The following is a 230,686-nucleotide window of genomic DNA, read 5'->3' as shown; positions in this document are numbered from 1 at the left end:
CTGGAAAGTATGGAGGCTGATCCCGCCGCGCCGGCAGTCGGTGTTCCAGTCGTGCCTTTTCCGCGTTGGTTGCGTTGTACTTTGTGTGATACGTTGGCAACAGTGGAGTCCGGTGTCTATAAGTTGGTCCAAGATCCCTATCGCTCGGATAAAACTCAATATGTGCATCAGGGCTGCTTGAAAAGCCAGGGTAATAAAGCGCCTTCAGCCATATCGGTACGATTTCTGTTAGCTTGCCGGGAAGGTCATCTGACCGATTTTCCGTGGTTGAATTTTGTCCACAAAGGTAATGTACCTTGTCGTCCGGCAACTTTAAGTCTACGTGAATTTGGTGCATCCGGCGACGCATCTGACATTATCGTCAAATGCCATAGCTGTGGGACTGAGCGCCGGATGGCCGATGCTTTCTCTCAAGACCAGAATCCGAATTTTGCCTGCCCTGGTCACCATCCGCATTTACGGCTTATAGAGCAGGGATGCGCAGAAAATGCCAAGCCGATTTTGTTAGGTTCATCCAATAGCTGGTTTCCTTCATCTTTATCTGCCTTATCTATTCCCAGGGCCGTTGATAAGCTTGGTAAATTAGTCGAAGAACAATGGCTTGAGTTAAAAGATACTGAAGAACTGGATGAAGTCCGGCTGCTTAGAAAAAAACTGCATAAATTTCAAACGCTGATACATCTATTTTCTGAATATAGCGATCAGGATATTTGGTCTGCTATAGAGGCTAAACGAACTGGACGGCAACAAGGGGATGTTCCCGCCGAGGATTTGAAATTGCCGGAATGGCAGATCTTTTCAAATCCCGCTAGCGCAGGAGAAAGCGCCGATTTTAAATTAAGAGCCGTTGCCCCTCCCAATAGCTTTGCAGCTTTTTTTGAAGAGACTGTGTTGGTTGAGCGTATTCGTGAGGTACGCACCTTGCTTGGCTTTACCCGGATTGAATCCAATGCCGATTTTGCTGAAGCAACCGTTATCGAAGATGGCCGCTTGACACGGATATCCCGTGAGAGCCCGCGCTGGTTACCTGCTTCGGAAGTGCGCGGCGAAGGTGTGTTTTTGCGGATTCGCGAGGAAGTATTGTTGTCTTGGCAAGCCAAAGCAGAGGTTCAACAACTTCAACAGGAATTTCTCGATTCCCATAAGGCGTGGCGGAAGTTAAGAAAACTTGAACCATTGGATGAAGGCTTTCCCGGTATTCGCTTGGTGCTTTTACACTCATTAGCTCATGCACTAATGCGGCAGATCGTTCTGGACTGCGGTTATACCGCTTCCAGCGTCAGGGAGCGTTTGTACTCAAGAAATCCGGATGAAGAGGGAGGTCCTATGGCTGGAATTCTACTTTATACAGCAGCACCTGATAGTGAAGGCACCTTGGGTGGTTTAGTGGAAATGGGCGAACCCTTGACCATGGGTCGCCATGTGCAGCAGGCACTGGAAAGCATGCGGTTATGTGCATCAGATCCGCTTTGCGCCGAACATCGCCCGGATATTTTAGGGCGTGGCATTCAGGGGGCTTGCTGCCATGCGTGCCAGTTTGCATCCGAGACATCTTGCGAGCGTGGTAACCGCTATCTGGATCGCTCATTATTGGTAGATACCTTTGCTGATCGCGGTACTGCGTTTTTTGACTGAATTCCATGTCTGACCATTTTTTTGCTACTGTCGAAAATCTAATCCGTAAAGCCCCAGCAGGCTGGATGAAAGCTGCCTGTGAGACATTACGTACTTTGCCAGCTACAATTTCAACGGAGTTTGTACTAAAAAGCCTGCCACCTACCAATAACTCTGACTTGTCATTCTTGATAGCCCAAACGGTAAATGCAGCGGCAAAGTTGATGACCTGCGAAGCTCTTAGTTGGACACTCCAGTCCAGCTTTACAACTTATCATCGTTGCATAGCTCACCAACATATTGAATTACTGTGGTCTGGCCCGAAACCCGATAGCCAAATCACGGCCCGGCGTATTGATCAAGTGCTATACGATTTGATAGCTAACGCCAAACAGGAAATTCTATTAATCACCTTTGCTGCTGCAAAAATCGAGCGCTTGGTCAATGAATTGATAAACGCTAAAAAGCGTGGCGTAAATATCAGATTAATTTTGGAATTCGAGCAAAGTTCGGAAGGCCAGCTAAGCTACGACGCACTGAAAGCCTTTCCGTCATCATTAGTTGCCGGTATTCAGGTCTATTACTGGCCTCTGGAAAATCGAGAACGTAACCACGCGGGGCGTCCTGGAAAGCTACACGCCAAAATAGCCGTTGTCGATGATGAGGTACTGGTCACCAGTGCAAACCTGACTGACGACGCTTTCAACCGCAATCTCGAAGTGGGTGTGTTAATCCATGAAGCTACTTTTCAAGCCAAGATCAAAAGCTATTTTGACCATCTGGTGACTGCGAAAGTCATCTGTAAATTAAAAAATTGAATAGTGTTTATATGAGCAGATATTGTGGAAGGGTAAATTTAGTACCAATTATGAATGCTGTTTCGTTTTGGAAGGATCAAGCGTTGCTTGCAGATGGCTCAATTTTTAGCCAAAATCAATTATGGACTCTTGATAACTTAGCTGGCCTTAACAAGCATTTTGTACAAAACCTGGATGCTGGAAATGGTGATTTTTTGGAGAAGCTATACGAACAAATTGAACCCGCATCGCCTGGAGTTCAGCAGTTAGCTTCCGAAATGATTTGGTTGTTAATGCTTTGTCCAAGCAACATAACCCTTGGTAAAAAGAAGGAAAATATTTCAAAAGTATGGTCCTGGTCCGGTAATACTCTGGAACCACCTCCAAATCAAGCTTATCTTCTTGATGATCAAGTTATGAGTGGCATCGGCAGTGGAGGTACATATTACAGCATACATACCTGGAGAGAACTGGTTTTCTGTATTAAGTTGATAACAGCCTTCAAGCAACTCCCAAAAAATGAACAAGTTATGCTTATCAGTGATAGCTGGACGTTTGCAGAATGGTTACAACATATTGAAGAGGCGGAAAATCGTCAATTCAGGCATATGCTTTTATTTTTATTGTTTCCTGATGATTTTGAGAGAGTTTTTTCTAAAGGCAATAAGGTTAAAATTGTCAATAAACTTTCTGAAAACAAAGAAATCAAAAATGCCAAATCGTTGTCAGTATTGGAACTGGATAAATTAATTCGGGAAATTAGAATTCGTCTGGAAATTCAATACCACACCAGTGATTTAGACTTCTACAAAGATCCAATAGTATCTCTATGGCAAGAGACTGGCTCAAAAGATACCGACAATAGCCCCGTTGAAACTTATGCACAAGATAAAACTGTTTCGGAACCGTTCACGCCAGAATCTTTTAACGATGGCGTATTTTTGGGTACTGAATTGTTTCAATTTATAGTTGATCGCTTGCGCAGAAAGCAAAATATTATCCTGCAAGGACCTCCGGGGGTTGGAAAAACCTTTTTAGCGCGACGCATAGCTTACACATTGATTGGATGCAGTGATTCTGATCGAGTCGGTATGGTTCAATTTCATCAGTCGTATTCATACGAGGATTTTGTTCAAGGTTATCGTCCAGATGATAAGTCATCGTCAAATTTTGCATTGAAGAATGGTGTTTTTTTTAAATTCTGCATGAATGCTATGGCAAATCCAGATAAGGTTTATGTTTTCATCATAGACGAAATCAACCGAGCCAATTTGAGCAAAGTTTTTGGTGAACTGATGATGTTGATCGAAGCGGACAAGCGTTCAAGTGCTTGGGCTGTTCCGTTGACCTATACAGGTGACTCGGATAAACCATTTTTTGTACCAGACAATGTTTTTTTATTGGGCTTGATGAATACAGCAGATAGGTCTATAGCCATGGTCGATTATGCGTTACGAAGGAGATTTGCTTTCATCAATTTAGAACCCTGTTTCGAAACACAGCCGTTTGCGGAGTATTTATTCACTCTTGGCGCATCGGAGCAACTGATAGCGCGAATTAGAAAAAACATGCAATTGCTTAATGATGAAATTGTACGCGATAGAAACTTGGGTGCTGGGTTTCGTATCGGTCACAGTTATTTTTGTCCAGATAACTCTTCGGAACTGAATGACAACTGGTATCAGGACATCATTGATAGCGAGATTCTGCCATTGTTGCAGGAATACTGGTTTGATAATCCAAATAAAGTTGATGAGTGGAAGATAAAGTTGCTGCTGGAGGTTTGATGTCTAGGCTTAATCGTATTCCTATTAAGAATATATATTATTTGCTCTGCTATGCTTGGAATGAGCTTGAGCAGGGCGAATTGCTAGATTTAGACAAACTACCTAGCACAGAACTTGTAGATCTATTTGCTTTTGTATTATGCGAGGGCCTCAATCATTTGGTCAAGAGAGGACTAGAACAGGATTATGTGCGGAGGATAGATGAGATTTCCGGTGTTCGGGGGCGGATAGACTTATTGGTGACAGTCAGCCATTTTTTGCCGCAACATGGGCGGGCTGCCTGCACTTTCGATGAATTAAGTGTCAATACTTTACCGAATCAGATTATAAAAACTACTTTGTCCCATCTGCTATCGACTGAAAACTTGGATAAAGAATTGCGTGCAAAAGTCAATGCTAAGCATCGGGATTTGCATGGAATCAATGAAATAGTATTGAGTCCAGCTCTATTTCAACGAGTCCAACTCCGAGCAAACAATCGATTTTATAGGTTCCTGCTAAATGTCTGCGAGTTAATCAATGGATCTTGGTTGGTAGAGGAGCAAACAGGGATTTATAGATTCCGGGAATTTCGGGATGATGAAAGGGCAATGGCTAGTGTCTTCGAACGATTCCTCTTTAACTTCATTAATTTGGAAGTACAGGAATGGAAGGGCAAGGCAAGAAAAGAACTGATAAAGTGGAATGCCAGTGCACTTGAATCTTCAGATCTACAGCTAATACCTATGATGGTAACTGACATTTCGCTGAAATCAGATAAACAGTACGTCATAATTGATGCCAAATATTATCGAGATGCTGTTCAATCACGTTATGGTTCTGAAAAATTTCGAAGTGGTCATCTTTATCAGTTGCTAAGCTATCTGGCAAATGCTAAATCTGATTCAGGTCGGAAAGTGCAGGGTATGTTGATCTATCCGCAGGTAAACAGACGGCTGCGAGAGCGCTTTGAAATTCTTGGTTTTGACGTTAGAGTAAATACTGTTGACTTGAACAATGATTGGCAAGTCCTAAAGTCTGAGATCATTGAAATGTTTCAACCTGCCGCTGTATGAACGGAAGGGGTGTATGCAGGGAAGTAACAATTACGGCTGGTTTACTAGAAAGACTGAAAATTGGTTTCATTGGTTTTGTTGCTTACAAATTCGCAAGAAATGAAAACTGTCAAAAAAAATTTTTATAAGTCACGACAGTAACAGAATTTTTGAACCACTTAAAGTGGTGATTCAAAAGTAGAGTAAAAAGATATTTTTAAGTCTTTATTTATCATCTAAAAACTCAAACTTAATATAGGATGAATTCGACTAGCGGCGGCGAGCGCAAGAAATTGGCTGTTTCAAGCAAGAGTTTTTCACAAAGGCGGAGGCATACAATTTGGATAACTTGCTGCCAGCTCTAGCACTTGTTTTTGCAATGGCTGCAAACCACTAAGCACTGCTGCTTGCATTGCGCAAACTGTTGCTAACCCATTGGTGTTCCTCGTTACGTCGTGGATCAAATGTACTGGGTAACCTTCATGGTGTCTTCGAATTGGATGGATGCCCGCGTGTGCATAGGAATTTAGTGCTTTCCATGAGTTCTTCTTAAACCTATTAAGTGCGTCGTAAGCTTGCGGCGGTGCATTTTTCTCTATCGCGCTCATCATGTCTGAAGTCTGCGGCATATTCTTAGCAGCCTGTTCGTTTTCAAGATCTAGGTTCGCCGAAAGCTTTGCAACGTTCTCGTCTGTGGCTGCATAAAGAATCCACACTGATCGAACCAATGCTTCAAACTGGGCTCGATGAACAACCAAGCTTGAAGGAAGTAGTCCTGAACTAAGGAGCGCACGTGCGGCACCCCAGTGCTCTAGGGACAAGGAGCATGCAACATCAGATATCACAATACGTGGGGAGTCATCATAAAGCGGTAAGGAAATAAGCTGGTAAAGTTCAGCTGCGAATTTGTCAGATTCTAAGAATATTGGATCATGCATCATACAGATTAGGTGTCCTCTTAGCTGAGTGTTCCTAAGAACGGGACAATATCAAAATAGGTTTTGTTGGTTTTACCGGTTTTATTCGGTCGAACTGAAATAATTGTCATACGTTATAGAAATTTATTAGTTTGTCTAAAATGGAAATAGCTGTTTGGCATCAAAAAACAAACTGCCACTAAAACTGCCACTAAATTTCTTACGAGCAATAAAAAAGGCCTAGGTTAATAACCTAAGCCTTTGTTTTATATGGAGCTAGTGAGGGGATTCGAACTCCTGACCGGCTGATTACAAATCAGCTGCTCTACCAACTGAGCTACACCAGCAAAACTTCGTCTATTTTACGCTATATATATCTTCCTGACAAGCTAATTTTAACTGGCTTGTTTAATTCGTGCCAAGGCATTGACCAGATTGTCCATGCTGGTGGCAATAGAAACGCGGATATGCCCAGGACAGCCGAAAGCGGAGCCGGGTACCAGGGCCACGCCGGCGGTTTCGATTAAATATTCGGCATATTCCAGATCGTCATTAATGCCGTCCAGCTTGGCAATCAGTTTTTCCACATTGGGAAACACATAAAAAGTGCCGTCAGTCGGCAGACATTCAATGCCGTCTATGGTGTTAAGCTCGGCCACCACATAATCATGGCGTTTTTTAAATGCAGCCAGCATGTTGTCGATACAGCTTTGATCGCCGTTTAAAGCTTCCTCGGCAGCAACTTGAGATATCGAAGTCGGATTGGATGTGCTTTGCGATTGCACGATACACATGGCCTCTATCAAATCTGCCGGGCCGGCAGCGTAACCAATGCGCCAGCCGGTCATGGAATAAGCTTTGGATACACCATTTAATACAATAGTGCGATCATAAAAATCCGGATTGGCGTTCAGAATGTTAACAAACTCGCCTTTATGCCAAAGTACGTGTTCATACATATCATCGCTGGCGATCAACACATCCGGAAATTCGCGCAATACTTCACCCAATGCTTTCAGCTCTGCCAAGCTATAGGCAGCACCGGTAGGGTTGGATGGGCTATTTATTACCAATAAACGGGTTTTACTGGTAATCGCGGCGCGCAATTGCGCCGGGGTAATTTTAAAATTTTGCGCCTGTCCGGTTTCAATGATAACCGGGACGCCATCGGCCAGCAGCACCATATCCGGATAAGATACCCAGTAAGGTGCCGGAATGATGACTTCATCGCCGGTGTTCAACAGAGCTTGAGCCAGATTGAAAAAGCTTTGTTTGCCGCCACAGGAAACCAGAATTTGCTTGGCTTGATAATCAAAGCCGTTATCACGCTTAAATTTGGCAATAATGGCTTTTTTCAGGCCGGCAGTGCCGTCAACAGCCGTGTATTTGGTAAAACCATTATTAATAGCGTTAATGGCAGCGGTTTTGATGTTATCCGGAGTATCAAAATCCGGTTCTCCAGCGCCCAAGCCGATAATATCTTTCCCGGCGGCACGCATGGTGGCAGCACGAGCAGTTATGGCCAGAGTAGGGGATGGCTTAACAGCTTTAACTCTGTGGGACAGTGTAATAGACATATGGCAAAATCAAACCTGAAACAAAATTCCACGGATTATACAGCATGATTGTAAAACTTTTAACAGTAAAGCCGTGCGACAAAACGCCAATATTTCCAGCTAAGCGCATTGCATAGCGGTAAAATACTGAATCTAAAAACATCTTGATACTTGGACCACCCGCAAAATGCATTATAAGTTTTCCGCTGTTTTCACCCGTAAACTCTGGTTGCAAATTCACATTTACCTCGCGCTTAGTATGGGATTAGTCTTTGCTGTGCTGGGCCTGACCGGCAGTTTGAGTATTTATCGTGATGAACTTGATGAATTATTCAATCCCGAACTGGTTATTGCCGAACAAGGCCCGATGCTGTCACCGGACAAGTTGTTGGCAGCGGTCAAAACTGCCCAGTCCAACCGCTACGGCGTTTGGACTCTGGAAATGCCGCGTTCCGCGCACAGCCCGGCCATCGCCTGGTTTGAAAAACCCCGAGAAACGGTTGATGCCTTTTATGCTCCATTAATGGTAGCGGTCAATCCGTATACCGGCCATGTCATCAACAGCCGGTTTTGGGGGCAAACGCTCACTACCTGGGTGCTGGATTTACATACCCAATTGCAGATGGATGGCTTTGGCCGCAATGTGGTAGCGGTATCGGCAGTGTTGTTATGCCTGTCAGTATGCAGCGGTATTTATTTATGGTGGCCCGGCTTGGCAGGCTTGCGTCAGGCCTTTGGTTTAAAACACAATGCCGGGCTAATGCGTCTGTTATTGGATACTCATCGTTTGTTTGGGCTGCTCAGTGCCGCTATTCTGCTGCTGTTAGCCTTTACCGGTTTTCATCTGGCTTATCCGGCCTTGCTGGAAACCTTGACTGCATCGGAAGGCATGGGACATGGTGATGCCGGCCCCAATGTACGCAGTACCGCTATTCCTAATGATAGACCCGTCAGTCTGTCCGAAGCGGTCCTGGTCGCGCGCGGGCTGTTTCCCAGCTCAGAAGTCCGCCGTATCAGCACCCCGCAAGGTGAAACCGGCACTTATCGTATCAATTTGCGCCAGCGTCATGAAATTAACCAACACCATCCCTTCACCTCCGTGTGGGTGGATCGCTGGAGCGGCCAGATCCGGGATGTGCGTAATCCGGTTAAATTCAGCACTGCTCAGGCCTTCACCGTCTGGTTGTGGCCGGTACATACCGGCGAAGCCTTTGGATCAGGTACCAGGCTGTTGTGGTTTTTTACCGGATTAATGCCTTTACTACTGTATATCAGTGGTGTAGTGCACTGGCTACACCGAAAAGGCGTGGTTGCTGACCGACCCGTTGATGTGCCTAAAATAAAACGTCAATTACTGACACAGCTGTACCGGCTATATCGGTTGGCAGTTAAAACCACAGTTTGGTTACAAGTTCGGTTATCCAGTCTGATTAGCAGACTAAAACGGCGCTATCTCTAATGCATCCAGATTTCAGGCAGGTCATATTTTAGCCGCCACCAGTACATCGCTGCTGTTAAACATAAGTCGCGCCGCTGTGCCTGGCTTCAAAGCCATGGTCTCCATAGTGGCTGGACTTATCAAAGTCTGCAGATGGTCACCGCCGATTAATCTAAGTGTCACCTCATAATTTTCATCCTGTTGGCGAATTCTGCTTACCGAGCAATGCAAAGCATTACGGACTGTAACGCCAAGCTGTTCATAATCAGTCAGCAGACAAGTGGCTTGATCATCAATTAACAACAGTACCGCACAGCCGATATCCAGTTGTAAATCATCTAGTTCAGCAAAACTTAATGTAGCACAAATCCGCTCGCCGCCAATTAATTGCACCATAACATCTACAGCATCCAAACTGGGCTGTATCACCAATATCCTACCCAGCAGTTGATTGCGGGCGCTGCTTTTGATGCTCAGCGGTTCTAACAGCAAGGGTGTCAATGCATCCTCGGTCAGGCTTTGGTTCAATTGTTGCAAAAACAATTCATACTGATTGTTCACTAGTTTAAACAAATCCAACAAGGCCTTTCCGCTACTGGTCAGCGTAGTGCCACCGCCCATATAGCCGCCGGTGGCACTGGTTATCAAAGGGTAGGGCGCTAAATTATTGGCATGTTCCAATATCTGCCAGGCACCCTTATAACTTAAACCCACAACTCTGGCTGCCTGACTGATAGAGCCGCCTTCATCAATAGATTCAAGCAGTTTGATAACCCTCTTGTCCAATGCTCTAACCAGTTTTATTTCACCTGATACCCAGGAAGGTGTAGTGCTGTGTTTAGACGTATTAGGCATGGTCTCCCGAATTTAGCAAGCCGCAGCAGCGGACTAGTGATTAATTTTAGAAGCGCACTATATCCAGGCTTCGTTATTTATTATTATATATATCGAAATGCTTAGGTGTTAATATTTACGTAATAGATACCTCATACCCAAAGCCAATCTGATCAATTCATAACATATTGAACAGCCTACAGTCTAAAGCCTCAATACTTCAATATCATGGGAATTCTAAGCGGGCATGTTTGTCAGCTTATACAGACAACGATATGGGCTTAAACAGGCCTTGATGCTCTTTAAAGTAACAATCCCGGTCTCTTAATGTTTATTCGACAAATTCATTATCTGCTTGCACTTGCCAAAACCGGCCACTTTGGGCGTGCCGCTGAAATCAGTCATGTTTCCCAACCGGCTCTATCCACCGCCATTCAGCATCTGGAAGAGGAGTTGGGCGTTACCGTTATCAAACGCGGCCAGCGTTTTCAGGGGTTTACCGAAGAAGGTGAGAGGGTTTTGGAATGGGCACGCATATTGGCTCAAAACTGGGAGGGGATGCGGCAGGCTGCGGTTCAATATAGCCGCCAACTCAGCGGTGTGTTACGTATAGGTGCAATCCCCACTACCCTGGCCGTCACCCCGCAGTTGACCAAACCTTGGCAAAGTCAATATCCCGGTATTGCCATCAAATTGGTATCGCTCAGTGCCGAAGAAATAATCCATCAACTGGATAGCTTTGAGCTGGATTTGGGGCTCAGCTATCTGGATGACCTCAGGCTGAAAGGCTTTAAAACCATGGTGTTATACCGCGAACGCCATGTGTTGCTGGCGCGCCATCCGGATCCCGGTCTACTAAAACAAAATTTAAACTGGCGCGATCTGGCCAACCTGCCTTTGTGTTTGTTAACTCAGAATATGCAAAACCGCCGTCTGATTGATGCCGCTTTTCGCGATGTCGGCATTACACCCAAAGTCATGCTGGAAACCGATTCCATATTTGCCTTATATGCCCATGTGCGCAGTGCCGGCTTGTATAGTGTGGTGCCGCACAGCATGTTAAACCAGTTTGAAACTCAGCTGGATATAAGCGCACTACCGTTAATACCGGAATTATCCCGAGAAATTGGCCTGATAATGCGCCGTCAGGATTTACCCTCACCTATACAGGAAGCGGCATGGGACATAGCCCAACAGCTTAATTTACAGCAACACCTTGATAGCTTCATAGCCGGGAACTATCAAACCATACCTCAAAACGATTAGACGCCACCAGCACTTACAGCCAACAATATATGAACCCGGCCGGGACTAATAAGGGCATGTCCAACAGGATATTCCCGTTCATAACAACATACCTACGGCAAAAACTAATATGGCTAAAATTGTTTGTGTACTTTATGACGACCCTATCGACGGCTATCCGACAACTTATGCCCGCGATTCAGTTCCGGAAATCAAAGTTTATCCAGATGGCCAAACTGCGCCTACACCTAAAGCAATTGACTTTACCCCTGGTGAATTGCTGGGCAGTATTTCCGGCGAGCTGGGCTTGCGCAACTATCTGGAAAGCCTGGGCCACACCCTGGTGGTTACTTCCGATAAAGACGGCGAAAATTCGCGCCTGGATCAGGAATTGCACGATGCGGAAATCGTTATTTCCCAGCCGTTCTGGCCGGCCTATTTAACCGCAGAACGTATCGCCAAAGCGCCTAATTTGAAACTGGCTTTAACGGCCGGCATTGGTTCCGATCATGTCGATTTGCAGGCGGCCATTAACAGAAATATTACCGTCGCAGAAATTACCTACTGTAACAGCATCAGCGTAGCCGAACATGTGGTCATGATGATCCTGGGTTTGGTGCGCAATTACATTCCTTCTTATCAGTGGGTGGTTAAGGGCGGCTGGAATATCGCCGATTGTGTCGCCGGGTCTTACGATCTGGAAGGCTTGGCAGTAGGGACGGTGGCTGCAGGCCGTATCGGCCTGGCGGTACTGCGCCGCCTGAAACCTTTTGATGTCAAATTGCATTACACCGATCGTCATCGTCTGGCGGAAAGTGTGGAGCAGGAATTGAATCTTACCTGGCATGAAACAGTGGAATCTTTGGTCAAGGTTTGCGATGTGGTGACGCTGAACTGCCCATTGCATCCGGAAACCGAGCACATGATCAACGATGCCCTGCTGGCAAAAATGAAACGCGGTGCCTATATTATCAATACCGCCCGCGGCAAGCTATGCGATACAGATGCCATCGTTCGTGCCTTGGAAAGCGGTCAGTTGGCCGGTTATGCCGGTGATGTCTGGTTTCCGCAACCCGCTCCGCAAGACCACCCCTGGCGCACCATGCCTCATCACGGCATGACCCCGCATATTTCCGGCACCAGTTTGTCTGCTCAGGCCCGTTATGCTGCGGGTGTACGGGAAGTACTGGAGTGCTGGTTCGAAGGTCGCCCCCTCCGCAACGAATATTTGGTGGTCGACGGCGGCAAATTGGCCGGTGTTGGTGCTCATTCCTATAGTGCAGGTAATGCCACCGGCGGTTCTGAAGAGGCGGCTAAATTCAAGAAATAAAGTAGTAGCAGAAATTGAGGATGGGCCTGGCTGTCCATCCTCTTCACCAACTTGGCAGAAGGGCAATCACATACGCTGATAAATAAAACCAGAAATGGTCTTAGTCCTTCGGTCAAGTCTATTTAGGTTTGCAATTACAGCTGTAATTGTTTTCGTATCCGCTCCAATTCAATTTGAGCCTGTTCCACAGCATAAGTTAGTGCAGGCAGCTTGCCCCATACCGGAGCCGGCCAGGTCGCATCAGATTGGTAGCGCACCACATGATGCAGATGTAATTGCGGCACCAGATTGCCGATAGCGGCAATATTCAATTTATCCGGGTTATAGCTATGCTGCAAGGCTTCAGCCAGCAGGCAGGATTCATCCAGCAATTGCCGGCGGTCAGCTGCGGCCAATTGATAAATTTCTCTGATATCGTTACGGCGCGGCACCAGAATAAACCAGGGATAGCGGCTGTCGTTCATCATTAACAGTTTGGATAGTGTTAAATCAGCTACTTCAAAACAATCTGCTGCCAGTCTGTGGTGTAGTTCAAATATTTGCATGGTTTTATTAAAATAGGTAACTGCGGAGTATCATCAATACTTCTCTTTAAAAACAGTCGAAGCTTAAGCCATGTGGTGGCTTCACCGCCAGACAAACCACCAAAACTTCGCAGGAGCAGGGTGTTTAACTGTTGCAAAACACCCTGCTCAACAGGCTGCACAGCCTGCATCGCGACCCGTAGCCTCGATGCAACGCAGTGGAATCGAGGAATTCGCAGTGCAGCCTTAATCAAAGCAAAGTCAGCGAAATTCAACAACGCCCTCAACCGCATGAACCAAATCAACTATCAACACAAACATAACCTTAATCAGCGACCACCGTAGGGTGGCTTCGCCGCCAGGCAAGCCACCAAAACCTCGCAGGAGGTACCCGTAGCCTCGATGCAACGCAGTGGAATCGAGGAATTCGCAGCGCAGCCTTAATCAAACCAGGTCAGCGGCATTCAACAACGCCCTTAACCGCTGCTATTTAGTTGTTGCAGATAAACCAATAAAGCTTGCAAGGCGGCGGAAGCGACATAAGTTTGCATCGCAATGCGGTCTAAGCCATTACCAATCAGATGCTGTTCAGCAACAATGTGTATTTTATCCGCTTCCCGATGGCAAATCCCAAAATAAGCAAAAGGTGTCTCGACTTGGTTATCCGGACTGGGTTCAGCATAACCGGTTGTGCCTATGGCCAGATCGACATTAAACAGCCGACAAGCTCCCAGCGCCATTTCATTGGCAACCTGCTGGGAAACGCAATTAACCGTGGCGGCATGGAACGGTTCAATATCCAGTAACACTATTTTTTGCTGAAAGTTATAGGCAGTGACCCCGCCGGCAAAATAAGCCGAACTACCGCTAACCGCGCCTAAGGCAGCTTGCAAATGCCCGCAGCTCAGGCTTTCGGCCACGGCGATGGTGAGGGAATTATCGATCAACTGAGCTTTTAATTGCCTCACCAAAGTAAGTAGTTTCATATCAAACAGCGTGTTCTGTTCTGGCATAGCCATCTCCACCGTGTTTAGTCACGATTAGCTTATTTTTATCGATTTTATTAATGTATCCGGACATTGCGAAAAAAATCAAAATCGCGATAATGATAAACATAACAATAACAAAGGTAGCGTCATGTCCGCACCAAGCCTAGACTTAACTCAGCAAAATAGCCAGTATCAATTAGCCGTCTCGTTCCGGTTTCTGTTAAGCCTGTACGCCATCGTCCCGCTGTGCGTATTGATCCAACTGATAGACCAATACGGTTTTGCTTCGCAACTGCGCGACATGCTGCCCAGCAGCCCCAGCCATTTTGTACTGTTTCAATTACTATTTGGCACACCGCATATCATCGCCAGCAATTTACTGCTGATTTCTCATCCAGAGTATTTACACACTTATAAAGCCAAGTTGCTGGGCATGACGGTGTTCATCATCGCGTTTTTTGGCATCGGCAGCCTGTTTATTCCCTATACCGTGCTTTACATTATCACTGCCTGCTGGACGGTGTATCACGTCCTTAAACAGCAGCATGGTATCGCAAAGTCGGTTTGCCAATTATCGGGTAAGGCTTTTTATCTGCAACTCTGGTTAAGTATTAGTGCCGGGATATTTATTTATTTGGGGGTGTTTATGAAAAACAGCCTGAGCCCGGAACAGGCTCAATGGGTATTGTGGACGGCGGCTGGCTTAAGCCTGGCACTGCTGTTGAGTACGGCCATAGTCCAACACACGGTGCCCAGCCGGTTCGGTAAATGGTTTTTATGGGCCAATACTTTGCTGATACTGGGTAGTTTTTATGTCTACGCTCAGCAATATTATTTTTTAGCGATATTAATGCCGCGTTTGGTTCACGATATTAGTGCTTACAGTTTTTATGTGACTCACGATGTTAATCGCCACGCCAAAGGTGCGGATACTGGTCTATACCGGCTGGCGCAAAGCTGGGGTGTACCGGTGGCTGTCGTGTTGCCGGTATTGTCGTTTGTGCTGACTTATTTGTTGCAGGCTTATGGAGATGATCTGGTTAATCTGATTACCCAAACCCTGTTTGCTACCCAGATTTATAAAGCAGTGACTTTAGGCCTGATCGGCTATCTGGCTTTAATGCATTACTATACCGAGGCATTTGTTTGGGCAAAAGGCTCACCCTTGCGGCGTTATATTTATTTTGCTAAATAACCGGTTTGGATAAATTCTGTAGGGCTAGGCCATTGCTTTGTAATTTATTAATTTTAGGGCATAGGATGTGCTGAACGCAGTGCAGCGCATCAGTCGCGTATGATGCGCCTTCTGATGTCGGCTCATCCTCTTTAATGCTTACGTCAATACAAAGTTGCTTAGCCACTTATGCTGCGCAATGTTTTTGTAAAGCGACACCATACTCCTGTAATTGACTCAACCCCCCCTTGCTATTGGCTGGATCGGCTTGTAATGCCTGAATTTTGCTGAAATATTCGTCAAAATTCAGGTAGCGCGTATCGGGTGGCTGATGCAAACGTTCAAAACAAAAGCCCTGCCAGTCCGCCAACTCTGCTGTGCTTAAGGTTTCCGGAAAATTTCTGCCCCGATAACGGAATAACATTTCTGCCAGGCGCGGGTCATCAAAGCCGCTGTTAAACGTCTTAAGTTGCTGTGGTGACAGACTGCGAATACGGCTAAGCGTGTTTTTGTCTCTGCTGCTGAAAAAACCGCCGCTGTAGATCATCAAGTCCGGATCGCTGGGGGAGTCAGCGTATTCGCGCTTGAATACCGCAGCCAGTTTACTTTCCAAGTCTGTTGTTGCTCGCAATTGCTCGGCATGGCGCAGACATACCGGAATATCCAGTTCCAGACGTTCAGCGTCTGCCGGTCTGATGACGCTCAATGGTGCCAATACCGGGCATTTGTTGATATGTACCGTTTTTAATGGAATACGCTCTATACCTTCCGCCAAGTCTGAGCTGGCAGTAAACACCCGCTGCTGAATTTCTGCCGCCGATAGTTCCAGTAGCGCCGTGGGATCGGCGGCCAGATCAAATACCACGACTTCATTGGCATTGGTTGGATGGCGGCAGAGTGGCAGTATGATGGCCAGACAGTGTTTACGGGCCGGAAATCGTCCGGAAATATGGACTAAAGGCGTATAGCTGCCCACTTGCAATAGCTGTTGCGCAGCAGTTTTACTGCGCTGGGCAAACAAATAATTAAACAGCTTGGGCTGGCGTTGTTTGATCAGTTTGGCAATGGCAATGGTGGCATACACATCGGACAGCGCATCATGCGCCGCCTCATGGGCAATATGATTGGCTTTGCTGAGCGCCTCCAGCCGAAAACTGGCTACCCCGGCTTCATCCAGCGGCCAAACTATGCCTTCCGGCCTCAAGGCTCTGGCAGCGCGGACAATATCAATCAAATCCCAGCGTGAATTATTGTTCTGCCATTCCCGTGCATAAGGGTCGTAAAAATTTCGGTATAACAGATTTCGGCTTACTTCATCATCAAATCTGATACTGTTATAGCCCAAAGCACAGGTTTCCGGTTGGGCGAACTGCTCATGGATAATACCGGTAAATTCGGCTTCACAAACCCCATGTTGCCGGGCGACTTGCGGGGTAATGCCGGTAATCAGGCAGGCTTCCGGGTGTGGCAGATAATCCGGGCTGGGGGCGCAATAACTGATAATAGGCTCAGCTATCGGATTAAACTCGGCATCTGTGCGAATGCCGGCAAATTGGCAAACCCGGTCACGTTGCGGATCAGTACCAAAGGTTTCGTAGTCATGCCAGAAAAAAGTGGGTGTGTTCATCGGAGCGGGATTATAGGATTGATTGCTGGTCTGGAGGCTGCCAACGGCAAGTGCCAAAAACCGGGAATATTTCCGGATATCTGCTTTTGCAGCTACCGATACAGCGATTTTATTTTATAATCGCTCACTTTAATTTATGTCACCAGGATAGGAAAGTTTTATGAAAAAAATCTCGCTATTTGTTTCTGCTGCATTATTGCTGTTTACCGGTGTGGTAAATGCACACGGCCCGGTTAGAGCCAAATTGACAGCCACTATCACCATAAACGTACCTGCTGCAAAAGTATGGGATTTAATCAAAAATTATGATGATTTGTCCTGGCTCCCCCCTGTTAAAAGTGTCAAAGGCGATGGCGGTAACAGCAAAGGCTCAATTCGTACCCTGACTCTGGCGCACGGTGGCACCATTGTTGAAGAGCTGAAAGCCTATGACGAAAGCAAATATACTTATAAATATAAAATTACTGACCAGAGCTCAGTCGGTACCATTAAACATGCCGGTCAGGATGAAACCATTCCGGTACTGCCAGTCGGTAACTATGCCGCTGAATTGTCGGTAACTGATAAAGGCGGCAAAGCTGAAGTTGAATGGGTAGCCACTTATTATCGTGCCTATGTTAACAACAATCCACCGGCAGAATTGAATGAAGAAGCGGCTGACAAAGCGGTTACCGAAGTTTTGACCGCCGGCCTGAAAAACCTGTCCAAAAAGCTGGATTTGGCTGCTACCCCGGAAGTTCATATCGATCTGAAACGTTAATTTAAGCCGGCGGCATTTAAGGTGTGGCAGAGTATCAGCCGCGTTCTTGCATGGTAAATATCAATCTTATCGACATTCTGATCGTCTTATGCAATTTTTTGCTGCCTTAATTTGCTTATATTTGTGCTGCGGCTGGGCTAGCGCCGAGCCGCGCGCATTTATTACCAATCAGCTGGATAATTCCGTAGCGGTAATTAATACCGAAACCCAAGCCTTGCTGACAACCATTAAAGTCACCGGCAAACCGGCTGGTGTGGCGATTAACAAAGCCTCTCAGCAAGTTTACATCAGCACGCCGGAAGCCGGTGGTTTTGCGGTACTGGACAGCCGCAAGCTGACGGTGTTGAATACCGTCAAAGTGGGAGGCGCCTCACTGGGCATAGCCACTGATAGGATAGGCAGCCAAGTTTTTGTTGCCGACTGGTATGAAAACAGCGTCACGGTATTCGATACCAAAACCTTTACCAAACAAGCGGTACTGACAGTGGGTAAATCGCCCTCTGGTTTGACGGTCAGCCCTGACAACCGTTGGTTGTATGTGGCTAACCGTATGGATGACTCCATATCGCAAATCGACTTAAAAAACCTCAGTCTTAGAAACACTACCAAAGTGGGTGCCCACCCCTTCGGCATAGTCATCGACAGCCAGGGTAAATACCTTTATACCGCCAATGTCGAGAGTAATGATGTCACCGTACTGGATGCCGTTAATTTAAAGCGCATCACCAGCATTAAAGTCGGGGCGCGGCCTTATGCATTGAGTTTGGCTCAAGCAGACAATCTGCTGTTTGTTACCAACCAGGATGATAGTACTGTTTCAGTCATTGATACCGCCAGCCAAAAACAGTTAAGCCAAATTGCTGTCGGTGACAAACCGGAAGGTATAAGTACCCACCCCAATGACAGACTGGTTTATGTTGCCAACTGGATGGATAATAATGTCTCAGTGATTGATGCCAAAACCAGACAGGTGATACAGACCATCAAAACGGGAGAGGGTAGCCGGGCATTTGGTGAGTTTATCAGTCCATAAACCCCATGGTTCCCGCTGCTTATTATGATAGACTGCCCATCGTTTAAACTTTGCCCGAGGCAACAATGGCCGAAACCGTTGAAGAATTAACCGTACGTTATGAAGACGGCGGAATTGAAACTATCAAAGAACTGGATAAAAAAGTCCTCAGTAAAGGTGCCTGGGCCACGGTTATTTACCGGTATCAGGACTGGGAACCCAGCAAGGAACAATATAGTGCTGACCGTTTTACCATACGCCGTTATCAGAAACGCAATGGCGAATATCAGCAGAAATCCAAATTTAATATCTCCAGCGAAAAACAGGCGCAAGAAATAGTCGATGCCTTACAGGAATGGTTGGCAATCAAATAATCGGCTTTTAATCGTTAAAAAAATCCCGCCGTAGCGGGATTTTTATCCAAAAAACCTAACTATTCAGCGTCCAAATATCACTTTAAAAAACAGGCAGTTGTAGGATGTGCTAACCGTAGTGCGGCGCATCATTCGAAGCTAACTACTTGTTTAAAAAGAATCATCCGGAATTTACGCTGAATAATTATCAAAAAACAACTATCAAGCTTTGCGTTTACGCATTCCGGCAGCCAGAACGCCCAGTCCTGAAACCAGTAATGGTAAAGTGCCCGGTACTGGTACAGAACTTACCGCAGTGCCTTCCAGCGCTAAGCGCAAATCATTCTGCCCCAAATTGCCCCAGCTGGCTCCGCCATCAAATGATTGATAAAATTGCGGACTGCCGATAACATCCTGGCCGGTAGCCAGACCAGTGGCGCCGGTAGTGCCGGATAAGCCTGAACCCAACACCAGATAGTAAGTACCTGGATCCAATGTCAGTGACAACGCTGCAGAGCTGTCTGTGCCATCGGTATTAGGTGCAAAACTGGTTTGGCCCACAACACTGCTTGACCAGTTTGCCAAATTGGCGGCAGAAGAAATGGCGGCAAAGATAGTGTTGCCATCGCCATACTGACTAAAATGCCCATCAATAGCGGTGATTTGTTCAGCCTGAGTCAGAGTAAAACTGGTGGCTAAGAAATTAGCACTATCAATGGAAAAATCGCCGGGTTCAGCGGCGTTGTAATTAGCCGTGCTGAACACTGTGTCAGCTTGGGCTACGGTATTGCTCAGCATCAGGGCGGCACTCAGCAGGCCCAAGGTCAATGATGTACGCATAAAATTCCTCAAGGTTAAATTAAATACTGGTGGCAGCCGGGATGGCCCGGCTACCCGGTTAACTCAGCACAGCTTATTGATAAAAATTAATCGCACTGCCAAAGTAACCCACACGCTTGTTGCCATTGGCGATCAGCGCGTTATCACGTACATTCAGACCGTTCAGTGGTGTCAAAGAATAACGGTGAGTGATAAAGCGCAGAATTGACGCAGTGTCATACAGGCTGTGATCGACGTAACCTTTTTTGGCATACGGAGAAATGATAATGCCGGGAACGCGGGTGCCAGGGCCTATCAGGTCGGCTTTAGGGGGCGCTACATGGTCGAATTGACCGCCAAATTCATCGTAAGTCACCACAATCAGCATGTTTGGCCATTGTGGGCTGCTTTTCAGGGTATTGATCACGTTCGCCAATTCAGCGTCACCATCGGCTAAATTGGTATAACCAGGGTGTTCGTTAACACTGCCTTGTGGTTTGTAAAATACAACCGGAGGTAGCGTGCCGTTTTGAGCCTGGCTGATCAGATCAGTGCGATCTTTCAGATGGGCAGTACGGTTGGCGGCATGGTTAACCGGATCAAACTCGGCGAAGTAGTTGAAAGGCTGATGATGGAACTGGAATATCGGTGCAGCGGGGATGCTGTGGCCGGCGCTGGTGGCAGCCGTAGACACCGTGTTCCAGGAACCGGTATACCAAGCCCAATCGATATTTTTGGCATTCAGCAAATCGCCGATATGAGTTTGGGTTTGCGGCGGTAAAGTAGTCGCTGCGGCTGGATTGGCGTACTGCAGAGTTGTATCGCCGGCAGCCGGGGCATTACTGCTGGGTTGATAAGGTGGTTGCATGGTGTTGACCGCACGATAGCCGTCACCAGTACCAAAATAGTCCAGTGGGGCAATATTACCGGTCTTGAAGGCAGTAGCGCTATTCAGGGCTGATGCGGCCTGACTGGCATTAGCCGCCAGTTGCGGTACGCCGTTAACCGGCGTATTGGTCAATACGTTGATGGACATATTGTTGCTGCTGACGGTTGCTGCCGGTACGGTAGGAACACAACCGCAAATCAGGTACTGATGGTTTAGAAACGAGCCACCGAAAGCGCCTTGGAAGAAATTGTCGGCCAGCGTGTATTGGTGGGCAATATTCCACATTTGAGTTTTACTGCCGTCAAAATAGCCCATTACCGTACCGCCTGAATCGCCCCAAGCGGCAAACAGGTCATTTTTACCGCCGTCAATCTGCATTTGGTTTTCAAAGAAACGATGGTAAAGGTCGCGAGTGATTTCATTTGCGGAAACGGTGCTGTAACCGTATTTAGCCACTGAACTTGGGTCATCTAACTGGAATGGAGCGTTAGGCCATACACCTGTGGTTTGCGCTTGGGTAACAACAGGTGTTTGACCTGCTGCGGTCAAACCGCCCCATGCTGGTGGCAGATAGGGCAATACGGTACCGTCTCTGTCTAATTGTTTGATGGCTTTGGCTTGAGCGGTTTTCAGGCCGTTGGCGCCTGGGAAGTTACCGTACAGATTATCAAAGCTGCGATTTTCCGGGTAGATCACTACCAGAGTTTTAATGGTATCCAAAGCCAGACGATTGCGTAAGGCTTGAACCAGATTACCATTGCTGCCGGCGTCACTGACTGCGTCACCGATACGGATTTCGGTCAGGCTGGTTTCGTTGCTCAGTGTGCCAAATAAAGAGCTATTGGCTTCATTGGTAAAGTCTTCCAGCAATTGGGCTTCAGTCACACCTACCCGGTTGGCCAAAGCAGCTAAAGCGGTATTGTAATCACTGGCGTTGGCATCAATCAAAGCTTGTAATTCAGTAGAAATAGCACTAACAACTGCCGTGGCCGCTGCGGGTGCTCTAAATGTCAGCGCCTGAGTCACAGCGGTACCATTAAACAAAGTAGTGCCGGGAATAATTTGGGCAACTACGGCAGCACCATTGCCGGGTAAGCTGAAACTACCGCTGGCATCAGAGCTGGTTTGTGCTTCGCCGGCATCACAGCGGGCATTGTTATTGATGTCCAGACAGACTTTGGCGTTATGGTAATAACCACCACTGGCAACGACACCCGTGGTAATCGGCGCAGCGTTAGCCATACCGGCGGTGGTCAGTAGTGCAATAGTCAGCACACTTTTTGTTGGGTAACTCATTTTCATAGCCCTCACTTGCGATTGGTTGATGTTGATATAGTTATCATGGTGTGCCGTCTATGCACGGCATCTACATTAGTATTGGTCGTGGATATGAAAATATAATGTCAAGGCTATGAACCTTTGGTGACAATGCTGGGCCAGAAAAACGGCTTAATGCTGTTGTCATAAATGCATGTGATGATGGCGGCCAACTTCGGCCTTCCCATTCAAATATGCAGATCAGCGTCTGGTTAAAATCCTCCCGAAATCACCTGAAGCAGTGGGTAAACGCTGGGCTTGCCGTTATTCTGCTTATTGCTTATCAGAGTCAAGTTGCAGCCGAAATCGCTGAAGATCTGAATCCGCCAATAGAGCAAACGCTAAGCCAATCTACACCAATATTGCCGCCCCATCCCTCGGTAACGGCGCTGGAAACATTAGGCCGAAAAATGTTTTTTGATGCTAACCTGTCCGCATCCGGTCGCTTATCGTGTGCCAGTTGCCACGACCCACGCCATGCTTATGGTCCTGCCAACGGTCTAGCTGTTCAACTGGGTGGCCATGATATGCGCGCCCAAGGGCCGCGTGCAGTCCCTTCATTACGTTATCTGCAAACCGTACCGTTATTTACCGAACATTTTCACGATGAGGATGTGGATGACAGTGTTGATGCCGGTCCCACCGGCGGCTTCACCTGGGACGGGCGTGCCGCCAGTTTGCATGAACAGGCGCGAATTCCTCTGTTGGCTGCAGCAGAAATGGCAAACAGCAATCCTGCTCAGGTAGTTGCGGCCATTAAACGTTCCGTTTATGTCGGCGAATTTAGTCAGGTGTTTGGCGTTGATATATTTCAGGATAATGAAGCCGCATTTAAGGCAGCTTGTACTGCGCTGGAGGTATTTCAGCAAAATCCGGAAGAGTTTTATCCCTATACAAGTAAATATGATGCATTTCTGCGCGGTGAAACCAAACTTAGCCGCCGTGAGGCACACGGTTTAGACCTGTTCAACGATCCGCAAAAAGGCAATTGCGCGTCCTGTCATCCCAGTGCTCTGGGACGGAATCGGGCATTTCCCAACTTTACCGATTTTGGCTATATTGCTATCGGTGTGCCGCGCAACCGGCAATTACAGGCTAACGCCGACCCGGATTACTTTGATTTGGGTTTATGTGGGCCGTTTCGTCAGGATCTGGCCGACCAGTCCCGCTATTGTGGTTTATTCCGTACCCCAAGCCTGCGCAATGTAGCTACTCGCCAAGTATTTTTTCATAACGGGGTTTTTCATAATCTGCTGCAGGTACTGCATTTTTATGTAGGACGAGATAGCCATCCAGAGAAATATTATGCTAAAGACGCTGAGGGCAGGGTGATGAAATATGATGATCTGCCGGGGCGATATCATGACCATGTTAATCAGGATGCGCCATTTGGCGGTGACATTAAAGATCGGCCGGTACTGACCAATCGGGAAATTAACGATATTATTGCCTTTCTGCATACCCTAAGCGATGGCTGGAGCAGTACGCATTAATATAAGTTATATAAGGGTGTTGCCGCCTAACTCACACCCTCCACCCACTCATAAATCTCTGTCAGCAAAGGGTCGCATTTGCAACAGGTGGAACCGCAATCTTGGCTTTGCGAAGCTCCCAGTTTACGCACCTTGCCTTTGCTGATCCATTTACCCAGCATTCCGCGCATGGCGTCTGCTTCGATATGAAAATGCACCACCAACTCATTCAGCGTCACTCGGTGTTTAACTTGTAAATAGCTGCGTATATCTGCCAGTATCATAGCCGTAGCCCTTCGGTTTGATTAGATGCCCCACAAAAACGTAAGGCCAGCAATATTCCGGCAAACAAGCTGCACAGGCCTATGATCCAGGCTGTCGCGGTCAGGGGATGCTGGCTATATGTCATGCCTTGGTAGAATAAAGTAGCGGTCAAAAAAGCAATAAAAGTGGTCCAGCCCATTACAAACAGGGTCCAGCCGGCACTGGTTTCTTTATAAATCGCGGCCGTGGCTGCCACGCAAGGTGAGTAGAGCAACACAAACAGCAAATAGGCGAATGCGCCGACCTTACCGTCGAAATGACTTTGCAGTACCGCAAAAGTATCCAGTTTGACTTGCTGTTTATCTGCAGCAGCGGCCTGATTACTAATATCGCCCAGATTCAGGCCCAACGGATCGGTCAATTTATCCAGGATAGCCTGCAAATTATCGGGAACCGTTTGGCAGGCCGCCCGTAAGGCCGCGCCCAAATCAAAATTGTTGGCGGCGGTATCGGGAGCGGCAGAATTGGCCATTTGGCTGTATAAAGCATCCAAAGTGCCCACTACGGCTTCCTTGGCCAGTACCCCGGTAAAAATGCCGACGGTGGCTGGCCAGTTGTCATGTTCTATGCCCATTGGTCGGAATACCGGCGTCAAAAACCGGCCAATTTCACTTAACACGGAGCGATCGCTGTTTTCCCGGCCAAAGCTGCCGTCAATTCCCCAGGAGTTCAGGGTATTCAGTATCAACACCATGGGAATAATCAGCTTGCCGGCATTAAATATAAAGGTTTTCAGCCGTTCCCAGGTTTTGGTATAAACACCCTGTAGTGTTGGTAAATGGTAAGCTGGGAGTTCCATTAGGAAAGGACTGGGCTCTCCTCTTAACAGGGTATGGCGCATGATTAAACCGGTAAATACCGCAACCGCTATGCCTAATAAATACAGGCCAAATACCAGATTTTGCCCACCCACCGGGAAAAATGCCGCTGCAAACAACGCATACACCGGCAAACGCGCCCCGCAGGACATAAAAGGGTTCATCAGATTGGTTAAAATCCTGTCACGTTGATTATCCAAGGTCCGTGTGGCAATAATGGCCGGCACATTGCAGCCAAAGCCGACGATCATCGGCACAAATGATTTACCGGGTAAGCCGATTACACACATAAACCTGTCCATCACAAATGCCGCCCGTGACATATAGCCCGAGTCTTCCAGTATGGACAGAAAAATAAACAAAAAGCCGACAATCGGAATAAACGTGGCAACGACCTGCACACCACCACCTACACCATTGCATAACAGCACCACCAGCCATTCCGGCCAGCTAAATCCAATTAGCCTGACCCGTAGTCCATCCACCAGCAAAGCGCCGACCGCCTGATCGAAAAAATCCACAAAAGCACTGCCAACATTGATGGTAAACATAAACATGGCATACATCACCAGCAGAAAAATGGGGATACCCAAAAATCGGTTCAGTACCACACTATCAATTTTATCGGTCGCGCTACGCGATACTTCGTTCAGCTTGCAGACCGTGGCTTGCACCAGTTCATTTACCAAACCATATCGGGCATCAGCCGCCAGAATATCAATTTCATCAGCAGTGGCTACCTCTATACTGTTCCGGTAATTCGCAGCGAGTTGGGACAGTTCCGGACCGGCTATGCTTTTAGCCAGAGTATCGTTTTCAAGTAGTCTTAAGGCTAACCAGCGTATATCACAGTTTTGCCTAAATTCGTGTCGTGCCAGGCTACCTTGTAAAACCTGTACGGCGGTTTCAATTTCTGGGTGATAAGGTATTTGTAATTGCGGGGCGGCCAGATGCTGGGCACAGGCTTTATTGATGGCTTCCTTAAGCTCGGTTAAACCAAAACCGGTTGCCGCAACGATGCCAATCACTGGGCAACCCAATCGTGCCGCCAATGCTGCAACATCAATTTTTATGCCGCGTTTTTTAACAGCATCCATCATGTTGAGTACCAGTAGCATCGGTACCCGCATTTCAATTAGTTGTGTGGTCAGATACAGATTGCGTTCGATATTGGCCGCGTCAATGATATTAATAACCAGATCAGCCTGCTGGGAGGCCACAAAATCCCGTGCCACTTTTTCATCCAGAGAAACATTGTCATCATCTGCTTCTAAAGAATACGTGCCCGGTAAATCAACCAAAGCAATGCGTTTGCCGTGATAGCTGTAGTAGCCGGTTTTTTTTTCTACAGTTACCCCCGGCCAATTACCAACATGTTGCCGGCTGCCGGTGAGGGCGTTAAACAATGTGGTTTTGCCGCAATTAGGGTTGCCGACCACACAAACGCTATAGGTATTAGTCATAATTTTTCGATCAGTAGCACCGAGGCTTCGTTTTTACGCAAGGTCAGCGAAAAGCCTCTGATTCTAATTTCCACCGGATCGCCCATTGGGGCAAAACGGGTCACACTAAACTCAGTTCCGGGGGTCAAACCCATAGCCAACAACTTTTTCCGGTAAACACCGCCGGTTTGATCAAATCCCACAATCCGGCCAGATTCACCAACAGTCAGCGCTTTAAGATAAGTTGACATATCATAGCCTGATGGTTATTAATAATGGTTCTCATTAAACCATAATTTACCCTAATGTGGAAAGTTTTTTTAGTGGATTGGTTAAACTAAAAATATATTTTATATCATAGTGTTAGTGAGTTTAATTAAGACTGGTTATGGAATGGACATAGTATTGTTTCAATGGTGATGATCAAATTTGATCGGCTAACTGTCCAAAGTCATGCTGATTTGTATTCAAGAGGGGGGTAATGCGGTGGAACTTGCCGAGTGCGATGTTGAAGTGGATTTAACTTAGAGGTATTTGCCCAAGTTAGATTACTCCCGGGTAGTTCATGAAAGTTTTGGGACCTCGTTGGCGTTGTTGAATAATTCGGATGTTATCAGTCGATTTGATAAAATTAACTTTATTTTTTACATTTATTTTGCTTTTAGGGAGCTTGAAAACCATGGCTTATCAATTTAAAACAACCGAAAAGAAATTAACGTCCAAAATACCTAAAATCTGGAGATTGATGATTTTTACTGTTGCATTAAATGCTGGTTTCTCTGTGTCTGCCGCAGATTTACCGGACTCGCTTGCATTGATTCAACAACTAGGCATTCAACAGGATGACCTTTCGAATCTGGAACGGAGTAAAACGGTTAACTTTGATTTAGTAGAAGGTAATGAAAAAGAGCTGGCTGCCGGCGTTGCTATTTATTTACCGGCATCACCCGATAAAATCATTAATACTATCAAGAATAAAGGCTTGTCTGCTATAGATAACGACGTTACTGCGGAAGGGATTATTCATAAGCAGGCAACGCAGGAGTCCTTTAAAAAGTTCAGTTTAAAGGCTGGAAGCGATGAAGCTGAAAATTTTATGGCGGCAACACCAGGGAATGAATTTAACTTGTCTACTGGGGAATTTCAGTCCATCAAGGCAGCAAGTTCCGAATCGACTGAAGCAGCATCGCAAACCTATCGAGCTATTTTACAGCAACGTTTGCAAGCTTATCGTCAGAACGGCTTAAAAGGCATCGCGACTTATGATCGAGGTAACGGCACAGAAGCGAATCCAGCTGAGGAACTGCGGTCAGCCACGCAGGATAGCAAATTGCTGGCTCGTTATTTTCCTGATGTCTATAAGGCATGGTTGAATTATCCCGTAGCATTTCCGGATGGCACAGATGAAGGATTTTATTGGCTTAATCGCCGGGTTGAAGGCCGGCCTACGGCTATTCTCGGTCATCGCGTCATAGTAAGCTCGGCTGCTGGCGAGGTGATACTTGCCCGGCAGTTTTATGTTGGGCATTCCTATAACAGCAATCAGCTAATTATTGCCTGCTTGCCATATCTTGATGGTTCCCTGGTTTTGTACGCAAATCGAAATTTTACCGATCAGGTTGCAGGATTTGGCAGTGGCTTGAAGCACTCTATAGGGCGCGAACAAATGCGCGGTGAAATTATTAAACGGTTGCGTAATTTGCATAAAGCTATCAAGTAACGGGTGCATGCAAAATCGGGGGAGGCAATGGATTTCAATACATTCAATAGGACATCGTTGGACAATAAAAAACCCGCTAAGCTTGATGTCTTGCGGGTTAGTGGACTTCTTTGCAGCTTATTGGATGCAAAATTGGCGGGAGAAAGACACTAGAATTAAACACATTAGATATTGATTTAAAACGAAAGTTTTTATTGTTTTATCTAAAGTTACCCTAAAAGTTACCCCTGCTTCTGATTGGTTAAACCCATTAGTAGCGGTTATTCGACCAAACCAAACGCCAGCGCCCTGGTGAACGTCAGGCTGTTGATCCCGCGCCAGCGGCCATGAAGCCGACAGGCATTCGATCAGCAAAACCATCGGTCAAGTAGTCGGCGCGCCGTCGATCCCCGCGCGGCAGACAGGTGGACGCCAGGTTGGCGGACATGTAAATAAGGTAAAACAATCTAAAATGACTTTTTATCTACCTTTGTAAAGACCAACCCAATCAATAAATTCGCCAATATTATCAAACACTTCAGTATCAATATAAGAATGTTTCGATAATTCTTTTCGACATTCGTCAATATATTCTTTAACAACACTATAAATCTGATCATTCGTAAGCTGTGAAACTTCCAATTCTGGTGTTAGGTCTGTAAGGCCAATCTCCGGTGCAAGATTCCAAGTATCAAATTCAAAAGTTTTTTTTCGAGTTTTTGTAATTCTCTTGGCTTTAATCCGGAAATATTCACCTCGGATTTGATCACCTAAAAAATGTAACCGTATGTAACCAATTATTTCGTTGTATCTCCAGCACCCGCCGAACTTGTTAAAATGGTAATCTTTAAGATTAATGTTATCCGTTTTGCAATTCGCTTCAATGTATGCTTGTCGTTGCGCCTCATAAGCTTCTTTAGTCAGCCGATAAACCGGGATATCAAAAAAATATTGACAATTCAAAACTGTGCCCCCTCTGTACACGACAAAACCTAAAAACCGGCTAAAGAAGATGATCTAAGCTTATGACTTGAAAGCCCATCGCAAATCTGTTTCACTCTCTAATGAGTAAAAAAGGGGGTGAACATGGACTTAAACGATGGGCTTAGAGCGATTTTAAAAGACCATGTGTCTTGGAGCAAGCGCCGTTTAGATTGTTTTATCGGTCTGTTACTGGCGTTAATCCAATCCAGGCACATGAATTTAACGCAATTAGCGGTGAATTTTGGTGGACAGGCGACCTTAAAGTCCCGGTACAGGCGGCTTCAGCGTTTTTTTCAAACCGTTGTTTTTGATTATGACGCCGTGGCGCATCTGATCATGCAGTTGTTTGATTTTAAGGGCCAGTCGTATTATTTGACTCTGGATCGCACTAACTGGAAATGGGGAAAGGCCAATCTGAATATCCTCACCCTGGCGATTGCTTATAAAGGCATGGCGGTGCCGGTGTACTGGTTGGTGTTGAATAAGCAGGGTAACTCCAATCAGCGTGAACGAATCGCCTTATTGCAACGCTTCATCCGGCAGTTTGGTCGGCATGGCATTCAAGGCGTATTGGCTGACCGGGAGTTTATTGGCGATCAGTGGTGGCAATGGTTAACAGACCATACCATTCCGTATTTGATTCGGATGAAAGACAATCAGTTACTGACCAATCGCCGCCACGCCGGAAAGCCCGTTCAAGCCCTATTCCGGGATTTAAAGGCGGGCGAGCAGCGCGTACTGAGGAAAAGACAGCGCATTGGCGATCAGTGGGTTTGGTTGAACGCCTTAAAATTAGAGACCAACGAGCTATTAGTGTTGGCCAGTAACCAGCGCTTGGCTCAGGCGATTCAAGTTTACGGCCAGCGCTGGCAAATTGAAAACCTGTTCCAATGCTTGAAAGGGCGCGGCTTCCATTTAGAAGAGACCCGGCTGACCCGGTATTATCGGATTAAGAAAGTCATGGCGCTCCAAGCCATTGCTTTTTGCTGGGCCCATAAAGTCGGGGAATGGAAACATCGAGCCGTTAAGCCGTTAACCATCAAACAACACGGTCGCCCGGAATGTAGCTTGTTTCGTTATGGGCTAGACGAGCTGAATAACTTTTTGTTGAAAACGGTTAAATCGGCTGATGAGATGCTTCGATTCTGGATTTTGTTTTTATGTCCGCCGACTATGATCGATTATGACCGAAGTCGGTCTGGGAAAATAACCCTCAGAATTTAAGTGGCGCGTTTTGTCGTGTACAGAGCTGTGCCCCTAAAGATTCAAGAAAAAGTCGTAATGATATGTAAGCAAAGTATACATTATTTTACACAACCGGCCACCCCCGCAAACCCGCATTCTGCCGTGTAAATAAAAGTTAATTTGACATTTTATTTACACATGATAATCTTACTTTAAGACTTTATTTTACACTTAGCGGGGCAAGATCATGAAAGGTCAACACATTGGATACATCCGGGTAAGCTCAACTTCTCAAAACACAGAACGCCAATTGGCAGACGTGCAACTAGACCGTACCTTTACCGACAAGGCCAGCGGCAAAGATGCAAATCGGCCAGAACTCAGCAACTGCCTTAATCATTTAAGGGAAGGTGACGTTTTACACGTTCACAGCATCGACCGGTTAGCCAGGAACTTAAAAGACCTGCAAACCCTCATCGAAACGCTAACCCTAAAAGGCGTAACCGTTAAATTCTACAAGGAGCATTTAACCTTTGAAGCCGCTCATACCTCACCCATGCAAACCCTTATGCTGCAAATGCTGGGTGCGTTTGCAGAATTTGAAAGAACCCTGATTAAAGAAAGACAACGGGAAGGCATAGAAGCCGCCAAGGCCCAAGGCAAAAAGCTGGGCGCACCGGCCAAACTGACAGCCGATCAGGTAGCGACCATCAAAGTCCGGATTGAACAAGGGCAGGATAAAAGCAAGGTTGCCAAAGATTTCGGTATTAGCAGACCGACTTTATATAAACTCCTGGCAGCATAAATTAAAAACTTCGGGCAGGATGAATTCGCCTTGCGGGCATTAAAAAAATACTGATAAAATCCTAAGAACAAAGGCCGCATTGACTTGCTTACGCCGGGAATTGGACCCGGATGGTACTCAAGCCAACCCGGCCTTTGTTTTTGCACTTTAAAAACTCAAATCCGATCATCTACAGTTATCAGCCAGCCTGGTTTGATTTTCAAACCATTCAACCGCCTCACTAGCTTGATTGGTAGCAACATGAATTGTCGAAATCAAACCGCTCAAGATAAAAGCCGCTTTTAGCTTTTCTGGAATATGATCGCCCACATCGTCCGCATCCAAAAATAATCCAGGAGCGACGCGCACGAAGAAATAGCGCAAATAGACTCTTTTAATTTTTCAATATGCAATTCAATAGCTTTCAATTCAGCTTCATCGAGTTTAAGTAAAACAACTTGCTCGTTATCGGTAGGGCTAATTTTATAAATCCCTAATTCTTTAGTCATAACTCTATGCTTTGGGTTTCAAGGATTATTAAAGCAAGCCATGCTCGGCAAACGAAAAATAACCCCGTTTGCTGACAATAAAATGATCTAACACCCGAATATCAACCAGCGCCAAAGCCTTAACCAGCTTTTCGGTGATGTATTTGTCTGCATTACTGGGTGATAAAATACCGCTGGGATGATTATGGGCAAAGATAAGAGCCGCAGCATTCAACTGTAAAGCCCGTTTCAGCACTTCGCGCGGATAAACAGACGCGCTATCTATCGTACCCCTGAATAACTGTTCAGCATTAATGATACGGTGCTGGTTATCCAGGAACAGACAAACAAATACTTCATGTTCTAAATCACGGTAATGGGCTTGCAGCCAGGTGGCGGTAAAATTTGGACTGGTCAGCGCCACGCCTTGGCTGATTTGCCTATTCAACAGCACCTTGGCCGCCTTAATGATTTGCGCTTCAGTCAGGGCTGCTCTAGCACGATACCTGCCGCGTTCATCACAAACAAAATGCGGGATCTTAATTATGCTGCCTGAATCGGCTGAGTGATTGCTAACCGCTCTCATTGCACACCCCCGACGCGACTGGCGCGAATAGACTTAACCAGGGCGGCCAGTGCTTCACACTCGCTTTGTAGGCAAACCAAGGCGCTGCCGGTCAATTCATTGCGTTCAATCTCTTTGGCCGTCATACCATAGCAGAACGCCAACCCGGCAAAGGATTGATGCAGATTATTAAGAATGCTTTGATTATGCTCGATTTGAGCGGGATTATTGGTGCTGTTCATGGCAGTTACTCCGATGCTGAAATATAAACCACCACCCGTGATTCTCACGTCATGGGTGACGGGATTGCAAGGGGTGAGAATACCGCGCATCGGTGCGGCCAGCCTTGCGACTGCCCAAACAACCCCGCCATAACAGAAAGCAATTAACGCCACGCAAAATAGCGGGCATAAAAAAGCCACTGGCAAAAGTGGCGATTATTCGCCGGTGCAAACGGGTTCTCACGCCCGGCCTTGCTGCTGCAAGACGGTTTGATTGTGGCACTATGCAAGTAGGGTGTCAACAGAGAAAACCAACAATTCGCCGCCGGCTGATCAATCAAAACAAAAAAGCCTTTACCGAAGCAAAGGCTTTTAATCCGGTGGCGAGACGCAACAATCGCGATGGCCACAACGTCAGATCGGCAATAAGGATAGTTAATCCCGATAATCTTGTCAAACACACCCCGCGCCCCTATTTTCCACGCCATGAGTAGCGGGCAAAGCCCGATTGGTAACGCCTAAACCAGTGCTTTTATACTCAAAACCCGACAATTTATGCATAACCTATTGAAAAAATTTTCAAAATGTCATGATTTGTCATGTTTTGTCGGGTGTCCGGCAAGGCCAAAACAAAACCAAAACACCGGCCAGGCATCCAGCGCCCATCCATTCACAAAAATGGGTTTTCCCATTTCATTAATTTTGCCCATGACCGGCCATCTTGAGAACGCTACCTTATAAAATATTTATACCCCCCCATGTGTGAAAACTTGGGGAGTTGGGGAGATAGGCCGCTAGGCCAGTAATGACACGGCCTACAGCCTCCCCAACACTTGGGGAGCTCCCCAAATAAAATAGGCTATTTTTAGGGGAGACGGCAAAAATCCGCCTAATTCTTGAATACTGGCCTTTTGACTGCCTCCCCTAAATTTTTGGGGATTTCCCCAACTATAAAAAACTTTTGGGGAGGCTGTAAGCCTTGGTATCTATAGGCTTAAGTAGTATTTCCCCAAATTCCCCAAAAATTTATATATACCCTATAACTGTTTTTCAGCATTGAGCGGTTAAACTCACAAAAAACCGGCCTTCAAAGCGGCTGACAGCTATCCTATGGCGTAAATTTCGGGGGGTGCGGGGATTAACCAGACTCAATTAATTCAGCAGACAGCACCATCACACGAACAGAACGCCCGGCAACTGTGCGCTTAACGGCTGTACGCGGTTTTTTAGACTTGGTATCCGGTTCAGTTTTCAATATCAAGCCTTTTTCCTGCATCCGCCGCCATAAGCTAGGCTGACTTATTAGAAAGGTTTCACCTTGACCTCTGGCGAACTGTTGCACGACCTTAAAAACGCATTCCGGTTGTAGCCAGACTTCAGCTGGCCCGGCTGAACTGATTTCAGAATACCACCCAATCAAATCACCTTTAGGGCTGAGTATTTTATCCCCTGTAACATCGGTACCCGCATCACGCCAACCCCATGAAAATGGCCGCTCATTCGGTGGCCCTTGGTTTAATCTATCGGCTATATGGGCCTCACCACTACTTAACGCGGCCTGTAATAGCTTTAAGAATCGCTCGGTTTCGTCTTGTTCGGTCTGGTACTCTGTTTGCTCGGTAAAGGCCTGTTTTAAGCTGGTTTCAATCGCCAGTAACAGGCTATTGCTTTGCACTGATGTTACCGCTTCAACATCCGTTAAGAACTCCAGAAAAGTATCAATCCCGGCCATCAGGTTGGCATAAATTTCAGGGGCGCGTGGGTGACTGGCAGCAAAGCCTTCACGAATAGCCAGGCTGCGTAACTGCTGTATCATTTCCGGGAAACTGCGCTTTAGATCATCCAGGCGCGGCGCTAACCATTGCAGATAGGCAGACATTAGACCTGTAAATTGTTCTAACGCTGCAGCCCGCTGTAATTCGGATAAAACCGCGTTATCAACATCCATTCGGTTTAATTCAAGAATCAGCAAGCGGCCAAGCAAGGATTGACCACGCGGTAAGTCTTCCGCTGTAATCAGCATCATAGAACGATTAAAAGGCGCGGCCTTGGCCTGCATATTAGAATCCCGCCGCCCACGCCCGGCCTGATTGCCAGTGTTTCTAATCAACCGTTCCGCCATAGCGTGCAGTTTGGCCGCTTCGGCTTGGCTGACACTGGGCTTAAAATCGTCTACCGTAAAAACGCCATCTTTGGCTTGATGAGCTTTCATTTCACAATCGTTGACGGAATCCGACCAGTTACCGGGAAAACCCCGGTTAGCATCAAAATTGCCAAAAAAGGCTTGGACAATGGCGGCCAGCGCCGATTTGCGCGAACCGGTTAAACCATGCAGCCAGATAGCAAAAGCAGTGGGGTGGCATTCACCCAACGGGGCACGAACCGCAGCGGCCAGCAATGCCGCGCCTATATGTGGTTTTGTCGGGCAGACTTTCAACAACATTAAGGCATTATTCACTGCTTGTTTAAGTCCATCACCAGCCAAAGGCGCGGGTAACTGGTAATTGCCCATCTGGCCCCGGCCAAGATCAACGGTAAAGCCATCCGTCAGACCGGTGGCGGATATAGCCCCCGTACCAGTCAAATACAGCCAGTGTTCGTCTATTTCTTTCCAGCCGCCGTGCTTATAAACGGTGGTTACTGGAATATCACCATCAAGCCTAGAATACATTTGAATACATACCCTGATATTGTCCATTTTTTGAGAACCCGCCAATACCAGTGCCTTCATTCCCCAGGCGTCCGTAATCCAGGTGGTTTGCCTGGAAGAGAAGCTTTTAGTCGATACTTCAACGCGTCTTAACAGTTGACCATTTTCACGCACCCCCTCAATAATCAAGATGCTTTCTTCACTTAAACCATCATCAGTCAGTCTTTCTTCAATCACTTTACATGAAAAATCACAAAGTTTAATTTTTTCAAAACCGCCATCATTCTTTGATTTCAAATGATAAAAACAATTATCAATGATTTGATAATTGCCAAATTGTCGCCCTTCATTCTTGCTTTTCCCGCCCCCCTGGCCACTACCACCTCCAACATTACCGGCTTTTTTGGTCGGTGGTTTATTGGCGGAATCAATCAATTTCAATACAGGCTTAGTGTCCTTATCCGACATGGCCCACCTCGCGTAAATACAGCGCATAGTCGTTAAAATCCCCCACAATCGGGGGAACGGCCACACTGCCGCCAACGTCAGCCGCCGCTTCGGTGGCTTTGGTCAGGCCAGGATTACCGGCTGATTGATCATTATCAGCACAAAACACAATCTCAGCCGCCGGTAACTTAGCCCGCACAATCCGCCCCACGGCCATCAGGTTATTGGCCGTAAACGCCAGGTAAACCCGATAACCGCTTTCTTCATGCAAAGTGGCCCCGGTAGCGTAGCCTTCACAAATCAGCACCTTGTCAGTTTTTGCCCCCAGCCACCAAAACAAGCCAGCTAGACCTCCACTAGGCAAAAAGTCTTTATCACGATCTAAAACCGGGTGCTTATCCGGAAAAATCGCCTGCAAACTACTCAGCGTACCTGTTTCGCAAAACATCGGTACCAACAAACAACCCTCAATTAATAACGTGTTATGCCTGCCGTCATCGGTTTTAATCACCCGCTTCCAGCAGCCCAACCGCAAACCATAAGGCTTAACTTGCTTACGCGCCAGGTAAGGATGATCAACTGGCGCGGGAGCAGCCGCCGACCAGATGGCTTGCGCCCGCCGACTAGCCTTTTCCAACTGCTCTAACTGTTCCGCCGTCCGCCGGCGCTGTTCCGCTTTAATACGCGCCCGCTCGGCGGCTTGTACCGGGGTAGATTTATCAATTGTGTTATTAACGAAAAAGCTCTGTTTCTGGCCGCTTTTGTGATTCCAAACGATACCGCCTTGCCGATCAGGAAAAACCTTAATCCGGCCATCGTTACGGCCCCGGTGATCGTCCACCAAATCAGCCACATGAAAACGGCCATCACTAGGCACAGCCTTATATTCAACGCCAATGGCCAGGCAGGCCACCCGGCAAGCGTCATCAATGCTGCTCAAATTCATAATACGCCGCCGCTATCATCGGTAAGAGCAGAAAAACCATACTCATCTTTAAGCCAGGCTTCTAAACTTGCATAATTCTCGCCAGTAGCAGAAAAAACCTGCCCGGTATCCGTCTTAATAGCGACATAGCCGTCAGTATTATCTATGGTTATCGGTGTATGACTGGTTTGTAAATAGCCGCGTTCTTTGTTTTTATAAATCTCAACTAAATACCCTATGATTGGTTCTAAATAATAGCCGACAACTGCGTAATTTTCTTCAGGGCCTGCCTTATCCAAAATAACAATATTAAAGCCAGGTAAAGCCGGTATAACTTGGGGTTGTATATTTAAGCTCATTAAACACCCCCATCAACATTAGTCAGTTTATGAAGGTATTCCAGCCAATCTGCTAAACAAGTAAATTCCAGTTTTAAGGAATACACTCGCCCATTGGGTGCGATTGAAGCGCTAAACTCACCTGTAAATATACCAACCGGTGTAATCGGCTTTACTAGAGGATCATCAACATACCAACCAATAACCGGATATTGTTTTAAGGTATCAACATTCAATCCGCTTAAAATTTCATCGTAATTGGTTTTGACAGCCAACCAACCATCTTTTGCATGTATGTATTTCATTTCACACCCCCAATTTTATCTAATAGCGCCCTTATTTCAGCAGCCGACCAGACGCGGCAGCGTGAAGACAATAGCTTGCCTGCCGGATACAATCCGGATTTAACGCCATTAAGAAAGGAAGATTTAGAGACACCTAAAACGGCTAGAACGCTTGGAAGCCTCACAAAGCCTTCGGTTGGTAACGGATAAGCGGCATAAGTAATTTTGGTTCTTGACTTACGCGCCGCGCTTTGTGCGGATAACTCTAACAGATCACGCTTTGATGACATTGTACAACCCTCGTAAATACTTAATAAGACGGGTTACACAATACGAAAAAAAATACAACTAAAAAACCAAGGAAAACTAAGGAGTGTAACTCATTCCCTATATTGCCTTAGATTATAGATGCATAAACTATTGATTTTAATTTTATTTTGTTTGTAACTAAATTGATGTTTTAATAGTGCCCCTTTATTTATTCTTGGGAATCCCTTTGTTTTTTTACAGGCCGCCCACTCTTTTTCTTGCAATTGTTTTCTGTACTGTATATCTGCCAAAAGTCTTTTAAGAATGTATTAATGCATATATTCCAAAGGTTGGGATTAGATTTTTTCAATAAATTAAGAATTTGTTCATGAGTATAATTTTTATCCTCAATCCCAGACTTTGATTTATAGCTATCATAGCTATCTTTTCGGCGCTCATATGTATCTCTATTATTTTTTTTAATTGTTTTATGAGTTTCTATTGTATTATCAAAATCACTTTCCGACAAAAAATTAGGCTTATCTTCTTCACCTAATAAAGTAAGTATTTTCTTTGCCATATCCTTACTTAAAAAGATTTTTGTTACATTGTCTGGGTAAAGATAATGCCAAGCATCCACGCCATTTTTTCTTTGATATTTCTGTATCTCTTTTAAAATATCTTCACCAAAAACATCCAAAATACTTTTGCAACTAGAGTATTCAAGCTGAATATAAGATGGATAATTTAAAAATCTATTACGAAGCCATTCAAAACTAGATGTTCCGTTATGCAAACAAATAATTTCGCAAAGCGTAAACTTATCCAACCGATCAAACCATTCTCGGTTACTTTCTGATATCGACATTTCACCCCCCCCTTCAAAGTGTCAATCCTCAAAAAAAGGAAACCAAGCCAACCGGTTGAAGGTTTCCTGCTTTCGCCCCGTCGAGCTAGGCTTGGTTAAACTGACTAAACTATTTTTTTAAACGGTATCACTTGCGCCCCGGACTTCAAGCTATCCAAATAATCCGACCATGTTTGCATCATTTTGCGGCGTTCGGGCAGGTGCTGAGCGCGGTTATAGGCGGCCTTAACTTTGTTTCGCTCTGCGTGTGATAACTGCCTTTCGATCATGTCGGAATGAAAACCTTGTTCGTGTAGCATGGTGCTTGCAGTGGTGCGGAAGCCATGCGCGGTATGCTGGCCTTGGTAACCCATACGCCGGATTGCCGCGCCAATGGATTCGCGGCTTATATGAGGCTCGCCGCCTTTCTTTCCTTGATTGCTTGCGAATACATAACGCCCATTGCCCGTTAACGGGTAAATCTCCCGCAATAGCGCCAGGGCTTGACGGCTTAACGGCACAATATGCGCGTCTTTCATTTTCATCTTGTCGGCGGCTATTCGCCATTCGGCCAACTCTAAGTCAAATTCCGTCCACTCGGCGGCGGCAAGGTTGGCAGGGCGGGCAAAAATTAAGGGTTGGAGTTGTAACGCGGTTCTAACCACAAAATTGCCTTGATAGGCGTCTATATCGCGTAATAATTGCGCAAGGGGTTTTGGCTCGGTAATGGCTGGAAAATGGCCCCGAACCGGCGAAGGCAAGGCCCCGCGTAGATCGGCGGTTACATCCCTTTCCGCGCGGCCCGTGGCGACGCCATAGCGCAAAACTTGCCCAATAAATTGCTTGGTGCGTGCGGCGGTTTCCAACGCTCCCCGGTCAACTATGCGGCGAAGCGTGGTCAATACCTCAACCGGCGTTAATTCCTTAATTGGCCGGTTCCCTAGCCAAGGGAAAACGTCACGGGTAAGGCATTGCTCAAGGTGGGCGAAGTGGCTGGCGCTCCAACGCTTGCGATTGGCTTCCATGTATTCCTTAGCGACGGCCTTCAGAGTGTTTTCACCGCTTCCGGTTTTTTCAACCATGCGGGTAATGGCGGGGTCTATGCCGTTGGCTATTTGCTTTCGTAGTTCGTCCCGTTTGTCGCGTGCTTGGCTTAAGCTGATTTCGGGGTAAGTCCCCAATGAAAGCAGTTTTTCCTTACCCCCAAAACGGTACTTGAAGCGCCACCACCTACCCCAACCGGCTTGTTGTGGCTTCAAAAGTAGGAACAAACCCTTTTCATCGGCCAACTTAAAAGCCTTGCCGTTACTGGCTTTGGCGTGTTTGTGGGCGTTTTTGCAAGCGGTATCGGAAAGCATTTGGGGTAACTCCTATCTTGCTAGGCTACGTTACCCCAAATGTTACCCCTAGTTGATAGTGAATTTCAATAGTTTTCGTTGTGCTTTGTTGCGCAACAAATTTGCTTCAAGGCTTGAAATTTCAGGATTTTTTGACTTCGTTAAGCTTCGTTGGAAGCTAAAATGGCGGAGAGAAAGGGATTCGAACCCTTGATACGTTGCCGTATACACACTTTCCAGGCGTGCGCCTTCGACCGCTCGGCCATCTCTCCAAAGATAGTTATTACAGAATGTTAAATATCACCCATGCTGTAAAACAGCCTATTATAGTAAAAAGTTGGTTTTATTGCAAACTGATCTACAATTTACTCTAGATAGAAGTCTCAATCTACTGTTTTTTTTCTTGTTTTTTTTGATTTTCTGCTAGCCTCATCTTGCTTTAGCAAGCTAAGATATATATGGTAGCGTTTAATACCAATTTTATCATTTGCTAGTTTAGCTTTAATTAATAGGGGTTGTTATATGCAGAAAACCGTGTTAATCACAGGAGCAAATCGAGGCTTAGGTCTTGAATTTAGTCGTCAATATGCTGAAGCAGGTTGGCGGGTAATTGCGACATGTCGTAAGCCTGAGTCTGCTAAGGCATTGTTAGCTTTGGCAGATGAGTATTCCAGTGTGCAGATAGAAGCTCTGGATGTGACTGATTTTGCCGAAATTGACGGTTTGTCTGAACAATTGGCTGACGAGGTGATTGATGTATTGTTAAATAATGCGGGTGTTTACGGCGACACCCCGGAACATGGTTTTGGTGCCCTGGATTATCAGGTCTGGCAAACCACTTTACTGATTAACACAATCGCCCCAGTCAAGTTGGCCGAAGCGTTTCTACCGCATCTGGAGCGGGGAGCCAATAAACTGATAGCTTCAGTCAGCAGTTTGATGGGTAGTGTTACTGATAACACCAGTGGTGGCAGTTTAGTATACCGCTCCAGTAAGGCAGGCTTAAATGCCGCTCTAAAAAGCTTGTCTATCGACTTGCGAAGTCTTGGTATTGGCGTGCTGATATTGCATCCAGGTTGGGTTAAAACCGATATGGGTGGTGAAAATGCCTTGATTGATGTTGAGCAAAGTATCACCGGGATGCGGCAGGTCATTAAGTCTTTTACCCTGAGTCAATCTGGTCAGTTTATAAAATACGATGGCACCATAATGCCTTGGTGATTATGAATGGATCTTAAGGCCGCTTGGTTTCCGGCCAGACACCCTTTCGAAAAGGGCGTCTGGCCGGTCAGGTGGGAACCGTTAAATAGATGAGTTGCTAAGAAAAAACAGTTAGGTTTCTATATTATCCAGGCAGACAGTGATGGTATGGCGAATGATAAAAAATGTCATGGCCATTGGATAGAGGGCATAGTGTTTAGTAATTAACAGGCCTAAGATGACGAAAATGACCGCTGCGCTCATGTCGAAGCGGATCATCTTATTCAGATATCGCAAATGCTGTGCCGATTCAGTATCGAAATATTGGCTTTTATTGATTAAGGCCAGAGTCATGATCGAACTTAGCAGGGCAAAATATAAAGGGAAAAAGAAAAACATCGGCGCATCTTCGTTAAACTCCGGTTTCCAATAAGCGTACCAGACAATTAAGCCGGCAGTGGCAAAGCCATCGTGCCAGATGATATTAGGCACTTTTTTCAGATAACCGGCCAGTAGACTGGCAACCATCAAAGCCAGTCCTAAGCCTAATGCCTCCGGTGTTTCCAATATTACCAAGTATGGATTATGGGTTTGTACCAGCAATGCCAGTATTAAGCCGCTGAGAATAAGTACTATCATTTGCTTGTGTTCTGCTTTGCTAGATTAAGCTTATTGTTACCACAATATCGAGCTTGATGCCAAATAAACTCGAGGTTTAAAGAGCGTAAACTCCACCAGGCAGGAAAAATTCAGCTACCAATAGTGGGTGCTGGTGAATGGTGTATACCGTTCGCCTACCCCATAGACTGCTAGGCAAGCTTATTTGGTTTTGCAGAGCGTTTGACCATAAACTCAAAGGGATTTGGCTGAGTTGATGGTGGCTACGTTGCAGATCAGGATAGGCAAAAATCACTTCGCCCAGCGGTCGCGTACCTAAATGAGAAAGATTACGCTGAGCAATGCCGATAGTTGCGGCAGGGAGTATGGTGCGGGCTAGTATCAGCGGCTGCTGGTTGGCGTAAAGCAGTACCTCGCGGATTAATTGATAATGACCCGGTTCTAAATCCAATAGCCGACATTCATCGATAAAAGCTGGTTTCCAGTGCTGATATAGTACCTTGACGCCAAACTGATGGCCATAGATGGCACGTAAGCGTTTGGTTAATGAACCGGTTTCATAAAGCCAGGAGTGCAGTTCATCCGATAAGTGATGGCTGATTTCAAAATTATGGGTTTTCCAGCGCGGTGCCTGGTGGAAGAGAACACTTTTGGCTAACAAGGTTAAACCTCTGCGTAATGATGACTATGACCCAGCCAGCGCTGGATCAAGGCCGGCACCGCTTCTGGATGCTCCAGCAATATTAGGTTGGCGGCTGGGGCAATTAATTCCAGGATATGGCTGTCACGGTTTAAATCGGCAATTTTAAATTGGATTTGACCAGTTTGTCGGGTGCCCATCACTTCGCCTGGGCCGCGGAGTTCCATGTCTTTTTCGGCAATCACAAAACCATCGTTGCTTTCTTTTAATATGGCGAGTCTTTGTTTGCCAACAGTAGACAGCGGAGATTGGTAAAGCAACAGGCAATAGCTATCCTGATCACCTCGGCCTACCCTGCCTCTAAGTTGATGCAGTTGCGACAAGCCCAGGCGCTCGGGATTTTCGATTATCATTAAGCTGGCATTGGGCACATCCACGCCAACTTCAATCACAGTAGTGGCAACCAGTAAATCACATTGAGCTGATTTGAAGGCTTGCATGGCGCTGTCTTTTTCGCCGGCTTTCATGCGCCCATGTACCAGACCAACTCTTATTTCTGGCAGTGCTTGAGCCAAATAGGCGGCGGTTTTCTCAGCTGCTTCGCACTGGATGAGTTCAGATTCTTCGATCAGCGTGCACACCCAATAGACCTGACGTTTCTGGTTTACCCAATGGCTGATACGCTGGATAACTTCAGCGCGGCGCTCCGCTGGGATAACACTGGTTTTCACCGGTTTACGGCCTGGCGGTAGTTCATCGATAATGGATATATCCAGATCGGAATAATTAAGCATGGCTAAGGTACGTGGGATAGGGGTGGCCGTCATGATTAGCTGATGGGGGCGCAAACCACTGATTTGACCTTTTTCCCGCAGTGCCAGACGCTGATTAACTCCAAAGCGATGTTGTTCATCTATGATGATTAAACCCAGTTTTTGGTAATTGACACACTCCTGAAACAGCGCATGAGTGCCAATGACGATATTAATTTCACCACTATTCAGACCTTCCAGAACAGCCTGCCGGGCTTTACCTTTAAGCTGGCCGCTTAAGAACTCAATGCGATATTCACTAGCGGCAAACCAGCGGCTAAAGTTTTGTAAATGCTGTTCCGCCAATAATTCAGTGGGTGCCATGATGGCAACCTGATAACCAGTCGTTAAGGCCAAAAAAGCGCTGAGAGCTGCAACCACCGTTTTGCCGGAACCTACATCGCCCTGTAATAGGCGTAACATGGGTCTTGTTTGACTGCAATCGGCTTCAATCTCACTAATGACCCGCAATTGAGCCTGGGTAAGTGTAAAGCTTAAATTATCGATAAATAGCTGTTTGCTAATCGGATGGGAATTGAATACAGGTGACTGGCCATATTTATAATTTTGTTTACCTTGCTGCAGGGCTAGATGATGAGCTAAAAACTCTTCAAATACCAGGCGCTGTAATGCCGGCAGTTTACCAGTGTCCAACAAGGCGGCAGATAGTGGTGGGGTAGGATTATGCAAAGTCAGCAAGGCTTCTTTAAGATTGGGAAACCCGTGGTGTTTTAAGAGTGTAGCAGGCAAATAATCGGTAATGGTTGCTTCGTTGCCCAGACAAAGGCTGATGGCCTGATTAATCATTTTCCGCAAGCTGTTTTGACCTAGCCCTTCGGTCAGTGGGTAAACAGGTGTCAGGTTGGCTTCGGTTAATCCAGCGCTGTCTGTAACGATTTTATAGTCGGGATGCACCATTTCCAGGCCGGAATAGCCATAACGCAATTCTCCATAACAGCCTATCATGATTCCAGGTTTAAAGCGTTGGCTTTGATAGGCGCTGAAATGGAAAAATCGTAAGGATAATGCCCCGCTGGCATCGCTGATCCGGCAAATCAGACTGTTGCGCCCACGCTGAATGGTATCGATAAATTCAATGGTACCGCAAACCAGAGCCGAGCTGCCGACTCGCAAATCAGCAATCGGGGTAATCCGGCTGCGATCTTGGTAGCGTAGCGGCAAATGGAACAGCAAGTCTTGCAAAGTCTGAATACCCAGCTTTTGCAAGCGTTCAGCAGTTTGTGAGCCGATGCCTGTCAGTACAGTGACAGGCAATTGCTGCGGGTCGGCGCTATGCATCCGCTTAAGACTGTCGGACAGGACCCCGTTTCATGGCTGGAGCTCAGTAGTATTCGTTTTTTAAAACCAGAATGCCATCCATTTCAACATTGGCATCTTTAGGTAAGGCGGCAACGCCGATAGCGGCACGAGCGGGATAGGGTTCAGTAAAAAACTCAGCCATGATTTGGTTAACCAGCGGAAAATGGCCCAGATTAGTTAAAAACACATTAAGTTTGACTATGTCGGCCAATTCGCCGCCGGCTGCCTGACTGACTGCTTGCAAATTTTCGAAAACCCGGCGGATCTGGGCAGTGATATCACCATCGACAATTTGCATGGTGGCCGGATCAAGAGGTATTTGTCCGGAAAGATAAACAGTATTATCTATCTTTACCGCTTGTGAGTAAGTGCCGATGGCTTGCGGAGCCAATGGAGTTGAGATGATTTCCTTGCTCATGGTTATGCCTTGATACGAGTGATTTTTAAAACAATATTAAGCTTTTTAAGTTTGCGGATGATATTGGCCAAATGCGAACGATCACGTACCGCCAGCGTCAGCAGATCAACCGATACCCGGCTATCCTGACTCACCACATTGATATTTTCAATATTGGATTCCATGCTGGAAATTGTAGACGCTATGGTGGCCAACGAACCGCGCTGATTGTGCAGCTCTATGCGAATTTCGGCGGAATATTCGCCGGTAGCTTCGCTGCTCCATTCCACATCCAGCCAACTGGTCTGTTTCTTTCTGGCATCATTGCTGTTACAGCATTCGTGGCGATGCACCACAATGCCTTTGCCGGGATTAAAAAATCCAATGATAGGATCGCCGGGTATCGGCCGGCAGCATTTAGCCAGATTCACAACGATGCCTTCGGTGCCCTTAATAATCAGAGGCTTGCCGGAACTGCTAGGATCGCGGTCATTGAGTTTGGCAGCAGAGTTTGGGTCGGTTTGAGCAATGTACTTTGCCACTAAAAACGGCATTTTATTGCCAAGGCCAATATCCTCAAGCAAATCGGCCAGCGAGTGTTTTTTAAGTAATTGCAATACCTGAAGAATGCGGCTGTTATCAATGTCATCAAGCTGCAGATTGATAGTTTCCAACTCTGCTTCCAGCAAACGGCGACCCAGAGTAATCGCCTCTTGTTGTTTAAAGTTTTTCAGATGGGCACGGATACAGCTGCGGGCTTTAGCCGTAATGACATAGTTCAGCCACAATGGATTGGGTCTGGCCCAGGCCGCCGTGGTGACATCAATGCACATGCCGTTTTCCAGCTTGGTTTGCAGCGGCACCATTTTTTTGTCGATACGCGCAGAAATACAGGAATTGCCGACATCGGTATGAACCATATAGGCAAAGTCCACAATGCTGGCGCCGCGCGGCAGTTTAATAATTTTGCCTTTCGGGGTAAACACAAACACTTCCTGAGGAAATAGATCGACCTTCAAATTATCGATAAATTCCAACGAATCGCCCGCTGATTTTTGAATTTCCAGCAAATCACGCAACCATTCATTTACCCTGGCCTGGATAGTTTCGCTCTTATCCTTGTCAGATTTATATAACCAATGTGCGGCAATGCCGGATTCCGACATGCGGTGCATTTCATGAGTGCGAATCTGGATTTCGATCGGCATCCCATATGGGCCAATTAAAATGGTATGCAGAGATTGGTAACCATTGGCCTTTGGTAATGCGATATAGTCTTTGAAACGACCAGGAATAGGTTTGTATAAATTATGAACGCAACCCAGAGCACGATAGCAGTCATCAACTTTTTGACAGTAAATACGAAAAGCGTAGACATCAAAAACATCGGTAAACGAAATTTTCTTGATCAGCATTTTATGATAAATGCTGGCAATATTTTTTTCCCGTCCAGCAACAGTACATTCCAACCCGGTATCTTTAAGGCGAGTTTGAATGGTGTTCTGTATCGTGTCGATAATTTCCTTGCGATTACCGCGCGATTTTTTCACGGCATTGTTGATCACCGTGTAGCGGTTGGGGTATAGGGCCTTAAATCCCAAAGACTCCAACTGGTGTCGAATGTCGTTCATGCCCAGTCGATTGGCGATAGGTGCATAAATTTCGATGGTTTCCTTGGCAATCCGGCGTTTTTTTTCGCTGGGCATATTGCCCATGGTTTGCATATTGTGCAAACGGTCTGCCAATTTGACAATTATGACGCGTAAATCTTTGGCCATGGCCAGAAACATTTTTCTGACGTTTTCGGCCTGAGCTTCAGCGCGGGAGCGGCTGTCGATGCGAGTCAGTTTAGTAACGCCGTCAACTAGTTCGGCAACCTCCGAGCTAAACTGATCGCTAAGTTCTTGTTTACTGATGGGGGTGTCTTCAATGACATCATGCAGTAAGGCGGCCATAATGCCATGCGCATCCATGCGCATTTTGGCCAAGGTAATGGCAACTGAAACCGGGTGACAAATGTAGGCTTCGCCGCTTTTGCGAAACTGGCCTAGATGAGCTTTGGCGCTGTAATGGTAAGCGCGTACCACTTCATTGACTTGGGTTTCGTCGAGATAGGTATGTAAAATGCCGCACAATTCCCTGAGCAAAATCTCTTCAGGATGCTCAAGGTCATCGTTAATGGGTTTGACCGCTATCTCGGGCATAAGCAAAATTAAATCTCAATATGTGTCTCAGAAACATAACCGCTACGGTGTAAGCGTTCGATATTTTCTTCGGTAACAAATCCTGCGGCGATTTCCCTCAAGGCTAGCACAGTGTCTTTGTCTCTACCACGCGGTAGAAACTCATCAGCGCCTTTTTCCAACTGGCGCGCACGTTTACTGGCCAATATGACCAGTTTAAAGCGGTTTTCGACATTTTCTAAACAATCTTCAACAGTGACTCGTGCCATTAAATTAAACCTTCGCGTGTTTATCAGTGTGGGTTTGCTAGCGCAACTATAGGATAGCCGGAAAGCGGGGAAAGTTCCGATTATATGATAAATGTGACATTTAGCCAATTCGGTATAAAACTTTGGTGTTTATTGTCTGGCCTGAGTTTTAGTTGAGCCGGCAAACAGTGCTTGAATAGGTCATCAGCTAGCGGATAATTACAGCGGGTACGCTGATGGGTGGATAGATAGCGAACTCAGCATAAGCCTCAAAAGCGGCTTACAGTCACGCAACTCAAAATAACAACCGCAACCCAGGCCAAAACCGTCCTGGGAAAACGTCGCCCAATAAAAAGCCCGCCTAAAGCGGGCCCGTCCTGATTGTTATTTTTATTTTGTTTGGACGCCTGCCTGGAAGGCAGTTTAGTCGAGCAGTTACTGTTATTATTATTATTATGAGCCTTGATTACAGGCCGCTTCCCTCCCCCTAAAGATAAACAACCTGTTGAGTCGTTATGCACTCTGATAAGGTGGCGAAAGTGTAGTTAAATTCTGTTTCGATGTCTATAAAAAAGTTCATTTGTTTGATAATAGTTTCGCATCGAAATTATGTGGTTTAAAAACATAAACTTATAGCATCAGGCTTTGCTAATGTTATTGACGCAGTGATTTTTTGTCTTCGCGTTCAGCCTGAAAAAAGCTTAAACGTTCGTTAAGAATGGCCAGTAACTGATAGCTGAGATCCTTTTCTTCTCTGGCCAAACGGATTTGTAAAATGGCATCTTCGGTCTGACCCGTGGCGAAATAATATTCGGCCAGATAGCGGTGAGATTCACCAGGGTGATTCAAGGCTGCGTGAGATTGCGCTAACAATTCAAAATAATAAGGCTGATGTTTTTGGCTGTCCGATAAACCTTCCAGGATCAGCAAGGCCAGTTGTGCCTGAGAACTTTTTAGTAGGCTGCGGATGTATTCGATTTTTATCGCATCATTACTCGGGAAGTTGTTAATCGCCTGAGCATAGAGTTGATTAGCCGTTTCCATATTGTGGCTTTCCACGGCCGCTTTGGCCAAAGCGGCAATGTATTGCGGTTGGTTGGGGTATTGTTTAACCAATTCCGCAAAAATATCGGCAGCCGCCTGAAATTGCAGGGTTTCCATATAAACCAAACCTATCCCGTAACGCGCCACAGCTCTTTGTTCTGTGGTACCTTGTTGCCCAAGCAGCACAAAATGCTGCAAGGCTACCTGTTTGTCTGTTTCGCTGATGACTTTTAGTTTAGCTTTGGTCAGGGCATAGCCCGCAGAATCCGGATATTGTCTATAAGCATAAGTTTCCGCGCGGCCCCTGGTGTCAGCAACCCGATTTTCCGACATAGGGTGAGTTCGAAGAAATTCGGGTACACCCTGGCCGTAAAACCGGGTCGCCTGTTGCAGTTTTTCAAAAAAGGCCGGCATACTGCGCGGATCAAAATTGGAATCAAACAGAGTATTCATACCCACCCGGTCAGCTTCCTTTTCATGATCGCGAGTAAAATTTATCTGAAATTGCACATTACCGGCTTGTACCGCCATCAAGGCGGCTTGGCCCATATTAGGAGATTGAGTGGCAAGCAGAACTGCAGCCAGCGTAGCGGCAATAGTCGGTATGGACATGCGGCCGGCTTCTTCAACTGAACGATATAAATGGCGTTGGGTGACGTGAGCAATCTCATGGGCCATTACCGAGGCCAGTTCACTTTCTGATTCGGTCAAAAGTATCAACCCGGAGTTAACACCTATATAACCGCCAGGGCCGGCAAAAGCATTAATATTTTCATCCATCACCACAAAAAAATAAAAAGGATTAGCTGGTGCATAACTGTGTGCAGACAACTGATGGCCGATGGTTTGGATATATTGCTGGATCTCGGCATCCTGATTGAGTACCGCCTGAGAATGCAGATTACGAAAGAATGATTCCCCCAGTTCTTTTTCCTGAGCAGGAGAAATCAGCGTACCCGATGAATCACCCATATCCGGTAGCTGAATCTTTTCCATATCGACTGCGGGGCCGGTCTGGGCATATAAACCTAGCGCTAAAATCAGGGTAAGGTGTTTTATTTTCATTGGAGCTCAGACACAACGGCGGATTTTTGGTTCATTTGTCAAAATCGTGAGTTAAGGACAGCCATCCAGCATTCGCTACGGCTGGGGCAGTAAACATAAAGCATATTTGGGGCAAGTATTGAAAGTTACAAGATCTACCCGGTTACACCGCAAATTTTGGGCTTATATAGTGTTTAATAATTGAAATGATTTATTAAGGCTATAAATCCAAGACTTAATCACAAATTGTCTCTGATGTGGAAGATGCGATATTAAGAAGGCTAGACATTTCCAACACAAATTCATCATTAACAGTGACATAGCCAATTTTACAGACTGTTTAAGTGTTCCGTATTAAAATTAGCCTAATTTTAATTGTATTTTCCTTTCCATGAAATATGCCATACAGGTTAATAGCAGCCCATATGCAGCACAAACCGGCTTGGATGCCTTGCATTTTATCCAGGCTGCCATAGCTGCAGATCATCAAGTGTTACGGGTGTTTTTTTATCAAGAAGGTGCTTACCATGCCTTTCGTTACGCTGCAGCTCCCGCTGATGAAATACAGATTAGCGCCAGTTGGTCGCAACTGGCTGCACAACATGGCATAGATCTGGTGGTTTGTATTTCAGCGGCTCAGCGCCGGGGATTGTTATGTAGCGATGAAGCCGGGCGAATAGGAAAACAAGATAATGACCTTGGCTTAGGTTTCCGGATTGCCGGTCTAGGGCAATGGCTGGAAGCAGTTGTCCAGGCCGATCGTTGTATCGTATTTGCTTAGGCGGCCCAATTGATGAAAAATTTTTTGTTTGTCATGCGTCGTATGCCGTTTTCCGGAATTTATGTCCAGGAAACCCTGGATATGTTGTTAACTGCTGCAGCATTTGATCAGTCGGTCAGCGTATTGTTTGCCGATGACGGCGTATTACAGTTAAAAAAACACCAGCATCCGCAAACATTGGCTTTTAAAGATACCGCCGCTATTTTCACCGCACTGGAGATTTACGATGTCAATGCCTTGTATGTGGAAACCGAATCTTTACAAGCCAGAAATCTGGATGTTAATGATTTGATTTTACCGGTGCAATGCCTGCCGCGTCGTGAGATTGGTAATTTTATCGGTAAATTTGATGTGTTAATACCCGATTAACTCTGCTTTGCCAAATGAATAAGCAACCGGTTTGCTAATGCTTTTATGGATATCCCCATGCAAATGCCTGCAATTTTAAAACAGCTGCTGATGTTATTGGCCGACGGCAAATTTCATTCCGGCTCGGCCTTGTCTGTAGCGGTAGGTATCAGTCGATCGGCCATCTGGAAACAGTTACAAGCCCTGACTGACTTGGGTGTGGAATTAATTGCTGTTTCCGGTAAAGGCTATCGCCTGGGCCATGGTCTGGTATTGCTAAATCAGGCTGAAATCGAGCAAAATCTGCATCCTCCAGCGCAGGCCTTACTGCATAAACTGGAAATTCACGATGTGCTGCATTCCACCAATACCTATCTATTGGAACAGGCCCGGCAAGGCGGTGTTTCCGGTCAAGTTTGTCTGGCCGAATATCAAAGTGCCGGCAAGGGACGGCGCGGGCGCAGTTGGGTATCACCATTTGCACAGAATATTTATATTTCCCTACTGTGGCGTTATCAGGATGGTCCGGCAGCCATTGCCGGATTGAGTCTGGCGGCAGGGGTGGCGGTAGTTCGAGCCTTAAGAGCGCTGGGAATTCATGAGATTGGCCTGAAATGGCCTAACGATATATATTGGCGTTATCGAAAACTGGCTGGAATTCTAGTGGAAGTATCAGGTGAAAGCGGTGGACCGTGTTATGCCGTGCTGGGTCTGGGGCTTAATTTTTATCTCTCACCGCAGCAGGCAGAGATTATCGACCAGCCCTGGACTGATATTTGCCGAATCATGGGAGATGCCGATAGTTATCAACTGCGTAATAAACTGGTTGGTTTATTATTGAACGAGTTATTGCCGATGTTGGCAAATTTTTCCAGTAGCAGTTTCAGTCATTATGTGCAGGAATGGCGAACTTATGATTGTATGCTGGCGCGGGATGTCAAAATCGTGATTGGTGAGCAGAGTTATTTGGGCAAAGTGGCCGGCATAAATGATGACGGCTTACTATTGCTGGAAATGCCGGATGGTAGCGTGCGGAGTTTCGCCTCCGGTGAAGTCAGCGTGAAAGCGCTATGAATTTATTGATTGATATCGGTAATTCTCGCCTGAAGTGGGCAAATGAACAAGCAGGTTGCGGCTTGTCTGTTACGGTAGTGGATTATCGTCAAACCGGTTATTTGGCGGATTTACGCGAAATTTGGCGTAGTCTGACGGTGCCCGAGCACTTGCTGGTGGCCAGCGTGGCAGAATCTGCAGTCACAGCCGAAGTGCTTGACTTGGCCAACAGCTTATGGCCCCACACGCCCACTGAGTTGCCGCTGGCTGCGGCCCAGGCTTTTGGCGTGACCAATGCCTATCAAAATCCGGAAAAACTGGGTATAGATCGCTGGCTGGCCCTGTTGGCCGCACATCACTATTACCCCGGTAGTTGTTGTATCGTGGATTGCGGTACGGCGCTGACCATTGATCTGATTAATGCCGATGGTCTGCATCTGGGGGGGCTGATTTGTCCGGGATTGATGGTGATGAAAAAAGCCCTGCTTGCCAATACAGCCGCGCTGGAATTTGAGCGTGTAGCGCCGCAATTGATGCTGGCGGATACCACGGCTGCTGCGATTGATAATGGTGTGCTGGCTGCCGGTGCCGGTTGTATAGAAGCCATCGTTTCCAGACTGGAGCCAACCGATCACATATTGCTGTGCGGGGGAGATGCGAGTTTGCTGGCTGGACAATTGAACTTAAACGTGCAAATAGATGCTGATCTGGTTTTTAAAGGATTAAGTATAGTCGCTGCTGGTAAGGCATAGACATTCCTTGGTACATGCATAGTGACAAGGCTTTTGTTAATTTAAGAGATTGGTGCCAAATATTCGGCCACGCACATGGCCTAGAATGACCACGTAATTTATTGTTTAAGAAACTCTTTAGTTATTAAAAAGTTTGGCGTTAATCGTTTCTTGACAATATTTGTCAGGCGTTACAGACTGCAGCTAACCATAATAATAATTAAACAGGAGTGCATTATGAGACTACTTAATACCCTTTATCTGGCAGGGATGCTTGGTTTTCTCAGTATGCCGGCCCATAGCGACTATAAATTTGTACCCGGTGATGAGGTATTGACCAATTGTCGGCAGATATATACCAAAGGTATCATAAAAACCAAAGTCGACGATGGCTATACAGTCCATTTCCCTAAGAATAGTGGGCCTATTAATTGTCCACCGTTTCGCTGGCATAATGAATTTGTGCTGGCATTTAAATCGGTGCCGGAATACCGCTTACAATTCTTTGCCGGCCTAAAAAGTGACATTGTGTTTCGTATAGGCGAAACAGTCTTGCTAAGATTTGATCCGGATAAACGTGTGGTAAAGCGTACATCACCGGTTGATATAGAAGCCCAAATTACCGACATTAGTGCCAATGGCGCTATCGCGGTCAAACTACTCAGCACTGACCCGGAAGCCGCTGCTACCTTCTGGCAGTGGGTGGGCAGTAATTATATCGATTTGCGTCACAAGGCTCTTGAAGCTGAAATCGCTAAAAGATCCCATTGATTTTCAGGCCTTGCAGGGCCGCCATGGACACTAAACAAGTCGGATATTGATCTGACAGCATAATAACGCGGTCTTTTGCATAGGTTCCGCATTCATCTAGTGAGGATTAATCATGTCGTCAGAGAATAACAACACCAGCAAACCCACTCCGCCACCCGATTGGAAAGCGGAGATTGATAAACACTGGCAACGCCTGAGCCAGCGCGGCAGTGACTTTTATCAATCCCATCAGCAACTGTTTGGGGTGCAGAAAGTGGCGGCAGTGGCCGGTGCCGGGCTGCTGGTGGCCTGGCTGGGCAGCGGCTGGTATATTGTCGATCAGGGCAACCGAGGCGTGGTCAGCCGGTTTGGCGCTTATGCCGACACCACCTTGCCCGGCCTGAACTGGCATTGGCCGCTGCCGCTGGAAAGCGTGAAAGTGGTGAATGTGGAACAGCAACGCTTTATCGAAGTGGGCTACCGCGATTCCGGACGCTTTGCCAAAGCCGCCAATATTCCCCAGGAGTCGCTGATGCTGACCCGGGATGAGAACATCATCAATGTCCGGTTGGCGGTGCAGTATCAGATCAATAATGCCAAAGACTATCTGTTCAATGTCAAAGACAGCGAAGCCACTTTGAAACAACTGACCGAAAGCGTGGAACGCGCCGTGATCGGCCAGCATGATATGGATTTTGTATTGACCGAAGGTCGCAGCGAAATCGTGGCCGAAATCAAAAGTCAGATCCAGACCGCCATGGACCGCTATCAGGCCGGCATCACCATCGCCAGCGTCAACCTGCAAGACGCCCAGCCGCCTGAAGAAGTACAAGGGGCTTTTGAAGACGCCATCCGCGCCCGTGAAGACAAACAGCGCCTGATCAACGAAGCCGAAGCCTACAGCAACGAAATCCTGCCCAAAGCCCGTGGCGCCTCTGCCCGTTTACTCCAGGAAGCCGATGCGTACCAGGCCGAAAAAGTGGCTAAAGCCAAAGGCGAAACCGAACGCTTTGATCAACTTCTGGTGGAATACGAAAAAAATCCCGCCATTACCCGCAAACGCCTGTATCTGGAAGCCAAAGAAAAACTCTATAGCGGCAGTCGTAAAATCCTGATCGAATCCACCCAGAACGCCCCGCAATTCTACATGCCGCTGGCCAATGCCGAAGCCCAGGCCGCCGGCAGCAAACACCCCGTAGCTGACCTCGGCAGCCCGGACAACAGCGGCGAAGCCGCCCATAACCACAAAGCCGCCGCCCCCGAACTACGTCCCAGCCGGAGCAAACCATGAACAACAAAACTCTCAGCCTCATCATTCCGGCCAGTCTCACCGTATTACTGGCCGGCTACCTGTCAGTGTTCTATGTCGAACAGCACCAAAAAGCCATCCTGTTTCGGCTGGGTAAAATGGTCAGCACCGAATTTGCCCCTGGACTGCATATCAAAACCCCCATCATCAACAACGTCAGAACCTTTGACGCCCGAGTGCTGACCCTGGACACCAAATCCGAACGCTTCCTCACCTCCGAAAAAAAGAACGTCATCGTCGACTCCTTCGCCAAATGGCGCATCGGTGATGTCGGCTTGTTTTATACCACCGTCGGCGGCGACGAATACCAGGCCAACCTGCGTCTGGACCAGATCATGAAAGATGCCATGCGCGGCGAATTTGGCCTGCGCACCATCAAACAACTGATCACCGAAGACCGCAGCGAACTGGGCCAAACCCTGCTGGACAAACTCGCCCCGGTGGCCGGCAAATTCGGCATCGAACTGATCGACATTCGCATCAAACGCATCGACCTGCCGCCAGAAGTCAGCAGCTCCGTGTTTCAGCGCATGCGCGCCGAACGGGAAAGAGTGGCGCGGGAATTCCGCTCCCAGGGTGCCGAAAGCGCCGAACTGATCAGCGCCGAAGCCGACAAACAGCGCCAGATCCTGCTGGCCAACGCCCAGCGAGAAGCCGAAAACCGCCGAGGCCGGGCTGATGCCGAATCCGCAGAAATCTATGCGGCCAGCTACGGCAAGAACCCCGAGTTCTATGCGTTTTACCGCAGCCTGCAGGCTTATCAAACCGCCTTTGAAAAAACCGACGACACCCTGGTGTTAAAACCCGATTCGGATTTCTTCAGGTATTTTAATAACGAGAAATAAATACAACGGTGCCGTCTATCTTCAATGCAGCAACACTACATTGAAGATATAGGTTACGGACTTTTAGCAGTCTTTTTGGTTGTGCTGAAATTTTGATAAATAAATCAAGTCCGTGAGTAAATAATAAACTTAAATCATTTAAAATTATTTTGAATTTATTGTGGCTCAGGCTTATTAAAATAGTAAACCCTTCAAGTCTGTAGCTCTATATAATGATTGAACTTGGAATGAAAATTCTGTTCCAATCGTCCTGGAGTTGGTATAGGAGTAAATCGCAATGAAAAAATTCTTGATTATCGTATCGATAGCAGCATCGGCAGGTTTAGGCTTATATTGGCTATTTTCACGCAGCCTGCCCAGTTATGAACCTAATTTCGATATTTCCTATTCTGATTTTATCGAGGATGTCCGCAGCAAAGCGGTCACCGAGGTAATTATCGACGGTAATAATGTTGATGGCCGCCGCCAGAATGGTACCCGGTTTACCACCTATAATCCTAATGATTCCAGAATGATAGATGAATTGTTAGAGTATGGGGTAAAAATCAAAGTTGAAAAACCCGAACAGCCTTCGACCATCATGCAAATAGTGATGTCCTGGGCGCCAACCTTATTATTGATTGCGGTATTTGTGTATTTCATGCGCAAACAACAGCAAATGGGCGCCGGCGGCCAGAACAGCTTTGGTAAAAGCCGGGCCAAGCTGATGGCGGAAGATCAGGTGAAGGTGCGTTTTACCGATGTGGCTGGGGTGGAAGAAGCCAAAGAAGATGTGGTGGAAATGGTGGACTTTCTGAAAGCCCCCGGCAAATATGAAGCCCTGGGCGGCAAGATTCCGCGCGGGGTGTTGATGGTGGGACCTCCCGGTACCGGTAAAACCCTGCTGGCCAGAGCCATTGCCGGCGAAGCCGGAGTACCGTTCTTTTCCATCTCCGGTTCCGACTTTGTGGAAATGTTTGTCGGTGTCGGCGCCTCCCGGGTGCGGGATATGTTTGAACAGGCCAAAAAGCGGGCGCCCTGCATTATTTTTATCGACGAAATCGATGCGGTAGGCCGGCAACGCGGGGCTTCCGGCATGGGGGGCGGTAATGATGAGCGTGAACAAACCCTGAACCAGTTACTGGTGGAAATGGACGGCTTTAGCGGCAATGAAGGCATTATTGTGATAGCCGCCACCAACCGTGCCGATGTGCTGGATAAAGCCCTGCTCAGACCGGGCCGGTTTGACCGGCAGGTGCAAGTGGGCTTGCCTGATCTGAAGGGCCGCGAACAAATCCTTAAAGTGCATGGTAACCGGGTACCTTTGGCCGATGATGTCAACATCAACGACCTGGCACGCGGTACCCCCGGTTTTTCCGGGGCCGAACTGGCCAATCTGATCAACGAAGGCGCTTTGTTTGCCGCACGTAACAACCAGCGGGTGGTGACCATGCAGAACCTGGACAAAGCCCGCGACAAAATGATCATGGGTGCCGAAAAGCGCACCATGGTCATGGGCCGGGAAGAACTGCTGATGACCGCTTACCATGAAGCCGGCCATGCCATTGTGGGCCGCAACGTACCTGAACACGACCCGGTGTACAAAGTCAGCATCATGCCGCGCGGCGGGGCTTTGGGCATTACCATGTTCTTGCCGGAACGCGACCAGTACAGCGCCAGCAAAGACAAACTGGAAAGCCAGATTGCCAGCCTGTTTGGTGGCCGGGTGGCTGAAGCCCTGATTTACGGCAAAAATAAAGTCACCACCGGGGCTTCCAACGACATCCAGCGTGCCACCCAGCTAGCCCGTAACATGGTCACCAAATGGGGCTTGTCCGACCGACTGGGGCCTATGGATTACGGCGATAACGAAGGCGGTTATATGGGCTCACAAGCCAAGCCGATGTCCGAACAGATGGCACAAATCATCGATGAAGAAATCCGTAAGGTGATAGACAGCAACTATTTACGGGCGGAAACCATACTCAAAGAGAATATGCAGATTCTGCACAATATGGCTCATGCTCTGCTCGATTGGGAAACCATTGATAAATTCCAGATTGATGAGTTGCTGCAGGGTAAGGTGCTGGCGCCGCCAGAACCGGAAGCCGAACTTCCGGAAAGTTACACCGAAGTTCTGGCAGCAGAAAATTCACCGGCTGAAACCGAAATTGCAGGGTATGTGGCTTTGTCTTAATTATCAGGCTGTCGGTTTGGGGTAAAAAATGGCAAAAGTGCAGCGTAAAATAGTTTAACGACTATACAAAGTAAACGTCACCGGCCCATCGTTAATTAAGGCCACTTGCATGTCGGCACCAAACTCGCCGAATTGGCAGCCTGGATAAATAGCGGTGGCGCGCTGTTGTACATAGGCAAATAGCTCACGGGCTTGTCCGGGACTTGCCCCAGCCGCAAAGCTGGGGCGGTTGCCGGTTTCGGTGTCTGCAGCCAGGGTGAATTGCGGCACGATCAGCAGGCCGCCCTGGATATCACGTAAGCTCAAATTCATTTTGCCGTTGTTATCGGCAAAAATCCGGTAATTCAAAATCCTTTCCAGCAACCGGTCGGCCTGTTTGGCTGTATCGGTTTTTTCCACGGCCAGCAAGGCCATGATACCTTGGTTGATCGCGCCGATGTCTATGGTGTTGACGCTGACTTTAGCCTGGGTGACGCGTTGAATTATAGTAATCATGGTTTGCTGCTGTGTTTGGTCAAAAATTGTTGGTAGTCACCGCCGGTTATTATTGTCAGTCCATCAACCGGGAGATTATAAAGATAGATCCATGCCAGGGTAGGCTGTGTCGGCTTTAACTCTACTGTTACCTGACAGCGTTGGTATTCATGGGGTAGCGGAAAGTTTGCCGTGCATTCTTCATATTCGTCAAGAATAGCCAAGAGATCAGTCTGATGTTCCGACAGTTGATACAGTTCACCGTGAATAATGCTTTGATCCAGTACGGCGGGTATCACTGCGCCAGGATAATCCGCTATGGCGTAAAGCCGGCCAGGCAGGGTAGCTGGGCCGATATAGCGGCTGCAGCTTTGCAGAAATGGATGTATTTGCCCTGGTGGGTTCTGGCGCAATGTGCCGTAAACAAATAAATACTTGGGTAAATAGTTTGGTGTTTCCAAGATTATCTTCCGGTATATAAACGTTCAATCAGCTTTTTGAACCAGAACGGCCTGAGCAGAAATACATATAACAGCAATAGAGAGGAAACCGGCACCGGACTAATATCGAGCACGGTTAGTAACAGCAGAGCTGTTAACCATTTTAAACGCCAGAAAATGCTGGATTGTGGCATGGCTTAATAGCGGATATCGACTATGTAATAACGCTGTTCCAGATCGCCATGCCTTACCAACACTTCATCGTCCAGCGCTTTTTTTAACAGTGCTTTAGCCAATGGCGAATCCAGGCTGATCAGGCCTCCGCTGGTATCAATCTCATCCGCGCCGATGATACGGTAGGTAATTTCTTCACCTTGCATGGTTTCCAGTGTCACCCAGGCACCAAAGAATACCTGCTGCTGATTTTGCGGCTTTTCTGAGACAATATTTAAAATCGGTAATCTTTTTTGCAGATAATGAATACGCCGGTCTATTTCCCGTAATTCTTTTTTCCGGTAAATATATTCGGCGTTTTCAGAACGGTCGCCTTCGGCTGCCGCTGCAGACAAGGCAGTCGTGACATGTTTACGCCTATCCCAAAGTTGTTTCAATTCGGCTTCCAGGCGCTGATAACCAGCCTGGGTGATATAGGGAGAAGATTTTGCTTGGGGTGGACGCCAGCGTGACATGTTTTACTCAAGAAAATGTATAATATATCAGTAGCAATCGCACTGTACTAAACACGTATCCGGCAAACACACACCGATCGGTCTAGCGTGACGTGCGACATATTTTAAATTAAATTTCAAGGCTGTTATGCAAATCACCGATAAAACTGCTGTTTCGATTCATTATACCTTAACCAATAACCGGGGTGAGGAACTGGACAGCTCCATTGGGGCTGAGCCTTTGGTCTATTTGCATGGCACCGGTAATATCATTCCCGGTCTGGAAGCGGCATTGACCGGCAAGCAAATCGGCGACAGCTTTACCGTCAGCATTGCGCCTGATCAGGCTTACGGCGAATTGGATGCCAATATGGTACAAATAGTCTCTGCGGCCATGTTCGAAGGTATGGATATTGATGTAGGCATGCAGTTTCACGCCGACGTCAGCTATGGCAGCGGTGTTATCACCATCACCGAAATTAATGGTGACGAGGTAACAATAGACGGCAATCACCCCTTAGCAGGTGAAGAGCTGATTTTTGCTGTAGAAGTCATTGATATTAGACCAGCTTCTGCAGATGAATTGGCCCATGGTCATGTGCATGGTGCCGGTTGTCATCACTAAATAATGCTCCGGCCGAGCGAGGCGGGCAAATCGGCCACATCCCCGCTATGCAGGTCAACATCAACTTAGCCAACAGCGTTCGCCGCTTTTAATTCGGCAGCGCTCGGTATTGATGCTGGTTGACCGCCGCTTATGCTGTGTTGGTTCAGGGTCTGTATATCAATTACGAAACGGTATTTCACATCGCTTTTCAGCATGCGTTCAAAGGCATGATTGATGTCCGCCATGTCTATCAGTTCAATATCAGAAACTATATTGTGTTCAGCACAAAAATCCAGCATTTCCTGAGTTTCGCGGATACCGCCGATTAAAGAGCCCGCCAAGGCCCGGCGTTTGAATATTAAATTACCCACACTGGGCGATGGGTGGGGTTGATCGGGGACACCGACCAAACACAAAGTGCCATCACGCTTCAGTAGTGCCAGATATTGATCCAAATTATGTTGGGCTGCCACCGTGTCGAGAATAAAGTCAAAGCTTTGCTGATGCTTTTGCAATTCTTCCGAGTTTTTGGAAATCACCACTTCATCAGCACCCAAACGCTTGGCATCGGCAATTTTGCTGGGAGAAGTAGTGAATAACACAACTTTAGCGCCAAAAGCATGGGCAAATTTGACAGCCATATGACCTAAGCCACCCAGGCCGACCACGCCAACTTTCTGGCCTTTGCCGACTTGCCAATGGCGTAGCGGGGAATAAGTGGTAATACCGGCACATAATAATGGCGCGACTGCGGCTAAATCCAAATGTTCTGCAATCTGCAGTACAAAGCGTTGATTCACTACAATCACATCCGAATATCCCCCATAAGTCATGGTGCCGGTGATTTTATCCGGACTGTTATAAGTAAATACTGTATGGTTGCAAAATTGTTCCTGATGGTCTTGACAGTCATGGCAGGTACCGCAGGAATCGACCATACAGCCGACACCAACACTGGCACCTACTTTAAAACGACTGACCGAACTGCCAACTTCCAGCACTTTACCGATAATTTCGTGCCCAGGCACGATAGGGAAGGTGCTGCCCTGCCATTCATCTCTGGCTTGATGGATATCACTATGGCAAACACCGCAATAGAGAATTTTAATCAGGACATCGTCCGAACCGGGCTGGCGGCGGTCAAAACTGAACGGTGCTAGTGGGGTGTGCGGGTTGTAGGCTGCATAACCATGTGCTTTCATCATAATGGCGGTCTCCGGATGATATGGAAGTATGGCTATTGTGGGGGATAATCTGAGGAAAGCAAGATGCAATGCTGGATTGATTGAGTATTAGTTACTGCTGTTGATGCATATGCCGAATTTTTCATAATTCTGACATATTTGCTCGTTAGAATTTTAATCTGTATTTTATTTTTGGATTACGCTAAATGATTGATGCTGAAAGCATATTGAAAGATACCTATCCTGATTTTAAGCTGGGAAAACATCAGCCATTAGCAGTGAAAGCCCTGAAAAAACTCATCCACGAAGACGATTTCAATAGTGTTATTCAAAAAAACCAACATCTGCGTGGTTTTGCCTTTCTTGATAAATTATTGAGTTATTTTAAATTCAGTTATCAGGTCAGTAATAAGTCGCTGAATAATATTCCTTCCGAAGGTAGATTATTAATAGTAGCCAATCATCCTATTGGTACCCTGGACGGATTAGCCCTGGTAAAGCTGATACGCACCATTAGGCCGGATGTGCGGATAGTTGCCAATCGGGTTTTGTCACACATGGAGCCATTGCAATCGATATTTTTGCCGGTCGATGTGTTATCCGATAAAAAAAGCCTGAAAGATACTTATAAAGTGATGGTGGATGCCCTGGAAAACGAGGAAGCCATTATCATTTTTCCGGCTGGTGAAGTTTCGCGTATCACACCAGCTGGTGTGCGCGACGGCAAATGGCAGACCGGTTTTATCAAGCTGGCCAAAAAATCCCGCAGCCCGATTTTGCCCATCCATATTAAAGCCAAAAATTCGGTTCTGTTTTATAGTGTTTCCACTTTATATAAACCTCTGGGCACCATGCTGTTGGTTAAAGAGATGTTTAATAAAAAGAATCAGGAAATCAAATTTAAGGTTGGGGCGCCAATTCCATTTTCGGCAATTGCCGACAGTACCGAAAATAACAAGCAGCTTAGTCAGCGCTTTCGTAAACACGTGCTGAATCTGGGTAAAAAGAATAAACCGTTGCTATTTGAAACCTTTGAAACAGTCGTTCATCCCAGTGATACCAAAGCCATTAAAAAGGCTTTGTTCCAATCCAGATTACTGGGCGAAACCCGTGATGGTAAAAAGATTTTTCTTTACCAGTTTCAGGATGATTGTCCGGTGATGCAAGAAATAGCCCGGTTACGGGAGCTGACCTTCCGTTCGGTGGAAGAAGGTACCGGTCAGGCATTGGATTTGGATAAATTTGATATTTATTATAGCCATATTGTGTTGTGGGATGATATAGATCTGGAAATAGTCGGATCTTATCGGGTGGGTGAAGGCCCTAAAATCATGGCTGAATATGGTGTAGAAGGGTTTTATACTCAAACCCTGTTTGATTTGCAGAGTGATTTTGCCGCACTGTTACCCTACAGCGTTGAATTGGGCCGCAGTTTTGTCCAGCCCCGCTATTGGGGGCAACACAGTCTGGAATACCTGTGGTATGGCATTGGTGCTTATTTACGGGAAAAACCGGAAATTAAATATCTGTTTGGCCCGGTAAGTATCAGCAATGCCTACCCACAACCCGCCAAGGAATTGATTATCGGTTTTTATCAGCAGCAGTTTGGCTCAAATAATTATCAAACCAAAGCCAGAACCCCGTTTGTGATCTCCGAAGCTGGTCGCCAGTTTGCCAGTACCGAATTCCAGGCCGATTATTCAACCAGTTTTAAAATTTTGAATAGTGAATTAAAAAAACTGGGAGTAAGAGTGCCGACACTCTATAAACAATACGTCGAGTTGTGCGTGGACAAGGGGTGTCATTTTATCGACTTTAATATTGATCCGGAATTTAATAATTGTATAGATAGCCTGATAATGGTGGAAATTGATAAAATTGCCCCCAAGAAAAGACACCGTTATATAGATACCTCATTAAATTCATAGCCCATGACAGACAAGTCGTTTGTGGAATTGACTCAGCTGCAGGAGATAATCAAACAGCTGGGTGATAGGGCGCGGGTAGAGGTTGTGGAGCGAGTGGTGTATAAAGATCGGGAGTTTCCGATACACTGCATAGCCCTTGGCTCTGAGCGACCTGATGTGCCTGTATTAGGTTATTTTGGTGGTGTGCATGGCCTGGAAAAAATCGGCTCGGAAGTGATTCTGTCGTATCTTAAAACCATAGTTAGTCTGTTAGATTGGGATGAAGAGTTTAAACAGCGTCTGCAACATTCGCGCTTGATCTTTATGCCGATTATCAATCCGGTGGGCGTTTATCTAGGTACGCGTTGCAATGGGAATGGCGTAGATTTAATGCGTAACGCCCCTGTCGAGGGAGACGGTAATACCAAATTGTATAGTGGGCATCGCTTAAGCCCCAGATTACCCTGGTATCGTGGTGATGTCAGCTGTATGGAAAAAGAAGCATCTGCCTTGTGCCGGGTGATTACCAAACATTTGTTTCCGGCGCCCTTGTCGATAGCCATAGACTTACATTCCGGCTTTGGTGTGCATGATAGGCTATGGTTTCCTTATGCTTCCAGCCGTAAACCTATTGCGACCTTGGCAGAAGTGTTTGCCTGGAAAAAACTATTTGATCGCAGCTACCCCAACCATTTTTACAAAATTGAGCCCATGAGCCAAGAGTATGTGATCAATGGTGATTTATGGGATTATTTATACGATGATTTTAGCCAAAGCCAGCAGACCGACAAACTTTTCTTGCCCTTGACGCTGGAAATGGGTTCTTGGGTTTGGTTGCGAAAAAGTCCATTACACATGTTTCAGCGTCATGGTCTATTTCATCCCTTATTGCCGCACCGGCAGCAGCGCATATTACGCAGGCATTTTACCTTGTTTGATTATTTGTATAGGAGTCTGCTGTATTCGCAGGAATGGGCGCATTTACAGGCCGACCAGAAGCAAATTTATGCCGAACAGGCAAAAGCGCTTTGGTATGCATAAGGATCTGGGAAGTAATTGGTTATTGCTGCGTGGCTTAGCTAGGGAGGCCGGGCATTGGGGTGATTTTCTGCCACTAATGCGTGAGGTATTTCCAGATGCTCGAATCAATACTTTGGATTTACCGGGTACCGGTTTATATCACCGGGAAAATAGTCCTGCACTAATATCAGCGATTATGGAATGGCTTAGGCAGCAGGCCAGAGAGCAAGGCTTATTGGATCAGCCTTTGACTATTTTAGCGCTGTCTATGGGGGGAATGGTGGCCTGGGAATGGCTAATAAAACACCCGGCAGAAATTCAGGGTGCGGTTTTGGTTAATAGCAGTTTTGCTAATCTCAGTGCATTTCATCAGCGTATGCGTTGGCAAAGTTATCAGCAGTTTCTGCAAATTCTGCTGGAAAAAGATTTATATCAACGTGAGCAGGCTATTCTGGCGCTGGTTAGTAATTCCCCGGATCGCTACGCAGCTCTGGCAGAGTCCTGGTATCAGATACAGCAGCAAAGGCCGGTTAGTTTTAAGAATTTTATCCGGCAAATTACAGCAGCGGCACAGTATAAGCCGAGCCGACAAGGGCCAAAGCAGCCCGTTTTATTGCTGAATAGTCAAGGTGATCGGCTGGTTTCGCCAAGCTGTACTCAACGTATTGCTGAAAATTGGCAATTGGAAGTTAAAACCCATCCCTGGGCAGGGCACGACCTTAGTATTGATGATGGTGTCTGGCTAGGCAATCAGCTCAAAAATTGGATAGTGCCTTAAATCTTGCGGATTTAGATAATTTCAAACTCGCTTTTGTCGCGGCCTGATGCAATTAGTTCTTGCATCCATTTTGGCGCTAAACCACGGCCAGACCAAGTTTGAATTGGATCAGCCGGATTACGGTATCTGGCAGCAACTTTAACTGTTTTCCGGTCTACGATTTTTTCCGCATCATGAAGCTCAACAACCACGCCAATAGAGGCAGCTAAATCCTTTATTTGAGCAATTACTTCCTTGCGTTTTGAAGATAAGCGTTCTTTTAACGCTTTCTCGGCTTTTTCAATAACTTCTTGCAATTCAGCATCAGAAAGATTAGTTAGATCAGTCATGTTTTCCTCTGTTATATAACGACGCAGTTAGTTTACCACTATATTAGGATAAAGAAAATACTTATTCATAACTAATTTTAAAACTCAGGGTAGAGAATACTTTGGTTTTGCTATCAACTAGTTGAATTTGCCAATCACCCACATCATTTTTAGTAAATTTTTTACTGGAAATCAGTCGGCTAGTATTGGGCTTTAGATCAAATTGTTTTTTATAAATCAATTTACCTTGTTTATACCAGGCATGAGATAAAGCCAATACCTTAATATATTTAAGCTGATTAAAATAAAAAAGTTCAATGGATTGTTTTTGATCGAGCTTAATGGCCTGTTTAACTTGCCGATAAGGTTCAGTATCTTTGATTTCAGTATTCAAAGAAGCTCTTAGTACGCTACGATCCAATATCATGGCGTTCCCTGGCTGCAGTGTTAGGCTTATTTCCGCAGGGGTTCCCGGTAGTTTGGCGTTATTGGCCGGTTCCGCGGCTGACACTTGGGGTTTATTCTGTATATTTGCCGCAGGCGGCACAGTTGCTTCGGGTATTTGTGTGTCAGGCGTAGCTGCTGGAGTAGATGTCTGCTCATTGTCGGTCAGCCCATAAATGCCGACCATAACTAAAACCAGCAATATACTGAATGTCGTTAATATACGGTTATAGTGCCAAACAGTAACCATTTCTGGCCCAGTATTGGGCTTGTGGTTTTGGTCTTGGTCATAATTGATTTTAATAACGACTTTGCTTTTGGCCATACTTGCTCCGGCTTAGGACTACAATTTTATTTGGTCTTGGACAATTTTAGCACTACTATAAGTACCTTGACTTGCTGAAAATCCGGATGTTTGCATGACTACTCTGCTTGAATTGTTTAAAGAGACTTCTGCATTATATGGTGGTAATGCAACTTATATTGAATATCTTTATGAGCAATTTCTCAGCAACCCCAGCACTATTTCCGAAAGCTGGCGGCAGCGATTTGAAAAAATCCATAGCGGCGCACCACAAGACACACCGCATAGCGTGATTGTGCGGCGTTTTGAAAAAATGGCTATTGCCGAACCGGGTCGCTTGGCAAAAATGCAGGGCTTTACCGAGCAAAGCGTAAAAAAACAATCAGCGGTGGCGCGGTTAATCAATCAATACCGGGTCAAAGGTCATCAGATAGCCGCTAATAACCCATTGGGCCGCAGCCATATTACGCCACATGCTGATTTGGAGCCGGAGTACTATGGCTTAACCGAAGCCGACCTGGATACCCTGTTCGATACTGGCGGCTTATGCGGCATAGACAGAATGCCTTTACATCAAATCTTGGCACTGCTTAAACAAACTTACTGCGGCAGTATCGGCAGCGAATATATGCATATCGTTGATGCCGACTCAAAATGGTGGATTAAAAATAAACTGGAAGGGGCTAAAACCGATTTTAGCAGCCATCCGGAAAAACGTATCTGGCTGTTAAAATTATTAACAGCTGCTGAAGGTCTGGAGCGGTTCTTACATAGAAAATATGTGGGTCAAAAACGTTTCTCTCTGGAAGGTGCCGAATCGCTGATCTTGATTCTGGATGAACTGATACAGCGTGCCGGGGAGAACAAGGTTCAGGAAATTGTGCTGGGTATGGCGCATCGTGGCCGCTTGAATGTATTGGTGAATATTTTGGGTAAAAGCCCGGCGGTTTTATTTGGCGAATTTGAAGGTACCCATACTTCCATGCCGGGCGCAATTACCGGCGATGTTAAATATCATATGGGTTTTTCTTCCAATATAGCCACACCGGGCGGACCTATCCATTTGACTCTGGCCTTCAATCCCTCCCATCTGGAAATCATCAACCCTGTAGTGGAAGGTTCGGTGAAAGCCCGTCAAGACCGTCATGGTATTCATGGCATTGATGCCATAGTGCCGGTATTGATTCATGGTGATGCGGCATTTGCCGGTCAGGGTATCGTCATGGAAACCTTGAATATGTCGGAAACACGCGCCTTTAATACCGGCGGAACCGTGCATATTGTCATAAATAACCAGATCGGCTTCACAACCAGCAATCCATTTGATGCCCGCTCAACCCTATATTGCACCGATGTGGCGAATATGGTGCAGGCCCCGGTGTTTCATGTGAATGGCGACGATCCAGAAGCCGTGGCGTTTATTACCCAGATTGCATTGGACTACCGGATGCGATTTCACAAAGATGTGGTGATAGATTTGATCTGTTATCGGCGTCTGGGGCATAACGAAGCTGATGAACCGGCAGCCACTCAGCCGATGATGTATAAAATCATTCAAAATCTGGCCACCACCAAGCAGATTTATGCCCAGAAACTGCTGGATGATGGTGTTATCAATCAGGCGTTTTTGAGTACGCAGGAACAGGAATATCTGCAGTTGCTCAATGCTGGTGAGGTGGTGTCGCGGCCTGGAATAGAAAATGATCACTATTCCTATTCGGCACGCTGGGAAAAATTTCATAACAAAGACTGGAACAGCCCGGCTGATACCGCAGTCAGTCTGGACAGAATTCAGTTTTGTAACCAACGCTTGCAAGATTTGCCGCCGGGTTTTGAACTGCACCCTCGGGTTGCCAAGGTTATGACCGACCGGCAAAAAATGGCGCAAGGCGAACAGGACATGGACTGGGGCTTTGCCGAAAATATGGCCTATGCCACTTTATTGATGGACGGCTATGATATAAGGCTGACTGGGCAGGATATAGGCCGTGGCACATTTTCCCATCGTCATGCCATATTATTGAATCAGCTGACCGGTGAAAACTATATACCGCTAAAATATTTAAGCCCGGAGCAGGGGCGTCCGCAAATTTTCAATTCTCTGTTGTCCGAGGCCGGCGTCTTGGGTTTTGAATACGGTTACAGCTCAACATTACCGGATAAACTAGTGATTTGGGAAGCGCAGTTCGGTGATTTCGCCAATGGTGCACAAGTGGTGATAGATCAGTTTATCAGTTCCGGGGAAAGCAAATGGGGTAAGCTCAGCGGTTTGGTTATGTTGTTGCCGCATGGTTTTGAAGGGCAGGGGCCGGAACACTCTTCCGCGCGAGTAGAACGATTTTTGCAATTATGTGCCGATCAGAATATGCAGGTCTGTACACCCACCACACCGGCGCAAATTTTTCATTTGCTGCGTAGGCAGCTACTGCGCGAATATCGCAAGCCATTGGTTGTGATGAGTCCGAAAAGCCTGTTAAGGCATAAATTGGCCGTGTCAAAACTGACCGATTTGACCAATAGCGGCTTTTTACCGGTAATTGGTGAGTTGGATGAACTGGATCCGCTGGCAATCACCCGGGTAGTATTATGCGCCGGCAAAGTCTATTATGATTTACTTGAAACCCGCCGTTTGGATAAATTGGAACATATTGCCATTATTCGTATCGAACAGCTATATCCATTTCCGGCGCAACATTTTAAAACGGAATTGGATAAGTATCCGCATCTTAAACAGATTATCTGGTGTCAGGAAGAACCTGAAAATCAGGGGGCTTGGTTCCAAAGCAAGCATTTCTTTTATAATCACATTGATAGAGATATAACTATCAGTTATGCCGGCCGGGTAGCATCTGCCGCACCTGCCGTGGGCAATTATAAAACCCATCTTAGCGAACAAAAAGCCGTAGTGCAGACTGCACTTTACGGCGGTCAGTAAGGAATTTTATATGAGTTTTGAAATTTTGGCGCCAACCCTGCCTGAATCGGTTGCCGATGCCAGTCTGGTTGTCTGGCACAAACAAATAGGTGACTGGATTAATGAAGGTGACAATCTGGCCGATCTGGAAACTGATAAAGTCATTTTGGAAGTGCCGGCACCGCATTCTGGTACTTTAAAGGAAATTTTTAAACACGGTGGCGATACTGTGCTGGGTGGTGAATTGCTGGCTCTGTTGGAAGTTCAGGACGATCAGCAAGCTATTGCACCAGTCAGTCGGACGGATGAGCCGCGTTTAAGTCCATCTGTGCGCCGTCTGGTGGCAGAAACCGCAGTAGACCCGAACGCAATCAGCGGTTCTGGTAAACATGGCCGTATACGCAAATCTGATGTGCTGGAGTATCTGGGTGAGCATCCGGCGGAGGCCGAGGAACCGGCTCCAGTGCCTAATCCAGAATCCGCCGCCGCACCACTTTCGGCAACAGGTATAGCCAGTTTGCGCCCGGAACAGCGGGTGCCGATGACCCGTTTGCGCGCCAAAATTGCCGAACGCTTGCTGCAAGCCCAGCAAAACGCTGCGATGTTGACCACGTTTAATGAGGTTAATTTAAAAGCGGTAATGGATTTGCGTAATCAGTATAAAGGCCGGTTTGAAGAAAAACATGCCATAAAGCTAGGGTTCATGTCATTTTTTGTCAAAGCGGCCATCGAGGCCCTGAAACGCTTTCCGGCCATTAATGCCTCCATAGACGGCAATGATATTATTTATCACGGCTATTATGATATTGGCATTGCCGTGACCACCCCACGCGGCCTGATCGTACCGATTTTGCGCGATGCCGACCAACTGGATTTTGCCGGCATAGAAAAAGGCATTTATGATTTTGGCAATAAAGCCCGCAATGGTTCTATCAGTGTCGAGGATTTGAGCGGCGGTACCTTTACCATTACCAATGGCGGCATTTTTGGTTCCATGCTCTCAACGCCTATACTCAATCCGCCGCAATGTGCAATTTTGGGTATGCACGCCATTAAAGACCGTCCGGTAGTGGAAAACGGTGAAATTGTCATCCGGCCCATCATGTATCTGGCATTGTCTTATGACCATCGTTTGGTCGACGGTAAAGAAGCCGTGCAATTTCTGGGGGTTATTAAGGAATGTCTGGAAGCGCCTGCCCATTTATTGTTAAATATTTAAGTTAATGGTTTGGCTAAAAATGAAGTCAATAACTTTGATCTCATGATGTCTTTGTCAATAGCTGATAGCTCTTTATGCCCAAGAAATATATTGAGCATAAGCCAAGCAACCGGCTTTCCTTTAGGGCGATGAGCAGCAAAGAGCCATAAAGATATTGAAAGATCGTATAAAACGTGCTAGCGTTTTGTTGCGTGCAGTTAGCACGTAGCACCTCCTTTGCTATATATTGAAGCGTGGTTAAGGCTTGGGGATCAGCCTAGAGCCGAAGCTTTCACATGTGGTGCAAAGTTATTAACAAACTAAAACACAAATGCTAAGGAGAAACACGTGCAACACGGAAAAATCTTATTGACAGTAACCATGATGTTCGGTCTCGCCAGTCTAAATGCCCAAGCCACTTTAACTACTACGGTCGGCGGCTTAGGGATTTATGATAGCGGCATCAATTCCACCTGGACCAAAGACGCCAACCTGTTAGGCACCTTGGAGGGTGCTTATGGATCTAACAGCTACAATAATATCGTCACCGCAATCATCAATGCTAACGGCGGTGTGATCCATGATACCCCCAATAATATTGATCTTACCGGAACATACACGCTGACTACTGATGATTTTGCTGATGGTGGATTGGTAGACTGGTGGGCCGGACAAGCATTTGTAAATTACCTGAATACTATCAATTATGGCGGCTCCAGCCATTGGGCTTTGCCTAGCAGTAACGCAGTGTATGGTTATGATAATGGTAGTCAACTAGGTGAGCTGTTTTACAACGAACTGGGTGGTATTTCAGGGTCTTACATCCCCAGAGGTCCGTTCAGCAATGTGCAACAAACCTACGCGTATTGGTCTGGTACGGAGCATGCATCCATTCCTGACATTTCATGGTTCTTCTATACCTACAATGGTGAGCAGAACTACGGCTATAAGAACGACCAGTTCTATGCATGGGCAGTTAGCCCCGGCAATGTTGCATCCGTGCCGGAACCCAATATTATCTGGTTGTTTGCAACTGGTCTGTTAGGTTTTCTTGGCTTAAAACGACGCAGCAACATCGGGTGTGGATCATTTGGGTGATTCGGCTTTTTTAGTGAGTAGGGTGGATTCGCCGCTAGGCAATCCACCAAAACTTAGCAGGACGCTTGGTGTTTTGCTATCGCGGCCCCGCTATGCGGGCCGAATCTTGGCAGCGCCGATACAACCCTCCCACAACCCCATATCTTAAAGGCAACTCGGTTTGTGACAGCAAATGCCGTCACACAAAACCAGCTGTAATATGAAGCCCTTAAGGGTCTGCCTATTGGCAATTTCAACAGCCGGTTTTTTGCCGATGTCTATCTAAATTGTCTGTACCAGTTTGTCAAACATCAACTGAAATGCTGTTATTCTCGGCACTATTGCGACTATTTTGTGCTGCAGGATGCCAATTTTAAACAACATCGGTTGGCGGGGTAAAATGCAGACGACCAGTGGCGCGTAAGACGCTACCGCAGTTGCTTAAGTCAATTTTTAATACTCATAGCCATAACCTCTCAAGAAACAAATCACAACCAATTGATTATGTTGTGTTATTTTTTATTATGCGGAAACCAGTTTCATGCCCAATTGTTCGGCGCGTTTATTCAGCGAATTCACCACCCGTTGACGATAGCGTTCTTCATAATATTGTTGACCTTTGTCCACGAATTCTTCCCCCTTAGTCAATAGCGCATAAATTAAGCGCGCCAACTTATGGGCGCAGGCGGTGATCGCGCGTGGTTTATCCATACGAGCACAGAGTCTACGGTAATAGGCTCCCAACGCAGATTGACTGGCGCGTAAGTTAACCGCCGCCAACCTTAAGGCTTGAGCAGCACGGTTAGCCGTGCGCTTGGACTTGCCAGACAATACTTTGCCGCCTGATATTTTAGTACCCGGACATAAACCCAACCAGGATGTAAAATGTTTAACATTTTTAAATCGCGACATGTCAGCCCCGACTTCGGAAAGTACCGTAAACGCGGTAGTGACGTCAATGCCATCAATCCGTGTTAGATCGACGCCACATAATCTAAACAGGTGAAGACGCAAATCAAATTGCGGCGCATTTTTGTTTCGACTGCGACGCGTTATGGCTTGCGGCTCATGGGAATATTTAGCCAATTCTTGGAGCATTTCTTCCAATTTCAGGTCGCACTCCTCTAATTTTTCAGTATAATTGTCATACAAGTCAACCGCTTGTTTAAGCGCAAACAAATGTTCTTCACGCCAATTACCCTGTAAAGATTTAGCGATCTCCTTTTCACTTGCATGAATACGACCATGACGAAGCTTCGCTAAAGTAACTCCATCACGTTCGCCGACCAAAATAGCTCTGATAATTTTTTGCCCAGTGACGCCAACCACATCAGAAATAACTTGGGTTAATTGTAGGTTCATCTGTGTGAGCGCTTTTTGCATGTGTTGAACATGCCGTGCTTGGTAGCGTAATAGCATAGCTCGTTGCCGCGCCACACTGCGCAGTGCGCAAATATCGCCCTGTGGACGAAATGCTCCTCGCAACAGACCAAAGCTCATTAATTGCTGCAACCACTGGCAATCCAATACATCTGATTTACGTCCAGGCACGGATTTGACGTGACGAGCGTTCACCAAAAAGACTGTGAAGCCACGAACTTCAAGCATCTCAAACAATGGAATCCAATAAACCCCCGTAGACTCCATCGCCACCGTATCAATACCGCATTCCGTCAACCAATCCGCCAAATGTTCTAAGTCCTCGGTGAAACTTGGAAATTCACGTACGGAGGGATTATCTCGGTCGGGCGATACTGCCACAAAATGGCTTCCTGAACCAATATCGATACCCGCCGCATTGGGATGAGTCAGTTGAAAATGAGCAGACTTGCCAGTAGCCATGACTTTACTCCATCATCAGAAATAGTAAACCCACACCGCTTTGGGAACATCGTCAAAAATCATTCTCTCAAACGGGATACCTTAAGGCTCACCAATTTCGCCGACGTTACCCAGAACCACACTCTGTTTCGGGTGCGAACACACCATTGATCAATCGGTCTTCTGCGGTGCGGGTAACCTACTTTACCGCAAAAAGCTCCATGTTTCTTATTCACGCATTCCACCGAAGGGTGGTTATGGCACTCTGTACACGACAAAACCTAAAAACCGGCTAAAGAAGATGATCTAAGCTTATGACTTGAAAGCCCATCGCAAATCTGTTTCACTCTCTAATGACTAAAAAAGGGGGTGAACATGGACTTAAACGATGGGCTTAGAGCGATTTTAAAAGACCATGTGTCTTGGAGCAAGCGCCGTTTAGATTGTTTTATCGGTCTGTTACTGGCGTTAATCCAATCCAGGCACATGAATTTAACGCAATTAGCGGTGAATTTTGGTGGACAGGCGACCTTAAAGTCCCGGTACAGGCGGCTTCAGCGTTTTTTTCAAACCGTTGTTTTTGATTATGACGCCGTGGCGCATCTGATCATGCAGTTGTTTGATTTTAAGGGCCAGTCGTATTATTTGACTCTGGATCGCACTAACTGGAAATGGGGAAAGGCCAATCTGAATATCCTCACCCTGGCGATTGCTTATAAAGGCATGGCGGTGCCGGTGTACTGGTTGGTGTTGAATAAGCAGGGTAACTCCAATCAGCGTGAACGAATCGCCTTATTGCAACGCTTCATCCGGCAGTTTGGTCGGCATGGCATTCAAGGCGTATTGGCTGACCGGGAGTTTATTGGCGATCAGTGGTGGCAATGGTTAACAGACCATACCATTCCGTATTTGATTCGGATGAAAGACAATCAGTTACTGACCAATCGCCGCCACGCCGGAAAGCCCGTTCAAGCCCTATTCCGGGATTTAAAGGCGGGCGAGCAGCGCGTACTGAGGAAAAGACAGCGCATTGGCGATCAGTGGGTTTGGTTGAACGCCTTAAAATTAGAGACCAACGAGCTATTAGTGTTGGCCAGTAACCAGCGCTTGGCTCAGGCGATTCAAGTTTACGGCCAGCGCTGGCAAATTGAAAACCTGTTCCAATGCTTGAAAGGGCGCGGCTTCCATTTAGAAGAGACCCGGCTGACCCGGTATTATCGGATTAAGAAAGTCATGGCGCTCCAAGCCATTGCTTTTTGCTGGGCCCATAAAGTCGGGGAATGGAAACATCGAGCCGTTAAGCCGTTAACCATCAAACAACACGGTCGCCCGGAATGTAGCTTGTTTCGTTATGGGCTAGACGAGCTGAATAACTTTTTGTTGAAAACGGTTAAATCGGCTGATGAGATGCTTCGATTCTGGATTTTGTTTTTATGTCCGCCGACTATGATCGATTATGACCGAAGTCGGTCTGGGAAAATAACCCTCAGAATTTAAGTGGCGCGTTTTGTCGTGTACAGAGTGCCATAACAATAAATAGTTTTGGTAAAATTATGGAGATAAGCCAATCATGACGAATTAATTATAAAATATTATCCATTTACATAAAGCCGTTCCTTACGGCTATCAAACAGCTTAACTAGCACCTGAATCCGTGTTCGTTTTTTTTATAAATAGTCATAAGTCAATGATAAAAAAGGTATAATATAGTTTTTCTATAGTCACCCGTTTTGATTATGGCACGTTTTAAGCTTAAAGAATCCAAAAAGGAACTTACCTCCTATGCCGGACTATCCTTGATCGGCCAGTGCCTGGAAGCGGTCAATGTCGAAGTGATGGTGGACGGTAGAATACCTGTTTCACAGGGTATCAAAACCTCGGATTTAGTCAAAACCACTGTTGGCCTTTTAAGTATAGGCAAAAGCGACTTCGAGGCTGTTGAGCCGTTTCGTGAAGATCGTTTTTTCAAGAAGGCATTGGATGTACGTAAGGTTCCCGGCAGCGTGTGGCTGCGGCAACGTCTTGATCGTGTCAGCGGCAGCCTGCTGGAGCCGGTGGATGATCTATCGATACGACTCATCGAACGAACAGAAGCCCCAATTACGCCGCATAAAGGCTACGTCTGTCTGGACATGGACACCTTCGTCATGGATCAGAGCGGTACCAAGCCCCCCGCGTCAGACTAGTTGTCGTCTCAAATTTTTAAAGCCAATAAAATTTGAGATTAGAGATGAAAACATATACAAGGTATTCTGAAGACTTCAAAGAGCAAGCTCTGAGAAAAGTTTACAACCGTGGAAACGACCAATCGATTCAGGATATTGCGAAGGACTTGAACGTTTGCTGGCAAACCCTAAAAACATGGATGAAAAAAGCTAAATTGCATAACTCCCGAGATCTACCGTCGAAATCGAAACGCCCTGATGATTGGCGTCCTGAAGAACGTCTCTCAGCGTTACAGAAATCTTATGGCTTGAACGGGGAAGACTTGAATGCCTGGTGCCGTGAACAAGGGTTATTCGTTCATCAGCTTGAGCAGTGGAAAGCTGAATTCTGTCGTCAGGGTGGCGTATCTGAAAAAGGTGAAGTGCATACCCTAAAAGCGGAAATTCATACCCTGGAGCGAGAGTTGTTACGCAAAGACAAAGCCTTAGCAGAAGCCGCCGCGCTGTTGGTTCTGCAAAAAAAGTTCCGAGCGCTCTTGGGGGGAGAGGTCGAATGACTGCCCACGAAGAGCGCAAGCAAGTAATTGTTTTACTGAATGAATCGATAATAGCGGGTGCGCGGCAAGCCCAAGCTTGTGAAGTGCTGGGTTTAAGCGAACGCACCTTGCAGCGCTGGCAGACCGGTGAGACCGTTCATTGTGATCAACGTCCATTACGTGAATATCAACCGCCGCATAAGCTTACCGTCATGGAGCGAGCCGAGGTGTTGGCTGTTGCCAATTCCGATGAATTTGGGCATCTGCCGCCGAGTCAGATCGTACCTCGGCTGGCCGATCAAGGCCGCTATCTGGCTTCTGAATCGACATTCTATCGCGTACTGCGAGCAGAAAACCAATTGGCACACCGTCGCAGTGAACGCCCTGCTCAATCCCGCACTAAACCGCGTGCCCTCTGTGCCACCGTACCTAACCAACTTTATAGCTGGGATATTACCTATCTGCCATCAGCAATCCGTGGACAGTTTTTCTATCTTTACCTGTTTGTGGATATTTTCAGCCGAAAGATCGTGGGTTGGCAGGTGTTTGAAGAGGAAAGCAGTACCTTGGCAGGCGAATTGTTACGTGACCTGTGCCATCGTGAGGGGATACAGCCCAAACAGCTGATACTGCACTCTGATAACGGTAGCCCCATGAAAGGCGCTACCATGCTGGCAACCTTGCAACAACTCGGTGTCATGCCCTCGTTAAGTCGGCCTTCGGTTAGCAACGACAATCCTTACTCAGAATCGCTCTTTAAGACCTTAAAATACCGGCCAAACTATCCGTTAAAGCCGTTTGCAAAGGTGACGGATGCTCGTGACTGGGTAACGAGACTGGTGGAATGGTACAACCACGAGCATCGCCACAGCGCCATCCGGTTTGTCACGCCAGCGCAACGCCATGAAGGCTTAGATCAAGGCCTACTGGTTAAGCGTAAAGCCGTTTATGAGGCTGCCCGTGATCGAAACCCGAAGCGATGGACTGGTAACACGCGGAATTGGGATTGCATCCAAGCAGTCCACCTTAATCCTGATAAGCCAGTGACTAACAGTAAACCTAATACAGAGGAGACAACTCAGAACAAAAATGCCGCTTAAGATTTAAACGTCGAGGCGACAACTACATTGACAATTTCCGCAAGAAGGAAGAGGTGAGTCGAACCTATCAGGGAGTGGATGGCTATACGCCTGTCGCGGCTTATTTGGGCAATGAAGGCTGGTGTATAGGATTGGAACTGCGTCCAGGCCGCTGGCATTCATCGCTGGAGATTGATTATTTTCTAGAAAGGCTGTTTCCTCGAGTTGAGCGCTTGGTTGCACCGGGTTTGCCGTTGTTATTACGCAAAGACTCAGGGTTTGATAGCGCCAAACTGTTATTTACGGTTGCGGCTGAGAAAGAACGCTGGGCAGCCATGAACAGGCGCTTTGAATACTTGATCAAGTGGAATCCAAGACGGCAAGATAAGACATCCTGGTTAGAAAAAGCGGAAGCGGCCGGCGCCTTTGTTGAAAAACGCCCCGGTAAACGGGAAGCGTTAATGACACTGACGGTGGAACGTGCTTGGAAAAAACAGACTCGCCCCTTCAGACTGGTCGTGCGGATCATTGAACGCACGAGCAATAAGCACGGCCAGATGCTATTACTGCCGGACATTCAACTGGAAGGCTGGTGGACGAGTCTGGAGGAACCCGAAGAAACCGTCATTGAACGCTACCGCGACCACGGCACCCATGAACAATTTCATTCGGAATTCAAAACTGACCTGGATATGGAACGCTTACCATCTGGAAAGTTTGAGACCAACGACTGTCTATTGAGAATGGGTATGTTTGCCTATAATTGCTTGCGACTGATTGGTCAACTGGGCTTGACTGGCGACTTGGCGCCAATACGTCATCCGGCAAAACGACGGCGGTTACGAACGGTGCTGCAAGAAGTCATGTATCGAGCAGCCCAGGTGATCCACAAAGCCCGGCAATGGTGGCTGGACTTAGGGTGCGCCTCACCCGTGGCAAAAGTATTCGCTTATTTACAAGAGCGATTGGTGGTGCAGCCTGGCTTTGCATCAGGATAAGCGGCGCGAAAGCTGAGATGCTGGTTACGAGCTGATTCTCCGGGTAGAGAAGAAGATTGCTTGTCTTGGCGTCAGGTTTTTCATCTGGCGATGCCGGCAATACCATGGAAACGATTGATTTTTGCGACTGAGGGTCAGTGAGTCGCTATTTTTGCGAAAGCTTGTTTAGGGGCATCCCAGCCCCAACAAGCGGCAAAAATTACGCGACCGCTAATGCCTCCGGCGGCCCCGATTCGTCCTCCTCACCTCGTTCCGACCCAACAAGGGGATCGGAACTTCGGCTCCAAGTGACTTGACGGCGTTTCGCGATGCCTTGCAGGTTTTCTCCGCTTCGCTTCGAAAACCCGCCCGGCGCTACGCCTATCGGGGACTAAAAATCTTCGCTCCACTTACGTTCCGCTTCCAAGATTTTCAGCGCTTGATGAACGGCAGTTAAATTTCGATTGGTGGTAGATTTTTTTAAAAAACGCGTCTGAAACGCGACTGCCCTCACTTAAACCGAAAGGAACACGGATTCAGGTAGCATTCTTAATTATCGATCTGGACATAAATTACTGAAGTTTCCGCGAAATTCATCAAGCCACCATGCGTAATAACACGGCTACGATAGAATTTATTGGGGAGTTGCTGGGTTTAGGGCAAAGCCTAACAAAATCCTCATTAAGTGCGGCTTCAGCAATAATGTGTCGAACATCAGAAAAGGCAAAACTGGTTCGACCTTTAACTTTATGCCGACGCTCTGGGTCTGCTTTTAATTTATCAGCATAAATCCAAGCCAGGGTAGAAGCCATTAAGCAAAAGTTCAAGTGATTGATGACAGCCGCCGCTTTGCGGCATTGCGCCGATTGGCTGCCTATGTCTTGCTTCAGTTCTTTAAAGCCAGATTCTATTTTCCAACGTGCGCCATAAAATTCAATGATTTGATTCACCGACAACGTCAGATCTGTGGTAAACAAGGCTATCCATTGGGTTTTACGATACACCCAAACAACGCGAACAGAACATTTAAGTGTTTTTAGCACCACCACTTGATCATAGGCAGACACCTGACGCGTTTTACCGTAGAGTTCAACGGTATAGTTCTTTGCTAAAGAGACAAATTGTTTGGCTATCTCAGCCGTAGAACCGATACGCTTGCCGTACTTGGCAGGACGACCACGCTTGTTTTCTTTCGATTCGACGAGTTGATTATACAACACGTTGTTGCTCCGTAATCGAGATAGAATATGGAAGCGTAACCCTAAACATTTTCGTACGGGTTGCCATACACTATAGTTACCGAACCAACTATCCATGACAGCCAGCACAGGGGTGTTTGGAAAGTGTTGGCTTATGCCGATCAACATATGGCAGGCCTGTTCAAGTTTTGATTGAAAAGGCACAGGCTGATCTTTGATTCTGGCATTTTTCGAGTTTGCCGTTAGGGTTTTTTGCGCAATGTAAAATCGAAAATCCATGAATAAGCAACCCCAGCGGCCTTTGATGCGTTTAAGTAAACCAACGGCAACAATATTTTGAGCCCAAGGATATTGGCTTTGGTTTGTTTTGGCAGCATGATCAAATACTGTATCGCAAGCAAAGATATGGGTTCCTGATTTAGGGTTAATGGTGTCATCCAAAGCCAATAATAATCGTCCATCTGTTTCGGGTGATGGAATTAATCCCCAAATAGTTTGCCAAACACGCTGCCACGGCAAAGTGCTGGATGCCATAAACGTATAAAAACGCTTTTGGTTAAGGTCAATGCCAAATAAGGTGGTAAGACAGCGATAGCAGTTTGAGGTAATCGACGAGGTGAATGGGATGATAATGGAAAGCAGCGTATACGGAAATTGTCAATGTAGTTGTCGCCTCGACGTTTAAATCTTAAGCGGCATTTTTGTTCTGAGTTGTCTCCTCTGTATTAGGTTTACTGTTAGTCACTGGCTTATCAGGATTAAGGTGGACTGCTTGGATGCAATCCCAATTCCGCGTGTTACCAGTCCATCGCTTCGGGTTTCGATCACGGGCAGCCTCATAAACGGCTTTACGCTTAACCAGTAGGCCTTGATCTAAGCCTTCATGGCGTTGCGCTGGCGTGACAAACCGGATGGCGCTGTGGCGATGCTCGTGGTTGTACCATTCCACCAGTCTCGTTACCCAGTCACGAGCATCCGTCACCTTTGCAAACGGCTTTAACGGATAGTTTGGCCGGTATTTTAAGGTCTTAAAGAGCGATTCTGAGTAAGGATTGTCGTTGCTAACCGAAGGCCGACTTAACGAGGGCATGACACCGAGTTGTTGCAAGGTTGCCAGCATGGTAGCGCCTTTCATGGGGCTACCGTTATCAGAGTGCAGTATCAGCTGTTTGGGCTGTATCCCCTCACGATGGCACAGGTCACGTAACAATTCGCCTGCCAAGGTACTGCTTTCCTCTTCAAACACCTGCCAACCCACGATCTTTCGGCTGAAAATATCCACAAACAGGTAAAGATAGAAAAACTGTCCACGGATTGCTGATGGCAGATAGGTAATATCCCAGCTATAAAGTTGGTTAGGTACGGTGGCACAGAGGGCACGCGGTTTAGTGCGGGATTGAGCAGGGCGTTCACTGCGACGGTGTGCCAATTGGTTTTCTGCTCGCAGTACGCGATAGAATGTCGATTCAGAAGCCAGATAGCGGCCTTGATCGGCCAGCCGAGGTACGATCTGACTCGGCGGCAGATGCCCAAATTCATCGGAATTGGCAACAGCCAACACCTCGGCTCGCTCCATGACGGTAAGCTTATGCGGCGGTTGATATTCACGTAATGGACGTTGATCACAATGAACGGTCTCACCGGTCTGCCAGCGCTGCAAGGTGCGTTCGCTTAAACCCAGCACTTCACAAGCTTGGGCTTGCCGCGCACCCGCTATTATCGATTCATTCAGTAAAACAATTACTTGCTTGCGCTCTTCGTGGGCAGTCATTCGACCTCTCCCCCCAAGAGCGCTCGGAACTTTTTTTGCAGAACCAACAGCGCGGCGGCTTCTGCTAAGGCTTTGTCTTTGCGTAACAACTCTCGCTCCAGGGTATGAATTTCCGCTTTTAGGGTATGCACTTCACCTTTTTCAGATACGCCACCCTGACGACAGAATTCAGCTTTCCACTGCTCAAGCTGATGAACGAATAACCCTTGTTCACGGCACCAGGCATTCAAGTCTTCCCCGTTCAAGCCATAAGATTTCTGTAACGCTGAGAGACGTTCTTCAGGACGCCAATCATCAGGGCGTTTCGATTTCGACGGTAGATCTCGGGAGTTATGCAATTTAGCTTTTTTCATCCATGTTTTTAGGGTTTGCCAGCAAACGTTCAAGTCCTTCGCAATATCCTGAATCGATTGGTCGTTTCCACGGTTGTAAACTTTTCTCAGAGCTTGCTCTTTGAAGTCTTCAGAATACCTTGTATATGTTTTCATCTCTAATCTCAAATTTTATTGGCTTTAAAAATTTGAGACGACAACTAGTCTGACGCGGGGGGTATATCAGTGAGTCGCTATTTTTGCGAAAGCTTGTTTAGGGGCATCCCAGCCCCAACAAGCGGCAAAAATTACGCGACCGCTAATGCCTCCGGCGGCCCCGATTCGTCCTCCTCACCTCGTTCCGACCCAACAAGGGGATCGGAACTTCGGCTCCAAGTGACTTGACGGCGTTTCGCGATGCCTTGCAGGTTTTCTCCGCTTCGCTTCGAAAACCCGCCCGGCGCTACGCCTATCGGGGACTAAAAATCTTCGCTCCACTTACGTTCCGCTTCCAAGATTTTCAGCGGATGAATAATGAGGACCGCTCTTTGCCTAGTTCAGAGTGGCTAAATTGGGCTTGTAAGGGTTGTGTTATATCGCGTAAAATGAACATGAATGAGGTCTTTTTATTTGTCTAATCAAAGCGTTAGGAACTTTCATTATACAGTAAAACTTGATCTCATTCACTATCAAAGTATTGTTTTTTAAGGAAAATAAACAATTAATGTCTAACGTATATGATTAGTCGACAAGCGCCTAACATCAAAAGCAATTCTTTATAAACACTCGCAAAGCCTTCTAACAATCTACAAATTTTTGGGAAACTTCAGATAAATTATTTTATGCGTTTTTCTATTATTACCGTTACTTCGTACCAGCAAAATTGTACATTATTAATTTGCGAACAGACCAATAAAGCCGCATTAGTCGATCCCGGTGGGGATATTCCTAAACTATTGAGCAAAGTTAAACAGGAAGGAGTGGAGCTTGAGTCTATTTTAATCACTCACGGTCATCTAGATCATGTAGGGGGCGTAGCCGAACTGGCTGAACTATTGGCATTGCCGATTTACGGGCCAAATCAGGCCGATGATTTTTGGATACAATCCTTGCCGGAACAATGCGAGTATTTTGGTTTTCCTTATTCTGCTGTGTTTACCCCGGATCGATGGCTCAATGATGGTGATACCGTTCAGGTTGGGGAAGAAGTATTGCAGGTAATCCATTGTCCGGGCCACACCCCTGGCCATGTGGTGTTTTTTAGTGAAACTCAGCGTTTGGCGCTGGTTGGGGATGTGTTATTCAAAGGCTCAATTGGCCGTACAGATTTCCCCCAAGGCGATCATCAGACTTTACTGAACTCAATCAGAGAAAAACTTTGGCCTTTGGGCAAAGATGTAGCGTTTATACCTGGTCATGGGCCTATGTCCACCTTTGGTGCAGAAATGCGTAGCAATCCTTATGTGGGTGGAGATGTGATATAGCGATAACTATTAGTCGACCAATCTTATTTAGACGGATCCGACGTAGGATGCGCTGAACGCAGTGATGCGCATCAATCGCGAACCATGCGCATCCACAGTCGTCATATCATCATAGCGCTGCCGTCAAAGTACTGTTGGTCAACCACTAGTCGCTAGATTAACAGTATAGCTCCGGTTTACTTGATTAGTATCACACCATGGGCTTTTTTCAACGCCTTACTGACGATCAAATAAGTATCTTTATCAAATACTGGTCGGCCCGTGGCTAATAGCTCATCAATTTCCGTCTGATCACGAGCCGTACCTAAATAACACCAGTGATCAAACACATGCAGTTCTTCCGCTTCCGGGATGCCTATGGCGCCCGGATACGGCCAGACTGCCAGCTTTAATTTTTGCATAGCGATTTGCAAACGCATAGCGTGTTGTAAGGGGGGTTCCAAACCCATACAAGCTCCCCGGCATTTTTTGATTTGATGGCCAAAACAAGGCCGGCCTTGCACCACCTTTTCCAAACCCAAGACAGCTAAACACAGTTGGTGTTGATCGGCCAGACTCCGCAATGCTTTGTGGGCCTCACGCACACTGTGATACAAACCGTATAAATTCTGCTGTGCACCAAAATCCAAATCATCAGCCCAGATCAGGGTAGGGGATACATGGGTTTGTTCTTGCTGCAACTGCCAAGCACATAGCGCATTTTTACGGCGTAAGCGCTGGTTATGGGTGGGCTGCATAGTCTTGATCAAGCGAGCTTCAGTTAATAAAGCGCCCAGTTCGCCTGCGGTTTCCTGCCATTCGATACGGCGCAATTGCTGCGATAAACTCATTTCCTTGTTGTGGCGGTGATCGGCAGAAAAATGCGCCAGCACTCGTTGCCGGATATTGATGCTTTTGCCGATATACAGCGGTAAATCATTCTCGCCAAAAAACAAATACACTCCAGGTGCTTCGGGCAAATCATAAATCAGCATTGGGTCTAACTGTGACGGCAAACTGGAACGGTTAATCAGTTTCTGTACGGTATCCAGCAAACCCTGCGCCGGAAAATCCCGGTTTATATGCATCCAGAACTGATGAATGGATTGAGCATCGGCCAAAGCCCGGTGTCGTTCCTTAGTCTGTAACTGATGCCGCTCGATCAAACTATCCAGATTATGTTGCCGATAGTGCGGATACAAGGTTCTGGACAATTTAACCGTACACAAAACCGTGGGCTGAAATGCCATACCCAAGCGCTTGAATTCGTTTTTCAGAAAACTGTAATCAAACCGGGCGTTATGGGCAATAAACAGCCGGCCTTGCAGTAACTGTTGCACTTCTTCGGCAATTTCGGCAAACAGTGGGGCACCGGCGACCATCTCATTACTGATGCCGGTGAGTTGTTCTATAAACAGTGGAATCCGGGTTTGGGGTTGGACTAACCGGCTCCATTCACGCACCCCGGTCTCATCCACCAGCACGATGCCAATTTCCGTGATACGGTACTTTAGTACTGGAAGCCCCAGTGGTTTCCAAATCCACAAAGGCCAAAGCTTGCATAGAAATAGTCAGAATAAATTCCCGGTAATGCCTAATCGCAAGGGCGAAAAGTGCAAGCTTAATATAGTGTTGGGTAGGCTGATTTTAAAGTCTGCAGCCGCTACACCGATTAAAATTTAGCTATTCCTGAGTAGCCAAGTACGAAATACCGATGGTGATTTGATAATGCGTATATGATGTCTGCGGAGGCTTTTGTTTCCACAACTCATATCTACTAAATCCAAGGATTGTTTCAACATCATGAATTCCATTAAAAAAACTACCTTAAGCATGATTGCGGTTATCGTTTTAGCTTTTACCAGCACTATTGCTGGCGCCGCAGAAGCTAACGTTACCGAAACCATCGGTCATATTGAAAAAGCCTTAGTCGAAATCAGCAAAAGTGATTTTAACAATGCTCAAATCCATTTGAAAGCAGCACGGGCCTTGTCCGAGCAACTGACAGGCGACGCCAAATTACTCAAAGAAGCCAACGCCGAAATCATTCAAGGCCAAATTCTGTCAAAAAGAGGCGATGTGGCTAAATCGACCGAAGAATTGAACAAAGCGATTGCTTTGTATAAAACGCTGTAAAGTTAAGCCGTCAGGCCAGAACGCCAAGCATGGTTTTCTGGCGCTGACATTTGCCTGATTGATGCTTAACAGAGCATATCCTGTTGTCATGCCTTACCGATGATTAACGTGATCGCGAAGATGATTTGATTTGGCGCATCCGCTGTGGGGATGACTAGCTGTATGTTTATCTGCTGCTGGAGTTTCAATCCAGTATTGATCATTTTATGGCTGTGCGGATTCTGGGATATCTTGCTTTACTTTATCAGGATTTGATTCGCAGTGAAAAACTGACTAAGTAGCATCTGCTGCATTTTCATGCTGTTTACGGTGAATTCAATAGTTTGTTTGATATAAACTGTCTGGAAATGTTCGAAGGTGATTTGCCGGATAGGGCAAGAAAATTAGTTTTGGAATGGGCGACTTTATACCAAACTGAGCTGTTAGCCATGTGGGAAAAACAGGAATTTAATAAACTTCCAGCCTTAAAGTAGAAGATAATGAAATATCCAAAAATATCGACAGTTTCTACCAAACCCCCTTACATGTTACTGGTTGAATTCGACAATCAGGAAAAAAGGGAATATGACGTAGCTAAGTTACTGAAAAATGAAATGTTTGCACCATTGCAAAATCCGGTATTTTTTAAGACCTGTAAAATTGACCCGACTGGTTACGCTGTTGTTTGGAATGAAGATATTGATATTAGCGAATATGAATTATGGCAAAACGGTAAGCCTATTGCTTGATTGGATGAATGTTTTACTAACTCGGCTTCCAACTTAAGCCGGGACAGTTTTCAAAAACAATGGGTTATGAATAGTCCGCTCCCGCCCCTTTCTTGGCAGCGGAAGCTCGCCCATTTCAGCAACCAACCATAAAAACAAATCAGGAAACGTTTGACCAAACAAGCGCATTGCCGCTGTTGTTCCATCAGTCCGTTTGAGTCCGTAGTTATGAATCACTGTCAATGCCCTCAGGCGTTTTTCGGTCAAGCCACGGCCATTGTGATACATCTGCGACAGATAACCATTACGCCCCTCGACGGCGGAAGAACTGCGATGAAAGTTCCGCGCCATCCACTCTGCCCATTCCAACCAGCGTTGCAATTCGCTTTCCGACAGGGTTGCTGTGAAAGCATCAGTCTGTAAATGCTGCGCGGCTTGCTGCCAAGCCTGACGGTATTTTTCCCTTTGCCTGGGGTTTTGGGTTTTGAGCAGTTGCTGATGCCAGTACACCGTTGGTAACAGGGCATGAATCAGCCAGTAGTGCGTTGCCTCATCCACCGAAAGACCGGCTAGAATTTCCATGACCCATAGCCACCAGGTTTCTACATTGGACGCTAAGTCATTCAATTGATTACGAAACTTATTTATGGTCTGTTTTATGTCAGCAATAGATTGCGATTGCGCGATTTTTTCAAACGCCTGAGCGCGTTTTTCCAGACTGAAAGTCACCTGTTCCGCCCGATTGATTTTCTGGGTTTCTAACGAAAACGGATGAACATCTTCGGCAATGCTGGCCAGATTTTCGTGATAATCGGCGCGTGTTTCCTGTATCTGTTTATAGGCTCGTTCTGCATCAACGACCTGCACCAATTCGGCGAGGTTGTTGTCCGGTTTCTTTTTCAATAGCGCCTCAGCCGTTTCCAGTTGAGTTTTCGCTTGTTCGTGCCGCCTTCCCAGCGTTGCACCCAACCATTTGCTGACATCCTGCTGTGCATGAAAAATATCGGCACCTGATTGACAGTCAAACCCGGTAATAGCCAGTTTGATCAAGGCTTTGGCTCGGTCGCTGACGGCGTGGTTGACGTCAATACCCAACTCTTTTAGGCGCGGTATCGCTTTCTCAAACCAAGTATCGAAGCGACGGTCATGGCTGATGTCTTCCAGAATCAAATAACCGGACGACAAGTCCATCAGCACCAGGATGAGAAAATCACCAAAAAATGTTTCATCCATGGCGACTACGGCTGAACGTGTTTGAGCTGAAACGCCGCTTTCACAACGCTGCTGAAATACGGGTAACAGGCTTTCCATCCGGCTCAATTGCTGACGCAATGCCGATGAAGATATGCCCACATGCGTGTCAATGCGAATCAGCTTGAAAAATCGCGACAACTTGTCGGCTCCAACATGGCACTCCATGCCAAAACTGTACAGAACCGCAACCATCAATAGTTTCAACCAGGCTTCGCCTGCTTCGGTTTCCCATAGGGCAGATTCGGGATATTGATGGCGTCGGGCTTGCGCTTTTTGGTGCCGATGGACGCTACTTTTGGATCGATTGACCAGCACCGCCAATTGTCTAAGACTTTTCTTGCCACGGGCTACCAGTTCATTGATAATCGAGCGGTTCGTTGCACGGATTCCTTGTGTCGTTTTGTTTTTTTAGTCATTAACTCATGATACAGGACTGTGCGGCGAACGCTTGATTTTGTCCCGGTTTAAGTGGGTAGCCCAAAACAGTAAGCGCGCAATTGGAATCTGCTACATTAAGTGCCTGTTGCGGAATGTATAGACAAGCATTTGTATCACTTAGACTAGCTTTAGAAATGGGCTTAGCAGCAGCCTATTTCTCAGCTCACAAACTCGAATTGCATGAATGGCTAGATGGCCGTAGTGATATTAAGTGGTCCTTGCTTATAGATGACGATAATGGAGTTATTTCTTCCCGATTCGCAAAAGCATTTTTCGAAGAATTTCAAAAAGATGTTGCTGCTTACAGAACAAAGGCTAAACAGACTTATAGAAAACTATCAGAGTTTGTTCATGGAAACCATGAAACATGGAAAAGCTCAGAGATTGAATTGTCTTTTAATAAAGAAAGACTGAAAACATATTTTGACAGGGTGAACGAGGTATCGGAAGTTATTTTGTTTGTTTTAAGTTGTCGCTATTTAAAATCATTCCCTGAGTCAACATTGGAAACATTAGAGTTTATTCCTGAGGAAATGAAACATATAGAATATGTAAGGGTTTATTTTGGAGGTCCTAAAGGGTAGTTATGGCTGAATTTTATTTGCGCACAGAAAGTATAAAACAATCAGATATAAAAAGATTGTCTGTTGTAAACTCGCAGGATATTAATCTTATACAAGCACTTAAGTCATCTGAGCCCTGTCTTCTTGAAGGATCACGAGGAACTGGAAAATCATTTCTGATGAAAGTCTCAGAGATTGAAATTGAAGAGGAAAACCCTAATTTCATCCCCGTTTTCGTCGCATTCAATAAAAGCTCACTTATAAATACTGATGATGGGCTCCAGTTTTATCATTGGATGCTTGCAAAAACCCTTAAGGCTCTGACAAATAAACTACGCAAAAAGGGTATAACTGTTTCTGATTATTCTGCGGGGCTGCTTAGTAACGACGAAAGTGATAATCCTGATTTAATAGAAAGCAACCTTAAAGAAATTGTCAAGATATTCGAGGAATCATATAAAGGTCAATCAAGCGTTGATATATCATCTCTACCAGACATAGAAGATGTTAAAGAAGCAATCGAGAATATATGTAATGAGAATTCAATTGAAAGGATATATTTTTTCTTTGACGAAGCAGCTCACGTATTTAGACCAGAACCTCTCAAGAAACAAATCACAACCAATTGATTATGTTGTGTTATTTTTTTTATTATGCGGAAACCAGTTTCATGCCCAATTGTTCGGCGCGTTTATTCAGCGAATTCACCACCCGTTGACGATAGCGTTCTTCATAATATTGTTGACCTTTGTCCACGAATTCTTCCCCCTTAGTCAATAGCGCATAAATTAAGCGCGCCAACTTATGGGCGCAGGCGGTGATCGCGCGTGGTTTATCCATACGAGCACAGAGTCTACGGTAATAGGCTCCCAACGCAGATTGACTGGCGCGTAAGTTAACCGCCGCCAACCTTAAGGCTTGAGCAGCACGGTTAGCCGTGCGCTTGGACTTGCCAGACAATACTTTGCCGCCTGATATTTTAGTACCCGGACATAAACCCAACCAGGATGTAAAATGTTTAACATTTTTAAATCGCGACATGTCAGCCCCGACTTCGGAAAGTACCGTAAACGCGGTAGTGACGTCAATGCCATCAATCCGTGTTAGATCGACGCCACATAATCTAAACAGGTGAAGACGCAAATCAAATTGCGGCGCATTTTTGTTTCGACTGCGACGCGTTATGGCTTGCGGCTCATGGGAATATTTAGCCAATTCTTGGAGCATTTCTTCCAATTTCAGGTCGCACTCCTCTAATTTTTCAGTATAATTGTCATACAAGTCAACCGCTTGTTTAAGCGCAAACAAATGTTCTTCACGCCAATTACCCTGTAAAGAGTAAGCGCTCAATTTTCCGCGTAATTCCCACCCCCCAGCCTACCATGTCAGAATTTCCCATCGATATTATTTTGGGGATTACCAATGGCATCAATAGAAAACAAGACCGGTCACGATTTTTGGCAAAGGCACGTCGCGCAATGGCAAGCGTCTGGCTTGTCCCAAGTAAACTACTGCCGCCAGCAAGCGCTGCATACCCACCAGTTGAGTTATTGGAAGCGCAAATTTTTGATCGATTGCGAACCGGTTGACACTGAACGTAAAGCGACTGGATTTACCCGTGTCCAAGTGGCTGCACCTATCGCCATGCCCTCATCGCCAAGTTTGTCATTGTGCTTCCGGGATGGTACACAATTGATTGGGATTTCTCAGAATAATATGGCTTTGATTCAGCAATTGATAGAGGTGTTACGGTGACTTGCATTATGCGCCCCTCTTTAGAGCTGACAGAGGTTTATCTTTACCGACAGGCCATTGATTTTCGTAAATCCCATCGCGGGTTGGCGGCAATTGTTGAGTGCGAACTCGGCCATAATCCGTTTGATGGCGGACTGTATGCGTTCACCAATAAGCAGCGTACTAAAATCAAATGCTTGTTCTGGGAAAATACGGGCTTTGTGCTTTATTACAAGACCTTGGTCGAGGATAAGTTCAAGTGGCCGAAGGGTGAAGAGGCATTGTTGACGTTAACGGGACAGCAATTGAATTGGCTGCTGGATGGCTACGATATTAGCGTGATGAAAGGCCATAAAAATCGGCATTATGAGTCTGTTTTTTAAGGAAAAACGCCTGCTTTTTGGCTTGAATTCAGGTATAATAAGCCTATGATTTTATCCCACTTTTCTAGCATAGAACACGATGAACACTCGGCTATTTTGTTGCCCGAGATGCTCGCCGAGTTGCTTGAAAAAGCGCAACGAGTGGATGAATTAACACAGGCCGTTGAGCTTAAATCAGAAGTGATTGCTACGCTCAATCAACGTATACAGTTGTTAGAAGAAGCGTTGCGTTTATCCAAAATCAAACGCTTTGCGCCCTCAAGTGAGCAGTCCGGGCAAACTTCATTATTTGATGAAGCCGAAGTCGAGGCCACGGTTGAGCTTGAAGCCGCAACGGATGCAGCCGTTGACACAGTAGAGGCTGTTGATTCGAGCGTTGAATCAGAAGCTTCTGAGCCCAATCCACCTAAGCCAAAACCTGGTCGCAAACCATTTGCCAGCCACTTACCGAGAAAGCAAATCTTTATCACACTGAGCGATGAAGAAAAAGCCGGTGCAATTACAACCTTCTTTACTAAAGTTAAAGAAGAATTAGACATCATCCCTGCCCAAGTGCGGGTTTTAGAATACATGCAGGAAAAAGCGGTGTTTCTGGAGCCTGCTCAAGCTGAAACACAACGCCGTATTATTGCCGCTGCTCTGCCCAAACATCCTGTTCCAGGCGCGATGGGCAGCATTGATTTAATGTGTAATGTAATCATCTACAAATACTGCGATGGCTTGCCGCTGTATCGGCTGGAAAACATCTTAGCCCGTTATGGCGGCGAACTCTCAAGAGCCACACTGGCCAACTGGGTCATCGCACTGGCTAGAACGCTGCAACCTTTGATTAACCTTATTCGGGATCATCAACTGGCTGGTAACATCATCATGGCCGATGAAACCCGAGTGCAGGTTCTTAAAGAACCGGGGCGACCGGCCACCTCGGATAAATTCATGTGGGTGACGCTGGGCGGCACGCCTGGTCAACCCAGTGTGTTATTTGAATATGATCCGACCCGCAGCCAGGAGGTGCCGTTGCGCTTGCTGGAGGGCTTTTCGGGTTATCTGCAAACCGATGGTTATGCCGCTTACAATGCCGCCTGTATTATCAATCATATCATCCAGCTCGGTTGTTGGGATCATGCGCGCCGTAAATTTAAAGAAGCTCAAGATGCGCAGCCCAAACCCAAGAAAGGCAAGCAGCATAAAGCCAGCAAAGCCGATCACATGCTGAGTTTAATCAATACACTCTATATGATTGAGCGGCAAATCAAAACTCTGAGTGCCGCTGAAAGATTCCAGCAACGCTGCAAAAGAAGCCTGCCGGTTTTGAAGAAACTGAGAGCGTACTTGGACGACAATCAACACAAAGTGCCTAAGGATAGTTTAACGGGCAAGGCCATGACTTACATGAGCAACCAATGGGATAAGCTGATGGTGTATTGCTCGAATGGGGAGCTGAACATTAGCAATATTCTTGCTGAAAACGCCATTCGCCCCTTTGTAATGGGTCGCAAAGCATGGCTCTTCTCTGATACTCCAAAAGGCGCACAGGCCAGCGCGATTCATTACAGCCTAATTGAAACAGCAAAAGCCAATGGCTTGGAACCCTGCGCCTATTTAACCCATGTACTCAAGGCATTGCCTTATGCCGATACCGTTGAAAAAATTGAAGCCCTGTTGCCTTGGAATTTAAAAAATACTGATTTTGCTAGATAGGGGGAGTACGCGCTTTATTAAGCGCTTACATTAAAGACGATAAAGAACAATATAAAGCATCGCTGAAGTCAATGCTTGAAAAGCCTATTGATGTGCTTTCCCTTCTTACTGAGTGGCAAAAAGGGAAACTAAAAAATGCTGGTATTTATACCATTGAAGATCTTCACTCAAAATCAGAAGAGAATTTAATTGAATCTATCTATAACGTAGGTCCAGTACGAGCAAGAATAATAAAGAATGCGGCTACTGCAGAATTATTGGAATATCTATCAGGATAAAATGTAACAAATGCGTCAAACAGGATGTTCCTTATATTGCGCCTGTAACGCAAACGTTGAATGGCGGCTAGCGGTGATGTACCGGCCATACATTTCAAATCTTGAATGTCGCAAAGTGGCCGAAGTTGTCCGTAATTGCCAAATCAAACTGAATCTGATTTTCTTAATTATCAGATTGAGTCTGCAATTTATGCTCAGGCAGCATTTATTTATAGGCTAAAAAACTAATCGCAAGTCTATAGTAATAGTTTGTATGCATTACTCAATGCAAATGCAACCAATTCTGCAATAACAAAGCCGCACTAATAATCAATGACCCAGACACCACCGCCCAAAAATGATTGAAGTTGTTTTTCTTCAGCTGTTTTCGCAGCAGAATGATTTCCTTGTTTTGCAGCTGTAATTGCTGTTGAACCTGAGCCGTGCTTTGCAGGGCGTGTAGGATCAAATTGGGGAATTCCGGCAGTTGTTCGGTGATTTCCGGAATTTTGCCGAGAAACTCTTTAATTTTGGCGGTTGGGCCTATGCGTTGTTTGAACCAGTTTTCCAGAAAGGGTTTGGCGGTTTGCCACAAGTCCAGATCAGGGTAAAGCTGGCGGCCCAGGCCTTCGATATTCAGTAGGGTTTTTTGCAGCAGCACCAGTTGTGGTTGTACTACCATATCAAAGCGGCGAGCGGTCTGAAACAGTCTTAGCAGCAGTAAACCAAAGGAAATATCTTTTAATGGCTTCTCAAAAATGGGTTCGCAAACACTGCGGATTGCGGCTTCAAACTCTTCCACGCGAGTGTTTTCGGCTACCCAGCCGGATTCGATATGCATTTTTGCCACGCGCCGGTAATCGTGGTTAAAAAACGCCAGGAAATTTTCCGCCAGATAGCGCTGATCGGTGTCAGACAGGCTACCGACGATGCCAAAATCCACAGCCAGATATTTGGCCGGTAGTTCGACAAAAATATTGCCGGGATGCATGTCGGCATGGAAAAAGTTATCGCGGAATACCTGGGTAAAAAAGATTTCCACGCCGCGTTCAGCCAGTAGCTTAAAATCGGCATTACCTTCCCGCAAAGCCTGAATATCACCCACCGGGATACCGCGCACCCGTTCCATCACCAGCACTTTACGCCGGGTCAGCGGCCAGTGAATTTCCGGGATATAGAGCATATCGGAATTTTTGAAATTGCTGCGGATGGCGCTGGCATTGGCGGCTTCCCTGACCAGATCCAGCTCATCCAGAATGGTTTTTTCAAATTCGGTGACGATATCAATTGCCCGCAGGCGGCGGGCATCGCTCCAGAATTTTTCACCCAGTTTGGCCAGTTCATGCAGCAGGGCCACATCTGAATGTATTTTGGACTCTATGTCGGGCCGCAGCACCTTGACAATGACTTCTTCGCCGCTATGCAAGGTGGCAGTGTGAACCTGAGCAATAGAAGCTGAAGCCAGCGGCTCGCTGCCGAATTCGGCAAAAGCTTCGCTGATGGACATGCCTAATTGCTGCTCTATTATTTTGCGGGCCAGTTCAGCGGAAAACGGCGGCACTTTGTCCTGTAATTTCACCAGTTCTTCGGCGATGTCATCCGGCAACAAGTCTTTACGGGTAGACAGCGTTTGACCAAATTTAACGTAAATCGGGCCCAAATCTTCCAGGGTGCGGCGGATGCGCACGCCGCGCGGATCACGGTTATTACGCAGCCAGTAACTGGGCGATAGCAGGGCCAGATAACGGATGGGTCTGAATAAAGGCGTTTTCAGCACAATTTCATCCAGGCCATGAAAGATCATGACCCAATTGATATGAATAAGACGCAAGAAAGTTTTAGGGCGTATCACAGCGAGGATCCAGTTTGAGGTTGATGCGCGTGGGTTTGTTCCAGAGTGGCGCTTATGCGCTGGATGCGGGCGTTAAGCCGGTCATAATCGCTCTGACAGGCATCAATATCTTGGAACAGGAGTTCGGCTTCCGGTTTGGCTGGCAGTTGCCGGGTTTCTTCCTGTAAAAATTCTTCCAGATTCAGTCGCAGAGTAGTCAGGCTGGCAGAGGCCCAATGCCGACTGCCGCCGACAAAACCAGCCACTTGCCGGGCAAAGTGGCTACCGGTATAGCGAGCCAATTTAGCTTCCAGGTTAATATCCAGTTTTTCAAACAATCTTTGCAGTTTTCTGGCTAATTGCATATCGCCATCCAGGCGCACTTCACCTTTAAAGAAGGCGCGCATCGGTGTGGCGCTCATTCCCATCAAGCCTAAAGCCGTTAAAGACCCGGTTAAACTGGCATCTGCTTCGCCATTGAATTGTTCCAGAATCTGAATATTATCCTGATTCGGGCAGACATAAAGTGTAGTATCCCAGCCGCTGATATGTACCGCGATCACTTTACCGGCCATTGGCGTTAACAATTGCTCGATATTGTCATCCAGCCGCAAATAACTGTTTAGTGCTGTTTCAATAACACCAATTAACAAGGGTTTGATTGGGTTGTGCGTAGTCATTTCAGATAGGTGAGATATGGCCAGGTCAGTACTGCGACAACAGGGGTAGGCCGGTTAAGCCTTCAGAATTTATAGCCCCGGTGTATCGCCACGATGCCTTGCGTAAGATTGAAATACTCACAACGCTCCAGACCGGCGGCTTCCATCATGGTTTTTAGTTCTTCCTGTTTGGGATGCATACGAATGGATTCGGCCAGATATCGATAGCTATCTTCATCCTTGGCCACTACCGCACCGATTTTCGGCAGCAGATTAAATGAATAAAAATCATACACTTTCTCAGTAATCGGATCGATAGGATGGGAAAACTCCAGCACTATCGCACAGCCGCCCGGCTTTAATACCCGGTAAATAGAACGCAAAGCAGCATCTTTGTCGGTAACATTGCGTAAACCAAAACCTATGCACACGCAGTCAAATGTATTGTCGGCAAACGGCAAACATTCGGCGTTAACTTGCGCGTAGCGGATATTGCCGCTCAGGCCTTTGTTGATTAAGCGGTCCCTGCCGGTACGCAGCATTTCCGAATTAATATCCGCCAACACCACTTCACCGTGTTTGCCCACCCGTTTTTCAAACAGAATGGTCAGGTCACCGGTGCCGCCGGCCAGATCCAGCACATGATAGCCTTCGCGGATATTGGCCAACTGCACGGCGATGCGTTTCCAGATGCGGTGTATGCCCAGCGACATCAGGTCGTTCATCACATCATATTGGCTGGCAACCGAGTTGAAAACTCCGCGCACCAGTGCCACTTTTTCCTGCTTGGGAACCTGTTTAAAACCAAAATGGGTGGTATTGTCGTTAGTCATATTCAATGCTTAAAATTTTGTAAAGGTGATTTTCGGTTAATGCCGGCAGCCGTTAATTCTTCAAGATAGGCCGACCATAACAATGGAAAATCCGTGCCCAGCTTATACAGCAAATCCCAGGAATAAATGCCGGAATTGTGGCCATCGCTAAAAGTCAGAGCAATGGCATAATTGCCGACTGGCCGGATGTCGGTGATAGTGACATCTTCCTTACCGGTTTGCAGAATTTCCTGGCCGGGGCCATGGCCCACGGCTTCAGCGGACTGGGTATAAACCCGCAAATATTCACTAGGCAATTCAAAAATACTGCCATCGTCAAAATGTATTTCCAGTATGGCCGAAATTTTGTGCAACTTTATTTCGGTTGGGGTACAAAAATAAGGGGTAAAGTTCAGGCGCATAATTATAGAATGTAACGGCTTAAGTCTTCATCATAAGCCAATTCCAGCAGATGCGCATCTACATAAGCCGCATCTATGCTCACCGATTTATCACCCAGATCACTGGCGCTATAGGAAATGTCCTCCAACAGTTTTTCCAGGATAGTGTGCAGGCGCCGCGCACCTATGTTTTCAGTTTTTTCATTGACCTGCCAGCCCAGTTCGGCGATGCGTTTGATACCGTCAGCGGTAAATTGCAGACTGACGCCTTCAGTAGCCAACAAAGCCTGATATTGCTCAGTCAGGGACGCATTTGGCTCGGTGAGAATACGCACAAAATCTTCTGCACTCAGCGCATTAAGTTCCACCCGAATCGGGAAACGGCCTTGTAATTCCGGAATGAGATCAGATGGCTTGGTTAAATGAAAAGCCCCGGAAGCGATAAACAGGATGTGATCAGTTTTGATCATGCCGTATTTGGTACTGACGGTACTGCCTTCCACCAGTGGCAACAAATCGCGTTGTACACCTTCCCGTGACACTTCACCGCCGCCCATTTCCGAACGTTTACAAATTTTGTCAATTTCATCCAGAAACACAATGCCGTGTTGTTCTACAGCAAATAGCGCAGATTGTTTGATTTCATCTTCATTAATTAGTTTGGCGGCTTCTTCTTCCTGCAAAAGTTTCAGCGCGTCCTTGATTTTCAGTTTGCGGGATTTGGTGCGGTTGCTGTTCAGGTTTTGAAACATACTTTGCAACTGATTGGTCATTTCTTCCATGCCGGGCGGAGCCATGATTTCCACGCCAACAGCCGGAGCCGACAAATCCAGTTGAATCTCCCGTTCGTTCAAATCGCCTTCACGCAATTTTTTACGCATTTTTTGTCGAGTGGCAGCTTCACTTTCCGATAACATCCCGCCTTCTGCTCTGGGCAGCAATAAATCCAGGATACGTTCTTCACCGGCATCAGCCGCAAGATGCTGCACCTTTTCCATGGCCGATACCCTGGTCATTTTGACTGCGGTTTCCACCAGGTCGCGAATAATCGATTCCACATCGCGCCCGACATAACCCACTTCGGTAAATTTGGTGGCTTCTATCTTTATAAAGGGAGCATTGGCCAAGCGTGCCAAACGCCGGGCGATTTCGGTTTTACCTACCCCGGTGGGCCCTATCATCAAAATGTTTTTGGGTGTGATTTCATCACGTAACTCCGCGGCAACCTGACTGCGTCGCCAGCGGTTACGTAGCGCAATGGCTACTGAGCGTTTGGCGGCTGATTGGCCGATAATATGTTTATCCAGTTCGCTGACGATTTCTCGTGGGGTCATTTGACTCATGTGTTACTCTGCTGACTCGGTATCCAATTCTTCGATACGGAGATTATGGTTGGTATAAATGCAAATATCAGCGGCGATATGTAAAGATTTTTCGACAATATCCCGCGCAGTTAATTCAGTATTTTCCAGTAAGGCGCGCGCGGCACTTTGCGCATAAGCGCCACCAGAGCCGATGGCCATAAAATCATATTCCGGCTCAATAACATCACCAGTGCCGGAAATAATCAGCGAAGTTTTGGCATCGGCAATAATCAGTAAGGCCTCCAATTTGCGTAAAGCCCGATCGGTACGCCAGTCTTTAGCCATTTCCACGGCAGCTCGGGTCAAATTACCCCGATGCTTTTCCAGCTTACCTTCAAAATGTTCAAACAAGGTAAAAGCATCAGCGGTAGCCCCGGCGAAACCGGCGATAACCTTGTCGTGATACAGCCGTCTGACTTTACGGGCATTGCTTTTCATCACCGTATTGCCTAACGTGACCTGACCGTCACCACCTATCACCACCTTGTTTCCGCGTCGGACGGAAAGAATGGTCGTGCCTTCAAGTTGTATGCTCATGGACTTCTAATCTATAGGGAAAGGCGCGAATTCTACAATAGTTTCAGAAAACAAAAAATTATAGATGCATATATAACATCAACTAGCCTCAGGCAACTTGCTAACCGGCTTGGAAAGCAGTAATAGTAAACAGTGCCGTCTGCAGTTTTTGGCAAAATTGCCTGATCAACAGCTTACCAGTCAAAAAACCTTATGATGGAAAATTAAATTATTTTCAGGCAAGATTATCCTCGTTCACCTGCATAAAAATAGGTGTGTTATGGGTACTGCACAGTGTTTAGCTGAATTACGCGCGGATATAAATCTGACCTTTCTGAGTGCAGAAGCAGATAGCTTGGCGGAGTTGCGCAATCTGCTGCTGGATTATGATGCCCGGCAAATAACCCAGTCTGCCCAACAACTGGTAGCAAAAGTGCGGGGCAGTAACATCGGCACTGCCCCGATACTGGCATTTTTACATGAATATGGTTTGCACAGTGCCGAAGGCATTGCCGTGCTGAATATAGCCGAAGCCTTGCTGCGGATTCCCGACCGCCGCACCCGGCAAGAATTTCTGCGTGAACAATTGGCAGACGCGGGTTGGTATAGTCATCATCAGCACAGTCCAAGGCTGTTGATCAATCTCACCACATTGGGTCTGACACTTGCCGGCAAAATGTCAGCACAGATTCTCCAGGGCGGTTCAGCCCTGACTCCACGCCTGCTGAGCCAGTTGACTGAGCCGCTGCTGGGCATCGTGATGGAACAAATACTGCAGCAATTGGCTACCGGTTTTGTGATTGCCGAAAATATCGGCACTGCCGTACAGCGCAGCTTAACGGCTTCATCCGGCTACCGATATTCCTTTGACATGCTGGGCGAAGCCGCCATCACCAGCGCAGATGCCGATCATTACTATCAGGCTTATGCCCAGGCTATCCAGACCCTGGCTAAAGTGGCAACCGATGCCGATCTAATGTCTAACCCCGGCATCTCCATCAAATTATCGGCACTTTACCCACGCTATGAGGCATTACAATACCGTACTGCCGGCCCGGAACTCTGTGCCAAACTCAGCAGTCTGGCACTACAAGCCAAAGCCGCCAATATCAGCCTGACGGTAGATGCCGAAGAAGCCGGGCGCTTGCAACTTAGTTTGGATATATTCGCCCAAGTTAGTTCATCGCCGGAATTGGCGGGCTGGCCGGGCTTGGGTTTGGCAGTACAGGCCTATCACAAATCAGCTCTGGCGGTAATTCGCTGGTTGGCCGCTTTAGCGGCAGCTCAAGGTCGGCGTATTCCGTTACGGCTGGTGAAAGGTGCCTATTGGGACACCGAGATTAAACGTGCCCAAGAAAATGGCTGGAATGACTATCCGGTTTTTACCAGCAAAGCCGCCACTGATGTCAGTTATCTGGCTTGCGCCAGAACAATCCTGGCTGATCCTCAGGTGTTTTATCCGCAATTTGCCACCCACAACGCCCATACCGTTGCCGCTATCTGTGAATTTGGCCGAGATCACCCGGGTTTTGAATTCCAAAGGCTGTACGGCATGGGCGAAGCTTTATACCAGCAGTTATCCGGAGCAATACCCTGCAGAGTATATGCACCGGTCGGCGGTCACCGCGAGTTATTACCTTATCTGGTCAGGCGTTTGCTGGAAAACGGCAGCAATAATTCATTTATCAACCAATTGGAAAATCCGGCACTGGCCGCTGAAGTATTATGCCGCGATCCACTGGCTGAGCTGCCGGCTAATCAGAAGAGAGCCATTGCCGCTCCACCGCAATTATTTGGAAAGCAGCGCCGTAACTCTCACGGTCTGAATCTGACTGATCCAGAATTAATAAGTCAATTGCAACAAATGCTGGATAACCTGGCATTCCGGCACTGGAGCGCAGCCCCCTTGCTGAGTGGCAGGCAACCCGCAGGAGTCGCCCAGCCGGTTTATTGCCCCTATCAGCAAAACCAAATAGTCGGCAGTGTCATCAACAGTAAGGCTGTTGATGCAGAACAAGCCCTGTCTGCCGCCTGGCAGGCTTATCCCAACTGGCGATTAACTGCGGTGGCTGCACGGGCCGGGTATTTGCAGCGGGCGGCAGACATGCTGGAGGCCAGACACCTGGAACTGATAGCCTTGTGTATCCGAGAAGGTGGCCGGACATTGCCAGATGCACTGGCGGAAGTCAGGGAAGCGGTCGATTATTGTCGCTACTATGCTGTCAATGCCATGCAACTGTTTAGCGAACCCCAAATATTACCTGGGCCGGTTGGCGAAACCAATCAATTAGGCTACTTTGGTCGTGGTGTGTTCGTCTGCATCAGTCCATGGAATTTTCCGGCAGCTATTTTTATCGGCCAGATAGTCGCCGCACTGGTAGCCGGCAATACCGTAATCGCCAAACCGGCGGCACAGACAGCTTTGACTGCCATGTTTTGTGTTCAATTGCTACATGAAGCCGGAGTGCCGGTACAAGTCTTGCATTTATTGCCCGGAGACGGCCCGAGTCTGGGCCGGATTTTATTAAATGATGTGCGAATAGCTGGCGTCGCTTTTACAGGGTCCACCACCACGGCACACGTAATCAATCAACAATTGGCAGCGCGGGAATCAGCTATCGGTGTTTTAATTGCCGAAACCGGTGGCCAGAATGTGCTGATAGCCGACACCAGCGCTCATCAAGAACAACTAATCGCTGATGTCCTGCAATCCGCTTTCAATAGTGCCGGTCAGCGCTGTTCGGCCTTGCGGGTACTGTTTCTGCCGGAGCAGAGCGCGGAGCCAATAATTGCCAGGCTGATAGCCGCCATGCAATTATTGCGAGTAGGTGCGCCGACAGATATCGGCGTGGATATCGGCCCGCTCATAGACCGGCAGGCCGTAGCCAAATTGCACAAGCATGTAGAGCAACTGTGTAGTCGTGCCAAGCAAATTTTTCAGATAGATTTAGCCGATGAATTGCAGCAAGGCTGTTTCTTTGCCCCGACCCTGTTGCAAATAGACAATTTAGCCTTGCTGAACAGCGAAGTATTTGGCCCGGTGCTGCATGTAATTACCTACGGCAGTGGACAATTACCGCAAGTGATAGCCACCATCAACGCCAGTGCTTACGGATTGACTTTAGGCGTGCATACCCGCTTGCAGACGGTTAGCCGTTACGTTCAGCAACATGCCCAAGTGGGCAATGTATATATAAACCGTAATATGATAGGGGCAGTAGTGGGCGTGCAGCCCTTCGGCGGCATGGGGCTGTCCGGAACCGGGCCCAAAGCCGGCGGGCCAGACTATTTGCGGCGTTTTGCCGTAGAACAGACCGTTAGCACCAATATTGCAGCAATTGGTGCCAACCCCGGCCTGTTTGATAATTTTCAAGTGACATAAAGGTATTATGGCAAAATTAGTAATTTATAATCACGGTAAAGACAGCATACCCTGGGGAGAGAAACCCCTGGCGCTGGCCCAGGCCGCCAAACAGCAGGGTTTTGAATTTATCAGCCCGGATTACCGGCCCGGCAATGAGCCGGATATCCGAGTTCGGCAACTATTGGCAATAGATGTGTCGGCCTATCAAACAGTGGTGCTGGCTGGTTCCAGTATGGGCGGATATGTCGCCACCGTGGCTGCAGAAAATATTCAGCCCCAAGGCCTGTTTTTGATTGCCCCGGCTTTTTATCTGCCGGGCTATGCCAGAACCACATTTAATCCCGCAGCAGCCGATATAGAAGTATTTCACGGCTGGCAGGATAATGTAGTGCCGCCGGAAAATGTCTGGCGATTTTGCCAGACCCATCATGCCCGGTTAAATATGCGTGATGCCGATCATCGTTTATTGAGCATCTTGCCGGAAATGCAGCAGAATTTTGCCGACTTTCTGCAACGCTATTGACTAAGGGCGAGAATCCGATAGGGTTTTAATGCCATCAGTGTTAAAATTTTAAGGCCTGTAGTGGAGATAATTATTGATGTCGTCAATCCTTAATCCATCAGCATGGCCAGCATTTACTCAGTTATTACAAGAAGTTGTTGATGAACCATAAAATCTTATTGGCGGTATTGCCCGTTTTATTTCTTACCAGTGCGTGCAGTTTTTTCGGTTCCGAACCCCCGGCTCCGGTCAAGGTGGCACCCAAAGTCACCAGTGCAAAAAAACCGATACTGCCCAGCAAACCCAATATCAGCAAAACCACGCCAGGCACCGCCACCTATGCGATAGAGCCACCGCACAACAGTTTTAAAGTCGAGTCCAGCACGTCGAGTTTTCATGCAGAACCCATGACTTTGCCCACACCGGTTGAAACGCCCACTGTGCCGGTCACCCCGGCAATAACGCCGCCGGTAGCCGGCCAAGCTGGAGCGGTTGCAGCAACTGCAGCAACATCCGGGTTAATAGCCGCAGCAAACCCCAGCCCCAGCGCACCGCCGCCTTTACAGATAGCACTGGAAGATGCTGCCATACCGGCCGGAACATCACCAGCTGTGGTGGCGTTAATTACTCAATCCGATCGTGAGAGCAACAAAGGTGATTTGGATGGCGCCGTAGTCGTCATGGAGCGGGCTTTACGCATTGATTCCCGCAATCCCACGTTAACCTACAAACTCGCCCAATTGCGTATCAAGCAGGCCAAACCCCAACTGGCGGAAGAACTGGCTGGAAAAGCGGCCTTACTGGCCGGCAATAACCTTGATTTAAAACGTAAAAGCTGGTTATTAATTGCCGAATCCAGACAAATGCAACACGATTATCCCGGAGCTAAAGCAGCCAAGCTCAAAGCAGACAGCTTTTTCGGCCATTAAGCCTATCGCCGCCGGGTAGATAATGTGAGTCAGCTTGCCGATGTCTTTAATAGTGACGGCGCATTGGCCAAGGTAGTCAACGGCTATATTCCCCGCGCCGGTCAGCAGGAAATGGCAGAAAAAATTGCCGCCGCCATCGGTAATCAGCAGCACCTGATTGCCGAAGCCGGCACCGGCACCGGTAAAACCTTTGCCTATCTGATTCCGGCAATCTTATCGCTTAAAAAAGTCATCGTCTCTACCGGCACCAAAAACCTGCAGGATCAATTATTTAACAAAGATATTCCCATTATTCGCAAAGCCCTGCCAAATCGGCCATTCAAAGCCAGTTTACTGAAAGGCCGCGCCAATTATCTGTGTATTTACCGGCTGGATCAGGCTCTGAACACCGCATTCGGCTACGCACAAGAAGAAGCCGCTGCGCTGGCCCAAATCAAAGCCTGGTCGCAACGCACAGTAAACGGCGATATTTCCGAAGCCGCCGATGTACAGGATAACGATCCTGTCTGGTATCACGCTACCTCGACTACCGATAACTGCCTGGGTCAGGAATGCCCTGTGTATGCCGACTGCTTTTTGACTAAAGCCCGCAAACAGGCTCAAGAATCCGACATCATCGTGGTCAACCACCACCTATTATGTGCCGACTGGTCTATCCGCGAAACCGGGTTTGGCGAACTATTACCCAACGCCGAAGTAGTAGTGATAGATGAAGCCCACCAACTCTCCGATGTGGCATCCAATTTTTTAGGCGTAAATCTCAGCGGCAAGCAACTGGCCGATCTGGCCAGTGATACCCTGGCCGAATTTCTCACCGATGCCAAAGATATGCCGGATCTGCGTCAGGCCAGCGAAGACCTGCAACATCAAATCAAAGAATTGCGCCTGGCGTTTGATCTGGAAATACGCCGAGGCGACTGGCAGGATATAGTCGGCAATCCCAAAATCACTGGAGCCTTGATCGACCTGCAAACCCAGCTCAAGCGCCTGACGGCAGCGCTGGCGCCGGCAGCAGTGCGCAGCAAAGGTCTGGAATCCTGCTATGACCGCGCTGCAGCTCTGGACGAACAGCTCTATACCCTGATTCACGATCAGGATGGACAGTGGATCAAATGGTACGAAACCTTCAGTAAGTCGTTTACCCTAAGCCGTACCCCGTTGGATATAGCTAAAGCCTTTCGCAGCTTTATGCAACTACACAAAGCCACCTGGATATTTACCTCAGCCACCTTAAGCGTCGCCAACAATTTTCGGCATTTTTCCAGCAACTTAGGCTTGAATGGCGCAGAGTGTCAAAGCTGGGACAGCCCGTTTGACTATCCACAGCAAAGCCTGTTTTATCATCCCAAAGGCTTACCGTCACCCAGTGATCCCGAATTTACCGATAAGATCATTCAGTTTGTCATACCGGTACTGGAGGCCAGCCGTGGCCGGGCCTTTTTTCTATTTACCAGCCATAAAGCCCTGCAACGCACCGCCAAATTGCTGGAAGGTAAAATCAGCTATCCTCTGCTGGTGCAAGGCACTCGTTCCAAAGGCTTGTTGCTGGAACAATTCAAAGAAATGGGGCACGCAGTATTACTGGCAACCGCCAGTTTCTGGGAGGGTGTGGATGTACGCGGTGATGCCTTATCCTGCGTCATAATCGATAAATTGCCGTTTGCCTCGCCCGGCGACCCGGTACTCAAAGCACGCATGCAGGCTATGGAACAACAGGGCCGCAATCCGTTTTTTGAATATCAACTACCCAATGCCATCATCATGTTGCGTCAAGGCGTCGGCAGATTGATACGCGACGTCAACGATCGCGGCGTATTAATGGTCTGTGACCCACGGCTGCTCAAACGCAGTTATGGGCAGATGTTTCTGGATAGCGTACCCGCCATGCAACGTAGTCGCGATATTGAAGACGTCAGACGTTTTTTTGCCGTAGAGAATCAATCTTGAAAATATTAGCAGTAGAAACCTCCACAGACGCCTGTTCGGCAGCCTTATTTGTGGATGGCAGCATCCAGGAAAAATTTACTGTTCAACCCAGAGCCCATACCAAACTGATATTGGCGATGATAGATCAATTACTGGCTGATGCCCAAATTAACCCCCAGCAACTGGATGCACTGGCCTTAAGTCGCGGCCCCGGCTCATTTACCGGAGTACGCATTGCCGCAGGTGTCGTGCAGGGCATAGCTTATGGCGCAGACTTGCCGGTAGTCCCGGTATCCACCCTGGCAGCAATGGCCCAGGACTGCTTTAACAGACATCCTCTCGTGCAGATGGCTTACACCGCTCTGGATGCGCGTATGGATGAAATTTTTTGGGGGGTCTATTCACGTAACAGTCTGGGTATGGCAGAATTAACCGGACTGGAAGCAGTTACCCCAGTCACTGCACTGATTTTCCCGGATGCTCCCGGTTATGGGGTAGGCTCAGGCTGGCTGGCACATAGATCGGCCTTGACGGACAATCTGGGGCAGCGTATTCTGGCTGTGGAGGCAGAAGTTTATCCAAGAGCCGCCGCCGTAGCTCAATTAGGCGCTTATGGTTATGCCCAAGGTCAGGCCGTGAATGTTGAACAGGCCATGCCGGTATACTTGCGCGACAAAGTGGCCAGTACCCAGGCCGAGAGAAGTCTGGCAGCAAAACCCCAGTAGTCGACCAAGCTTATTTTTACGGATACGGCGTAGGATGCGCTGAACCCAGTGTGCGCATCAATGGCAAACGTACGCCTCCAGAGTAGGCGCATCCTCGTGCTACCGTCAAAGTAATGTTGCTCAACCACTGGTTGCCAGTCGGATTGGGGTTTGATAAGTGTCCGATCAAGCAACACAGCTCTTCAAATATCCTCCATATAGGCCGCCGCACCGTTTCACCGGCACTAGTGTCCTCACAAAGCTAAGTCTCTCAGTGTTGCTTATTTCAGCAGCTAAGCAGCAGCTTATGTTGATATATCAACAGCTCATTAGTGGCTATGGCTATAAATCATGGCTTTAGCTCATCTTTTTTATGGCACGATATGTGCTGACTATATTGTGAGTGTTAGGGAAGCCATTGCGCCGCCAACTCAATTCGCACTATACGTGCTATTTAATCAAACTGAAATATTTAGTCGTTATGCTATGTGCAGATAGCTGCATTTCCGATGGCATTAGTACTGCTAATATTCTTATTCTGCATAAGTTTTTTGCGGTAAGCAGTTTTGATTTGAGTGAAATGAAAATCGGCAATAGACGCAATTTTTTGGCAGCACTGTGTTAAATAACTCAGTTTATTTAATCCAGTCAGGCTTTCTGATTGATAACACGGACGTGTATTAGGTATTACGCCACTTACCGGCGTAAATTGGCAAATGGCATAAAACTTGTACATGTAGTTTGATTGGTTAAACCGCAGGCAGTTGCGGAGTATTCAACCTATGAAATTATCTCAGGAATATACGAAATGAATACCCACAAAAAACTCGTATCAGCATTTTGGATGCTACCAAGCTTTTGGGTCTATCCATCATTGGTTCAGGCCAGCAAGGTAATGGAAGGAAAGTCCTTTAATGACAGTCTGGTACTCCGTTATGCAGACAATATCGCCTTTGAAAAGCCGGCTGTGAGCTTGCGCACCACCAAAACCGGTAAGGCCACACCAGAAATTCAAGATATTCTGGGTACCAAGTTCCCGATAATGAGTTATGAAAAATTATTAACCATTTTCCAAGGTTGGATCAATGCTGCCGGCTCCCATCAAGTTTGCATAGCCAATGTCCATACAGTAGTAACCTGCCTGACCGATAAAAACCTGCGCAGCATCTGCAATAATGCCTTAACTACCATGGATGGTCAGCCCTTGGTTTGGTATGCCAACCTCATCAATAAATCTGCAGTAGAAGGCCGGGTATGTGGGCCCGACCTGATGGAAAAATGCCTGGATGAAGGTCGCCAGCAAAACTGGAAGCATTTCTTCTTGGGGGGTAAGGATTATGTGCTTAACGATTTGCTTGAAGCCACCCGGCAACGTTTTCCCGGTGTTGATATAGTAGGCTGGAATTCACCACCGTTCCGGGCCTTAACTGCCGAAGAAGATCAGCAACTGGTCGATCAAATCAACGCAGCTAAACCGGATTTCTTATGGGTGGGTCTGGGTGCCCCAAAACAGGAAAAATGGATAGCCGAGCATCTGGATCGGATTAATGTACCGGTACAGATAGGCGTAGGCGCAGCTTTTGCCTTTCATTCCGGCCATGTAGTGCGTGCCCCCGATTGGATGCAAAAATACGGTCTGGAATGGTTGTATCGCATGTTCAAAGAAAGACGCTTGGTCAAACGGTATCTGAGTACCAATCCAACATTCTTATTATTGTTTGCCAGAGATCTTCTGCTGAAAAGATTGTTTAGATCAAGATCGACGCGTGCTTAAAACTCTGCCGTAGATCTGCTGAGCAGGACGCATCGGTAGCTTAGCTTAAGCTCGCTACCTTACCAGATGGAGTTTGTAATCCGCTTTGGTTCGGCATTATTGTCTGCAATGGTAAGGCGTATTACACCACCAGATCGCCAATATTTATTCCATTGTAACTATTAAGCGTCCAATTATCACTTTAAAAAACAGGCAGTTGTAGGATGTGCTAAATGCAGTGCAGCCCATTATTCGAGGCTAATTGCTTGTTAAAAAGGATTATTTAAAACTTACGCAGAATAATTACATTCCATTTTGCGCATCAGCCGTTTTGCTTAGCGCAAACATATTCTTAAATCTGTTCGGATGCTCCAAATTTTGGCCGGGCACCCAATCCAGATAGCTTAAGAATCGTCTACAGCTTCAGCCAGTAAGCGCAGCTTTTCCAGAGTTTCCGCATAAATAATCCCATCATCGCTGCGCACTGTGGCATGCGCCACTTTACGGCCTTTACGTGGTTCTTTATCGTAAAGATGTAAATGGCTATCCGCCAGAGCCAGCACAGCCGGGTCTGGAGCCAAACCACCAATAAAATTAACCATAGCCGCCAATCCGCGTGGTTTGGTAGAGCCTAGCGGCAAATCCAGAATGGCCCGTAAATGATTTTCAAACTGACTGGTTTCAGCGCCTTCTATCGTCCAATGTCCGGAATTATGGACTCTGGGAGCAAACTCGTTGGCCAGCAGCTCTCCATCTACATCAAACAATTCCAGCGCGACAACGCCAACATAGCCCAGCCTTTCCAGCAACAGCCGGACATGATTCTCAGCCTGGGCCTGCAGCGCATCATTGTTGCGGCATTCAGCAATCCGCAAAATGCCGCCTTTGTGACGATTCTCAGAGAGCGGATAAAACACAATATGTCCGGAAGGGCTGCGGGCGGCAATAATCGAAACTTCGCGGCTGAAACCGACAAAACCTTCCACAATACAGGGCACTCCAGCCACACTTTCCCAGGCAGCAGCAAGATCTTGCGCCGAATGCAATAAAGCCTGGCCTTTACCGTCATAACCCATGCGCCGGCTTTTTAAAATGGCTGGATAACCAATCTCAGGCATGGCTTGCTCTAAATCTGCAAGGCTATCGATAGCACGGTAAGGCGCAGTGCCTATGCCCAATTCCCGAAAGAAATTCTTCTCCAACAACCTGTCCTGAGCAACAGCCAAAGCATTGGCTGGTGGATAAACAGTGGTATGACTGCTTAAAAAGGCCGCAACATCAGCTGGCACATTTTCAAACTCATAAGTAACAATATCGGCTTTCTCGGCGAGCTCAGCCAATAGCTGCGGATCGTCATATGCACCGTGCAAGTGTTCACTCAAGCCACCGGCTCCTGCATTTGGATCGGGATCCAGCACTATGAATTTCAATCCTAGCGGATAGCCGGCCAAAGCGATCATTCTGGCGAGCTGACCGCCACCTAAAATACCTATTTTCATAATTACACCTGTCTGGGATCTGGGCTAGCCAAAACGGTTTCAGTTTGCTGGCGGCGATAATTATCCAGTGCGGCCCGGAACTGCGGGTGTTTATTACTGACAATGGCGGCAGCCAACAAAGCCGCGTTAATCGCGCCCGGCTTGCCGATTGCCAAAGTACCCACCGGGATTCCGGCCGGCATTTGTACAATGGATAATAAAGAATCCATGCCGTTTAACGCCTTGGATTGTACTGGCACACCCAGTACCGGCAAAACAGTTTTTGCGGCAGTCATGCCCGGCAAATGCGCGGCACCACCGGCACCGGCAATAATCACCTCCAGACCTAGGTCTGCGGCATTTTCGGCATACTGAAATAATTTGTCCGGAGTCCGGTGAGCGGATATGACCTCGACCTCATGCGGTATACCAAGATGTTCCAGGGTTTGCGCAGCATGCTGCATTGTTTCCCAGTCGCTTGAGGAACCCATGATAATGCCTATCAATGCGGTCATCCAAAATCTCCATTACGGCTAAAATAAAACTCGTTATTATCTCATAAAAACACTAAAAAACCCTGCAGCTATTGTCTTGTTCTGGCTTAGTAAGCGTCATCGGTACTTGACTTATGGCATTGGGCTGGTATTTTTAACGCAATAAACTGTCAAAGCAGTGCTGAATCTGCAATCAGGATAGCTAATAGTTACTAAATGTTGCCTAAAGTTTCCAGATCAGTCCGCTTGCTGGCTTTGCCGTAACATTTACTGATTTAATGAGTACTCAACCAATCTTATTTTGCCGGATACGACGTAGGATGCGCTGAACGCAGTGATGCGCATCAATTGCGAACCATGCGCCTCCAGAGTCGGCACAACTATAATATTGGTCAACCACTAGGAGTTTAAGGTTCACATGCTTCCATCAAGCCAAAAATAATAGCTGATTTAGGCATTGAAATGTTTGAGAAAACTGATTAAAGTGACCAGCCAGTTTGCAATAATTACAATAATAATCAAGAGGCCGACTATGAAAACACCTATCAACTGGAAGCGTATTATTCTGATCAGCACCCTCATATTCAGCAGTACCGCATGGGCAGTAACACCCGACGAAGAAGATGAGAAAGTTTGTAAAAAGCCCAAGTTTCGCGATGCCAATCCAGGCCATCTGGCTGAGGTAGCACCGGAATCGCAAATTTCCTTTCATGCCAGCCGTGGCACCGATCCAGGCAGTGTTACCGCAGAAGCCAAAGGTGAAAAACTCACGGTAACCGTCACCAACAAAGTCACCTTTCTGCTGGTCAACGCCAAGCTGCCGGCCACCTTACGCGATGGTTTTGCCCGGGTACACGTCACAGCCAAAGCGGCGGATGGCGGTTGCTTAGGTCAGGATGGCTGGTTGTTAAAAATCAAGGATCCGGCTCAGCTTGCTGAGGCCAAATAATTTTTTATTTGGTTCAGGCGTATTGTTAGTGTCTGGGGGTAAGTTTTTTGCCCCCTTATCATAAAATCGGCTATTGTCCGGCAGGTAGTCAGTTCCCGACTAAATTTTTGACAATCCTGATCTTGGTGTCTAAGCTGAATAAGCGATTGATTTTATAGGTCTATTGCTGGGATTGTCGCGCCTGTTTAAAATTCCAGTCGAATCTAAGCAACATATCGTCGATAATAACTTATTATTTATCAATTCCGGGCCTGTTCAGCCAGTCATGAAGCTGGAAAAAATCAAACTTGCGGGTTTTAAATCCTTCGTCGATCCCACCACCATACCGATAAACGGCAACCTGACTGCAATAGTTGGCCCCAACGGTTGCGGTAAGTCGAACATTATTGATGCGGTGCGCTGGGTAATGGGCGAGAGCTCTGCCAAACATTTGCGCGGCGGCAATATGGCAGATGTGATATTCAACGGCTCATCCGGGCGCAAACCAGTCAGCGTGGCTTCTGTGGAACTGGTGTTCGATAATAGCGAAGGCAAGGCCGCCGGTGAATACGCCAAATACCAGAGCATCTCCATCAAACGCCAAGTCAGCCGCGATGGTCAGTCGCTATTCATGCTGAATGGCGCCCGCTGCCGACGCAAAGATATTACCGATTTGTTTCTGGGCACTGGCCTGGGTTCGCGCAGTTATGCCATCATCGAACAAGGCACCATCTCACGGATGGTGGAAGCCAAACCCGAAGAGCTGCGGGTACATATCGAAGAAGCCGCCGGCATATCCAAATACAAAGAACGCCGCTCGGAAACCGAAACCCGGATGCGTCATACCCGCGAAAACCTGGAACGTCTCGACGATCTGCGCGAAGAAGTGGACAAACAGATTAAAAATCTGGCCAAGCAAGCCCAAAAAGCCGAAAAGTATACCGAACTCAAAAAACGCGAACGTCTGTTAAAACAGCAATTACTGGCTATGCGCTGGCAGAGCTTCCAGGCTGCTGCCAGCGGTTTGGAAGCCAAATTGCAACAAGTAGCCGCAGAACATAATCGACTGTTCGTGTTACTGCGTGAGCTGGACGCCGGCATTAACAGCAAGCGCGATGCCCAGAAACACCAGCAACAGCATCTGGACAGCCTGCAGGCAGAATATTACAGCGTGGTCTCGGCTGCCGGTCGTCTGGAACAATCCATCCAGCATCATCAAAACTCCCACGCCGAAACCCTCACCGAAATCAGCCGCTTACAGGAACAGGCTCAACTAGCCAAGCTACAATGTCAGGAGGATAGTCAGCAGCTCGAAGAAATTCGCCAAACCTTGTTGGAAGCGGAAGAAACCATGCTGATTGCCAAGGAACGCGAAGAAGATGCCCTGATCCAGCAAGAAGATACCCAAACCCAGAAGCAGCGCTGGCAGCAACAATGGGAAACCTTTCTGGCAGAAAATGCCAAATACCGCGAACAAGCCGAAGTACAACGCGTCAGATTGCTACAGATGGATAGTCAGCAACGCCAGTACCAGCAGCGTCTGGAAAAATTACACAGCGAGCGCAGCCAGTTGCAGGACAGCCAGTTACAGTTTGAACTGGAAACCTTGGACAGCACCCTGGAAATGCTGGAAACCGAACGCAGCGCCCTGCAGCAGCAATTACAGGCCGAACTGCAACAGATCAGCCTGCTCAGACCGACCATTAAACAAACCCAGGATACCCTGCATCAGCGTCGCGCCGAATTGCAGGGCATCAACGGCAAAATCGCCGCACTGGAATTATTGCAGCAACATGCCATGGGCAAGGATAAAAAAGATTTAACGGTCTGGCTGGAACAGGTCGGCATATTACAACAACCCCGATTGGCCGAATTTCTGGAAGTGGAAACCGGTTGGGAAACGGCGTTGGAAACAGTATTAGGCAGTTATCTGGAAGCCATTTGTCTGGATAGCGCCGATGACATTCTGCATGAATTGCACAAACTCAGCCGCCAGTCCCTGACCGTTTTTGAAACTGCCGCAGCCCCACAGTCCCAGTCCGGCGGTAGCGATCTGCTCAGCAAAGTCCGGTGTCGCTGGGATTTGTCCGGCCTGTTAAACGGCATTTATTGTGCCGAAACCATTCCCCAAGCCAGAGCCATGCAACTGGCCGGACATGAATCCGTGATAGTGGCCGATGGTACCTGGCTGGGCCGGCATTGGATCAGAATCAGCCGTGGCAGTGACAGTAAAGCCGGGGTATTGCATCGCGAAAAAGAATTAAGAGACTTAAAACAGGCTCAGCAGACCCTGCAACTGGCGATAGAGGCTGACGAAGAACAATTGGCTGTTGCTGAACAGGCTTTGCACGCCGCAGAAGCGGGTCGGGAGCAATACCAGCGCCAGGAAAAGCTTTTGAGTGGCGAGTATGCCGCCAAAACAGCCGAACATAGCGCCCAATCGGCACGTCTGGAACAGCAGCAGCAACGCTTAAACCAACTTGCGCATGAAATAGCTGAAATCAGCGCCGAAGCCCAAGAAAATGCTGAACTAAGCGCCGCCGCAGAACTGCAGAAACAGGATGCAGAACAGGCTTTGGCCGAAATGGTGGCGGAAAAATCCGCACTGGAACAACTTAACCAGCAACTGCAGAATCGCCAGCAGGACAGCAATGCCGGTCTGGATGAAGCCCGCCGCCATCTGCATCGATTACACGCCCAAATCGAATCACTTAAATCATCTGAAATTCTCACGGTCAAACAGCTTGAGCGCCTGCAATTGCAAAATCAGCAGGCGGCTGATCGTATCAGCGAGCTCCAGCAAAAACTTCAGGTGCATGTCGCGCCGCTGGATGAGGAAAAACAGGAACTGGCAGCTTTACTGGAGCAAAAACAGCAGTTCGAGACCCGATTGCAAGCCAGCCGCCAATCCCAAACCCTGAATGAAAATAATGTCGACGAATTAAGCCGGCAATATGCCCAAGCCCAAACCGATCTGGAAAAACAGAAAGCAGCGCTGGATAGCTTGCGTTTTGAACAGCAGGATAGCCGGGTGCGTCAGCAAACCGTGGAAGAACAGCTCAAAGAAGTCAATGCCGATGTCGCCGCCATTCTCGCCAATCTGCCGGACGATGCCGCAGAACCCAGTTGGAAACGTGCGCTGGATGAATTAAGCACAGAGATCGAAAAACTCGGCTCTATCAATTTAACCGCCATTGAGGAATACCAGACTCAATCGGAACGCATGGCGTTTTTGAATGAGCAGCATCTGGATTTAACCCAAGCCTTGCTTACCCTGGATCAGGCCATTAGTAAAATTGATAAAGAAAGCCGCCAACGTTTCCAGGAAACCTTCGATAAAATTAATAGCGGCCTCAAAGAAAAGTTTCCGCGTTTGTTTGGTGGCGGTCAGGCTTATCTGGAATTAAGCGAACCGGATGTGTTGGAAGCCGGTGTCAACATCATTGCCCGGCCACCCGGCAAACGCAACAGCTCCATCCATTTATTATCCGGTGGCGAGAAGGCCCTCACAGCAGTGGCACTGGTGTTTTCCATCTTTGAACTTAATCCCGCTCCGTTTTGCCTGCTGGACGAGGTCGATGCGCCGCTGGATGATGCCAATGTGGTACGCTTCTCAAAGATGGTGGAAGACATGGCAGCCACAGTACAGTTTTTATATATTTCACACAATAAAGTCACAATGGAAATTGCAAAACATTTGGCAGGTGTTACCATGAAGGAGCCTGGCGTGTCCAGAATGGTAGCAGTTGATATTGAAGAAGCGGTTAGCATGGCAGAAAACTAATGGATAAAGAATTATTAAGAGTCGTGATAATTTTAATCGGTGTGCTGGTAATACTCGGCATCCTGATTTTGCATTTTTTTAAAACCCTGCGCGATCGCGGCGAGGTGGATGATTATGATGAAGCTGATCTCGACAACCCGGATGATGACAGCGGCTATGATGAGCCGGCTGAATCGGTTTCAGTAGATCACCTGATTGATGGCGATGCCCTACTGGATGATAATGCCATAAGGCCCCCCAGCCTCAAACAGCGCTCTGAATTGCCGAAATTACTTAAATTCAGCATTATTGCCCGGGCAGATGAGGGTTTTAATGGTGAGACCCTGTTTGCCGCCTTCGAACGGGCCGGATTGCAATACGGCAGCGTTCAGGTGTTTGAGCGGCTGGATAAAAACCGCGTCGTCCATTTTACAGTGGCTTCACTTAGTCAGCCCGGTACTTTTCCGGATAAACATCTGGATGAATTCTATTGCCCCGGCATCGCGTTTTACATGGAGCCGCGTGAGCTGGAAAACCCGGTTGCGGTGTTCGACGATCTGATCGAAACCATCGATATTCTGGCCGAAGAGTTGGATGGCGAAGTGTGGGATAATCTGCGCCAGGCTTTGACAGCCGAAACCATAGCCGAGCTTAGACAGTTATTGCACTAAGCCCTTGCCTGCTATTTTTGCGGATGTCCGGCTACATCCGCCTTGTTAAACAACATAAACAATTTAAGTGGATCAAAAACATATAAGAAATTTTTCCATCATCGCCCATATCGATCATGGAAAATCGACATTAGCGGATCGTTTTATTCAAATTTGTGGAGGCCTCACGGCTCGGGAAATGGAATCGCAGGTGCTGGATTCCATGGATTTGGAACGGGAACGCGGCATTACCATCAAGGCGCAAAGTGTGACGCTGGAGTACAAGGCGAGTGATGGCGAAACCTATCAGCTTAATTTTATCGACACCCCCGGCCATGTAGACTTTTCCTATGAAGTGTCACGTTCGCTGGCGGCCTGTGAAGGTGCCCTGCTGGTAGTGGATGCCGCCCAGGGCGTAGAAGCGCAAAGTGTTGCCAATTGCTATACCGCTCTGGAACAAGGCCTGGAAGTGGTGCCGGTCTTGAACAAGGTTGATCTGCCTTCCGCCGAGCCGGAACGGGTCATGAGCGAAATTGAGGATGTAATCGGCATTCCCGCCGATGAAGCACTGAAAATCAGCGCCAAAACCGGTTTGGGTGTAGAAGCGGTACTGGATCAACTGATTCAAAAAATCCCGCCGCCCAGCGGTAAGGAAGATGGCCCATTGCAGGCCTTGATCATCGACTCCTGGTTTGACAATTATCTGGGCGTGGTCTCTCTGGTACGCATAGTCAACGGTAGCCTGCGCCGCAAACAAAAAATTACCGTGATGTCCACCGGCAAATCGTTTCCGGTGGACAAACTGGGGGTTTATACTCCCAAACAGTTGGAAAAACAGGAATTGCAGACCGGCGAAGTCGGCTTTATCGTCGCCGGTATCAAAGATATTTTTGGTGCGCCGGTGGGGGATACCATTACTTCCACCGATAATCCGGCCACAGAAGTTTTGCCCGGCTTTGAAAAAGTTCAGCCCAGGGTATTTGCCGGTTTATACCCGGTCAGTTCCGATGATTTCGGCACGATGCGCGAGGCCTTGGATAAATTGCGCTTAAACGATTCAGCGCTGAATTACGAGCCGGAAACCTCCCAGGCCCTGGGCTTTGGTTTCCGCTGCGGCTTTCTGGGCATGTTGCATATGGAGATAGTCCAGGAACGCCTGGAACGCGAATATAATATAGACCTGATCACCACGGCGCCGACCGTGGTTTATGAGGTTGAAACTCATGGCGGCACAGTGGTGCTGGTGGATAACCCGGCCAAGCTGCCGGATGTGGGCACCATCCTGGAAATACGCGAACCCATTATTCTGGCCAATATACTGGTGCCGCAAGCCTATCTGGGTAATGTCATCAACTTATGTATCGAAAAACGCGGCGTGCAGAAAAATATGCAATACGCCGGCAGTCAGGTATCGCTGAGTTACGAACTGCCAATGAGCGAAGTGGTACTGGATTTCTTTGACCGCCTGAAATCGGTGAGCCGGGGCTATGCCTCGTTTGATTATGAATTTTTACGTTTTGAACCGGCTCCGCTGGTAAAACTGGATGTACTGATCAATGGCGATAAAGTGGATGCCTTATCAATTATCGTGCATCGCGACTTAAGCCAGAACCGTGGCCGGGATCTGGTGGAAAAAATGCAGGAACTGATTCCGCGCCAAATGTACGAAGTAGCGATACAGGCAGCCATTGGCGCTAAAGTGATCGCCCGTTCCACCGTCAAAGCCATGCGCAAAAATGTCACCGCCAAATGTTATGGTGGCGATATTACCCGTAAGAAAAAATTGCTGGAAAAACAGAAAGCCGGTAAAAAGCGCATGAAACAGGTAGGCAGCATCGAAATTCCGCAGGAAGCATTTCTGGCGGTGTTGCAGGTTAATAAAGACTAAGCCAATTACAATAAGATAATATTTATGGATTACGATTTTTCATTTTTTTTGGTAGCCGCCACCTTTGTTACCGGTGTGATATGGGGTAGTTACTACCTGTATTTAAAATCCAGTAACTTACCGTATCCGACAGAAAAAGAACCGATATTGGTGGAATACGCCCGGTCATTTTTTCCGGTGGTATTCATTGTGCTGATATTGCGCTCCTTTCTGTTCGAGCCGTTTCGCATTCCATCAGGCTCCATGATGCCGACCTTGCTGGTAGGGGACTTTATACTGGTCAACAAATTCAGCTACGGTGTGCGCTTACCGGTGCTTAACACCAAAATTGTCGAACTGGAAGAGCCAAAACGTGGCGATATCGTGGTGTTCAGATTTCCCAAACAACCTGAAGTAGACTATATCAAACGGGTCATCGGCTTGCCCGGCGACCGTATCGCCTATTTTAACCGCAAACTGTATATCAACGGCCAGCCTGCCCCTCAAGTCAGTCTGGGGCGCTATCAGGGAGTAGGGCAGGGTACTAATATGACGGGGGCAGAGCATTTGACTGAAGACTTGCTCGGCATAGAACATAGCATTCTGGTAAATGCCAAGGTCTCATCAGTGGAAGATGTGTTTGTGGTGCCGGAAGGCCAGTATTTTGTGATGGGCGATAATCGCGATAACAGCAATGACAGCCGTTATTGGGGTACTGTGCCGGAAGCAAATCTGGTGGGTAAGGCATTTTTTATCTGGATGAACTGGGACTGGCAAAATCATGGGATTGCTTTTAACCGGATTGGCACTCTGCTCAAATAAGGTGTTGACGATGGGTAACAGGTGAATAGACAACCGGAAATTCTGGCTAAAAAGCTGGGACTGAGTTTCAAACAACCCCAGCTTTTTATCCTGGCTTTAACCCATCGCAGCATGGGGGCCGGTAACAACGAGCGTCTGGAATATCTGGGTGATGCCATTCTTGGCTTTGTCATCGCCCGGCATTTATACGAATTATTTCCCAGTGCCGGTGAAGGCGCATTAAGTCGATTACGCGCCAGTCTGGTCAATCAAAGTTCGCTGGCGGATTTGGCCAAAATCCACCATATCGGCGATTATCTGATCCTGGGTTCCGGCGAATTGAAAAGCGGCGGATTCCGCCGCGAATCCATCCTCTCCGATGCCATGGAAGCCATCATTGGGGCATTATTACTGGATCAAGGCTTTGATGTCTGCCAGGGCTGGGTTTTAACCCTGTTCGCGGAAAAACTGGCCGCATTGCAAGCCGACAACTGGCATAAAGATCCAAAAACCCGTTTGCAGGAATTAATGCAGGCCAAACGCAAAGAGCTGCCGGTTTATGAACTGGTCAGCATGTCCGGTGTCGATCATGCCCAAACCTTTCAGGTTAAATGCATCGTCGCACTCAGTCAGGAACACAGTATCGGTATGGGGATTTCCCGTAAAAAAGCCGAACAGGCAGCAGCAGAAAATATGTTAAAAATTTTGGAAAATAATAGTCAATGAAGTGCGGATATGTGGCCTTAATCGGTAGACCCAATGTCGGCAAATCCACGCTGATGAATCATATCCTGGGCCAAAAACTCAGCATCACCTGCCGTAAACCCCAAACTACCCGGCATCGCATCCAGGGCATTAAAACCACGCCGGTGGGCCAGGCCATTTTTATGGATACCCCCGGTATGCATCAGGATGAAAAGAAAGTCCTGAACCGCTATCTGAACAAAACCGCCGACAGCACATTATTGGGCGTCAATGTCGTGGTGTGGTTGCTGGATGGATTGTACTGGCACGTCTATGACGAACAAATTTTCAAAAAACTGGACTATGCCGGACTGCCGGTGATACTGGTGGTGAATAAATGCGACAAGATCAAGGATAAGCAAGCCATGCTGGCGTTTTTTGCCGAGGCCAGACAAAAATATCCGTTTGCCGCCATCGTCCCGGTTTCCGCCTTAAAAAGCACCAATCTGGATATCCTGGAACAGGAGATCATGGCGTTACTGCCGGAAGCCGCAGCCATTTATCCGGAAGATCAAATCACCGACCGTCCAGAGCGGTTTTTTGCCGCTGAAATTGTCCGGGAAAAACTGACTAGGCGCCTGGGCGATGAGCTGCCTTATGCCCTGACGGTGGAAATAGAGCGTTATGAAGAACATTCAGAGCTCAGCAAAATTTATGCGGCCATCTGGGTTGAACGCAGCAGTCAAAAAAGTATCGTCATCGGCAAGCAGGGTGAGATGCTGAAAAACATCGGCACCGAAGCCCGCCTGGATATCGAAAAACTCATAGGCCAAAAAGTTTATCTGCAACTCTGGGTGAAAGTCAAAAAAGGCTGGTCGGATAGTGAGCGGGCCTTACAAAGCCTGGGCTTTGTCGACAACTGTGACTAAACAATGATGGCCGCGCCAGTTTATCTACAGCCGGCCATCATCCTGCAACTAAAGCCCTACCGGGAAACCAGCTTACTGCTGGATGTATTTACCCGCGACTTCGGCATTGTTCCCATGCTGGCCAAGGCTGTACGCCAACCCAAATCCAAACTGGCCGGCGTTTTACAGCCGTTTTTGCTTTTGCAATTATCCTATCTGGATAACAAAGAATTAAAACTACTGACTGGAGCCGAACTGCAGCAAACCTATTCATTGCAGCAGCTTGGCCTGTATTGCGGTTTTTATGTCAACGAATTACTGCAAAAACTCCTGCACAAACACGATCCATATCCAGAACTGTTTGCAGATTATCAACACTGTTTACAGGCTTTAGCCGTAAACCAGTCTGTTGAAGCCAGTCTACGTTATTTTGAGTTGAATCTATTGTTGCAAACCGGATATCAACTAGAACTCGATTGGGACAATCACCACCAGCATTCCGTACAAACCCAGTTACGCTATGATTTTATCGCCGGAGTGGGCATGATGGCAGCGGCAGAAGGCATGGTTTCCGGCCATACCTTATTAAAATTATCCCAGCACCAGGAGCTGGATAGTCTGGCCCTGGCAGAGTCCAAACGACTATTAAGAACCATCCTGGATGCGTATTTACAGGGCCAGTCTCTACACAGTCGGGAAGTGCTGGCCAAAATGCGGAAATATTTGTGATTTCTGCCATTAAAGTCACAGTTTGAATGGCACTTGCTTAATACCATATACTGACAAATCAATTTGTTGATCCGGTTTGCCGGGTTAACCCGTAGGCTGGCTTCGCCGCCAGACAAGCCACCAAAACTTCGTGGGTGTTAGCTATCCCAAAAACACCCAGCGCAACAGGCTACCATACCCTGCATCATCGCGACCCGTAGCCTCGATGCAACGCAGTGGAATCGAGGAATTCGCAGCGTAGTCTTAATCAAACCAGCGTCAGCGGTATTCAACACTATCCTGTACCCGCTATCAACACAAACACAGCCTCAATCAAAGCGACCCTTAGCCTCGATGCAACGCAGTGGAATCGAGGAATTCACCGCGCAGCCTAAATCAAACCAGCGTCAGCGGTATTCAACACTATCCTGTACCCGCTATCAACACAAACACAGCCTCAATCAAAGCGACCCGTAGCCTCGATGCAACGCAGTGGAATCGAGGAATTCACCGCGCAGCCTAAATCAAACCAGCGTCAGTGGGATTCAACACTATCCTGTACCCGCTATCAACCCAAACACAGCCTCAATCAAAGCGACCCGTAGCCTCGATGCAACGCAGTGGAATCGAGGAATTCGCAGCGTAGCCTTAATCAAACCAGGGTCAGCGGGATTCAACACTATCCTGTACCACTTGAACCAAATCGATTATTAACGCAAACATAGCCAAAATTAAGCGAGTTATGGTTCAATACCCTTAATTCATGTAATTAATTTAAGGTATATCTCATGGCTACAATGAAAGTCGGCAACTGGCTCATACGGATTAGCAGTGTAATTGCGCTGGTATTTCCCCCAATCGGCTTGGTCACAGCCCAAGACGCAACTACCACCCGGCAAGCCGAGGTCGTGCAACGCGGCAGCCACATCATGCCGTTTGACTTGGAAAAAACCCAACATCAGTTTACCGCCAACCCCGATGGCGGCGTGCAGCGCGTGATAGCCAAAGATCCTGCTGACCAGCAGCAGATTGCTTTGATCCGCCGGCATTTGCAGGACATGGCGCAAAAATTTCAAAACGGTGATTTCTCAGGGCCGGCTTTTATTCATGGTGCCGATATGCCGGGTCTGGCGGTATTGCAGCATGCCGGGCCAGAACAATTGTCCATAATCTATGCCGATGAACCTGCTGGGGCCAGTCTCAGTTACCTCAGTCGTAATCAGCAGATAATAGCCGCCGTACATGACTGGTTTACTGCCCAGTTACACGATCATGGCCACCATGCCATGCATCACCAACACATGCAACACCGGCACGACCCTGTTTCGCCATGACTGAAATTGTCTCGCGCAGCAGACGTCAAATCTATTAATGCCACTCAGTACAGATTATAGAAAGTCAAAACTGCTCATATATCAACAGCAAATCAGCAGACGTTGCTTATTAACCAGCATGTATTAATAGCAATAGATTAAATTCCCTTGTAAAACAATATCGTATAAGTTGGCATGGTAACTGCTTTATATGTAAGCGTGAAGGTTCGGAAGCATACCGCCTCACAGAGTTGTTTTTTAATCACACTTACTGAGAGTTATCAATTATGAGAAACGTAAACAAACTAGCAGCAGCAATTACGCTGGCTTTGGCTGCAGGTACCGCATCGGCGGCTGTAGTGACCCCAGGTGATACGGCCAACGTTCAAAACTTTTCCTCGATCGTATTATCTGGTGTGGACAATAACGTCAACAGCGCAGAGTACAAACATACTTTTATCTATGATTTGGCCCTGGGTGATACCGGTCTGAACTACGGCAGCTTTGTCAATGGTACCCAAGGTACTTCATCTGGCTTGAGCTGGAATTTAAGCGCTGTCAGCCAGTTCGCCCCTTTTCTGAGCGACCTGAGCAGTTTTAAATGGTCTGTCATCGGTGGTTATCAAAAAGATGGCGCCGCTTTCACCAACTTGGACAGCACTGGTTCACAAGCTACCTATACAGCGTCCGCTCAATGGGGTTTGTTGTCAACCGCGACTATCGCCGGAGACTTCAAGGCCAATGGTGCGTTGAACATTAGCAACACTTTGAGCGCAACAGGTTCAATTGGTGCTTGGCTAAATCATCTCAACAATTTCAGCTTGGCTGGACAAGCCAGCAATGTTGTAGACGACGCACCATACAGTGCAACCCAAAGTACTCTTGATAAATTTTATAGCGGTCTGGGGCAGGATGCAGCCCCTGTTAGCGGTGGTGCCAGCGGCAAAGGCGCATTTGGTACAGGTGCGACTACAGAAGGTTTCTTCTGGGCTACCAACCCAAGTCTGACAACATCATCACCTAATACCACCACTGAATTGGGTTCGTTCACATTAAGTTCAGCCGGCGTACTGACTTATACACCTACTGCCAGCGCAGTGCCAGTACCAGCATCTGTATGGCTGTTTGCATCTGGTCTGTTCGGCGCACTGGGTCTGAAACGTCGTTCACAAAAAGCGGCTATCTAATCTATTGGGCAATTCAGGTATGAATTGCCTTTCCTAAATTTGGAGATAAAAAATGAATTTTTCTAACCAACTCAAAACACTGGCAAGTGCAGTTGCATTACTGGCCGGCTCACAAGCCGCTCACGCGATCACCCCATGGCAAGCCAATGACGCAAATGCCAGCAACTACGGTACTCCTGATTATGTCATCTACACTTCTGGTGGTGCTGCTCAGGATCTGGCTTATCAACAAGTGGTGCTGGACGCTTTGTCTGTGCCAGGCAGTGTGGATATCTTCCAAGATATTTCCGCTACTTCCACCTCTAACGGTTCACGCTTTACCTCATTTTACTTTATCGGTGCCAGCACGCTGACTGATGCAGCCTTGCGCGGTAAAAAAATCCTGCTGGAAAAACGCTCACTGGGTGCGGCTGGTTACGGTGTAGTGCCTATTCTGGCGCACTTGCCGCTGGATCATCTGGATATTTTCCATACAGCAACCAGCAAACTGCAAGCGACCTGGACTAACACCACTCAAAGCTTGGTGGTTAATGGCGTATCCGGTGTTTCAGTACCGTTCCATGCGGCTTCTATCACCACAGCCAATGCCAGTACCTTCCTGACTTCTACCCAGTCACACGGTGGTTTTGCCGGTGTTGATACTGCGGCATTGTTGGCTCAAGGTTCAAGCAACTACCCAGATCCAGTTAAAGAAGTGTCTACCAACGCTACTACTGCCGGCTGGACTTATGCTTTAACTCCAGACAACCTGAGTGCTGTTAACCGGATTTCAACTGGTGGTCTGGTATACGGTATCGGTGTAACCCTGGATTTCTATAAAGTGTTACAAGCTGCCCAAATCGCCACTGGCGACTTGCCGGCCACTGTCACAGTTGGTGCTTATGATCAAGCCAGCCTGCCATCCATCAGCCGCAACTTCCTGGCTTCAATTCTGTCGGGTAATATCACCGACTGGTCTAACGTTAAATTGAACGTTGGCGGTACTACAAAATCGTTGACTGATGCTTCTATCCGTACTGCTGCCGGCGTTAGCGCGCCAACCAGCACTAAAGTGGCAGTTGGTTTGCGTAATACCGGTGCTGCTATCGGCGCAGTGGCATACGCCAAAATCTTGAACTATCCATACGTTGACCAAGCAGCAACTCCTGCCGCACTTGTTCCTAATACAAGCGCAGCAGAAAGTTCTGCGGCTCCTTTGGTTAAGGGTCCGACTGGTGCTTCTGCAACTCAGGATTTGCTGCTGGACTGGCAAGGTGGTACCAACAACAGCGGTTTGAACAATGTTAGCGGCGCCAAATACTGGGGTATCGCTGTTAACAGTGCTGACCGTAACAACACTGTTACTACAGCTGGCACCGGCGGTAAAAACTGGCGTTATGTCAAAATTGACGGCTATGCGCCGACTATCGAAAACGTAGCAGCCGGCAATTACCCTTATTGGGCAGAAGGCGAGATTATTGTTGATCCTAGCGTTGGTACCTCACATGAACAATCTCTGTTCACTGATTTTGGTAACCATCTGGGTAGTGTTGCAGTTGCCAGCGTAGTTAACGCTGCGGTGATTCAACCTTGGGGTAGCACCGGTATCTTCGCTACCACAGCAACTGATTCCGGCGCTATTGATGTACCTTATGTCACCACTCACCCTATCGTGGGTCTGACTCACTTAGGTTCTGACGGTTATACCCACCTGGGTATCGTGCCTTATGCTTACGACAACGGCAATGGCAACACCATTGAGTTGCAATAAGCGCTAAAGAATTGTCTGGCAGGCAATTTGGAGCCAGGGACGGCACCATCCAAGGATGAGGATGGGACAAGGATAAAGTACAGTAAATGGATTCGGCAGGCGGTAGCGCAACTGCTACCGCCTTTTTTAAAACAGCTTTGCTGGGTTTAAAAACATTGGCCTGAACAGATGGCAAGTAAGGAACTCCACCTGACGGAATAGGTGACAAGGATACAGGAAAGACCGGCAGGAATTGATGGAGCGGTCGCGACGGATTAGGGAAACGGATGCTGATGCAAGCGCATCAGCCTGGACTGGATGGTTCAAACAGGATGTAACTACCCACTGGAGTGGGAAAACGGATTTTGGGAATGATCGAAGGGAGTTAAGGAGCGATCGCAAAGGATAAGGAGGATGGGGGCTCTGATTAAGTTGTTTCAGCCGCAGGCTGGGTTTCGAAAAGAAATCTTGACCGGCTTTTTCAGAGTCTGCTTTCCATTTTGAGTAGTAGCTTAGCTAAAAACTTTACCGCAAAGTTTTTAGCTAAGCTGGGACTCCTGACATGGGCTTAAAAACTCGGCTTGGGTGTATACCTGAGTCGGGTTTTCTTTTTTTACACTCAGGCCAGATATGGACTTAATTGGGATTTAACCGGCGACAGATTAAAAATCCCGGCGATTTTGCGTAGCCTCGATGAAACGCAGTGGAATCGAGGATCATCGAAGCTGATGGCCCGAAAATCACGCTTGGATGTTGTGTAGACCTTGGGTCAACTCTCTTAACAGTCATGTAGGGTGGCTTAGCCGCCAGGCAAGCCACCAAAACTTCGCAGGTGTTTGGAGTTTAGCTATCGCGAAAACACCCTGCGCAATGAGCTACGATAGTCTGTGTCATCGCGGCCCTTAGCCTCGATGCAACGTAGTGGAATCGATGGATTCGCAACTTGGCCTTAATTTTCATACCCGCTCAGGCGGGAAAGATAAGCTGGTTTTAAAACCAGTTACCAGTGGTATAACCTTTACTTAAGTAGTGCGGGCCATTTGAGTCAGCCGCTCAAATGCTAATAAGTTAAAATATCATCTATAAATCTATAGGTACTTTGCTACATGTCATCCAGTCGTTTTACTATGTTCCCATCGCCCATTTCTCAACCCAAACCCCTGGTATTAGCCATTCGGGCCTTAATTGCCAGCGGAGTGATGGCCGGAGCAGGGATCACGGCAGCGCGGGCAGAATTACCCATACCCGAGAGTCAGGTTGGAGTGACCCTGGATCATGCCACAGCCAGTAATCCTGCCCATATCGGCACGGGTGTCACCGCCTGGGAGAGCGCTAATCAACATACCTTGAATATTGACGAAGCTAAGGACTATAAATCAGCGACGGTAGACTGGAGCAGTTTTAACATCAGCGCCGGCGATAAGGTGGCTATTAATCAGGAAGCCGGCAATTCGGCAATACTGATCAATAATATTCACGACAGCAACGCCAGTAATATTCTTGGCTCATTGACCGCCAACGGTCAGGTTTATTTAATCAATGAAAACGGCTTTTTATTCGGCAAAGACTCGCAAGTCAATGTCAATTCCCTGGTGGCCAGTACCCTGGGTCTAACGGCCGAAAGCTTGCAATATGGTATCGCCGGCGCCTATAACTCAGGCAATGGCGCAGCATCTCTTAGCGGCAACGGGCAGATTTATCTGCATGACGCCAACGGTAACGTGGTGTTGGGCAGCGATAACAAGCCGGTATCAATTAAGATTACTCTGGATGGTGATAGCAGTAGTCATCGTGCCAAAATCACCACCGCTTCCGGCGGCTTGGTCTTACTGGCAGCGCCCACTATTATCAATAAAGGCGACATAGAATCACCCAACGGCCAAACCATATTGGCGGCGGCAACCGACAAAGTCTATTTACAGCAGGCCGGCAGTAGTTCGGATATCCGTGGTTTCCTGGTTGAAGTCGGCACCGGCGGGACGGTTACTAACGACAGCATTGGTAAAATACTGGCCGAAACCGGCAATGTCAGCATCATGGGTTTTGCCGTCAATCAGGACGGTATTGCTTCGGCAACCACTTCGGTGCTGTTGAATGGTTCGGTGCGCTTATTGGCCAGGGAGGGCGTGAATAGTTTTAATTCTGCCACACCTCTATTGACGGGCAAAACCACAGTGCGTAGCGATGTTAGTGGTATTGCGGCTATTGAAGGTATTGACCCCTCTCAAGTGGCCACCAGCGCCAAAGTCATTCTAGGTACCCACAGTACCACCAGTGTGGATTTGGTCAGCGATAAAACCACCACTGCGCTGGCGGCCCAAAGCCAGCCCCAATCCTCAATAGAAATCAGTGGTCATGAGGTAAATTTATTATCAGGTTCACTGGTACAGGCCCACAGTGGCAATGTTGCTATTAATGCTTTTGAGGACCCGCAGGCTCCGACCACACAAGGCACTGGCCGAGTTTATCTGGAAACTGGTAGCACAGTTGATGTTTCCGGTATCAAGAATGTGGCTGAGGCCATGAGCCGCAATATCGTCAGCCTGAAACTGCAATCTAATGAATTGCGCGATGCGCCCCTGCAACGCAAAGGCATTTTATTCGGCAAGACAGTGCAAGTGGATGTACGTGACGCCACCCTGAGTTATGACAGCAGCGGCAATCTGCTCAGCGCCAGTGTGCCAATTGCCGATATTACCGGCGCCGTGCAGCGCATTGCCGAAAATATAGACGAACGCAGCACCACTGCCGGCACCATCAATCTGACTTCAACCGGTGATGTCATCGTCAAGAGCGGCAGCACCCTGGATGTGTCGGGTGGCTCTCTGGCTTATCAAGCCGGCTATATTCAGACTACCGGGCTGGTTTCCAACGGCTCAATTTTTGATATCGGTACCGCCCCCGCCAATCGCAGCTATAGCAGCATCATCACTTTAAATACTTATCAGGCCGGCTATGTGGAAGGTAAAGCCGGTGGTACCGTCAATATTACCGGCTATGCTGCCCTACTGGACGGCACCTTGAAAGGCCAAGTCATCGCCGGGGATTTACAGCGCCAAAGTGCAGACTGGGCGGCCGGCAGCAGTTTGAATATTAATCTGGTCCCGGACGGAAGTCACGGTCAGCAGAATGTGGTGTTCAGCACTAGCGATAGTGGTCGAACTTTGGGGGCAGCCGATGCGCTGCCAACCGATGCGAACGGCAACCCCGTCGCCTTAAATCTCAACGTCAACAATTTGCATAACGCCGGATTGCTGAATACCAGCATTAAAACCGGTGGCTCATTAACCCTGTTCCAAGATACCAAGCTGCAACTGGCACCCGGCGGCAAACTGAATATCAATGCCGAAACCAGCAATATCCTGGGCAGTATTGTGATTCCCTCCGGCACCGTGAGCATCAAGCCCTTGACCAACGATACAGCCAGCGCGATTACCCTGGGTAGTTCGGCACTGATTGATGTCAGCGGTTGGTGGGTGAATGATGCGCAGGACATCCAAAGTGGTAACGCTTTGAGCCCGGTGGCCATTACAGGCGGCAGTGTTAATCTGGTTAGCGAGCAGGCCAATCTGAATTTGAAAACAGGCAGCAAAATTGATGTCAGCGGCGGCGGCTGGTTGCAAACCAATGGTAATCTCACGCAAGGCAGCGCCGGATCTATTTCCCTGATTGCCAATAGCCACGTTACTAATATAGCCGCTAATTTGCTGCTAAACGGTGAGCTGGATGCCTGGGGGTTAGCCCAGAACGGTAGTTTAACCCTGGCCAGCAGCGAGGTGTTGATAGGCAATAGTAGTGATGCCGCCAAAGCGGCCAGTAACCCACAGGCTTTGGTGCTGGATCCTGGTATATTAGCGCAGGGCGGTTTTCAAAAAGGCGGTTTTTCCAGCTATAACATCACCGCTAATCAATATGCGCCACAAGTATTAAAAAATACTGAACTTGATTTGGGTCAGGTGCTGCGCCAATTAAGTCCGACAGCCAGTCAAACCGCCACCGGCAGCCATTTGACTGATCTGACCAGTACGCCGGATTTAAGCAATTATATTTATAAACCGGTCAATTTTACTTTAACGTATGCAGAAACTGCCGATCAAAAAGCCCAGGAAGCCCTCAAGATAGGTGAAGGGGCCAAGCTCAATGAATTGGCCGCCGGCGGCAATATCACCCTGAACTCGGATATTGCCATTTGGGTCGATGGCAGTGTTATTGCGCCGGCAGGTAATATTAATCTGAATATCACTACCCCTACTGGCTCTACCGATGCTGGCTACCTGGCTTCACAATACATCTGGCTGGGGGCCAACAGTCAGCTACTGGCCGGAGGCGTGTTTGTGCCCCAATACACCAGCAATGGTCTAACCACTGGTGATGTGAAAGCTGGCGGTAGTGTCAGTCTAACCGCCAATCGCGGCTATATTGTCACTAATAAAGGTTCGTTGATTGATGTCTCGGGCACTTCCAAGACCTTGGATTTCCTGGAAACCGGTAAACATGGTACTCATGTCATCAGCAGGAATATTGCTTCATCAGGTGGCAGTATTTCGCTTGCTGCCGCAGAAGGCATACTGGCTGATGGCGGTTTTGCTGCAAAAAGTGGTGGCAATGGGGCAGCTGGCGGTAGTCTGCAACTTACTCTGGATAAAACCACGCGGGACAACTCGTCACCTGTTGGGTATATCAATCCATTCCCTGACACCATTGACCCTAGCTTAACCAGCACCCTCTATATCAGTGCCACTGATAAGACGTACCTGCCGAGCGGTTTGACCGAGAGCAATGAAATTGCTAATCAATATGCTCAAAAAGCCTATGTCAACGCCAGCCAAATCAATACCGCCGGTTTTGATTCAATTAGTTTAAAAACCGATGCCCAAGTGACAAATGGCGGCTTAAATAGTGCCATTGTGTTTGATGGTGATGTGGCTTTAACAGCCGGCAGGCAAATAATTTTGGATAGTCCCAATCTGCAGGCCAGCAACGCGAATACCGTGACGCTGAACGCGGCTTATGTGGGTTTGGGCTCCAGTTTAACCAGAACCAATGGTTCCGCTTTGCTGGCACCTGATGCGGTTGCCGGTGCTGCGACGCTAAACGTAACCGCTCAGGGTATTGATTTAATCGGCGGCCTGGGTTTTAACGGTTTTAATCAGGTTAATCTGAATAGTAGCGGTGATGTTCGCTTGCGTGGCATCGGTTCACCCAACAATAAAGATTTTCTGGGTGAACTGAATCTGGCCGGTAATCTGGATATTAAAGCCCAGCAGGTTTATCCCGCCACTTTGAGCAATTACACCATTTATGCCGGCGGTGATGTCAGCATAGAGCGTAACCCCGGTGCACCCAGCACCATCTATTCGGCTGGCGGGGTGCTGACTATTAATGCCAATAATATTTACCAGTCCGGTAAGCTGGCGGCACCGTTTGGCGAACTGATCTTAACTGCGGCTGATACACTCAGGCTGGCTGACGGCAGCTTGACCAGCGTCTCGGGGGCTGGCGCTATTATTCCGTTTGGCCTTGGTTCCGGCGGCACCGAATGGTTATATCCGGTATCCGGTGGCAATATAGTAGTGAATGCCGATAACTTGCCGCAAAAAAGCCTGCAATTGCAGGCTAAAACCATAGACTTACAAAAAGGTGCCAACATAGATTTGTCCGGCGGCGGTAATCTGTATGCCTATGAGTTTGTTACCGGGGTAGGCGGTAGTAATGACGTGCTGGATCCAACCTCCACCGGTTATAGCCAAAAATTTGCCGTGATCCCTGGCTATTATAATGCCTTGGGCGCTTACGACCCGGCGCAATCGCCTACATCCGGTCTGACGGTTGGTGAAAGCGTTTATCTGAATGGCGGCTCCGGTCTGGCGGCCGGCTGGTATACCTTGTTACCCGCTCATTATGCCTTATTGCCGGGCGCTTATCTGATTACCCCGCAAGCCGGTACCCAGGATCAGTTTCAAACCATTACCAATAGTGCTGGTATCAAAGTGGTGTCCGGCTATTACGGTGTCGCCGGTACCAGTATTGCCGACAATCGTACCCAGGGTTTTGCCGTGCAATCCGGCTCCCTGTTTACCGGTTCCCTGTCGTATAACAAGTCGGGTAATCTGGTGGTTAACAGCAATACTAAAAGCCCATCCCAATTTACCGCCTATCTGGCTGACAGTTTTTTTAGCGCCCAGGCCAGTCAAAATGGCACAGTGGTGCCACAATTACCTGAAGATGCCGGAACCCTGGGTATTATTGCCAATGCCAATTTGACTTTGGCCGCCACCTTGTTGGCGATGCCTGGGGTAAATGGTCTGGGTGGTCAGGTGGATATCGGCGGTACTTCCTTGACGGTAGTTGGTAACAGTAAAGATTTAGCCAGTCTGGGTAGTAATACTGTGGGTTTGCTGTCCAGTCAGTTGACGGCGCTGAAAGCACCTAGCCTGTTATTGGGTGGTAAGCGTTATAAAGACTCCAGCGGTCAACATTTGATTATCGAAACCAGCGATTTGACAGTGGCGAGTGATGTGGCTGGTAAAGCCAATGCACTAAGTGGGCAGGAAATTTTACTGGCCGCCAGCAACACTCTGCATATTGCCAGTGGTGCTGAAATCACAGCCACGGGTACAGCCAGCGATACCAGCACCGGCACAGTGAAGTTGGAAGACAACAATGGTACCAGTAGTGACGGTGCTTTATTGCGGGTCTCCACAGCTGGGCAGCTAAGCGTTAACCGGGATCTGCCGCTGGCCGGCAGCGGCGGGGTATTAACGGTGGAGGATGCTGCGGTATTATCTGCCAATGGTTCCATGTTGCTGGACTCCAGCCAGGATACGGTGTTTAAAGGCAGTATTAACATTAATGGCGGGGCGCTGGCTTTGAATTCCAGCAGCATTAGTATCGGTGCAGCTCCGGACAATACCCCTGGTCTGGTATTGTCCGATGCATTATTAACTTCCAGCGGCTTTAATCCCAGCGTTTTGAGTTTGCATAGCGCCAGCGATCTAAATATCTACGCAGGAGCGAATTTAAGCGGTAAAGATCTGACTGTGGATGCTGCCGCGATCAATGGCTTTAATGCGGGTGAGACGGCCAAAATTACCGCCAGCGGCACCCTGACCTTCACTAACACCAATAGCACTTCCCAGCAGACCGGTACCGGCACCGGTACTTTGCAACTGAGTGGGCAAAATATCGTGCTGGGCAGTGGTCAATATGGTATTACCGGTTTTAATACAGTTGATATCAATGCAGATCAGGCTATTAATGGTCAGGGGCAAATCATAGACGCCACCACTGGTGTTAGTTCGCTGGCCTCACCGGGCGTGTTGACTGTGGCTGGCGATGTTAATTTGTCCGCGCAGCTTTTAAGCGGCGGTAACGGTGCTACGACCACCATTAATGCCGGCGATCATCTGCTTACGATTAACTACAATAATAAGACTGTAAAAGACCTGCCGGTAGGTCTGGGTGTCAGTTGGACTATTAACGCCGGGAGCATTACCAGCAATGCCCTGTTTGATTTACCCTCCGGGCGTTTAAGCCTGAATGCCGGCCAGGGCGATATTAATATCAACAGCGGCAGTAATATCGATTTAAGTGGCCGGGAAGTGGTGTACAGCACTACCAGTAAATATTCACCTGCCGGCAGTTTGACGCTGAGTGCAGCCCAAGGCAATGTTGAAATCGCCAAGAATGCGACCGTAAACCTGGCCGGTGTGGTAAAAACGGTTAGTGGTGCCAAGCAGTTGTTAAGCAATGGCGGTACGCTGAATGTCAATACGCCCAACGGCCAGTTTGGCTGGGATGGCAGTATTGATACGCTGGGCGGCAGCACTACGACCGCCTCAGGTGTCAGTCACGGTAGTTTTACCCTGGATGTGCATGATCTCAATAACACGAGTTATACAACCCTGAATGTCGTCTTAAATAGTGCCGGATTTTCCGCCGGGCAAAGCCTGGAAATTGCCAATGGCGATATCAGCATTGATAGCGGTGCAGTGATTAACGCCCAGCAGTATGTATTAAATGTAGATCAGGGTATTGTCACTATTAACGGTACCATTAATGCCACTGCCGCCAGTGGCGGCAGTGTAACGGTTTATGGCCGCAACGGCATTACTCTCGGCAGTTCCGGTAAAATAGATGCCAGTTCCACTACGGCCGGCAATACCGGCGGCAGTGTGACGCTGGACACCGTACATAGAGACGATAACGGCACAGGGCTGCTGGATTTGTCCGCTAAGGACGGTAGCAAGGTCGGTGTGATTAATGTCAGTGGCGGCAGCGGCGGCAGCGTACATTTACGCACAGGCCGGGATGACAGCACCGACAGCGTGGCGGTTACAGCCATTTATGCCAAAATCATCGGTGCCAATGCCAGTCATACTGCCCTGGAAGCTACCCGGATTTATGATAATGTTACCAATATTAGCAGTGACAATATCAATACCTGGTTACAGGACACCAGCAGTTTTATGAATGCCAAACCGGTATTGACGGATAATTCCGGTGCCAACTTGCAGATTTTGCCGGGTATTGAGATCCGCAGCAGCAGCGATTTAACTTTGTCCAGTGTCTGGGATTTCATGAACGGCAACTGGCGTTATGCCGACAGCACAGGTGCTTTGAGTCTGCCCGGCTTTCTAACCCTACGGGCTGCCGATAATCTGAATATTAACGCCAGTATTTCAGATGGTGTGGCGACCACGCAGATTCTTGGTCAGGACACTGGTTCTCTGGCTCAAAATGTGATACAGCCGGGTTTGTCCTGGAGTTATCATCTAGTGGCTGGCGGTACAGTGAATTTGGCTGCTGATTATTTGGGGCCTGATCCGTCTGGACATCTTCACGGCAATACAACACTTACTCAAGTGGTAGTGAGAACCGGCACCGGCAGCATAGATGTTCAGGCTGGTCAGGATATTGTGTTGAATAAGGATTCTTCTAAAAAGTTGACTTCTTCGAATAACGCTTCAGCTATTTATACCTTTGGTACTACAGAGCTTTACACCCTGACTGATTTGCTGGCCGGTACGATTCCAGGTTTGCCGGCGCAACAAGCCGGCCAAAGTCTGGAAAGCTATATCAGTTCTTTAAGCCAAACCCAGCTTAATCAGGTATTGCGTTATGGTTTGTTTAGTCAGGGTACTTTGGGTTTAAGCAGCTATCCTTATGCCGAATATCCCAGCAATGGCGGTAATATCAGTTTAACTGCCGGCGGCAACATCCAGGGTCAACAGACAGGTCAACAAATCACTGACTGGTTGGTTCGCAGTGCTAGTTCTGGCTCTGCCTCTGGTCTGCAATCCACGGCTTGGGGTATCAATATCAGCGGTAACCTTGGAACTCCATCCAATATTACTAATATTTATCCACAAGGATCACGCAACTTTAATCAGAATGTGGGGGCCTTGGGTGGTGGTAATGTCACAGTGACTGCTGGTGGCGATGTGAATAATTTATCGGTGATGATACCAACTACCGGTAAGCCGCTGGGTGTGATTAGTGATGTTAATACTTGGACGCAGACCTCTACCTATGTGAATGGCGGTGGCAATTTGCAGGTCACAGCCGGACATAATATTGTTAGTGGCGAATATTATGTGGCAAACGGCAGCGGCAGTTTGACAGCGGGAGACAGTATTTCGCAAAGCCCGATAGCTGGCAGCACCAATACTATTGGTGTTATTCTGGATTTGGGCACCAGCAATTTTAATTTACAGGCACGTCAGGATGTGGATGTGGCCACGGCCATGAATCCAACAGTGCTTAAGGGTAGCAAATCTTTAGAACCTGAATTTTTTTCCTATGGTGACAATAGCAGCCTGAATATACAGGCAGTGGCCGGCAATGTGGCGTTTTTAAATTCCAACAGCAGCATTGCGGCGCTGAAGAAACTCGGAAGTGCAAGTAGCGCCGGTTTTGAATACTTTGTATATCCATCCACTTTGAAAGCTACGGCTTTATCCGGGGATATCCAAATTGATAATGCAATGACTTTATATCCGTCGGTAAACGGTACGCTGGAATTACTGGCAAACCGTAATATTGGTATGGATACCGGCTTGTTAACCAGTCAAACTGTGGCGGTTATTATGTCGGATGAAGATCCTGCCTTGTTACCCAGCATTTTAAATCCGGTAACAGATTTACAAACTCATGCCACTGCGTATCAAAAATTGATCAATACAAGCCATGCCAGTACGCTTCAGTATTTGAACAACCCTAACAAACCCCTGATTATGGCCAGACTGGGCGACATCAGTTTTCCAACCTTGGCTAACGCCAGTTTTAATTTGCCGGAAGCGGCAAATATAATTGCCGGAGGTAATATCAGCGACACCAGTGTCTACACCCAAAATCTGACTACCAACGATGTGACTTTGGTGCAGGCTGGTAAAAATATCAGTTTCGATACTAGTTATGATAGCAATGGCAGCGTCATGTCGAATACCCAGGTGATTCAGGTGGCAGGTCCTGGCCAATTGCAGGTAATTGCCGGTGGTAATATTAATCTGGGTGCCGCAACCGGTATCCAGACTGTGGGCAATGTGTCCAATTCGGCTTTACCCAGCAACGGCGCCAGTATCGAAGTGCTGGCCGGTTTATCCAGCACTATCGATTATGCCGGTTTTGTCACCAAGTATCAGGCGGTGGGGGCTTATCTGGGTCAATTACAAAATTTGGCCGGTTTAACCGCCGATCAACAGAAACAGCAGAATACCGCACTGACCAATAGTTTTCAAAGAATTATCCAGTTAAAATCTCTGACCAGTCTGGATAATGCCCAGCAGCAAGAGTTAAGCGGTTTATTGGTGCAATTGGCGCAAACCGTAAATAAACTGGAAGTCGCGGCAAACATGACGGCTAGCCAAAAAACCAGTGTTAATCAATTGTTGACCAGTTTGCTGGATGATATTGTGCAAATGCAACTTCCCGAGGCTAGCACCAATCAGATTTTAGCCACTTTGTTTGAGGAGTTTAAAGTTTCCACCTTTGCCGCCGCCATAGAACCCAACAAGCGCGCCGCCTTGTATAAATTTGGCACCGATGCGATTGACACTCTGTTTCCGGGTAGTAAATATGCCGGTGATGTGAGTCTGGTGTTTAGTCAAATCGAAACAGCAGCAGGGGGAGATATTAATATTCTTACCCCTGGTGGCAAAGTCGATGTCGGCTTGGCCGGAACTTTTTCCGGTATTAGCAAAACTGCCGATCAATTGGGTATTGTGGTGGCGGATCAGGGTGGCTTGAATATTCTGTCCAACGGTAACGTCAATGTCAATCAGTCGCGGGTATTCAGCCTGGGGGGCGGCGATATTACCGCCTGGAGCACCACCGGTAACATAGATGCGGGTAAAGGTGCTAAAGCCGCGATTTCTGCCCCAGCGCCGGTTACAACCGTAGATCCGTTAACCGGTACTGTAACCACAACCTTCCCACCGGTGATATCCGGTAGTGGTATTCAGGCTATCGGTGGCGGCAATGTCTATCTGGCTGCACCGTTTGGTATTATAGATGCAGGCGAAGCCGGGATTACCGGCGGACAGGTAGTACTTGCGGCTAATGCAGTGGTAGGGGCGCAAAATATCAGCTCAACGGTCGCCACCATCGGGGTGCCGACTGCAGTGGTGGTGCCTGTAGTGGGCGGGGCAGATAGTGCCGCAGCTTCCGCCAGCAAAACCGCCACCCAAAGTACTATGGCCGACAATAATAACAATAATGATGAATCCACCAAGCGCAAAACAGCCAGCAGTCTGTTCAGTTCTGATGTGATTGGTTACGGTAAATGTAGTATTGCCGATGTCCGGGAAGGTAAGAGTGGTTGTGGTGCTTAGCTAAGGACTGTTTTTAATGAAAGATTGCTTGTTTTGGAACAAGTTAATATTTAGGCGTGCGCATCGCTGTTGATTTTGTAGGTATATTTGTTGATATATCAACAGTAGATCAGCAGTTTCTGCTGAAATAGCAGCATTTATTATTAGGTTCACAGATAAGCTTATGATATTTGGTGGCTTTATTTGTGGCCTATTTCTTGCTTTACTTTGAATTAACGATGTGTGATTATTTCACCTGTGATGTGCCAATCTTATTTTGACGGATAGGGCGTAGGATGCGCTGAACGCAGTGATGCGCACCAATCGCGAACGATACCCCTCAAGAATCGGCACATCCTCTGGCTTTTCCGTCAAAGTAATGTTGGGCAACCACTAGAACTCGACCAATCTTATTTTGACGGATACAGAGTAGGATGCGCTGAACGCAGTGATGCATATCAATCGCGAACGATATGCCTCAAGAGTCGGCACATCCTCTGGCGTTTCCGACAAAGTAATGTTGGTCAACCAGCAGTAGTTGATCCAGTGTATTTTGACATACAGGCTAAATAGGATGTGCCGAGGTAAGGACGCGCATCAATCGCGATGGACGCGTTCCACTGATGCGATTTTCAAGCTGCTGTGTTCAGGCATCCTATGTTTTTTAGTTGCTTTGCAGGCACGACTAACGAGATTTTTGTGCAGTTTTGACTGTGTATAACGGTTTATTAATTTTCCTTTGCTTAAATTATCCATGAAAAAAAGATATTACCTGACCGGGTTGGTGGCGTTGTTGTTTCCTTTAATAGCGCTGGCCTGGTGGAATGATGAATGGAGTTCCCGGCGGCAGATCAGTGTGGATGCAGCTGCCACTGGCGCCGACATTCAGGAGACCTTAACTGATTTTCCGGTGTTGATCAGATTGCATGCTGGTAATTTTGGGTATTTTGCCGAACTGGCCGAGAATGGCCGTGATGTGCGGTTTTTGCAGGACGATAAAACCCCCTTGCATTATCAGGTCGAGCAGGTGGATGCGCTGAGTGAAATCGGTTTGGTCTGGGTACGCTTACCACAGGTGCGGGGTGGGGTGGATACCGATAATTTCTGGTTATATTACGGCAATAATAATGCGCCGGATGGTTCAGACGGTAAAAATTTATACGATACCGCTCAAAGTCTGGTGTTTCACTTTAAGGAAGGCGAGTCTCTGCCTTTAGACACCACGGCTTATTTAAGCCATGCGGTGGATTCCAAAGCGCAGATTTTGCCGGCCGGCTGGATAGGGGCGGCGGCTCAGTTTAATGGCAGTGGCGCAATTACCGTCAATCCTGCTCCACAATTGGCGATTACCCCGGAAAAAGGCTGGACCTTTTCCACCTGGATCAAGATTGATCAACCCCAAACTGCTGCCAATGTACTGTCTGCAGTGGATGGTGAAAACCGTTTGACCTTAACGCTGCAGGGCACTGCACTGAGTGCCGGTTTGGGCGCAACCGTCACTCCGGCGGCCAACCTGACCCCAGGACGCTGGCAATATGTGGCCTTAACCGCGCGGGCGGACAAATTAGAGTTGTTTGTTGATGGCCTATCGGTAGGCAGTGCGCCGCTGAGTTTGCCGGCCTTGAATCCGCTGATCCATATTGGTGATAATTTCACCGGTTTGCTGGATGAGGTGCAGATTGCTGCCACGGTGCGCAGCAACGATTGGATCAAGCTAGCGTTTCGCAGTCAAAGCCCGGATTTTTCGGTGCTGAATTTTGGTGAAGATGAGTCTAACGCCAGCAGCGATAGCCATTTCCTGGTGATAGTCCAAAACGTGACAATCGACGGCTGGGTGGTCATCGGTTTGACTCTGCTGATGCTGGTGGTGGCGATTATCGTCATGGTGACCAAAACCCTGGTCATTAACCGGATTACCAAGGATAACAAGCTGTTTCTGGAAAAATACCGGCAACTGGATCCCAGTAAGCTGGGTGAGCTGGATCAGGATGAGACCCCTGATGAGCAGGAACTGGCAGACTCTGATTTGCTGACGGCTCTGGTGGGCAAGCATGACCATTTCCAAAGTTCTACTCTGTATCATATTTATCATACGGTTATCCATGAGCTGAAAAACCTGCAGGGCGATGCCGATAGTGCGGTGTCTGCCGAAGCCTGGAATTATCTGCATGTCAAACTCGATTCCCAAATTGTGCTGGAAAGTCAGCGTCTGAATAAAAATATGGTGCTGTTGACTATTGCCATTGCCGGGGGGCCGTTTCTTGGCCTGCTGGGTACGGTAGTAGGGGTTATGATTACCTTTGCCGCGATTGCCGCAACCGGCGACGTCAATATCAACTCGATTGCGCCGGGTATTGCTGCGGCTTTGCTGGCGACAGTGGCGGGTCTGGCCGTAGCGATTCCGGCACTGTTTGCCTATAACTATCTGTTGACCCAAATCAAAGATATTACCGCCAGTATGCGGGTATTTTCCGATGAATTTCTGGCTTTACTGTCGATGCGCACGGCATCGCGCTCACGTGGAAATTAGACCATGAAAGTCGAGTCGGAAGAGAAGGTTTACGATGATATCAATATCACCCCAATGCTGGATGTGGCCTATGTACTGCTGCTGATTTTTATCATTATGACCACTGCCACAGTACAGGGTATTACCGTTAATTTACCTAAGGCCAGCAGTACGCCATCTTTATCCAAGCCTAAAACCAAAGCGATTTCAATCACACCGGATGGCACCATTTATCTGGATACCTATCCGGTTTCGGTTCAGGAGTTGGAAACCCGGTTGGCGCAGTTTAAGGCGGCAGTTCCGGATTTGCCGGTGGTGGTCAAGGCGGATGCCAGTGTCCAATATCAGAAAGTGATAGATGTGTTGGATGTGGTAACGCGTTTACAGATCAGTCAGTTGGGTCTGGTTACCCAGAAATTGGTGAAGTAGCCGGTATTTTATGAGAAATAAGTATGCGTGGTTGCGCCGGTTGCCGGTGCTGCTGGGAATTGCGGCTGCATTGTTGGTGTTTGTGGCAGTGTATTTATTGAAAGATTTTTTTCATAAAGGGCCGCAAACCAAAAAAGTGGTGCAGCAGATTACCATGATCCAGCCGCCGCCTCCGCCACCGCCGCCGCCTGAACAGAAGCCGCCTGAGCCGGAAGTGAAGGAAGAAAAGATAGAAGAACCTCAGCCTGAGCAGGAACCGGAGCCCACCCCGGAACAAGCGGATGAGCCGCCGGCGGCCGAACTGGGGCTGGATGCCGAAGGTGCCGCCGGTTCCGATGCTTTTGGTTTGGCTGCGCACAAGGGTGGCCGTTCCATTTTAGGTGGCGGCGGCGGTAATTCAATCATTTGGTACGGCGGTCAGGTTAAGCGGCAGCTTGAAGACAGTTTGCAGGATTTGCTAGCCGATACGCCGGCAGCCAAATCCAGTTATACCGTGGAAATTGATGTCTGGGTGGATGCAGAAGGGCATTTTCAACGCAGTGAGTTATCGTCCGGTAGCGGTAAGGCCGATGTCGATCAGGCTATCCGTGCGGCATTACCCAGGATCAAGGCCAGTATCGGTAAGCTGCCGCCTGAAAATATGCCGCAGCCGATCAGGATACGTTTAACGGCGCGGATTTAATTGCTACCCAAAAATACCCATTCCGTTGGCTGCCGGGTTGCACACGGAATCAAGCATGTCAGTCTGGCTATCATGCTTTTTAGGTTAATAGTTATCCCATTTTTTTCGTTTTTTAAGTAAATACATGAAAACTGTAAGTAAAACTCTGCTGTTGCTGGCCGCCGGCACCTGGTTGGCAAATGCTAACGCTGAGCAGGCCGAGGAAATTCTCAAAGTCAAAAAATCGACTTTTGTTAATCTGGTTGATCTGCTGGTGCAGCGCGGCGTGATTAATCAACAAGAAGCTTCCGGCTTGGTGACTGCGGCTCAACAGGAGGCGGCCAGCACGGAGGACGCCAGCCAGTCGCCGCAAGCAGCCAATGCTAAACCGGGTTTGGCGCCTGAGGCTGCTGGTGTTGAAGGAGTTGACGCGGCTGGGCAGCCTAAAAATGCTCTAAAAAGCAAGCACGTCAGTTATATACCTGAGTTTGTAAAAAAAGAGATTCGCGATCAGGTTCGAGCCGAGCTGAAAAGTGAAGTTGTGCAGGAGGTTAAACAGGACGCCAAATCTGAAGGTTGGGGCGTACCGGGCGCATTACCGGAATGGGTGTCTGCAATTCATCCCACCTTTGATGCCAGAGTGCGTTTCCAAAACAATTTTTTTGACAACAATAATGCTCCGGCCTATAACTATCTGAATATTAATGCATTTGGCTTGAATAGCAATAATGGTCAGGGTTTGACTACGGCTATCAGTCGTTCGCCTAATGGGCCTAATTACGGTTATCTGAACAATACTAAAAATCAGTTACTGATTCGGGAACGCTTACGGCTGGGTTTTGAGGCCAATATCGCGGATGGTCTGAAAGCTGGAGTACGGTTTGCCACCAGTAATATTTATAACCCGGTATCTAACGACCAGACTTTGGGTAATACCGGTCAGTCTTATCAGTTTGCAATTGACCGTTCCTATTTACAATACGATTATCTGGATAGCAATAAAACCAGCTGGTTCAGTTTGTACGGTGGCCGGATTATTAACCCATTTTTATCCACTGATGTGGTGTTTGACCCCGATTTGAGTTTTGAAGGGGTGGCAGGCAGTTTCCGTTTCCATATGAACGAAAACGATCCGGTGGTGCGTGGCTATAAAGCTGCCAATCCAACAGGTAGGGTAGGGATTAATCAGGGTCAGCAAACCCCGGACAGCGTATTTTTGACTTTGGGTGTATTCCCGATTCAAAGCGTGAATTTTGCCAGTACCTCCAAATGGTTGTACGCAGGTCAGCTGGGTGCGGATTGGTTGGTGTTTGGTGGTTCGCGTTTCAATATTGCCGGTTCCTATTACGATTTTGAAAATATTAGCGGTCGTTACAATTCGGCAACCGGGACTGGCCATGAGTTTGACTGGACGGCACCACAGTTTATGCAACGCGGTAACTCTATGGTGGCGATTACCGATATCAACTCGGCACATGGTACGGTTTGTACCGATTCGGTAGGCTGTTTGTTTGGTCTGGCTTCCGGCTTCAAGATTTTTAATGCCACGGCTGTTTACGATTATACCTATAGTGGTCAAACCCATGTACTGCTCACCGCAGATTATGCCAACAACCTGGGCTTTAATCAGCAGCAGATTTATGCACAATTCCATAAAAATATTGCGCCTAGAACCTCAGCGTTTCAGGTACGGCTGGATGTAGGTCGTCAGCAGATTATGCGCTTTGGCGACTGGAATATGAATTTTGCTTACCGGTATATTCAGCGCGATGCAGTGCTGGATGCCTTTACTGATTCGCAGTTCCATAATGGCGGTACTGATGCCAAAGGTTGGGTTGTGGGTACTCAATATGGCTTGGCCAAGAATACTTGGGTGAATATGCAATGGTATAGCACTGAGGCTATTGATGGGCCAAAGTATACGGTTGATACCTTGAATCTCGATGTGAATGCGCGTTTCTGAGGCCAGGTATGATATTTAATCATGTTTGTTTGAGACCAGTTATCTGGCTGTTACTGCTGGCAAATACCACTGCTTTTGCCGGTGAACCCAAATCCGGTGATGGTGGCGCGGCAATTAAGAAAGCCCAGGGGCTGATTCGCCAGTTAAGTCAGGAAAAAACGGCTCTGGAAGCCGAAAAAACCGCCTTGCTGGCCGATAAAAATCAGTTGGAAGATAAGCTCAAAGCCTTGGAAAGCACAGTAAAAAAACTCGAGCCTTTGCAGGGCGAAGTAGAACGCTATAAATCAGGTCTGGAGTCGGTAAAAACCAGTCTGGAATCACAACTTGGTCAGGAGCGCCAGCGCCAGCAGGCCTTGTTACAGAAGCATAATGATGTGGTTGGCAAGGCAAATTCAATTTTTGCTGATAATCAGTTGCTGGTACAGGCTGTTAAAGAGCGCGAGGCCTGGATTAATCAATGTTCCAGCCGTAATCAGGAATTACGTCAGCTGAATCAGGATTTACTGGCTCGTTATAAAGATAAAGGTCTGTGGCAGCATGTGCTTGAACTGGATTCAGTGACCGGTATCGGCAAAATTGAAGCAGAGTCTGTGGCTGAGGAATACCGTTATAAATTGCAGCAATTGAAGATTACTCCATTCAAAGCAGCCGAAGACAAGAGTGCTGCAGATGCCCCTGCGGAGCAGCCGGTTGAGACGCCAGCGGCTGCGGAGGCTAATCCATGAAGTTGAAGTGTTTGCCGGCTGCCTTGGCATTACTCTGCTTGAATCATACCCCGGCTATGGCTGCTGATAATGCGGTACCACCTGCTGCACCGGCCGCTGCCGCAAACCCGGTGTTTGATGTGCTGGATTTTCAGATAGACGGTAATACCGTACTGGATGATGAAACCCTGGAACGTACGGTATATCCATTTTTAGGTCCGGAAAAAACCGTTGATGATGTCGAGAAAGCACGGGTGGCGTTGGAAGAAGCCTATCGTAAAGCCGGTTATCCTACAGTAGTGGTAGCGATTCCAGAGCAGGATATCAATGCTGAGGGCAGGGTACAGATCAATGTGCTGGAAGGCCGCATTGAGACTCAGCATATTACCGGTGCCCGCTATTATGCACTGGGTAAAATCCGTGAGTCGGTGCCGGCTTTGGCTGAAGGTGTGGTGCCGCATATGCCGACCGTACAAAATCAAATGACCACTTTAGCTCAGCAGGCTCCTGATCGCACTGTCACTCCGGTATTCCGGGCCGGATCTACGCCGGGCCAGATGGAGGTAGAACTCAAAGTTAAGGATGCTGTGCCTTTACATGGTAGTGTGGAGATGAACAGCCGCAATACCAGCAATACTTCTTACACCCGCTTAATAGGTTCGTTACGTTATGATAATCTTTGGCAAAAATATCATAGCGCCTCAGTGCAATATCAGCTCGCACCCGAGGTCAGCAATCAATTAGATGTCTGGTCTGGTACTTATGTTTTGCCCACCGGTTTTTTTGACACCCGATTGGCTTTATACGGCATTAACATTAGTTCCAATACCCAGTTAGGTGCCAGTGTTGGCGGCACCACTGTGGTTGGTACTGGTTCGATTATCGGCGCCAGACTGGTTAAGCCATTGTTTAGTGAAGGTGGTGTTACTCATTCTTTGACAGCGGGTCTTGATTATAAGGATTTCGATCAGGCTGTGAATTTATTGGGTCAGGATACCGGTAAGACCAAAATTCAATATACCCGTTTTGTCACCGGATTTGACGGCAGTTGGCGAGACGAGGTTTCCACAACGACATTGAATCTGACCGCTAATTATGGCTTGCGGATATTGGGTAACGATCCCAATGAATTCAATATAAAGCGTACCGGCGCTACACCTGACTTTTTCTATCTGACCGGTGATTTTCGCCATCAACATGTGTTGCCGCTGGATTTCCGGCTGCAGACCCGCGCTCAGGGCCAGGGTAGTATGTCGCGTCTGATCAGTAATGAACAGTTCTCGGCTGGTGGTCCGTTGAGTGTACGTGGTTATCATCAAACTCAGGTGTTGGCTGATCAGGGTGTCAATCTGTCGATCGAACTGCATAGTCCCAAGCTGTTGGCCAAAGACTGGGAGTCTGCTCAGAACTTACGTGTGCTGACATTCTTTGACTGGGCAAATTTGTGGACCATGGCCCCGATTGCCCCCACATCATCCACCACCCATCTGGCATCTACCGGGGTAGGTTTGCGTACCCAGTGGTTTAAACATCTGCTGGGCGAGTTTGATTGGAGTTATCCTATTTACCAGCAAGGCAGCCCAACATCATCGGGCCATGTATTGGTTGGCCAGCAACGGGTGGATTTCCGTGTAGTGTATGAGTTCTAATGGATAAGCATTCGTATGGAGTACTCACTCCATACGAATAAAAATTACTTGGATTATCTACGGAAAATTTATCATCCCGGTCTTTCGCCCACGTCCTTCGTCTGTTTCACTATTAGTTTTTTCGGGCTTTTTTTGGCCTTCGGTTCATCGTTAACATTATGTAAGGGTAGGGCGTTTATAGTATTTGCCAGCATCTTAACATCTAGTTGTTCCATAGCTTGCTGCATGCCCTCGATTTTCCCGGCTAGATTAGCGGTTTCTAGTCTGGTCTGATCTCTTTCTGCCCGGCATTGTTTCAGTTCCAGCTCAATATCCTCATTGATTTTATTTTTATTTTGTAATTCATCGTTTAAATTCGCAATAGATTGCTTCATTCCCTCAATTTTTCCGCTTAGCTTAGCGGTTTCTAGTCTCGCCTGATCTCCATCTTCCCGGCATTGTTTTAATTCCTGTTCGATATCGGCAATTATTTTAGTTCTATTGGCTGCCTCATCTTTTGAATTCGATAACATGCTCAATAAATCCTTTCGATCATTCTTTAAGTTCTCAATTTCCAAAATCAGACTTTCTTGTGCTATTTTTTCAGCATCTGCAAAATGTTCATGTTTTTCGAGTAGCAGCTGAATTTGGTTTTCTAAATCATGATTAGCGGTTACCAATCGTTCAACTTCGGTTTCCTGCAGCTCATAGGCGGTCGCTAGTTCCTCGCGCATGAATTCCATTTCAGCTCTTTCAACATGCCAAGCGCTTTCTGCCGCTCTTATAGCCTCGTTGGCTAGCGCCTGGGCTTTACACCATAGCTCACTAATCAAATTTGTAGACGCACTATTCAATCCTTCCGGAATTGATACTGTCACTGTTTTCACCTCGCCAAGCAGATTGCGGCGCCATTCCCTCATTAACGCACTTGCCGCATTCATATCCACTCGCGCAGATCGGCGCACCTGGTCAACCGTAGGAAGCTTTGATTTTCCGTTCCCCTCATAAATTGCAGTTGCTGTTTCAAAAACCCGTGTTCGGGCTTCGCTGGCAATGTCATGGTCAATCATGGTGTTAACTCCGTATTTCTTGATAGACGCCCTATAAGATTTAATAATATGATAACGTATTATTGACATTATTTTAAATAATAATATTATTATTTTATTTATTAAGTTCGGCTATCGGAATACATTTACCCCATCACAATCAGCTTCGATCTTCTTGGCAGGTTAAGCGGCAGTTTGAATTTTACGCAAGCCTCAATCATTCGCAGCAATAGCTTCGTCTTAGGAACATCATGGCAGGCGAAAGCCAGATCCGCCTTAGGTTATGGCTATTCCTGACGCACTACTTTTATGTGCTTAAATTTACTTTTTTATACTATTTAAAGCTTGATGTTTCGTGTTAGCTGAAATATACTTTATTTAAAGCACTAGAGAGTTTATAAGCATGAAAACCTATATTTCAGTACCAATTCCCACTCATCAATTTCTTGATTTGGCTGATTTTCTTCAAAATAACCAAGACCCACGCGATCCAGTGGATATGGTGGCTTTGGCTATTGACTACTGGATGGATAATGCCAGTTGGAAGCCGGAACTTTTAATGGCGACAGATGGCCGTGGCTATCAATGGAAGAGTTTGTTCCTACCAGAGAAAACCCAAATTCGCATGCAGTACAGAGGCACTTATTTTTATGCCAAAGTGGAAAGTGATGCAATTATTTACCAGGGTAAATCAATTTCTCCTGGGCAGTTGGCAAACACAATTACTCAAAGCAATCGCAATGCTTGGCGAGACTTGTGGATCAAAAGACCTGTCGATCATGAATGGAAACTGGCCGATGATTGTCGGCGTGAACAGCTTGATTCCGGTCATCAAACTGTGGTTTGATTTGGAGATTTATGGCGAGTGGATGCATGCGGCAAAGGCATGGTGTCGGTTTGGAATGTATCAATGACTTCGCATAATGTATATTATGTTAAATAATCGATAGCTTAATCAAAAACAGCATTGGCGCAGCAATGCTGTTTTTTTCTGCAATCAGCCAATTTGGCTAAGCCATATATTTGAACGGCAAATGTTTAGCTTGCCAGGAATGGGCTTTGACATAACTTTCCAGATCAATGCCGTTTAAATCCTGACGAGTGGCAGAACCATCTTCCAGTGCCTTGGCCAGCACTCGGGTGGTCACTTGCAAACTGACATCTTTAAGTTTCGCTACAGGTGGAAATATCAGACCATGTGCCAAGCAGTTTTCGCTAACATAATCCGTCAGCGCATAAGCAGATTCCAGCACCATGGCATCGCTGATACGGCTACATTCACCCAGTACCGCAGCAAAACCCAACCCGGGAAAGATAAAAGCGTTATTGCCTTGGCCGATTGGATAGGTTTTGCCCTGGTATTCCTGATCGGCAAACGGACTACCCGTGGCGATGATCGCCCTGCCCTCAGTCCAATTCAAAATATCTTGGGGAGTAGCTTCGCAATTAGCGGTCGGATTCGATAAGGGGAAAATAATGGGTTGGGAATGGTTTTTTGCCATTGATCTGATCATTGCTTCCGTAAATAAGCCTGCCACGCCAGTCAAGCCCAGTAAGATACTCGGTCGGCAATGATTCATAACTTCCATTAAGCTTGGCACCCTACCCTCGGCTATACTCCAGTCACTATAACTTTCCACCGAGTGTGCCAAAGGTAGTTTATATACATCATGGGTGTGCTCGGTAACTACAAGGCCGTGCTCATCAACCACATATATTCTCATCAGGGCCTGTTCTTCACTAAGTCCGGCGGCCTGCAGTCCGGCTTTAATGGCCGATGCCACACCAATGCCGCCGGCGCCGGCGCCGACCACGACTATGGTCTGTTCGATGAGTATTTCACCCTTTAGACGGCAAGCCGATAGTAAACCGGCCAGCGCCACCGCCCCAGTGCCTTGAATATCATCGTTAAAACAGGGTATTTTGTGTCGGTATCTTTCCAGCACATCAAAAGCCACATTTTTGGTAAAGTCCTCCCATTGCACGATGGCTTTCGGCCATTTTTTCTGAATGCCCGCCACGAATTTGTCCATCAGGGCAAAATAAGGTTCGCCTTGCAAACGTTTTTCACGCAAGCCCAGATAATGCGGATCATCCAATAGCTCATCGCGATTGGTGCCTACATCCAGATTGACCGGTAATGCCTGGAACGGACATAAGCCCCCCCCTGCCGTATAGAGGGCCAGTTTGCCGATACAGATAGCCAGACCGCCCATGCCCTGATCGCCAATCCCCAGTATGGCTGAGGCATCGGTTACCACAATCAGGCGTATGTCATGCCATGGGTATTTGGCCAGGATAGTGTCGGTTTGATCTATGTTGCCCGCGGAAAAGGTTAAGCCTCTGGCTGTGGTATACAGCGAACTGAATTGTTGTACCGCCACGCCTATGGTTGGGGTATAGACTATGGGTACCATTTCCTGCAGGTGTTTTTCCAGTAAGGCGTAGAACTGGGTTTCCGAACGATCCTGGAGCGAGCGCAGAAATTGATATTTTAGAATATCATTTTGCTGTTTTTGGTAATTGGCGTAGAGTCGCTGGAGCTGTTGCGGCAGATCGGTTACCTGCGGTGGTAAAAAACCATCCAAATCCAGATCGGTACGTTCCTGTTCAGTAAATGCAGTACCTTTATTGGTAGAGGGTAACCGTAGTAGCAGGTTGCCCCTGATAAAAACTTCTAAAAATCTATTGCCGTCGGCGTCAAGTTTGTAATCGAAATAATCACATATTTTGGTCATTGAAATCCCATTAAATATCCCATTGCAGGGTATAAATCATTGGCTGCAGGGCGAATAATAACCCACCGGGTTAAAACAGTGTTGAATAATTTCCTCTGTACTTTGTCTAAGCCCACAAACATCAGAAACAGGTGGGGAAATTTTCCCTATAATGGTCTCAACAGCACGCTGCACGGATGGTTAGGGTATGGTTATGGCTGATTGAATACCGCTGATGATTACCTTAAATAACATGAATGGGTTCATACATGAAAGCCAGTGATCTGTTTGTAAAATGTCTGGAAAATGAAGGTGTTGAATATATTTTTGGTATCCCTGGCGAAGAGAATCTCGATGTTCTGGAGTCTCTGTGCCATTCTTCGATCCGGCTGATATTAACCCGGCATGAACAGGCTGCCGGGTTTATGGCCGCCACGGTGGGACGTTTGACCGGCAAACCCGGCGTATGTTTGTCCACGCTCGGCCCTGGTGCCACCAATTTTTTTACTTCTGCCGCTTATGCCCAGCTTGGGGCCATGCCCATGTGTATGGTTACCGGCCAGAAACCGATACACGCCAGCAAGCAGGGTCAGTTTCAAATGATAGACACGGTCGATATGATGCGGCCTATCACTAAATTCACCCGGCAACTGGTGCGCGGTAATCAAATTGCCTCGGCGGTACGCGAGGCTTTTAAAACTGCCCAGGAAGAGCGTCCTGGTGCTGTACATCTGGAGCTGCCGGAGGATGTGGCGGCTGAACAGACTCAGGTATTGCCTATTCCCATCCAGAAAGTGCGCCGACCGGATGCCAATATCAAAGCCGTGGATATCGCCATTAAACGCATCGAAGCCGCCAAGTCACCTTTGCTGCTGATAGGTGCTGGTGCCAATCGCAAGCGTATAGCCAATATGTTGCAAGTATTTATCGATACCACCGGAATTCCGTTTTTTAATACTCAGATGGGTAAAGGTGTTATTCCGGAAAATCATCCTTTGTTTCTCGGCACTGCGGCATTGTCCGATCATGATTATCTGCATTGTGCCATCGAAAAAGCCGATCTTATTATCAATGTCGGTCATGATGTGATCGAAAAGCCACCATTTTTCATGAAGTCTAACGGTATCAGTGTTATCGATATCAATTTTGTGGCTTCATCTGTCGATGAAATTTATTTTCCGCAACTGGATGTGGTGGGTGATATTGCCAATGCCTTATGGCAAATGTCGGAAAGAATCCGGGTGCCTAGCTATTGGGATTTCAGCTATTTTTTAAAAGTAAAAGCTACCGTGGACAGTAAAATTGCCGAACGCGCCGATGCCAATGATTTCCCACTGATTCCGCAACGGGTGGTGGCCGATGTGCGTCAGGTTATGCGGGCAGAAGACATTATTGCGTTGGATAACGGTATGTATAAACTCTGGTTTGCCCGCAATTACCGCGCCTTATCCGCCAACACTATTTTGCTGGACAATGCACTGGCAACCATGGGGGCTGGGCTGCCTTCGGCAATTGCCGCCAAAATCATCCATCCCGAGCTGAATGTGCTGGCTATCTGCGGTGATGGCGGCTTTATGATGAATAGTCAGGAACTGGAAACTGCTGTACGTTTGAGACTTAATCTGACGGTGCTGATCCTTAACGATAACGGCTTTGGCATGATTAAATGGAAGCAGCAGAGTTCCGATTTTACCGACTTCGGTCTGGATTTTAATAATCCTGACTTCGTCAAATATGCTGAAGCCTATGGGGCATTCGGCCACCGGGTACAGACGGCTGGACAATTACAGGTGTTGCTGGCGGACTGTCTGAAAACCCCGGGGGTACATGTCATAGAAGTGCCAATCGATTACACCGAAAACAATCGGGTGTTTACCCGGGAGTTGCTGGATAAGTCCTGCATTATTTAACCGGCTTTCCGCTCTGCTCAGGAGTTTATATGACCACTTTTCCTATCTATCTGGCCGGAGAGTTTTGCACCACTGCCCAGTCGCTTGCTGTCATCAGCCCTTATTCTGGGCAATGTGTCTATCAAACCTATAGTGCTGGGATCGCTGAATTTGAAATTGCCGTACAGGCTGCCCAGGCCGTGCAAGCAGAACTGGCGGTTATGCCGGTATATCAACGCTATCAAATATTGCAAAATATAGCTGCCGGTATTTTGGCGCAGCGCGAGGCCTTTGCGCTGATCATGGCCCGTGAAGCCGCCAAGCCTTACACCACGGCCCTGGCTGAAGTGGAAAGAGCTGCCCAAACCTTTCTGATTGCCGCCGAAGAAGCCAAACGCTTGCCCGGTGAAGTGCTGAGTATCGACTGGCATGTATCAGCCGCCAATAAGCAGGCTATTGTCAAATATTTTCCGGTGGGTTTGGTAGCGGGAATATCGCCCTTCAATTTCCCGCTTAATCTGGTTGCCCATAAACTGGCCCCAGCGATTGCCGCGGGTTGTCCCATGGTCTTGAAACCGGCCTCAAAAACCCCGATTAGCGCCCTGCTGCTGGCAAAAGTGATAGCCGAGGCCGGTTTGCCGGGTGGTGCATTGTCGGTGCTGCCGATGGACAGACAAGTTGGCAATCTGTTGGTCACCGATTCGCGTTTTAATCTACTGAGTTTTACCGGTTCACCTGATATCGGCTGGCAAATGAAACGTGACGCCGGCAAAAAAAAGGTCGTGCTGGAATTGGGTGGCAATGCCGCCTTATTGGTGGATCAGGATGCCGATCTGGAGCGGGTGACCAGTAAAGCAGTGATTGGGGCTTTTGCCTTTGCCGGCCAATCCTGTATCCACACCCAGCGGATTTATGTGGAGGCCGGTTTGTATCCGGCCTTTATTGAATTGTTTTGCCAAAAACTCGCCCGCTTGAAAATCGGTGATCCGGAACTAGCGGAAACTGAGTTTTCGACTATGATAGATGAGGCAAATGCCCGGCGTATTGAACACTGGGTTGACGAAGCAGTGGCCGATGGTGCCAGGTTGCTGGCTGGTGGACAGCGTCAGGGGGCTTTGTACTCCCCTACCGTGCTGACTAATACCAGACAAACCATGAAAGTCTGTAATCTTGAGGCGTTTGCACCTATTGTAGTGATTGAAGCCTATACTGATTTTAAACAAGCAGTGACAACCATTAATGACTCCAGTTTCGGCCTGCAAGCCGGCTTGTTCAGCTTTGATAGCCGCAAGATAAATTACGCTTTCCAGCACTTGCATGTGGGGGGCTTAATTGTTAACGATGTGCCGACCTTTAGGGCCGATCACATGCCTTATGGTGGCGTAAAGGATTCAGGGCTGGGTCGTGAAGGGCCAAAATACGCCATTTTTGATATGCTGGAACCAAAATTGCTGGTAACAGACCATAGTAACGACGGGTTTTGACGAATAGCTTGATAATGTCTTTACGAATTAAGCTATTTGCCAATCTTGTCGAAAACGTCGGTAGAAACCTGGATCCGCCGGGGTAGCGCCGCGTTGGCCAATCAGGCTTGCGGCAAAATCCTGGGCGCGATGCATAGTCAGGGCTAATGGCCAGCTATGATATATGCCCAGTAAAGAAATAGCCGAAAAAGCATCTCCAGCGCCTACACAATCCACTACAGAAATTGCGTGTGCCGGGCTGACGCAAACTAATTCGCCATTCGCCTGCAAGGCTGATGCCCCGGCAGCACCTCGCGTGACTATCAAGCCGCTTAATTGGTATGCCCGCAATATGTCTTGCATTTGCTGTTCCAATCCTTTTCCGCTGGGATGCAATTGTTGTAATTCGGTCTCATTGAGTTTTACCCAATCGGCACCCGCCAGCCATAGTTGCAGATCATCTGCCCGCCACCAGGGTGCGCGCAGATTCACATCCAGAAATATTGGGCCTTGATACCGGCTGGAAAGCTGACTAAAGCTGGCCCGAGAGACAGGTTGACGTAATGCCAGGCTGCCATGATATAGAATCCGGCAATTCGGCAAAACGGGATCATCGTCATGAATAAAATCATAGGCCTGATTGGCCAGAATTTCATAACTGGGTTCACCGCCGTTTAATTTAACCTCAACAGCTCCGGTAGGGTATTGGTGGTCGAGTTGCAAACCGGTGGTGTCCATGCCCCAGTTTTGCATAGCCTGTCGAATTTGCTCGCCAGCGGCATCATCACCAACCCGACTGATAAATAGTGGAGCTAATCCCAGGGCCTGTAGATGCCAGGCAACATTAAAGGGGGCGCCGCCCAAAACCTGATAGCCATCGCTGAAACGGTCAAACAGCACTTCGCCGAATACAGTAAATGCAGATTTACCGGTCATTAGCGCAACCAGCCTTTACGCCGAAAATACAGATAAGGCAATAATACCGAAGTTATCATCAGCCCCAGAGCAAACGGATAACCCAACATCCATTGCAATTCCGGCATATTTTCAAAATTCATCCCATAAATACTGGCAATCAAGGTTGGCGGCAGTAAGGCTACTGATGCAACTGAGAAAATCTTGATGACCTTATTCTGGTTAATATTAATAAAACCTACGGTGGCATCCATCAAGAAGTTGATCTTGCCAAATAAAAACGCGGTATGGCTGTTCAGTGATTCAATATCACGCAAAATCTGTTGGGCATCTTCAAGCTGGGTAGAGGTTAACAGTTTACGTCTGAGCAGAAACGATACTGCCCGCTGGGTATCAAGAATATTACGCCGGATACGGCCGTTTAAATCTTCCTGTTCGGCAATATCAGCCAAAATCTGGGCAGCATCTTCATCACTCATACTGTGGCTAAGCACTTTCTTACTGACGTTTTCCAGTTCTGTGTAGATATTTTCCAGAGAGTCCGCTGAATATTCAGCCTCGGCACCATACAAGTCTAATAACATATCCCGGCTGTCAGAAACAAATCCGGGCTGGGTACGGGCTCGTAAGCGTTGCAGACGAAATACCGGCAATTCTTCATCGCGCACCGAAAACAGAATGTCGCCGCGTAAAATAAAAGCCACCGGTACACTGCGGGCAATATCGTCGCGATCCAGCAGGAAGTCGGAATGGATATGAATTTCGTCCTGCTCGACATAAAAGCGAGCGCTGGCCTCCAGATCAGTCAACTCCTGAGGATCGGGCAATTCCAGGCCGTAATGCTGGCCTATCAGTACCCGTTGGGCTTTGGTGGGAGCCAATAAATCAATCCAGATGGGTTTTATTGAATTAAGATCATGACGACAGGTAATGGCCACTTTTGACAGACGTCCATTGACCAGTTCAAAGGCACTCATCTGACCTTCTCCGCAATGCGGTTCCCTATCCCCTACCAATTGTTCACGCAAGGTGTCAGATATTTCCCATAACACATCGTCCTGTCTGGTTACTTCAATTTGTTCCCAAACCAGAGTGGCATCTTCCAATTCCAGTGAAGCCAGAATTTGACCAATTTCCAATGCAGACAAGCGTTTCAATAAGATATGCAACTCAACCATGTGCTGTTTTTGCACAAGGGTGGTGACAAGTTTGCGGCGTTGCATGGGTTGATTCAGCAACATGCTTTCGACTAGCCGGTGTTTTTTCAGCAGGTCATTAACGGTTTGCAGAGACACTGATGCTCCAGAAAAAAGCGGGTTGTTCTAAACTTTATGACCAACTTTTGAGCAGAGCGATGCGCCGTCAATGGAATGTCAATAATTTTTGCCACATTATACGCTTTGCACCAAAATGTTTTATGGTTCGTAACCAATACCCACCATACCAAGCTGAACTGCTAGGTATTAATATTTGGGTCTGCCTCTGTGTACTGGATAATTTACCCTGAATAATTACGACAATTTTAGATCAGCCTGGATTTTGACATGACGAACATCAATGCCTTTGATCATCAATATCATATATTCAGCGATATTGCGGCAACATTCCAGGCAATGTTCAAGAGATTTCATCATTTGCATGATATTCAGGCCTAGACTGATCATGCGAGAGTCACGAATAATGAAATTGAGTTGATGTTTGATACCGTCTTCTAATGCCTGTTCACTCTCCTTGTCATACGCTAATAAGTTGTAAGCTACTTCGGCATCATGATTTTCCACTAGCATTGATAGATTGTTAAGCATCACCTTTAGCGAATCGCCCATTTTCAGCATGTCCAGCATTAATCTAGGGTTGGGAATATTGGTTTTCGATGAAAACATCAGCAACCCAAATTTAGCAACCTCGACTATCTGGTCACCTATTTTTTCCAGTTCCACCGCAATCTTAGATGTGGCGATAATAGTGCGTAAATCATTGGCAACCGGTGCCTGCCTGGCGATAACTATCAGCACTTCGGCATCAATTTCAAGTTCGTATTGATTTACCTGTCGATCGCGCAAAATTACGTTTTCGGCTTTGATTATATCTCCTTCATGGAGGGCCTGTAAGGTCTGATCAAGTTGAAATGTCACCAGCTCAACCAATTGTTTCAGCAGAGTCTGTAACTGATGTAACTCGCCATCATAAATATGCAAGGTATGCGGAGTCTGATTTTCAGTTTGAATATTCATAACTGTTGTCTATGAAAGTTCAAAGCCGGGAAACTCCCTTTCCGGCTTTGAATCATTAAATATCATACACGCCCGTAATTATCTTCATAACGGACGATATCGTCTTCCCCCAAATAACTTCCAGATTGTACTTCAACCATTTCCAAAGGGATAACGCCGGGATTTGCCAGGCTATGCACTGAGCCTAGAGGAATGTAAATTGATTCATTTTCGGATACCAAAAAGCTGTCACCGTCTTTTTGCACCAGAGCAGTCCCTCTGACGACTACCCAGTGTTCAGCGCGATGATGATGTTTTTGCACAGATAATTTGGCACCTGGTTTAACCACAATGCGTTTAGTCTGATGACGATCGCCAATATCCACCGAGTCATAATGGCCCCAGGGCCGATAAACTTTGCGATGCATATGGGCTTCCGATCGTTTACTGGCTTTTAATTGATCAACGATGGCTTTGACATCCTGGACACGATCTTTGGCAACCACCATAATGGCATCATCGGTATCAACAATGATCAGACTATCTATCCCTACTACGGCCACTAATCGGCCACTGGAATGGATAAAAGAGTTGGTGCTGTCTACTGTCAACACATCACCCTTGATTGCATTGCCGGCATGATCTTTTGATGTGACATCCCAAAGTGCTGACCAGGAACCGACATCATTCCAGCCGGCATCCAGGGGGATCACTGCAGCTGCATCAGTTTTTTCCATGACAGCATAGTCTATGGAGTCGGATGGGCATTGCGAAAACACTTCTTTATCCAGCCGCACAAAATCCAGATCGGTTTGAGCTGTCTGCAAGGCCTCGCGGCAAATTTGCAACATTTTCGGATTGAATTTTTCCAGTTCGCGCAAAAATACCCCGGCTTTGAAGGCAAACATCCCGCTGTTCCAGTAATATTCTCCGGTAGCTAGATATTCCTTGGCTGTCTGCAGATCGGGTTTTTCCACAAAAGCTGCTACATCAAAGGCTTTAAATGCTTTGTCCTGAATAGGGGTGCCGGCTTTTATGTAGCCGTATCCGGTTTCAGGCTCGTTAGGTACTATGCCAAAAGTCACCAATTTGTCTTGTTCGGCCAATTTTCGGGCGTGTTCAACGGCGAGCTGAAAAGCTGGTTGGTCATCAACCACATGGTCAGCCGGTAAAATCAGCAAAATATCATCGGCCGATTTTGCGGTTAAGGCCGCCATAGCCACGGCAGGAGCGGTATTTTTACCCACTGGTTCCAGGATTATGGCTGCAGGCTTGACTCCGATTTGCCAAAGTTGATCGGCCATCATAAAGCGATGATCTTCGTTACAGACGGCTATTGGTGGTTGCAGATTGGGTACGCCTTGCAGCCTGAGCAGTGTTTCCTGCACCATGGTATTACCGGTCACCAGGCATAAAAACTGTTTGGGGTATTGACCACGAGAAAGCGGCCAAAGTCTGGTACCGGAGCCGCCCGATAAAATGACAGGTATCATCTGAAGTGTCCTTGTAGGGTTTTAATTCAGCTATTAGTCTAACATTAACTAGTCAAGTAGCGTCAAGGCTTGAATTGTATGATCAGCCTAATGAAATTGCCAGACCAAAGTGAGGTTACAGCTATATTTTATAGATTTTTTGGTGTAAATTTTGATGCAACTCAATAATTATTTCGACTCCTCTTAAATAATCAGGCGATTATTAGTTAATTGATTGATTTAAAAATAATTTATTCATAAGCAAGCCAATGCTGGATGTAATGGCTCTAAAATGACAGACCAGCATAAAAAAGATGATGGCTGGTTTATTTGGGATGTCACTAACGGATGGTTGAGTAAAAACTCTTTATTTCGTCATAGAGCTGTCACATAGGCAGATGAGAATAGAGTGATTCGCAAAGACTTAATCACCAGCATAGCCTTATGAATAGCCTTGTTTACCGCACCATCTGGATTTCCGACCTACATATCGGCTCGACCCAATGTCAAGCAGATACCTTATTGGATTTTTTAAAACACAATAATAGTGACAAACTTTATTTGGTAGGCGACATTATTGATTTTTGGGCGCTATCCAAAAAAATGTACTGGCCAGCCAATCACAATACCATTATTCAGAAAATCCTGCGTAAGGCCAGACAAGGTACGCAAATTATTTATATTCCCGGCAATCATGACGAAAACGTGCGTGATTACGATAACTATATATTTGGTGATATCGTCGTCAAAAAATCTGATATTCATACCACCCTGCAGGGCAAGCGTTTTCTCATCGTGCATGGCGATGAATACGATACCATAGCCAAACATCATAAATGGATAGCCAAGTTGGGTAGCGTCGGATATGACTGGCTAATCGAAATCAATCGGGTCATTCGTATTTTTAGGTCATGGTTTGGTCTGCGCTCAAACTTTTCGCTGGCTGCCTATGTTAAATTCAAAGTTAAAAATGTGGTGCAATTTATTTCCGACTATGAAATCAGCATCGTGCACAGTCTAAAAAATGCTAATGTTGATGGAGTGATTTGTGGGCATATTCATCATGCCGAAATCAAAAACATTGAAGATTTTCTGTATGTCAATACTGGCGATTTTGTGGAAAGCTGTACTGCTATTGTGGAGCATCAGGATGGTAGTCTGGAGTTGATAAAATGGCAAAAGTGCGAACAGGCGCTTTTGGCGGCACCAATCCCAGCTAATTAAGCTTCTCTACCGCCCTCTTATTTGCTATAAAGTTTAGGCAACCTCGATTAACTAATAAAGCTGTTGTTCAGGCATTTAGCAGAGGGAATGCTAACACCTCATCAATATGGTGACTGGCGCTGATTATCATTAATAATCTGTCCAGTCCCAAAGCCACCCCGCTGCAATCGGGCAGTCCGGCTTGCAGAGCAGCCAAAAACAAAGCGTCTTTTTTCACTTCCTGTTTAGCGTGATGGTGGCGATAATCAATTTCCCGATCAAACCGGGCTTCCTGTTCGGTGGCATCTGCCAATTCATAAAAACCGTTGCCCAATTCTATGCCGTTGATGAACACTTCAAAGCGTTCAGTCAGACGCTGATCATTAGTTTTGATTCGGGCCAATGAGGGCAACAATGCCGGATAATCGTGTAAAAGATATATACAATTATGAGTCATAGCGGGTTGGACGCAGTGGCTGAAGATAAAATCCAGCCATAAGTCGTGCTGATCTGCGCATAAATCCTCGGCTTCGGGCAATCCCTGGTTTTTTACATAGTCAATATAAGCAGCATGGTCAAATACCAGCGGGTCCAGACCGGTAAGCTGGATAAATAACTGCTGGTAGCTGATGGTGTGGGTTTTTGTGGATATAAATTCCGGGGCCAGCAGAAATTGCAGCAGACTGATGACTTCGCTCATCAGTTGCTGTAAATTAAAGTCGATTCGATACCATTCCAGGATGGTGAATTCGGGATTATGCAGGCGACCGGATTCGGCATTTCTGAAGGCTTTGCAAATTTGATAAATGCTGCCGGAACCGGCGGCCAGCAGGCGTTTCATGGCAAATTCCGGGGAAGTTTGCAAATACAATTGCTGAACAGGCCCTGCTAAATGCAAAGTGGTACTGAAAAAATCCAGTTGCGGATCGGTGCCGGTGCTGCGACACAATAAGGGGGTTTCGACTTCTAGAACCTGACGATCCTGAAAAAATTGTCTGATGGCGGCCAACATTTGCGCACGACGGCGCAAATGTTGGCTATCACAGACCGGTTGCCAATTATCGGACACTATTCTTTAACGCGTGATACGTATTCGCCGGTACGGGTGTCAACTTTAATGATCTCGCCGATCTGGACAAACAAGGGTACCCGCACTACCGCACCGGTTTCCAGGGTGGCCGGTTTGCCGCCGCCGCCGGAAGTATCGCCTTTCAGGCCGGGATCGGTATCGGTGATGGTTAATATCACAAAATTAGGCGGAGTGACAGATAAGGGAGCATCGTTCCACAGGGTCATGGTGCAAATATCCTGTTCTTTCAGCCATTTGACGGCTTCAGCCACAGCGTTTTTTTCGGCCTGATATTGTTCAAAGGTATCGGGTACCATGAAGTGCCAAAACTCACCATCGCTATACAGATATTGCATTTCCACATCAACCACATCGGCACCTTCTACGGTATCACCGGATTTAAAGGTTCTTTCGATGACGCGACCGGTTTTCAGATTGCGGATTCTTACCCGATTAAAAGCTTGGCCCTTGCCTGGCTTGACAAATTCGTTCTCAATAATTGAACAAGGGTCGTTGTCCAGCATGATTTTCAATCCGCCCTTAAATTCATTGGTGCTGTAAATTGCCATTTTTTCCTCGTGAAACAAATAATAGTCTGACGATTATAATGGATATGAATTTTAATCGGAAACCGGAGCAGCATTGAATACCCAAAAACTCACTTGGCAGCAGAGCCTGACTCAGGCTTTTACCGACATGGACGCACTGTGCGAGTATTTACAGCTGGATATTAATAAACTGTCGGTACTAACTGATTTTAAAGACTTCCCATTGCTGGTGCCACGTGGATTTGCCCAGTGTATGCAGATTGGCAATCCGGATGATCCCCTGCTGAGACAAGTGTTGCTGGCCAGTGCCGAGTTGCTGGATTTTCCCGGCTACAGCCATGATCCGGTCGGTGATTTACAAGCTATCGGTGTACCTGGGGTGATTCATAAATATCATGGCCGGGTATTATTGATTGCTACCGGGGCTTGTGCCATCCATTGCCGTTATTGTTTTCGTCGACATTTTCCCTACGGTGAATTGCAACTCTCCAGTCAGAAATTACAGCAGGCGATAGCTTATATTGCCCAGCGTCCGGAAATTACCGAGGTGATTTTTAGCGGTGGCGATCCTTTGCTGCTAAGTGATGCAAAACTGGCGCATATTCTTGAGCAACTGAATGAGATTTCGCATGTAAAACGGATTCGTTTTCACAGTCGGGTGCCGGTAGTGCTGCCGGAACGCATTACGCCGGAGTTGCTGGCAATCTTTGCCGCTATCACCAAACCCTGTGTGCTGGTCATCCATGCCAATCATGCCCACGAATTGACTGCCGAGTTTGGCCGGGGCTGCGCTGAATTAAAAAAACGCAATATTACCCTGCTGAATCAAAGCGTGTTGCTAAAGCAAGTCAATGACAGTGCCGATGTATTACTGGAGTTGAGCGAGCATTTATTTGAATTTGGGGTACTGCCCTATTATCTGCATTTGCTGGATCGTACCAGTGGCGCAGCGCATTTTGCAGTCAGTGAAACGGATGCTTTGCTGATGCTGCAACAATTGCGTGAGCAGTTACCCGGCTACCTGGTTCCGATACTGGTCAAGGAACAGGCCGGCGCCGCACATAAAATTGTGATCAATTAAGCGTATTATGAAGGTTGACGCCCTATAAATAGGGTTTTGCCTTATCAAGTAAGTTATAATTGCCTAATACTGTTTCCCTGACGTAATGTTTGATGCACCTATACCTTGATCTAAACGCTTCCTATCTGACTGCCGTACTGATGGGGCTGTTCAGCAGCCTGCACTGTATCGGCATGTGTGGTTCTATTATCGGTACGTTGACGTTTAGCCTGAGCTCTGAACTAAGGAATAACAAGGCCAGATTATTCGGCATAGTGTTTAACTATAATCTGGGGCGGATACTCAGCTATGGTATGGCCGGGGTAGTGGTAGGCTTGGTGGAAAGCTTTTTGACCATGCCGTTTGCCGAAGGCCAGGCTCACCGGGTGTTGCAAGTGGTTTCCGCCTTGATTATGGCTGGCGCAGGCTTATATCTGGCCGGCTGGTTTCCCTATTTTGCCTATATAGAAAAAACCGGGGTGTATTTCTGGAAAATTGTCGAGCCGTTTGGCCGCAAGCTGATTCCGGTAAAAACCCGCACCCAGGCATTACTGTTTGGTATGATTTGGGGCTGGCTGCCCTGCGGGCTGATTTATACTGCCTTGGCGCTGGCCGCCAGCAGCGGAAATATTGTGCATAGCGGCATTACCATGCTGGCATTTGGAATTGGTACTTTACCTGCGGTAATGGGCGTGGGTATAATAACGCCATTACTTACCCGGCTATCCAAAGCGCAGCGCTTTAAACGGTTTGTCGGTATTTTGTTTATTGCTTTTGCTTTGTTGGCGGCGTTTCCATCGTTGAACCCCATGCGCGTCCAGCATATCATGACATTTTGAGAGGTTTATATGGATAATTTCAATACTATTATTGGAAAATCTCCGGCACTGGAGGCATTGATCCGTAGCGCACAAATTGTTGCCGCCACCGATGTTACGGTATTGATCAAGGGCGAAACCGGCACCGGCAAAGAGGTGTTGGCCAAAGCTATCCAACGTAACAGTCCACGTGCCGACAAACCATTTATTACCCTGAATTGCGCAGCCTTACCGGAAGGTCTGGTGGAATCGGAAATCTTTGGTCATAAAAAAGGTTCTTTTACCGGTGCGATTTCTGACAAACAGGGTTTGTTCCATGCAGCAGATGGTGGCACCTTGTTTCTGGACGAGATTAACTCCCTGCCCCTGTCCATCCAATCCAAATTATTGCGCTTTCTAGAGTCTGGTGAATGCCAGGCGGTAGGTGCAACCAAACCGTACAAAGTCAATGTGCGGGTAATTGCCGCTACCAATACCGACCTGAATTCTCTAATTGATGCCGGCGAGTTCCGTAGCGACTTATATTTTCGCTTAAGTGTGGTGCCGCTGGAATTGCCGGCCTTGCATGAGCGCCGGGAAGACATCGAACTGTTGGCAGAGCATTTCTTTAGCCATTTTGCCAAAACCCATGATTTGCAGATGCCGACTTTGAGTCGGGGAACTGTCAAAACCATGCGCGCCTATCAATGGCCGGGCAATATCCGCGAATTGCGTAATTTGTGTGAACGTCTGTGCATACTGTTGGCCGGTCGTTTGATTGAGCCGGAAAATCTGCCGCGCGAATTTACCCGTCAAGCCAGTGCTGTACCCGCTAACCAGTTTATCTTGCCCGAGTTTGGGGTGCAGCTTGATGCCCTGGAAGCCGACATTATCTACCAAGCTTTGGTCAGAACTAACGGTAACCGCAGTAAATCCGCACGTTTGCTGGGTATTTCCCGAGATACACTGTTGTATCGGATTCAGAAACACGGTATTGCCACGCATTAAACTGCGCTAGCCTGCTGGTGAGAGCCAGCGCTCAGCAGCGATAGTTGAGCAGTGTGCCAAATAAGTAAATGTTGGCTTAACAGCTTAATCACCTCGTCCCAGTCATTAAAGTCTGTTTGACGAAATAGTCTGGCGGTCGGATACCACGGACTATCTTCTGTATCAGCCAGCCAGCGGTAATCGGCGGCAAACGGCAGTAATATCCAGACTGGCTTAGCCATTGCTCCGGCCAGATGAGCTACTGAAGTGTCAACACTGATCACCAAATCCAATTCGGCAATCAAGGCAGCGGTATCAGAAAAATCCTGCAAATACTGTTGATGCTGGTGTAATCCAGCCAGTTGGTTTAGCACCGCCAAATCTTCGCTTCTAATTTGATTTTGCAAACAATGGAACTCAAATGCCAGATCCAGCAATGGTGCCAGCGTAAGCAGCGGCAAACTACGGTTATGATCATTCTTGTGCATAGGCGCACCTGACCAGACCAGACCGATTCTGGTTATGGTTTTAAGGCCCAGTCGGGTACGCCAGCTTTGCCTTTTGCTCTGATCGGCAAATAAATAGGGTATATTGGCAGGCACAGTGGCTAAACTGGTTTTGAAGGCCAGCGGTAAACTCAGCAGCGGACATTGCAGATCAAAAGCTGGTAAACTATGTCCCTGGACGACTATTTCGAAACTTCCTGATAGTGTTTGCAGCAAGGAAACCAGAGGTATTGGGGTTTCTATCACTACATGAGCCCCCAACTCCGCCAATAATGGTGCGTAACGGCAAAACTGGATAAAATCGCCCAAGCCCTGTTCCGGGTAAATCAGGATGGTTTTGCCGGCCAGATCAACATCACCCAGCCACAGAGCCTGACTAAAAATTCGAACTTTATCCATTTGTCTCTCTCGCCAGCGCCACTCATATAAACGCCAACCGGTTTCATAATCACCGGTGAGGAGTTTAAGCAAAGCTTTGTTCCAATTGGTAGAGGCATCCTCTGGATTGATGACCAGCGCCTGATCATAATTGGCATCTGCTTCGCTAAATCGCTTTAATTCTTTGAGCGTTGTACCGCGATTATTATAAGCTTCGGCAAAATCCGGGCTTAGGATTAAGGCCTGCTGGTAACTGACTAGAGCTTCCTGGTGGCGATTCAGATTTTGCAGGGCTAAGCCACGATTATTATGGGCCCCGGCAAAATCAGGCTGGATTGCCAGCGCGGTCTCAAAACAGCTTAAGGCCGCCTGATACTGGCCAAGTTCATTGAAAACATTGCCGCGATTAATTATCGCCTCAATAAAATCCGGCTGGAGCAGCAGGGCCTGAGCGCAACTGTCCAGAGCTTCTGGGTAGCGTTTCAGATCGCTCAACACTTTACACCGGCTATTATAGGCCTCGACATTATCCGGCTGTATGGCCAGTACTCGATCTATACTGACCAGAGCTGACTCATTTTGTCTGAGCTGATTTAAAGTTAATGCATAATTGAAATGGGCTTCAGCATCATTGGGTTGTATTGCTACAACTCGTGCGAAGCACTTTAAGGCCGCCTCATGCTTATGCAAAGCGGCAAGAGCCATACCCTGACTGGTGTATGCATCGGCATAATCGGGGTTTAGCATAATGGCGCGAGCCAGATACTGAACTGCCTCAGCATAGCGTTTGAGCGACAATAAAGCGTTTCCCAAATTATAACAAGCTTTGGCATGATCAGGATTTAATGCAAGCGCCTGCTGATAACTGCAGATGGCTTCGGTATAGTGCCCCAACTGCTGCAGGGCATTGCCCTGATTATTCCAGGCTTCGACAAATTCGGGATTCAGGCTTATCGCTTGTTGATAGCAGGCCAGTTCTTGCTTGAACAGTCCTAGTTCATGAAAAACCAGGCCCTGATTATTATAGGCATTGGCATAATCAGGTTTGATGGTAATAGCCAGGGCAAAATTTGTCAGTGCAGCGTCATATCGCTTAAGTTTTTGCAAGGCAATACCCAGATTATTATATGCTTGAGCATAATCAGATTTACAGCGTATGGCTTGCTGATAGCTGCTGGCAGCAGCCTGATAATCCAGCAGGTTGAACCAAGCGTTACCGGATTTCCAGTAGGCCTCGGCATAATTCGGTTGCAGAGCCAGCGCCTGTGCATAGCTGGCCAGCGCTGCCTGATACAGTCTGAGTTCCAGTCTGCTGTTACCCAGATTAAAATAGTCTTCAGCAGTCAGCAGTAGTTGTTGGTTATGAGTAGGCAAAACATGATTCAAAAACATCGCAACACTCTCCAGTGAACCTGATAACAGGCATAAGGCTTTACCAAAATTGTTCTGGCGGCATGGTTAGCTTTATCCATTGGAATATTTACAGCATAATTTATGCCATACGTGTTCTTGAATTTAACTTAAGGCAATTTAGGCAACAGAACCCAGAATTAAACATGTGTATGGGTAAACCAGGCGAATGTCTTGGTATACCATCTCAAATTCGACACTGACTTAGCGATTAGTCGGCATGGATTAGTTGCCCATATCGGTGGGAGGTCATAATATAGGCTATGACCCCGATATAGTGTTTCGGGTTGCTGAATCGAGGTTAAAAATAGCTTTTTATAAACAGTGTGTGATACCAATAACTCATTTTTTTTATTTCCCGGCGGATTATATTTATGAATACTAAACTTTCAGCTATTTTGCCAGTAAGCTTATTGGCGCTAAGCCTGAGCGCTTGTTCATTTTCGACAAGCTCGGAAAGTTCGTCTTACAGTGCCAATAAAATTCTGGATGTAGCTTCCAGCCCATTTAAATCCAGTTCCGATTCTTCCAGAACTGAGCAAGAAAAATTCGAGACGGATGTAGCTGATTACACAGCGGAATTTGCTACCGGCTCAACCGGTACGCTGGACCAATTTCGTGCCCATCTCAGCCAATTGGCGCAAAGTCATGGTATCAGCAACTGGGAGGCGGATCGTACAACCTATGTGGGTATTGGCCGTGGACTAAAAAAGGCTAAACTGGGTGGCGGACAAATTTCAGCATTTACGGAAAGTTTAAGCAATAACGATCCTTTGAAAAAACAAGCCATTGAAGACGGTTTGAAAAAATAAACTGTTATGGGCTACCCCGGCCGGTCGCGGTCATTAGTCTGGGCGGTATACTTGGTTTTGGCCTGGTCTTCGGCTCAGGCTGAACATGGTTATATCGACTACCTGTATATCAACTCAGGGGAAGGCAGTGCCAGCGGTGGACATAGCGCTATTCAATTCGAGCGTGAAGTTTTTCATTTTCAGCACGTTGAGCCGGGGCTGTTACGGATATTCCGCGACGATTTCTCAGCCTTTAAATTTAATTACAGCTATCTGGAAAATCGAACAATCGAAGGTCATCGCATCGAAGTTGCCGACCAGGTGTTTCAAAATTTGCGTGATGCCTTTAATCACAGGTTTTTAATTCAGAATCAGCAATTTACCAGGCTAAAAGCATTGCAGGATGATTTGGCGCTACTCAAGGCGCTGAAACAACTGTCCCTGACCACGCCTGACCCAGGCACGGTAAGCACTGTAGAACTAAAGGCGCTGGGATATTTTTTAAGTGATTATCAAGCCGGTCAGCGCTGGATGGGTTCTGAAAATGAAAGTCCGCAGCACAATACTAGTGCTGCCCAGCTTAAACAGGCAGTTATCGCTACCTACGGCGACATTTTTTTGGCGCAAAAACATCAACAAATCTGGACACAGTTACAGGCATTAAAACCTGCTGCGGTAAGTAAACCCATTGAATTGACTGAACAGCAGTATGTAGACTATCCGCCAGGATTTAGTCAGCGCTATCAAAACGGTTTGCTTAATCTGGCCGCGCTGGAAGCGCTGGAGCGGGAGCTGGTACCTCGCCAGGAAACATTGCTGACCAGTACTCAAACGCGCTTAAAACTGGACGATAAGGCCATAAGCAAGTTAGCCGAATTTCGCCAGACGCTATGCCAGGACTTGATTAAACTCATGCGTAGCGAACGCGGCGATTGGGGTTATCCCCTATTGGTGGGCATGGCCAGATTGCACGCCCTGGATCAATCGATACAAACCGGTTATTTAGTCGTATTAGATCGTTGCCTGCCCAGTGATACTACGACTAAGGGCCAAGAGATTGCTCCAGAAAGTTTAGAGGATGCTATCAGCCAGGCAGAATCACTGCTGGATAAAGCCAGGCAAGGTTTGCATAAATCCGCTGGACTGGATGAACGTAGTTATAACGAGATTGAACTGGCCGGCAGCCGCTGGTTAAAAATCCAAGCTATACCACACAGCAATGATAGTATCTTGCTGCCGGCATTAAGCAACACACCTGCAGTGAGCGCAAAGGCAAACTTGGTGTCTCTGGCCATTACGCCAGACCAACTTGATAGCCATATTCAAGCGCTAAGCCAGCAACTTGATGCCTACGCCGGCCAACTCCGGATGCTTTATGATTACCAATTGTTAAGCCGCAATTGTGTAACGGAAATTTTCCGCGTCATTAACACCAATCTCAAACAGCAAGTGGTGACTGATAAAGCCGGCAAGCCAGCGGCGGCAGCACAGATTCGGCAAACATCTGAGCAATGGCTGGGCGGTTACATTGAAGATCAAGCCTTGAACATCATTCCCTTTGTTGCTTTCGATGCGGTGGCTAATGCTTATCGTGTGGATGCCAGCTATCGGTTAAGCACTTACCGGGAACAGCAAATTGAAACCCAATATCGATACCAACCCGATATCCTGGTCGATTTGTCTGAATCAAACACCCTTAGCTCGACTATTTACCACCGGCATGGCGAAGATAGCGCATTCCTGTTTTTTACTCAGGATGCAGTTTGGCCACGACCTTTATTGGGCAGTGTCAATTTGGCGGTGGCGGCGGGACAAACGCTGTACGGCATCATCGCCCTGCCCTGGGATGCCGGGAAAAATCTGCGCATGAGCCTGAAAGGTATGCTGGTCAGTGTGCCGGAACTGTTTTTTTTCAATATCCGCAAAGGCAGTTTTCCGCAGTTGCTGCCGGGAGTACAAAAAGAATGAGGTGGGCGGCGAAACGATCAAGCCATAGGTGATATGACGTAAATTTTACGTTTTTGGGTTTATTGACATATTTTGAAAATAAGTGCTTATGCCGGGTGTTGGCATATATTACCGGCGGCATCCATACAGACATAGGGTAATCCCAGTTCTGCCAACCAGGCCGGACCTTGCTGTTCCTTGAGCATAGCGATGGTGGTGGCGCTGCCGGCAATCAGGCAAAAATCACCCACTACACTGACTGAAGCCAGATGTTTGACCGGCCAGCCGGTCTTGGGGTTGATGATATGCCCGTAACGCACACCATCAATTATCATGCAGCGTTCGTAATCGCCACTGCTGGCCATGCCGCCGCGATGCAATTCCAGATTCTGTAACACCAGTTGTTTATCGCGCGGATGCTGAATGCCTATAATCCAGGGCCGGCCATCAGGATGCGGACCGATGATGCGAATATCACCGCCCAGATTAACAAAACCGTGCCCTACTCCGGCTTCCTGACAAATTACCGCCGCCCGGTCGGCGGCATATTCCTTGACCACTCCGCCTAAATCGATTTCCAGACCGGGCAGCGGAAAACTCAGCAGCGGCGCTTGCCAGTGCAGTTTCTGCCAGCCTACGGTTTCCAGCAAACTATCTATCACCGATTGCTCAGGCAATTTGCCGCTGTCAAAGCGCCAGGCTCGGCGTAACACCCCGGAGGTAATATCAAACAAGCCGTCACTTTGGGCATAACAGGTGGCGGCATAGTCCAGTAGACCGGCAGTTTCGGTATCCACGGCAATTTCACCGCCCGCTGCTGCCGCGCGGTTGATGTGCGCTAAATAGCTGTCAGTTAGGTAACGTGAATAACGCTTTTCCAAACGGGATACATCGGCATAGACTAATTGACTAATGGCCTGACCGGTTGCTGCGCTGGACACATAACATTGCAAATCGCAAATCGTGCCCATTGCCTTGAATTGAAATGTATATAAATTGAGTTTTGCCTGGGCAAGTTTAGTCATACTGAACAGATAGAAATGATTGACTACTATTGCACCGATTATACTGTCCACACAGCAAATTTCATTATGACTAATTTCAGCACTGCGCCACAGTTATAGCCGCAACGCTGTGCCGGTCTCGATAAATACCGGCAGTTGTTCGACAATATCCGCTATGACAGTGTCCCAATCGGCGGCGGCAGATTGTCTCCACAAGGTTGCCGTGGGATACCAGGGGCAGTCGCGCCTTGCCAGCAGCCAACGAAAATCAGGAGCAAACGGCAATAAAATCCAGACGGGTTTAGCCAGAGCACCTGCCAAATGAGCCACAGAGGTATCAATGCTGATCACCAAATCCATCGCATCAATCAACGCAGCCGTATCCGCAAAATCAGCCAGTGCCTGTTGATGTACGTATAGTGGCAGTCCAGTCTCAAGCAAATCACGGTCGGCGGCGCTAAACTCTATTTGCAGACAATGCCATTCTACCGGCAAACAGAACAGCGGTTTTAATAATGCCAGTGGAATACTACGCTTATGGTCGTTTTTATGGGTGGCTGAGCCCGACCAAACAATACCTATGCGCTGCCTGGATTTCGGGCCGAGCCGATTACGCCACAATTGTTGTTTATCACTGGAAACAGACAAATAAGGTATGGTGGCGGGAATATTGTCCAAGCCGGTTTTAAAGGCCAACGGCAGGCTCAGCAGCGGACAGTGCAGATCGAAAGCCGGCAGCGGTTGGCCCTGGGCCACAATTGTAAAACGATGATTGAGGCCGGATAATAAATTGAACAGCGATCGGGGAGTTTGGATCACCACTTTAGCCCCTGCCGCCTCCAGCAAATAAGCATAACGGCAAAACTGAATAAAATCGCCCAGACCCTGTTCTGGATGAATCAGGATGATTTTACCGGTAAGCGCCGTTACACCCAACCAGAGCGGCTGGGGGAAATCCGCCATAACATCGATTTGCGCCTTCCAGCGCCATTCATAAAGTTGCCAGCCGAATTGGTAATCGCCGTTTAACAGCATAAGCAAAGCTTTATTCCAATAAGCTGGGGCAAAATCGGGTTTTAAAGCAATTGCCTGATTGTAATCTTCTAGGGCCGCAAACAGTTGCAACTGATTCTGCAATGCGCAGCCGCGATTAAGATAGGCTGCGGCATAATCTGGTTTAAGCCGAATGGCCTGCTCAAAATAATGGATAGCTTCGGTGTGGCGATTCAGCTCATCCAGAGTAATGCCGCGATTGTTAAAGGCTTCGGCATAATCGGGTTGCCGGGCCAGAGCCTGATCGTAACTTAATAAAGCATCGGCATAGCGTTTGAGCTGATGTAAAGCGTTGCCGCGATTATTAAGAGCTTCGGTAAAATCCGGGCAAAGAAGCAAAGCTTGATCAAAACTGAGTAAAGCCGGTGCATACTGTTTGAGTTGCAACTGGGCCAGCCCGCAATTGTTATAAGCAGCGGCAAAATCCGGCTGTAGCTCGCTGGCGCGCTTAAAGTAGGCTATTGCCGCAGCCGGTTGCTTTAGTTCATACAATGCCAGCCCGCAATTACAGCAAGCTCCGGCGTGAGTTGGATTCAAGGCCAGGGCTCGTTCAAAGCTGATCAGCGCCGCCGCGTATTGACTGAGGTCTTTCAGCACCAGACCGTGCTGCAAGTGCAGTTCGGCATCATCCGGCCGTAGGGTCATGACGGCGGCGAAGCCGGCCAGCGCTTCGCTGTGGCGTTGCAGATTTTGCAGGGTGCGGCTGCGATTGAGTAAGGCGTTGACCGAGTCGGGCTGCAAGGCTAAGGCCTGGGTAAAACTGTCCAGCGCTGCGACTTGCAGCCCTTGGCGCTGCAAAGCCATGCCCCGATTATTATAGGCCTTGGCGTAAGCCGGTTGACAGGCGATGGCGCGATCATAACTGACCACAGCCTCGGCATGTCGGCCCAGCATTAGCAAAGTATTACCCTGTCGCCAATAAGCTTCACCAGCATCAGGCTGCTCGGCAATGGCCTGGGCATAACATTGCAAAGCCGGCTCATAATGATGCTCGGCATGCAGTGCATTGCCCTGCTCTAACCAGGTTAATGCCGGCAGGAGCGGCAATACCGGGTGATGGGCGGCATTCATGCGTTGCCCGTCGTCATATCAAGATCGACTGGTGCCAAGCCGGCCTGACTACGGACGTACATTTGGGTAAACGCCGCTTCCAGGTGAGCCGTAAATCGTGCGCAGTCGAACAAAGGTGTGGTCAGGCGGTTGGCGGCCAGTTTGGCCTTGATCGCGGCTAGTCGGTCAGGCTGGATAGCCAGTTCCACGGCTAGCGCCTGATAGTCAGTTGGTTTAGTGGTGATCAGTTCCGGCAGGCCGATGGCTGTCAGTAGACTGGCGGCCACCCGTCCGGCGAAGGATTCTCCGGCACAGGTCAGCACCGGCAGACCGGCCCACAGCGCATCACTGGCAGTGGTATGAGCGTTATACGGCAAAGTGTCCAGAAACAGATCGGCCAGCCCTAGTCTGGCCAAATGTTCCGCGCGGCTGGGCAGGCGTGGGGCAAAAACTACCCGCTCGGCACCGATGCCCTGGCGGTGGGCGGCGGCTTGCAGATTAGCCATCGCTGGTGCGTTATCCTCCGGTAGCCACAGCACACTGCCGGGCACTTGGGCCAGAATCCGTAGCCAGCTCAGGAAACAGGCCGCCTGAATTTTATAAGTATTATTAAAACAGCAGAACACAAAGCCATGAGCCGGCAAACCGAAATCGGCCCGGCTGAAGGTTTTATCGGCAATCGCCAGATCGCTGTCGTTAACCTGAAAGCTATCCGGCAAATAGACAATACGTTCAACGTAATGGCGGCGGGTGGCGGCAGGGATAACTATTCTATCGGCGATCAGGTAATCCATGAACTCTGCCCCCATCGTGCCCGGATAGCCCAGATAGCTGACCTGCACCGGCGCAGCGCGCAAGGCAAAAATACCGGAGCGGCAGCCGGTAGTATAGCCGCCCAAATCAACGGCAATATCAATTTCCAAGCTTCTGGCCAGTTGCACAGCCTGCAGATCGGAAAGACTGCGGATATCGATAAAGCGGTCAAACCCCTCCTCCAGCCGGGTGCGCATGGCATCTTGGCGGTCCGGGCCGAAAGCGAAACCGATAATCTCAAAGCTGTCGCGGTCATGATGCTCAAACAACTGGGCAGTGAGAAACGCCACCGGATGATTACGGAAATCCGCCGAAAAATAGGCCACGCGGATTTTCTGATGCAGAGGATGCTGAGTCATGCCCGGCAGTATCGCGATATCCGCGTATTTAGCAGTCGTCCAGATTTCGGCGGCTTGCCGCTGCAAGGCTGGGTCATCAAAAAAGGCCAGAACCGGAAACGGCGTAGAAACCTGTGCAGCAGTTTCAATTCGCCCGGCAAGCTGCTCCAATGAGGTATCCAAGTCCTGCCAGGCACAAATCTGCAATCGAGTGTGCCAGTATTGGCCATGCAGAAACGCATAATCAGGCTGCAAAGCCAGCACCTGTTCGTAGCAAGCCAGTGCAGCTTCATAGCGCTTAAGATCATAAAGGGCACTAGCCATGCCGTAATAGGCAGCTACAGAATCAGGCCGGAACACCAAAGCCTGGGTAAAACTTTCCAGACTCGCCTCACGCTGGTCCAAATGCAGTAAAGCCACGCCGCTATTGATATAAGCGGCATCCATATTATCGGTATTAAGCGCCATTGCCTGCTCCAGACTGGTCAGCGATTCGGCGTAACGTTGCAGATTTTGCAGAGTAAAGCCGCGATTATTATAGGCGGCCGCAAAATCCGGTTTTAGCGCTAACGCCCGGTTAAAACTGAGCAGGGCCGTCTCATAGTCTTTAAGGTGATTTAACACCAGACCATGACAATAATGAGCTTCGGCAAAATCCGGCTTAAGCGTTATGGCACAGGCATAGCTGTGTAAGGCTTCGGAATAAAGCTCACTACGTTGCAGGGTGTGGCCCTGATTGTAATAAGCAGCGGCATTATCCGGCTGTAGGGCAATAGCCTTAGCAAAGCTGGCCAGCGCAGCCGGATATTGGGTCAAGCAATCCTGCGTTATACCGCGATTGATGTAGGCAGAAGCATTATCCGGCTCTAAAGCCAAGACTCGGTCATAAGCGGCTATGGCTTGCTGGAAACCGCCCAATTCCCGCAACAGATTAGCCCGATCAAACCAAACGCCAGCTTGTTGCGGGTTGAGTTGTAATACCCGCTCAAAAAGCTGCAACGCCGCTTCAAAATTGCCTTCCTGTAATCGGACACTAGCCAATTCCAGCAAAATCACCGTATCGCGCGGAAAATTTTTCAGCAACTTCTGAAATATATGCGCAGCATCAGTAAACTGACCACTATTCAACAAAGCCCGACCCTGTAAAAATGCCTGTTGTTGTTTAAATGAAGGTGTATCCGGTTTCATAGCTTCTCTAGATGGATTTAACAACAATATCCTCAGGTGGTAAACCGGCCTGAGCGCGGCTGAACATTTGCCGATAAGCCTGTTCGAGATGGACGGTAAAACGGCGGATATCGAATAAAGGCGTGGTCAGGCGATTGGCGGCCAGTTTGGCCTTGATTGCCGCCAGCTGCCGGGGTTGAGTAGCCAGTTCGATGGCCAGCGCCTGATAGTCAGCCGGGGTAGTGGTGATCAGTTCCGGCAGGCCGATGGCTGCCAGCAGACTGGCGGCCACCCGACCGGCGAAGGATTCTCCGGCACAGGTCAGCACCGGCAGACCGGCCCATAGCGCATCGCTGGCGGTGGTATGAGCGTTATACGGCAAAGTGTCCAGAAACAGATCGGCCAGCCGCAACCGGGCCAGATGCTCGGACACCAGCGGCAGTTGCCGGGCAAAAATCAGCCGATCGGCACTGATGCCCTGCTGACCGGTAGCCGCCAGCAAATTTGCCGTAGCGGCCGGATTAAATTCCGGCAGCCACAGCACCGCAGACGGTACAGCCGCCAGAATACCCAACCAGAGGCCAAACACGGCGGGCTGGATTTTATAGGCATTGTTAAAACAGCAGAACACAAAACCGTCCGCAGGCAAACCGAAATCAGCGCGTTGAAAATCGGTATCAGCAACAGGCCGGGTAGTATCGCAAGGCAAAAAACTATCCGGTAGATAGACGATATTTTCCGAGTAATGCACCCGGTTGTGCGCAGGTATCAAGACCGGATCGGCCAGCAGATAATCCATATAAGTGGCCCCCATAGTGCCGGCGTAACCCAGATAATTGACCTGTAGCGGGGCGGCCCGCAAAGCAAAAATACCGGTTCGATTATCTGTGGTATAGCCGCCAAGATTAACAGCAATATCGATTTCCATACTTCTGACCAGTCGGGCTGCGGCCACATCGTCAAGATGGCGCAAATCCACCACCTTAGAAAATGCGGCTTCCAAACGACTGCGCATTGCATCTTGAACATCGGCACCGAAAGCAAAGCCAATAACTTCAAAGTGGTCACGATCATGCACCTCAAACAATTCAGCAATTAAAATTGCCAGAGCGTGATTATGAAAATCGGCGGAAAAATAGCCGATACGGATTTTGTCATGGGGAGCATAGGCGGATAAGGCCGGTAAATCCGGTAGCGGCGGGAATTTTTCGGCCGCCCATTGGCGAGCGGCCTGATGTTGTAAAGCCGGATCATCAATGGCTGCCAACAGCGTGAACGGGGCTGATGTGTTATGACCGGCGGCAATTCCGGCGCGGCAACAGGAAAGTTCGGCAGCTAAATCCCGCCAATCACAAATATGCAGCTTGAGTTGCAATATATGGCCAGACAAATAGTCCTGCTCGGGCTTGAGCTGCAGGGCTCGATGCAAACAGGCCAGCGCATCTGCATAACGCTTTAATTCCTGTAAAACCATCCCGCAACCACACCAAGCCACGACCAGATCCGGTTTTAGCGCCAAAGCCTGTTCATAAGCGCGTAAAGCCTGAGCGTGATGCTTTAGGTTTGCCAATACATTGGCATTATTATTATAGGCTTCAGCATAATCGGGTTTTAAAGACAGCGCCTGAGCAAAACTGTGTTGTGCCGCCGTGTACTGACGCAAATGGCTGAGGCTGACCCCGCGATTACAGTAGGCTATTGCCCCTTCTGGATCAAGGGTAATAGCCTGTTCAAAACATATCAAGGCCGCAGTATGCTGCTTGAGCTGCTGTAAAGCCATGCCGCGATTATTATGGGCGGCGATGAAATCGGGCTGGAGTTGCAAAGCACGGTCAAAGCAGTCCAGTGCCGCGCTGTGCTGTTTGAGTTCATGCAAGGCCAGTCCGGCTGCGCAATAGGCCTCGGCATAATCTGGATCTAAGGTGATAGCCCTGGTAAAACTGCCGTGTGCGGCACTGTAGCGCTGTAATTCGTGCAAGGCCAGGCCGTAATTATAATGGGCTGCGGCCAGTTCCGGCTGCAAGGCGATGGCCTGAGCAAAACAGTCCAGGGCCAGAGCCGGATGCTTTAGATGCTGCAAGGTATTGCCGCGAGCGATATGAGTGTCCAGGGCATTCGGTTTGACAGCCAGAGCCTGATCAAAGCGGCTCAAAGCCGCCTCATAGTGACCCAGTTCATCCAGCAACATGCCCAGATTATAATAAGCACCCGGCTGATCCGGCTGCAGAGCGATGGCCTGCTCGAAACTGCATTGGGCTGCGGCAGGTTGCTGCAGCGCATTAAGCACCAGACCGCGATTATTAAAAGCCTCGGCATGGCTAGGTTGTCGCGCAATGACCCGCTCATAGCAGGCTAATGCTTCTGAATAACGTTCAAGTTTATGCAGAACCACGCCCTGCTTCCAGTCAGCGGCGCTGAAATCGGCTTGCAGAGCCAGTGCCTGCTGATAGTAGCGTAGCGCCTCGGTATCGCGGTGTAATTCCAGCAAAGCATTAGCCAGATTGAAACAGGCCACAGCATGGTGAGGATTAACGGCCAGGGCCTGGGCAATCAGCACGGCCGCCTGTTCAAACCGGCCGGTTTGGGCGGCCAGCACCCCGGATAAATGCAAGGCATCAAAATGATCTGGCTGTCTGGACAGCAGTTGACGGTAACCGGCCTCCGCCTGAGGTAATTGACCACTCCGATGCCAGTTCATAGCCTGAGCCAATAATTGAGCCGGATCAGTCTCAGGCTGATACATCGATATGCTCCGGCGGCAAACCAGCCTGGGATCGGGCATACATCTGCCGATAAGCGGCTTCCAGATGCGAGGTAAAGCCCTGACTGTCAAATAAAGGTGTCGTCAGACGATTGGCGGCCAGTTTGGTCTTGATCGAGGCCAGCCGCTCTGGCTGGGTAGCCAATTCCACGGCCAGAGCCTGATAAGCCTGAGGGGAATTAGTGATCAGTTCCGGCAGGCCGATGGCTGTCAGCAGACTGGCGGCCACCCGCCCGGCGAACGACTCCCCTGCGCGGGTCAGCACCGGCAGACCAGCCCACAGCGCATCGCTGGCGGTGGCGCCGGCATTATAAGGATTGGTATCCAGAAACAGATCGGCCAGCCGGTAGCGGGCCAGATATTCCGGTAAAGGTAATGGCTTGCCGAAAATCAGACGCTCGGCAGCCACACCGTGAGCAAGCGCCGCCTGTTGCAGATTGCTTGCGGCAATCGGGTTGTCGGCAAGCAAAAACAGCACACTATCAGGCACCAGTTTTAAAATGTTCATCCAAAGCCCAAAGGTTTCGGGGCTGAGCTTGTAATTATTATTAAAACAGCAGAACACAAAACCCTGGGTCGGCAGACCCAGTTCGGTCCGGCTGTAGCTAATATCGGCAATGCTACGCCGGCTGTCGTTGACTTGATAACTGGGCAGATAGGCGATTTTTTCCAGATAATGGGTTTTGGCTTGCGGCGGGATCACCACTCGATCTGCCAGCAGATAATCGATATAGCCGGCCCCCATCGTGCCCAGATAGCCGATATAGCTGACCTGAACCGGTGCAGCACGCAAGGCGAAAATACCGGGCCGGCAGCGGGCGGTGTGTCCGGTCAGATCGACGGCGATATCCAACTGCAAATTTCTGGCGATTTGCGCTATTTCCTGATCCGACAGATTCTGCACATGCAGAAAATGATCGAAGCCGGCTTCCAGGCGGGTGCGCATTGGGTCATGGTTATCGGCTCCCAGCGAGAAAGCAATAATTTCAAACTGGTCTCTGTTGTGTAGTTCAAATAATTCGGCGGTTAAGAAAGCAACAGCATGACTGCGAAAATCCGGGGAAAAATAGCCGATGCGGATTTTCTCGTGGTGCGGATACAGCACAAGCTCTCCCAGTATATTCACAGGCGGATATTTTTCCTGAGTCCAGATTTCGGCAGCCTGACGCTGTAAAACCGGGTCATCGGTACAAGCCAGCACGGTAAACGGGGTAACGGCCTTTTTGCGGTCGGCGATTTTCCGACCCAGTTCAGCAACTTGGTCGTTGATACCCTGCCAGTCGCAAATTTGCAGTTTGGCCTGGATAATCTGGCCGGCTAAAAAATCGCTGTCCGGCTGCAGCGTCGCAGCCTGACTGAAACTGAGTAAAGCTTCATCATAGCGCTTCAATTCGTTGAGCGCATAGCCATAGCCGTTATGGGCTTCCACATAGCCGGCCTGCAAAGCCAGCGCCTGGGAAAAATAAGTCAGGGCCGCAGCATAATCCATCTGTTTGTTTAGCGTCAGACCGCAGGCATGATAAGGTTCGGCATCATTCGGTCTGAGTTGGATAACCCGGCGAAAACTTTCCAGCGCTGCATCATAACGGCGCAGTTGCTGTAAGGCGTAGCCGCGTACCAGATAGGCATCGGCGTAATCCGGCTGCAAACTAATTGCCTGTTCATAGCTGGTCAGCGCCGGCAGATATTGCTTGAGATTTTGCAGGGCGTTGCCGTAATTGTAATGGGCGTCGGCTTGATGCGGATTAATGGCGATGGCCTGACCGATAAGCTGCACTGCTTGGCCCGCATCACCGTTTTGGGCGGCAATCACCCCCGACAAATGCAGCGCATCGAAATTATCCGCCTGGCGTTCCAGGACTTGCTGATATAAGGCTTGAGCCTGTAGCAACCGACCCTGCTGATGGGCCGCCACAGCCTGCTCCAGCAATTGCTGGAGCAGTGCGGCCGTATAAACGCCGCTGTTGGCAAGCGCGGATGGAATGTGTTGCTGATGTTCCGACATAAAGCATTGACTCCTGTATTTTAAAGGTACTGGGGAAAGTTCATCGGTCATAAACCGGATTTATCCAGGTGATCCATCGTTAAACGGCCAAAGCTGCAGTAGCGACAGCTATATCCTCAGGTGGCAAACCGGCCTGACTGCGGCTGAACATTTGCCGATAAGCCTGTTCGAGATGGACGGTAAAACGGCGGATATCGAATAAAGGCGTGGTCAGGCGATTGGCGGCCAGTTTGGCCTTGATTGCCGCCAGCTGCCGGGGTTGAGTAGCCAGTTCGATGGCCAGCGCCTGATAGTCAGCTGGGGTAGTGGTGATCAGTTCCGGCAGGCCGATGGCTGCCAGCAGACTGGCGGCCACCCGACCGGCGAAGGATTCTCCGGCACAGGTCAGCACCGGCAGACCGGCCCATAGCGCATCGCTGGCGGTGGTATGAGCGTTATACGGCAAAGTGTCCAGAAACAGATCGGCCAGCCGCAACCGGGCCAGATGCTCGGACACCAGCGGCAGTTGCCGGGCAAAAATCAGCCGATCGGCACTGATGCCCTGCTGACCGGCAGCCGCCAGCAAATTTGCCGTAGCGGCCGGATTAAATTCCGGCAGCCACAGCACCGCAGACGGTACAGCCGCCAGAATACCCAACCAGAGGTCAAACACGGCGGGCTGGATTTTATAGGCATTGTTAAAACAGCAGAACACAAAACCGTCCGCAGGCAAACCGAAATCAGCGCGTTGAAAATCGGTATCAGCAACAGGCCGGGTAGTATCGCAAGGCAAAAAACTATCCGGTAGATAGACGATATTTTCCGAGTAATGCACCCGGTTGTGCGCAGGTATCAAGACCGGATCGGCCAGCAGATAATCCATATAAGTGGCCCCCATAGTGCCGGCGTAACCCAGATAATTGAGCTGTAGCGGGGCGGCCCGCAAAGCAAAAATACCGGTTCTGCTATAAGCAGTATGCCCGCCCAAATCCACAGCAATATCAATTTCCAGGCTTCTGGCTAGTTGAGCGGCATCGGGATCCGAAACTGCACTGATGTCGATAAAGTGGTCGAAACTCTGCTCCAGTCTAAGCCGCATCGGATCCTGCTTATCCGGTCCGAAAGCAAAGGCGTAAATTTCAAACTGGGTTCTATCGTGGATTTCAAACAGTTCCGCCGTTAAAAATGCTACCGGGTGGTTGCGGAAATCAGCAGAAAAATAGCCGATACGAATCCGCTGGTGGGTAGGAAAAGCTGGAATATCGGTCAGACTGAACTGTAGTGGATATTTAGCCTGAGTCCAGATTTCGGCGGCTTGACGCTGCAAAGCCGGATCATCGCTCATGGTCAGCAGGGTAAAAGGTGGTGCAGCATGCGCCCCCTGGCCGATTTTGGCGGCCAGTAAAGTCAGTTCGGTTGCCAGTCCGGTCCAGCAGCAAATCTGCAAACGAGTCTGCAGGCGATGCCCTGCTAAAAAATTAAAATCGGGACGCAGGGCAAAAGCCTGATCGAAACAAGTGGCGGCTTGGTCAAAGCACTGCAGCTCATTCAGTAAATGGGCATAATTACTGTAAGCTTCCACATAATCCGGTTGCAGGGCAATGGCGCGGGTAAAGCAATCTTGAGCAGCCGTATAATTTTTCAGCTGCTGCCAGGTCAAGCCCAGATTGTTGGCCGCTTTGGCATGATTGGGTTGTAAAGTCAGCGCCTGTTGATAGCTGACCACTGCTTCGGGGTAGCATTTAAGATTTTGCAGCACATTGCCGCGATTGTTATAAGCTTCAGCAAATTCTGGTTGCAGAGCGATGGCCTGTTCATAACAAAGCAGTTCTTCGCTAAAGCGTTTCAGATCCTTATATACCAGACCGCAGTTATTGTAAGCGTTTGCATAATCCGGCTGCAGTTCGATAGCGCGTTGGAAACTGTCCAGGGCTGCCTGATACTGCCCCAGTTTATGCAGAGCTACGCCGCGATTACTATAAGCTTTGGCAAAATCGGGTTTACAGGCGATGGCCTGCTGGTAACTGTCCAGCGCAGATTCATAGCGACCCAGAGTGTGCAGGGTGTTAGCGTGCTTCCAAAAGGCTTCAGCATAGTCGGGTTTGAGTTGTATGGCGGCTGCGTAGCTTTGCAGGGCAGCCTCGTAGTGCTGCTGAGCTTGCAGGCTGTTACCGCGATTGACCCAATCAACTGCCTGTGCGGCCGGGTCGGGCCTGGCCGGCGGGTAACCATACTGTATAGACATGGCGCGGGTTTGCTCCTGATTCAGGCAATGTCTCAGCCGCGTTTGCCGATATTTGGCTTAAACGCTGCCGATACTGCCGTGTCGATATGCTCACCGGATAAAAAGCCGGTGCGTCCTTTATATCTGTGCCTGAGCGCTTCCTGCGGCCAAGCATCTGGTATCCCCCGTGGCGCAGAATACTAAATCCGGCATCGTGTCGTGTCAAGCTTACAACACAACTAAAAATTCCCGGCTGGGTTTGAGGGCAGCTAAAATTAGCACTTCATGAACCGGCATAAAGCCGATTGGTGTCGGGTTTGGGCTGGCCGGCCAAATATATTTGGAATTTGCAGCAGTTATTTTGTAAGATGAATATCGGCCATTGGGGGATGGCAGCATTATTACCGGAGTTGTTGTTATGATAAACCCCCAAATCCCCACTGTCCGCCCGACCGCCGCCCATGCTCAAAAGTATTGGCGGCTGGCTATAGCTGTGGCAGCCTTTTCCTGTCAGGCCGACGAACCGATGCAGCCGACACTGAAAATCTCGCAACTGGCAACTTCTGCCGTTGTGCATGTTCAGGCTCAGCAAGTGCTTTTATCGCAATTGCTGGAGCAGCTTGCCAATACCGCGCACCTCAATCTGCATTATTTATCGCCGCCGGCCAATCTACGGGTCAGTGGTGACTGTATTGGGCAATTGCCTAATCAAGTGTTGGAATGTTTGCTGGGCTCAAATTTAAATCTGGTGGTGCGGCATTCCGCTCAGGGCCTGCCGGAGGAATTATGGGTACTGGGCGGCGGCGATCCTGCCGGTAGTGGGCAAAGCGATGCCAATCTAAACGCCGATCTGAGCAATAACGATGCTTTACTCAGTCTGACGCAGTCCCAGACCAAAATTGAGCGGATCAGAGCCATGGCTAATATTGCTTCGGGTCGGGATACCGATCCGCTGTTAACCAAAAAATTATTAACTGAAGCAATGGACGATGAAGACCCGCAAATTCGCGCCAAGGCTATCAGCAGTTACGCCATTTTTGCTGGCGAGAAAGCCCGGTTGCACTTGAAGCAGATGCTCAGCGATAAAGATGTTGATGTGCGGCTGGCGACATTAGTGGCTGGGTATCAGGATCCGGAAATCCTCAATCTAGCGCTGGGCGACAGCAGTGAGCAAGTGCGTGCCGCAGCAGACAGGCTGTTGAGCCGCTTAAACAATCGGCAGACCGAACCATAAACCCCACGGTTGCAGCCAAGCTCAGGCGGCATTGAGTTGACATCCCCGTGAAACTCCCCCATTCATATTGTCTGTGAGGCCGGACAGCTCACGGAAATCAAGCTAAGCGCCCTCACCTCCGCTGTAAAATCCGCCCGACCCTGCTTTGATAAAGGCTATAGTAACCAGCTACGCCGGGTGTTTTCGCGATAGCTAAACACCAAACACCCTCGAAGTTTTAATGGCTTGCCTAACCGCGAGTCCACCCTACAGGGTGGTCTGTTTGCCTTTTTTAAAGATGGAGGTAAAGGCTTACGGTTTAACAAAACCAAGGTTAAATAGCACAAAGCCAAGAAGTTAACGAGGTATTTAACATTGTTTAATAATATCTAGCCTAATGCTTGTGTTGTGTTATTTTTTAAAAAACAATTACTTAGCAGTTTGGCATATTTTATGCAAATCAATGTGCCAAGTGCGATGATAAAAATCAGCACTACTTTGCAGCATGGTGATCCTTGAGGTTTTTCCTGAGCAGTCAGGACGGGGATTTGCCGACAAAAGCAGATTGACAGCACAGCGGTAAGCTTTTGCGCTTATCCGCCCATACCACCGGCACTGCCGGTAAACAGCGAATTGCGGGCGAACTTAAGGATAAGGCCGCCCGCGAGGCCAGCCTCGGCAAAGGCTGGTTAAAACCAAACGCCGGAATCCACACGACTCCGGTGTCAACGCGGCTACCTGACAGGAAGCATGTTTCCGCAATTATCATTTGCAAGTAATGACGTATAGGATTATATATGAAAAAGAATCAACTATTAAGCGCTATTTCCGCTTCGCTGTTGACAATGGGCGCTGTTGGCGGCGCTTCTGCGCACGATATTCTGGGCGGCACCGTGGCGCCTTTAAAATCGGACGTGTTCAGCACCACCTGCTTCTCCTGGGGTGGGCTGTATTCCTCAGCTCCCGCAGGTGAAGTGGCCGGCAATGCCGCCGGTTTTAGATTTGCCGTCAATCTGCAAAACACTCATCCCGGTAACAGCGTAACCGCCGAGGTTATTTTTCCGACTACCGGCAACGTCAACGGCCCCGGCGGCAGCAACCCCAATAACGTACTGCCTTGGAGTCCGGCACCGACTACCGCCTCGACAACCACTACTAATGCAAATAACCCGTGGTCTACCAGCAGCACTACTGAGCCGGACTTTACCACTCACGGCGTATCGCCTAGCGGCTGGAGTTCGGCTCAGTGGCTGCCCGGCAGCAACGGCGAATATATAATCACCATTACCTCCAATGATGCCACCAATACGGTTGGTTATGATTTTCTGGGCCATTGCCAAACAGCTGCCACCGGGGTTACCACCAGTATCCATTCCGGCCAAGGTGTGTGGATTACCGGTACTACCTGGGGCCACTACGGACCAACGAGTGATTTTAATCAATTCATTGATAACTAGCCGAAAAACCGGCTATACCGGTTAGTCAGCGCAGTATTGCCGGGGTTCCGGCAATACTGCGTTTTTGTTAGTGATTAAGCAATAATGACAAGTATTCAGGGTCAGAGTATCCCTTTAAAAACAGGTGGTTGTAGGATGCTAAACGCAGTGCGGCGCCTCATTCGAAGCTAAGTACCTACTTAAAAAGGATAATTAAAAATTGACACTCAGTAATTACGCTTTTTTCTTAAAACTGAATCGCATAGTAATCGGCTGAAGAAACAAGTAATTAGTAATGTGATGATAACCGAGACAAAACACTGCATCAATACTATGAAGAATAAGATATCGATTATATTGGCTGTTAGTTTGGCAGGCCAGGCCGCCGCCAACAGCGGCAAACCACATAACGACACCCAGAAATACAGTTATGCTCTGGCGGTGGATTTAATGAAAACCCTGAACCAGGATGATATGGCGCTGGACAATCAGGCATTTTTACAGGCTTTACGGGATATGCAAAGCGGGCGCGGCTCGCAACTGGATGTTAAGGAAACCCGCAAGGCGCTGGATTATTTTGTGCTGCAACGTGTTGCTCACCGCAAAGCCCAGGCCGCTGCCGCCTTGGTGGATGGCCGCAGCTTTTTGTTGAACAATCTGTTCAAGCCCGGCGTGACCGAACTGCCCAGCGGCCTGCAATACCTGGTATTGCAAAGCGGTGAGCAAGGCCGCCGCCTGCAGAACGGCGAAGGGGTGAGTTTGCGCTACCGGGTCAGTGATATCAATGGTCGGGAAATACTGAATGGCAGTCCGGATGGGGCCAGCCGTAAACTGGTGGTTAACGAGCATTTGTTAAGCTGCTGGAAACAGGCGTTGCCGCTGATGCAGAAAGGTGACAAATGGCGGCTGTTTAGTCCGCCTGATTTGGCTTACGGTGAAGCCGGCTCGCCGGACGGTCTGATTAAACCCAATCAGACTTTAATCTATGAAATGGAAGTAATGGATTTTGTACCGGAAGCGGAAGCGTTGGCGGAAATGGATAAACCGGATGTGCGCAAATTGGCAGAGTAGCGGATAGAGTAATAATAGGTGTTTAGGGTGAAAAAACCCCGTTATGCAGCATGGCTGCCAGGGCAGCCGGATCCAGCTCCAGATAGGAGGAGCCCAAGGCCTTAATACAGCATTCCGGGCTACGGCTGAACAGAGAAATCAGTAATAACAGCGAGACAAACAGGGTGCCGGCGTGTTTGCGCACAAACAGGCCGGCCGGTAATGCGCAAAAACCCTGAAAACTTAGCTGCAGTCCGGAAAAAATCATCACCGAAAACACCAGATTAATACCAAAAATCCAGCGTCCCCAATCCCAGCCCAATACAAACAAAGGTAAAAAGCACACAAACACCAGCACAAAATTGCCGATAAAATCGGCGCTGGCGTAGACTTGCGCTGGACTGCGCTGTTGCAGACGGGCCTGGATATAGCCGTTGATTAAGTACACCAGCGCTAGCGGATAAAGATAATACAAGCCGATGCCGGACCACAGAATTTGTTTGGGCAGTTGCATGGCCTGTGTCAAACTCCAGCCCAGTGCGGCGATGCCGCCGCTGAGCCGGCCTGTCGAAAAACGCTGTGCCGCCGGCGACAACGAAGCCCAAATCTGCCGGCTTTGCTCAGCATCGCCTTTGAAACAGGACAGCAGGATGAATATCATTAGATTCAGCAGCAGAAAACCGCGCAGGCCGGAACCGGCGGTATCACGGCCATACCGAAAATTGAGGATATTGAATAGGATAAGCGCAAAAATCAGGGTGCAAAAAAACACACTAGCTTCGTGAATTAACGGCAAGACCAGTGAAAACAGGATGATCAGAGTCAAGATGGCCGCCGCCAGACTACTGCTGTTCGGGGTTTTAGACCATTTTCTGTACAGGGCGGCCAGTATAAAAATCGCCAGATAGAAACACATCTCCTTGCGAAAATAATATTCATTGGCGATAGCCGCCCAAAAAAAACCGCAGGGGGAAAACACATAAATCAAGGCCGCCCCCGCATAGCGAACCGAACTAAGCGTGAGCTGCAAGGAAAAGGCCAGATAGGCGGAACCGAGAACAAACGCCGTATAATTAAGCGCAGTGGTTTCCTTATTATAAAACCAGTGCTGGATAAACTCTCCAACCAGACCGCGTCGGATAAAACCGGCTTGATAATTGATCAACCATTCATAAAAAGCCCAGGCATTCCATTTTAAGGCCGTAGGGTTGAACAGGGTGTTAGACCAGATTAACAACCAGGATAACAACCCGGTCGATACGACGATGAGCGCAGCGGCTAGGGCCGTTATTTTCCGGGTAGGTATCATTGACAGATCTTAATTAACATGGTTGGGCTGGGTTTAGGCGACCGATCGCCTAGAATGCATAAGACCAGTTAGCCGCCAGCGCACCGCTACGTTCCAGCTGATAGCCCTGGTAATTGGTGTACATGGGTTGCAACCATTCAAAGCTCAAGCTATTGCCGGCCCAGCGGCCATGGGGTATGGTCACGGTAAAACCCAGCCCCAGATCGGCAAAGCTGCCGCCGCTGTTGGCGGGCGATTGGTCGGGCATATACACCATTTCGCCGGGTAGCATGGCCAGACTGTGGGCGCCAACCATTTTGCCCTGACCGGTATAAATACCGCGCAAGGTGGTGCTGAGCCAGTCGGTGAACTGATAACCACTCCATACCGTGCTCTGGAAGATGTCGCCGAGCCGGTAGCCGTAGGAATTCAATTGCTGGAGGCGATGGGTGCCGCTGACCTGACCGCCCCAAAACCAGTCGCCGGCCTGACCAGTATAAGTGAGACTGGGCTTGTAATCCCAGGTGCCGCTGCCCAGTTGCATATCGTAGCCATAAAAGCCGTCCGAAATAAACTGGGCTTTGATGTCGACACTGCCGGTCGGCGCGCTGATGCCGTGGGTGATATGCAGATGCTGGCCGCCGCCGTCCCAGAGCCGGAACAGCGCATAAGCCCCGGTATCGCCAAAGCCGCCGCTGTTCTGGTAATCGCGCATGCTGCCGGGATACATGCCGTTACCGGTATAAAGCATCATCTGCTGCATGGTTAAATACGGATCCATTCTCATGTCCATATCCATAGACATGAACTGGGGCATCAGCATCAAGGTCAGCCAGTCGCTGGGGGCATACATTAAATCCAGCATGTGCATATTCATGGTCATGCCGGTGTTATACATCACGCAGTTATTGCTGCTGATCTTGCTGGCGTTGGTCAACGGACAGCCTTGATTGAGCAAGGTCTTAAGCCCTACGGTTTGGGTGCCGTGCTGATAATTACTGCCCTGCGGGTTGCGCAGATAACGATATCCCAGCATGAATTCGCCGGCGTGATCCAGCATGTGAGTGAACATTACCCCTGCCGGGGCAGCGGCCCGGTCATGCCGATGCCCGGTATGGGGATCCGCCGGGCGGTCAGCGCTGTCGAACAGGCCGGCAAACCAGTCGCCGAGGCCGTAACTGTCGTAGCTGCTGCTGACTTTGGCCAGTTCGCCGAGATTGGCGCGCAGACCGGCGTTGGCGACAAAATAATGATAATCGGCGTAATCGGCAGTACCGCCTCCACCCAGTTTTAAAGAGCCGGCATGGGCGTAATATTCATAACCCAATTCCATGGTCAGGCCGCGGGCAAACTGTTTGGAAAGGGTAAAGCCGCCGCTAATGGTGCCGTAAGCCGATAAGCGCTGGTCACTGGAAAAATAAGCCGGTACCCCGGATGCGTTGGGGATGCTCAGATTTGTCCCATTAGGCAACAGGTTCTCCAATAGATAAGGGGTGTAAAATGAGGCGGCGGATTGTGAGTAATAGCGAACATGCGGGGTCAAGGTCCAACTGCTGAGCAGAGCCTGACGCCATTCGGCATCAAAAGTGTGAGCGTTTATCCCCCAGTCGTCATGAAAAAAAGTGTAACTGAGTTTGGGTACAGCATCCAGGGTCTGGATATAATGCCGGTAACTGGTGTCCCAGTTAAACTGGTTGCGCAAGCCCGGCCGCTGCTCCAGTACCAGACCAATACCGGTTGGCATTGAAATGCCGGGATAAGGATTTGTGGCATAGCGCTTGTTAGCCATATCGTTAGCGTCTTTCCACCAGTTAGGATCGATGACAAATATTGCCACATCCTTATAGGGATTGCCCAGATAACCGCTGGTATTGGTGTAGGACAATCCGCTGCTGAGTACCGCGTTTTTGCTCAATACCTGGCTCAAGGCCAGCGATAAAGCGCCGTCCTGGCGGTTGCCGGTGATAACAGGCTCGCCCATATAACCAGATGAAACTTGCGCCAGGGAGTGATTTAAAACCTCGGGTGAGGCCACCGGTGACAAAATGGCGTGGGTATCGCTATTGGTGTAACTGGCGCCCAGATTCAGAGTGGTGAGTTTTTGGTTGAAATCCAGGCGCAGCCCCAGATTGCCGAACCGCGACAGATAATCGCGTTCAATGGACGCGCCGCCGCCGATATCCAGCGCGGCATTGTCCCAATCGTAACCCAGCTTGAAATCGGCTTGATTGCGCATTTCCGGTGAGGCATAACCGAGCACATGCTGCAAAGGCAAGGCCGCCAGAGTGAATTTGTCCAGATTGGCATCATTCCAGACCGGCCGGTACATGGGCTGGCCCTGAGCGTTAAACACCAAATTACTAAGCGCCTGACCATAGCCATAGCTGGCGCCGACGCCGCTGGATTTTGGCGAGGGATTATAAATGGTGGCGGCCGGAGCTGTGAACCAGGGGGTGGCGCCGGACCAGACATCCTGCAGATAATTAAAGGCAAACCGGCTGCGGTCAGTGGGGCGGAAGCGGGTAAATCCGTGTTCGCTGTCCACGGTAATAGGCTGGTAATGCAGTGGGTATTTGACGATAGGCGGGGTAATGCTGTTAACGCCGTTATCGTAAAATGCCGGCAAATCGACAAATTTGCGTACGCCTTCCTCATAATGGCTGTACTGGTAACCCACTTCGTCATCATTGTCGGCAGGCGGGCCGGCTTCGGTATCGCCGGCATCTGCCGGCGGGGCAGCAGTGGTGATGCTGAGACTGGGCAGGGCCGGGTTAAGCGTTGAGCCGGGATCGGCTGCGGCATCCATGCCGGGCAAGGCCAGCGCCGACAGGCAAAAAGCCTGGAGTATATTGCTGCGGGGCGCCGCTTTGGGCCTGGCTGGAGCCGGGACAGACACCAGAGTCAGGCCGGGCTGAAGGCGATGGGCTTGCCAGACGGCTCGGCAAGCCGCAGCCAGCCGGGATAAATGGGGGGCGGCAGCCCTGTGCCTAGTTACAGCCACAGCCGCCTCCCGATGCTGCTGTGCCGGCTGCGCCGGCTGCTTCCCGGCTGTTGTAATTATGCTGGCGTACCGAGGTTTGCAGTGGCAGCGGATCCGCGGCCATGATGGGTTTGGCCAGATTGCCTCGCTCCCAGGGTTGAACCTGACTACAGGCGTTGAGAATGAGTAGCGGCAACAGCCGCGTGAAGTTGCGGGTGGTCATAATGGTTGATTCCGGGCGCTGGTGGCATCGCCAAACACCGAACCATACCCATGGCCGGTGCGTTTGAGTTAAAGCGGTTATTCCGAGAAAGTGTGTTCGGCTGATCCGGCAGCTTGGTCTGGTGTTTAAAAAAGTGGACTTGCAGCGAACCGGCTAGGCCAACTTACGCTTGGTCTTATCACTTAAGGCGATTTGCGCCGACTCAGGCAGCCCAGGCCACCCAGGGCTGCCGACATAAGCCAGAAGGCTCCGGGCAGTGGTGCGGGAATAAGGTCGGTCGTGGAGGTAAATACAGCCCAGCCGACGTCCGGGGTGCCGCTGATGACGCCGTTGTTGTTGATCCCGGTAAACTGGGTGCCGGAATATCCGGTTTGGTATGGATCCTGCACGCCACTGCTGAGAAAGGTATGGGTGTTAAGATCGTATTCAAAGCCATAAAATAGGTTGGTGCCGCTGTTATTTTTTTCATAACCGACTACCAAACCGTTGTTATTGACATCGGTAGGTACCACAGTACTAAAGTTAGGGTCAGTAATGGTGGTGCCGACCTGGGTGGCGTTATCGTACACAAAAGTTGTGCCATTGTAACTGGCCAGCAGATAATTGCCGTCATTGCTGACGTTACCCACCTGCAGGCCTGCCGATTCTGTGACGCCGTTAACGGTGAGGCTTAAATCGGTATAGGTGGAGGTGGCGATATTATAGGTAAAGCTGTGCTCGTTAGCCCCGACAAGGTGGGTGGTATAACCATAGATGATATTGCTGTCGGTAATGCCGGTAGCAAATTCACCTGCTACGTGATCACCGGTTGGCAGGTTGTTGGGGTCGGCTGGCAGCAGTTTGGTTGGGGCGGTTTTGCCGTAATCTGCAGGTGTAGTATAAAAAGCGGTTGACCCCTCTGAACTGCCGTAGTTATATTCGGTTAGGCCGGTTTCATTACCGACCACATAGCCATTGTTGTTAAATCCGCTGACTAACGCATTGACTTGCTCATTGGACATAAAACCCTTATAGCTCAATCCGGTGGCACCGACATAGACATTGGTGGAACTCAACGGGTTATTGTTGGCAGCATTCCAGGAGCCGGCCACGGTGCCGGCGTCATTAATCAATGCGGTTGGGCTATAGGTGCCGTTATTGTACTGATCGTTGTAATTGCTGCCGCCGGGGGTGGTGGCTATGCTATAGGTATAAGTGGTATTGGCCAGGGCGGTGGGGACGATGCTGAACCAGGTGCTGAGGATGGCGGCGGCCAGTACGGTGGGTCGCTGATTTATCATGGTGTGCTGCATGTGTATTTCCTAAGAGCTAAATTTTTTATAAATTCCCAGGCTTACTGAAGCACGCCTGGCGTGGCTGCTGACATGATCCGGTTGCGGTGGGCGCTTGTGGAAAGCTTGCTGCTATGCCGACTGCCGTGTCATGATTGCTTTGCATTGCTCATACGCTTTGGCTATCAGTGTGGCAAGGGTTGCGCTGCTCTGAGCAATTGTTAATAAGCATTTTTCGCGCCATATATTTTGCAGTAACAGGTTTATAGTCTGCATTAATGCTGATTTTTTATAAGCATTTGATATGGTTTGGTTTTGTTAAAATCGCCTGGCGATAATGCCGGACTGAGGCGGGCGGCTAAATTGGGTGGTGGTTGTGCTATTTTATTTATAACTTATTGAAAATAAGTTACAAAAATCATATTCTTTGGTTTTATATCAATTCTGCGCTGTTTGACTGGGCTGACTGCTGGATTGGCGGCTTAATTGCGGCTATTGCCGGGTTTTTTTAGTTCTGCCGGCAATTGGCTAGCCCAATAACATAGTTTAATTAAATGAACCACAATTTAAATGGCTGAGACCGCATAATTTAAGGTGGTAATGAGCTGATTCTGGTCTAAACGGCTGATCTGATCTCGGCTGGATGGTTTTTTTCGGGATTTTTTATTATCTGTGTGTAATGCCCTGATTTTTTAGTTTTTTTACGTTAAATAACATAGAGTTATTAATTTTTGTCAAGCGTTTGAAGTTATTGGGCCAAATGCTTGTTCTATTTACCAAGTGGCACGGGCTGTACCGGGCCGGATTAAGCTGGTCAGCCAAATTGGCACGTATTCTGTATTACAGTAAACAAGCTGTTGTATTGGCGCTGCTGACCAATATTGCTTTGATGAAAGCGCCGGAGGATGTGCCGACTCTGGAGGCGCATCAATCGTGGTTGATGCGCATACTACATTCAGCGCATCCTGCGCTGTATCTGTCGAAACAAGATTGATTCTCTACTAGCTAAAACCTAGTGCGCGGGTTTTGTAGCCTACCTCCTCAATTTCGCGTTGCTGCATCGTGGCTGCATTGAATATTGATTAATCAGTTTATTTAACACTCCGTTTACCATTATGACTTATCGATTAGCCTTGTTATGCGCAGTGCTGGGTTTTGGCTGTGTATCTGCTGTTTTTGCGGATGCCGAAGTCCCCCGCCCTGCCCCGCATTGTGCGTTCAGCAGCCTGGATCAGGCTGACCATTATGACTTGCAGAGCTTTAAGGGCAAGGTAGTATATGTGGACTTTTGGGCCTCGTGGTGTGGGCCTTGTGTGCAGTCGTTCCCTTATATGAATATGCTGGACCGGGATTTGAAAGCGCAGGGTTTACAGGTGCTGGGAGTAAATATGGATGAAAACCCGGCTGACGCTTTGGCTTTTTTAAAGAGCAGGCCTGCCGCGTTTATAGTGGCGCTTGATGCAGCGGCGCAATGCGCGCAGGATTTTGGGGTTAAAACCATGCCTACCAGTTTTTTACTGGATCGCAATGGTCAAATTCGGGCAGTGCATAATGGTTTTAGAGCAGGCGAGGCTAAAGAGTTTAGGGCAGATGTGGAACGGCTATTGCTGGAGCCGGCGAATTAAAGGGTTTTAATGTCGATAGGTACAACGGGGGGAAATTATTTATATGCCAGATATCATCAAGATGCAATCGAGCAAACGGAAGAAGTCCGCGGGAAGTACTGTCATGGCATCTGAGGCTGTGGAGTTTCCTTCCGCACGCTATTTTCAAGTACATTTTGAGCATATCTATGCCGAGCTGGTGGAAACCCGGCGCTCGCTGGAGGATTTGCAGCAACAGTTGCTGGCTTTAACCAGTTTGCAGAATAAAAGATAAGTGTTGGCTTTATTTGTGGGCAGTCGGCGTTATCATATAGGCCGCAATAAGTCTTATCAGCGCCCTATTATTCGCTGAATAATTAGCTATTTTTTATGAATGCCAAAAAACTCAAGCACTTTAGTTTTAATTTTAAGGCAATGGGTACGCTGTGCGAACTGCAGTTGTTCAGTGAGCATCCGGGCAAAGCCAATCGGCTGGGTAAGCGGGTGATTGCTGATGTAGCCAGACTGGAAGCCAAATACTCGCGGTATAGTCCGGATAGTTTTTTGAGTCAGATTAATCGGATCGCTATCCAAGGCGGCCAGATTGAGGTTGATCCGGAAACAGCGGTGCTGCTGGATTATGCGGAAACCTGCTATCAGCAAAGCGATGGCTTGTTTGATATCAGCTCCGGAGTGTTGCGTCAGGCCTGGCGATTTCGTGAAGAACGCCTGCCTAGTCAGGATGAAATTGATGTGTTGCTGGCAAATGTCGGCTGGCGCAAGCTGCACTGGTGTGCGCCGCTGTTGGTGTTTCCGCAAGCCGGTATGGAGCTTGACTTTGGCGGTATCGTCAAGGAATATGCGGTGGATCGGGCGGCGACTTTATGCCGGGAAGCGGATATTCGGCATGGTTTGATCAATCTGGGTGGCGACATCCGTCTGATTGGTCCGCGCGGTGACGGTTCACCGTGGATAGTGGGTATCGCTCATCCGCGCCGACTAGGTGGGGTATTGCTGAATTTGGCTGTACAGCGCGGGGCCTTGGCTTGTAGCGGCGATTATGAGCGTTGTATTGTAATTGATGGGGTGCGCTATGCACATATTCTTAACCCCAAAACCGGTTGGCCGGTACGGCATTTGGCGGCGGTATCGGTGATGAGCGATTTTTGTGTGGTGGCCGGCAGTGCTTCTACGATTGCAATGCTTAAGGAGGAGCAAGGACCGGCCTGGTTGCAAGAGCTGGGGTTGCCGCATTTGTGGATGGATGTTGACGGTAATCAGGGCGGCGATTTATAGACGGGCTGCCAAGTCTGCGGCAGCTTAATTTTCTGGAATTGAACATGATACACGAGACCTTGATCACCACTGTTAATGCTCAGGGGGTGGCGCATATTGCGCCTATGGGGGTGCGCATTGAGGATGGGCATTATGTGATTCAGCCGGTGAAACCTAATCTTACTTTGAATAATATGCTGGAAACCCAGGCAGCGGTGATTAATTATTGTGATGATGTGCGAATTTTTGTGGGTACCTTAACCGGGCGGCGGGATTGGCCTTTATTGCCGGCTCAGCAGGTTAATGGCTATTTTTTAGCCGATACGCTGACTCATACCGAATTGAAGCTGGTGCATATTAAGGATGATGTTATGCGGCCACAAGTGTTTTGCAAGGCGGTTCACAGTGTTATTCATAAACCGTTTCTGGGTTTTAACCGGGCGCAATTTTCGGTGCTGGAGGCGGCGATTTTGATTAGCCGGATAGATAGTTTGCCGTGGAAGCAAGTGAAAACCGAGCTGGATTATTTACGCACAGGTCTGGATAAAACCGCTGGTGACAGGGAGCGGCAGGCTTGGACATGGCTGATGCAGGCTGTGGAGCGATATCGAGTTTATAAGAGCCGTTAAAATTGGGTCCCGCCAATTCCTTGCGCAAGCCATATAATTGTAGTCACTAAATTAGCTTAATTTACATAATATAATAGTAGTCGACCAATCATATTTTGCCGGATACGGCGTGGGATGCGCTGAACGCAGTGATGCGCATCAATTGCGAACCATGTGGCTCCAGAGTCAGCACATCGTCTGGCGCTGTCGTCAAGTCAACCATTAGTTGTTTTAAACAGATATTTCAAGATCTGCGCTGAATAATTACAATTTTTCTTAATCAAGTAATAATCTGCAGGCTTAATGCGACCAGCAATAACAGCCAAATGGCCAGGAGCGGATAAAACGGCGGCACCGTTTTGGAGCTGCCTACCACGCAGATGAGCAAGGTAGCGATGTCGGTTAGTCTGGATAAGGGTTTGCAGATATGGGCTTTGGCCAAGGCCCTACTCAAGTTGGCTTTTATGCTTGAGGTGATCCCTGATGCTTGGTTGGGTTTCATTGTCTGTGTGCTTATGAGATAGATGAATAAATTCAAGCAATAAATACGCCATAAATTCAAGTTATGGCTTAAGAATCTGCGTCATGTCAGGTAACAATTAACCGTCATAAAAATTTAGTTGCAAAATTCGGCTTTCTTTACTATGTTAATAAAGAACATTAGCGCTAAGGTAAATGTTTGCCCGGTAATCCGTGATTACCATGAGATGTGATTTGGGATTAGCTTATGCGTTATAAGTTAGGGGGTATGCGACGGCTATCCTACACAGTCGACTAGGACAGCAAAACCTATGTCATAACCATAATAAAACTATTAACCGCAAAGGAAAACGCTAGCGTAGAGCGCAAGCGAATATGATGTAATCGCAGTCGGCAGCCTAGATTTAGCCTTGCTGTACTGAGACTACGGTGAGTAGTAAAACATAATAACTATCAGTACGATGAGCCAAGTAAGGGATATACCAGCCACTGTAGAACCGATAGCGCCCGATAGCCAGTCGGGAGATGATCAACAAAATCCCCCATCTTCTGCCCCAACCGAACCACCCAAACAAAACTTCGTCCCTGCCCCGGAATTACCCACTCAGCTTGGCCCCCACGGCATTCGTTACGATTTCAACGATGGTTGCCGGCTTTTACTGCCGGAAGGCAACTGGCGGGTGCGCATTTCAGACCTCGATACCGGCAATATCGTCTTCGAAACCAATATCCAGGCTGGCCGCGTCAATACCGCCAAACGTTATTTTGTCCGCAACCGTTTGCAAATTTGGTCAGGTGAAGAGCTGATCCTCAGCCACGACTTTGCGGCAAACGATCAACATGTCTTGATTCAACTACCGGTCGGCACCCTGGGCGATACTCTGGGCTGGTTGCCTTATCTGGTTAAATTTCAGCAGCAGCACGGCTGCCGCTTGACTTGCGCATTGGCCGAACGGCTGATTCCTTTATTCCGCGATGCTTATCCCGACATCGAATTGCTTAGTCACGAAGCTGTCAGTGCCGAGCGCTATTACGCCACTTATCGCATCGGTCTGTTTTTTGACGACGAGCAGAATATTCATCAGCCCTGTGATTTTCGGCTGGTGGGCTTACACCGCACTGCCGGCTATATTCTGGGTGTAGACCCCACCGAACAGCCGCCGCGTATCCAGCTAAAAAACAGTAGTCGGCCTATCCCTGAGCCGTATATCTGCATTGCCAGCCAAAGCACCACCCAATGCAAATACTGGAACAACCCCAACGGCTGGCGGGAACTGGTCGGTTATCTCAAAGCCCAGGGCTATCGGGTAATCTGCATCGACCAAAAACCGGTACACGGCACCGGCATCGTCTGGAATCATATTCCCTATGGCGCCGAAGACCAGACCGGCGACCAGGATTTGCTGGAACGGGCCCGCTGGCTGCAACATGCCGAATTCTTTATTGGTTTGAGCAGCGGCTTAAGCTGGCTGGCCTGGGCCATGCAAACCCCGGTGGTCATGATCAGCGGTTTTACTCATCCGACCAACGAATTTGCCACCCCTTACCGGGTCATCAACTACCACACTTGCAACAGTTGCTGGAACGATGTCCGGCATCGCTTTGACCATAAAGACTTTTTCTGGTGTCCGCGTCATAAAGACACGCCACGCCAGTTTGAATGTACCCGGCTGATTACAGTTGACCATGTCAAAGCCGTGATTCAGCAGATACCTGGATTTACAGAATCTTCAACACCCAGCATTGCCAAAATCAATTAATTGTCACCCCAAGGAGCTGTACCATGACTATTTACAAACTGCCTTATGTTTCATCTGGCGTTACTGTTACCACTAGTAATGGTACTGTGCTAAACAGCGGTGATCAGGAGTTGATTACCAGTGGCGGTACCGCCTATTACACCACTGTCAACAGCGGTGGGCTTGAAGTGGTCTCCAGTGGCGGTATTGCTGACTATAGCTATATCCAAAGCGGCGGTAAAGAGACTGTTTCCGGCGGGGGTGTTGATAATAGTACCACGATATACTCCGGAGGGGTTCAAACCATCACCAGCGGTGGTTCGGCCTATGGTGACAGTGTTTATGCCGGCGGGATTCAAACAGTTTCCAGTGGCGGTGTTGCTGTTGATACTTATGGTCAAGCCTCAGCTAGTGTCCTGATCAATAATGGTGGTAAGGAGCTGGTTAGTGCCGGTACGGCCTATTATGTTACCGTCAACAGTGGCGGTACTGAGGTGGTTTCCAGCGGCGGTAGTGCCCAGTACACCATTTTGAATAGTGGTGGTACTGAGCAGGTAGCCAGCGGTGGTATCAGCTATTACACCACTGTCAATAAAGGCGGCAATGAGCAAATCGCCAGCGGCGGTAATGTTTATTACACCACTATCTTAAGCGGTGCCGGCCAAGTGCTGAGCAATGGAGCCGGTGCCACCGGCACTTATATTTCCAGTGGCGGCAGCGAGATCGTCTCCAGCGGTGGCTTGGCAACGAATCTTTCTATTTATAGCAGTGGTAACGAAACGGTTTCCAGTGGTGGTGTTGATAATGGCAGCTATGTTTACAGTGGCGGCACAGAAACTGTCTCCAGTGGCGGTACTGCTATCAATACTTATGGTCAGGGCGGTAGCATCCTGATCAATAATGGCGGTAAGGAAGTTGCCAGTGCCGGTACAGCTTATTATGTCATCGTCAACAGTGGTGGTACTGAAGTAGTTTCCAGCAGTGGTCAGGCTTACTACACCACCTTGAATAGCGGGGGTACCGAGCAGGTAGCCAGCGGTGGTACCAGCTATTACACGACTGTTAATAAAGGCGGCAGCGAGAAAGTTGCCAGTGGTGGTAATGTTTATTACACGACTATCTTAAGTGGTGCCAGCGAAGTGCTGAGCAACGGTGCGAGTGCGACTGGCACCTCTATTTCCGGCGGCGGCAGCGAGATTGTCTCCAGCGGCGGTGTAGCAACTAATATTTATATTAGCAGTGGCGGTAGCGAAACGGTCTCTAGCGGTGGGGTGAATAATGGTGCCTATATATACAGCGGCGGTACTGAAATTGTGTCTAGTGGCGGTACCGATAATGGTACCAATATTTATGCCGGTGGCACAGAAACGGTCTCCAGCGGCGGCCTTGCCATCAACACTTATGGTCAGAACGGCGGCAGCGTCCAGATCAATAACGGCGGTAAGGAACTGGTTAGTGCCGGCACCGCCTATTATGTCACCGTCAACAGCGGCGGCACAGAGCAGGTAGCCAGTGGTGGTGCCAGCTATTACGCCACAATCAGTAAAGGTGGCAATGAGCAGATTGCCAGTGGTGGCAATGTTTATTACACCACTATCTTAAGCGGTACTAACGAAGTGCTGAGTAACGGTGCCGGTGCGACTGGCAGCTATGTGTCCAGCGGCGGCAGTGAAATCGTTTCCAGCGGTGGCGTGGCGAATAATGTCACCATTTCTGCCGGGGCTAGCGAAACAGTCTACGGCGTGAATAATGCTGCCTATATATACGGTACTGAAACGGTTGCCAGCGGCGGTATTAATAGCGGTACTTATGTTTACAGCGGCGGTACTGAAATTGTGTCTAGTGGCGGTACCGATAATGGTACCAATATTTATGCCGGTGGCACAGAAACGGTCTCCAGCGGCGGCCTTGCCATCAACACTTATGGTCAGAACGGCGGCAGCGTCCAGATCAATAACGGCGGTAAGGAACTGGTTAGTGCCGGCACCGCCTATTATGTCACCGTCAACAGCGGCGGCACAGAGCAGGTAGCCAGTGGTGGTGCCAGCTATTACGCCACAATCAGTAAAGGTGGCAATGAGCAGATTGCCAGTGGTGGCAATGTTTATTACACCACTATCTTAAGCGGTACTAACGAAGTGCTGAGTAACGGTGCCGGTGCGACTGGCAGCTATGTGTCCAGCGGCGGCAGTGAAATCGTTTCCAGCGGTGGCGTGGCGAATAATGTCACCATTTCTGCCGGGGCTAGCGAAACAGTCTACGGCGTGAATAATGCCGCCTATGTTTACGGGACTGAAACAGTTGCCAGTGGTGGGGTTGATAGCGGCACTTATGTTTACAGCGGCGGTTCGGAAACTGTGAGCAGTGGCGGTTTGGCCATCAATACCTTCAACCAAGGTGCTTATTCTTACGGCAGCGGTAACGGCAGTGTTTTGATCAATAACGGCGGTAAAGAACTGGTTAGCGCCGGTACTGCCTATGATGTTACCGTCAACAGCGGTGGCACCGAACTGGTCAGCAGTGGCGGTACGACTTATTACACTATTATCAACTCTGGCGGCGTTGAGCAAATTACCAGCGGCGGCGCTGTTTATTACACCACCTTAAACAGCGTCAGCGAGGTGGTGGGTAACGGGATTACTGCAACCAACACTACGCTCAACAGCGGTGGTAGCGAGATTGTCTCAAGCGGCGGTGTAGCCAATGGTGCCAAGCTGAATGGCGGCGGCAGTGAGATCGTTTACAGTGGTGGCGTGGTCAACGGCGCCACAATTAACAGCGCCGGCAGTGAGATTGTTTCCAGCGGCGGTGTGGCTACAAATGTGAACATCGCAGTTGGTGCCAGCGAAACAGTCTACGGTGTGAATAACGCTGCCTATATTTACGGGACTGAAACGGTTGCCAGCGGTGGGGTTGATAGCGGCACTTATGTTTACAGCGGCGGTTCGGAAACTGTGACTAGCGGCGGTCTGGCCATCAATACCTTCAACCAAGGTGCTTATTATTACGGCAGCGGCAGCGTCTTGATCAATAACGGCGGCAAAGAACTGGTTAGTGCCGGTCAGGCCTATGATGTCAGCGTCAACAGCGGTGGTACCGAGCTGGTCAGTAGTGGCGGTACTGCCTATTACTCTATTATCAACTCCGGCGGCACCGAGCAGATCGCCAGTAGTGGCGTAAGCTATTACACGGCTATCAACTCCGGTAGTAACGAATTAATTAGCAAAGGCGGTGTGGCCAACAACGATACCGTTTACAGCGGCGGTACCGAAACCATCGCCAGCGGTGGTATTGCTTACTACCCGGTCAACAGCGGCGGTAAAGAAATCGTGTTGAGCGGCGGCGAACTGGTGGTTAATAACACTACCACCGGCATCAGCCTGAATGGCGGCGCGATTCTGGATTTGCCGGGTGTGGTGGCCACAGCCGGCAGCGTCAACGCCAGCAATCAGTTGGTATTGACCAGCGGTGGTAGCGTGGTGGAAACCTTGGGCTTAGTCGGTGATAACAGCAATTTTAGTTTTAGCACCAAAACCGATGGCAGCGGCGGTACCTTGGTCACAGTGGCGGTGATTCCACCCACCTTGACTAAAGCGGTGTATAACGCTGCCAATGGTCAATTAAGCCTGACCGGCACTCATTTAACCAGTCTGGCCAGTAACTTTATTGTGACCGATCTGACGCTGAAAGGTGATGGTGCCACCGCTTATACCTTAACCAGTGGCAGTGTGGTGAGCGGCACTCCTAGCAACAGCGGGGCTGTGATTCAACTGTCTGCGGCCGATCAGTTAGCCATCAACGGCTTGCTGAATAAAATCGGTACCCAAGCCAATGATGGCCTGACCAATTACAATCTGAGTGCGATAGCCGGTTGGGATGCCTATGCCGGGGCGATTACCACCTTGCCGATCACCGTCAGCAATGTCACTGCGCCGACCATCAGCAGCGTTAGCTATAATGCGGCAACCGGTGTGTTCAGCGTCACCGGTGCCAATCTGGACAACCACGGCAGTGCCAACGGCATTAACCTGCCGGGCCTGACCTTTAGCGGCGGCAGCGGCACTTACACCTTTAGCGCCACCAATGACAGCGTCAGCAATCTCAGTGCCACTGGTTTTACCATTACCTTAAGTGCAGCTGATAAAACCAGCATCAACAGCTTCATCACCGATAACGGCACGGCACCGGTGAGTGGCGCAGCCTACAATCTGGCAGCGACTGTTAACTGGGACAGCGACAGCGGGGCGAAAATTATCACCCAACCGGTCACGGTCAGCGGTTTGCCGACTGCTTTGACTGGCGTGGCCTATAACGCCGGTACCGGCGTATTAACCCTAAGCGGTCACAATCTGGCCACCACAGCAGCGGGTTATCTGGTCAGTGATCTGACTTTGAAAGGTGACGGCAATACCAGCTATACCTTGACCGGCGGCAGTGTGGTCAGCGGCACCCCGGCCAGCAACGGCACAGGGGTCAGCATCCAATTGTCCACAGTTGATCAATTGGCTATCAACGGTTTGCTCAACAAAGCCGGCACCCAGGCTAATGACGGTGTCACCACTTATAATCTCAGCGCAATCAGTGGTTGGGATACCGGCGCAGCCGCTGTTACCACCCAGGGTGTCACGGTCGGCAATGTTACTGCGCCGACTATCAGCAGTGTGGCTTACAACGCCGCCACCGGCGTATTCACCGTTACCGGCGCCAACCTCGACAACCACGGCAGCAGCAACGGCATTAACCTGCCGGGCCTGACCTTAACCGGCGGCAGCGGTACTTATACCTTTAGCGCCACCACTGACAGCGTCAGCAATCTCAGCGCCACCGGCTTTACCTTGACCTTAAGCAGTGCCGACCAAGCACTGGTAAACGCCTTCGTCACTGATAACGGCACCGCACCGGCTAACGGTGCTGTCTACAATTTGGCGGCTGCGCTGAATTGGGATAGCGACAGTGGTGCCAAGATTACCACCCAAGCGGTGACAGTCAGCGGTTTATCACCATCCCTGAGCGGGGTGAGCTATAACGCCGGCAGCGGTATATTAACCCTGAGCGGCCATAACCTGGCTACTACCGCAGCGGGTTATGTGGTCAGTGATCTGACTTTGAAAGGTGACGGCAATACCAGCTATACCCTGACCGGCGGCAGTGTGGTCAGCGGCACCCCGGCCGGCAACGGCACCGGGGTCAGCATCCAATTGTCCACAGTTGATCAATTGGCTATCAACGGTTTGCTCAACAAAGCCGGCACCCAGGCTAATGACGGTGTCACCACTTATAATCTCAGCGCAATCAGTGGCTGGGATACCGGCGCAGCCGCTGTTACCACCCAGAGCGTCACGGTCGGCAATGTTACTGCGCCGACTATCAGCGGTGTGGCTTACAACGCCGCCACCGGCGTATTCACCGTTACCGGCGCCAATCTGGACAACCACGGCAGCAGCAACGGCATTAACCTGCCGGGCCTGACCTTAACCGGCGGCAGCGGTACTTATACCTTTAGCGCCACCACTGACAGCGTCAGCAATCTCAGCGCCACCGGCTTTACCCTGACCTTAAGCAGTGCCGATAAAACCAGCGTTAACAGTTTTGTCAATGCCAACGGCACCGCACCCACCAGCGGCAAAGCCTACAATCTGGCGGCCAGCGTGAATTGGGACAGCGACAGCGGTGCGCAAATTACAACTCAGTCCGTCACCGTCAGCGGCCTCAGCTCCAGCTTACCAACCCTGAGCCAGGTGGCCTACAACGCCGGCACCGGTGTGCTGAGCCTGAGCGGTACCAATTTCACCACCACGGCGGCAGGCTATGTGGTCGGCGATCTGACCTTGAAAGGTGATGGCAATACCAGCTATACCTTGACCAGCGGCAGTGTGGTGAAAGGTACGCCAACCGCCACCGGGGTCAGCATACAATTGTCGGCAGCCGATCAGCTTGCCATCAACGGCTTGTTGAACAAAGCCGGCACCCAGGCTAATGACAGCATTAGCAACTACAGTTTGACGGCTACCAGCGGCTGGGATACCGGGGCGGGAGCCACCAACCTGGGTGTCACCGTCAGCAATGTCACTGCACCCACCATCAGCAGCGTGGCTTATAACGCTACCACCGGTGTGTTCACCGTGACTGGGGCTAATCTGGACAATCACGGCAGTGCCAACGGCATAGCTTTGGGTAACTTCACCCTAAGCGCCGGCAGCAGCAGTTATACCTTCAGTGCCGTCAATGACACGATTAGCAATTTGACCGCCACCGGCTTTAAGATCAGCTTAAGCAGTGCCGACGAGGCAGTGGTGAATAACTTTGTCACCACCAATGGCACCAGCACCACGGGTGGCGCAGTTTACAATCTGGCGGCGACAGCGAACTGGGATAGCGATAGTGGTGCCGCTATTACCACTCAGGGCGTCAGCGTTAGTGGTGCCGCACTCAGTGTGGTCAACTCAGGCAGCTTTACCAATCCGCAAGGCGTGGCGCTGGATAGTGCCGGCAATATCTATGTTACCGATTTTGCCGTCAATACCATCGTCAAAATTGCGGCCGGCACTTATGCTGCCAGCACTTTCTTGAATGTCAACCAGCCTTCGGGATTGGTGATCGATAAAGCCGGCAATTTCTATGTCAGTGAATACGGCAATAATACCGTGCAGGAATTTACGGCCGGCAGCCTGGCACCTACCACTATCGCAACGGGTTTGAATAAACCGACCGGCTTGTCGCTGGATAGTGCCGGTAATGTCTATGTCGTCAACAGCGGTAATGCCAGTCTGACGGAAATCAATCATGCCCTTTACCTGCCGACAGCGACGGCTGTGACCCCTACCCCGGTCAACAACCTGTGGGAAAACACCGGGCAAATCGAGTTGTCAAAAGCCCTGTTTACCGCCTTTGCCGGTGCCAGTGGCGTGACCGCCGCCAACTTCAGTAATGCCGCAGCAGCCACTACCCCAACGGATTATCTGTACTACAACGCCACTAATGGCGGCTTGTATTACGATGCCAATGGTTCAGTGAGCGGCCCGGCCACGGAAATTGCGGTGATAGGTTTAAGCAGTCACCCAACCGCCTTGAGTGCAGGCGATTTTACCTTGATTCCATAATTTGGAGATTTAGGTCAATATAAGCCCAGGGGCTGGCAGGATCTCCTGACAGCCCCTGCTTTTTGAGTACCCACCGTGCGCCCTGTAGCCTCGACGCAACGCAGTGGAATCGAGGAATGCGCAGCATAACCTTAATCAAACCAGCGTCAGCGGAATTCAACAATGCCCTCTAAAGCTTCAACCCAAACCTAACCATTATCAAAGCGACCACCATGTAGGGTGGCTTCGCCGCCAGGCAAGCCACCAAAACTTCGCGGGTGTTTGGTGTCTAACTATCGCAAAAACACCCTGCGCAACAGCCAACCATAACCCGCATCATCCCAGCCCGCTCCCTTCATGCAACAATAGCCTGTCAAATCGCGACCGTAGCCTCGATGCAACGCAGTGGAATCGAGGACCTCGCAGCATAACCTTAATCAAACCAGCGTCGAACTCAACAATGCCCTCTAAAGCTTCAACCCAAACCTAACCATTATCAAAGCGACCACCATGTAGGGTGGCTTCGCCGCCAGGCAAGCCACCAAAACTTCACGGGTGTTTGGTGTCTAACTATCGCAAAAACACCCTGCGCAACAGCCAACCATAACCCGCATCATCGCAGCCCACTCCCTTCATGCAACAATAGCCTGTCTAATCGCGACCGGAGCCTCGATGCAACGCAGTGGAATCGAGGAATTCGCAGCATAACCTTAATCAAACCAGCGTCGAACTCAACAATGCCCTCTACCGCTTCAACCAAAGTCAACCACTAACGCAGCATAAAGCTTATCAAAAAGAACAGCTGTTTTTAGCCATCGAAACGGCGTACATCAGCGGGTAATTTGGCAAATACCGGGTGTCTGGGGATTTGGTAATGCTCAGGGTAATAGACCCCACCCAGATGCAGCCCCTGGGGTGGTGCTGTGACAGCGGCGGCGGCGCGATTTTTGATAGCCAGCAGGGCCAGCGGCCAGTCTACCGGCTGTCTGCCCATGCCGACATCCAGCAACACACCGGTAATGTTTCTAACCATATGATGCAAGAAGGCATTGGCGCAAATATCGATAATCACTCGCTGTTCGTCACGATAAACATCCACAAAATGCATTAAGCGGCTGGGGCTTTGGGATTGACAGGACTGGGCGCGAAACGAGGTGAAATCATGTTCACCCAGCAGATATTGACCGGCCTGATGCATTTTTTCGGCATCCAGGGCGTAAGCGCACCAGGTGCTTTGTCTGCCGTATAGTGCCGATTTCATAGACCGGTTTAAAATGATGTAACGGTAGAAGCGGGCTATGGCGCTATAGCGGGCATGGAAATCCGCCACTGCCGGTTGTGACCAGATTATCCGGATATCATCGGGCAAATAACTGTTGACTCCCAAGACCCAGGCACGCGGATCGCGTACCGCATCGGTGTCAAAATGCACGACCTGCTCCAGGGCATGCACACCGGCATCAGTGCGCCCGGCACACAATACCGTAACGGGGTGTTGGGCTATCCGGCTTAAGGCGCTTTGCAATACGGCTTGGACACTGGGGCTGTGTTGCTGAAATTGCCAGCCGGCATAGGCGCTGCCATCATATTCCACACCTAAGACGATACGCGGCATAACTGAGTTTTATTCATGGATATAAACCCGGCAACCGGGGCTGACCAGTTCGAACAATGCCGTCACATCGGCATTATGCATACGGACACAGCCGTGCGAATCGGGTACGCCGTCGATTAAATGATCCGGGCTGCCGTGGATGTAAATATAGCGTGAGCCGCTGTCCACCGCACCGTAACGGTTTTTACCCGGCTCCAGACCGCTGAGCCAGAGGATGCGAGTTAGTATCCAGTCGCGCTGGGGATGCTGGGCAGCCAAATCGGGGCTGTATATTTCTCCGGTGGGACGGCGACCGACAAATACCGCAGCCAAAGGTGCTGCCGCGCCGATCTTGGCACGGATACAATGCCAGCCTAATGGCGTACAAAAACTGCCCTTGCGTTGGCCGGCGCCGTTTTTGGCGGTGGATACCGGAAATACCCGCTTAATCACACCTGACTCTATCAGGCTAAGCTCCTGGCGGGCCAGGGAAATATCCAGATAGTTTGCCGCCGGTTTCATGATTTGACAAACAAAGCGATGGATTCGACATGGGCGGTTTGTGGAAACATGTCCATCACCCCGGCTTTGACCAGGGTATAGCCTAATTCATTAACCAAGATGCCGGCATCCCGCGCCAATGTCGATGGATTACAGGACACATAAACAATGCGTTCAGGTTGCCAGTGCCTGAAGTTGTGCAAAATTTCGGCAGCGCCGGCCCTGGAGGGGTCTAATAACACTTTGGTGAATTTAAGCTGGCTCCAGGGTTGGTCGCTGACATCTTTGCTCAAATCGGCGGCATGAAACTGCACATTATCAAGATTATTCAGAGCGGCATTGGCTCGGGCGTGATGCAGTAAGGGTTGATCCACTTCCACGCCTATAACTTGGCCGGCCAGGGTGGCCAAGGGCAAGGTGAAATTACCCAGGCCGCAGAATAAATCCAGCACCCGGTCTTCGCGGCTGAGTTGCAAAGCTTCCAGGGCCTGACTAACCATTTGCCGGTTAATTTCATAATTGACCTGAGTAAACATGGCCGGGCGGAAATTAAAGTTCAGGCCTTGAGCCGGCAGGCTGTAGCTGGGAATGACTTCAGTTTCGCCATCCAGCGGATGGATGCTGTCCGGGCCTTTGGGCTGCAAGCAAATTGTGACGCCAAGTTGCCGGGCAAATTCAGCCATGCGTTGCTGGTCGGCAGCCGTGGGCGGCTCCAGTACCCGAAACGCCAGGACGCAGGCGTTTTCGCCGACGGCGACTTCTATCTGGGGGATTTTGTCTTTGATGGACAAGCCGGCAATCATATCCGCCAGTGCGGTCAGATTCTCGCCTATCAGCGGATACATGACTTTGCAACTGTCGATTTCGGCCAGATAGGGATTGCGCCGTTCCCGGAAACCCACCAGTACCTTGCCTTTTTTGGCGACATATTTAACACCCATACGGGCTTTGGTGCGATAGCCCCAGTGCGGACCGGTCAGGGCCGGCCAAATTTGCGGAATATCCAGTTTGCCGATGCGGTTGAATTGTTCGCCCAGCAAAAGTTGCTTGATTTTGATCTGTTCAGCATCGCTGACATGCTGAAAACTGCAGCCACCGCACACACCAAAATGTGGGCATTGCGGTTCGCTACGTTGGGCGGAACGGCTGTGCAGAGTTTGCACTTTGCCTTCAGCATAGTCACGGCGATTGTCGGTATAGACAAATTCCAGGGATTCTCCCGGCAAGGCTTCGTCAATAAAGACGACTTTGCCGTCCACTCGGGCGATGCCCCGGCCATCGTGAGCCAGTGAATCGATAGTGGTCGTGACGGCGGCTTGGGGTAGTTTTTTTCTTTGAGCCATTGATGGTGTATTGCTGGTTTATTGACCAATTTTTAGACAGTCTAAAAATCCTGTTTGGTTTACATAATGTTACAGTTTATTGACACCGGATGCTCACAAAGTTATCCACAGATTTTGGGGATTTGTGTGCAAATGTATATCTCTTCGTGGCTAATGCAGATTAAGGGCAATCTGGCGGCTTAAATCTGTAAACCAGTCTGCCGGAGCCAGAGCCTGAATAGCCGCCTCCCCAGCCGGTTTGGCTTTGAAATAGCTGGCTTAGCGGATTGAGACTTAGGCTTCAATAGCACTTCCATAAAGTAATAGATATTATAAATCAATTTGTTGGGCTTGTGGGGTGTGCCGGTATCAGGCAGTGCATTGCTCGCGATTGATGGGCCTATCCATGCTTAGCTGATCCTATACAGTAAACGCTGGCTAGGGAGCTGACCAAATTTAACGCAATTTAACAAACCCGCTTAGCTTACATTAGTTTAGCTATTTCAGACACTGTTTGCCCACAAAGTTATCCACAGCAATTGTGGATTAAGTAACTTCTGTGGGTGGAATTGTGATCTGCCTAGCTGGGAAATACCCCGGTGGATAAATAGCGGTCGCCACGATCACAGACGATAGCAACTATCAAGGCATATTCCAGCGTTTGTGCCAATTGTAAAGCCACATGCACGGCTCCACCGGAAGAGATGCCGGCAAAAATGCCCTCTTCTGCAGCCAAAGCTCGGGTGGTGTTTTCTGCATCGAGCTGATCAACATCAATAATCCGGTCGACCTGATCGGCATGATAGATTTTAGGTAAATATTCCTGTGGCCAGCGCCGAATACCGGGAATTTTGGATGCGCCTTTGGGTTGCACACCCACAATTTCGATAGCCGGATTTTGCTGTTTAAGATAACGCGAAGTGCCCATAATGGTACCGGTGGTGCCCATAGAACTGACAAAGTGAGTGATTTTGCCGTGGGTATCGCGCCAGATTTCCGGGCCGGTACTATCGAAATGGGCTTGCGGATTGTCAGGATTGGCAAATTGATCAAGTATCCGCCCTGCCCCGTCAGCTTCCATGCTTCTGGCTAAATCAATAGCGGCTTCCATACTGCCGGCGGCTGGGGTGAGGATGATTTCTGCGCCATAAGCCTTCATAGAGGCGATACGTTCTGCACTCATATTGTCCGGCATGATCAAAGTCATTTTATAGCCTTTAATAGCTGCCGCCATAGCCAGGGCAATGCCGGTATTGCCGCTGGTGGCTTCTATCAGCCGATCGCCCGGTTTGATTTCACCGCGCAGTTCTGCCTGTTTTATCATATTCAGGGCGGGCCGGTCTTTAACTGATCCAGCGGGATTATTGCCTTCCAGTTTAACCAGAATTGTGCTGGTTTCCGACAAATTAAGGCGTTGCAGGCGTACTAAGGGCGTGTTTCCAACAAAAGATTCTATGGTAGGGAAATTCATGATTTGCAGTTAGCCTTGAAAGAAAAAATTATATCAAATCGGCGTTGGCTAAGCTAAGCGTTCCCGCTTGAGTTAGTCTATAATCGGCAGAATCAGTCACACAAACCCTTACTGGATATGGAATCGATAGACCTGAATAGTCATGAACTTTTTATTAATCGTGAAATAAGTCTGCTGGAATTTAATATCAGGGTGCTGGCCCAGGCCCTGGACGAATCATTACCTTTATTGGAACGCCTGAATTATTTATGCATATCCTGTTCCAATCTGGATGAGTTTTATGAAGTGCGGGTGGCCAGTTTGCTGCAAATGGTGGAAATTGATCCCAACGTGATCAGTTCCGATGGGTTGACTATTAATGAGCAACTGGAACGCATAGCCGTTAAAGCCCATGAGCTGGTGGCAGAACAATACCGGGTATTAAACGATATTCTGATTCCGGCTATGGAGCAGGAAAATATCCGCTTTCTGCGCCGGGATAGCTGGAATGCCAGCCAAAAGAATTGGCTGGAAAAGTATTTTAACGAAGAATTGCTGCCGATTTTGACTCCGGTGGGGCTGGATTCGGCGCATCCGTTTCCGCGCATTCTGAACAAAAGCTTAAATTTCATCATTTCCTTGACTGGTAAGGATGCTTTTGGCCGCAACAGTGGCCGGGCCATTCTGCAAGCACCGCGCGCCCTGCCCCGCATTATTCAGTTGCCGGTGCACGATACCGAGAGCGGCCCTTATGATTTTGTGTTTTTGTCTTCGATTATTCATGCCTTTATCACCGATTTGTTCAACGGCATGACGGTCAAGGGCTGTTATCAGTTCCGGGTGACCCGCAACAGCGATTTTTTCGTGGATGATGACGCAATTGATGATTTGATGCTGGCGGTGGAAGGTGAACTGGCCATGCGTAATTACGGTGACGAAGTGCGGATGGAAATTGACGCCAATTGTCCGGAAGAAACCGTGAATTTTTTACTGGCCCGGTTTGAACTGACTTATGACCGTTTATTTATGGTCAACGGCCCGGTTAATTTAAGTCGCGCCCAGGCAGTTTACAGTCTGGTAGAACGGCCGGATTTGAAGTTCCCCCCGTTTAAATCCAATGTGCCTAGCGCTTTTGGCCGTAATAAAGATTATTTTGCCAGTATTCGTAAACAAGACATCTTACTGCATCATCCGTTTCAGTCGTTTACCCCGGTAGTGGATTTTATTCGCCAGGCCGCCAAAGATCCGGATGTGATAGCCATTAAACAGACCCTGTATCGCACCGGGGTCGATTCCCCGGTAGTGGCGGCCTTGATCAATGCCGCTAAAGCAGGTAAGGAAGTCACCGTAGTAATAGAGTTACTGGCTCGATTTGATGAGAAGGATAATATCGGTCTGGCCGCCAAATTACAGGAAGCCGCCGCCCATGTGGTCTATGGGGTGGTGGGTTATAAGACCCATGCCAAAATGTGTTTGGTGTTGCGTAAAGAAGGTAATCAGTTACGCAATTATGTGCATTTAAGTACCGGTAATTACCACCCGAAAACCGCGCGTTTATATACCGATTATGGTTTGTTTTCCTGTGATAAAGAACTGGGCGAGGATGTGCGGCGGGTATTTATGCAACTGACCAGTCTGGGTAAGGTAAGCAAACTTAACCGCTTGTTACAATCGCCGTTTACCTTGCATCATGGTTTGCTGAAAATGATAGAGCGGGAAATAGATCACGCCAAAAAAGGCAAGCCGGCCAAAATCATTATTAAAGTCAATGCGGTAGTCGAAGAGCAAGCGATACGGGCTTTATACCGGGCTTCGCAGGCAGGTGTTGAAGTTAAACTGATAGTGCGGGGTATTTGCTGTTTACGGCCCGGCGTGCCCGGCGTATCGGAGAATATAGAAGTCCGCTCCATCATTGGCCGGTTTTTGGAACATAACCGGATTTACGCCTTTATGAACGGCGGCGATTGGGCAGTATTTGCCGCCAGTGCCGATCTGATGAACCGCAATATGTTCAGGCGCGTGGAAATCAGTTTTCCGATTATCGACAAAAAACTCAGCGATCGTATTCTGACCGATTTACAACGTTATCTGAAGGATAATTCCCAATCCTGGTTGTTGCAGCAGGATGGTCAATACCACAAGATTCTGCCCGGGGATAAACCCTTATACCAGGCTCAGGCCGAACTCCTGAAATCATTTAGCTGAAGGCAGGCATTGCTATGTTTAATCCAGGAAATCATCGCCAAGTGGTGCTGGATACCGAGACCACCGGCTTAAACCCAAAAGAAGGTCATAGAATTATCGAGATAGGCTGTGTAGAACTGATTAACCGCCGCCTGACCCAAAACCGCTTTCACGTGTATTTAAATCCGGAACGGGAAATCGACGCTGGAGCCATTGAAGTACATGGTATTACCAATGAGTTTTTGCAGGATAAGCCCAAATTTCGTGAAGTGGTTGCTGACTTTTTGGCTTTTACCGCCGGTGCCGAACTGATTATCCACAATGCCCCGTTTGACGTCGGCTTTCTAAATCACGAACTGGCCATGCTGGCTGATGAAACCCGGCGCATAGAAAGCAACAGCAGCGTGTTTGACACCTTGGCCTACGCCCGCCGCATGCACCCAGGCGCACGCAACAGCCTGGATGCCTTATGCAAGCGCTACGGCGTGGACAATAGCCAGCGCGAACTCCACGGCGCTTTATTGGACGCGGAAATTCTGGCCGACGTGTATCTAACCATGACCGGCGGCCAGATTTCACTGCTGGATGATGTTAATCATCTCTTGAACGGTACTCAACAACCTATCGAGCGCTTATCAGCCGACCGACCGGCTTTGAAAGTCATTGCCTGCAGCGCAGCGGAATTGGCCGAGCATGAACAGCGGCTGGCCAAAATTCATAAGGTCAGTGGCGATAAGTGTTTGTGGTTAAGTGGCGAGTAGTGATACCCGGACTGAAAATGGTGATTTAATAGTGCAAATCAGTTTTTTGATAAGGCCGGCAGCGTAAATGTTAGTGTGCCATCTTCAGCGGCGCTGAGTATTTGTTTACGGCTTGGTGACCTGCTGCAAAAGCTTACGCACTAAGGCTTAACCCGACGGTCATGCCCTGAGATGTTTTTTTTTGCAGCATCCGCCTGATTACTGTGCCGGATGAAAGCACCAATTGCCAACTTCATTCGTGGGGATACTATGAACGCCGATGCCTAATTGAGTCCAAAATTGGAAATAACCCGGAAATACAGCTTATTTTCGGGTTAAATTGGCTCATTTTATAAAAATCAGTTGTATATTGAAATATTAGACCAATTTTTAGACTAACTGCCGCTCGATAGGTTCGTTTTTCAGAGATTCCCCAACATTCATTTTTTTGGCAATGTGTTTTTGACTTTAAACCATATCGCATAAAGACTGGGCAAAAACAATAATGTCAGCACCGTACCCACGGCTGTTCCCCCTATCAACGTATAGGCCATGGATCCCCAGAATACGGAAGAGGTCAGTGGGATAAAGGCCAGTATCGCGGCCAGCGCTGTCAGTACCACGGGCCGCGCCCGTTGCACCGTTGCTTCGACCACGGCATTGAAATCATCCAGACCTTTATTCTGGTTCTGTTTGATTTGATCAATCAGAATCAAGGTATTGCGCATTAGTATTCCCGACAGACCGATTAATCCAAGAATCGCATTAAATCCAAAGGGCTGGTTAAATAACAGCAACACCGGTACCGTGCCCACCAAGCCCAGCGGCCCGGTCAGAAACACCATGATCATGGCTGAAAATGATCTAACCTGAAAGATAATCACGGTTAAGGTCAGGGCCAGCATAATCGGAAAGATCGGCAGCAAGGCCTTATTGGCTTTTTCTGCCTCTTCTATGGAGCCAGCCATTTCGATCTTGTAATCGGACGGCAGCGCTTGAATGATGGGAGCTAATGCCTGCCAGACTTCCGTTGAAACTTGTGGCGGTTGCAGGGTTTCATCAATGTCCCCACGTACTGTCATGGTTACATAGCGATCACGACGCCTGATTAAGGGCTCTTCGGGTAGCAATTCAATCGATCCGACTTGTCTTAGCGGAATGATCTTCCCCTCGTTATTGGTCAAGTTGAAATCTGTAATACGTGCGGGGTCGAGGCGTTGCTCACCTGCACTTCTGGCAATAATATCCACCGTCCGTATATTTTCCCGAACTTGGGTAACGGGTACACCGGTCAGCAGGAATTGCAATTGTTCAGCTACAGCGGTTGGTGTCATGCCGATCACTTTCAGCCGCTCCTGATCCAAAACAAAATGCAGGGTGGGCTGGAGATTCCCCCAATCCTGATTGACTTGGCGCATGTTGGGGTTTTTCCGCATCAGATCTGCCACTTCGTTACTGATGGATCTGACTTTATCGGCATCAGAACCCATGACCCGGAACGCAACTGGAAACGGTGACGGTGGTCCAAATACCAGCTGAGTAGCCCGGACTTTTGCTTCCGGCGCCAGTCCATTCTGTACGGATTCTCGTAAACGTGACTTTAGTTTTTCCCGAGCGTCCTGATCGGGCGTTAGGACAATAATTTTGGCAAAGGAAGGGTCGGGCAATTCTGGAGAAAATGCCAGAAAAAATCTCGGTGCGCCCTGGCCAATATAACTGGTCACGACCTTGGATTCGGGTTGTTGCTTCAACCATTGCTCCACTTTGGCGCTAGCAGCACTGGTGGCATCAATATTTGTACCATAGGGCATCTGAATTTCCACCAGCATTTCCGGGCGATCCGAACTGGGGAAAAACTGTTGCTTCACGCTCCCCATGCCGACGATGGCGGCAAAAAAAGACAGCAGAACAGCTGTAGCCACTTTTTTCTTATTGATCACAGACCAGATGACAAGATCGCGAAAACGGCGGTAATTCGGGGTGGCGTAAATGGCCTCATGCCCACCCTTGACCGGCTCGATGACAGGCAGTAGCTTGACGCCTAGGTACGGGGTAAAGAAGACTGCCACCAACCAGGAGGTCAGTAATGCGAATCCCACGATCCAGAATATATTGCCGGCATATTCTCCGGCAGTGGACTTGGCAAAACCGACTGGCGTGAAGCCAATCACCGTGATCAATGTTCCGGTTAGCATGGGCGCAGCCGTACTGCTCCAGGCATAGGCGGCCGCTTTGATACGATCAAGACCTTCTTCCATTTTGACTACCATGATCTCGATGGCAATGATGGCATCATCTACCAGCAATCCGAGCGAAATAATCAATGCACCCAAGGTGATCCGATCAAAGGCACGATCGGTGATCATCATCACCACTAGCACAGCGGCCAGTGTTAGGGGAACAGCAGCCGCGACAACAATACCCACCCGCCACCCCATACTCAGCAGGCTGACCAGCATCACGACACCCAGGGCTACAAAGAACTTAAGCATGAATTCATCAACCGATTCTTTGATGTTCACAGCCTGATCGGATATCTGCTTAAATTGGTAGCCCAGCGCCAGTTCGCTGCTTATTTTGCTTTCTTCCGTCTCCAGCGCCTTACCCAGTTTGAGACCGTTCCAGCCCTCCTGCATCACCACACCCAGCACTAATGCCGGCTTGCCATCATGCCGAATAATAAAAGTGGCGGGATCCTCGTAACCTCTTTTGACTTCAGCAATATCGGCAAGCTTGAAAGATTGTCTGGCGGCGACTATCGGGGTATTGCGAATTTTATCGAGACTATCATAAGCGCCATCAAGACGAACAAACAATTGGGGGCCGGAGGTTTCGATCGATCCCGCTGGCGTTAGGGCATTTTGCTTGTGCAGCGCCTCGAGAATCTGGTATGCACTCACGCCAAGATTGGCTAACCGCTCATTGGATATTTCCACGAAAATGCGCTCCGGACGCTCCCCAAATAGGTCGACCTTTTTTACGCCAGGTACATGGAGCAGTTTTTGCCGGATATTTTCTGCTTCTCGCGTCAGTAATGGTAATGCAAGTCCGTCAGCCTGCAGCGCATACAAGGCAAAAGTGACATCGGAATATTCATCATTGATAAATGGCCCAAGTGTTCCCTGCGGAAGCTTGTACGCTTCATCACCCAGTTTCTTTCTGGCCTGATAGAACTGCTCAGGAACATCGCCAGGCGGAATGTTATCTTTCAGTGTCAGTGTCATCAAAGCCAGGCCGGGACGCGTCATGGTTTCGACGCGATCGTACCAGCGTAATTCCTGCAAGCGCTTCTCATAGGGTTCTGCGACAAGATCTTGCATTTCCTGGGCTGTCGCACCAGGCCAAGCCGCGCTAATGACCATTTGTTTAATGGTAAAGGGTGGATCCTCGGCGCGGCCAAGATTGAGAAAAGCGTATATGCCAGCCCCTGTGATGACCATGATCAGGAAAAGCGTAATTGCCCGTTCTTTGACGGCGAATGCGGATAAGTTAAAACCGTTCATTTGAGCACCACCTTGCTGCTGTCAGCCACTCTTACCCGTTGGCCTTCATGGAGAAGATGTGCCCCCAGCGCAACTATCTGCTCTGCTTGGCTGACCTCACCTGTCACGAATACAAATTCCGCAGAGACTTGTTTGACACTGACTTTCCGCAGGGATACAGCGAAATTATCAGGATTGACGATCCAAATGCCCACTGTTTGTCCGTCATCATAAATAGCTGATAAAGGGATTTGTAGCAGCGGTTCACCTACACTATTTAACTCGACGGAAACAGTAGAACCCAAGGGAATAGCAGGCGAATCAGGAATCACATATCTGGCTGTAAAAGTGCGGGAGGCTGGATCAGCTGCTTTGCTCAACTCTCGTAAGTGCACCCGGTATTTTTTTGACTGTTCACTATAGATCTGGGCCGTTGCTTCGCTACCAATCGCAGGTCTGACACTCTCCGGTAGATACACTTCTGCCTCACGTGGACCATTTTTGGCAACACGAACCACGGCTTGGCCTGAGGCCACTACTTGTCCTGGCTCAACAAATACGCCAACAACAATGCCGTCAGCATCAGCAACAAGCTCGGCATAGGAATCCGCATTTTTAGCGATGTTGGCTTGCGCCTTTGCGGCTTCAAGGCTGGCTGCGGCAGCATCCAGCCCGGCTTTGACCGCATCATAAGCTTGAGCAGAAATTGCGCCCTGTTCGCTTAAGCCATTGAGACGCGCTTCATCGGCAACAGCCTGGGTATATTTTGCCTTGGCCGTTGCCACTGCGGCTGCCTGTGCAGAATAGTTAAGCAGCAAATCATTACGGTCCAGGCGCATCAATACCTGGCCCTTGCGTACCGCCTGCCCCACATCCACTTTGCGTTCGATCACTTTTCCGGCAACCCGAAAACCGATATTGCTTTCTACCCGAGCCTTCACCACACCGGTGTACACAGTATCCTCTCCACCAGACCAAGTGGCTTTTGACACAACCACCAACGGCGGTTCAAGCCGGGCATCACTGGCCGGAGGCTGGGAGCAGCCCATGACCAGAGTCAGCATTAAAACCGGAATACTCCGGTTTGCTAAGTTGCAACACGTTTTCATAGTTATTGCTCCGCAAAAAAAGTAACGAATTTATTATCAGATACAAGTAACGTATTTGTCAAATCGTAACTTATTGGGCAATAAAATATCCAAAAAGGCACTTAAAAAATCAGGGGGCCAGACTTCTGAGTACCAGATTGGTGACGGCAACAGCATGTTGACGCAACACTTCCGGCTCTGACTGTTCCAACAGAATAGGATGAGAAAATGGGTACAGGGTTTCCACAATCGCCATGACTACCTCATCTAAAGGGGTCTTCCTTTCGAACTCCCCGGAGGCCCTGCCATCCTGCAGGATTTTGGTGATGACTTCGTATTTTGTTTCGTGATATCTGGTGGTGGCGCACCAGCGCCCTTCAACTGCTGCGACCGTGATCTCATGCAGTTTTCGCTCGTTGAAAAAAATCTCCAAGCCCTTGTCTAACAAGGTTGTATAAAGATTTCTAAGACGTTGGGATGCCGACATGTCGCTATTGGCCACCTCGTGCATCGCTGTAATAATTTTGCCAAGCGCCATGCTGCAAATCGCCTCGCCAATAGCCTGTTTAGAATCAAAGAAGCGATATACATAGGCGCTTGAAACGCCAATCGCCTTTGCCAGATCAGCTACAGAGGTTTTTTTATAGCCATAGATACGGAAGTGCTCGTTAGCCGATTCTATAATCTGGATGCGCCTTTCATGAATTGCAGGGCCGCGCTGTCCGCTGGCGGTTTGGGCGGAATCTAATGTTTCTTTTTTCATAAAGCACTACCGTTAAAATAAATTTAAATGCATCGTTAGATATTACAGAGTTCCAAAAGTGTTGACAACAAGTAACGATTTTGTATAATCGTTACAGCCAATCACTTCGGGGATACAACTATGAACCAGCTGACCAAAACATCGCTTTGCCTGGCTATCCTGACAGTATTTAATGGCTGCATGGTCGGGCCGACCTATCAACAGCCTGCCCCTGTTGCTGCAAAACCGTTCTTGCATGCCGCTGCGCTGAATCAGGAAAACGGGAATACTCCAAAAAATATGGCCGATATCAATCGCTGGTGGCACAGTTTTAATGATGAGCAACTAATTAAATATATTGATCGGGCGTTAAAGCAAAACCTGACCCTACGACAAGTGGCGGCCAGAGTAAACCAGGCCCAGGCCCAGGTCAGCGGGCTATCCGCTCAGCTGCTGCCGTCTGGACAGCTGAATACTCAGGCGACCAAGGCACATATTTCCCTGCAAGACTTAACCGGACGAGTCCTTAATTCTATGCCCGGCTTTAATCGTAATCTAGACGTTTATGACCTCAACGCCAGTCTTAACTGGGAACTTGATCTGTTTGGCGGAACTCGTCGGGCAATTGAGGCTGCCCAAGCCGAATATCAGGCGGCTAATGCGTCAGTCTCTGCTGCACAGCTGGAAATCAGTGCCGCAGTCGCTGAAACCTATGTCAGCATTCGTACCCTGCAAACCCGGATTGCCATCGCCAGGGAAAGAGTAAACACGCAAGCCAGACTTGTCGAATTAATTAAGCTGCAATTCGCGCGCGGCATCGTCTCAGAAGCCCGACTCAGACAAGCCGAAGCGACATTAGCCGAGGTACAAGCCGCTATTCCGGTTCTGGAAAACCGGCTGGAAATGGCCATGAATACTTTCGATGTATTGCTGGGTGATCAACCTGGCACCAATCAGGCTGGGCTGGCAACATGTCAGGCTATACCTGCTGCACCCGGTATAGACACCGCCACCGGCCCGACTGAATTATTAAGACGCAGACCCGACATCATCGTCGCAGAACGGCGATTGGCAGCAAGCAGCGCCATGATAGGCCAGGCAATATCCGAATATTACCCGAAAATTTCCTTAACCGGCCTAATCGGCACCATTACCACCAAGTATGGGGCGCTGTTCAGTTCAGACGCCAATCGGGCCGCAGGTGTAGTGGGTTTACGCTGGCGACTATTCGACTTTGGCAGGGTAGAAGCAGAAGTCGCGGCAGCGGAAGGTCTCAATAACGAGGCCTTGGCTGCTTATCGCCTGACAGTATTGCAGGCCACCGCCGATGTAGAAAATGCATTTTCTACTGTGCTGAAAACAAATGAGGAACATCGAATGTTGACTAATGGCCAGACCGCGCTGACCAAGGCCCGCGACGCGGCTGTTGCCGGTCATAAAAGCGGTGCCTTAAGTCTACTGGAAGTACTTGATGCCGACGAACACCTGCTGAAAATGCGTGATGCCATGACCCAAGCCCAATCGGACTCAGTACGGGCCACTATCCAGTCATTCAAGGCGCTCGGCGGCGGTTGGGATGCGGTTTCCTTGGGGTAGGCCGTCGATTTTTCTTTCAGGCCGGTTAAATATTGGCATGCTTCGGTTTCGCTTGATGAGCGAACATCTTCTGCGGTTGGCCGAAGCCACAACAGCGCGGCGCATATGTTCAAAACCAGTCATCTATAACATTTTAACCAAAGGACATCAGCATGAAACTTAGCAACAACACCATTTTTTAGACGAACTGCCGCTCGATAGGTTGGTTTTCGGAGGTTACTCAGCACAATTATCAATACCTCTTTTTTTAAAGGGGCCTTGGGGCATTAAGCAAGTCCCTTTTTTTGGGCGGGATATTTGTGGATATGATACATTTTCATTGCAAAACAATTTGATACAGTCCAAGTGAATTTACCTGCAGCGACTGATATTGGGAAGTTTCGCGATCTGGCCGGGCGCAGCCGATAAGACTTCAGCTTGGTGAGCAAATCGATGGTTGTCGAACGGATGTCGCACGATCACATTAATTCAGCAAGCCATACCCTACTCCAACTATTTGAAAATGAGGTAAGCCATGCTTAGCAAAATCTGGTGGACGATAACCATGACCCTGCTGGTCATTCCCGCACAGGCTACTGTGCTGACCGGCAGCGTTTCCTTTAATGCCGGACTTTATACCTATAGTTATCAATTATCAGCTTCGCCGACTCCAGTTACAGAGGTGTCGGTACTTATCGACAGTACCAACGCAAACTGGAATTTGACGCCCGTATCGACAACCAATCCCAACGGTTGGAATTTCTTTACCACGGGCGGATTGTTTCCGGATGGTCAATATGATCATTACGTAACCTACTGGACCTGGCAGTTGTGGCCAACGCCAAGCAACAGTGCCACCGATGCCGTGTCCGGATTTTCGTTCACCACGCCACAGGCGCCGGCCACCACCCAGGCCTTCAGCTATAGCTACTTTTTGTACAGTCCATATTCCGATCTGCCTAATCAGGGCAGCTTTTACAATGGCAATGTGGTGGGGCCTGACTTTCTAGGGGTGTCGCCCCCTGCACCTATACCTGAGCCGGCTACGCCAATGTTATTTGCTGTATCCGGGATTATGCTCTGGCAGATAATGTCTCGTCAGAAAAATCTGAATGTTCGCACGGTGAAGGCAGGTCTGTAATCAGGAACAGGCCGTTTATACCGAAGCTCTGGCTGCACGCATCAGCTGCTTCATATCTCTGACGGCGGTTTCCAGACCGGAAAATACCGCCTGGGCTATGATGGCATGACCGATGTTTAGTTCGACTATCTGGCCGATATGGCAGATGTCTTCAACATTGTGCAGAGTCAGGCCGTGGCCGGCGTTAACCTGTAAGCCGGCTTGATGCGCGTATTTGGCGGCATGATGCAGGCGTTGCAATTCCTGAAGTCTGCTGTGTTTATTCTCGGTATCGGCATAGCGGCCGGTATGCAGTTCAATTACTGGTGCGCCGGCACTGACGGCGGCATCTATTTGGCGCAGATCAGGATCAATGAATAATGACACCTCCACACCAGCAGCAGCCAGGGTTTCGCAGGCGGCACGAATGGTATCCGGGTTGCCGGCAACATCCAGGCCGCCTTCAGTAGTAAGTTCGGCGCGGCGTTCCGGCACCAGGCAGCAGGCAGCAGGCTGGACTTGTACGGCAATAGCAATCATTTCGGCAGTGACGGCCATTTCCAGGTTCAGGCGGGTTTGCAAATGCTCTTTTAATAAGTGAATGTCGCGGTCCTGAATATGCCGGCGATCTTCACGCAAGTGGGCGGTGATGCCGTCGGCTCCGGCCTGTTCGGCTATCAGCGCGGCTTGTAATGGATCGGGATAACGGGTGCCTCTAGCCTGACGCAAAGTGGCGATGTGGTCGATATTAACGCCCAGCAATATGATTTGTTTTTCCATTTAACTTAATTTTTTTATGGTAAATACTTAAGGGAGCTAAGTATACCAAGCGCTGCCGGTTTTCGCTGGGTGGAAAATTATTCGTATCTACTCACTACGCCAAGCATCAATTGACCAATAAGGCATAGATGTGCTGAACCCAGTGAAAGGCATCAATTGCGAACCATGTCCCGCACATCCTCTAACTTTTCCGTCTACACAAACTTGGACAACCGGCTAGAGGCTATCTATGTGCAGGGTAAATTTACCACCGGCAATCGGTTAACAAAGACTTAAACTGCTTTGCGGCGTTTCATCAGGCCCGCCAAACCCAAAAACGCCGGGATATACATCCATACCGATGCGGGCAGCGGGGCGACCAAAAACACATCATTGAGGGTGATATAGCTGTAGGTGCCGTCTTGATTGGCTTGCAAAGGTGTACTGGTGAATGCGCCGTAAACACTGGCAGAAACATTTTGGTTTTGCAGATAGCTACTAACGTCATAGCCGCTGCTGGAAGTATAGCTGTCGTTGGCTATGGCATTAACTACATTTAAACCATTGCCGATGATTTGGCCAAATACGGTATAACCGCCGTTATTGCTGGGACCCAGGGTTGAAGTATTGTCCACCAGATTAAAAAACCATTGGTCGGTAGCGCTGTTGGCGTTGCCGCTCTGTTTGGCCATAGCGATGGTGCCGATAACATTGGCTGCACCATATTCATTGACTACCGGTGACTTGGTGGGGATCAGGGTGGGCAAATCGGTGGTATTGACGATGTTACTACCGCCGCTTAAGCTGAATCCGCCGCCTTGCAACACAAAACCAGGTACGGTGCGATGAAAAATTGAATTGTTATAAGCGCCGCTTTCCACATAACTTAAAAAATTGGCTACAGTTTGAGGGGCGGTAGCATCATAAAGCTGAATATTGATATTACCTAATGAGGTTTCCATGGTCACAACGGTGGCTTGCGCTGTTGTGAAGGGGAAAAGCGAACTGAGGCTTAATAAAGATAATAAGGTGGTGCGGATTAATAACATACCTGTCTCCGTAGTGATTTTTTTGCGATAGCGGTTAAGCTGATGCGATATCTTAAATTAAAACCGGCCTGCTGGGAAGTGTAAGCTGAAATGTAGTAGTGCTGGTATTTTGTTTCACTTGTCTCAGTATTGCGCCAATGTTTCAATTTGAAACAATTATTGATGCAGTATAATTACCCACATTAAATTAACAGCCTGTTTATGCTTTTAAATCATAAGCATAGTGACATAGTTATAGCATTGAACTTATCTGGCATCAATATTGTATAACAATATTATCAAGTCCAAATTCAATGCGGAGTATGTCATGATTTTCAGACAATTATATGAACCGGAAACTTCAACCTATACTTATCTGCTGGGCTGTCAGCGCAGCAGGCGTGCCTGTTTGATCGATACGGTTGCCACCCAAGCCGCCGAATATATTGCTTTATTGTCCAGTCTGGATCTGCGACTGATATATACCCTGGAAACGCACGTACATGCCGATCACATTACTGCCGCTGGTCTGCTGCGTGAGCAATTGGGCAGTAAAAGTGTGGTGCATCGGGATGCCGGGGCATCCTGTGCTGATTTAATGGTGACGGATGGGGTCTTGCTGCAAATCGGCGATCTGGAGATTGTGGTGCGGCATATGCCGGGCCATACCGCAGGATGTGTCAGTTATGTGCTGCCTGACCGGGTGTTTAGCGGCGATGCTTTGTTGATAGATGGTTGTGGACGCACTGACTTTCAGCAAGGCGATGCCGGCCAGTTGTATGACAGCATCACCCAAAATTTATTTACCTTACCACCTGATACCCTGGTTTATCCAGGGCATGATTATCAGGGTAATACCGTTTCAACAATTAAGCAGGAGATGGCAAAAAACAGTCGTTTGGGTTTTAAACGTAGCCGGGAGGATTTTATTGCCCTAATGCGGGACCTAAAACTGGCGTATCCCCAGCAAATCCACACAGCTATTCCAGCCAATCAGTCCTGTGGTTCCGTTACTATTGCTGGAGGAGACTGTTCATGACCTTGACTCTGGTGTTAGCCGTGGCGATAGGGTTGGTGTTGGGTTTGCTGGGCGGAGGCGGCTCGGTGTTGACAGTGCCGATGCTGGTGTATGTGTTGCATGTTGAACCTAAGCTGGCAATAGTCACTTCGTTTGTGGTGGTGGGATTATCCAGTTTGCTGGCATTACTGGCTCATGCCAGACGCGATACAGTGTGCTGGAAAAGCGGATTTTTTTTCGGTTCTGCCGGGATGGTGGGAGCATATGGCGGTGCACATCTGGCCGGCCATTTCAGCAGCACGGCACTGATGAGTTTATTTGGCGGTATTTGTTTGGTAACAGGTGTGTTAATGTTGGGTCGTGGTCAGCGACCCTTGCAAGCTGCTTATGCCTTGAGAATTAAATTGTGTCCGCTACGGGTGCCTTATTTGCCGGTGCTGTTTGACGGTTTTTGGGTGGGCGTAGTGACCGGCATGGTCGGTGTGGGTGGCGGTTTTTTGATTGTGCCGGCCCTGACCCTGCTGGTGGGCTTGCCGATGCAGGGCGCAATTGGCACCTCGCTGTTGATTATTGTCATGAATGCGGTAGCAGGATTAAGCGGTTATAGTCAGTTTGTGGCTCTGGATATGAATTTGACCCTGGTGGTAGGTGCCGGCACGCTGAGCGGCAGTATGATAGGTAGTCTGGCTTCGGCCCGGATTAATCCACTGATATTGCGCCAGCTGTTTGCTGTGCTGGTGATTGCGGTGGCGCTATATACCTTGTCCCAATCTTTACATAGTCAGGATATGCAGTTTTTGCTGGATTTTTGGCGGGTACCGATGCACATAGTTTTCACGCTAGCCGGTTTGGTATTGATTTTGGTGTTGGTACGGCTGAGTCGCTGGATACATAAACCCCGGTTTTTAGATTTGCATCCGGCAGCTAAATAAAATTCCCGACAATTTCTGTGTTTATTGCTAGTATTAATTGATGATCCAGTTATTTTGGAGTTGCCATGCCAGTAAAGCAAAGCCCTACCCTGCCCCGCCCCGGTTTATTGCGCCGGCAAATCGGCATTGCGCTGCTGGTTAAACTGATTTTGTTGATCGGCTTATGGTTTTTACTGTTCCGCTGGCACGGTAAACCGGTACCCGCTGATATGAACCAATTGTTTGCAGTTCCGGCAGCAACGGATTTTTCTTCTCAATCTATAAAGGAGTCGCGTGATGTTCGGTGATGATATTGTCATGCTGTCCAGGCTGCAATTTGGTCTGACTGCCTTGTATCACTTTCTATTTGTGCCGCTGACCCTGGGCATGACGTTTTTGCTGGGGATTATGGAATCGGTGTATGTGATGACCGGCCGGGAAATCTATAAGGATATGACCAAATTCTGGGGCAAACTGTTCGGCATCAACTTTGCGATGGGTGTGACTACCGGGATTACCTTGGAATTCCAGTTCGGTACCAACTGGTCATACTATTCGCATTATGTGGGAGATATTTTCGGGCCCTTGCTGGCCAGCGAAGGCTGGATGGCGTTTTTTCTGGAATCGACCTTTGTGGGTTTATTCTTTTTCGGCTGGGATAAATTGACTCGGGTGCAACATTTGACCGTGACCTGGTTACTAGCGATAGGCACCAATATCTCGGCTTTGTGGATATTGATAGCCAATGGCTGGATGCAGTATCCGGTGGGCGCAGAATTTAATTATGAAACCCTGCGCATGGAGTTGACCAGTTTTGCCGATGTGTTTTTTAATCCGGTGGCCCAGGTTAAATTTGTGCATACCGTGGCTGCTGGTTATGTCACCGGCTCCATGTTTATTTTAAGCATCAGTGCCTGGTATCTGTTGCGGCAGCGTGACAGTGCTTTTGCCCGGCGTTCGTTCACGATTGCCGCAGCGTTTGGCCTGGCTTCGATTTTATCGGTCATAGTCCTGGGTGACGAGAGTGGTTATACCTCTGGTGAAACCCAAAAAATCAAACTGGCCGCCATTGAAGCCGAATGGGAAACCGAACCGGCTCCGGCCAGTTTTACTTTGTTTGGCTTCCCAGACCAGCAAAACCAGCAAACTGATTTGGCTTTGAAAGTGCCTTATCTGCTGGGTTTAATCGCCACCCGTTCGATAGACGAAGAAGTTAAGGGGTTAAAAGAGCTGCATGCTGATAGTATCAAACGCATTAAAAGCGGTATGTTGGCTTACGGCACCTTACAAAAACTGCGCAACGGTGATGTGAGTGCGGCTACCAAAGCCGATTTTGACAGCCATAAAGCTGATTTAGGTTATGGTTTATTACTGAAAAAATATACCAGTCAGGTGGTGGATGCCGATGCCGCCACTATTATTCGGGCGGCTGACGATACCATACCGGCTGTGGCGCCGCTGTTCTGGACGTTTCGGATCATGGTGTTGTGCGGGGTTATCATGCTGTTTGTGTTTGCGGCGGCATTTTATTATTGTTCCATCCGGCTGGTTGAACACAAACGCTGGTTATTGCGTCTGGCGGTCTGGAGTCTGCCCTTGCCGTGGATAGCCGCAGAAACCGGATGGTTTGTTGCCGAATTTGGCCGTCAGCCCTGGACCATAGCCGGGGTGTTGCCAACGCATCTAAGTGTATCCAGTATCAGCAGTGGCCAAATTTGGCTGAGTATCGGCGGCTTTGCCCTGTTCTATACAGTATTGCTGATCATAGAGCTGTATCTGATGCAAAAATATGTACGGTTAGGGCCAAGCAGTCTGCATACCGGCCGTTACCATTTTGAACAAACTGTCAGTCATTAGGCCGAGGCGAGGAATTTATCATGTTTGATTATGAAGCTATCCGTTTGATCTGGTGGGTATTTATTGGTGTGGTAGCCATTGCTTTTGCAGTGACGGAAGGGTTTGATTTTGGCGTGGGCAGCTTACTGCCGTTTGTGGCCAAAACCGATATTGAACGCCGAGTGGTTATTAATACAGTGGGAGCCACCTGGGAAGGTAATCAGGTCTGGCTGATTTTGCTGGGCGGGGCCATCTTTGCGATCTGGCCGGCGGTTTATGCCACTTTGTTTTCCGGCTTGTATGTGGCTATGCTGCTGGTGTTGCTGGCGCTTTTCTTTCGTCCGGCCGGTTTTGATTACCGGGGCAAGCTGGCGAATCCGCAATGGCGAAATGCCTGGGACTGGGCGCTGTTTTTGGGTGGCACCCTGCCGCCGGTGTTGTTTGGAGTGTTGGCGGGTAATTTAGTGCTGGGTTTGCCGTTTCATTTTGATGAAGATTTGCGGCCTATTTATGATGGCTCGTTCTGGGCCTTATTGAGTCCGTTTGCCTTGTTATGCGGTGTGGTGAGTCTGGTGGGTACCAGTTTTCATGGCGCTTTATTTTTAAAATGCCGCACCGAGGGTGTGATCTACGACCGGGTGACGCTGGCGGTTAATTGGTTGGGCTTGTTGTTGTTAGTGGGGTTGGTAGTGACAGTAGCCTGGGTATTGCTGGGGCTGGAGCGGCCGGAAATCACCCAAATGCCGGCTCATGATGCGCCTTCCAATCCTTTGCATAAATTGGTAATTGCGGCGGGTCATGGCTGGATTGCCCATTTTCTGGATCATAGCTGGATGTTGGCGGCACCGGTGCTGGGTTTTGCTGGTTTACTTCTGGCTTGGGTGCTGGGTAAGGGCCAGGCCAAACTGTTGGCGTTTAGCTTTAGCAGTCTGGGTATCGCCGGGATATTGCTGACCCTGGGTTTTGGCCTGTTTCCTTTTCTGCTGATTTCCACCACTAATCCTAATGTCAGTTTGACTTTATGGGATGCCACTTCCAGTCATACCACTTTGTTGTTGGCATTCTGGATTACCCTAGTGTTTTTGCCTATTGTGCTGCTGTATACCCGCTGGGTGTATAAAGTGCTGTGGGGCAATATCAGTGAAGCCAGCGTGTTAAAAGACACACATACACTTTATTAATTGGAGAAGCGCAATGTGGTATTTTGCCTGGATATTAGGAGTTGGTTTTGCAGCCGCGTTTGCCATTATCAATGCGATGTGGCTGGAGTCGGTGAGCGATCAGGAACACTGGGATGACAGCAATCGTTAGATAATACCAATGGATTGATGAGGTAGTTTTGCATTGTAAAAATCAATGATTAATATAAATTTATTCTATTTTACTATGCATTAAGTCATAGCTTAAACTGTCGGACAGCAAGCAACTTGTAGTTAAACTTTCCGATAAACCATTGCCACAGTGGAGAATTAAGCATGACTAGTCCGTTGGATGATAAAGAATTGCGCCGCAGCATACGTCTGCTGGAATCGATATTGGTTAAGGTTTTGAATACCGCTGCCGGGCCGGACGTAGCTGCTACGGTAGAGCGTTTGCAGCGTGAATTTACGGCTTTGCGCCGCAATGGCGATTCGGCGTTGCGGCGCAAACAGTTGCAGGCCACTATAGAAACATTGCCGGCAGAGATTATCAGCAATGTGGTACGGGCTTTTAATCTGTATTTCAGTCTGGTGAATATAGCCGAGGAATCTTACGGTTTACGCCAACGCATCCGCCAGGCTGAACGCGGTGGGCATTTTTGGCCGGGTTCATTTCACGATACATTACTAAATTTAAAACAGTCCGGAGTCACTGCAGACCAGTTGCAAGTGCTGTTGGATGAATTACTGTATTTGCCGGTCATGACGGCGCACCCTACCGAATCAAAACGCCGCACTATCAAGGGTGCGCTGCGTAATATCTTTTTAACCCACGAACAACTCAATGATCCGCAATTAAAAGGCTATTACCGCCAGGAAGCGATGGAGCGTCTGGAAAGCCAGATTCATTTACTTTGGAAAACCGACGAAGTGCGCGCTCACGGCATGTCAGTGGCCGATGAAATTGAAACCGGTCTGTCCTATTTTCCGGGTTCTTTGTTCCAGGCAACGGCGCTGGTATACCGGAATTTTGAACGCTCTTTGCAAAATGTTTACGCTGATGCCGCCGAGCAAGTGCGCATCCCCAACTTTTTGAGTTATGGCTCCTGGATAGGCGGTGACCGGGATGGTAATCCTAATGTAACACCCGAAACCACAGTTTTGGCCGTGCGCCTGCAAGCGCGCACTATTTTGCAGGAATATGTGCGGCGCCTGGATGAGTTACGCGGGCAATTATCCTATTCTTATGGCTTGTGCCAGCCCAATGCTGATTTTATGGACAGTCTGGCTGCAGATCGCGCCTTATTGGGCCCAATAGTGGCGCAAATCGAAAAACTGGATTTACAGGAACCTTACCGGCATAAGTTGTCTTTAATGAAATACCGCATGAGCTTGAATCTGGCGCGTATTGAGCAAGCTCTGGCAGACAATTCACCGTTGACCGGCGGTTTTGACTACAGTCTGAATCAATTCCAGGCCGATTTGGCTGTGATCAGGACTTCTCTGCATAGTCATGGCGATGCCCAAATCGCCGGTCTGGAATTACATGATCTGATTCGGCTCAGCCAGACCTTTGGCTATCATCTGATGCAACTGGATGTCAGGCAGGAATCGACCCGGCATAGTCAGGCGGTGGCTGAGATTTTAACAGCGGCACTGGGTCTGGATTATGAAGCTTTGGATGAATCTGACCGGCTGCGGCTATTGAGCGAAGCCATCAGTGCGCCAGGCGGATTGAGTTACGATGCGGCGGTATTGTCGCCGGCAGCCAGGGAAACTCTGCAGGTATTTGAGGTGATTGCCCGGATGCGGATAGAACTGAGTCCGGCCTGCTTCAGCCGCTATGTAATTTCCATGACCCATTCGGCCAGTCATATTCTGGAAGTGTTATTGCTGGCGGCTCAAACCGGTTTGGCGGGACGCATTGGTGGCCGCTGGTATTGCAGTATTGGTGTCAGCCCCTTGTTTGAGACCATAGACGATCTGGAGCGGGTGGAAACAGTACTTAACACCCTGCTCGATGTGCCGGTTTATCAAGATTTATTGACCGCTTCGGGGTTACGCCAGGAAGTGATGCTGGGATATTCGGATTCCTGCAAAGATGGCGGCATTCTGGCCTCGGCCTGGAACCTGTACCGTGCCCAGCAGCGTATTATTGCCATCAGCGATCAGCGTGGCATTAAATGCCGCTTGTTTCATGGTCGGGGGGGTACGGTGGGTCGCGGCGGCGGACCTACCCATGAAGCAATATTGGCGCAGCCCCCTGATTCGGTGCGCGGCCAGATCAAGTTTACCGAACAGGGAGAAATGCTGTTCTATCGCTACAACAATATGGAAACAGCTGTTTATGAACTGACTATGGGTATCACCGGCCTGATCAAGGCCAGTGTCAGTCTGGTGCAGCCGGCCCCTGCCGATGTGATTGAATATCAGACGGTGATGGGCGAACTGGCACGGATAGGCGAACACGGTTTCCGGGAATTGACCGAACAAAGCGATGGTTTTCTGGATTATTTTTATGAGGCCACACCCGTCAGCGAATTTGGTTTGTTGAATATCGGTTCCCGGCCTTCGCATCGCAAGACCCTGGATCGCTCCAAAGGTTCGGTACGGGCTATCGCCTGGGTATTTGCCTGGTCGCAGTCCCGGCAAACTTTTCCGGCCTGGTACGGCATAGGTTCAAGTCTGGCTACCTGGTGTGCCGGTCGGCCGGAACGCCTGCAAATCCTGCAAACCATGTATCGCGACTGGCCGTTTTTCCGTAATTTATTAAGCAATGTGCAGATGGCCTTGAGTAAATCCGATCTGAACATTGCCAAAGAGTATGCCGGTTTGTGTGTGAACCCGGACACAGGTACCCGTATCCACCAATTGATCAGCGGTGAATTTCAGCGTTGCGTGACCTGGATACTGGATATCGTCAATGCCGAGCAGTTACTGGCCAATAATCCGGAGTTAGCCGCGTCATTAAGCCGGCGCGAGGCCTATCTGGGGCCGTTAAACTATGTACAGGTAAACTTGTTGCACCGAATGAGATCAGCCGGCGCAGCCAGTCCGGCTGCGGTGAATCCGTGGATGCAGCCATTGTTGCGCACGATTAATGCCATTGCAGCGGGGATGCGCAATACCGGTTAACCCGAATCATGCGCATCACTGCGTTCAGCGCATCTTATGCCCTATTCGGCTATACAGTTTGGCGTACTACTGGTAGTACGCCAAACTTAAAATGACGGATGAACTTTACTAGTGGGAACGCCTGATTAAGCTGAGGCGAGCAATACATGAATCCAGAGTTTCCATTATCAAGAGTCTATCAACTACTGGAACCTGGGCCGGTGGTTTTATTGACCACAATCGACAAAAATGGCCGGGCCAATGTTATGACCATGTCCTGGCATATGATGGTGAATCAATAACCTTGGCATCGAAAATGCGCTAATAGCCCTAGCCCAATCGATGATTAGGATTCAAAACTGCTGATTTCACCTGTCAAACAAAAACTTCGTTGAGAAAGTTTTGCATGGCTTGCCAGGAACGTTGCTCTGCTATGGGCTGATAGATCAATCCGTAGCCGGGGTCGTTGGCTAAGGGGTTGGTAAAGGCGTGTTTGGTGTTGCCGTACAGATGCATTTGCCAGTCGGCACCGGCCTGGGTGAGTTCGGTTTGTAAAGCCTGGGCTTGCTCGGGCGGGGCCAGCGGGTCGTCGTGACCGTGCAGGATCAGGACTTTGGCTTTAATGCTGGGATTAGGCAAATTGGCCGGGGGGACAAATAAGCCGTGGAAAGCCACTACGCCACGGATGTCGGCACCGGTCCTGGCCAAATCCAGCGCACATAATCCGCCAAAGCAAAAGCCGATGGCGGCAATACGCTGGTTGTCGGCCCAGGGCAGCAATTTGACCGTCGCCAGCGCCGCCTGCAGGCGATGTTGTAATTTGGCTCGGTCGGCCATAAAGGGTTGCATGAGTTGGGCGTTTTGTTCCGGACCTGTGCCCAGCACCCCTTTGCCGTACATATCGGTCGCAAACCCCAAATAACCCAATTCAGCCAGTTTACGGGCTTTATTGGCGACAAATTCATCGCGTCCGGCCCAGGCATGGTGGATAAGCACCACCGGGCGCTGGCCCTGGATAGCGCCATCGTAGGCAAAATAGCCTTCCAGCAGGGTTTCGCCGTCCAGGTAGTTAACAGTATTGGCAACTATGCTCATGGTAATTCTCCATTTTGTTTCAGGCTGGTGATCAGGCCGACTGAGGCCGCTTCCACCAGATCCAGTACCCGCTCAAAACCATTGCCGCCGCCATAGTAAGGGTCGGGTACTTCGCGGATGTTTAAATGCGGTGCGTAATCCAGAAAATAGCGGATTTTATGTTTGTGTTCAGCCGGACAGGCTTGATTGACAATCTGATAATTGTCAGTATCCATCACCAGTATATGATCAAATTCATGAAAATCGTTATGAATGAATTTTCTGGCCCGCAGGTGTTTAAGTTCAACGCCTCTGTCTCTGGCCGCTTTTTGCGATCTTAAATCCGGAGCATCACCAACATGATAGGCATGGGTGCCGGCCGAGTCGATTTTGAAATGATCTAGCAGTTTTTGTTCGGCAGCCAGTGCGGTAAAAACGCCCTCGGCAGTGGGTGAGCGGCAGATATTGCCCATACAAACGAATAATATTTTGATTGGCATGTCGGTGGCTTAAGTTATGTTTAGAGCTTTAGTCGGGCAATTGATCAAGTGCATTTTCTGCGATATCTGTTTTCTGATGTGGTTCTGTCGGCTGGCTGTTTAATACATCGGCAAACAGTGGCAAATAGGCTTGTACGGTATGATTGATGGCCTGCATGGCGTGCTGGTAATTCTCCAGTACCTGTTTGCCCAGCGGGGTTAATTTGGCGCCGCCGCCGTCTTTACCGCCTTTGGCGGTTTGCACCAGCGGCTGTTTAAAGCAGCGGTTCATCACATCTACCAGCATCCAGGCGCGCCGGTAACTCATATTCATGGTTTTGCCGGCCGCCGAAATTGAACCGGTCTGCTGAATGGCGGCCAATAATTCGGCTTTACCCGGCCCCATGGCAATTTCATCCTGATGCAGCAGGCGAAAAGTGACTTTGGGTTTGGGTAAAAGCGGTGGGTTGGTGTGCTGCTGGGTATTCATGCCTGATCGATATTGCGGTGATGGCTGTTAATGGCTCATGTTACACAAAAACCGGTTTTGACGAAACTGTCTAATCCATAGTTCACAAATTAGGTGGATTTTTGCACAGAGCAGCCGCTAAAGGTGCGTGTTCGTGTGGGCTTAGGATAGCCGGATTGCGAGTGGGGAGGTGCGAAATTTTTGCGTAACATTAATAGTATGCTGTCAGTATGGCGCTTCCATGTTAAAATAGGTGGCTTTATTATCTGGGTTTAAATAATGGCAAAAGAAGATCAAATAGAAATGGACGGTAAGGTCATAGACACCCTGCCTAATACCATGTTCAGGGTTGAGCTGGAAAACGGGCACATCGTTACTGCACACATCTCCGGCAAAATGCGTAAGCATTACATTCGTATTCTGACCGGTGACAAAGTTAGAGTGGAAATGACTCCATATGACCTGACCAAAGGTCGCATCACCTTCCGTAACCGCTAGTCCCGTAACCGGGACTAGGTTTACTGCCTGCCTATACCATTTGATTAACTTCAGACTCGGTTGTTTGCTTGCTGTCTATAGCAAAAGCCAGTTCATCATTTTCGACATAGACGCGCACATGGCCGCCATTGGTCAAACGTCCGAACAACAAGTCTTCGGCTAATGGTTTTTTGACTTTTTCCTGAATCAGCCGCGCCATGGGTCTTGCTCCCATTTTGGCATCGTAGCCGCGTTCTGCCAGCCAGGCTCTGGCATCGGCTTCCAGGGTCAGGGTCACATTTTTATCTACCAGTATAGCTTCCAGTTCAAAGATAAATTTATCAACAACGCTGCCGACTATATTGGATTCCAGCGGTTTGAACTGCACCACGGCATCCAGGCGGTTTCTAAATTCCGGCGAGAAGGCGCGTTCAATCACTTTCATACTGTCACTGGCGTGGTTTTGCTGGGTAAAGCCTATCGAAGCCCGGCTGCCTTCTTCTGCCCCGGCATTGGTGGTCATGATCAGGATGATATTGTGAAAATCGGCTTTCCGACCGTTATTGTCGGTCAAGGTGCCGTGATCCATAACTTGCAGCAACAGATTAAACACATCGGGATGGGCTTTTTCCAACTCGTCCAGCAGTAATACCGCATGCGGATGTTTGGTGACGGCCTCGGTTAATAAACCACCCTGATCGAAGCCAATATAGCCTGGAGGTGCGCCTATCAATCTGGATACGGTGTGGCGTTCCATGTATTCAGACATATCAAAGCGCAGCAGTTCTATGCCCAACACTTTGGCCAGTTGGCGAGATACTTCGGTTTTACCCACCCCGGTAGGGCCGGCAAACAAAAATGAGCCTATGGTTTTGGAGCTGTCACGCAAACCGGCACGGGATAATTTAATCGCGGTAGCCAGTTCGACAATCGCTTCATCCTGCCCAAACACCAGCATTTTCAGGTTTTTTTCCAGATTGGCCAGTTTGTCTTTGTCGTTAGCCGACACGGTTTGCGCCGGAACCCTGGCAATTTTGGCGATAATTTCCTCAATTTCGGCAGTATCAATGGTGTCTTTGCGTTCGTTAACCCCGAACAGGCGTTGTCTGGCCCCGGCTTCATCGATCACATCGATGGCTTTGTCTGGCAAGTGCCGGTCGGTAATATAGCGTACCGATAATTCTACCGCGACGCGCAGCGCTTCCTGGGTGTAATTCAGGCCGTGGTATTCTTCAAAACGGGTTTTCAGACCTTTCAGTATTTGTACCGTGTCTTCAATACTGGGTTCAACCACATCAATTTTCTGGAAGCGTCTGGACAAGGCGTGGTCTTTTTCAAAAATACCGCGATATTCCTGATAGGTGGTGGAACCGATGCAGCGTAACTGCCCGGAAGCCAAAACGGGTTTAATCAGGTTGGAAGCATCCATCACCCCGCCGGAAGCAGAGCCAGCCCCGATGATGGTGTGAATTTCATCGATGAACAGGATGGCATGGGGTTCTTTTTTTAACTGAGTGAGCAATTCTTTCAGGCGTTTTTCAAAATCGCCCCGATATTTGGTGCCGGCTACCAAAGCGCCCAGATCCAGAGAATAAATCACGCTTTTTAATAACACCTCAGGCACCTGTTTTTCGACGATGCGTTTGGCCAAACCTTCGACGATAGCGGTTTTGCCGACACCGGCTTCGCCGACCAGCAAGGGATTGTTTTTGCGGCGGCGGCACAGAATCTGAATGGTGCGCTCTACTTCCGGTTCCCGGCCTATCAAAGGGTCGATATTGCCTTTCAAGGCTTCCAGATTCAGGTTGCTGGCGTATTTTTCCAGAGGGTTGCCCAAGTTTTCACTAGGGCTACGTTCGGATTCCGCCTCTTCATTACTGGGTTTTTTGGTTTGCTGCTCAATTTTTGAGACACCGTGCGCCAGATAATTCACCACATCCAGCCGGGTGATATCCTGTTTGTGCAGCAGATACACGGCGTGGGAGTCTTGTTCGCTGAACAGAGCCACGAACAGGTTGGCACCTGTCACTTCCTGTTTATCGGTGGCCTGAACATGAAATACCGCACGCTGTAACACCCGTTGAAAGCCTAAAGTGGGCTGAGTTTCCCGGTGGGTGTTGGGCGGAATTAAGGAAATGGTTTCCTCAATATACTGGGTAAGTCCGGCGCGTAACAGATTGACGTTACAACTACAGGCTATCAGGATAGGTATAGTGCTGGGATTATCCAGCAAGGCAAGTAGTAAATGCTCTACGGTGATGAACTCATGCCGTTTGGCATGTGCATCGGTAAATGCAGCATTCAAGGTCAATTCCAATTCTTTGCTTAGCATAGTTCACCTCAGGCTTCTTCCATTGCACACATCAAGGGATGATGGTGTTCGCGAGAATAGTTGTTTACGATATGCACCTTGGTCTCGGCGACGTCTTTGCTATAGGTTCCGCAAACACCGACACCCTGGGTATGCACTTGCAGCATAACTTGTGTAGCTTTTTCCTGGCTCATATTAAAAAAATCCGTGAGTATTTCTACCACGAAATCCATAGGCGTGAAATCATCATTCAATAAAATGACTTTATACAGAGGCGGCTTTTTTAACTGCGGCTGAGCTTCCTGCAGTGCAATATTGCCGTCAGAGTCTTTATTAGGATCAAAATCGGACATAGTTTGCGTAGAATGAAATCTATATAGTGTTTAACATAGCGACTAAAGCAATAAATTTCAATCTTTACTGCTATAAATATTTACTAAATCGCGTAAAATGCGCACCTTTTCCCTGTTTACTGTGCCGTCATGGTTTGGAAACCGCATGTTACCGTTGCCGCTGTTATTGAAAAAGACCAGCGCTTTTTAATGGTAGAAGAATATACCGATCAAGGCCGGACATTTAATCAACCTGCCGGTCATTTGGAAACCGGCGAAACCTTATTGGCCGCTATCCAGCGTGAAGTCAACGAGGAAACTGCCTGGCAGTTTCGGCCTACGGCCCTGGTGGCTGTGCAACTCTGGCGCAGAACCCCGGATCAGCCCAGTTTTTTGCGGTTTTGCTTTACCGGCGAAGTGTATGATTACGCCCCGGATCAAGCGCTGGATCCCGATATCACCGCCACCCATTGGTTGAGTCTGGCCGATATTAAAGCACGCTCAGACCAATTGCGCAGCCCTTTGGTGCTGAAAACTTTGGCAGCCTATTTACGCGGTGACCGCCAGCCGCTTTCCATCTTACAGTCTTTTTTGGATTTGCATGAGTAAACATATCATCGTCGGCATGTCCGGCGGCGTCGATTCATCAGTAACCGCATTAAGCTTGCTGGAACAAGGCCATCAGGTCACTGGCCTGTTCATGAAAAATTGGGAAGAAGACGATGGCAGCGAGTATTGCACAGCTATGCAGGATCTGGCCGATGCCCAACAAGTTTGCGACACTTTAGGCATAGAATTACGCACTGTCAATTTCAGTGCTGAATATTGGGATGAAGTCTTTGAAGTTTTTCTGGCCGAATTTCAGGCCGGACGCACGCCAAACCCCGATATTCTGTGCAATAAACATGTTAAATTTAAAGCCTTTTTAAATTACGCCATAGACGATTTGGGGGCAGAGTTTATTGCGACTGGCCATTATGCCAGGGTCGATGAAGTGGCTGGCGAATTCCGACTATTAAAAGGTTTAGACCCCAATAAAGAACAAAGTTATTTTTTGTACGCGATGGGCCAGCCGGCCTTGGCTAAAACCCTGTTCCCGATTGGGCATTTGCATAAGCCGGAAATCCGGGCATTGGCGGAAAAAGCCGGTTTTGCCAACAGCCGTAAAAAAGACAGCACCGGCATTTGTTTTATCGGCGAACGCAAGTTCCGGGATTTTTTACAACGCTATCTGCCTAGTCAACCCGGCGAAATGCGCACCCCGGAAGGCGTGTACATCGGCAAGCATCACGGTCTGATGTATTACACCCTCGGGCAACGCCAGGGTTTAGGTATCGGCGGGGTTAAAGATGCGCCGGACGAGCCGTGGTTTGTGCTGGAAAAAGATCTGGTTAACAATGTATTGATCGTCGGCCAGGGCCACGACCATCCACTGATGCTGCATAATACCCTGGAAGCCTGCCAACTGGACTGGTGCGGTTCACAACCGATCACCACTCCCTTGCACTGCGCCGCCAAAACCCGCTACCGGCAGCCGGATC

General features: G+C 48.5%; 189 protein-coding genes, 2 tRNA genes and 4 pseudogenes (2 of these 195 only partly in view). 105 read left to right on the top strand and 90 right to left on the bottom strand.

Annotated features, from left to right (window positions below):
• The 4 genes in view from drmB to KEF85_RS09900 are tightly spaced (at most 50 nt apart) and all read left to right on the top strand, a layout consistent with a single transcriptional unit that may run on beyond the window.
• Nucleotides 1-1,635 carry the 3' portion of a DUF1998 domain-containing protein gene (gene drmB / locus KEF85_RS09915; protein ID WP_215580053.1) on the top strand. 213 nt of this gene lie to the left of the window's left edge, so 1,635 of the gene's 1,848 nt are visible here — the last part of the coding sequence; the start codon falls outside the window, past its left edge; its stop codon occupies nt 1,633-1,635.
• Between the two features lie 5 nt (nt 1,636-1,640).
• Nucleotides 1,641-2,432, top strand: coding sequence for a DISARM system phospholipase D-like protein DrmC (gene drmC, locus KEF85_RS09910; protein ID WP_281413629.1), 792 nt, complete (start codon nt 1,641-1,643; stop codon nt 2,430-2,432).
• A 50-nt stretch (nt 2,433-2,482) separates the two neighbouring features.
• Entirely contained in the window at nt 2,483-4,198 is a 1,716-nt protein-coding gene (locus KEF85_RS09905) for an AAA family ATPase (protein ID WP_215580049.1), read from the top strand.
• A complete protein-coding gene (locus tag KEF85_RS09900) occupies nt 4,168-5,253 on the top strand; it encodes a 5-methylcytosine restriction system specificity protein McrC (RefSeq protein WP_215580047.1) in 1,086 nt (361 codons plus the stop codon). The genes KEF85_RS09905 and KEF85_RS09900 overlap by 31 nt, the downstream gene beginning before the upstream one ends.
• Before the next feature lie 296 nt (nt 5,254-5,549).
• Here KEF85_RS09900 and KEF85_RS09895 read toward each other — a convergent pair whose 3' ends face one another.
• From KEF85_RS09895 to KEF85_RS09880, 4 genes are all read right to left on the bottom strand, one after another.
• On the bottom strand, nt 5,550-6,173 hold the full coding sequence (locus KEF85_RS09895) for a DUF6988 family protein (protein ID WP_215580045.1): 624 nt from the start codon (nt 6,171-6,173) through the stop codon (nt 5,550-5,552).
• Between the two features lie 247 nt (nt 6,174-6,420).
• Nucleotides 6,421-6,496 (bottom strand) — tRNA-Thr (locus KEF85_RS09890).
• A 48-nt stretch (nt 6,497-6,544) separates the two neighbouring features.
• The gene (locus KEF85_RS09885) at nt 6,545-7,726 is read right to left on the bottom strand and encodes a pyridoxal phosphate-dependent aminotransferase (protein WP_215580043.1); all 1,182 of its coding nucleotides are present in this window, start codon (nt 7,724-7,726) and stop codon (nt 6,545-6,547) included.
• Nucleotides 7,698-7,946 (bottom strand): hypothetical protein, encoded by a 249-nt coding sequence (locus KEF85_RS09880; RefSeq protein ID WP_215585234.1) that lies wholly within the window; start codon nt 7,944-7,946, stop codon nt 7,698-7,700. Before KEF85_RS09880 ends, KEF85_RS09885 begins: the two co-directional genes overlap by 29 nt.
• A gap of 18 nt (nt 7,947-7,964) precedes the next feature.
• Between KEF85_RS09880 and KEF85_RS09875 the strand changes: the two genes are divergently transcribed.
• A complete protein-coding gene (locus tag KEF85_RS09875; protein ID WP_246534854.1) occupies nt 7,965-9,164 on the top strand; it encodes a PepSY-associated TM helix domain-containing protein in 1,200 nt (399 codons plus the stop codon).
• 21 nt (nt 9,165-9,185) lie between these two features.
• On the opposite strand, the gene KEF85_RS09870 is transcribed toward KEF85_RS09875, so the two are convergent.
• Nucleotides 9,186-9,998: a TOBE domain-containing protein gene (locus tag KEF85_RS09870; protein WP_215580040.1), complete on the bottom strand. Its 813-nt coding sequence runs from the start codon at nt 9,996-9,998 to the stop codon at nt 9,186-9,188.
• A gap of 306 nt (nt 9,999-10,304) precedes the next feature.
• Here KEF85_RS09870 and KEF85_RS09865 point away from each other — a divergent pair, with 306 nt between their 5' ends.
• Nucleotides 10,305-11,243 (top strand): LysR family transcriptional regulator, encoded by a 939-nt coding sequence (locus tag KEF85_RS09865; RefSeq protein ID WP_215580037.1) that lies wholly within the window; start codon nt 10,305-10,307, stop codon nt 11,241-11,243.
• A gap of 109 nt (nt 11,244-11,352) precedes the next feature.
• A complete protein-coding gene (locus tag KEF85_RS09860) occupies nt 11,353-12,552 on the top strand; it encodes an NAD-dependent formate dehydrogenase (protein ID WP_215580035.1) in 1,200 nt (399 codons plus the stop codon).
• Nucleotides 12,553-12,686: 134 nt separating this feature from the next.
• Here the strand turns inward: KEF85_RS09860 and KEF85_RS09855 are convergent, their stop codons facing one another.
• The 3 genes from KEF85_RS09855 to KEF85_RS09845 all read right to left on the bottom strand — a co-directional run bounded on the left by KEF85_RS09855 (nt 12,687) and on the right by KEF85_RS09845 (nt 14,089).
• A complete protein-coding gene (locus tag KEF85_RS09855; protein WP_215580033.1) occupies nt 12,687-13,097 on the bottom strand; it encodes an HIT domain-containing protein in 411 nt (136 codons plus the stop codon).
• Nucleotides 13,046-13,267: a hypothetical protein gene (locus KEF85_RS09850; RefSeq protein WP_215580031.1), complete on the bottom strand. Its 222-nt coding sequence runs from the start codon at nt 13,265-13,267 to the stop codon at nt 13,046-13,048. Before KEF85_RS09850 ends, KEF85_RS09855 begins: the two co-directional genes overlap by 52 nt.
• A 285-nt stretch (nt 13,268-13,552) precedes the next feature.
• Nucleotides 13,553-14,089, bottom strand: a complete 537-nt coding sequence (locus KEF85_RS09845) for a CinA family protein (RefSeq protein ID WP_215580030.1) — start codon at nt 14,087-14,089, stop codon at nt 13,553-13,555.
• Between the two features lie 124 nt (nt 14,090-14,213).
• Between KEF85_RS09845 and KEF85_RS09840 the strand changes: the two genes are divergently transcribed.
• Nucleotides 14,214-15,260 (top strand): hypothetical protein, encoded by a 1,047-nt coding sequence (locus KEF85_RS09840; protein WP_215580027.1) that lies wholly within the window; start codon nt 14,214-14,216, stop codon nt 15,258-15,260.
• Nucleotides 15,261-15,426: 166 nt separating this feature from the next.
• On the opposite strand, the gene sbcB is transcribed toward KEF85_RS09840, so the two are convergent.
• Nucleotides 15,427-16,866, bottom strand: a complete 1,440-nt coding sequence (sbcB, locus tag KEF85_RS09835; RefSeq protein ID WP_215580025.1) for an exodeoxyribonuclease I — start codon at nt 16,864-16,866, stop codon at nt 15,427-15,429.
• Nucleotides 16,867-17,026: 160 nt separating this feature from the next.
• Here sbcB and KEF85_RS09830 point away from each other — a divergent pair, with 160 nt between their 5' ends.
• The 3 genes from KEF85_RS09830 to KEF85_RS09820 all read left to right on the top strand — a co-directional run bounded on the left by KEF85_RS09830 (nt 17,027) and on the right by KEF85_RS09820 (nt 19,012).
• Nucleotides 17,027-17,626 (top strand): SRPBCC family protein, encoded by a 600-nt coding sequence (locus tag KEF85_RS09830; RefSeq protein ID WP_215580023.1) that lies wholly within the window; start codon nt 17,027-17,029, stop codon nt 17,624-17,626.
• A gap of 88 nt (nt 17,627-17,714) precedes the next feature.
• The gene (locus KEF85_RS09825; protein ID WP_215580021.1) at nt 17,715-18,659 is read left to right on the top strand and encodes a YncE family protein; all 945 of its coding nucleotides are present in this window, start codon (nt 17,715-17,717) and stop codon (nt 18,657-18,659) included.
• 65 nt (nt 18,660-18,724) lie between these two features.
• Nucleotides 18,725-19,012: a hypothetical protein gene (locus KEF85_RS09820; protein ID WP_215580019.1), complete on the top strand. Its 288-nt coding sequence runs from the start codon at nt 18,725-18,727 to the stop codon at nt 19,010-19,012.
• A gap of 201 nt (nt 19,013-19,213) precedes the next feature.
• Here KEF85_RS09820 and KEF85_RS09815 read toward each other — a convergent pair whose 3' ends face one another.
• Together KEF85_RS09815 and acpA are read right to left on the bottom strand one after the other, a co-directional pair.
• Nucleotides 19,214-19,831 carry a PEP-CTERM sorting domain-containing protein gene (locus tag KEF85_RS09815; RefSeq protein ID WP_215580017.1) on the bottom strand — a complete coding sequence of 206 codons (618 nt, stop codon included), beginning with the start codon at nt 19,829-19,831 and terminating at the stop codon, nt 19,214-19,216.
• Nucleotides 19,832-19,904: 73 nt separating this feature from the next.
• Complete coding sequence (acpA, locus tag KEF85_RS09810; protein WP_215580015.1) at nt 19,905-21,995, bottom strand: acid phosphatase; 2,091 nt, start codon at nt 21,993-21,995, stop codon at nt 19,905-19,907.
• Between the two features lie 215 nt (nt 21,996-22,210).
• Between acpA and KEF85_RS09805 the strand changes: the two genes are divergently transcribed.
• Nucleotides 22,211-23,509, top strand: coding sequence for a cytochrome-c peroxidase (locus KEF85_RS09805; protein ID WP_215580013.1), 1,299 nt, complete (start codon nt 22,211-22,213; stop codon nt 23,507-23,509).
• Between the two features lie 26 nt (nt 23,510-23,535).
• Here the strand turns inward: KEF85_RS09805 and KEF85_RS09800 are convergent, their stop codons facing one another.
• From KEF85_RS09800 to KEF85_RS09790, 3 genes are read right to left on the bottom strand one after another with little or no spacing between them, the layout of a single operon-like run.
• The gene (locus KEF85_RS09800) at nt 23,536-23,772 is read right to left on the bottom strand and encodes a FeoC-like transcriptional regulator (protein ID WP_215580012.1); all 237 of its coding nucleotides are present in this window, start codon (nt 23,770-23,772) and stop codon (nt 23,536-23,538) included.
• On the bottom strand, nt 23,769-26,093 hold the full coding sequence (gene feoB, locus KEF85_RS09795; protein WP_215580010.1) for a Fe(2+) transporter permease subunit FeoB: 2,325 nt from the start codon (nt 26,091-26,093) through the stop codon (nt 23,769-23,771). The genes KEF85_RS09800 and feoB overlap by 4 nt, the downstream gene beginning before the upstream one ends.
• Entirely contained in the window at nt 26,090-26,323 is a 234-nt protein-coding gene (locus tag KEF85_RS09790) for a FeoA family protein (protein WP_215580008.1), read from the bottom strand. The genes feoB and KEF85_RS09790 overlap by 4 nt, the downstream gene beginning before the upstream one ends.
• Nucleotides 26,324-26,679: 356 nt before the next feature.
• Here KEF85_RS09790 and KEF85_RS09785 point away from each other — a divergent pair, with 356 nt between their 5' ends.
• Complete coding sequence (locus tag KEF85_RS09785; protein WP_215580006.1) at nt 26,680-27,792, top strand: hypothetical protein; 1,113 nt, start codon at nt 26,680-26,682, stop codon at nt 27,790-27,792.
• 459 nt (nt 27,793-28,251) lie between these two features.
• On the opposite strand, the gene KEF85_RS09780 is transcribed toward KEF85_RS09785, so the two are convergent.
• On the bottom strand, nt 28,252-28,734 hold the full coding sequence (locus tag KEF85_RS09780) for a hypothetical protein (protein ID WP_215580004.1): 483 nt from the start codon (nt 28,732-28,734) through the stop codon (nt 28,252-28,254).
• 123 nt (nt 28,735-28,857) lie between these two features.
• Between KEF85_RS09780 and KEF85_RS09775 the strand changes: the two genes are divergently transcribed.
• The gene (locus KEF85_RS09775) at nt 28,858-29,979 is read left to right on the top strand and encodes an IS4 family transposase (RefSeq protein ID WP_215579912.1); all 1,122 of its coding nucleotides are present in this window, start codon (nt 28,858-28,860) and stop codon (nt 29,977-29,979) included.
• A gap of 208 nt (nt 29,980-30,187) precedes the next feature.
• On the top strand, nt 30,188-30,745 hold the full coding sequence (locus tag KEF85_RS09770) for a recombinase family protein (RefSeq protein ID WP_215580002.1): 558 nt from the start codon (nt 30,188-30,190) through the stop codon (nt 30,743-30,745).
• A gap of 281 nt (nt 30,746-31,026) precedes the next feature.
• Here the strand turns inward: KEF85_RS09770 and KEF85_RS09765 are convergent, their stop codons facing one another.
• The 13 genes from KEF85_RS09765 to KEF85_RS09710 form a co-directional block, all read right to left on the bottom strand.
• Nucleotides 31,027-31,233 (bottom strand): hypothetical protein, encoded by a 207-nt coding sequence (locus KEF85_RS09765; protein ID WP_215580000.1) that lies wholly within the window; start codon nt 31,231-31,233, stop codon nt 31,027-31,029.
• A 28-nt stretch (nt 31,234-31,261) separates the two neighbouring features.
• Nucleotides 31,262-31,798, bottom strand: coding sequence for a JAB domain-containing protein (locus KEF85_RS09760; protein ID WP_215579998.1), 537 nt, complete (start codon nt 31,796-31,798; stop codon nt 31,262-31,264).
• A complete protein-coding gene (locus KEF85_RS09755) occupies nt 31,795-32,019 on the bottom strand; it encodes a hypothetical protein (RefSeq protein WP_215579996.1) in 225 nt (74 codons plus the stop codon). Before KEF85_RS09755 ends, KEF85_RS09760 begins: the two co-directional genes overlap by 4 nt.
• Nucleotides 32,020-32,162: 143 nt before the next feature.
• The gene (locus KEF85_RS09750; protein WP_215579994.1) at nt 32,163-32,486 is read right to left on the bottom strand and encodes a hypothetical protein; all 324 of its coding nucleotides are present in this window, start codon (nt 32,484-32,486) and stop codon (nt 32,163-32,165) included.
• Nucleotides 32,487-32,585: 99 nt separating this feature from the next.
• Complete coding sequence (locus KEF85_RS16940) at nt 32,586-32,708, bottom strand: hypothetical protein (RefSeq protein WP_281413627.1); 123 nt, start codon at nt 32,706-32,708, stop codon at nt 32,586-32,588.
• A 428-nt stretch (nt 32,709-33,136) separates the two neighbouring features.
• Nucleotides 33,137-35,116, bottom strand: a complete 1,980-nt coding sequence (locus KEF85_RS09745; RefSeq protein WP_215579992.1) for a cell wall-binding protein — start codon at nt 35,114-35,116, stop codon at nt 33,137-33,139.
• On the bottom strand, nt 35,106-36,041 hold the full coding sequence (locus KEF85_RS09740; RefSeq protein WP_215579989.1) for a toprim domain-containing protein: 936 nt from the start codon (nt 36,039-36,041) through the stop codon (nt 35,106-35,108). The genes KEF85_RS09745 and KEF85_RS09740 overlap by 11 nt, the downstream gene beginning before the upstream one ends.
• Complete coding sequence (locus KEF85_RS09735) at nt 36,038-36,379, bottom strand: hypothetical protein (RefSeq protein WP_215579987.1); 342 nt, start codon at nt 36,377-36,379, stop codon at nt 36,038-36,040. The genes KEF85_RS09740 and KEF85_RS09735 overlap by 4 nt, the downstream gene beginning before the upstream one ends.
• Nucleotides 36,379-36,663 (bottom strand): hypothetical protein, encoded by a 285-nt coding sequence (locus tag KEF85_RS09730; RefSeq protein ID WP_215579985.1) that lies wholly within the window; start codon nt 36,661-36,663, stop codon nt 36,379-36,381. The genes KEF85_RS09735 and KEF85_RS09730 overlap by 1 nt, the downstream gene beginning before the upstream one ends.
• Entirely contained in the window at nt 36,660-36,932 is a 273-nt protein-coding gene (locus KEF85_RS09725; RefSeq protein WP_215579983.1) for a helix-turn-helix transcriptional regulator, read from the bottom strand. Before KEF85_RS09725 ends, KEF85_RS09730 begins: the two co-directional genes overlap by 4 nt.
• A gap of 188 nt (nt 36,933-37,120) precedes the next feature.
• On the bottom strand, nt 37,121-37,759 hold the full coding sequence (locus KEF85_RS09720) for a hypothetical protein (RefSeq protein ID WP_215579981.1): 639 nt from the start codon (nt 37,757-37,759) through the stop codon (nt 37,121-37,123).
• A 104-nt stretch (nt 37,760-37,863) separates the two neighbouring features.
• Entirely contained in the window at nt 37,864-39,096 is a 1,233-nt protein-coding gene (locus KEF85_RS09715) for a tyrosine-type recombinase/integrase (protein ID WP_215579979.1), read from the bottom strand.
• A gap of 163 nt (nt 39,097-39,259) precedes the next feature.
• Nucleotides 39,260-39,347 (bottom strand) — tRNA-Ser (locus tag KEF85_RS09710).
• 250 nt (nt 39,348-39,597) lie between these two features.
• On the opposite strand from KEF85_RS09710, the gene KEF85_RS09705 reads away from it, so the two are divergent.
• Nucleotides 39,598-40,296: an SDR family oxidoreductase gene (locus KEF85_RS09705; protein WP_215579977.1), complete on the top strand. Its 699-nt coding sequence runs from the start codon at nt 39,598-39,600 to the stop codon at nt 40,294-40,296.
• Between the two features lie 111 nt (nt 40,297-40,407).
• Here the strand turns inward: KEF85_RS09705 and KEF85_RS09700 are convergent, their stop codons facing one another.
• The 7 genes from KEF85_RS09700 to KEF85_RS09670 form a co-directional block, all read right to left on the bottom strand.
• Nucleotides 40,408-40,914: a hypothetical protein gene (locus KEF85_RS09700; protein ID WP_215579975.1), complete on the bottom strand. Its 507-nt coding sequence runs from the start codon at nt 40,912-40,914 to the stop codon at nt 40,408-40,410.
• 76 nt (nt 40,915-40,990) lie between these two features.
• Nucleotides 40,991-41,554, bottom strand: coding sequence for a chorismate--pyruvate lyase family protein (locus tag KEF85_RS09695; protein ID WP_215579973.1), 564 nt, complete (start codon nt 41,552-41,554; stop codon nt 40,991-40,993).
• 2 nt (nt 41,555-41,556) lie between these two features.
• Nucleotides 41,557-43,644 carry an ATP-dependent DNA helicase RecG gene (gene recG / locus KEF85_RS09690; RefSeq protein ID WP_215579971.1) on the bottom strand — a complete coding sequence of 696 codons (2,088 nt, stop codon included), beginning with the start codon at nt 43,642-43,644 and terminating at the stop codon, nt 41,557-41,559.
• Nucleotides 43,645-43,687: 43 nt separating this feature from the next.
• On the bottom strand, nt 43,688-44,083 hold the full coding sequence (locus tag KEF85_RS09685; RefSeq protein WP_215579969.1) for a RidA family protein: 396 nt from the start codon (nt 44,081-44,083) through the stop codon (nt 43,688-43,690).
• Nucleotides 44,084-44,085: 2 nt separating this feature from the next.
• Entirely contained in the window at nt 44,086-46,266 is a 2,181-nt protein-coding gene (locus KEF85_RS09680) for a RelA/SpoT family protein (protein WP_215579967.1), read from the bottom strand.
• A gap of 8 nt (nt 46,267-46,274) precedes the next feature.
• A complete protein-coding gene (gene rpoZ / locus KEF85_RS09675; protein WP_215579965.1) occupies nt 46,275-46,514 on the bottom strand; it encodes a DNA-directed RNA polymerase subunit omega in 240 nt (79 codons plus the stop codon).
• Nucleotides 46,515-47,147: 633 nt separating this feature from the next.
• On the bottom strand, nt 47,148-48,602 hold the full coding sequence (locus KEF85_RS09670; protein WP_215579963.1) for a M48 family metalloprotease: 1,455 nt from the start codon (nt 48,600-48,602) through the stop codon (nt 47,148-47,150).
• A 370-nt stretch (nt 48,603-48,972) separates the two neighbouring features.
• On the opposite strand from KEF85_RS09670, the gene tusD reads away from it, so the two are divergent.
• The 8 genes from tusD (at nt 48,973) to ftsH (ending at nt 56,574) form a co-directional block, all read left to right on the top strand.
• Nucleotides 48,973-49,362, top strand: coding sequence for a sulfurtransferase complex subunit TusD (gene tusD / locus KEF85_RS09665; protein WP_215579960.1), 390 nt, complete (start codon nt 48,973-48,975; stop codon nt 49,360-49,362).
• A 12-nt stretch (nt 49,363-49,374) separates the two neighbouring features.
• On the top strand, nt 49,375-49,731 hold the full coding sequence (gene tusC / locus KEF85_RS09660) for a sulfurtransferase complex subunit TusC (protein WP_215579958.1): 357 nt from the start codon (nt 49,375-49,377) through the stop codon (nt 49,729-49,731).
• Nucleotides 49,732-49,788: 57 nt separating this feature from the next.
• Entirely contained in the window at nt 49,789-50,784 is a 996-nt protein-coding gene (gene birA, locus KEF85_RS09655) for a bifunctional biotin--[acetyl-CoA-carboxylase] ligase/biotin operon repressor BirA (protein WP_215579955.1), read from the top strand.
• A complete protein-coding gene (locus KEF85_RS09650) occupies nt 50,781-51,515 on the top strand; it encodes a type III pantothenate kinase (protein ID WP_215579953.1) in 735 nt (244 codons plus the stop codon). Before birA ends, KEF85_RS09650 begins: the two co-directional genes overlap by 4 nt.
• A 216-nt stretch (nt 51,516-51,731) precedes the next feature.
• A complete protein-coding gene (locus KEF85_RS09645) occupies nt 51,732-52,265 on the top strand; it encodes a hypothetical protein (RefSeq protein ID WP_215579951.1) in 534 nt (177 codons plus the stop codon).
• A 112-nt stretch (nt 52,266-52,377) separates the two neighbouring features.
• A complete protein-coding gene (gene hflK / locus KEF85_RS09640) occupies nt 52,378-53,535 on the top strand; it encodes an FtsH protease activity modulator HflK (protein ID WP_215579949.1) in 1,158 nt (385 codons plus the stop codon).
• Nucleotides 53,532-54,398 (top strand): protease modulator HflC, encoded by an 867-nt coding sequence (gene hflC / locus KEF85_RS09635; protein WP_215579947.1) that lies wholly within the window; start codon nt 53,532-53,534, stop codon nt 54,396-54,398. Before hflK ends, hflC begins: the two co-directional genes overlap by 4 nt.
• A gap of 277 nt (nt 54,399-54,675) precedes the next feature.
• Nucleotides 54,676-56,574: an ATP-dependent zinc metalloprotease FtsH gene (gene ftsH, locus KEF85_RS09630; RefSeq protein WP_215579946.1), complete on the top strand. Its 1,899-nt coding sequence runs from the start codon at nt 54,676-54,678 to the stop codon at nt 56,572-56,574.
• A 54-nt stretch (nt 56,575-56,628) separates the two neighbouring features.
• Here ftsH and dtd read toward each other — a convergent pair whose 3' ends face one another.
• The 4 genes from dtd to greB are packed head-to-tail and all read right to left on the bottom strand — an operon-like array spanning nt 56,629 to nt 58,177.
• Nucleotides 56,629-57,069 carry a D-aminoacyl-tRNA deacylase gene (dtd, locus tag KEF85_RS09625; protein ID WP_215579944.1) on the bottom strand — a complete coding sequence of 147 codons (441 nt, stop codon included), beginning with the start codon at nt 57,067-57,069 and terminating at the stop codon, nt 56,629-56,631.
• Nucleotides 57,066-57,509 carry a gamma-glutamylcyclotransferase family protein gene (locus KEF85_RS09620; protein ID WP_215579941.1) on the bottom strand — a complete coding sequence of 148 codons (444 nt, stop codon included), beginning with the start codon at nt 57,507-57,509 and terminating at the stop codon, nt 57,066-57,068. Before KEF85_RS09620 ends, dtd begins: the two co-directional genes overlap by 4 nt.
• Before the next feature lie 2 nt (nt 57,510-57,511).
• Entirely contained in the window at nt 57,512-57,682 is a 171-nt protein-coding gene (locus KEF85_RS09615) for a hypothetical protein (protein ID WP_215579939.1), read from the bottom strand.
• A gap of 3 nt (nt 57,683-57,685) precedes the next feature.
• Nucleotides 57,686-58,177: a transcription elongation factor GreB gene (gene greB / locus KEF85_RS09610; RefSeq protein WP_215579937.1), complete on the bottom strand. Its 492-nt coding sequence runs from the start codon at nt 58,175-58,177 to the stop codon at nt 57,686-57,688.
• A gap of 127 nt (nt 58,178-58,304) precedes the next feature.
• Between greB and KEF85_RS09605 the strand changes: the two genes are divergently transcribed.
• Nucleotides 58,305-58,781 carry an FKBP-type peptidyl-prolyl cis-trans isomerase gene (locus KEF85_RS09605; RefSeq protein ID WP_215579935.1) on the top strand — a complete coding sequence of 159 codons (477 nt, stop codon included), beginning with the start codon at nt 58,305-58,307 and terminating at the stop codon, nt 58,779-58,781.
• Between the two features lie 65 nt (nt 58,782-58,846).
• Here KEF85_RS09605 and KEF85_RS09600 read toward each other — a convergent pair whose 3' ends face one another.
• Nucleotides 58,847-59,968: an NAD(P)-dependent alcohol dehydrogenase gene (locus KEF85_RS09600; protein ID WP_215579933.1), complete on the bottom strand. Its 1,122-nt coding sequence runs from the start codon at nt 59,966-59,968 to the stop codon at nt 58,847-58,849.
• Nucleotides 59,969-60,153: 185 nt separating this feature from the next.
• Between KEF85_RS09600 and olsF the strand changes: the two genes are divergently transcribed.
• Genes olsF through KEF85_RS09585 form a run of 3 tightly spaced genes read left to right on the top strand, consistent with a single transcriptional unit; the run spans nt 60,154 to nt 63,652 of the window.
• Nucleotides 60,154-61,875, top strand: a complete 1,722-nt coding sequence (gene olsF, locus KEF85_RS09595) for a bifunctional ornithine lipid synthase OlsF (protein ID WP_215579931.1) — start codon at nt 60,154-60,156, stop codon at nt 61,873-61,875.
• A gap of 3 nt (nt 61,876-61,878) precedes the next feature.
• Complete coding sequence (locus tag KEF85_RS09590; protein WP_215579929.1) at nt 61,879-62,895, top strand: M14 family zinc carboxypeptidase; 1,017 nt, start codon at nt 61,879-61,881, stop codon at nt 62,893-62,895.
• Nucleotides 62,888-63,652, top strand: coding sequence for an alpha/beta fold hydrolase (locus KEF85_RS09585; RefSeq protein ID WP_215579928.1), 765 nt, complete (start codon nt 62,888-62,890; stop codon nt 63,650-63,652). The genes KEF85_RS09590 and KEF85_RS09585 overlap by 8 nt, the downstream gene beginning before the upstream one ends.
• Before the next feature lie 11 nt (nt 63,653-63,663).
• Here the strand turns inward: KEF85_RS09585 and KEF85_RS09580 are convergent, their stop codons facing one another.
• On the bottom strand, nt 63,664-63,981 hold the full coding sequence (locus KEF85_RS09580) for an H-NS histone family protein (protein WP_215579925.1): 318 nt from the start codon (nt 63,979-63,981) through the stop codon (nt 63,664-63,666).
• Nucleotides 63,982-64,042: 61 nt separating this feature from the next.
• On the bottom strand, nt 64,043-64,729 hold the full coding sequence (locus KEF85_RS09575) for a DUF2914 domain-containing protein (RefSeq protein WP_215579923.1): 687 nt from the start codon (nt 64,727-64,729) through the stop codon (nt 64,043-64,045).
• A 94-nt stretch (nt 64,730-64,823) separates the two neighbouring features.
• Here KEF85_RS09575 and KEF85_RS09570 point away from each other — a divergent pair, with 94 nt between their 5' ends.
• From KEF85_RS09570 to KEF85_RS09560, 3 genes are all read left to right on the top strand, one after another.
• Nucleotides 64,824-67,643: a 2-oxoglutarate dehydrogenase E1 component gene (locus KEF85_RS09570; protein WP_215579921.1), complete on the top strand. Its 2,820-nt coding sequence runs from the start codon at nt 64,824-64,826 to the stop codon at nt 67,641-67,643.
• 10 nt (nt 67,644-67,653) lie between these two features.
• Nucleotides 67,654-68,841 (top strand): 2-oxoglutarate dehydrogenase complex dihydrolipoyllysine-residue succinyltransferase, encoded by a 1,188-nt coding sequence (gene odhB / locus KEF85_RS09565; protein ID WP_215579919.1) that lies wholly within the window; start codon nt 67,654-67,656, stop codon nt 68,839-68,841.
• Between the two features lie 327 nt (nt 68,842-69,168).
• Nucleotides 69,169-69,918 carry an Lcl domain-containing protein gene (locus tag KEF85_RS09560; RefSeq protein WP_215579917.1) on the top strand — a complete coding sequence of 250 codons (750 nt, stop codon included), beginning with the start codon at nt 69,169-69,171 and terminating at the stop codon, nt 69,916-69,918.
• A gap of 501 nt (nt 69,919-70,419) precedes the next feature.
• Here the strand turns inward: KEF85_RS09560 and KEF85_RS09555 are convergent.
• Nucleotides 70,420-71,739, bottom strand: coding sequence for an IS110 family RNA-guided transposase (locus KEF85_RS09555; protein ID WP_215579915.1), 1,320 nt, complete (start codon nt 71,737-71,739; stop codon nt 70,420-70,422).
• Nucleotides 71,740-72,093: 354 nt separating this feature from the next.
• Here KEF85_RS09555 and KEF85_RS09550 point away from each other — a divergent pair, with 354 nt between their 5' ends.
• From KEF85_RS09550 to KEF85_RS09535, 4 genes and pseudogenes are all read left to right on the top strand, one after another.
• Nucleotides 72,094-73,215 carry an IS4 family transposase gene (locus tag KEF85_RS09550; RefSeq protein ID WP_215579912.1) on the top strand — a complete coding sequence of 374 codons (1,122 nt, stop codon included), beginning with the start codon at nt 72,094-72,096 and terminating at the stop codon, nt 73,213-73,215.
• 239 nt (nt 73,216-73,454) lie between these two features.
• Nucleotides 73,455-73,895 (top strand): annotated as a pseudogene (locus KEF85_RS09545) (IS1380 family transposase); the annotation flags it as partial.
• A gap of 53 nt (nt 73,896-73,948) precedes the next feature.
• A pseudogene (locus tag KEF85_RS09540) lies at nt 73,949-75,519 on the top strand (IS3 family transposase).
• Nucleotides 75,520-75,560: 41 nt separating this feature from the next.
• Nucleotides 75,561-76,496 (top strand): annotated as a pseudogene (locus KEF85_RS09535) (IS1380 family transposase); the annotation flags it as partial.
• A 575-nt stretch (nt 76,497-77,071) separates the two neighbouring features.
• Here KEF85_RS09535 and KEF85_RS09530 read toward each other — a convergent pair.
• Both KEF85_RS09530 and KEF85_RS09525 read right to left on the bottom strand, forming a co-directional pair.
• The gene (locus KEF85_RS09530) at nt 77,072-78,304 is read right to left on the bottom strand and encodes an IS701 family transposase (protein WP_425515598.1); all 1,233 of its coding nucleotides are present in this window, start codon (nt 78,302-78,304) and stop codon (nt 77,072-77,074) included.
• A 58-nt stretch (nt 78,305-78,362) separates the two neighbouring features.
• Nucleotides 78,363-79,933 (bottom strand): annotated as a pseudogene (locus KEF85_RS09525) (IS3 family transposase).
• Between the two features lie 665 nt (nt 79,934-80,598).
• Between KEF85_RS09525 and KEF85_RS09520 the strand changes: the two are divergent.
• Nucleotides 80,599-81,240 (top strand): MBL fold metallo-hydrolase, encoded by a 642-nt coding sequence (locus tag KEF85_RS09520; protein WP_215579906.1) that lies wholly within the window; start codon nt 80,599-80,601, stop codon nt 81,238-81,240.
• Between the two features lie 176 nt (nt 81,241-81,416).
• On the opposite strand, the gene KEF85_RS09515 is transcribed toward KEF85_RS09520, so the two are convergent.
• On the bottom strand, nt 81,417-82,703 hold the full coding sequence (locus tag KEF85_RS09515) for a 3'-5' exonuclease family protein (protein WP_246534844.1): 1,287 nt from the start codon (nt 82,701-82,703) through the stop codon (nt 81,417-81,419).
• 319 nt (nt 82,704-83,022) lie between these two features.
• On the opposite strand from KEF85_RS09515, the gene KEF85_RS09510 reads away from it, so the two are divergent.
• From KEF85_RS09510 to KEF85_RS09495, 4 genes are all read left to right on the top strand, one after another.
• On the top strand, nt 83,023-83,355 hold the full coding sequence (locus tag KEF85_RS09510) for a hypothetical protein (protein WP_215579904.1): 333 nt from the start codon (nt 83,023-83,025) through the stop codon (nt 83,353-83,355).
• Nucleotides 83,356-83,513: 158 nt separating this feature from the next.
• Nucleotides 83,514-83,636: an Rpn family recombination-promoting nuclease/putative transposase gene (locus KEF85_RS17115; protein WP_215585111.1), complete on the top strand. Its 123-nt coding sequence runs from the start codon at nt 83,514-83,516 to the stop codon at nt 83,634-83,636.
• A 3-nt stretch (nt 83,637-83,639) separates the two neighbouring features.
• Nucleotides 83,640-83,828 (top strand): DUF4160 domain-containing protein, encoded by a 189-nt coding sequence (locus KEF85_RS16935; RefSeq protein ID WP_343222195.1) that lies wholly within the window; start codon nt 83,640-83,642, stop codon nt 83,826-83,828.
• A 6-nt stretch (nt 83,829-83,834) separates the two neighbouring features.
• Nucleotides 83,835-84,083, top strand: coding sequence for a DUF2442 domain-containing protein (locus tag KEF85_RS09495; RefSeq protein ID WP_215579900.1), 249 nt, complete (start codon nt 83,835-83,837; stop codon nt 84,081-84,083).
• Nucleotides 84,084-84,116: 33 nt separating this feature from the next.
• On the opposite strand, the gene KEF85_RS09490 is transcribed toward KEF85_RS09495, so the two are convergent.
• Nucleotides 84,117-85,631 carry a DUF6399 domain-containing protein gene (locus KEF85_RS09490; RefSeq protein ID WP_246535100.1) on the bottom strand — a complete coding sequence of 505 codons (1,515 nt, stop codon included), beginning with the start codon at nt 85,629-85,631 and terminating at the stop codon, nt 84,117-84,119.
• 215 nt (nt 85,632-85,846) lie between these two features.
• Between KEF85_RS09490 and KEF85_RS09485 the strand changes: the two genes are divergently transcribed.
• Together KEF85_RS09485 and KEF85_RS09480 are read left to right on the top strand one after the other, a co-directional pair.
• Nucleotides 85,847-86,338, top strand: coding sequence for a hypothetical protein (locus KEF85_RS09485; RefSeq protein WP_215579891.1), 492 nt, complete (start codon nt 85,847-85,849; stop codon nt 86,336-86,338).
• Between the two features lie 2 nt (nt 86,339-86,340).
• Nucleotides 86,341-86,946, top strand: a complete 606-nt coding sequence (locus KEF85_RS09480; protein WP_215579889.1) for a hypothetical protein — start codon at nt 86,341-86,343, stop codon at nt 86,944-86,946.
• A 22-nt stretch (nt 86,947-86,968) separates the two neighbouring features.
• Here KEF85_RS09480 and KEF85_RS09475 read toward each other — a convergent pair whose 3' ends face one another.
• Nucleotides 86,969-87,667: a transposase gene (locus KEF85_RS09475; RefSeq protein ID WP_215579887.1), complete on the bottom strand. Its 699-nt coding sequence runs from the start codon at nt 87,665-87,667 to the stop codon at nt 86,969-86,971.
• Nucleotides 87,668-87,739: 72 nt separating this feature from the next.
• Here KEF85_RS09475 and tnpA point away from each other — a divergent pair, with 72 nt between their 5' ends.
• The 4 genes from tnpA to KEF85_RS09455 all read left to right on the top strand — a co-directional run bounded on the left by tnpA (nt 87,740) and on the right by KEF85_RS09455 (nt 90,413).
• Complete coding sequence (gene tnpA / locus KEF85_RS09470) at nt 87,740-88,072, top strand: IS66 family insertion sequence element accessory protein TnpA (protein ID WP_215579397.1); 333 nt, start codon at nt 87,740-87,742, stop codon at nt 88,070-88,072.
• A gap of 8 nt (nt 88,073-88,080) precedes the next feature.
• The gene (gene tnpB / locus KEF85_RS09465) at nt 88,081-88,434 is read left to right on the top strand and encodes an IS66 family insertion sequence element accessory protein TnpB (protein WP_215579399.1); all 354 of its coding nucleotides are present in this window, start codon (nt 88,081-88,083) and stop codon (nt 88,432-88,434) included.
• 45 nt (nt 88,435-88,479) lie between these two features.
• Nucleotides 88,480-90,135 carry an IS66 family transposase gene (gene tnpC / locus KEF85_RS09460; protein ID WP_215579402.1) on the top strand — a complete coding sequence of 552 codons (1,656 nt, stop codon included), beginning with the start codon at nt 88,480-88,482 and terminating at the stop codon, nt 90,133-90,135.
• 71 nt (nt 90,136-90,206) lie between these two features.
• Nucleotides 90,207-90,413 (top strand): hypothetical protein, encoded by a 207-nt coding sequence (locus tag KEF85_RS09455; protein ID WP_215579885.1) that lies wholly within the window; start codon nt 90,207-90,209, stop codon nt 90,411-90,413.
• A gap of 262 nt (nt 90,414-90,675) precedes the next feature.
• Here the strand turns inward: KEF85_RS09455 and ubiB are convergent, their stop codons facing one another.
• The 6 genes from ubiB to hslV all read right to left on the bottom strand — a co-directional run bounded on the left by ubiB (nt 90,676) and on the right by hslV (nt 95,996).
• Entirely contained in the window at nt 90,676-92,244 is a 1,569-nt protein-coding gene (ubiB, locus tag KEF85_RS09450) for a ubiquinone biosynthesis regulatory protein kinase UbiB (RefSeq protein ID WP_215579883.1), read from the bottom strand.
• Nucleotides 92,241-92,903, bottom strand: a complete 663-nt coding sequence (locus KEF85_RS09445; RefSeq protein ID WP_215579881.1) for a ubiquinone biosynthesis accessory factor UbiJ — start codon at nt 92,901-92,903, stop codon at nt 92,241-92,243. Before KEF85_RS09445 ends, ubiB begins: the two co-directional genes overlap by 4 nt.
• A 62-nt stretch (nt 92,904-92,965) precedes the next feature.
• Complete coding sequence (gene ubiE / locus KEF85_RS09440) at nt 92,966-93,715, bottom strand: bifunctional demethylmenaquinone methyltransferase/2-methoxy-6-polyprenyl-1,4-benzoquinol methylase UbiE (protein WP_215579879.1); 750 nt, start codon at nt 93,713-93,715, stop codon at nt 92,966-92,968.
• 2 nt (nt 93,716-93,717) lie between these two features.
• Nucleotides 93,718-94,116: a gamma-butyrobetaine hydroxylase family protein gene (locus tag KEF85_RS09435; RefSeq protein WP_215579877.1), complete on the bottom strand. Its 399-nt coding sequence runs from the start codon at nt 94,114-94,116 to the stop codon at nt 93,718-93,720.
• Between the two features lie 2 nt (nt 94,117-94,118).
• Complete coding sequence (gene hslU / locus KEF85_RS09430) at nt 94,119-95,438, bottom strand: ATP-dependent protease ATPase subunit HslU (protein ID WP_215579875.1); 1,320 nt, start codon at nt 95,436-95,438, stop codon at nt 94,119-94,121.
• Between the two features lie 3 nt (nt 95,439-95,441).
• A complete protein-coding gene (hslV, locus tag KEF85_RS09425) occupies nt 95,442-95,996 on the bottom strand; it encodes an ATP-dependent protease subunit HslV (protein ID WP_215579873.1) in 555 nt (184 codons plus the stop codon).
• Nucleotides 95,997-96,255: 259 nt separating this feature from the next.
• On the opposite strand from hslV, the gene putA reads away from it, so the two are divergent.
• The 6 genes from putA (at nt 96,256) to KEF85_RS09395 (ending at nt 105,174) form a co-directional block, all read left to right on the top strand.
• The gene (gene putA, locus KEF85_RS09420; RefSeq protein ID WP_215579871.1) at nt 96,256-99,357 is read left to right on the top strand and encodes a bifunctional proline dehydrogenase/L-glutamate gamma-semialdehyde dehydrogenase PutA; all 3,102 of its coding nucleotides are present in this window, start codon (nt 96,256-96,258) and stop codon (nt 99,355-99,357) included.
• A gap of 7 nt (nt 99,358-99,364) precedes the next feature.
• A complete protein-coding gene (locus KEF85_RS09415; protein WP_215579869.1) occupies nt 99,365-99,862 on the top strand; it encodes an alpha/beta hydrolase in 498 nt (165 codons plus the stop codon).
• Nucleotides 99,863-100,002: 140 nt separating this feature from the next.
• Nucleotides 100,003-100,770 carry a tetratricopeptide repeat protein gene (locus KEF85_RS09410; protein WP_215579867.1) on the top strand — a complete coding sequence of 256 codons (768 nt, stop codon included), beginning with the start codon at nt 100,003-100,005 and terminating at the stop codon, nt 100,768-100,770.
• A 24-nt stretch (nt 100,771-100,794) separates the two neighbouring features.
• The gene (gene yoaA / locus KEF85_RS09405; RefSeq protein WP_215579865.1) at nt 100,795-102,717 is read left to right on the top strand and encodes a DNA repair helicase YoaA; all 1,923 of its coding nucleotides are present in this window, start codon (nt 100,795-100,797) and stop codon (nt 102,715-102,717) included.
• Nucleotides 102,714-103,421: a tRNA (adenosine(37)-N6)-threonylcarbamoyltransferase complex dimerization subunit type 1 TsaB gene (tsaB, locus tag KEF85_RS09400; RefSeq protein ID WP_215579863.1), complete on the top strand. Its 708-nt coding sequence runs from the start codon at nt 102,714-102,716 to the stop codon at nt 103,419-103,421. Before yoaA ends, tsaB begins: the two co-directional genes overlap by 4 nt.
• 787 nt (nt 103,422-104,208) lie before the next feature.
• Nucleotides 104,209-105,174, top strand: coding sequence for a WecB/TagA/CpsF family glycosyltransferase (locus KEF85_RS09395; protein WP_215579861.1), 966 nt, complete (start codon nt 104,209-104,211; stop codon nt 105,172-105,174).
• Between the two features lie 383 nt (nt 105,175-105,557).
• Here the strand turns inward: KEF85_RS09395 and KEF85_RS09390 are convergent, their stop codons facing one another.
• On the bottom strand, nt 105,558-106,652 hold the full coding sequence (locus KEF85_RS09390; protein WP_215579859.1) for a 5-(carboxyamino)imidazole ribonucleotide synthase: 1,095 nt from the start codon (nt 106,650-106,652) through the stop codon (nt 105,558-105,560).
• Between the two features lie 2 nt (nt 106,653-106,654).
• Nucleotides 106,655-107,146 (bottom strand): 5-(carboxyamino)imidazole ribonucleotide mutase, encoded by a 492-nt coding sequence (purE, locus tag KEF85_RS09385; RefSeq protein ID WP_215579857.1) that lies wholly within the window; start codon nt 107,144-107,146, stop codon nt 106,655-106,657.
• Between the two features lie 511 nt (nt 107,147-107,657).
• Here purE and KEF85_RS09380 point away from each other — a divergent pair.
• The 18 genes from KEF85_RS09380 (at nt 107,658) to KEF85_RS09295 (ending at nt 141,388) form a co-directional block, all read left to right on the top strand.
• Entirely contained in the window at nt 107,658-108,074 is a 417-nt protein-coding gene (locus KEF85_RS09380; protein ID WP_215579855.1) for a hypothetical protein, read from the top strand.
• Nucleotides 108,075-108,339: 265 nt separating this feature from the next.
• Entirely contained in the window at nt 108,340-111,837 is a 3,498-nt protein-coding gene (smc, locus tag KEF85_RS09375; protein WP_215579853.1) for a chromosome segregation protein SMC, read from the top strand.
• Nucleotides 111,837-112,487: a cell division protein ZipA C-terminal FtsZ-binding domain-containing protein gene (locus KEF85_RS09370; protein ID WP_215579851.1), complete on the top strand. Its 651-nt coding sequence runs from the start codon at nt 111,837-111,839 to the stop codon at nt 112,485-112,487. Before smc ends, KEF85_RS09370 begins: the two co-directional genes overlap by 1 nt.
• Before the next feature lie 67 nt (nt 112,488-112,554).
• Nucleotides 112,555-114,354 carry a translation elongation factor 4 gene (lepA, locus tag KEF85_RS09365; protein WP_215579849.1) on the top strand — a complete coding sequence of 600 codons (1,800 nt, stop codon included), beginning with the start codon at nt 112,555-112,557 and terminating at the stop codon, nt 114,352-114,354.
• A 24-nt stretch (nt 114,355-114,378) separates the two neighbouring features.
• Entirely contained in the window at nt 114,379-115,155 is a 777-nt protein-coding gene (gene lepB, locus KEF85_RS09360) for a signal peptidase I (protein ID WP_215579841.1), read from the top strand.
• A 21-nt stretch (nt 115,156-115,176) separates the two neighbouring features.
• A complete protein-coding gene (gene rnc / locus KEF85_RS09355) occupies nt 115,177-115,860 on the top strand; it encodes a ribonuclease III (RefSeq protein WP_215579839.1) in 684 nt (227 codons plus the stop codon).
• On the top strand, nt 115,857-116,747 hold the full coding sequence (era, locus tag KEF85_RS09350; RefSeq protein WP_215579830.1) for a GTPase Era: 891 nt from the start codon (nt 115,857-115,859) through the stop codon (nt 116,745-116,747). Before rnc ends, era begins: the two co-directional genes overlap by 4 nt.
• 3 nt (nt 116,748-116,750) lie before the next feature.
• The gene (recO, locus tag KEF85_RS09345) at nt 116,751-117,455 is read left to right on the top strand and encodes a DNA repair protein RecO (RefSeq protein ID WP_215579828.1); all 705 of its coding nucleotides are present in this window, start codon (nt 116,751-116,753) and stop codon (nt 117,453-117,455) included.
• A 767-nt stretch (nt 117,456-118,222) separates the two neighbouring features.
• Entirely contained in the window at nt 118,223-118,768 is a 546-nt protein-coding gene (locus KEF85_RS09340) for an aspartate carbamoyltransferase (RefSeq protein WP_215579826.1), read from the top strand.
• Between the two features lie 266 nt (nt 118,769-119,034).
• The gene (locus tag KEF85_RS09335; RefSeq protein WP_215579824.1) at nt 119,035-119,934 is read left to right on the top strand and encodes a PEP-CTERM sorting domain-containing protein; all 900 of its coding nucleotides are present in this window, start codon (nt 119,035-119,037) and stop codon (nt 119,932-119,934) included.
• A gap of 52 nt (nt 119,935-119,986) precedes the next feature.
• Nucleotides 119,987-121,684, top strand: a complete 1,698-nt coding sequence (locus KEF85_RS09330; RefSeq protein WP_215579822.1) for a hypothetical protein — start codon at nt 119,987-119,989, stop codon at nt 121,682-121,684.
• Nucleotides 121,685-122,790: 1,106 nt separating this feature from the next.
• Complete coding sequence (locus KEF85_RS09325; RefSeq protein ID WP_246534842.1) at nt 122,791-133,494, top strand: filamentous haemagglutinin family protein; 10,704 nt, start codon at nt 122,791-122,793, stop codon at nt 133,492-133,494.
• A 733-nt stretch (nt 133,495-134,227) separates the two neighbouring features.
• Nucleotides 134,228-136,003, top strand: a complete 1,776-nt coding sequence (locus KEF85_RS09320) for a DUF2341 domain-containing protein (RefSeq protein ID WP_215579818.1) — start codon at nt 134,228-134,230, stop codon at nt 136,001-136,003.
• Between the two features lie 3 nt (nt 136,004-136,006).
• A complete protein-coding gene (locus KEF85_RS09315; protein WP_215579817.1) occupies nt 136,007-136,411 on the top strand; it encodes an ExbD/TolR family protein in 405 nt (134 codons plus the stop codon).
• 10 nt (nt 136,412-136,421) lie between these two features.
• Nucleotides 136,422-137,093 (top strand): TonB C-terminal domain-containing protein, encoded by a 672-nt coding sequence (locus tag KEF85_RS09310; RefSeq protein WP_215579815.1) that lies wholly within the window; start codon nt 136,422-136,424, stop codon nt 137,091-137,093.
• 124 nt (nt 137,094-137,217) lie between these two features.
• A complete protein-coding gene (locus KEF85_RS09305) occupies nt 137,218-139,035 on the top strand; it encodes a putative porin (RefSeq protein ID WP_215579813.1) in 1,818 nt (605 codons plus the stop codon).
• Nucleotides 139,036-139,043: 8 nt separating this feature from the next.
• Complete coding sequence (locus KEF85_RS09300; RefSeq protein WP_215579811.1) at nt 139,044-139,760, top strand: coiled-coil domain-containing protein; 717 nt, start codon at nt 139,044-139,046, stop codon at nt 139,758-139,760.
• Nucleotides 139,757-141,388 carry a ShlB/FhaC/HecB family hemolysin secretion/activation protein gene (locus tag KEF85_RS09295; protein ID WP_215579809.1) on the top strand — a complete coding sequence of 544 codons (1,632 nt, stop codon included), beginning with the start codon at nt 139,757-139,759 and terminating at the stop codon, nt 141,386-141,388. Before KEF85_RS09300 ends, KEF85_RS09295 begins: the two co-directional genes overlap by 4 nt.
• A gap of 71 nt (nt 141,389-141,459) precedes the next feature.
• On the opposite strand, the gene KEF85_RS09290 is transcribed toward KEF85_RS09295, so the two are convergent.
• Nucleotides 141,460-142,437, bottom strand: a complete 978-nt coding sequence (locus tag KEF85_RS09290; RefSeq protein ID WP_215579801.1) for a DNA-binding protein — start codon at nt 142,435-142,437, stop codon at nt 141,460-141,462.
• A gap of 382 nt (nt 142,438-142,819) precedes the next feature.
• Between KEF85_RS09290 and KEF85_RS09285 the strand changes: the two genes are divergently transcribed.
• Complete coding sequence (locus KEF85_RS09285) at nt 142,820-143,263, top strand: hypothetical protein (protein ID WP_215579799.1); 444 nt, start codon at nt 142,820-142,822, stop codon at nt 143,261-143,263.
• A gap of 163 nt (nt 143,264-143,426) precedes the next feature.
• Here KEF85_RS09285 and KEF85_RS09280 read toward each other — a convergent pair whose 3' ends face one another.
• Nucleotides 143,427-145,154 carry an NAD-dependent malic enzyme gene (locus tag KEF85_RS09280; protein WP_215579797.1) on the bottom strand — a complete coding sequence of 576 codons (1,728 nt, stop codon included), beginning with the start codon at nt 145,152-145,154 and terminating at the stop codon, nt 143,427-143,429.
• Nucleotides 145,155-145,402: 248 nt separating this feature from the next.
• Between KEF85_RS09280 and KEF85_RS09275 the strand changes: the two genes are divergently transcribed.
• Both KEF85_RS09275 and KEF85_RS09270 read left to right on the top strand, forming a co-directional pair.
• Nucleotides 145,403-147,043, top strand: a complete 1,641-nt coding sequence (locus tag KEF85_RS09275; RefSeq protein WP_215579795.1) for an acetolactate synthase large subunit — start codon at nt 145,403-145,405, stop codon at nt 147,041-147,043.
• A gap of 29 nt (nt 147,044-147,072) precedes the next feature.
• Nucleotides 147,073-148,506 (top strand): aldehyde dehydrogenase family protein, encoded by a 1,434-nt coding sequence (locus tag KEF85_RS09270; RefSeq protein WP_215579793.1) that lies wholly within the window; start codon nt 147,073-147,075, stop codon nt 148,504-148,506.
• 27 nt (nt 148,507-148,533) lie between these two features.
• On the opposite strand, the gene KEF85_RS09265 is transcribed toward KEF85_RS09270, so the two are convergent.
• The 4 genes from KEF85_RS09265 to KEF85_RS09250 form a co-directional block, all read right to left on the bottom strand.
• Nucleotides 148,534-149,421: a carbohydrate kinase family protein gene (locus KEF85_RS09265; RefSeq protein ID WP_215579790.1), complete on the bottom strand. Its 888-nt coding sequence runs from the start codon at nt 149,419-149,421 to the stop codon at nt 148,534-148,536.
• Complete coding sequence (gene corA, locus KEF85_RS09260; RefSeq protein ID WP_215579788.1) at nt 149,421-150,695, bottom strand: magnesium/cobalt transporter CorA; 1,275 nt, start codon at nt 150,693-150,695, stop codon at nt 149,421-149,423. Before corA ends, KEF85_RS09265 begins: the two co-directional genes overlap by 1 nt.
• A gap of 216 nt (nt 150,696-150,911) precedes the next feature.
• Nucleotides 150,912-151,634 carry a phosphate signaling complex protein PhoU gene (phoU, locus tag KEF85_RS09255; RefSeq protein ID WP_215579786.1) on the bottom strand — a complete coding sequence of 241 codons (723 nt, stop codon included), beginning with the start codon at nt 151,632-151,634 and terminating at the stop codon, nt 150,912-150,914.
• A 62-nt stretch (nt 151,635-151,696) separates the two neighbouring features.
• Nucleotides 151,697-153,106, bottom strand: coding sequence for a mannose-1-phosphate guanylyltransferase/mannose-6-phosphate isomerase (locus tag KEF85_RS09250; RefSeq protein WP_215579772.1), 1,410 nt, complete (start codon nt 153,104-153,106; stop codon nt 151,697-151,699).
• Between the two features lie 423 nt (nt 153,107-153,529).
• Between KEF85_RS09250 and KEF85_RS09245 the strand changes: the two genes are divergently transcribed.
• Nucleotides 153,530-154,309, top strand: coding sequence for a UDP-2,3-diacylglucosamine diphosphatase (locus KEF85_RS09245; protein ID WP_215579769.1), 780 nt, complete (start codon nt 153,530-153,532; stop codon nt 154,307-154,309).
• Between the two features lie 67 nt (nt 154,310-154,376).
• On the opposite strand, the gene epmA is transcribed toward KEF85_RS09245, so the two are convergent.
• Complete coding sequence (epmA, locus tag KEF85_RS09240) at nt 154,377-155,357, bottom strand: EF-P lysine aminoacylase EpmA (RefSeq protein WP_215579766.1); 981 nt, start codon at nt 155,355-155,357, stop codon at nt 154,377-154,379.
• The gene (gene efp, locus KEF85_RS09235; protein WP_215579761.1) at nt 155,357-155,926 is read right to left on the bottom strand and encodes an elongation factor P; all 570 of its coding nucleotides are present in this window, start codon (nt 155,924-155,926) and stop codon (nt 155,357-155,359) included. The genes epmA and efp overlap by 1 nt, the downstream gene beginning before the upstream one ends.
• Before the next feature lie 73 nt (nt 155,927-155,999).
• Between efp and epmB the strand changes: the two genes are divergently transcribed.
• The 3 genes from epmB to KEF85_RS09220 all read left to right on the top strand — a co-directional run bounded on the left by epmB (nt 156,000) and on the right by KEF85_RS09220 (nt 158,770).
• On the top strand, nt 156,000-156,986 hold the full coding sequence (gene epmB, locus KEF85_RS09230) for an EF-P beta-lysylation protein EpmB (RefSeq protein ID WP_215579758.1): 987 nt from the start codon (nt 156,000-156,002) through the stop codon (nt 156,984-156,986).
• A 92-nt stretch (nt 156,987-157,078) separates the two neighbouring features.
• A complete protein-coding gene (locus tag KEF85_RS09225; protein WP_215579756.1) occupies nt 157,079-157,804 on the top strand; it encodes a sulfite exporter TauE/SafE family protein in 726 nt (241 codons plus the stop codon).
• A 9-nt stretch (nt 157,805-157,813) separates the two neighbouring features.
• Nucleotides 157,814-158,770, top strand: a complete 957-nt coding sequence (locus KEF85_RS09220) for a sigma-54 interaction domain-containing protein (protein WP_215579754.1) — start codon at nt 157,814-157,816, stop codon at nt 158,768-158,770.
• On the opposite strand, the gene KEF85_RS09215 is transcribed toward KEF85_RS09220, so the two are convergent.
• On the bottom strand, nt 158,767-161,025 hold the full coding sequence (locus tag KEF85_RS09215) for a tetratricopeptide repeat protein (RefSeq protein WP_215579753.1): 2,259 nt from the start codon (nt 161,023-161,025) through the stop codon (nt 158,767-158,769). The two genes, KEF85_RS09220 and KEF85_RS09215, sit on opposite strands and share 4 nt — an antisense overlap.
• Before the next feature lie 392 nt (nt 161,026-161,417).
• Between KEF85_RS09215 and KEF85_RS09210 the strand changes: the two genes are divergently transcribed.
• Together KEF85_RS09210 and KEF85_RS09205 are read left to right on the top strand one after the other, a co-directional pair.
• Nucleotides 161,418-161,855 (top strand): putative lipoprotein, encoded by a 438-nt coding sequence (locus tag KEF85_RS09210; RefSeq protein WP_215579750.1) that lies wholly within the window; start codon nt 161,418-161,420, stop codon nt 161,853-161,855.
• Between the two features lie 6 nt (nt 161,856-161,861).
• On the top strand, nt 161,862-163,802 hold the full coding sequence (locus tag KEF85_RS09205) for a hypothetical protein (RefSeq protein WP_215579748.1): 1,941 nt from the start codon (nt 161,862-161,864) through the stop codon (nt 163,800-163,802).
• An 86-nt stretch (nt 163,803-163,888) separates the two neighbouring features.
• On the opposite strand, the gene KEF85_RS09200 is transcribed toward KEF85_RS09205, so the two are convergent.
• From KEF85_RS09200 to KEF85_RS09175, 6 genes are all read right to left on the bottom strand, one after another.
• On the bottom strand, nt 163,889-164,806 hold the full coding sequence (locus KEF85_RS09200) for an FAD:protein FMN transferase (RefSeq protein ID WP_246534841.1): 918 nt from the start codon (nt 164,804-164,806) through the stop codon (nt 163,889-163,891).
• A 93-nt stretch (nt 164,807-164,899) separates the two neighbouring features.
• Nucleotides 164,900-166,909 (bottom strand): tetratricopeptide repeat protein, encoded by a 2,010-nt coding sequence (locus KEF85_RS09195; RefSeq protein ID WP_215579746.1) that lies wholly within the window; start codon nt 166,907-166,909, stop codon nt 164,900-164,902.
• Nucleotides 166,906-169,227: a tetratricopeptide repeat protein gene (locus KEF85_RS09190; RefSeq protein WP_215579743.1), complete on the bottom strand. Its 2,322-nt coding sequence runs from the start codon at nt 169,225-169,227 to the stop codon at nt 166,906-166,908. The genes KEF85_RS09195 and KEF85_RS09190 overlap by 4 nt, the downstream gene beginning before the upstream one ends.
• A 7-nt stretch (nt 169,228-169,234) precedes the next feature.
• Nucleotides 169,235-171,949, bottom strand: a complete 2,715-nt coding sequence (locus KEF85_RS09185) for an O-linked N-acetylglucosamine transferase family protein (protein ID WP_215579740.1) — start codon at nt 171,947-171,949, stop codon at nt 169,235-169,237.
• Nucleotides 171,936-173,972: an O-linked N-acetylglucosamine transferase, SPINDLY family protein gene (locus KEF85_RS09180; RefSeq protein WP_215579738.1), complete on the bottom strand. Its 2,037-nt coding sequence runs from the start codon at nt 173,970-173,972 to the stop codon at nt 171,936-171,938. The genes KEF85_RS09185 and KEF85_RS09180 overlap by 14 nt, the downstream gene beginning before the upstream one ends.
• 79 nt (nt 173,973-174,051) lie before the next feature.
• Complete coding sequence (locus tag KEF85_RS09175; RefSeq protein ID WP_215579736.1) at nt 174,052-176,196, bottom strand: O-linked N-acetylglucosamine transferase, SPINDLY family protein; 2,145 nt, start codon at nt 176,194-176,196, stop codon at nt 174,052-174,054.
• Nucleotides 176,197-176,223: 27 nt separating this feature from the next.
• Between KEF85_RS09175 and KEF85_RS09170 the strand changes: the two genes are divergently transcribed.
• From KEF85_RS09170 to KEF85_RS09155, 4 genes are all read left to right on the top strand, one after another.
• On the top strand, nt 176,224-176,379 hold the full coding sequence (locus KEF85_RS09170) for a hypothetical protein (RefSeq protein WP_215579734.1): 156 nt from the start codon (nt 176,224-176,226) through the stop codon (nt 176,377-176,379).
• 214 nt (nt 176,380-176,593) lie between these two features.
• Complete coding sequence (locus KEF85_RS09165) at nt 176,594-177,409, top strand: HEAT repeat domain-containing protein (RefSeq protein ID WP_215579732.1); 816 nt, start codon at nt 176,594-176,596, stop codon at nt 177,407-177,409.
• Nucleotides 177,410-178,185: 776 nt separating this feature from the next.
• The gene (locus KEF85_RS09160; RefSeq protein ID WP_215579730.1) at nt 178,186-178,845 is read left to right on the top strand and encodes a hypothetical protein; all 660 of its coding nucleotides are present in this window, start codon (nt 178,186-178,188) and stop codon (nt 178,843-178,845) included.
• Nucleotides 178,846-179,157: 312 nt separating this feature from the next.
• Nucleotides 179,158-179,895 (top strand): FKBP-type peptidyl-prolyl cis-trans isomerase N-terminal domain-containing protein, encoded by a 738-nt coding sequence (locus KEF85_RS09155; RefSeq protein ID WP_215579728.1) that lies wholly within the window; start codon nt 179,158-179,160, stop codon nt 179,893-179,895.
• Nucleotides 179,896-179,917: 22 nt separating this feature from the next.
• Here KEF85_RS09155 and KEF85_RS09150 read toward each other — a convergent pair whose 3' ends face one another.
• From KEF85_RS09150 to KEF85_RS09135, 4 genes are all read right to left on the bottom strand, one after another.
• A complete protein-coding gene (locus KEF85_RS09150) occupies nt 179,918-181,183 on the bottom strand; it encodes a hypothetical protein (RefSeq protein WP_215579726.1) in 1,266 nt (421 codons plus the stop codon).
• Nucleotides 181,184-181,232: 49 nt separating this feature from the next.
• Nucleotides 181,233-184,163 (bottom strand): DUF3570 domain-containing protein, encoded by a 2,931-nt coding sequence (locus tag KEF85_RS09145; protein ID WP_215579724.1) that lies wholly within the window; start codon nt 184,161-184,163, stop codon nt 181,233-181,235.
• Complete coding sequence (locus KEF85_RS09140) at nt 184,150-184,365, bottom strand: DUF4266 domain-containing protein (RefSeq protein ID WP_215579721.1); 216 nt, start codon at nt 184,363-184,365, stop codon at nt 184,150-184,152. Before KEF85_RS09140 ends, KEF85_RS09145 begins: the two co-directional genes overlap by 14 nt.
• Nucleotides 184,366-184,547: 182 nt before the next feature.
• A complete protein-coding gene (locus KEF85_RS09135) occupies nt 184,548-185,657 on the bottom strand; it encodes a VPLPA-CTERM sorting domain-containing protein (protein WP_215579719.1) in 1,110 nt (369 codons plus the stop codon).
• Nucleotides 185,658-186,396: 739 nt separating this feature from the next.
• Here KEF85_RS09135 and KEF85_RS09130 point away from each other — a divergent pair.
• The 5 genes from KEF85_RS09130 (at nt 186,397) to KEF85_RS09110 (ending at nt 189,123) form a co-directional block, all read left to right on the top strand.
• On the top strand, nt 186,397-186,630 hold the full coding sequence (locus KEF85_RS09130; RefSeq protein WP_215579717.1) for a hypothetical protein: 234 nt from the start codon (nt 186,397-186,399) through the stop codon (nt 186,628-186,630).
• 121 nt (nt 186,631-186,751) lie between these two features.
• The gene (locus KEF85_RS09125; protein WP_215579716.1) at nt 186,752-187,261 is read left to right on the top strand and encodes a TlpA family protein disulfide reductase; all 510 of its coding nucleotides are present in this window, start codon (nt 186,752-186,754) and stop codon (nt 187,259-187,261) included.
• A gap of 103 nt (nt 187,262-187,364) precedes the next feature.
• On the top strand, nt 187,365-187,514 hold the full coding sequence (locus KEF85_RS09120; RefSeq protein WP_215579714.1) for a hypothetical protein: 150 nt from the start codon (nt 187,365-187,367) through the stop codon (nt 187,512-187,514).
• Nucleotides 187,515-187,609: 95 nt separating this feature from the next.
• Nucleotides 187,610-188,515, top strand: coding sequence for an FAD:protein FMN transferase (locus KEF85_RS09115; protein ID WP_215579712.1), 906 nt, complete (start codon nt 187,610-187,612; stop codon nt 188,513-188,515).
• Between the two features lie 44 nt (nt 188,516-188,559).
• Nucleotides 188,560-189,123, top strand: coding sequence for a DUF447 domain-containing protein (locus KEF85_RS09110; RefSeq protein ID WP_215579710.1), 564 nt, complete (start codon nt 188,560-188,562; stop codon nt 189,121-189,123).
• A 259-nt stretch (nt 189,124-189,382) separates the two neighbouring features.
• Here KEF85_RS09110 and KEF85_RS09105 read toward each other — a convergent pair whose 3' ends face one another.
• Nucleotides 189,383-189,604: a hypothetical protein gene (locus KEF85_RS09105; RefSeq protein ID WP_215579708.1), complete on the bottom strand. Its 222-nt coding sequence runs from the start codon at nt 189,602-189,604 to the stop codon at nt 189,383-189,385.
• A gap of 439 nt (nt 189,605-190,043) precedes the next feature.
• Between KEF85_RS09105 and KEF85_RS09100 the strand changes: the two genes are divergently transcribed.
• Together KEF85_RS09100 and KEF85_RS09095 are read left to right on the top strand one after the other, a co-directional pair.
• Nucleotides 190,044-191,342, top strand: a complete 1,299-nt coding sequence (locus KEF85_RS09100) for an autotransporter strand-loop-strand O-heptosyltransferase (protein ID WP_215579705.1) — start codon at nt 190,044-190,046, stop codon at nt 191,340-191,342.
• Between the two features lie 23 nt (nt 191,343-191,365).
• Entirely contained in the window at nt 191,366-198,421 is a 7,056-nt protein-coding gene (locus KEF85_RS09095; RefSeq protein WP_215579702.1) for an AIDA repeat-containing protein, read from the top strand.
• Nucleotides 198,422-199,208: 787 nt separating this feature from the next.
• Here the strand turns inward: KEF85_RS09095 and truA are convergent.
• The 4 genes from truA to cysM all read right to left on the bottom strand — a co-directional run bounded on the left by truA (nt 199,209) and on the right by cysM (nt 203,288).
• The gene (truA, locus tag KEF85_RS09090) at nt 199,209-200,015 is read right to left on the bottom strand and encodes a tRNA pseudouridine(38-40) synthase TruA (protein WP_215579700.1); all 807 of its coding nucleotides are present in this window, start codon (nt 200,013-200,015) and stop codon (nt 199,209-199,211) included.
• 9 nt (nt 200,016-200,024) lie between these two features.
• The gene (locus KEF85_RS09085) at nt 200,025-200,516 is read right to left on the bottom strand and encodes a L,D-transpeptidase (RefSeq protein ID WP_215579698.1); all 492 of its coding nucleotides are present in this window, start codon (nt 200,514-200,516) and stop codon (nt 200,025-200,027) included.
• Nucleotides 200,513-201,838 carry a 23S rRNA (uracil(1939)-C(5))-methyltransferase RlmD gene (gene rlmD / locus KEF85_RS09080; RefSeq protein WP_215579696.1) on the bottom strand — a complete coding sequence of 442 codons (1,326 nt, stop codon included), beginning with the start codon at nt 201,836-201,838 and terminating at the stop codon, nt 200,513-200,515. The genes KEF85_RS09085 and rlmD overlap by 4 nt, the downstream gene beginning before the upstream one ends.
• A 559-nt stretch (nt 201,839-202,397) precedes the next feature.
• Nucleotides 202,398-203,288, bottom strand: coding sequence for a cysteine synthase CysM (gene cysM, locus KEF85_RS09075; RefSeq protein WP_215579687.1), 891 nt, complete (start codon nt 203,286-203,288; stop codon nt 202,398-202,400).
• A gap of 117 nt (nt 203,289-203,405) precedes the next feature.
• Between cysM and ppk1 the strand changes: the two genes are divergently transcribed.
• Entirely contained in the window at nt 203,406-205,472 is a 2,067-nt protein-coding gene (ppk1, locus tag KEF85_RS09070) for a polyphosphate kinase 1 (RefSeq protein WP_215579685.1), read from the top strand.
• Nucleotides 205,473-205,486: 14 nt separating this feature from the next.
• Complete coding sequence (gene dnaQ, locus KEF85_RS09065) at nt 205,487-206,212, top strand: DNA polymerase III subunit epsilon (protein WP_215579683.1); 726 nt, start codon at nt 205,487-205,489, stop codon at nt 206,210-206,212.
• A 419-nt stretch (nt 206,213-206,631) separates the two neighbouring features.
• On the opposite strand, the gene KEF85_RS09060 is transcribed toward dnaQ, so the two are convergent.
• The 3 genes from KEF85_RS09060 to KEF85_RS09050 form a co-directional block, all read right to left on the bottom strand.
• Nucleotides 206,632-209,694 (bottom strand): efflux RND transporter permease subunit, encoded by a 3,063-nt coding sequence (locus KEF85_RS09060; RefSeq protein ID WP_215579675.1) that lies wholly within the window; start codon nt 209,692-209,694, stop codon nt 206,632-206,634.
• Complete coding sequence (locus KEF85_RS09055; RefSeq protein ID WP_215579673.1) at nt 209,691-210,782, bottom strand: efflux RND transporter periplasmic adaptor subunit; 1,092 nt, start codon at nt 210,780-210,782, stop codon at nt 209,691-209,693. The genes KEF85_RS09060 and KEF85_RS09055 overlap by 4 nt, the downstream gene beginning before the upstream one ends.
• 109 nt (nt 210,783-210,891) lie before the next feature.
• Nucleotides 210,892-211,524 carry a TetR/AcrR family transcriptional regulator gene (locus KEF85_RS09050; protein ID WP_215579671.1) on the bottom strand — a complete coding sequence of 211 codons (633 nt, stop codon included), beginning with the start codon at nt 211,522-211,524 and terminating at the stop codon, nt 210,892-210,894.
• Between the two features lie 120 nt (nt 211,525-211,644).
• On the opposite strand from KEF85_RS09050, the gene KEF85_RS09045 reads away from it, so the two are divergent.
• The gene (locus KEF85_RS09045) at nt 211,645-213,099 is read left to right on the top strand and encodes an efflux transporter outer membrane subunit (RefSeq protein WP_215579669.1); all 1,455 of its coding nucleotides are present in this window, start codon (nt 211,645-211,647) and stop codon (nt 213,097-213,099) included.
• A gap of 514 nt (nt 213,100-213,613) precedes the next feature.
• Nucleotides 213,614-214,219, top strand: a complete 606-nt coding sequence (locus KEF85_RS09040) for a hypothetical protein (protein ID WP_215579667.1) — start codon at nt 213,614-213,616, stop codon at nt 214,217-214,219.
• A 15-nt stretch (nt 214,220-214,234) separates the two neighbouring features.
• Here the strand turns inward: KEF85_RS09040 and pdxJ are convergent, their stop codons facing one another.
• Complete coding sequence (pdxJ, locus tag KEF85_RS09035; RefSeq protein ID WP_215579665.1) at nt 214,235-214,978, bottom strand: pyridoxine 5'-phosphate synthase; 744 nt, start codon at nt 214,976-214,978, stop codon at nt 214,235-214,237.
• A 272-nt stretch (nt 214,979-215,250) separates the two neighbouring features.
• Nucleotides 215,251-216,006: a peptidylprolyl isomerase gene (locus KEF85_RS09030; RefSeq protein ID WP_215579663.1), complete on the bottom strand. Its 756-nt coding sequence runs from the start codon at nt 216,004-216,006 to the stop codon at nt 215,251-215,253.
• Between the two features lie 307 nt (nt 216,007-216,313).
• Between KEF85_RS09030 and KEF85_RS09025 the strand changes: the two genes are divergently transcribed.
• From KEF85_RS09025 to KEF85_RS16930, 8 genes are all read left to right on the top strand, one after another.
• The gene (locus KEF85_RS09025; protein ID WP_215579661.1) at nt 216,314-217,024 is read left to right on the top strand and encodes an MBL fold metallo-hydrolase; all 711 of its coding nucleotides are present in this window, start codon (nt 216,314-216,316) and stop codon (nt 217,022-217,024) included.
• Nucleotides 217,021-217,935, top strand: coding sequence for a sulfite exporter TauE/SafE family protein (locus tag KEF85_RS09020; RefSeq protein ID WP_215579659.1), 915 nt, complete (start codon nt 217,021-217,023; stop codon nt 217,933-217,935). The genes KEF85_RS09025 and KEF85_RS09020 overlap by 4 nt, the downstream gene beginning before the upstream one ends.
• Before the next feature lie 65 nt (nt 217,936-218,000).
• A complete protein-coding gene (locus tag KEF85_RS09015; RefSeq protein WP_215579655.1) occupies nt 218,001-218,222 on the top strand; it encodes a hypothetical protein in 222 nt (73 codons plus the stop codon).
• On the top strand, nt 218,212-219,771 hold the full coding sequence (locus KEF85_RS09010) for a cytochrome ubiquinol oxidase subunit I (RefSeq protein ID WP_215579652.1): 1,560 nt from the start codon (nt 218,212-218,214) through the stop codon (nt 219,769-219,771). Before KEF85_RS09015 ends, KEF85_RS09010 begins: the two co-directional genes overlap by 11 nt.
• A gap of 20 nt (nt 219,772-219,791) precedes the next feature.
• On the top strand, nt 219,792-220,931 hold the full coding sequence (gene cydB / locus KEF85_RS09005) for a cytochrome d ubiquinol oxidase subunit II (protein WP_215579650.1): 1,140 nt from the start codon (nt 219,792-219,794) through the stop codon (nt 220,929-220,931).
• Between the two features lie 13 nt (nt 220,932-220,944).
• Complete coding sequence (cydX, locus tag KEF85_RS09000; RefSeq protein ID WP_215579647.1) at nt 220,945-221,061, top strand: cytochrome bd-I oxidase subunit CydX; 117 nt, start codon at nt 220,945-220,947, stop codon at nt 221,059-221,061.
• A gap of 164 nt (nt 221,062-221,225) precedes the next feature.
• Nucleotides 221,226-224,024, top strand: coding sequence for a phosphoenolpyruvate carboxylase (ppc, locus tag KEF85_RS08995; RefSeq protein WP_215579644.1), 2,799 nt, complete (start codon nt 221,226-221,228; stop codon nt 224,022-224,024).
• Between the two features lie 146 nt (nt 224,025-224,170).
• The gene (locus KEF85_RS16930; RefSeq protein ID WP_281413626.1) at nt 224,171-224,305 is read left to right on the top strand and encodes a hypothetical protein; all 135 of its coding nucleotides are present in this window, start codon (nt 224,171-224,173) and stop codon (nt 224,303-224,305) included.
• Nucleotides 224,306-224,378: 73 nt separating this feature from the next.
• Here the strand turns inward: KEF85_RS16930 and KEF85_RS08990 are convergent, their stop codons facing one another.
• From KEF85_RS08990 to KEF85_RS08980, 3 genes are read right to left on the bottom strand one after another with little or no spacing between them, the layout of a single operon-like run.
• Nucleotides 224,379-225,098, bottom strand: a complete 720-nt coding sequence (locus KEF85_RS08990; RefSeq protein ID WP_215579641.1) for a dienelactone hydrolase family protein — start codon at nt 225,096-225,098, stop codon at nt 224,379-224,381.
• Complete coding sequence (locus tag KEF85_RS08985; RefSeq protein WP_246534839.1) at nt 225,095-225,577, bottom strand: low molecular weight protein-tyrosine-phosphatase; 483 nt, start codon at nt 225,575-225,577, stop codon at nt 225,095-225,097. The genes KEF85_RS08990 and KEF85_RS08985 overlap by 4 nt, the downstream gene beginning before the upstream one ends.
• A 28-nt stretch (nt 225,578-225,605) precedes the next feature.
• Nucleotides 225,606-226,046, bottom strand: coding sequence for a winged helix-turn-helix domain-containing protein (locus KEF85_RS08980; RefSeq protein WP_246534837.1), 441 nt, complete (start codon nt 226,044-226,046; stop codon nt 225,606-225,608).
• Between the two features lie 258 nt (nt 226,047-226,304).
• Between KEF85_RS08980 and infA the strand changes: the two genes are divergently transcribed.
• Nucleotides 226,305-226,523 carry a translation initiation factor IF-1 gene (gene infA / locus KEF85_RS08975; protein WP_013819653.1) on the top strand — a complete coding sequence of 73 codons (219 nt, stop codon included), beginning with the start codon at nt 226,305-226,307 and terminating at the stop codon, nt 226,521-226,523.
• 31 nt (nt 226,524-226,554) lie between these two features.
• Here the strand turns inward: infA and clpA are convergent, their stop codons facing one another.
• A complete protein-coding gene (gene clpA, locus KEF85_RS08970; RefSeq protein ID WP_215579638.1) occupies nt 226,555-228,834 on the bottom strand; it encodes an ATP-dependent Clp protease ATP-binding subunit ClpA in 2,280 nt (759 codons plus the stop codon).
• A gap of 8 nt (nt 228,835-228,842) precedes the next feature.
• Nucleotides 228,843-229,166 (bottom strand): ATP-dependent Clp protease adapter ClpS, encoded by a 324-nt coding sequence (gene clpS / locus KEF85_RS08965; RefSeq protein ID WP_215579635.1) that lies wholly within the window; start codon nt 229,164-229,166, stop codon nt 228,843-228,845.
• Nucleotides 229,167-229,295: 129 nt separating this feature from the next.
• Between clpS and KEF85_RS08960 the strand changes: the two genes are divergently transcribed.
• Entirely contained in the window at nt 229,296-229,754 is a 459-nt protein-coding gene (locus tag KEF85_RS08960; RefSeq protein WP_215579632.1) for an NUDIX hydrolase, read from the top strand.
• Nucleotides 229,747-230,686: the 5' portion of a tRNA 2-thiouridine(34) synthase MnmA gene (gene mnmA / locus KEF85_RS08955; protein ID WP_215579629.1), read on the top strand. The gene runs 155 nt beyond the window's last position; the window shows 940 of its 1,095 coding nt (coding positions 1-940); its start codon is at nt 229,747-229,749; its stop codon lies beyond the right edge, outside the window. Before KEF85_RS08960 ends, mnmA begins: the two co-directional genes overlap by 8 nt.

Origin of the sequence: Methylomonas paludis (genome assembly GCF_018734325.1) — a bacterium.
Lineage (GTDB): Bacteria > Pseudomonadota > Gammaproteobacteria > Methylococcales > Methylomonadaceae > Methylomonas > Methylomonas paludis.
The sequence above is the reverse complement of the archived record's forward strand: the minus strand, read 5'-3'. Positions and strand labels throughout refer to the sequence as shown.

What these genes read in the sequence shown, in the direction of transcription:
- drmC (WP_281413629.1), top strand. Translation starts at nt 1,641, where the DNA reads ATGTCTGACCATTTTTTTGCTACTGTCGAAAATCTAATCCGTAAAGCC.
- KEF85_RS09905 (WP_215580049.1), top strand. Translation starts at nt 2,483, where the DNA reads ATGAATGCTGTTTCGTTTTGGAAGGATCAAGCGTTGCTTGCAGATGGC.
- KEF85_RS09895 (WP_215580045.1), bottom strand. Translation starts at nt 6,173, where the DNA reads ATGATGCATGATCCAATATTCTTAGAATCTGACAAATTCGCAGCTGAA.
- KEF85_RS09885 (WP_215580043.1), bottom strand. Translation starts at nt 7,726, where the DNA reads ATGTCTATTACACTGTCCCACAGAGTTAAAGCTGTTAAGCCATCCCCT.
- KEF85_RS09875 (WP_246534854.1), top strand. Translation starts at nt 7,965, where the DNA reads ATGGGATTAGTCTTTGCTGTGCTGGGCCTGACCGGCAGTTTGAGTATT.
- KEF85_RS09870 (WP_215580040.1), bottom strand. Translation starts at nt 9,998, where the DNA reads ATGCCTAATACGTCTAAACACAGCACTACACCTTCCTGGGTATCAGGT.
- KEF85_RS09865 (WP_215580037.1), top strand. Translation starts at nt 10,305, where the DNA reads ATGTTTATTCGACAAATTCATTATCTGCTTGCACTTGCCAAAACCGGC.
- KEF85_RS09860 (WP_215580035.1), top strand. Translation starts at nt 11,353, where the DNA reads ATGGCTAAAATTGTTTGTGTACTTTATGACGACCCTATCGACGGCTAT.
- KEF85_RS09855 (WP_215580033.1), bottom strand. Translation starts at nt 13,097, where the DNA reads ATGCAAATATTTGAACTACACCACAGACTGGCAGCAGATTGTTTTGAA.
- KEF85_RS09850 (WP_215580031.1), bottom strand. Translation starts at nt 13,267, where the DNA reads ATGCAGGCTGTGCAGCCTGTTGAGCAGGGTGTTTTGCAACAGTTAAAC.
- KEF85_RS09845 (WP_215580030.1), bottom strand. Translation starts at nt 14,089, where the DNA reads ATGCCAGAACAGAACACGCTGTTTGATATGAAACTACTTACTTTGGTG.
- KEF85_RS09840 (WP_215580027.1), top strand. Translation starts at nt 14,214, where the DNA reads ATGTCCGCACCAAGCCTAGACTTAACTCAGCAAAATAGCCAGTATCAA.
- sbcB (WP_215580025.1), bottom strand. Translation starts at nt 16,866, where the DNA reads ATGAACACACCCACTTTTTTCTGGCATGACTACGAAACCTTTGGTACT.
- KEF85_RS09830 (WP_215580023.1), top strand. Translation starts at nt 17,027, where the DNA reads ATGAAAAAAATCTCGCTATTTGTTTCTGCTGCATTATTGCTGTTTACC.
- KEF85_RS09825 (WP_215580021.1), top strand. Translation starts at nt 17,715, where the DNA reads ATGCAATTTTTTGCTGCCTTAATTTGCTTATATTTGTGCTGCGGCTGG.
- KEF85_RS09820 (WP_215580019.1), top strand. Translation starts at nt 18,725, where the DNA reads ATGGCCGAAACCGTTGAAGAATTAACCGTACGTTATGAAGACGGCGGA.
- KEF85_RS09815 (WP_215580017.1), bottom strand. Translation starts at nt 19,831, where the DNA reads ATGCGTACATCATTGACCTTGGGCCTGCTGAGTGCCGCCCTGATGCTG.
- acpA (WP_215580015.1), bottom strand. Translation starts at nt 21,995, where the DNA reads ATGAGTTACCCAACAAAAAGTGTGCTGACTATTGCACTACTGACCACC.
- KEF85_RS09805 (WP_215580013.1), top strand. Translation starts at nt 22,211, where the DNA reads ATGCAGATCAGCGTCTGGTTAAAATCCTCCCGAAATCACCTGAAGCAG.
- KEF85_RS09800 (WP_215580012.1), bottom strand. Translation starts at nt 23,772, where the DNA reads ATGATACTGGCAGATATACGCAGCTATTTACAAGTTAAACACCGAGTG.
- feoB (WP_215580010.1), bottom strand. Translation starts at nt 26,093, where the DNA reads ATGACTAATACCTATAGCGTTTGTGTGGTCGGCAACCCTAATTGCGGC.
- KEF85_RS09790 (WP_215580008.1), bottom strand. Translation starts at nt 26,323, where the DNA reads ATGTCAACTTATCTTAAAGCGCTGACTGTTGGTGAATCTGGCCGGATT.
- KEF85_RS09785 (WP_215580006.1), top strand. Translation starts at nt 26,680, where the DNA reads ATGTTATCAGTCGATTTGATAAAATTAACTTTATTTTTTACATTTATT.
- KEF85_RS09775 (WP_215579912.1), top strand. Translation starts at nt 28,858, where the DNA reads ATGGACTTAAACGATGGGCTTAGAGCGATTTTAAAAGACCATGTGTCT.
- KEF85_RS09770 (WP_215580002.1), top strand. Translation starts at nt 30,188, where the DNA reads ATGAAAGGTCAACACATTGGATACATCCGGGTAAGCTCAACTTCTCAA.
- KEF85_RS09765 (WP_215580000.1), bottom strand. Translation starts at nt 31,233, where the DNA reads ATGACTAAAGAATTAGGGATTTATAAAATTAGCCCTACCGATAACGAG.
- KEF85_RS09760 (WP_215579998.1), bottom strand. Translation starts at nt 31,798, where the DNA reads ATGAGAGCGGTTAGCAATCACTCAGCCGATTCAGGCAGCATAATTAAG.
- KEF85_RS09755 (WP_215579996.1), bottom strand. Translation starts at nt 32,019, where the DNA reads ATGAACAGCACCAATAATCCCGCTCAAATCGAGCATAATCAAAGCATT.
- KEF85_RS09750 (WP_215579994.1), bottom strand. Translation starts at nt 32,486, where the DNA reads ATGGCGTGGAAAATAGGGGCGCGGGGTGTGTTTGACAAGATTATCGGG.
- KEF85_RS16940 (WP_281413627.1), bottom strand. Translation starts at nt 32,708, where the DNA reads ATGGGCAAAATTAATGAAATGGGAAAACCCATTTTTGTGAATGGATGG.
- KEF85_RS09745 (WP_215579992.1), bottom strand. Translation starts at nt 35,116, where the DNA reads ATGTCGGATAAGGACACTAAGCCTGTATTGAAATTGATTGATTCCGCC.
- KEF85_RS09740 (WP_215579989.1), bottom strand. Translation starts at nt 36,041, where the DNA reads ATGAATTTGAGCAGCATTGATGACGCTTGCCGGGTGGCCTGCCTGGCC.
- KEF85_RS09735 (WP_215579987.1), bottom strand. Translation starts at nt 36,379, where the DNA reads ATGAGCTTAAATATACAACCCCAAGTTATACCGGCTTTACCTGGCTTT.
- KEF85_RS09730 (WP_215579985.1), bottom strand. Translation starts at nt 36,663, where the DNA reads ATGAAATACATACATGCAAAAGATGGTTGGTTGGCTGTCAAAACCAAT.
- KEF85_RS09725 (WP_215579983.1), bottom strand. Translation starts at nt 36,932, where the DNA reads ATGTCATCAAAGCGTGATCTGTTAGAGTTATCCGCACAAAGCGCGGCG.
- KEF85_RS09720 (WP_215579981.1), bottom strand. Translation starts at nt 37,759, where the DNA reads ATGTCGATATCAGAAAGTAACCGAGAATGGTTTGATCGGTTGGATAAG.
- KEF85_RS09715 (WP_215579979.1), bottom strand. Translation starts at nt 39,096, where the DNA reads ATGCTTTCCGATACCGCTTGCAAAAACGCCCACAAACACGCCAAAGCC.
- KEF85_RS09705 (WP_215579977.1), top strand. Translation starts at nt 39,598, where the DNA reads ATGCAGAAAACCGTGTTAATCACAGGAGCAAATCGAGGCTTAGGTCTT.
- KEF85_RS09700 (WP_215579975.1), bottom strand. Translation starts at nt 40,914, where the DNA reads ATGATAGTACTTATTCTCAGCGGCTTAATACTGGCATTGCTGGTACAA.
- recG (WP_215579971.1), bottom strand. Translation starts at nt 43,644, where the DNA reads ATGCATAGCGCCGACCCGCAGCAATTGCCTGTCACTGTACTGACAGGC.
- KEF85_RS09685 (WP_215579969.1), bottom strand. Translation starts at nt 44,083, where the DNA reads ATGAGCAAGGAAATCATCTCAACTCCATTGGCTCCGCAAGCCATCGGC.
- KEF85_RS09680 (WP_215579967.1), bottom strand. Translation starts at nt 46,266, where the DNA reads ATGCCCGAGATAGCGGTCAAACCCATTAACGATGACCTTGAGCATCCT.
- rpoZ (WP_215579965.1), bottom strand. Translation starts at nt 46,514, where the DNA reads ATGGCACGAGTCACTGTTGAAGATTGTTTAGAAAATGTCGAAAACCGC.
- KEF85_RS09670 (WP_215579963.1), bottom strand. Translation starts at nt 48,602, where the DNA reads ATGAAAATAAAACACCTTACCCTGATTTTAGCGCTAGGTTTATATGCC.
- tusD (WP_215579960.1), top strand. Translation starts at nt 48,973, where the DNA reads ATGAAATATGCCATACAGGTTAATAGCAGCCCATATGCAGCACAAACC.
- tusC (WP_215579958.1), top strand. Translation starts at nt 49,375, where the DNA reads ATGAAAAATTTTTTGTTTGTCATGCGTCGTATGCCGTTTTCCGGAATT.
- birA (WP_215579955.1), top strand. Translation starts at nt 49,789, where the DNA reads ATGCAAATGCCTGCAATTTTAAAACAGCTGCTGATGTTATTGGCCGAC.
- KEF85_RS09650 (WP_215579953.1), top strand. Translation starts at nt 50,781, where the DNA reads ATGAATTTATTGATTGATATCGGTAATTCTCGCCTGAAGTGGGCAAAT.
- KEF85_RS09645 (WP_215579951.1), top strand. Translation starts at nt 51,732, where the DNA reads ATGAGACTACTTAATACCCTTTATCTGGCAGGGATGCTTGGTTTTCTC.
- hflK (WP_215579949.1), top strand. Translation starts at nt 52,378, where the DNA reads ATGTCGTCAGAGAATAACAACACCAGCAAACCCACTCCGCCACCCGAT.
- hflC (WP_215579947.1), top strand. Translation starts at nt 53,532, where the DNA reads ATGAACAACAAAACTCTCAGCCTCATCATTCCGGCCAGTCTCACCGTA.
- ftsH (WP_215579946.1), top strand. Translation starts at nt 54,676, where the DNA reads ATGAAAAAATTCTTGATTATCGTATCGATAGCAGCATCGGCAGGTTTA.
- dtd (WP_215579944.1), bottom strand. Translation starts at nt 57,069, where the DNA reads ATGATTACTATAATTCAACGCGTCACCCAGGCTAAAGTCAGCGTCAAC.
- KEF85_RS09615 (WP_215579939.1), bottom strand. Translation starts at nt 57,682, where the DNA reads ATGCCACAATCCAGCATTTTCTGGCGTTTAAAATGGTTAACAGCTCTG.
- greB (WP_215579937.1), bottom strand. Translation starts at nt 58,177, where the DNA reads ATGTCACGCTGGCGTCCACCCCAAGCAAAATCTTCTCCCTATATCACC.
- KEF85_RS09605 (WP_215579935.1), top strand. Translation starts at nt 58,305, where the DNA reads ATGCAAATCACCGATAAAACTGCTGTTTCGATTCATTATACCTTAACC.
- KEF85_RS09600 (WP_215579933.1), bottom strand. Translation starts at nt 59,968, where the DNA reads ATGATGAAAGCACATGGTTATGCAGCCTACAACCCGCACACCCCACTA.
- olsF (WP_215579931.1), top strand. Translation starts at nt 60,154, where the DNA reads ATGATTGATGCTGAAAGCATATTGAAAGATACCTATCCTGATTTTAAG.
- KEF85_RS09590 (WP_215579929.1), top strand. Translation starts at nt 61,879, where the DNA reads ATGACAGACAAGTCGTTTGTGGAATTGACTCAGCTGCAGGAGATAATC.
- KEF85_RS09585 (WP_215579928.1), top strand. Translation starts at nt 62,888, where the DNA reads ATGCATAAGGATCTGGGAAGTAATTGGTTATTGCTGCGTGGCTTAGCT.
- KEF85_RS09580 (WP_215579925.1), bottom strand. Translation starts at nt 63,981, where the DNA reads ATGACTGATCTAACTAATCTTTCTGATGCTGAATTGCAAGAAGTTATT.
- KEF85_RS09575 (WP_215579923.1), bottom strand. Translation starts at nt 64,729, where the DNA reads ATGGCCAAAAGCAAAGTCGTTATTAAAATCAATTATGACCAAGACCAA.
- KEF85_RS09570 (WP_215579921.1), top strand. Translation starts at nt 64,824, where the DNA reads ATGACTACTCTGCTTGAATTGTTTAAAGAGACTTCTGCATTATATGGT.
- odhB (WP_215579919.1), top strand. Translation starts at nt 67,654, where the DNA reads ATGAGTTTTGAAATTTTGGCGCCAACCCTGCCTGAATCGGTTGCCGAT.
- KEF85_RS09555 (WP_215579915.1), bottom strand. Translation starts at nt 71,739, where the DNA reads ATGGCTACTGGCAAGTCTGCTCATTTTCAACTGACTCATCCCAATGCG.
- KEF85_RS09550 (WP_215579912.1), top strand. Translation starts at nt 72,094, where the DNA reads ATGGACTTAAACGATGGGCTTAGAGCGATTTTAAAAGACCATGTGTCT.
- KEF85_RS09520 (WP_215579906.1), top strand. Translation starts at nt 80,599, where the DNA reads ATGCGTTTTTCTATTATTACCGTTACTTCGTACCAGCAAAATTGTACA.
- KEF85_RS09510 (WP_215579904.1), top strand. Translation starts at nt 83,023, where the DNA reads ATGAATTCCATTAAAAAAACTACCTTAAGCATGATTGCGGTTATCGTT.
- KEF85_RS09495 (WP_215579900.1), top strand. Translation starts at nt 83,835, where the DNA reads ATGAAATATCCAAAAATATCGACAGTTTCTACCAAACCCCCTTACATG.
- KEF85_RS09485 (WP_215579891.1), top strand. Translation starts at nt 85,847, where the DNA reads ATGTATAGACAAGCATTTGTATCACTTAGACTAGCTTTAGAAATGGGC.
- KEF85_RS09480 (WP_215579889.1), top strand. Translation starts at nt 86,341, where the DNA reads ATGGCTGAATTTTATTTGCGCACAGAAAGTATAAAACAATCAGATATA.
- tnpA (WP_215579397.1), top strand. Translation starts at nt 87,740, where the DNA reads ATGGCATCAATAGAAAACAAGACCGGTCACGATTTTTGGCAAAGGCAC.
- tnpB (WP_215579399.1), top strand. Translation starts at nt 88,081, where the DNA reads ATGCGCCCCTCTTTAGAGCTGACAGAGGTTTATCTTTACCGACAGGCC.
- tnpC (WP_215579402.1), top strand. Translation starts at nt 88,480, where the DNA reads ATGATTTTATCCCACTTTTCTAGCATAGAACACGATGAACACTCGGCT.
- KEF85_RS09455 (WP_215579885.1), top strand. Translation starts at nt 90,207, where the DNA reads ATGCTTGAAAAGCCTATTGATGTGCTTTCCCTTCTTACTGAGTGGCAA.
- KEF85_RS09445 (WP_215579881.1), bottom strand. Translation starts at nt 92,903, where the DNA reads ATGACTACGCACAACCCAATCAAACCCTTGTTAATTGGTGTTATTGAA.
- ubiE (WP_215579879.1), bottom strand. Translation starts at nt 93,715, where the DNA reads ATGACTAACGACAATACCACCCATTTTGGTTTTAAACAGGTTCCCAAG.
- KEF85_RS09435 (WP_215579877.1), bottom strand. Translation starts at nt 94,116, where the DNA reads ATGCGCCTGAACTTTACCCCTTATTTTTGTACCCCAACCGAAATAAAG.
- hslU (WP_215579875.1), bottom strand. Translation starts at nt 95,438, where the DNA reads ATGAGTCAAATGACCCCACGAGAAATCGTCAGCGAACTGGATAAACAT.
- hslV (WP_215579873.1), bottom strand. Translation starts at nt 95,996, where the DNA reads ATGAGCATACAACTTGAAGGCACGACCATTCTTTCCGTCCGACGCGGA.
- putA (WP_215579871.1), top strand. Translation starts at nt 96,256, where the DNA reads ATGGGTACTGCACAGTGTTTAGCTGAATTACGCGCGGATATAAATCTG.
- KEF85_RS09415 (WP_215579869.1), top strand. Translation starts at nt 99,365, where the DNA reads ATGGCAAAATTAGTAATTTATAATCACGGTAAAGACAGCATACCCTGG.
- KEF85_RS09410 (WP_215579867.1), top strand. Translation starts at nt 100,003, where the DNA reads ATGAACCATAAAATCTTATTGGCGGTATTGCCCGTTTTATTTCTTACC.
- KEF85_RS09395 (WP_215579861.1), top strand. Translation starts at nt 104,209, where the DNA reads ATGAATACCCACAAAAAACTCGTATCAGCATTTTGGATGCTACCAAGC.
- KEF85_RS09390 (WP_215579859.1), bottom strand. Translation starts at nt 106,652, where the DNA reads ATGAAAATAGGTATTTTAGGTGGCGGTCAGCTCGCCAGAATGATCGCT.
- purE (WP_215579857.1), bottom strand. Translation starts at nt 107,146, where the DNA reads ATGACCGCATTGATAGGCATTATCATGGGTTCCTCAAGCGACTGGGAA.
- KEF85_RS09380 (WP_215579855.1), top strand. Translation starts at nt 107,658, where the DNA reads ATGAAAACACCTATCAACTGGAAGCGTATTATTCTGATCAGCACCCTC.
- smc (WP_215579853.1), top strand. Translation starts at nt 108,340, where the DNA reads ATGAAGCTGGAAAAAATCAAACTTGCGGGTTTTAAATCCTTCGTCGAT.
- KEF85_RS09370 (WP_215579851.1), top strand. Translation starts at nt 111,837, where the DNA reads ATGGATAAAGAATTATTAAGAGTCGTGATAATTTTAATCGGTGTGCTG.
- lepB (WP_215579841.1), top strand. Translation starts at nt 114,379, where the DNA reads ATGGATTACGATTTTTCATTTTTTTTGGTAGCCGCCACCTTTGTTACC.
- era (WP_215579830.1), top strand. Translation starts at nt 115,857, where the DNA reads ATGAAGTGCGGATATGTGGCCTTAATCGGTAGACCCAATGTCGGCAAA.
- recO (WP_215579828.1), top strand. Translation starts at nt 116,751, where the DNA reads ATGATGGCCGCGCCAGTTTATCTACAGCCGGCCATCATCCTGCAACTA.
- KEF85_RS09340 (WP_215579826.1), top strand. Translation starts at nt 118,223, where the DNA reads ATGGCTACAATGAAAGTCGGCAACTGGCTCATACGGATTAGCAGTGTA.
- KEF85_RS09335 (WP_215579824.1), top strand. Translation starts at nt 119,035, where the DNA reads ATGAGAAACGTAAACAAACTAGCAGCAGCAATTACGCTGGCTTTGGCT.
- KEF85_RS09330 (WP_215579822.1), top strand. Translation starts at nt 119,987, where the DNA reads ATGAATTTTTCTAACCAACTCAAAACACTGGCAAGTGCAGTTGCATTA.
- KEF85_RS09325 (WP_246534842.1), top strand. Translation starts at nt 122,791, where the DNA reads ATGTTCCCATCGCCCATTTCTCAACCCAAACCCCTGGTATTAGCCATT.
- KEF85_RS09320 (WP_215579818.1), top strand. Translation starts at nt 134,228, where the DNA reads ATGAAAAAAAGATATTACCTGACCGGGTTGGTGGCGTTGTTGTTTCCT.
- KEF85_RS09315 (WP_215579817.1), top strand. Translation starts at nt 136,007, where the DNA reads ATGAAAGTCGAGTCGGAAGAGAAGGTTTACGATGATATCAATATCACC.
- KEF85_RS09310 (WP_215579815.1), top strand. Translation starts at nt 136,422, where the DNA reads ATGAGAAATAAGTATGCGTGGTTGCGCCGGTTGCCGGTGCTGCTGGGA.
- KEF85_RS09305 (WP_215579813.1), top strand. Translation starts at nt 137,218, where the DNA reads ATGAAAACTGTAAGTAAAACTCTGCTGTTGCTGGCCGCCGGCACCTGG.
- KEF85_RS09300 (WP_215579811.1), top strand. Translation starts at nt 139,044, where the DNA reads ATGATATTTAATCATGTTTGTTTGAGACCAGTTATCTGGCTGTTACTG.
- KEF85_RS09295 (WP_215579809.1), top strand. Translation starts at nt 139,757, where the DNA reads ATGAAGTTGAAGTGTTTGCCGGCTGCCTTGGCATTACTCTGCTTGAAT.
- KEF85_RS09290 (WP_215579801.1), bottom strand. Translation starts at nt 142,437, where the DNA reads ATGATTGACCATGACATTGCCAGCGAAGCCCGAACACGGGTTTTTGAA.
- KEF85_RS09285 (WP_215579799.1), top strand. Translation starts at nt 142,820, where the DNA reads ATGAAAACCTATATTTCAGTACCAATTCCCACTCATCAATTTCTTGAT.
- KEF85_RS09280 (WP_215579797.1), bottom strand. Translation starts at nt 145,154, where the DNA reads ATGACCAAAATATGTGATTATTTCGATTACAAACTTGACGCCGACGGC.
- KEF85_RS09275 (WP_215579795.1), top strand. Translation starts at nt 145,403, where the DNA reads ATGAAAGCCAGTGATCTGTTTGTAAAATGTCTGGAAAATGAAGGTGTT.
- KEF85_RS09270 (WP_215579793.1), top strand. Translation starts at nt 147,073, where the DNA reads ATGACCACTTTTCCTATCTATCTGGCCGGAGAGTTTTGCACCACTGCC.
- KEF85_RS09265 (WP_215579790.1), bottom strand. Translation starts at nt 149,421, where the DNA reads ATGACCGGTAAATCTGCATTTACTGTATTCGGCGAAGTGCTGTTTGAC.
- phoU (WP_215579786.1), bottom strand. Translation starts at nt 151,634, where the DNA reads ATGAATATTCAAACTGAAAATCAGACTCCGCATACCTTGCATATTTAT.
- KEF85_RS09250 (WP_215579772.1), bottom strand. Translation starts at nt 153,106, where the DNA reads ATGATACCTGTCATTTTATCGGGCGGCTCCGGTACCAGACTTTGGCCG.
- KEF85_RS09245 (WP_215579769.1), top strand. Translation starts at nt 153,530, where the DNA reads ATGAATAGCCTTGTTTACCGCACCATCTGGATTTCCGACCTACATATC.
- efp (WP_215579761.1), bottom strand. Translation starts at nt 155,926, where the DNA reads ATGGCAATTTACAGCACCAATGAATTTAAGGGCGGATTGAAAATCATG.
- KEF85_RS09225 (WP_215579756.1), top strand. Translation starts at nt 157,079, where the DNA reads ATGCACCTATACCTTGATCTAAACGCTTCCTATCTGACTGCCGTACTG.
- KEF85_RS09220 (WP_215579754.1), top strand. Translation starts at nt 157,814, where the DNA reads ATGGATAATTTCAATACTATTATTGGAAAATCTCCGGCACTGGAGGCA.
- KEF85_RS09215 (WP_215579753.1), bottom strand. Translation starts at nt 161,025, where the DNA reads ATGTTTTTGAATCATGTTTTGCCTACTCATAACCAACAACTACTGCTG.
- KEF85_RS09210 (WP_215579750.1), top strand. Translation starts at nt 161,418, where the DNA reads ATGAATACTAAACTTTCAGCTATTTTGCCAGTAAGCTTATTGGCGCTA.
- KEF85_RS09205 (WP_215579748.1), top strand. Translation starts at nt 161,862, where the DNA reads ATGGGCTACCCCGGCCGGTCGCGGTCATTAGTCTGGGCGGTATACTTG.
- KEF85_RS09200 (WP_246534841.1), bottom strand. Translation starts at nt 164,806, where the DNA reads ATGACTAAACTTGCCCAGGCAAAACTCAATTTATATACATTTCAATTC.
- KEF85_RS09195 (WP_215579746.1), bottom strand. Translation starts at nt 166,909, where the DNA reads ATGAATGCCGCCCATCACCCGGTATTGCCGCTCCTGCCGGCATTAACC.
- KEF85_RS09190 (WP_215579743.1), bottom strand. Translation starts at nt 169,227, where the DNA reads ATGAAACCGGATACACCTTCATTTAAACAACAACAGGCATTTTTACAG.
- KEF85_RS09185 (WP_215579740.1), bottom strand. Translation starts at nt 171,949, where the DNA reads ATGTATCAGCCTGAGACTGATCCGGCTCAATTATTGGCTCAGGCTATG.
- KEF85_RS09180 (WP_215579738.1), bottom strand. Translation starts at nt 173,972, where the DNA reads ATGTCGGAACATCAGCAACACATTCCATCCGCGCTTGCCAACAGCGGC.
- KEF85_RS09175 (WP_215579736.1), bottom strand. Translation starts at nt 176,196, where the DNA reads ATGTCTATACAGTATGGTTACCCGCCGGCCAGGCCCGACCCGGCCGCA.
- KEF85_RS09170 (WP_215579734.1), top strand. Translation starts at nt 176,224, where the DNA reads ATGTCTCAGCCGCGTTTGCCGATATTTGGCTTAAACGCTGCCGATACT.
- KEF85_RS09165 (WP_215579732.1), top strand. Translation starts at nt 176,594, where the DNA reads ATGATAAACCCCCAAATCCCCACTGTCCGCCCGACCGCCGCCCATGCT.
- KEF85_RS09160 (WP_215579730.1), top strand. Translation starts at nt 178,186, where the DNA reads ATGAAAAAGAATCAACTATTAAGCGCTATTTCCGCTTCGCTGTTGACA.
- KEF85_RS09155 (WP_215579728.1), top strand. Translation starts at nt 179,158, where the DNA reads ATGAAGAATAAGATATCGATTATATTGGCTGTTAGTTTGGCAGGCCAG.
- KEF85_RS09150 (WP_215579726.1), bottom strand. Translation starts at nt 181,183, where the DNA reads ATGATACCTACCCGGAAAATAACGGCCCTAGCCGCTGCGCTCATCGTC.
- KEF85_RS09140 (WP_215579721.1), bottom strand. Translation starts at nt 184,365, where the DNA reads ATGACCACCCGCAACTTCACGCGGCTGTTGCCGCTACTCATTCTCAAC.
- KEF85_RS09135 (WP_215579719.1), bottom strand. Translation starts at nt 185,657, where the DNA reads ATGCAGCACACCATGATAAATCAGCGACCCACCGTACTGGCCGCCGCC.
- KEF85_RS09130 (WP_215579717.1), top strand. Translation starts at nt 186,397, where the DNA reads ATGCTTGTTCTATTTACCAAGTGGCACGGGCTGTACCGGGCCGGATTA.
- KEF85_RS09125 (WP_215579716.1), top strand. Translation starts at nt 186,752, where the DNA reads ATGACTTATCGATTAGCCTTGTTATGCGCAGTGCTGGGTTTTGGCTGT.
- KEF85_RS09120 (WP_215579714.1), top strand. Translation starts at nt 187,365, where the DNA reads ATGGCATCTGAGGCTGTGGAGTTTCCTTCCGCACGCTATTTTCAAGTA.
- KEF85_RS09115 (WP_215579712.1), top strand. Translation starts at nt 187,610, where the DNA reads ATGAATGCCAAAAAACTCAAGCACTTTAGTTTTAATTTTAAGGCAATG.
- KEF85_RS09110 (WP_215579710.1), top strand. Translation starts at nt 188,560, where the DNA reads ATGATACACGAGACCTTGATCACCACTGTTAATGCTCAGGGGGTGGCG.
- KEF85_RS09105 (WP_215579708.1), bottom strand. Translation starts at nt 189,604, where the DNA reads ATGAAACCCAACCAAGCATCAGGGATCACCTCAAGCATAAAAGCCAAC.
- KEF85_RS09100 (WP_215579705.1), top strand. Translation starts at nt 190,044, where the DNA reads ATGAGCCAAGTAAGGGATATACCAGCCACTGTAGAACCGATAGCGCCC.
- KEF85_RS09095 (WP_215579702.1), top strand. Translation starts at nt 191,366, where the DNA reads ATGACTATTTACAAACTGCCTTATGTTTCATCTGGCGTTACTGTTACC.
- truA (WP_215579700.1), bottom strand. Translation starts at nt 200,015, where the DNA reads ATGCCGCGTATCGTCTTAGGTGTGGAATATGATGGCAGCGCCTATGCC.
- KEF85_RS09085 (WP_215579698.1), bottom strand. Translation starts at nt 200,516, where the DNA reads ATGAAACCGGCGGCAAACTATCTGGATATTTCCCTGGCCCGCCAGGAG.
- rlmD (WP_215579696.1), bottom strand. Translation starts at nt 201,838, where the DNA reads ATGGCTCAAAGAAAAAAACTACCCCAAGCCGCCGTCACGACCACTATC.
- cysM (WP_215579687.1), bottom strand. Translation starts at nt 203,288, where the DNA reads ATGAATTTCCCTACCATAGAATCTTTTGTTGGAAACACGCCCTTAGTA.
- ppk1 (WP_215579685.1), top strand. Translation starts at nt 203,406, where the DNA reads ATGGAATCGATAGACCTGAATAGTCATGAACTTTTTATTAATCGTGAA.
- dnaQ (WP_215579683.1), top strand. Translation starts at nt 205,487, where the DNA reads ATGTTTAATCCAGGAAATCATCGCCAAGTGGTGCTGGATACCGAGACC.
- KEF85_RS09060 (WP_215579675.1), bottom strand. Translation starts at nt 209,694, where the DNA reads ATGAACGGTTTTAACTTATCCGCATTCGCCGTCAAAGAACGGGCAATT.
- KEF85_RS09055 (WP_215579673.1), bottom strand. Translation starts at nt 210,782, where the DNA reads ATGAAAACGTGTTGCAACTTAGCAAACCGGAGTATTCCGGTTTTAATG.
- KEF85_RS09050 (WP_215579671.1), bottom strand. Translation starts at nt 211,524, where the DNA reads ATGAAAAAAGAAACATTAGATTCCGCCCAAACCGCCAGCGGACAGCGC.
- KEF85_RS09045 (WP_215579669.1), top strand. Translation starts at nt 211,645, where the DNA reads ATGAACCAGCTGACCAAAACATCGCTTTGCCTGGCTATCCTGACAGTA.
- KEF85_RS09040 (WP_215579667.1), top strand. Translation starts at nt 213,614, where the DNA reads ATGCTTAGCAAAATCTGGTGGACGATAACCATGACCCTGCTGGTCATT.
- pdxJ (WP_215579665.1), bottom strand. Translation starts at nt 214,978, where the DNA reads ATGGAAAAACAAATCATATTGCTGGGCGTTAATATCGACCACATCGCC.
- KEF85_RS09030 (WP_215579663.1), bottom strand. Translation starts at nt 216,006, where the DNA reads ATGTTATTAATCCGCACCACCTTATTATCTTTATTAAGCCTCAGTTCG.
- KEF85_RS09025 (WP_215579661.1), top strand. Translation starts at nt 216,314, where the DNA reads ATGATTTTCAGACAATTATATGAACCGGAAACTTCAACCTATACTTAT.
- KEF85_RS09020 (WP_215579659.1), top strand. Translation starts at nt 217,021, where the DNA reads ATGACCTTGACTCTGGTGTTAGCCGTGGCGATAGGGTTGGTGTTGGGT.
- KEF85_RS09015 (WP_215579655.1), top strand. Translation starts at nt 218,001, where the DNA reads ATGCCAGTAAAGCAAAGCCCTACCCTGCCCCGCCCCGGTTTATTGCGC.
- KEF85_RS09010 (WP_215579652.1), top strand. Translation starts at nt 218,212, where the DNA reads ATGTTCGGTGATGATATTGTCATGCTGTCCAGGCTGCAATTTGGTCTG.
- cydB (WP_215579650.1), top strand. Translation starts at nt 219,792, where the DNA reads ATGTTTGATTATGAAGCTATCCGTTTGATCTGGTGGGTATTTATTGGT.
- cydX (WP_215579647.1), top strand. Translation starts at nt 220,945, where the DNA reads ATGTGGTATTTTGCCTGGATATTAGGAGTTGGTTTTGCAGCCGCGTTT.
- ppc (WP_215579644.1), top strand. Translation starts at nt 221,226, where the DNA reads ATGACTAGTCCGTTGGATGATAAAGAATTGCGCCGCAGCATACGTCTG.
- KEF85_RS16930 (WP_281413626.1), top strand. Translation starts at nt 224,171, where the DNA reads ATGAATCCAGAGTTTCCATTATCAAGAGTCTATCAACTACTGGAACCT.
- KEF85_RS08990 (WP_215579641.1), bottom strand. Translation starts at nt 225,098, where the DNA reads ATGAGCATAGTTGCCAATACTGTTAACTACCTGGACGGCGAAACCCTG.
- KEF85_RS08985 (WP_246534839.1), bottom strand. Translation starts at nt 225,577, where the DNA reads ATGCCAATCAAAATATTATTCGTTTGTATGGGCAATATCTGCCGCTCA.
- KEF85_RS08980 (WP_246534837.1), bottom strand. Translation starts at nt 226,046, where the DNA reads ATGAATACCCAGCAGCACACCAACCCACCGCTTTTACCCAAACCCAAA.
- infA (WP_013819653.1), top strand. Translation starts at nt 226,305, where the DNA reads ATGGCAAAAGAAGATCAAATAGAAATGGACGGTAAGGTCATAGACACC.
- clpA (WP_215579638.1), bottom strand. Translation starts at nt 228,834, where the DNA reads ATGCTAAGCAAAGAATTGGAATTGACCTTGAATGCTGCATTTACCGAT.
- clpS (WP_215579635.1), bottom strand. Translation starts at nt 229,166, where the DNA reads ATGTCCGATTTTGATCCTAATAAAGACTCTGACGGCAATATTGCACTG.
- KEF85_RS08960 (WP_215579632.1), top strand. Translation starts at nt 229,296, where the DNA reads ATGGTTTGGAAACCGCATGTTACCGTTGCCGCTGTTATTGAAAAAGAC.